This window comes from Massilia sp. IC2-278 (genome assembly GCF_020708045.1).
In the GTDB taxonomy this organism is placed as follows: Bacteria; Pseudomonadota; Gammaproteobacteria; order Burkholderiales; family Burkholderiaceae_D; genus Telluria.
This window is the reverse complement of record NZ_JAJFES010000010.1, coordinates 1-177,299: the sequence shown is the minus strand read 5'-3', so window position 1 is coordinate 177,299 and position 177,299 is coordinate 1. Positions and strand designations below refer to the sequence as shown.

The following is a 177,299-nucleotide window of genomic DNA, read 5'->3' as shown; positions in this document are numbered from 1 at the left end:
GCGCAGCCAGGGACCGACCGACGCCCTGGCCTACGCTTTCCTCGAAGGCCTGAGCGCTAGCCTGTGGCCTATCGTCGGCGCGGGCGGGGCCAGTGCGGGAGGCGAGGGTGGAGCGACGGGCGCTGCGGGAGACGCCGGTGCTGCAAGCGAAGCGCGAGAAGCCGGCAATACAGGTGCGGCAGGTGTGGCAGGTGCGGCGGGAGCAGCCGGCAAGGCCGGAGCGGCCGGTGCGATGGCGGCGCTGCGGACCTCCTGCAAACGCGCCAGCTCGTCGCGCAGCCAGGCGCGGCGCGCCGTATCGCGCCGCGGCACGAAGCGCCAGCTGCCGGCCGCGGCATGGCGTCGCGCCAGCTCGTTCGACAAGCCCTCCAGCCGGTCGAGTTCGATCTGCACCGCGTAATCGCCGAAGCCTTCCAGCACGGTCTGGCGCAGCAGCCAGACGGCGCTCGCCGTCACGGCCAGGATGGCCAGCAGGACCGAGAGGAACAGACGCAGGCCGATCGATATCTTCAAGACGAAACCGGATGAGAGTGGAAGCGAGCCATTCTAGGCCATAGTCCGGGCGGCAAACAAAAAAAACGCCCTGCGCCGCGAGGGCGAGGGCGTCAAACCAGCAAGGAGGTTGCTGTACTTGTAAAGCGTGAAGCTGCTTAGAAACGGAAGTTGGCCGTCAGGCTGGCCGAGCGCGGCGTGCCCGGGGTGTAGCGGTAGCCGCTCTTGTTGATGTTGGCCACATACTCTTCGTCGCCCAGGTTGTACACGTTCAAACGCAAGTCGATGTTGTTGGTGATGGCGTACGAGGCCATGGCATCGAAGACCCAGTACGACTTCGTATAGGCCGGGGTGCCGACGGCGCCGTCGGTGCCGCGCAGCAGCCCATCGTTGAAGCGCGCGCCGCCGCCAATCTTGACGCCCATCGGCAACTGGTACGAGGTCCACAGGTTGAACGACTGCTTCGGCGTATAGGTCAGCTCGTTCTCGCCATTGGCGGTGAGCAGGCGGCCCGACTCGATGCTGGTGTCCATGTAGGTGTAGCCCGCGCTGACCAGCCAGTTACGCGCCAGTTCGCCGGTCACACCCAGCTCCACGCCCTGCACCTGCTTCTTGCCGGTCTGCGACCAGGTCAGGTCGACCGGGTCCTGCTCGACTTCGTTCTTGACTTCGGTGCGGTACAGCGCTGCGGAGAGGCCCAGCTTGCCTTTGAACAGGTCGAGCTTGCCGCCGAGTTCATAGGTCAGGGTTTCCTGCGGATCGTAGATCGGGTTCTGGGCGCTGTTGACGTTGCCCGAGACCGTGAAGTTCGAGCCCGGCGGCAGCTTCGAGCTGGCGGCCAGCGCGTACACGCTGCTGTAAGTGGTCGGCTTGTACAGCACCGACAGCTTGCCGTTGTAGACCGTGTCGCCGATGCTGAAGTGGGTCGGCGTGAGCGTGGTCACGTTGTTCGCCGTGGCCGCCGTCACCGCGGTGTAGTCGCCGCTGAAGTGGTCGGCGCGGATGCCGCCGTTGACGATCCAGTTCTCGCCGATCTTGATGGTATCGAAGACGTAGGCGCTCTGGGTGTCGATCTCGCCTTCGTTGAAGGCGCCAGTGCGGCGCGGCGCCAGGCCGGTGACGGCGACGCCGGCGTCCGGGTTGTACAGGTTCGCGGCCGGCAGGGTGCCCAGGCCGGTCAGGCCGTAGGTGATCTGCTTTTCGCTGGTGAACTCGATGCCGGTCACCAGGGTGTGGCGCAGCGAGCCGGTGTCGAACATCGAGGTCAGCGCGGTCTGGTTGGTCAGGATCTTGTTTTCCTGGTCTTTCACGGTACGGGTGTTGCGCACCAGGGTCCAGGTGGACGGATCGGCGCGGTTCACCAGCGTGATATTGGCGCCGCTGGCCAGGAAGGCCGACAGCAGGTAGTCCTGGCTGGTGCGGCCATAGCGCGAAATGCTGTGCAGCCTGAAGTTCGGCGAGAAGTCGTGCTCGACGCGCACGGTCGCCATGTCGGCCTTGACCTTGTCGTAGTCGCTGTTCGAGCCATAGAAATTCTTCGGATCGACGGCCGGGGCGGTCGACAGTTCCGGCTTGTTGACGCGGTCCGGGCTGGTGTAGCCGGGCAGGCCGACGGTCGGCACGCCGCCGTCCGGAATGTTGTCCTGGTTGACGTGCAGGTAGTCGAGCACCACGCGGGTCGGGCCGTTCAGGCCGAAGCCGATGCTCGGCGCCACTGCCCAGCGCTTGTCGGTGACCACGTCGCGCGCGGCGCGGCCCGAATCCTGGGCCATCACGTTGATGCGCGCCGCGATGCCGCGCTCGGCGTTGATGACGCGGTTGACGTCGGCCGTGACGCGCTTCTGTTTGGCGCTGCCGCCGGTAAGCGAGACGCTCGAGATGTCATCGAGGCGGGCCTTTTTCGTGACCAGGTTGACCGAACCGGTTGGCGAGCTGCGGCCGTTGTCGGTGCCGGCCGGTCCTTTCACGACGTCGATCTGTTCGAGGTTGAAGACGTCGCGCGAGATCGAGCCAACGTCGCGCACGCCGTCCACATAGATGCTGCCCGAGCTGTCGAAGCCGCGCATGAAGATGGCGTCGCCGGTGTTCGTGTTGCCGTTCTCGCCGAGGAAGAAGGCGCCGACGCCCGGGGTGTTGCGCAGCGCCTCGGTCAGGGTCAGGGCACCTTGCTGCTCGATCAGTTCCTTCTTGATGACCTGCACGGTCTGCGCGGTGTCGACCAGCTTTTCGGTGTACTTCGGCGACGAGGCGCGTTCGGCCTTGAAGTCGTTCTCGGTCTTGCCGACCACTTCCACCTTCGACACGGGCAGGGCGGAAACATCGTCCGGCGCCGGCGGCACGGTATCGGCAGCCTGGGCCGCGAGCGGCAGCAGCATGGTCGCCAGCGCGGCGCTCATTTGTTGTTGGAAACGGCTGTGCCCGTGCTTGCGGCTCTTGATTGCTTGCATGTCTGTTCCTGTTCTTCTCTCAGTTTTTATGGAAGCGCCGTCAGCGGGCTGAGGCGCGGTTTTGTGCACTGGTCAACATTCTAGTAAGCATTTTTAGGTTTGTAAATGAGAATTGTTATCATTCGCGTTCGTATGGGTGAGTATTTACCCGGCGCGGGTGAAAAGCATTGTGTAAGGACAGGCGCGCGGCGAAATGCGGGGGTAAATCGTGGTAGAAATGCAACAACAGGCGAGGATGCCTGCCGATATGGCATTTGTCAGGAGGCAACTATTTCGTACACTCAGCCGTGCGGCCAGCCTGCGGTCAGGGCTGGCCGGTAGCCAAGGCATCTCGCCGGCGCCATCTCTTCGGAAACAACGACGCACACAATGACATCGAATCGACAAGTACCCAGGCAGGCCGGCAAATGATGATCGTTCCGAGTTTTTGGGCCGAAGCACGGGCGCAATATCGCCGCAAGGGCAAGCAGATCACGGTCAGGCGTTTCGGCTGGTCCGACGCCAGCCAGGAGGATGCGCAGCACAATGCCCAGCTGCGTGTCGACGCAGCGCTGGCGCGTGCCGTCTCCGGCGAACCCTTGCCGCGACGCGAGCGCAAAGTGCCGTACAACGGCGGCGACGGGTTGCCGATCCGGGAGGAGGTGGTCGACCGCGTCGGCGAGACCGTCATTACCCGCAATGCCTACGGCGCACGCTGCATCAATACGCCGAACGTGCTGTTCGTCGATATCGATTTCAATGACGGCCCTGGCAAGCGCACGGTCTGGGGCAGCGCGTTGTTCCTGCTCGCAGCCGGTGCGGTGATGCTGTATCTGATGGCGGCGGCCGGCAAGAGCCCTGGCAGCTTGCTGGCCGCGGCTGTGGTCGGCGTGCTGCTGACCCTGGTACTGTCGTTCCCCATTGCGAACCGTATCCATCGCCTGGCCGTCCAGGCCCGGGGTGGGCCGGAGGCGGTGGCACGCGCGAACATCCTGCACTTCATGGGCACCCGTCCCGACTGGCTGGCCCATCTCTATCGGACGCCCGCCGGCTTGCGCCTGCTCGCTACCCATCGCCTGTTCGACCCGCTGGAAGCCGAGGTGGCCGAGTGTTTCCGGGCACTGGGCGCCGATCCAATGTATGCAGCCATGTGCTTGAACCAGCACTGCTTCAGGGCACGGGTGTCGGCCAAACCCTGGCGCATCGGCATCGGAAACCATATCCGGCCACGGCCCGGCACCTGGCCGGTCTCGCCCGAGCGGCTACCGGAACGGCGTGCGTGGCTGGAGCGCTATGACCACGCTGCCGCAGGGTTTGCCGCCTGCCGTTTTATCGAGTCGATCGGCAAGGGCGCCAGCGTTCCGGCCGCGCAAGCAGTACAACAGCTGCACGATGAACTGTGCCGGGCGCACGCCAAATTGCCCATCGCCTGACCGGGCCTGTTGCAGCGGCTGATCGTGCCGCTTGCTCGGCTTCTACGCGAGCGCGGCAGCGAGTATGCGATCCATGTCTGGCCCCGCATCTTCGAAATTGGCCAGGTGGATGATCGACGTACGGCTTTGCGGTAGCCGGACAATCAAGGTGCTGAAGCCCCACAGGCCACCGCTATGGAACACGACGTCCTGGCCGAACCTGTGCGTCAGTTCCAATCCAAACCGGTAGTCAGGCACTGTGCCGTCCAGGAAGGGCGAAGGCTGCAGCATGGCGTGCAGCAGGCTCGACTTGTCGGACCACTGGCGGTGCCATTCCACTTCCCAACGCAACAGATCTGCAATGCTGCCGTACATGCCGCCATCGCCCACCGTGTTGGCGTTACCCAGGTGCTGTTTGTAGCCGAGAGGGCGAGACGCATCGGTCTCGTAGCTGAACACGCGATGCTCAATCACATTGAACCGGTCGTCATCAAAGCCCAGGCGATGGATACCGAGCGGCTCGAACAGGATCTTCCTGGCGTACTTCGTTAGCGATAGTCCGCTCAGGCGTTCAACCAGCGCGGCAAGCAGGATGTAGTTGCTGTTGCTGTAGCGGTGCACGGTCTGTGCCGGGCACTCGACCGTGTCCATGCGGTTAATCAGTCGCAGGATGGTGTCGTTGTTGAAGTAGTCGGCTTCATGGCGTCCCAATTGGCATTGCAGGAACTGGAAATAATCCGGAATGCCGCTGCTGTGATTCAGCAGGCTTCGTAACGGGAAAGCCTGTTCGAATCGTGCCAGCTCGGGCAAATGAGGGCATACGTCGTCATCGAGGCCGATCAGGCCCTCACGCACCAGGGCCATGATGCAGGCGGCCGTGAACTGCTTCGATTCCGATGCCAGGTAATAGGCCGAGTCGCGCGACAAGGGCACGTTCAGTTCGAGAGAAGCCAGCCCGTGGTGGCGTTCGAATATGGTTTCTCCATCACGCAGGACTGCGGTACTGAAACCCGGGCCCTGTGACGGCAAGCTTGCTGCCAACTGCTCATAATAATTCCAAAGTTCTTGCACGGCGCCCCGGCTTGTTGATTGAGGAAAGCCGAGATTGTATGCGCCGCATGCACTCCCGGTATCAAAAAAATAATCTGGGAAGACCGTTTCAGCTTAATTGCAAACGCTACAATTGTTCGCAATCGGCACCAGTACAGGGGATCCAACGCATGCATAGCGAGTTCGTCACTTCTGTTCCATACCTGCACACGGAACGACTCGTGCTTCGTGAATATCGACGGCAGGACTTTGACGCATTTGCAGCGCATCTCGCCGATCCTGTCAGCGCGGCCCACCTGGGCCCGTCCGACCGCCACGCGGCATGGCGAATCTTCTGTTCACAGGCAGGACTATGGCTCATCCATGGCGCCGGATGGTGGGCTGTCGAGGACAAGGAAACGGGTCAAGTCGTCGGGACTGTCGGCGCGTTCTTTCGTGAAGAATCCACGGTGATGGAGCTAGGCTGGAATACCTATCGTGCCTTCTGGGGCCGGGGATTCGCGAACGAAGCGGCGGCGGGGGCCCTGGATTATGCGCTCGAGATTCGGCGCGAACCTACAGTCCGGGCGCTCATCGCTTCGGCCAATGCATCGTCGCTGCGTGTTGCCAGGCGCCTTGGCCTGACGTATGAAGCGGAGACTGAGATATACGGCAAAGCGGTCGGCATTTACACGCTTGAGCGGGAAGGCTCGCTTGGGCAGGGTTATGGGAATACACGGGAAGCTAATAAAAGATCGCAATAAACAATCGAATTTGCCACAACAAGCACGGCCTACAGCGAGCTGGCGATTTGTCCAGGTAACAACCAGAATGTACACCGGATCATGCCGACCGCCCGCTATCGGCCAATAGCGTACATACTGCTTAAAAATCCATTGCCTCTCGGAGGCTCTTAGAGATAAATATGCTTACTCTACTCATTGGACATCTTCGGTTCCATTGCTGAGAGCGGTATCCCACGATACGCAAAACCGTGCGGCTATTCTGGACAGGTCTTCTTTGTGTTTTGACTTTGTACGTCGCTTACGCCTTTCTTGTCCCTTGAGCGATGAAAGCTTTGGGCCGAAAGCAGACGTTACAATCCGTGCGCAATCGGTAAGAACCAAACGTTCGAGGACGAACAACGATCGGCGTTCTGTTAACTTGAACGCAGAGCACGCAGTCGTATGATTCAATCCTGTGTCACCATTGAAATGGCTGAGAAAATCACCAGATTAATCGCTATACGGCCATTCCCATGAAAAAGCTGAATCCTGCGATCATAAATGTATGCATCAAGTGCATACCTAGCTAAATCAGTAGGCCATACTGTTTATCGCACTTGAGCGGCGAACCGGTTGGTCGGTGACCACATTTAAACGAAAGTGATCTTCTCAGTGGATGACGAAAACAAAGAGCCTTCCTCGAATGCGATTCTTGAGCGGCGGCCCTGGAAAGAGCGATATCGCTGGCTCGCCGTACTGATGATGGCCGCATTTGCGGGCATGGGGCCGGCGCCACCACCGAAACCAGCACGAGCACTATCGGAATATTCACAGATTGCCGAGGATCCGGATGGGCTGAAGCTGGATCCTGAACTTCATTTTGTGCAGAATGGGCTTGATAGGGACGAATCAAGCATGGACGCGTAACGATTACGCATCTGGAAATCAATCCGCGTTACCAGATATTCGCTTCGGGTCGAACGATAACGCTGCAGCAGAACGCAATCGACCCGAATCGGTCATTGAACACACCGGTCCATGAGGTAATCCAAGTAATGCGAACATTTGCCAAGTGGCTGGTTTTGCTCATCCTGAGCCTGGTTGCCGTGCTTGTGCTCGCTCTACTGATCATTCCCAGTTCCATCGTCGAGCACAGGTTCAATACCTATGAGCAGGCTGCAGCAAGTGGCGCATTCGAACGACAAGCACTCCCCGATCACTTGCCCAGATCTGCTACGGACATCCATTCGACCCGGGACTTGGACAATGGCGGCGAAGTGGTGACGTTCGAATATGGCTCGGATTTCGATCGGTTTATTGCTGCCCAAGTCGCAGCCCCGCCTCGGACGGCAAGATCGCTCCGTCTCCGACTGTGGGACGACCATTTCACCAATCCCGATGAGCTGGTCTATATGCCGAACGTCTCGTTGTACAAGGATTCCCGCCCCGGGACGCTGCTGGTCAATCGCGTCCGCAGGGCCGCGGTGTATGTCGACTAGCGTCCGTGTGGCCGCGCGGGCGCTGCGCGCGACGCCGGTGTCGCGCGCAAGCCAATCAGGGCCTCCATGTATTGCACGGTACTCCTGCCGGTCGAATCGGTGACACGGACGATGATGTTGCGCGCGCCTGCCGTGGTAAAGGTATGCCGGGCGCTGACCTCGCCGCTGCCGCGTGCTGCGCGCACCACGGCCGGCTGCGGTCCCAGGCCGTCGCCCCAGTCGACGCTTGCCTTGTGACGGTCGCCGACGTTGCGGTCGCGGAAGGACAGGGTGAGCTGCAGTGGGCGGTTCAGTGCTGTCTCGGGGAAGTTGATTGGCCCCAGCACTGGCGCGTCGGTACCGCCGCCGCCGCGGCGCAGCAGCACCAGGCCGGCGCTCGACTCGGCGACGATGTCGCCATTGGCGGCAATGGCGAGTGCGGAAGCGAGTGTCAGTCCCGCCGGCGGATTGAGCAGGCGCGTGTTCAGGTCGACGGCCGCGCCCGTGCGCGACCAGCGGTAGGCGCGGCGCTCGCCCTGGCTGGCCCAGGCGACGCCGACGCTGACGCCGGCATCGTTCAGGCTGTTTATTTCGGACACCGCGAGCGATGCGGGGTGCAGGTCGACCAGTCCGCGTGCGCGCGAGTACAGGAAGGCGCGGCTGGCGCCGTCCGGTGAGATGATGCGGCCGGCGATTTCTCCTGCCTCGTTCAGGCCGACCACCACCGCGTTCGGCCCCGGGGTGGCCACGCCCCGTGACGGGCTCCACAGGAATGCGCGCGCATCCGGCGTACCGCCATCGAGCATGCCGGCGATATCGCCACGTTCGTTGTTGTACATGGCAATGGCGCCGCGTACGCCGCCAAGGATGCCGAGTACCGTGGGCCGGTTGGCGCTGTCCCAGCGCACGGCGTGGTTGATGCCGCCGGCATCGGTAACGCTGCCGACGCTGACGTTGCGCTCGTTGATGTCGAAGGCATAGCTCAGGTCGAAGCCGGGCGGCCTGGGCAGCACCGTCAAGCGGTTGGCCGCGCTCCAGCGCACCGCGCGCCCGGTGGCGGGATCGGAACCCGTGTACGAGGCCCCGACGACGATGCCGTTGTTATTGATGGCGGGAATCCAGCTGTCGCCAGCGGCGCCGAGGGAGGGCAGGCGGGCCAGCCCACGGGCCGCCGACCAGCGATACGGTTGCAGGTTCGTCGACCAGGGATCGTTGGGGTCGACATGACGCGACACGAAGGCCAGCTCGCCGCGGTCGTTCAGGGCGCCGAGAAACGAGACGGTGTTGCTCGGCGTGATAGGGTGGATGACGCGTTGTCCATCGAAGAAGCCGACATGGGCATTGTAGTCGAGCCCGATGTACTCGAAGGCGGCCTGGCCGCTGGCGTTGATGTGGGCTACCAGGGCCTGGGACGGCACCAGATTGACGATGCCGTACACGTCGGCTGGGGCGTGGAGCGCGCCGGCGCCCTGCGCGCCGTTCGCCGGCGCCGCGGCCCTGGTGCCGTCGTCGAATCCCGCCAGGTGTGCAGCGAGTACCAGTCCGCCTGCCGCACGAAGCGTCTTGCTTCTCAGGATATGCATGTGAGCCTCTCATGGTCTTCGCGCATGCGTGGTGCATGGCGTCAGGCCAATGTAGGCAGTCGCCTGGCCGCAGAAGACGAGCTGTATCAAGGACGGGCCAGTATCGGAGTCTTCCGGCCGCATGCTCGGAAGGCGCCGTGCGGCGCCGGCAAGTTCAGTCTGTAGAGGCCGCCTTGCCCGGCGCTTTTGCATAGGTGCCGCGCAGGCCCATCGGATTCTCGTCGATGCTCAGCCGGCCCTCGCTGGACGACAGGCTCAGGGACTTGAACGGCGCCGCCTGCAGTTCGCCCGGATTGAGCACCACGAAGCCGGCAATGCGCTTGCTGGCGCGCTCGGCCGGTACGTCGAACCAGGTCCACTCGTCCTTGCTGTCTGCGCGGCGCAGGCCGGCGCGCTTCCAGGTTTCGCCGGCGGGCATCTGGGCGATCGCATCGCCGTTCGGACCGCTGACCGCAGTGGCCTTGCGTCCGGAGGCGCTTTCGAAGCGGACCTCGATGCCGGCCACCGGGCCGGTCTCTGGCACGCCGACGATCGCCACCCAGATGCCCTGGCGCGGGTCTTTCTTGATCGAGAGTTCGGCTTCCGTGAACAGCCGGAATTTCCCCGGCCGAGGGGAGTGCGGGGTGAGGACGATGCGTTGCCCGTCGCGCTTCCAGGTGCCTTGCGCCGCCATGTCGGTTGCGCCGTACATCAGCACCCATTCGAATTCGCCCGACTTCTTCAGCAGCAGTTCCGAGCCGACTTCGGTCATGCCGCTCAGGTAGTAGTGGCCGATGGGGTCGTTAGCTTCGGCGGCAGTGGCGGCCAGGCTGCCGAGGAGGCAGGCGCTGGCCAGGACGAGTTTCGGGATCAAACGCATGGAGGCCTCACGGTTGGGCGACGCGGACTGGAAAACGACTCTTGGTTGCAAGCTCATCCATACTATGCCGCAGCGCGTGCTTTCGTGTCGCCATGCTGGAATAACACTTTCGAAACCCAAGTTCTTCACAGAAACTGTGGATAAAGTTGTGCGTCACTACCAATGTGATGAATTAAGCCTTTGATTTTAATAAATATCTTCAGGCCGCCTATGAATTGGGCATCCCGACTTTTTGTTCAAGATTGATCCCTTTATGGTTTTCTAAATAGAGGAAATCAACTTAGCACCACAGGCGGTGAGATCGCTGTCATACGCATAGGACTGTCCTGCGTGCCTGGCACCGGCACCATCCGGTTTAATGGAAAACCTTCCTTTACATTGGGGGCAGAAGGTCATGTCATCGGCCAGGGCTGCTTCTGTACCCATCACCACGGTGCCTGATGAAACCGAGATGACCTGGCCGCCGTGATCCGTTTTGTCATTCATCCGAATGACACCACGTCCTTCATGCTTCATGTTCGTTTAGCCTTTCATTGTTAAGTGCCAGGCCTGCCCGCTACGATACTTGTCGAGCAAAGCTGCTATCTAGATGTTGAAAATTACACCGAGCAAAAACAGCGTTATTTACGAAATAAAGTCGTCCGGCGCGGTCGCACAGACTATTTTTGCTTCGGCGTCTCCGCCTCCAGCAGATGCCACTTCAATTCCGCACTGTCCAGCGGCAGCATCCAGTCGCGCTTTGGATCGGGAAAGGGTTGTCCAGTGGTCAGCCAGCGCTGCCGCCAGGCATGATTGACTTCCTGTTCGAGTGGATGGCCTGGCGTGAGCCATGGCTGCCACGTGCCTGTCACGGCACATTGTTTATTACCAGCGCACTCCACCTGCGGTGACGGCCACTTGACCTGACGCGACAGCCTGAGCGCGGTGCGCGGTGCGACCGCGCCGCCGTCGTTGCGCACGGTGAGCACGCGCTGCCAGACGATGCTGGTGATGGCTTTCGAACCCATGCCGTCCGGAGCGCGTGGCTGCTCGAACGCTTCGCCCTTGCCGTAGAGGCCGGGCGCGATCTTGGCCAGGAAGGTGCGCACCTCGGCCGTTTCCTGCGGCGCGGTCGGCTGCCAGTAGCCAGCGACGGGCGCCTGCAGTGCATCGGTCGTTTCCGCGAGCGGCCGAAAGGCGTAGGCGCTGTCGAGGAAGTAGCGGCCTTTTCTCAACGAAGCCTCGGTCGGTGCCGGTGTGGCTGGTGCGGGCACGACGGCCATGGCCGCCGCGAGCAGGCTTTCGCGTGTGCCGTCCCAGGGCGGCAGCACCGCGGGCGGCAGAGGGAGGATCTTGTCGAGGTTGGGAAAGCGGCGGTCGGGGTTGAAGCTGAGTGCATCACCAAGCATGTTGTAGCGTTGGCCGCGTGCCTTGTCGATGAATGGCACGAACATGCTTTCCAGGTTGCTCGGACGAGCAAATTCAAGGAACAAGCTGTCCGCACAACTCTTGCAACCGTTCTTCACACCCTCGTGCAGAGCGCGCATTACGCGATTAAGGGTTTCTGGAGTCCTTTTTCCGAGTGGCATACCATCCACTCCACGGGGTACGGCATACATATATTCCAGTTCTTCGGCGACTGGGCCATAACCCTGGGCCAGCGCACATTCAAACATTTTGATTGCGATAGGGATGTTGCCCCAGTAGCCTGGTTTCAGGTTGTCTCCACCGGCATCCATCTTCTCCCCCAGGAAGTGCATCGAATGCGGGTTGCCCATTGCGGCTGCCTTTTGGAGGAAGGCGTACGCGCGGTCGGGATTTACATGGACGCCCGTGCCGTTGAGGTAATAGGTGCCCATCCGGTCGTAGGCCGCTGGAATCCCCAGTTCGACGGCTTGCGACACCAGTGTCATCGCTTCATCCTCGCCGTTAGGCGGGTCGTGCCGTTCGACGTACAGGCTGGCCAGGTTCAGCATTGCCTTCCAGTGATGCCGTTCAGCAGCCAGCTTGGTTAGTTTGACGATCTGCTCGTACTCGCGGTCCTCGTGGGAAGTCGTACGGTCTTCCAGGGCACGCGCTTCAAGGAACCAGTCATCGGCTTGAGCGTCAACCGGCGGCACCTTGCTCGCTTCAGTCTGGCATTCGAAGGAAGCGATGTGCGGATCGAAGGGCGGCAACTCTTGCATGTGGGCGGGAAGCTTGGTCTTGTCCATGTCGCAGGCAGTCAGGAGATTAAGGGTGATCAGAAGGGTTACCAGATGGCGGCAACGCGGCGGGAAAGGAGTGGCGGCCGTATTCATGATTCAACCGAAACGGATGGTCGAGCTTCGGCTATCGTCCAGTGAGACGATAAAGCCTTCCATTTGCTTGTCGGCTGGATCGGTGGGCGGTGCCTTTTGTCTTTCTCTGTTTTTTTTCATGAGCTTTACCCATTCCTTGAAGGTTTCAGCAATTTCCTTTGGCGTCGCATTTCCGCCATTATTCTTATTGGTCGCGAGCTGCGACCAGACCCGTTTTCGCAGTTCGGTCGCATGGCGCGGGTCGTTCGTGGCAAGGTTGATCTCACTGTCCACCGCCATACTGCGCTGGTTGAGGTTCGCGCTGCCGAGCGTGAAGAAGCCGTCATCGACCAGCAGCAGCTTGGAATGGATGTAGATTTCGCGGTAGCGCCACTGGCGCCGCGCCTGGTTGAACTCGCATGAGTTGAGCACAGCCACGCACACCTTTAGGCCGTACAAGTCTTCGAGAAGCAGCGCGGTAGGCTTGTCGATCTTGTTTGCAGCGGAGACAACGACTTCTGTCACGAGGTTCGGCACGCTTGCCCGCCTGTCGGCAGCGTCCCCGACGAATTGTTTCGACGCGGCCTGCTGAATCTTCGCATCCTTATTGGCCCGGTCGATCATCTTTACCTGCCCGGTCATGCCGTCCTGCTGGCCCAGCGTGGCCAGGGTGTCGTAGGTGCGCGGAACCATCTGCGCTTTCTCTGGCGCCGGAATGACGACGAAGACATGCATGATCGGTAGATCTTCCTTGCTTTTGCCGATCTTTGCGGCGTTGCGGTTCCACCCGGCGATGACGTTCTTGCGAACCGCCAGCAGGTGTTCGGCCCAGTCCTGGTACTGGAAATACTGGTTCTCCATGTACAGGTAGCCTGTTCCAGCAGCGGCGACGCGGGTCGCGTTGAAGTAGATTTCCTTGATCGTGAAGTCGTTTTCCTCGGGCTGCGTTCTGACGATCTGCACCGTCGAGTCCCCGGAGCCGGCCTTGCGCAGCAAGGCGGAGGGTGGTGTGCCGCACACGTACGACTTGGCCGAGGTAGCGCCGGCCGCACGTTCCCAGGCCCCTTCGAAATTCTCGTGGACCGGTATCAAAGCCCGGCCGCCCTCGATGCGGCAAGCGTAGTCGCGATACGGCTTCAGGGTCTCGAAATCGAAACGGCCGTCGACGCCTTCCGCATGCTCCTGCTTCGTTTTGGCTGCGCCTTGCTCGCGCAATGGGTTCTCGACGAAATGCTCGGGACTGTCCCAATAATCGGTCAGTGAATTCAGGCCCATGACGTAGGCGACGGCCTTCTTGCCCTTGTTATAGGCGAAGTCGATCAGGATCGGCTTTTGGTGATGGGTGCCGCCTAACGTAAAGAGCGCGCGCTCGCTGGCATCGGGTTTTCTCGTCTCCAGTTCAAGTGCATTTCCGATGCTGCTGGAATCGCCGTCGCGGGTACGGATGCGAATGCCCTCCAACCGTCCCGCGAAGGCGGCCCTGTACCAGTTGTAGCAATATTCTTCCCTTGCCATGGCTGCAAGCTTGTCGCCCGAAATGTTCCATTCCTTTTTATGGCGATTATTCCGGGCATGCTCGCGTATTCGATCCATGCTGTGTTGGGCACTCATTTGCTGGACTTCCAGATCGCTTCGGGCGATGTGCCAAGGATTTTTTCCATGGGTATGGCCTGGCATGTGCTTTTGAATCGCGCCGCCGCTAACGCTGTACCAGACCAGCAAGCGAACCCGCACGCCGCGCCTCCCCGCCGCAATCAAGAGATCGCCATAGGTTTTCGCCCGCGGCCAGATCGGTCCGTCGCGGACCAATTCCATTCCCGGATCGAATCCCCAACATACCAGGTCGATGCTCTCTTTTGCCTCCGCGATGTCCCTGGCGATGGCAGCGAAGCCATTTTTTCCGCAAATATGGACGCTGAGCCTGTTGTTGTGGGTGATGGGATGGGTCGCATTTCCCTTTTTGTTCTTCTCTTCAGCAAACCACTGGATGGTGGAAGTCGCTTTGCTGCTGGCTTCGTCGATATGAACCTGTTCGGTCCGCAGGTTTTTTTCAGGGCGCATGAGGTTCCCGTTGTGTTTGCTGACAATTCAGGAGTAAGTGCGGCCTTCCGCCGAGCCATCGAGCGAGCGCGCCCCTTGGTTCGACAGGACCTGCTCGCTGTACAAGGCTTTGTCTTTTGGATCGAACTTTTCCCAGGCCTTGAGCTCGAATTTTTCGCCGTTCGCAAGTTCCACTGTATAGCCCGGCGTTCCACTCGTATGCTCGATAGCGATACGACCAAGGTCGTCGGTGATGCCTTCGTTAACCTGGCTGCCGTTTTTAAAGAGGGTGTAAGGAACGTTTGAAAAAGGGCGCCCGTTTTCGGAATGGGTTTGCAGCATGAAGAGAAGCTGCTTCGGATCATCCGGCGTCTTTGGCTCTGCAATGCTGATCTTGTGCTCGGCCGATGGCTGGGGCCGATTCTGGGAAGCGAGGGTTTCGAGGTTGCCGTGAAATAGCGCCGGCTTGGGCGCGAAGACTTGCAAGCGGTCGGTAATTTCGACCATGCACTCAGGGCCGTGCAAGCGAACGCCCTTTTTTCCCTTCAAATCGATCCAGTCGGTTTGGCTGATCAGCGACAGGACCTTGTTCGCGATGACCTGGATATCGTCCTCATGTGCCTGCACAGTGATCTTGCCCGATGCTGCAATCAGTTTCATGCCAGCCTTGTGAACAAACAGGCGGAAAGTCTGTTTAATGCTCGCGAACAGGCTTTCGCCCGTTGCTATCGAGAGATGGCGGCCCGTCGTCAGGGCCGTATGTTCACCGCTCGCGATATGGGTTGATTGTGCTGAGGTCGTCTCGATCGCGGCCGGGCTCGCCAGGACGAGGTGGGGGGCAGAAAGCTCGGGAAACTGTTCACCAGTGCCCTGCAAACTGTCGCTTTGTGTTTTCAGCACATCGGCCACATCATGCTGCTGTCCGCTTTCCTGGGCCAGGCCCTGCAGCGCGGCTGTCGCTTGGTCGTCGTGCAGCTTGTGCGCGGCATTTAGCCGTTTCGTCGTTTCGTCCATGTCCTTGATCGGTCCGCGCGCGGAAGGCCGCGCTTCGGTCGTGATCAACAGGCCCTTGGCCGCACGGGCAACGCCATGGCCATCGGTGCGCAGTTCCCAGCCTTCTCCACGCGCATCCTTGCGGCCAGCGTTGTCCTCGATTCGGGAAATGTGACCAAGCGACAGCTGACTGCACAGGTGGTCGCTCTTTAGCTGCGCCTGGATCATTTCCTTCGTGTCGTCAAGGACGAGGTGGTTGCCGCGCGTCGCGCCACCCAGTTCCCGGCTGCGCAAGCCAGCGAGCGCCTGTTGTTCAGGCAACGCCCACGGCGGCATGTGATGTTGGTTGTAAAGTGCGCCGAGTACAAGCGGGTGATCGACATTCCCGTTGGGGTAGACCACGGCGACTTCCTCGCCGACGCGCGGCAAGCGGATCTGGCCGAATTCGCTGCCAGCCGCAGGGCTCAATACCCGGATCCAGGGTGAGCTCTTTTCATCGTAATTGCCCAGCCGGTCCCAGTGAAGCTGCAACTTGACGCGTCCGAGGCCGTCCGTGTGGATATCGGCGCCTGCCGGCCCGACGACAATGGCAGTATGCAGCCCTGTGTAGATGCAAGGCTCGCTGTCGTAGTTGCGGCCAGGGCGCCAGCGGATGTCCTGGCGGATGCAGGTGAAGCGGTTTTCATACTCTGACGGCTTACCTAGGCCCGCCTGGTAATTATTGAATACCTCATGGTCGACAGACAGGATCAGGTAGTAGCGGTCCCCGATGTTGCTGCGCTGTTTAGCGTCGTATCGACGCGAATGCGATTCGGCACTGAAGTGACCGCCCAGTTTGAATGTGCGCCCAGGCAGCACGCACCGTTCGTTGCCAGCCGCCTCGAAGTACTGGGTATCCTTCTCCGCTTCGTCCATGCGCCGCCCTGCCAACTGTGCGCCTTCCGAGTGCAAGCGATAGCCATACGCGCCGGTGTCCTCGTAGATTTCGTAGGGAAAGACGTCGCCTTGCCGGTTCATTGAAGCGGCTTCAACGCGTTGTGCCCCAGGGTTCTTGTAGTTGAACGAAGCGAGCGTGGTCTTGCCCGAGCCAATACGCCGGATTGCCGTCCACTCGTGAATGCCGTCGTCCTCGCGTGAGCCACCCTGGTCGTGAAACGAGATCACGTAAGCCTCCTCGTCAATCCGCTGGGCGAGACAGCTATTGTCCGAGATCATGAGCTTGTGGCCGTCGAATGCATGCTCGTACCAGTAGTGCAGGCCAAGCGCTTCCCAGCGCCGGTGCAGGTGGTTGTAGTCGGTCTCGTTGTACTGGTTGGCAACCGTCAGTTTTGTGTCGTCGACCTTGGCCATGTGCCAGTCGGCCTGGCTGTAATGCCTTAAGGTTTCCTGAGTGATCTCGAGCACGTTCTTGTTGTGGAAGGACATGCAGTTCTTGCGCAGGCGCGCGAAGGCGAGCCAGGGTTCGAGCAGCATCCGGTAGAAGGCGAAGCCGCCGTCACTGCGCAGGAAGCTGAATTCGGTGATATAGCCGTTGAAGTAGCGTAGCGAGCCGTCTTCACGCACCAGGGAAATGGTCGCCATTCGCCCCATCATTGTTTTCAGCGGGATGCGTGGGTCGTCCGACAGGACCTCGACGTCAAAGCGGAAACTGCGCGAGACTTCTTCATGCGCGAGCAGCTTGTTAGGCAGGAGGATTGCGGATGGTCCGTCCTTGAACGGAAAGTCGAGTCGCATGAGCCGCTTGTGTTGAGATTCGCCGCTGAACGCCGACCGCGCGGCGCCGACCACGATTTCCTGGACTTCACCCATTAATTGCCTCCAATGGCTCTTCGCCGTAGAACACTTGAAAGGTTCAGAGGTCACGTTATCGTGATGATGCTGCGCGTAATTTGATTAGCGTCAACGCATTTTCATGCGTTATGTCTAGCGCATACCGAGGGCGTTGTGTGGTCAGGGCAGTATGATTTCGCTGCGCTACAACTGAAGCAGGCGCACATGGCATTCCACCACGAAGACGAGAACACTACGGTGTGCTGGCAGACCGCAATGCAACCGTATTAATGTGGTACCGCTGCTGATTCATGTGGAATAGCTGTCAAGCGTGGCATTCGCATCGGAGCCGGACCGGGACAGTACGCCAACCTTCTAATATACGTCGCGCCGGTAGCGACCCTCGGCCGCCAGTTCGTCGAGCGTTTCCGTGCCGAGGGCGCTTTCCAGTGCCTCATGCACGCCCGCCGCCATCCCCTGCAGGCTGCCGCAGACATACACAGCCGCGCCGCGCGCGATCCAGGCGCGCAGTTCGTCGCCGCGTTCGGCCAGCACGTGCTGCACGTAGCGCGGGCCGCCTTCGTCGCGCGAGAAGGCGAGGTCCAGGCGCGCCAGTTGTCCGCCATCGCGCCAGCCCAGCAGTTCGTCGCGGCACAGGAAGTCGTGCGCGGCATTGCGCTCGCCGAAGACCAGCCAGTTGTCGGTCATGCCGGCGTCGATCCGCGCCTTCAGGTGGGCGCGCAGGCCGGCCAGGCCGGTGCCGTTGCCGACCAGGATCAGCGGACGCGCCGCGTTCTCGCCCAGGCGGAAGCGCGCATGGGTGCGCACGCGCAGGGCGACCGTGTCGTCAGGCGTGGCATCCAGGCAGAGCCAGCCCGACGCGGCGCCGGCGCTGCCGTCTTCATGGCGCTGCAGGCGCACCAGCAGTTCCAGCTTGCCTTCGCTCGGGATCGAAGCAATCGAATATTCGCGCGGCAGGTCCGGGTCGCGCGGTGCGCACACCTGCACCAGGTCGCCGGCTTCCCAGTCGGGCAGGGCGCCCGCGCGCGGCGCCAGGGCGATGCGGTACAGGGGCGCACCGATGCTGCCCGGGTTCAGCTGCGTGCGCTCCAGGATGCGCCACTGCCCATAGGCCGGCGCTTCCCAGTCCGGCGCGTCGCTGGTGCCGGCCAGGTGGCTGAGCTGGTGCTGCCAGTTGGCGATCGCCTCGCCGTTGGCGCGGTCGACCTCGATGCGCTCGAACAGCGGGGTGGCGCCGCGCGCGCCCAGCCAGGCATCGAGCGCGCGGCCGAAGCCGCAATAATTCGTGTAGCTGCTGTCGCCCAGGGCCAGCACGCCGTAGTGCAATTGCGACAGGTCGGCGTCGCTGCCCATCGTCACGCCGGCAAAACGCGCGGCGGAATCGGGGGCGTCGCCTTCGCCGTAGGTGCTGGCGATGAACAGGGCGCGCGTGGCGCCGGTGAGCGCCGCCGGATCGAGGCTGGAGATGCACACGGCGCGCGCCTGCAGGCCGCCGGTGTTCAGGGTGGCGGCGGTCTGCTGGGCCAGGTATTCGGCATTGCCGGTCTGGCTGGCGTAGACCACCAGCCAGTCGCCTTCTTCGAGCGCAGGAGCGGGCGCGGCTTTCGGGCGGCGCAGCAGGGTGGCGCACAGGCCGCCGTAGGCAGCCAGCAGGGCCAGGGCGCTGCCCCAGCGCATGGGATCGATGGTCATCATTGCAGCATGGCGCGCCAGGCGCTTGTCGTGATTTCTTCCAGGCCCGGGTGGTGAGCGCGGCGCAGCAGCAGGCGCGCGGCCAGGCCGCGTTCCTCGGCAAAGGCGAGGCCGGCCTCGGCGCCGAGCACGGTGATGGTGGTGGAGAGGGCGTCGGCCGCCATGCAGGTGGAAGCGAGTACGGTGCTTGATGCGACGCTGTTGGCGATCGGGTAGCCGCTGCGCGGGTCGAGGGTGTGCGAGGCGCGCTGGACTCCCTGTTGATGCAGGCCGTGTTCGAAATAGCGGCGGTAGTCGCCCGAGGTGGCCACCGCCATGCCGTGCAGGGCGGCCACGGTTTCCACGCTGCTTGCGCCCGGCACGCCTTCCAGTGTCACCCACCAGGGCTGGCCGTCGGGTTTGGTGCCGGCGCCACGCAGTTCGCCGCCGATCTCGACCACGTAATGGCGCACGCCGTGCTGTTCCAGGCAAAACGCCAGGCGGTCGACGGCGTAACCCTTCGCCACCGACGACAGGTCGAGCAGGGCGCCGCCCGGCTGCAGCAGGCGCGCGGCGGCACGGTCGAATTCCGGGTGCAGGCCGGCGCGCTGGGCCAGCACCTCGTGCACGGCGGCTGGCGCCGGCGCATAGAAGCCGGCCTGGTCGTAGCGGCGCTCGGGGCCGAAGCCCCACAGGTTGACCAGGACGCCGGCGAAGGGATCGTAGGCGCCGCCGCTGGCCTCGAACACGCCGAGCGCGTAGTCGAGGACTTCGGCGAAGCGCGGCGGGATGTCGGTCCAGCTGCCGGCCGGGGCGCGGTTGTAGCGGCCCAGCGTGGACTCCGGCAGCCAGTGGCTCATTTCATCCACGATGCCGTCGAGTTCCGCCTGCATCCGCTCGCCCAGCTTGCTGCGCACGCCGGCGGGCAGCATCAGCCGCGCCGACCAGCTTGTGCCCATGGTCGAGCCGCCCGCCTCGAACAGGGTGCTGGCGGCGGGAGGCGGGGTGGGGTCAATGTCGAGGGGAACGAGGACGTGGCGCATTCGTGGCAGGAAAACCGGGCGCGGCGGCGCCCGGTGCAGCATGGTGGATGTACTCTGGCAGGCTTATTCCGGCAGGATTTCGAGCGAACCGGTATAGGCCGAGCGGCGGGTTTCCGGTGCGTCCGATGGCGGCGCGCCCTTGGCCGGCGCCGGCGGATACACGGCATTCACCCAGTACATGTTCGGGGCCGGCAGCTTGATGGTGGCTTCGCCGTTGGCATCGGTGGTGTGGCGCACTTCGCCCAGCACGCCGCGGTAGCGCACGCCGCCCGGCACCATGCTGAAGTCCAGCTTCGGCAGCGGCTTGCCGTCGAGCAGGAAGCGCACGCGCAGGGTTTCGCCGCTGCGCAAATCGTTTGGATTCGAGAGCGGAATCATCTCCAGGCCGGCATTCGTGGGTTTGAGCGCGCCGTCGCTGGTTTTATTCGCCGAGACAAAGGTTTCGATGCGCTGGACGGTGATGGTCTTTTTCACTTCGGTGGCGCCGGCCGGCACCTGCTTGTTGAAGTCGGCCTCGCTGCCGCGGAAGCGCTTCACCTCGTTGCCGACCTTGTAGCTGCCCATCACGTTGGTGCTGACCAGGGCGATGCGGTAGGTGCCGTCCTGCGGCAGCGGGATGTCGACGCTGGTGCGCATCTTGCCCATCACGGCTTCCGGCGCCGGCGCGGTGGTGCCGTCCGGGGCGGTGACGCTCAGGCCGTTCATGCGCAGCGGCATGTGGTCGACGTCGAACAGGCCTTCGGAAACGGCGCCGTCGATGGTTACCCAGGCGTTCTTGCTTTCGACCATGGTCGAGGTGGGCACCATCCAGGGACGGTGGGCGCTGGCGGCGCCGGCGGTGGCGGCCAGGATCAGGGCAAGGACGCCGTGCTTGATCAGGTTGGTTTGCATGTTCGACTCCGTTTTATTTATTTGATTTCGATGGAAACGGCGCCCAGCTCTTCCTTGCCGCTGGCGCTGGCCGCGACCTTGCCTTTTGCCGGCAGGGTGAAGGGCACGCGCACCAGTTCGCGGCCGCCTGCTTCGCGCGCCGCTTCGATGACCAGCTTGTAGTCGCCGGCCGGCAGCTTGTCGATGCCGGTGCGGGCAGGGCCGAAGCTCATGGTGTGGCTGCCGGCGGCGCGGGTGGCGCCGGAGACGCCGTCGATCGGCAAGGTCGCTTCGCGGCCGGCCTTGCGCCACCAGGTGCGCATGTCCTTCACCCACTTCTCGCCGGCATTGTCTTTCTTCTTGACGTCGTACAGCACCGCCAGGGTCGAGGCGACGGACTGGTCGGCGCGCTCGATCCAGATCGCGACATACGGCTTGTGATACTCGGCCACGTTCATTTGCGGCAGTTCGAACTTGACGGACAGGTCGGCGGCCACCGCGCCGCTGGAGATCAGCGGCAGGGACAGGGCGGCGAGCGATGGGGACAGTTTCATGCAGTGCCTTCTTATATAAGTAGGTGAATTAATGAACGCTTTTTATTAATGGACGAACAGCAGCGCGAGGACGATGGGCAAGACGATGCCGAAGCCGATCACGGGCCAGGTCGACGGCCGGTTGGCCGCGTGGTACTTCAGGATCAGGAAACCGGTGATGCAAAAGACGATGCAGGCAATCGCGAAGATGTCGATGAACCAGCTCCACACGGCGCCGGTGTTGCGGCCCTTGTGCATGTCGTTCAGCCACGAGATCCAGCCGCGGTCGGTCTTTTCGTATTCCGCTTTGCCATCGACGCCGATGCGCAGCCAGGCGTCGCCGCCGGGGCGGGGCAGGGCGACGTAGCCGTCTTCCTCGCTCCATTCGGCCGACCTGGCGCGGATGTCGACCGGAAAGGCGCCGTTCGCCCACTCGGCCAGCTTCGCCGGGACCGGCGCCTCGGCGTCGGCATGCTCTTCGGCATAGGCCTGCAGTTCGGGCAGCAGGGCGGCCGGCACCGTGCCGGACAGGCGGGTAACCTGGGGCTTGGATTCGATCTGGGCCGCGTGGTTCAGGGTAAAGCCGGTAATGCTGAACAGGAGCATGGCCATCAGGCAGATGGCCGAGCTGATCCAGTGCCACTGGTGCAGCTGCTTGAGCCAGAGCGCGCGTTTTGCGCCGGGAAGGGCGGCAGGTGCGGTTGCGGTGCGCGGCGGATTCTGGACGGACATGCAAGTTTCCTGTTGAGTGAACGACGCAAATGATAACGATTATCATTTAGCCGGTCAACAAAAAAGCGGGAAGGCCGTGGGAACTCTTGTAGAAGAGTATCGGCGCGGCATATCGGCCCGACATGTCACAAAAAGTAAGAGTGGCGCCTATGCCACCCGGATGTTGCGTTACAATACCTGCCGCTATTGTGCCAAGTCAGCGAAGTTATTTATCTCTGTCGCAACAACAGTCCTTCCCCCACAACTTGATGTCTTGTAAGTGCGATCCGCTAACCGGTCAGGCCGTGCCGCGGAAGGTTAACCCAACCCGCCAAACTCGCGAAGCGCGAAGAAAGGTGAGCAAGAATGATGCAACAATATAACGCCAACTCCTACCTGTTCGGCGGTAATGCGCCGTACGTGGAAGAGTTGTACGAGGCCTACCTGAACAATCCGGGCTCGGTTCCGGACAACTGGCGCGCCTACTTCGACAACATGCAGCACGTGCCTGCCGTCGATGGTAGCAACCGCCCGGACGTGGATCACTCGTCCGTCATCGCCTCGTTCGCGGAACGCGCCAAGCAGGGCCCGATCCGTACCGTCAGCGCCGCCGCCGAAGCCGACCCGGAAATGGGCCGCAAGCGCGTCGCGGTCACCCAGCTGGTCGCCGCTTACCGCTACCTCGGCTCGCGCTGGGCCAACCTGGACCCGCTGCAACGCCAGGAACGTCCGCCGATCCCTGAACTCGACCCATCGTTCTACGGCTTCACCGACGCCGACCTCGACACCAAGTTCAACATCTCGAATACCTATTTCGGCGGCGACCAGGCTTCCCTGCGCGACCTGCTGAACATGCTGCGCGACACCTACTGCCGCTCCATCGGTGCGGAGTTCATGTACGTCAGCGACCCGACCGAAAAGCGCTGGATCCAGGAACGCCTGGAATCGATCCGCTCGACCCCGACCTTCTCGGCCGAAAAGAAACGCCACATCCTCGAACGCCTGACCGCGGCCGAAGGCCTGGAACGCTACCTCCACACCAAGTACGTCGGCGCCAAGCGCTTCTCGCTCGAAGGCGGCGAATCCTTCATCGCCTCGATGGACGAAACCATCCAGCGCGCCGGTGAAAAGGGCATCCAGGAAATCGTCATCGGCATGGCCCACCGCGGCCGCCTGAACGTACTGGTCAATACCCTGGGCAAGGCCCCATCGGAACTGTTCGAGGAATTCGAAGGCAAGCACGCCGACGACCTGCCGTCGGGCGACGTCAAGTACCACCAGGGCTTCTCGAGCGACGTCTCGACCCCGGGCGGCCCGGTCCACCTGTCGCTCGCGTTCAACCCGTCGCACCTCGAGATCGTGAATCCGGTCGTCGAAGGTTCGGTCAAGGCGCGCATGGAACGCCGCGGCGACCGCAAGGGCAAGCAGGTGCTGCCGATCCTGGTGCACGGCGACGCCGCATTCGCCGGCCAGGGCGTGGTCATGGAAACCCTGAACCTGGCGCAGACCCGCGGCTACGGCACGGGCGGCACGGTCCACATCGTCATCAACAACCAGATCGGCTTCACCACCTCCGACCCGCGCGACGCCCGTTCGACGCTGTACTGCTCGGACGTCGTGAAGATGATCGAAGCGCCGGTGCTGCACGTGAACGCCGACGATCCTGAAGCCGTGGTCCTGGCGACGCAAATCGCCCTCGACTACCGCGTCGAGTTCGGCAAGGACGTCGTGGTCGACATCATCTGCTACCGCAAACTGGGCCACAACGAGCAGGACACCCCTGCGCTGACCCAGCCGCTGATGTACAAGAAGATCGCCAAGCACCCGGGCACGCGCAAGCTGTACGCCGAGAAGCTGGCCACGCAAAACACCATCGCCGCCGACGAAGGCGACAAGCTGGTCGCCGCCTTCCGCGACGCGATGGACGCCGGCCGTCACACGGTCGATCCGGTGCTGACCAACTTCAAGAACCAGTACGCCGTCGACTGGGCGCCGTTCCTGAACAAGAAGTGGACCGACGCCGCCGATACCGCCGTGCCGCTGACCGAACTGAAGCGCCTGGCCGAACGCATCACCAAGGTGCCTGAAGGCTTCAAGCCGCACTCGCTGGTCGACAAGGTGCTGGCCGACCGCGCCGCCATGGGCCGCGGCGAAATGAACCTCGACTGGGGCATGGGCGAACACCTGGGCTTTGCATCGCTGCTGGCTTCGGGCTACGCCATCCGCCTGTCGGGCCAGGATGCCGGCCGCGGCACCTTCGTGCACCGCCACGCCGTGCTGCACGACCAGAACCGCGAGCGCTGGGACCAGGGCATCTACCTGCCGCTGGCCAACGTGTCGGACAACCAGGCACAGTTCACGGTCATCGACTCGGTGCTGTCGGAAGAAGCGGTGCTCGGCTTCGAGTACGGCTACTCGACCGCCGAACCGAACACGCTGACCATCTGGGAAGCCCAGTTCGGCGACTTCGTCAACGGCGCCCAGGTGGTCATCGACCAGTTCATCGCTTCGGGCGAAGTGAAGTGGGGCCGCGCCTCGGGCCTGGTCATGATGCTGCCGCACGGCTACGAAGGCCAGGGTCCGGAACACTCGTCGGGCCGTATCGAGCGCTTCCTGCAGCTGTGCGCGGACAACAACATGCAAGTCGTGCAGCCGACCACCGCTGCCCAGATCTTCCACCTGCTGCGCCGCCAGATGGTGCGCCAGTTCCGCAAGCCGCTGGTGATCTTCACGCCGAAGTCGCTGCTGCGTAACAAGGACGCCGGTTCGCCGCTGTCGGACCTGACCAAGGGCGGTTTCCAGACCGTCATCGGCGAGTGCGACGACAAGATCGAAGCCTCGAAGGTCAAGCGCGTGATCGTTTGCTCGGGCAAGGTGTACTACGACCTGGTCAACGCACGCAAGACCCGCGGCGCCGGCGATGTGGCGATTGTCCGCATCGAGCAGATGTACCCGTTCCCGCACAAGTCGTTCAGCGCCGAACTGAAGAAGTTCAGCAACGCCACCGAGATCGTGTGGGCGCAGGACGAACCGCAGAACCAGGGTCCGTGGTTCCAGATCCAGCACAACATCTTCGAAAACATGGACGAAGGTCAGCGCCTGGCCTACGCCGGCCGTCCGGCCTCGGCGGCTCCGGCTGTCGGCTACTCGGACAAACACGTGGCGCAGCAGAAAGAACTGCTGGACACGGCGTTCTCGAAGCTCAAGGGCTTTATCCTGACCAAGTAATCGTCGCTGCCCGGTTGGCCTGCACAGGCTGACCGGGCGTTTTTGCAGATAAATACAGAATAATCAAACGGAGTTTTACATGGCACAAATCGAAGTCAAGGTCCCCCAGTTGTCGGAATCGGTTGCTGAAGCAACCCTGCTGTCGTGGCACAAGAAAGTCGGCGAGCCGGTCTCGCGCGACGAGAACATGATCGACATCGAAACCGACAAGGTGGTCCTGGAACTGCCAGCCCCGGGCGCCGGCGTGATCGTGCAACTGCTGAAGGCCGACGGCGCGACCGTCGTCGCCGGCGAAGTCATCGCCATCATCGACACCGAAGCGTCGGCACAGACCAGCCCGCTGGAAGTGAAGGCGATTCCGTCGGCCGCACCGGGCGCATCGATCCAGGCGCCGGCCGCTGCTCCTGCAGCCGCCAGCACCGGCTCGAAAGGCGACGTCGCCATGCCGGCCGCTGCCAAGATCCTGGCCGACAACAACATGAGCGCATCGGATGCCACCGGCACCGGCCGCGACGGCCGCGTGACCAAGGGCGACGCCCTGAGTGCCGTGGCCAACAAGCCAGCCGCTCCAGCCGCCGCGCCTGCACCAGCCGCCGCCAAGCCAGCCCTGCAGCAAGTATCGGCACCGGCACCTGTCGCCCTGGGTGACCGTCCGGAAGAGCGCGTGCCGATGAGCCGCCTGCGCGCCCGTATCGCCGAGCGCCTGCTGCAGTCGCAATCGACCAACGCGATCCTGACCACCTTCAACGAAGTCAACATGGCGCCGGTGATGGACCTGCGCGCCAAGTACAAGGACAAGTTCGAGAAAGAGCACGGCGTCAAGCTGGGCTTCATGTCCTTCTTCGTCAAGGCCGCCGTTGCCGCACTGAAGAAGTACCCGATCCTGAACGCCTCGGTCGACGGTAACGACATCGTCTACCACGGCTACTTCGACATCGGTATCGCCGTCGGTTCGCCGCGCGGCCTGGTGGTGCCGATCCTGCGCAACGCCGACCAGATGTCGATCGCCGAGATCGAAAAGAAAATCGGTGAGTTCGGCGCCAAGGCCAAGGAAGGCAAGCTGACCCTGGACGACCTGTCCGGCGGCACCTTCTCGATCTCGAACGGCGGCACCTTCGGCTCGATGCTGTCGACCCCGATCATCAACCCGCCGCAGTCGGCTATCCTGGGCGTGCACGCGACCAAGGACCGCGCCGTTGTCGAAAACGGCCAGATCGTCATCCGCCCGATGAACTACCTGGCGATGTCGTACGACCACCGTATCATCGACGGCCGCGAAGCCGTGCTGGGCCTGGTCGCCATGAAGGACGCGCTGGAAGATCCGGCACGCCTGCTGCTCGACCTGTAATTTGAAGGCAAGGGCGCCTCGCACGGGGCGCCTTCTTCCACATCACAGTAGGGAAATGCCATGATCTCCGATGAAATCCGGCGTTTGCACGAACTGCACCAGGCCGGCGCGCTGAGCGACGCCGAATTCGAACAGGCCAAGGCGAAGGTCCTGGCCGGCGAGCGGGTCAACCTGCATAAGGATCGGTCAGGCACCGGGCCGGATTTCCAGGCCGGCTTCAACAGCTTCGAAGCCCAGGTCCGCGCGCTGCGCCGCTCGCGGCGCGACCGCTGGCTGGGTGGGGTGTGCGGCGGCCTGAACGGCGTGCTGGGCCTGGAAACCTGGGTCTGGCGCCTTGTGTTCCTGCTGTTTGCCCTCATCACTTCAGGGTTCGGGGCGCTCGTCTATCTGCTGATGTGGATTTTTGTCCCAGAAGAATAAATAAGGATCTATTCATGAGTAACGAGAATCAATTCGACGTCGTCGTCATCGGCGGCGGTCCTGGCGGCTACATCGCTGCCATCCGCGCAGCCCAGCTGGGCTTTAAGACCGCCTGCATCGATGCATGGAGCAACGCCGCAGGCAAGCCTGCACCAGGCGGCACCTGCACCAACGTCGGCTGCATCCCGTCGAAAGCGCTGCTGCAATCGTCGGAACACTTCGAGCACGCCGGCCACGCTTTCGCCGAGCACGGCATCAACGTCTCGGGCCTGGAACTGAACCTGCCGCAGATGCTCAAGCGTAAGGACACCATCGTCAAGCAGAACAACGACGGCATCCTGTTCCTGTTCAAGAAGAACAAGGTGTCGTTCTTCCACGGCCTGGGTTCGTTCGGCGGCAAGGCCGACGAAGGCTACACCATCAACGTCACTGGCCCGACCACGGCCACCCTGACCGCGAAAAACGTGATCGTCGCCACCGGCTCGAACGCACGCCAGCTGCCAGGCGCGGAATTCGACGAGAAACTGATCCTGTCGAACGAAGGCGCACTGGCGATCGAAGCCGTGCCGGGCAAACTCGGCGTGATCGGCGCCGGCGTCATCGGCCTGGAAATGGGTTCGGTGTGGCGCCGCGTGGGTGCGGACGTCACCGTGCTGGAAGGTCTGCCGACCTTCCTGGGCGCCGTCGACGAGCAGATCGCCAAGGAAGCGCACAAGCTGTTCACCAAGCAGGGCCTGAAGATCAACCTGGGCTGCAAGATCGGTGCGATCACCAAGGGCGAGAACAACGTCAGCGTCGCTTATGCCGACTCGACCGGCGCCGAGCAGACCGCCACCTTCGACCGTCTGATCATCTCGATCGGCCGCGTGCCGAACACGAATGGCCTGAATGGCGAAGCCGTCGGCCTGCAGCTGGACGAGCGTGGCTTCGTGGTCGTCGACGACGAATGCCGCACCAGCCTGCCGGGCGTGTGGGCGGTGGGCGACGTCGTGCGCGGCCCGATGCTGGCGCACAAGGCGGAAGAAGAAGGCGTCGCGGTTGCCGAGCGCATCGCCGGCCAGCACGGCCACGTCAACTTCAACACCATCCCTTGGGTCATCTACACCTCGCCGGAAATCGCGTGGGTCGGCAAGACCGAGCAGCAGCTCAAGGCCGAAGGCGTGGCCTATAAGGCCGGCACCTTCCCGTTCATGGCCAACGGCCGTGCACGCGCGCTGGGCGACACCTCGGGCATGGTGAAATTCCTGGCCGACGCCACCACCGACGAAATCCTGGGCGTGCACATCGTGGGCCCGGTCGCTTCGGAACTGATCTCGGAAGCCGTCGTCGCGATGGAATTCAAGGCCTCGTCGGAAGACATCGCCCGCATCTGCCACGCGCACCCGTCGCTGTCGGAAGCCGTCAAGGAAGCCGCGCTGGCTGTCGACAAGCGTTCGCTGAACTTCTAATCGGGTTATGGTGCCGCGGAACGGGGGGAACGTACTCCTGCCGCCGGCATCGTTCTCTGAACCGTAGGGTGGACGGGTTCCCCGTCCACGCGTTCACCTCTCGTTTGCCGGCCCGCTATCTGGCTTGCGAACGTGTGTCGGACGCGTGGACGGCAGAGCCGTCCACCCTACGTTTTTACGATTGCATTACATGAACGTCCAAGAGTACTACCAGCACGCCCTGACCGAGCGCGGCTTCACCTCCGATCCTGCCCAGCAGGCGGCGGTCGACCGTCTCCAGCAGGCGTACGACGACTGGGTCCAGTACAAGGCCCAGCGGTCGTCCGCTTTCAAACGCCTCATCAACCGTCCCGACGTGCCGAAGGGCGTCTACATGTGGGGCGGGGTAGGGCGCGGCAAGTCCTTCCTGATGGACTCCTTTTATTCGGTGGTGCCGGTAGTGCGCAAGACGCGCCTGCACTTCCACGAATTCATGCGCGCCGTGCACGGCCAATTGGACGAACTGAAAGGCGTCGCCAACCCGCTCGACGAAGTCGCCAAGCGCATCGCCAAGAAATACCGCCTGATCTGCTTCGACGAATTCCACGTCTCCGACATCGCCGACGCGATGATCCTGTACAACCTGCTGTCGGCCCTGTTCGCGAACGGCGTCAGCTTCGTGATGACCTCGAACTACGAGCCGTCCACGCTGTACCCGGACGGACTGCACCGCGACCGCATGCTGCCGACCATCGCGCTGCTGAAGGAGAAGCTCGACATCCTGAACGTCGACGCCGGCAACGACTACCGCAAGCGCGCGCTGGAACAGGTGCAGGCCTACTACACGCCGCTGAACGCCGCCTCCGACCACGCACTGCGCGACGCCTATGCCAAGGTCGCCGACACCGCCGACGAAAGCCCCATCGTCCACATCGAGAACCGCGAGATCCGCGCCCTGCGCCGCGCCGGCGGGGTGATCTGGTTCGACTTCGCCACCCTGTGCGGCGGCCCGCGCTCGCAGAACGATTACCTGGAACTGGCCACGCGCTTCCATACCGTGATTTTGTCGGCGATCCCGAAGATGTCGGCCGGCCAGTCGTCGGAGGCGCGCCGCTTCACCTGGCTGATCGACGTGTTCTACGACCACAAGGTCAAGCTGGTGATGTCGGCCGCGGGCGAGCCGGAAGAGCTCTACACCCAGGGCATGCTGGCAAACGAATTCCACCGCACGGTCTCGCGTATCATTGAGATGCAGTCGCGCGAGTACATGCTCGCCGAACGGCGCGGCGCGGCCGACGCCATCGCCTGACCACACAGAACACCATCGGGAACAAGATGACAAACAAAGCACAGTCCATGTTGCGCAGCGCCGCCGCCACCCTGGTCCTGGCCCTGCTGGCCGCCTGCGCCAGCGAGCGCCAGGCCCCGCCGCCGGCGCCATCCTCGCCAACCACCTCGGTGGCCCAGGCCGACGAGCGCCTGGCCGCGGTGGCCGCCGAACGCACCGCCATCGCCGCCAACTACGCCGCGCGCGAAGCCGTCTGCTACGACAAATTCTTCGTGAACAACTGCCTCGACGAAGCCAAGGAACGCCGCCGCAGCGCCGAGGCCGTGCAGCGCGCGATCGAGATCGACGCCGAGCATTTCAAGCGCAAGTTCAAGGTCGAGCAACGCGACCGCCAGATGGCCGAAGCCGAGGCCCGCTACCGGGAAGAAGAAGCGCGCGCCGCCACCCAGCCGCCGGCCGCGCCGAAGGTGCCGACCGCCGCGCCGCCGCCGCGTCCGTCACCGGTCGCCGGCCGCATGGCGCGCCATGACCAGAAAGCCCAGGAAGACGCCGCGAAGGAAGCAGCCGATGCACCGAAGCGCGCCGCGAACGCCGCCGCCTATGAAGAACGGCGCCGCAAGTCCGAGGAACGCCAGCGCCTGGTCGCCCAGCGCAAGGCCGAGCGCGAAGCCAAGCGTGTGAAGGCAGAGCAGGAGAAGGCGGCGGGGCAGCAGCCGGCGCCCGCTCAATAAATCACGGCGTCGCCGTTCGTAGGGTGGGCACTCGTGCCCACCGGCTTTTTTCGTGCGTGTCTGGAGCCGGCCATGTCACCTGTAACGCCGTCCTTGGTAGGGTGGACACCTGTGTCCACCGGCCTTTTTTCGTGCCTATCCCGACCCGGTCGTGTCCGGAACGAGCGCTAACGCAATGCCGTTGGTGACGCTAACACCATGCCGGCTTCCGCGTGGGCACGGGGTGCCCACCCTACGTTATTGCTCTCCGTTCGGCGCTACCAATTTGATAATCGCCATCGAGCAATTGCCCCATTTGCCCTGCGAGCGCTCGGCCGCCTTGTTGATCAGCCGTTCCGACGCTTCGCGCGGCGTCGCCCGCACGATGGCGGCGCCTAGCTCGGCATCCGTGAAGAAATGCCACAAGCCATCCGTACACAGCAAGAACTGATCCCCGGCCGCCGCCCCGGTATGCATGCCAACGGTCACGAACGGCTCCTTGCGGCTGTTCCCCAGCACGTTCAGCAACAGCTTCGAGCGCCGGTGGTTGCGCGCCGATTCCAGCGGCAGCCGGTCGGCCACGAGGTGCTCGATATACGCCGCATCGCCGGTGCGCAGCACGCACTGCCCATCCTCGAAGCGGTACAGGCGCGAATCGCCCACGTGCGCCCACACCGCCTCGCCGTGCGGCGACAGCAGCAGCCCGACGAAGCTGGCATGCGCCTCCTCGCCGGTGGTGACCGCATTCATCTTGATCACCATGTGGGTCTCGTGCACGATGTCGCGCAGCAGCTGGGCCAGGCGTTCCGGATTCGGACCCTCGGCGGGCTTGAAATTGTCGAACACCTGGCGCGCCGTATGCAGTACTTGCTCGGCCCCGCCGACGCCGTTGATGCCGTCGGCCAGCACCGCCAGTGCATAGCCGGGCGCGCGGGCGCCGGTCAGGATGGCGACCCGGTCGTTCTGCCGCGGACGGTTCCCGATGTGTTGCGCAGTTCCCGCTTCAATCTTGAAGAGATTCATAAACTTTGATGCTTTCCGTGGCTGGACGGCCAATCTTTGTTGGCGGCAACGTCGCTGTAGATTAAACTATGCACCGAGAAGCCTCCGTGTTGCAAGCTTCATCCGGTGCAACGCCAGCCCGCAGTCCCGCCGCCATCCCGCCTTGTTGAAAAACCTGTTTGGAACCGCCATCATGACCGATGTCCAAGACATCCAGCGCCGCATTATCGAACTCGACGTGGAACACCGTGACCTCGACGCGGTCATCGCGATGCTGACAGCGGATGGTCACGCGGACCAGTTACAATTGCGCCGCCTCAAAAAGCGTAAACTGCAGCTGAAAGACCATATCACCTTGCTGAAAATGCAACTCGTGCCGGATGTGCCGGCCTGAGGCCAACACCTCCCTGAAACGCCTATTTTGACCGATCACCTCCCTGTGCCCGGCGTTGCCGAGTCCGTTGCGCCGCCGTCTTCCGACGCTGCCGACGCGACCGCTCCAGCCGGCAAATACGACGAAGAAATCGACCGCCTGTTCGGCGTCGGCGGCCCGCTCGCGCCCGCCGTCGGCACCTTCAAGCCGCGCCAGTCGCAAACCGAAATGGCGAAAGCCATCGCCGCCGCCATCGACGGCCAGCAAGTGCTCATGGCCGAGGCCGGCACCGGCACCGGCAAGACCTTCGCCTACCTCGTGCCCGCGCTGCTGTGGGGCGGCAAGACCATCGTCTCGACCGGGACCAAGAACTTGCAGGACCAATTGTTCCTGCGCGATATCCCGACCATCCGCAAGGCCCTGAAGGCGCCGGTGTCGGTGGCGCTGCTGAAAGGCCGCTCGAACTACCTTTGCCATTTCCACCTGGAGCGCACGCTGCAGAACGGGCGCCTGACCTCGCGCGACGACGTCGGCCACCTGCGCGAAATCTCGCGCTTCATCAAGATGAGCAGTTCCGGCGACAAGGCGGAACTGGCCAAGGTGCCGGAAAACGCCTCGGTCTGGAACCTGGTCACGTCCACGCGCGACACTTGCATGGGCGCCGAGTGCCAGTACTACCAGGACTGCTTCGTGATGAAGGCACGCCGCGAAGCCCAGCAGGCCGACGTGGTCGTGGTCAACCACCACCTGTTCTTTGCCGACGTCGCCCTGAAAGACACCGGCGTGGCCGAACTGCTGCCGTCGGCCAACACCATCATCTTCGACGAAGCGCACCAGCTGCCCGATACCGCGACCCTGTTCTTCGGCCAGTCGGTCTCGACCTCGCAGGTGCTGGAACTGTGCCGCGACGTGCTGGCCGAAGGCCTGGCGCATGCGCGCGGTCCGGACTGGGCGAAGATCGTGACCGTGGTCGAAAAGGCCGCGCGCGACTTGCGCCTGACTTTCCCGGAGGGCAGCACCCGTTTGTCGCTGCCCCAGGTGTTGCCGACCTCCGCCTTCTTCCCGGCGCTGGTCAAGCTCAAGGAAGAACTCGACGGCCTGATCGACGTGTTAGAGGAGCAGGCCGAACGCGCCGAAACCCTGGAAGCCTGCCGTGTGCGCGCGGTCGAGCTGAAAGCCGCCTACGATGCCTGGAAGGCAGACCCGAAGGCCAAGGGCGCTGAGGCCGAACAGGCCGTGCTCTGGGTCGAGGCTTTCAATTCTTCCCTGCAGCTGCACAAGACGCCGCTGTCGATCGCGCCGATCTTCCAGAACCAGCGCGAGGGCAATCCGCGCAGCTGGATCTTCACCTCGGCCACGCTGGCGGTGAAGAACGACTTCAAGCATTTCTCCGACCAGATGGGCCTGACCGGCGAGCCGGCGCGCACCTGGCCGAGCCCGTTCAACTACGGCGAGCAGGGCGTGCTGTATGTGCCGACCGGCTTGCCGGAACCGAATTCGATGGGCTACACCGATGCCGTGGTCGACCACGCACTGCCGGTCATCGAGGCGGCCGGCGGGCGCACCTTCTTCCTGTGCACCACGATTCGCGCCGTGAACCGCGTGGCCGAGCGCCTGCGCACCGAATTCGCCGAGCGCGGGCTGGACTTCCCGCTGTTCGTGCAAGGCGAGCGCGGGCGCACCGAGCTGCTCGATTCCTTCCGCAATGCCGGGAATGCGGTGCTGGTCGGCAGCCAGAGTTTCTGGGAAGGCGTGGACGTGCGCGGCGAGGCGCTGTCGCTGGTGATCATCGACAAGCTGCCGTTTGCTCCGCCCGACGATCCGGTGCTGGCGGCGCGCATCGAGGTAATGGAAAAGCAGGGGCTGAACGGCTTCATGCACCACCAGTTGCCGGAAGCGATCATCACGCTCAAGCAGGGCGCAGGGCGTTTGATCCGCGACGTCGAGGACCGCGGGGTGTTGATGATCTGCGACCCGCGTTTGATCAGCAAGCCGTATGGACGACGCATCTGGCAGAGCCTGCCGCCGTTCAAGCGTACGCGCGTGCAAGAAGACGTGATCAAGTTCTTCAAGCCGGACGCGGAATGATTGTCGTAGGGTGGATGGCATAACCGTCCACCCTACGCGCATTGACACCGATTACGGCACGATCACGACCTTGCCGGTCACCTTCCGATCGGCCATGTCGTTCAGGGCCTGCGCCGTCTCTGCCAGCGCATAGCGCTGCGACACCAGCGGCTTGAGTTTTCCTTCGGCCATCCAGCCCAGCATCTCGCGCATCGCGGCCACGTTCGCCTTCGGCTCGCGCTTTGCAAACTCGCCCCAGAACACGCCGACCACGGACGCGCCCTTCAGCAGCATCAGGTTCCACGGCAGCTTTGGAATCTCGCCCGCCGCAAAGCCGATCACCAGGTGCCGGCCGCGCCAGGCGATCGAACGCAGCGCCGGTTCGGTGTACGGCCCACCGACTGGATCGTAGATCACGTCGGGACCCTTGCCGCCGGTTGCCGCCTTCAGCGCCTCGCGCAGGTCTTCTTTCGAATAATCGATCAGCACGTCCGCGCCATGCGCGCGGCAGACCTCCAGCTTTTCCGCACTCGATGCCGCCGCGATCACGCGTGCACCCAGCGCTTTGCCGATCTCGATGGCCGCCAGGCCGACGCCGCCGGCCGCGCCCAGCACCAGCATGGTCTCGCCGGCCTTCAGCTGCGCGCGGTCGACCACCGCGTGGTGCGATGTGCCGTAGGTGAGGGTGATCGCCGCGGCGATGTCGAAGTCCATGTCGGGAGGCATCGGCATCAAGACGTCGGCCGGGGCGCGCACCTGTTCGGCAAAGGCGCCGCTGCGCGCAAAGCCGATCACCCGGTCGCCGGCCTTGAAGTGGCTCACGCCTTCGCCCACCGCGCGCACGGTGCCGGCGAACTCGTTGCCCGGCGTGAACGGCAGTTCGGGACGGTACTGGTACTTGCCCTGCACGGTCAGCACGTCGGGGAAGTTGACCCCGGCCGCGCGCACCTCGACCACGACTTCGCCGGCTTGCGGCACGAGGTCGGGCAGGTCCTGCAGTTCCAGGCTGTCGGGCGGGCCCCAGTCCTTGCATACGATCGCTTTCATTGCATCTCCTGTTGTTGTGTTAATGGTCGCGAATCTCTTCGATTATGCCTCAGAGCGCCTGACAAAACCTCCATGGCTGCGTTGCACTGTCTCGCCGTACGTTCGTACTGTCTTCGACAGTGCGCCTTGCCCTGAAGGTTTTGTCAGGCGCTCTCACCTTGCTTGCAAGGCTCCGGGCGGTTTGTTCGCACGCAAAGTGACGAGGGTGTGCGGCGCTAGAGTGGTGGATGCGCGTGCGCGCCGCGGGCGTATTGAACAGGGGAATCGAATGGCAATCCGGTACGGCTGCTTCTTCAGTTACGCCCATGGGCGCCATGGCTTGATGCAACATTTCAAGGCCGCGCTGGTCGACGCGCTGCAATGCTATCTCGAACCGTATTTCGACAACGAAGAAGAACTCTTCGTCGACACCGAACAGCTCGGCGGCGGCGACGACCTCGACGGCAGGATCGCCCGCGCCATGTGCGAAAGCGTCTGCATGATCCTCATCTACACGCCCAAGTACGAGGCGCATGCCTACACGCGCCGCGAATACGCGGCCATGCGCCTCATCGAGGCCGAGCGCAGCACTTGGTACACGCTGCCGAGCCACCTGATCATCCCGGTCATCATGACCCAGCACCCCGACCGGCTGCCGCCGCAGATCGCGTCGTCCAGCTTCTACGTCGACTTCTCGCATTTCACCATGGCCACCGCCGACCTGAAATCGAATCCCGATTTCCTCCCCGACATCAACAAGATGGTCAAGCGCATCGCCACCCATTACCAGTACCAGAAGCGCCATTCGCCGCCTGGTCATGATTGCAACCAATTCGTGCTCCCCGATGTCCCACCCGAGTGGCGCGCCATCCCGGATCTCACTTTCCCGAAAAAATGAGGAGCTACATGGAAATCAACCGCCTGACGCTGCCGCCGATTCCCAGGCCCGGCGAAGTCACCACCTTCTACTCCTTCGAGCATGGCGCCGCGCGCAGCGCCGCGCTGGCGCATGCCGCCGTCCAGCTGGCGGCCAGGCAGAACGCCACGGTGCCGGTGCTGATGATCGACTGGGATACCGAGGCGCCCGGCCTGCACCATTATTTCCCGGCGTGCGACGAGCGCTTCGCCGATCCGCGGCCCGAGGTCCGGCCCGGCACGCGGCTCGATACGCCCCCCGGCGCGCGCAGCGACCTGCGCCCCGGCATGGGTCCCGGCTCCCGGCCCGACGTGGCCCGGCCCGGCCCGATGCGACTCGACGCGGCGCGGCCTGACATGGCCCGTTCTGGCGCGGCGCGGCCTGACACGGCCCGGCCAGGCCTCCTCGAGTACTTCGAGGCCTGCCGCGAACAGCTGCAGTCGCTGGGCCGCGCCGGCGCCGACCTCGACCACGAGGAGCGCGCGCGCCTGGTGCTCGAGGCGATCGACTGGGAAGCCTACGTCGAACGGGTCGACCAGGGCCGCTCGCTGTACCTGATGCGCGCCGGCCGCTTCGATGACAGCTACGGCGAGCGCGCCGACCGCATGGACTGGGACGGCCTGTTCGCCGCCTGCCCGGCGCTGTACCGCGCCTTTGCCGCCCACCTGGCGCGCCACTTCCGCCACGTGCTGGTCGATGCGCGCGGCGGGCGCTCGGCCGCGGTCAGCGTCTGCACCACGCTGCTGCCGGGGCGCCTGGTCGGGCTGTTCACGCCGGGCGGGCGCAGCCTCGAGGGCCTGGCCGGCGTGGTGACGCGCGCCGTCGAGTACCGCTGCAGCCACGAGGACGAGCAGCGCCCGCTGCTGGTCTACCCGCTACCCTGCATCCCCGAAGGCGCCGACGCCGAGCGGCGCGCCCTGTGGCGGCGTGGCGACCCGCAGCGCGGCATCGGGGGCTACCAGCCGGCGCTCGAACAACTGCTGCGCAGCTGCTACGGCCTGTCCCAGCTCTCGCTCGACAGCTACCTCGACGAAGTGCCGCTGCTGGCCTCGGTGGCCGCGGCGGCTTCGATGGCGCCCAGCGCGCCGGGCGAACCCTTCGCCGCGGGCGCCGTGCGCGATGCCGATTGCCATGCGCCGACGCGCAGCGTGGCGGCTTTGCTGGGCTGGCTGGAGGGGGGGCATTTCCCCTGGCAGTCGCGCGCCGAGCTGGCGCTGCTCGATGCCATCGGCGCCAGCCGCAGGGCGCTGGCCGCCGGCGGGCAGGGCGCCGGCCTGCTGGGCCCGGGCGCCCCCGACCCGAACGCGGCGCCGCTGGCGCGCGACCTGCTGGGTCTGGGCGAGCTGCAGCGTGCGCAGGGGCGGATGGCCCAGGCCCAGGAATGCTTCGAAGAGAGCACCGCGCTGCGCCAGCGCCTGTTCGGCGACATCCACCCCGACACCCGCGCCAGCCGCTCGGCGCTGGCGTCGCTGCTGCGCGAGACGGGCCGCCTGCGCGACGCCCGCTCGCAGTACGAACTGCTGCTCGAACATTGCGTGCTCGGCGCCGGCGAAGAGCATGCCGAGACCCTGGCCGCGCGCTCCGGCCTGGCCGCCACCCTGGCCCAGGTCGAGGAATTCCCGCGCGCGCTGGCGCTGCACGCATCCGTGGTCGAGGCCTGCGAGCGGCTCTACGGCCCGGGCCACATCGCCACCCTCGACGCCCTGGCCGGGCAGGCGCGCACCCTGGCGCGCCAGGGAGAATATTCGCGCGCGCGCATGGTCTACGAGCGCGTGCTGGAAGGGCGCCAGCGCATCCTCGGCACCGAGCACGAGGACACGCTGCGCTGTACCCAGCAGCTGGCAACGCTGCTGCGCGACATGGGCGACCTCGGCAATGCGCGCAAGTTGCAGGAAGGCGTGGTGCGCGTGCGCGAGCGCCAGGCCGGGCTTGACGCCGCCGCCACCCTGCAGGCGCGCGAGGCGCTGGCCGAGATCTTCGCCGCCCAGGGCGACCTGGGTGCGGTGCGCGAGATGCAGCAGGCCCTCGCCACGGCGCGCGAGCGCCGGCTCGGCTCCGAGCATCCCGACACCCTGAGCATCCTGCTGCGCCTGGCCTCGACGCTGTCGGAGCAGGGTGAGCTGGAGGAAGCGCGGCGCCTGCAGCAGCACGTGGTGAACCTGCACGAGCGCCTGCACGGCAGCGACGACCACGAAACCCTGCGCAGCAAGCAGATGCTGGCCAGGACCCTGTCGAGCCAGGGCGACAGCCAGGCGGCGCGTCGCCTTGAGGCCAGCGTGGAAGAGGGCAGCAGCCGTTTGCTGAACATCCGCGCCATGTCGGCCGGGCCGCACGATGCCGCCGGCCCGGGATTCGGCGCCGGTCCTGGCGCCGGCGCCGCGCGCAGCGTGCGCGATCCGGGCGCCGCCGGCCCGGGCGGCTATGGTGCGGCGCGCGCGGGCGGGCTGGCCGCGCCCGGCAACGGCGCCGTGGCGCGCGCCGCGCTCGCACACGCCGGCCTTGCGCACGAAGGAGGGCGCGACGGCACGCGCGCCGGCGCCGGCGGGCACGAGGCCGCGCAGGCGCCGCACGAACCCCTCGACCACACCTTGTCGCAATTGCAAAGGCTGGCCGACACGCGCCGCGGACGCGAAGCCCGCGCCCTGGCCGACAGCCTGCGCGAAACGATCCTGCGGCCCGGCGTGGCGCAGGCGCTGCGGCGGCGCGGGGTGGCCCTGATCAAGCAGGTCTACCTCGAGGACGGCGACAAGGATGCCCTGCTCGCGTTTACCGAAGACGAGGTGGCGTCGCTCGAAGGGGCCCTGATCGAGGCGGCGGGCGGGCGCTCGATGGCTTTGCGCTAGTGTTTCCCGCTTGATGTTGCCGGATTTGCAATGGGTGGCGGGGCGTCGTCCGGCGACAACGGCGCTCCCGCGGGCTCGCCCGGGGAGCCAGAAATTATGTACCGACGGTGCGCGATACGGCAGTTGCTTCAGGTAAAATCGCGTGATGCGAATCCTAATCAGTAACGACGACGGCTACCTCGCCCCCGGCATCAACGCCCTCGCCGACGCCCTGGCGGCGGTGGCGGAGATCATCGTTGTCGCGCCCGACAGCAACCGCTCCGGTGCGTCCAACTCGCTTTCGCTCGACCGTCCGCTATCCGTCACCAAGGCCGCGAACGGTTTCTATTTTGTCAATGGCACGCCGACCGACTGCGTGCACATCGCCCTGACCGGCATGCAGGAAGCGCCGCCCGACCTGGTCGTTTCCGGCATCAACAATGGCCAGAACATGGGCGACGACACCCTGTATTCGGGCACCGTGGCCGCCGCCACCGAGGCTTTCCTGTTCGGCATTCCGGCCATCGCGTTTTCCCAGGTGCATTCGGGCTGGGCCCACATCGATGCCGCCGCCCGCGCCGCGCGCGACGTGGTGCTGCGCCGCTTCGAGATGCTGCCCGCGCCCTTCCTGCTGAACGTGAATATCCCGAACCTGCCCTACGAGCAGCTCGGTCCGCTGACGCCGACCCGGCTCGGGCGCCGCCACCAAGCCGAGCCGGTGATCCGCTCGCAGGACCCGCGCGGGCGCGAAATCTTCTGGATCGGCGCCCCCGGCGCCTGCCGCGACGCCGGCGAGGGCACCGACTTCCACGCCACGGCGCAAGGCAACATCTCGGTGACGCCGCTGCAGATCGATCTCACCCACCGGCCGCAACTGGAATTGCTGGCCAATGCCCTGGCGGACGAAGCGGGGAGTGCACCCGGCGAGGGGCGGCCATGACAGACCGGTCCGGCGTCCCGGAAGGCAAACGCTTTCCCTTGCCGCTGTCCTCGGTGACCGGGGGCGCGCGCAAGCCGGGCGCGCCGGCGCCGGTGGCCACGCCCCAGACCGCCACCCAGAACGCCGCGCGCGCACTCGGCGGCGCGGCCCAGCCGCCCAAGGCGCCGCCGCCCGGACCCAAGCCGCCCGGCTATGCACCGCAGGCAACGCAAAGCGCCCCCGCGGCCCAGCGTTCGGATCTGATGGCCACCGAAGCGATCCGGCGCGCCATGGTGGCGCGGGTCGCCGCCCAGGGCGTCAAGGACGGCGCCGTGCTGGCGGCCCTGGAGGCGGTGCCGCGCCACCTGTTCATCGAGCCGGCACTGTCGAGCCAGGCCTATATCGACGCCTCGCTGCCGATCGGGCACAATCAAACTATTTCCCAGCCTTATATTGTTGCGCGTATGATCGAGGCTATGCGCGCCGGCAAGTCCGGCGCCGACGCCCCGCTCGGCCGCGTGCTCGAAATCGGCACCGGCTGCGGCTACCAGGCCGCGGTGCTGGCGCGGGTGGCAAAGGAAGTGTATTCGATCGAGCGCATCAAGCCGCTGCACGAATTGGCCAAGGCCAACCTGCGGCCGCTGCGCATATCCAATCTCCGCTTGCACTACGGAGATGGTATGCTCGGGCTCGCGCAGGTCGCGCCCTTCGACGGGATCATCCTGGCGGCGGCCGGCCTGGAAGTGCCACGCGCACTGCTCGAGCAGCTTGCCATCGGCGCACGCCTGGTGGCCCCGGTCGGGGGCCAGGTCCAGCGCCTCGAGCGGATCACCCGTACCGGCAAGTCCGAATGGGCCAGCGAGACGCTGGAATCCTGCCATTTCGTCCCCTTGCGCCCCGGCACCGTTTGAGCGCTGCCAGTCTGTAATAGGTATTAGAAAAGAATGAAACAAAGCATCCGTACCCGTCACCCTTTACTCCTGCTGACCCTCACGCTCGGCCTGCTGGCCGGCTGCAATACCGCCACCCGCCGCGCGCCCGTCGTCGAGCGTCCTGTGTCCCAACCGCATAGCCGTCCGGCGCCGGCCCCGCGCGCCGAGGAACCGCGCCAGGATGCGCGCGGCTTTTATACCGTGCGCCGCGGCGACACCCTGCTGCGCATCGCCCTCGACAATGGCCAGAGCTACCGCGACCTGGTTGCCTGGAACAACCTGGCCGACCCGGACGACATCAAGGTCGGCCAGGTACTGCGCGTAAACCCGCCCGGCAGCGAACGCGTGGCCGGCAACGGCACCGTGACCCAGCCGGTGCCGATGCCGCCGGAAAGCCGTCCCCAGCCGCCGCGCAAGACCACGCCGCGCGCCGACAAGAAGCCGTACAGCGAAGACAACGTGGCCGAAGCCCAGCGCGGCGACAAGGCGGAAAATGTCGTGAACGCCGGCGCCGGTGCGAGCGCCGTGGCGGTGACCGGTTCGCGTGTCGGCGCCACCGTTACCGCCACCGACGACGAGAAACTGAGCTGGATGTGGCCGTCGGACGGGCGCATCATCGCCACCTTCGACGAAGGCAAGAACAAGGGCATCGACATCGCCGGCCGCGCGGGACAGCACGTGATGGCTGCCGGCGCAGGCAAAGTAATGTACGCTGGCAGTGGCATCCGGGGTTATGGTAACCTCGTCATCGTCAAACACAGCAACAGCTTGCTGTCGGCCTACGCCCACAACCGCGCCATCGTCGTCAAGGAAGGCGATAACGTGGCCAAGGGCCAGGTCATTGCCGAAATGGGCGATTCCGATGCCGACACCGTAAAGCTGCATTTCGAGATTCGCCAGCAGGGCAAGCCGGTCGACCCGTCGAGGTTCCTGCCCAGCCGCTAGAGAGGGCCAATGACGCTGCCGCCGCACTCCCGGGATCAAGACGTATCGGACGATCTGCCTGACGAGCTGGAGGGCGACGCTGCGTCTTCCGCAGGCGCCTCCTGCAGGTATCCCGAGGATGCGCCGGAAGGGGTGGCCGATGGGGGCGACGGCGCCCCGGTGCTGCCCGGCGCCGGTGCCGAGCCCGACGGCGTCGACGAACTGAAGACGGTGCTGGCCGCCGAGCTCTCCACCGACACCACCCAGCATTACCTGAACCAGATCGGCACGCGCCCGCTGCTGACGGCCACGCAGGAGGCGCACTTCGCCACCCTGGCCAAGGCCGGCGACTTCCGTGCACGCCAGACCATGATCGAGCATAACCTGCGGCTCGTGGTCTCGATCGCCAAGCACTACATCAACCGCGGCGTGGTGCTGCTCGACCTGATCGAGGAGGGCAACATCGGCCTGATGCGCGCCATCGACAAGTTCGAACCCGAGCGCGGTTTCCGCTTTTCCACCTACGCCACCTGGTGGATACGCCAGAGCATCGAGCGCGCCATCATGAACCAGGCGCGCACGGTGCGCCTGCCGGTGCACATGGTGCGCGAGCTGAACGCCGTGCTGCGCGCCAAGTACCACCTCGAAGCCCAGCACCACGACGGCAAGGACGCCAGCGTCGAGGACATCGCCAGCCTGCTCGGGCGTCCGCCCGAAGAAGTGCAGGACATCCTGGCCCTGTCGGAACACGCGGCCTCGCTCGATGCGCCGCTCGACAACGATCCGGGGTCCAGTTTGATGGACATGCTGCCCGGCGAGAACGACGACAGCCCGGATGCGCGCGCCGAGCAGCACGAGATGACGCTGCTGGTGCGCGACTGGCTGACGCGCCTGCCCGAGAAGCAGCGGGTGGTGGTGATGCGGCGCTTCGGGCTGGACAACGACGATCCGGCCACGCTGGAAACCCTGGCGGAGGAGATGGGGGTGACGCGGGAAAGGGTGAGGCAGATCCAGCAGGAAGCACTGGTGAAGCTGAAGCGGGCGATGGCGGCACGTGGCGTCGTGCGCGATTCCTTGTTATGATGCGGCGGGTTTTTGGGCTGGTTTAGTTGTTTTCCATCGTTTGCGCCGCAGGTCAAATCCCGAGCCAACGGTTCGCAGTTTGATCCGCCAACAATGTTCATCGTTCCGCGTGGGCACGGAGTGCCCACCTTACGTCCTTTCCAATGCAAGAAATTTTTATCGATATTAAATCGCTGGACGCGGATGCGCGCGGCGTCGGTCACCTCGAGAACGAGGACGGGACCCCGGGCAAGGTGATCTTCGTCGAAGATGCGCTGCCGGGCGAGCGCGTCAGCTATGAAGTCAAGCGCAAGAAAAAGAACTGGGAAGCGGGCCGCATGGTCACGCTGCAGAAGGCGTCGTCGATGCGGGTCGAGCCGCGCTGCGAGCATTTCGGCTATTGCGGCGGCTGCTCGATGCAGCACCTGGAGCCGAGCGCCCAGGTCGCGATCAAGCAGCGCACGCTGGAAGACAACCTCTGGCACCTGTCGAAGGTAAAAGCCGAGAACATCATGCGCCCGATGTACGGGCCGACCTGGGGCTACCGCTTCCGCGCGCGCCTGTCGGTGCGCCACGTCGAGAAGAAGGGCACGGTGCTGGTCGGCTTCCACGAGCGCGCCTCGTCGTATGTGGCCGATATCCGCTACTGCCACATCCTGCCGCCGCACCTGGGCGGCATGCTGATGCCGCTGCGCGAACTGGTCGGCTCGCTGTCGATCTACAACCAGATGCCGCAGATCGAAGTGGCCGTCGGCGAGGAAACCACGGCCCTGGTGCTGCGCATCATGGCGCCGCTCAGCGCCAAGGACGAGGAACTGGTGAAAGCCTTTGCCGATGAGTGGGGCATCCAGTGGTGGCTGCAGCCGAAGGGCCCGGACACCGTGTATCCGTTCTATCCGCTGGACCGCGAGCTGTACTACACGCTGCCGGAATTCGGCGTGCGCATGCCGTTCAAGCCGACCGACTTCACCCAGGTGAATCACCAGATCAACCGCGCCCTGGTGCACAAGGCGCTGACCCTGCTGGAAGTGCAGCCGCAGGACCGCGTGGCCGATCTGTTCTGCGGCCTGGGCAACTTCACGCTGCCGCTGGCGACCCAGGCGCGCGAAGTGGTCGGCATCGAAGGCAGCACCGTGCTCACCACGCGCGCGCTGGAAAACGCGAAGGCCAACGGCCTGGACGCGAAGACCACCTTCTATACCCGCAACCTGTTCGAGGTAACGCCGGACGACCTGGTGCAGCTCGGCCGTTTCGACCGCATGCTGATCGACCCGCCGCGCGACGGCGCGATCGCGCTGGCGCTGGCCCTGGCCGAACTGCGCGAGAGCGGCCGCACGGATTACCTGCCGCAGCGCATCGTGTACGTGTCGTGCAGCCCGTCGACGCTGGCGCGCGACGCCGGCGTGCTGGTGCACCGCGCCGGCTACGTGATGAAAAAGGCGGGCGTGGTAAACATGTTCCCGCACACCTCGCACGTCGAGTCGATCGGCGTGTTCGAGCTGGCGGACGCCGTCTAAGCCTGCGCGCGCTGCGCCAGCAGCGCGAAAAGCTGGACCGGATCGGCGGGCTTGAGCAGGTAGGCGTCGAACGCCGATGCGCCGGCCTGCGCCGCGTCGGGCTGGCCATAGCCGGTGACTGCCACCAATAAGGCGCCGGCGCTGGCGGGCAGGGCGCGCAGCCTGGCCGCCAGTTCGTGCCCATCCATTCCTGGTAGCCCGATGTCGAGCAGGCAGGCGTCGAAGGCATCCGCCTGCGCCCGGTGCAAGGCCGCGTGCGGGTCATGCGCCACGGTGGCGCAGTAGCCTGCGGCGTCGAGCAGCATCGCCATCGTGTTGGCGGCGTCGACGTTGTCGTCGACCACCAGCACGCGCAAGCCGGCTCCAGCGATGTTACCCGACATGACGGCCGGCGCAGCATCGGCTTCCACGGGTGCCGCGATGCGCGGCAGGCGCAATGTGAAGCGGCTGCCGCGATTGCGTCCGTCGCTCGCCGCCGCCACGCTGCCGCCGTGCAGTTCCATCAGGCTTTTCACCAGCGCCAGTCCCAGCCCGAGTCCGCCCTGGGCGCGGTCCGGCGTGCGCTCGGCCTGCGAGAACAGGTCGAACACGGTCGGCAGCAAATCGGGCGCGATCCCGATGCCGTTGTCAGTCACGGCAATTGACACCTGGCCCGCATCCACGGTCATCGCCAAATCCAGGAGCCCGCCGTCCGGCGTGTACTTGGCAGCATTGTTCAGCAAGTTTGCCAGCACCTGCACCAGGCGCTTGTGGTCGCCCTCGACACAGGCCGGGCCGGGCGCCAGCTGCAAAGTCAGTTCGTGTCGGCGCGCCTCGACCAGCGGGCGTACCTGTTCGGCGGCATCGGCCACCACCGCCTTCAAGTCGACCGGGGCGCGTTCCAGCAGGGCCAGGCCGCGCGTGACGCGCGAGACGTCCAGCAAATCGTCGATCAGGCCGGTCATGTGCGCAACCTGGCGCCCGATGATGCCGCTGGTCCGGGCGACCCGTCCATGGTCGCCCGTGATGTTCCCGGATTCCAGGCTGAGCAGCTGGGCCGCCGCCGCGATCGGCGCCAGCGGGTTGCGCAGCTCGTGCGCCAGCATGGCCAGAAACTCGTCCTTGCGGCGGTCGGCGGCGCGCAGGGCTTCTTCGGCGCGCACCCGTTCGATGGCGCTCCAGGCGCGCTCGGCGACGTCGCCGATCACGCGCAGCTCGTCCTCGTTCCATACCCGCGCCGCGGCCTGGTTCACGAACAGGCAGGCGATCAGGGCGCCGTTGCGGCTGAGCGGCACGGCGACGCCGGAATGCACCTCCAGGGCGCGGTAGGCCGGCCAGACGCCGGGGCCGCAGGTGCGCGGGTCGTGTTCGAGATCGTCGGACACCCAGGTCTCGCCCCGTTCCAGCGTCTCGAAATTGCCGGCCCCGAAGTGGACGGTGGCATGGCTGCCGTGCAGCGGCGCGACACCGTCGACGTAGTTGGCCTGGAAGGCGACCTGGCGGCGCTCGGCGTCGTACTCGCCGTAGACGACCCGGCTGGCTTTCAGGAAGCGGCCGAGCAGGGCGCCCGTTTCGTGCAGGATGGCGTCGACGCTGCCGAGCCGGCGCAGCACGTCGGCCAGGCCAAGCTGGAATTCGAAGATCGCCAGCAGCGAGGACTGGCGCGCCACCGCCGCGCGCAATTCCAGCGCGCTGTTGGCGCGTTCGGTGGCGCTCCAGACCTGGGCCGCGATGTCGGACGCGAGCTTGCGCTCCTCGGGCGTCCAGCGCCGCGGCCGCCCGTCGAGCACGTTCAGGCCGGCCAGCAGGCGGCCGTTGCGCGCATGCGGCAGCACCAGCAGCGACACGATGCCGAGCCGTTCGTAGGCGGCGAGCCAGGGCGCGGTGCGTGGGTCGAGGCGCACGTCCTCAACCACCAGGGCCTGCCCGGCGCGCAGGCTGGCCAGCACCTCCGGCCCGAAGCTGTCGAGCAAGGCTTCCTTGCCGACCAGTTCGCCGCTGCCTTGCGGCGTCCAGTGGGCGCGGATGCGGAAGCTGCCGCCGGCATCGTCGTTCACGGCGTGGAAAATGTTCGAGGCGCCCAGGTAATGGCCCAGGGCGTCATTGGCGACTTCGGCGATTTTCTCGGGTTCGAGCAGGCCGGCGAGGCGCTCGGCCAGCTGCAGCTGCAGGGCCTGGCGCCGCTCGAGGGCGACACGCGCCGTGGTTTCGTTGATCACGCACAGGGCGCCGCCGACGGCGCCGGTCTCGTCGCGCAGCGGCGAATAGGCGAGAGTAAAGCAGGCCTCGAAGGGCTGGCCGTCGCGCAGGATCATGCGTGGCACGTCTTCGCCATAGGTCGGCTGGCCGGCAAAGGCCTGCTCGACTAGCGGCTGCACGCCGTTCCAGAGTTCCGGCCAGACCGTGCGCAGCGGCGTGCCGAGCGCCGCCGGGTGCTTGGTTTCCAGCAGCTCGATGTAGGCCTCGTTGTAGAGCATGACCAGCTGCGGGCCCCAGGCGATGAAGATCGGGAAGCGCGAATCGAGGATCATGCCGACCGCGCTGCGCAGTACCGGACCCCAGGTATGCGGATGGCCGGCCGGGCTGTTCGACCAGTCGCGCGCGGCATAGCCGGCGCGGATGGCGCCGGGACTGGCCAGCAGGTCGTAGGGGAGTCGGGCGGCGTCCATGGAGCCTTGGGCATCGGGAAAACGCCGATGATACGGCGAAACCCGGCGCACATGCCCGCACGAAACAATTTTCTATTGGTAAGGACGAAAAAAAGCCGGCCTCGCGGGCCGGCTTGTTGCTTCTTTGCGTAAAGATCAGTCGTCGCCGCCGGCGATGCCCAGCAGGCGCAGCAGGTTGGTGAAGACGTTGTACACGTCGAGGTAGATCGCCAGGGTAGCCGTGATGTAGTTGGTTTCGCCGCCATTGACGATGCGCTGCACGTCATACAGGATGAAGGCCGAGAAGATCGCCACGGCCAGCACCGAGAACACGATGGTCAGCGCCGGGATCTGCAGGAAGATGTTGGCGAAGCCGGCCAGCAGCAGCACGACCACGCCGGCCATCAGCCAGCTGCCCATGCCCGAGAAATCGCGCTTGGTGGTGGTGGCGATGCTTGCCATCACGGCCAGCACGCAGGCGGTGCCACCGAAGGCGGTCATGATCAGGGTGCCGCCGTTGCTGTAGCCCAGGGTGTGGCGCAGCAGCGGGGTCAGCATCAGGCCCATGAAGAAGGTGAAGCCCAGCAAAACGAACACGCCGACCGCGGAATCCTTGGTCTTTTCGATGGCAAACATGAAGCCGAAGGCAATCGCCAGGAAGATGATGAAGCCCATCGCGCCGCCGAGCATCGGCAGCTGCATCGTGACGCCGATGAAGGCGCCGAGCACGGTCGGGATCATCGACAGGGCCAGCAGCCAGAAGGTGTTGCGCAGGACTTTGTTGCGCGTGACCTGGCCGACCGCCACGTCGTACGCGGGTTGCTTTTGCAGGATAGGGTTCATGTTCGTGCCTCCGTTGGTAGGATAATTCGGTGCCAGCATAGCATGCGCATGCCGCGCAGAGTATGGACAGGCCTTGGGTTTAAGTTATTCATAAGTTCCGTACCGCAAGCTACCGGCCTCGCTCGACCGGGCGTTTTTCCAACGCGATTCCGCCACTTTGACCCGCCCCGCCGCATTCTGGGTTATATGGACGCATGTATGGTAAAATCGAAGGTTGATTGAGTTCTCAACTTCTCGATTTAAACCTTTCTTTTTATTGGAGTTTTTACATGGCAATCGAACGCACCCTGTCGATCATCAAACCAGACGCAGTTGCAAAAAACGTGATCGGCCAAATCTACAGCCGCTTCGAAAACGCTGGCCTGAAGATCGTCGCAGCCCGTATGACCCAGCTGTCGCGCGAGCAGGCTGAAGGCTTCTACGCTGCCCACAAGGAGCGCGGCTTCTTCAACGACCTGGTCACCTTCATGGTCTCGGGTCCAGTCATGATCCAGGTTCTGGAAGGCGAGAACGCCGTCCTGGCACACCGCGACCTGATGGGCGCAACCGATCCGAAGAAAGCTGAAAAAGGCACCATCCGCGCCGACTTCGCCGATTCGATCGATGCCAACGCCGTGCACGGTTCGGACGCTGTCGAAGCCGCACAAGTCGAAATCGCTTACTTCTTCCCAGAACTGAAGTAATCGCTGTCGGCACCAAGCACCGCTCGCCCATGCCTCAGGCCCGGCGAGCGGGGTTCGTTTTATTTTTTATACAGTACCCCAGAACACCATGACGACTCTCACCAACCTGCTGGACTTCGATCCCGCGCAACTCGTCGCTTACTGCGCTGAATTGGGTGAGAAGCCGTTCCGCGCAAAGCAATTGCAACGTTGGATACACCAGTTCGGCGCCAGCAATTTCGACGACATGACGGACCTCGCCAAGTCGCTGCGCGAAAAACTGAAAACCCGCGCCGAGGTGCGCTCGCCGGCCATCATCAGCGACAACACCTCGAGCGACGGCACCCGCAAGTGGCTGGTCGACGTCGGCAACGGCAACGCCGTGGAAACCGTGTTCATCCCGGAAGAAAACCGCGGCACGCTGTGCATCTCCACGCAGGCCGGCTGCGCCGTCAACTGCCGCTTCTGCTCGACCGGCAAGCAGGGCTTCAACCGCAACCTGACCGTGGCCGAGATCATCGGCCAGCTGTGGATGGCCGAGTTCGAGCTGCGCCGCACCAAGGGCATCGAGCCCGGCCCGAAAGGCGAACGCCAGATCACCAACGTGGTCATGATGGGCATGGGCGAGCCGCTGCTGAACTACGAGCCGACCGCCACCGCGCTGAAACTCATGCTCGACGATAACGCCTACGGCCTGTCGCGCCGCCGCGTGACCCTGTCGACCTCGGGCGTGGTGCCGAACATCGACAAGCTGGCGCAAGACGTGCCGGTGGCCCTGGCCGTGTCGCTGCACGCCTCGAACGACGCCCTGCGCGACATCCTGGTGCCGCTGAATAAAAAGTACCCGCTGCGCGAACTGCTGGCCGCCTGCAAGCGCTACCTGGAATTCGCGCCGCGCGACTTCATCACCTTCGAGTACTGCATGCTCGACAACTTCAACGACAGCGACGAGCATGCGCGCGAACTGATCGCCCTGGTCAACGATCCGGAAGTGGGCGTGAACTGCAAGTTCAACCTGATTCCGTTCAATCCTTTCCCGGAGTCCGGCCTGTTCCGCTCGAAGAACCCGCGCATCAAGGCCTTTGCCGAAGTGCTGATGAATGCCGGCATCGTCACCACCGTGCGCAAGACGCGCGGCGACGACATCGACGCCGCCTGCGGCCAGCTGGCGGGCGAGGTCAAGGACCGTACCCGCGTGGCCGAGCGCATGGAAAAGATGGCCGAGTACCAGAAGAAGTTCGGCGCCGACTTCGGCCGCATCGTGGAGATTCCTTCTTGATCGGCGCACAGGCAGGCGCGGGCATGAACAGGGCAGGGGGCATCCGCATGGCGGCTGCGCTTGCCCTGTGCCTGCTGACGGCCTGTGCAAATACAAGCAATAGCGGCTCCACGGCCGAACTGAAGACCGCCTCCGACCAGACCCAGGCCGAAAAGCGCGCCGCGATCCGCCTGCAGCTGGCGGTCGAGTACTACCAGGACGGCAAGTACGAGATCGCCCTCGACGAGATCAAGAAGGCGATCGCCGCCAACGGCGATTATGCCGACGCCTATGGCGTACGGGCCCTGATCTACACCGCGATGAACGAATTGCCGCTCGCGGAAGAAAACTACCAGCACGCGCTGCGCCTCGCGCCGCGCAACCCCGAGCTCGCCAACAACTACGGCACCTTCCTGTGCCAGCGTGCCAACCGCCCGGCCGAGGCGATGCGCCACTTCGACGCCGCGATCGCCAATCCCGCCTACCGCACGCCGGTGAGCGCCATGGTGAATGCCGGGCAGTGCAGCCTGAAGACGAATAATATCGACGCGGCCGAGCGCTACCTGCTCAATGCGCTGCGTTACAACCCGAACCTGCCGGCCACCAGCGCCGGCCTGGCGCGGGTGTACTACGAGCGGCGCGACTACGAGCGCGCCGGTTTTTTCATACACCGCCTGACGGACGTGTCGACCCTCGACACCCTGTCCGCCGACGCCTTGTGGCTGGCCATCCGGGTCGGCCGCAAGACCGGCGAACGCGCGAACGAAGCCAGCCTGCTGGCGCAGCTGCGGCGGCGCTTCCCGGGCTCGCCCGAATTCGCGGCGTACGAGCGCGGGGCATTCGATGAGTGAGACGACAATGACTTCAGAGCGCGCAGACCAGGGCGCCACGCCGGCCAACCACCACAGCCATCCTGGCGCCACCCTTGCCGCACAGCGCGAAGCGATGGGCTGGAGCGTCGAGCAGGTAGCCGAACAGCTCAAGCTGGCGGTGCGCCAGGTGGTGGCGATCGAGGCCGGCGACTACGCCGCCTTGCCCAGCCCCGCCGTGACGCGCGGTTTCGTGCGCGCCTACGCCAAGATCGTGCGCCTCGATCCGGCGCCGCTGGTGGCAATGGTCAAGATCGACGAACCGGTTGTCGCGGACACTGACGCCGCCGCGCGCCGCGAGCGTCCGACCTCGTTCTCGCATTCGCGCTTCCCGACCCATGGCAAGCGCTCCAGCCTGCCGCTGGGCTGGATCGCCGCCGTCGTCGTGGTGGCTGCCGCCGCCGGCGCCGCCTGGAATTTCGGCCTGATCAAACTGCCGGGGGGCGACGCCACGGCCGGCGGCGACGCCGTACCGACCGTGCCGGCCGACGGCAGCACCGCGACCGTTCCCGACACGGCCCACGATCCAGCCGTGCCGCTGATCTCGGTGCCGGCGCCGGGCGACGCGAATGGCGCAGCGCCGGCGAATGCGCCATCAAACGCGCCGGCAACCGCGCCGGCCGGGAATGCCGCCACGCCGCCCGCAGGGACTGCACCGGCGCCTGCCACGACTGCACCGGCAGCGCCGGCCACGACCGCGCCGGCTGCGAACGCGCCCGCGGCAGTCGTCACGGCGCCTGGCGCCACCCCGGTTGCGCCGGCCGCCGCCGCTCCTGTCGCAGGCGCCAACACCCTGGTGCTGAGCGTGCGCGAGGATTCCTGGATCGAAGTGCGTCCGCAAGGCGGCCGCGCGCTGATTTCGCGCCTGGTCAAGGCCGGCAGCACCGAGACCGTCGAGGTGCCGGGCACGGCGACCCTGGTGGTCGGCAACCCGAACGGCGTCACGGCCACGCTGCGCGGCGCCGCCGTCGCGCTGCCGCAGGTGCCTGGCAAGACGATTTCGCGCGTCACGATCAAATAAGTACTGAACAGATAATCGGGAACACAGCATGAACGCCATGAATTTGCCCATTCCTTCCGGTCCGATGGCGCGCCGCGCCAGCCGCCGCGTGCTGGTCCAGCACGGCGCGCGCAAGGTCTGGATCGGTGGCGACGCCCCGGTGGTGGTGCAGTCGATGACCAACACCGACACCGCCGACGTGATCGGCACCGCCATCCAGATCAAGGAACTGGCGCGCGCCGGTTCCGAGATGGTGCGTCTCACCGTCGACAAGCCGGAAGCCGCGGCCGCCGTACCGGCGATCCGCGAGCAGCTCGACCGCATGGAAATCGATGTGCCGCTGGTCGGCGACTTCCACTACAACGGCCACATCCTGCTGCGCGACTTCCCGGAGTGCGCGGCCGCGCTGTCGAAGTACCGCATCAACCCGGGCAACGTGGGGCAGGGCGCCAAGCGCGACACCCAGTTCGCCCAGATGATCGAAGTCGCCATCAAGCACGACAAGCCGGTGCGCATCGGCGTCAACTGGGGCAGCCTGGATCAAAGCCTGCTGGCGCGCATCATGGATGCGAACGCCGCGCGCGCGAACCCGTTCAGCGCCCAGGCCGTGATGTACGAAGCCCTGATCACCTCGGCCATCGAGAACGCCGTGCGTGCCGAGGAAGTCGGCCTGGCGAAGGACAAGATCATCCTGTCGTGCAAGGTCTCGGCGGTGCAGGATTTGATCGCGGTGTATCGCGAACTGGCGCGCCGCTGCGACTACCCGCTGCACTTGGGCCTGACCGAGGCCGGCATGGGCAGCAAGGGCATCGTCGCCTCGACCGCTGCGCTGTCGGTGCTGCTGCAGGAAGGCATCGGCGACACCATCCGCGTGTCGCTGACGCCGGAACCGGGCGGTGACCGCACGAAAGAAGTCGTGGTGTCGCAGGAAATCCTGCAGACCATGGGCCTGCGCAAATTCACCCCAATGGTGATCGCCTGCCCGGGCTGCGGCCGTACGACCTCGACCGTGTTCCAGGAACTGGCCGACAACATCCAGACCTTCCTGCGCGATTCCATGCCGGAATGGAAGAAGCTGTATCCGGGCGTGGAAGCGATGAACGTGGCCGTGATGGGCTGCATCGTCAACGGCCCTGGCGAATCGAAGCACGCGAACATCGGCATCAGTTTGCCGGGCACCGGCGAATCGCCGGCGGCGCCGGTATTCGTCGATGGGCAGAAGGTTGCCACGCTGCGCGGCGAGCGGATCGTCGATGAGTTCCAGACCATCGTGCTGGATTACGTGAAAAAGAATTACGGCAAACAAACCGAAATCGTTGGCTAAAACGTAGGGTGGACACCTGTGTCCACGCGGTCGTACTCTTGAATACCGCACCTTGTGAGGCGGTTCGACAGATCGCATGCCGTACCGCGTGGACACAGGTGTCCACCCTACAAAAGCAGAACCGACCGCAAGAATGCGGATAGCAGAGCAAACAACATGTCCAAACCAGAAAAAATCAATGCCATCAAAGGCATGAACGACATCCTCCCAGCCGACGCGCCGCTGTGGGAACTGTTCGAGAACACCGCCGAAACGATCCTGAAGAGCTACGGCTACCAGAAAATCGTCACCCCCATCGTCGAGGAAACCCGCCTGTTCGCGCGCGCGATCGGCGCCGTGACCGACATCGTCGAAAAGGAAATGTATTCCTTCGAAGACTCGATGAACGGCGACCAGCTGACCCTGCGCCCCGAAGGCACGGCCGGCGTGGTGCGCGCCGTCATCGAGCACAACCTCGTCTACGAAGGCCCGAAGCGCCTCTGGTACAAGGGCCCGATGTTCCGCCACGAGCGTCCGCAGCGCGGCCGCTACCGCCAGTTCTTCCAGTTCGGCGCCGAAGCCGTGGGCTTTGCCGGCCCGGACATCGATGCCGAGCTGATCATGCTGTGCCGCCGCCTGTGGGATGACCTCGGCCTGCAGAATGTGCGCCTGGAACTGAACTCGATCGGCAACGCCGACGAGCGCAACCGCCACCGCGCCGATTTGATCGCCTACTTCGAGCAGCACAGCGAAGTGCTCGACGCCGAAGCCCAGCGCCGCCTGCACAGCAACCCGCTGCGTATCCTCGACACCAAGAACCCGGCCATGCAGGAAATGGTGAACGGCGCGCCGCAGCTGCTGTCGTATCTGGGCGAAGATTCACTGGCCCACTTCAACGGCGTGAAAAAACTGCTCGACCGTAACAACGTCCAGTACACCGTGAACCCGCGCCTGGTGCGCGGCCTCGATTACTACAACCGCACCGTGTTCGAGTGGGTCACCGACGAGCTGGGCTCGCAGGGCACCATCTGCGCCGGCGGCCGCTACGATCCGCTGATCGAAACCTTCGGCGGCAAGCACACGCCGGGCGTCGGTTTCGCGATGGGCATCGAGCGCATCGTCGAGCTGATGAAGGGCCTGGGCGAGCCGGCCACGCCTTCCCAGTGCGACGTCTACATGGTGCACCAGGGCGAAGAAGCGCAGGTGCAGGCCTTCATCCTGGCCGAACGATTCCGCGATGCCGGCCTGGATGTTGTGCTACATTGCGCAACGCCGGCGGGTGCGGGCAGCTTCAAGAGCCAGATGAAGAAGGCCGACGCCAGCGGCGCCGCCTTTGCCGTCATCCTCGGCGAAGACGAAGTGGCCAACAATGTGGCGGCCGTGAAGTCGCTGCGCGGGGAAGCCGGCGAGCAGCAGCAGGCCAGCGTCGCCTTCGACGCCGTGGTCGACCACGTGGTCGACGCCATCATCGGCGACCATGACCACGACCACGATCACGTGCATTACCACCCGTAAGCAGTAGCGAAGCAAGTCATCCATCGATAACTATCAGACAGACGAACGACCATGGCATACGACCTCGAAGAACAAGAACAGATTGCCTCATTCAAGGCTTTCTGGTCCAAGTACGGCAACCTGATCACCTGGGTGCTGATCATTGCGCTCGGCTCTTTCGCCGCCTATAACTTCTGGAACCAGCATCAGCGCAAGTCGTCCGTGGAGGCTTCGGCCCTGTATGACACCCTGACCGACGCCGTCACCGCCAACGACAATGCCAAGGCCCAGCGCATTGCCGCTGACATCCAGGACAAGTTCAAGCGCACCGCCTACGCGCAGATGAGCGCCCTGGCCGCCGCCAAGGCCGCCTTCGAGGCGAACGACCTGAAGACCGCCAAGACCCATCTGCAATGGGTGGTCGACAACGGCAACGACGAGTACCAGTCGGTCGCGAAGCTGCGTCTGGCCGGCGTGCTGCTGGACGAAAAGAACTACGACGGCGCCATGAAGCTGCTGAACGAAAAGTTCCTGCCGCAATTCGCCGCCGAAGTGCAGGATCGCAAGGGCGACGTGCTGGTCGCGCAGAACAAGATCGCCGATGCGCGCAGCGCCTACGTTGCCGCCCTGGCCGCCATGGGTCCGAAGCATCCGGGCAGCCAGCTGGTGCGCATCAAGCTCGAAGCCATCGGCGGCACCGCTCCGGAAGCGCCGAAGGCAGCAGCGTAATCGTCGTCGGATACGGCCCGCTTCCGCCTTCCTGGCGGGGGCGGGCTTTGCGGCTTTATACAGTTCAGACTTCAGACTAAGAACAAGGCTAAAAGAATATGCGTATTACCCGTAAGCTGGTTGGTGTCGGTGTCCTGGCCCTGATGACGGGCTGCTCGACCTTGAGTTCGCTCAACCCCTTCTCCTCGAAGGACAAGACCAACGAGCCGGCCAAGCTGGAAGAACTGAAGGCGTCGATGGCCGTGCGTACCGCATGGAAGCTCGACATCGGCAAGGCGCGCGGCTACCAGTTCTCGCCTGCGCTGGCCGGTAACACCCTGGTCGTGGCCAGCGCCGAGGGCAACATCGCCCGCGTCGAAGCGGCCGACGGCCGCCCGATGTGGCGCATCAAGGCAGGCTCGGACCTGACCGCCGGCGTCGGCACCGACGGCAACGTGATCGTGGTCGGCGCCGCCAAGGGCGTGCTGATGGCCTTCGACATGGAAGGCAAGGCGCTCTGGAAGACCCAGCTGTCGAGCGAGATCCTCTCCGCCCCGGCCGTGGGCCAGGGCATGGTCGTGGCGCGCTCGATCGACAACCGCGTGGTCGGCATCGACGCCGCCACCGGCGAAAAGAAATGGACCGTGCAGCGTCCGTCGCCGCCGCTGACCCTGCGCAATGCGCCGGGCATGGTGGTGTACGAAAAAGACGTGGTCGTGGCCCAGCCGGCCGGTAAACTCACTTCCTTCCTGCTGGCCACCGGCGCACCGCGCTGGGAAGTCGAAGTCGGCGTCGCCCGCGGCGCCACCGAACTCGAACGCGTGACCGACATCGGCGGCGCGCCGGTGATCTTCGAATCCGACGTCTGCGCCGTGTCCTACCAGGGCCGCGTGTCCTGCTTCGAGCTGGCCTCGGGTTCGCCGCGCTGGAACCGCGATTTGTCCTCGGAAGTGGGCGTGGCCGTGGACCAGCGCTTCGTCTTCGCCGCCGACGACAAGGGCGCCGTCCATGCGTTCGCCCGCGACAGCGGCGCCAGCGTCTGGAAGAACGACAAGCTGGCCTTCCGCGGCCTGTCGACTCCGCTGTCCTACGGCCGCGCGGTCGCGGTCGGCGACTACCAGGGTTACATCCACTTCCTGTCGCGCGAAGAAGGCAGCATGCTGGCGCGTCTGTCCCTCGACGGCGGCGCCGTCAGCGGCACGCCCCTGGTGGCCGGAAGTAACCTGATTTTTCAAACACAAAATGGAACTGTGGCCGCCATCGCGGTCGAATAGAATAAATACATGAAGCCGGTAATTGCACTCGTTGGTCGCCCGAACGTCGGAAAGTCGACCCTCTTCAACCGCCTGACCCGTTCGCGCGACGCGCTGGTGGCCGACCTCCCTGGCCTGACGCGCGACCGCCACTACGGCGAGGGGCGTATCGGCGAGCGGCCCTTCCTGGTCATCGATACCGGCGGTTTCGAGCCGGTGGCCAAGGAAGGCATCATGCACGAGATGGCCCTGCAGACGAAGCAGGCCGTGGCCGAAGCCGACATCGTCGTCTTCATCGTCGACGGCCGCCAGGGCCTGACCCCGCACGACAAGACCATTACCGACTTCCTGCGCAAGTCCGGACGCCAGGTCATGCTCGTCATTAACAAGTCCGAGGGCATGAAGTACACCTCGGTTACCGCCGAGTTCTACGAACTGGGCATGGGCGACCCCTACGTCATTTCCGCCGCCCACGGCGACGGCGTGACCGACCTGGTCAACGAAGCGCTCGACATGGCCTTTGCCCAGCGCCCGGCCGACGAGGAAGAACTGGAGCCGGCGGACCGCGGCGTGAAGATCGCCCTGGTCGGCCGTCCGAACGTCGGCAAGTCGACCCTGATCAACACCCTGGTCGGCGAGCAGCGCGTGATCGCCTTCGACATGCCGGGCACCACCCGCGACTCGATCGAAGTGCCGTTCGAGCGCGACGGCAAGCAGTACACCCTGATCGACACCGCCGGCATCCGCCGCCGCGGCAAGGTGTTCGAGGCCATTGAGAAATTCTCGGTCGTGAAGACCCTGCAGTCGGTGACCGAAGCGAACGTGGTCGTGCTGATGCTCGATGCCCAGCAAGACATTTCCGAGCAGGATGCGCACATTGCCGGCTTCATCCTGGAGTCGGGCAGGGCGCTGGTGGTGGCTGTCAACAAGTGGGACGGCTTGACCAGCGACCAGCGCGACCAGGTGAAGAACGACATCGACCGCAAGCTCGACTTCCTCGGCTTTGCCGACATGAAGTTCATCTCGGCGCTGAAGGGCAGCGGCGTGTCGCAGCTGATGAAGTCGGTCGATGCGGCGTATGCTGCAGCCACGGCCAACCTGTCGACCCCGCGCCTGACCCGCGCGCTGCAGGAAGCGATCGAGAAGCAGGAGCCGAAGCGCAAGGGCGGCACCCGTCCGAAGATGCGCTACGCCCACCAGGGCGGCCAGAATCCGCCGGTCATCGTCATCCACGGCAATGCCCTCGATGGCGTGACGGAACCGTATAAACGCTATCTGGAAAAGCACTTCCGCGACACCTTCAGCCTGATCGGCACGCCACTGCGCATCGAACTGCGCAGCGGCAAAAATCCTTTCGATAAGCGCGAAGGATAATCCTTTTCGGATAATCGCCTTTCCATGGGGACGTATTGCTGGGTTTAATGTTTTCTTAAGCCTAGCAGTACGACAAAAAAGGGTAAAACAGGTTACAGTAACTGCAGGCCATCGTTCGCAAAGCTGAATCTTGCCCCGTCCACTTGAAAAGGCGGCATTAGCCTCCAATTTTTAAACTACAACAACATTACGGAGCTGTTATGAGCAACAAAGGGCAACTGTTACAAGACCCATTCCTCAATGCCTTGCGCAAAGAGCACGTCCCTGTCTCGATCTACCTGGTCAACGGGATCAAACTGCAGGGCCACATCGAGTCCTTCGACCAGTACGTCGTCCTGCTCCGCAACACCGTCACCCAAATGGTCTATAAGCATGCCATTTCCACCGTCGTGCCGGCTCGCGCCGTCAATCTCAACCTCGATTCCGAAGCTGAGTAAGGCCGATGGCTGACGCCCTCGGTACAAGTACCATGCGCGCCGCGCTGGTCGGCATCGATTTTGGCGCTGTCGACTTCAGCGCCAGTCTCGAAGAGCTCGCCTTGTTGGCGCGCTCGGCCGGCGCGGAGCCGATCACCACGATCACCGCAAAACGCTCCGCCCCCGATCCTGCCTATTTTGTCGGCAGCGGCAAGGCCGACGAAATCGCCCAGGCGGCGACCGTCGACAATGCCGACATCGTCATCTTCAACCACGCCCTGTCGCCTGCCCAGCAGCGTAACCTCGAACGCCGCCTGAACCGCCGCGTCATCGACCGCACCAGCCTGATCCTCGACATCTTCGCCCAGCGCGCCAAGAGCCACGAGGGCAAGCTGCAGGTGGAACTGGCCCAGTTGCAGCACCTGGCCACGCGCCTGATCCGCGGCTGGACCCACCTTGAACGCCAGAAGGGCGGTATCGGCCTGCGCGGTCCCGGCGAAACCCAGCTCGAGACCGACCGCCGCCTGATCGGCGAGCGCGTCAAGGCCCTGCGCGCCCGCCTGGTCAAGCTGCGCAAGCAGCACGAGACCCAGCGCCGCCAGCGTGGCCGCAACAACACCTTCTCGGTGTCGCTGGTCGGCTACACGAATGCCGGCAAGTCGACGCTGTTCAACACGCTGACCAAGGCCGGCGTGTATGTGGCGAACCAGCTGTTCGCCACGCTGGACACCACCAGCCGCCGCCTCTACCTCAACGACGAGGTCGGCAGCGTGGTGATTTCCGACACCGTCGGTTTCGTGCGCGAACTGCCGCACCAATTGGTGGCAGCGTTCCGCGCCACCCTGGAAGAAACCATCCACGCCGACCTGCTGCTGCACGTGGTCGACGGTTCCTCGCCGGTGCGCATGGAACAGATCGAGCAGGTCAACGACGTCCTGCGCGAAATCGGCGCCGACCATATTCCGCAAATCCTTGTGTGGAACAAGATTGATGCAGCCGACCTCCAGCCCGGGGTCGAACGTGATGAATATGATAAAATCAGCCGCGTTTTTATCAGCGCCCGCAGTGGCGCCGGCCTCGATTTGCTGCGCGATGCCATCGTCGAGGCGGCAGGCTCCGCGCGCGGTTCGAGCCCTGAAAACGAAGAGCAGGACGATGCCGTGCCGAATGCATCCGACGATGACTCCCCCGACGATTCCGACGACGACCTCGGCGACCGTATTCCAACCTCCACCCCTGTCGGGCCCCAATAAAGCCTATGCTCGTTTCCTTACTTAAACGTTTCGGCGTCAAACTGTCGCTGAACGATCCACGCTGGGGCAACAATCCCAAGCGTGACCCCAAGGCCCAGGAGGGCCGCCGTCCGGGTGAAGGTCCGCCCGATCTCGACCAGATGTGGCGCGACTTCAATGCGCGCCTGAACCGCCTGTTCGGCGGGCGCGGCAACAACGGCGGCGACGCCGGCGGGCCGTACCGCTCGGAAGGGCGGGGCGCCGGCATTACGGCCACCGTGATCGGCTTCATCGTCGTGCTGATCTGGCTCGCCAGCGGCGCCTTCATCGTGCAGGAAGGCCAGGTCGGCGTGGTGACCACCTTCGGCCGCCTGAGCCACACCACCGGCGCCGGTTTCAACTGGCGCTGGCCGGCCCCGATCCAGGCCCACGAAACCGTCAACGTCTCGCAGGTGCGCACCGCCGAAATCGGCTACCGCGACAACGTGCGCAACAAGCAGCCGGCCGAAGCGCTGATGCTGACCGACGACGAAAACATCATCGACATCCAGTTCGCGGTGCAGTACACCCTGAAGGACCCGGTCGCCTGGGTCTTCAACAACCGCGACCAGGACACCAGCGTGCACCAGATCGCCGAGACCGCGGTGCGCGAAGTGGTGGGCAAGAGCAAGATGGACTTCGTGCTGTACGAAGGTCGCGAAAAGGTGGCCGTCGACGTCCACACCATGATGCAGGCCATCGTCGACCGCTACAAGCTGGGCGTCCTGATCACCAACGTGACCATGCAGAACGTGCAGCCGCCGGAGCAGGTGCAGAGCGCATTCGATGACGCCGTGAAAGCCGGCCAGGACCGCGCGCGCGCCGGCAACGAAGGCCAGGCCTATGCCAACGACGTGATTCCGCGTGCCCGCGGCGCCGCCAACCGCCTGCTGGAAGATGCTTCCGCCTACCGCTCGATGGTCATCGAAAACGCGACCGGTAACGCCTCGCGCTTCAACCAGGTGGTGGCCGAGTACGCCAAGGCCCCGGGCGTGACCCGCGACCGCATGTACCTCGACACCATGCAATCGATCTTCAGCAACACCACTAAGGTGATGGTCGACGCCAAGTCGGGTTCCAACCTGCTGTACCTGCCGCTCGACAAGCTGGTGGCCCAGGTGGCCGCGAACGACGCGAATGTCGGCCGTGCGCACTCGGGTCCGGTGCAGCCGCAGACCACGCAGGAAACCTCGTCGACTTCGCAGGAAGTCATGCAAAACATCGAAGCGGTGCGCCAGCGCGACTCGCGCAGCCGCGATACTTCACGTGACAGGGAGAGCCGTTGATGAGCCGCCTCGTAACCATTTTCGTGGCGGGCTTCATTGCCCTGATGCTGCTGTCCTCGACCGTGTTCGTGGTCGACCAGCGCCGCTTCGCGATCGTCTTCGCCCTCGGTGAAGTGCGTGAAGTGATCGCCGAGCCGGGCCTGCACTTCAAGCTGCCGCCGCCGTTCCAGAACGTGATCTACCTGGACAAGCGCATCCTGACCCTGGATACGCCGGATGCCGACCGCTTCATCACGTCCGAGAAGAAGAACATCCTGGTCGACGCTTTCGTGAAATGGCGCATCGTCGAGCCGCGCCTGTACTACGTCAGCTTCAACGGCGACGAGCGCGCCGCGCGCAACCGCATGTCGCAGATCGTCAAGGCGGCCCTGAACGACGAGATCACCAAGCGCACCGTGCGCGACGTGATTTCCGGCGAACGCGGCCGCGTGATGGATGCGGTGCGCGACAAGGTCGTGGCCGAGGCCAAGCAGATCGGCGTCGGCATCGTCGACGTGCGCCTCAAGCGCGTGGACTACATCGACCAGATCAACAACTCGGTGTACGACCGCATGCGCGCCGAGCGGGTGCGCGTGGCCAATGAATTACGTTCGACCGGTTCGGCCGAAAGCGAAAAGATCCGCGCCGATGCAGACCGCCAGCGCACCGTGATTTTGGCCGAAGCCTTCCGCGAAGCCGAGAAGATCAAGGGCGAGGGCGATGCGAAAGCCTCGGCGATTTATTCCGAAGCGTTTGGCAAGAACCCGGAGTTTTACAAGTTCTACCGTTCGCTCGAAGCTTATCGCGCCAGCTTCAAGGCGCAGGGTGATGTGATGGTGATCGATTCGAATTCGGAGTACTTCAAGTATTTCAAGAATCCGGGTAGCAAATAAGCCGGAGCCTTCCAGAAAACGCCGCGTACTCCGCGGCGTTTTTTTATTCGTGGCCGCGGCATTTTGATATCGGCTCCCGTACGGTGGGCACTCCGTGCCCACGCGGAACGATGCGTCAACGCGGCATCATTGCATCCGTCGGCGGCTGAGCCTAAATAGCGGCTTCAGGAGCGTCAACGCGACGCACGCATTCGCGTGGGCACGGGGTGCCCACCGTACGGTCGGCGTTCCCATCCGGTTCGTCCGCCAACGGATCACCGCCTCGACAAGCTCACGGAGCAACATCAACCGCCAGCCCCGCCGCATTTTCGGGTAAAATTGCCGATTCGGCGCTGACTTCGCACGTTCGATCGCGCCTTATTGCCTCATTCTTAACAATCCACTAGCTGTTGCCCATGCCGAACTGGCTTCTGCCCGAGAATATCGCCGACGTCTTGCCGTCCGAAGCGCGCAAGATCGAAGATCTGCGCCGCACGATGCTCGACACCTTCCGCCTGTACGGCTACGAGCTGGTGATGCCGCCGATGCTCGAATACGTCGAGTCGCTGCTCGCCGGCGCCGGCCAGGACACCGACCTGCGCACCTTCAAGCTGATCGACCAGTTGTCCGGCCGCCTGCTCGGCCTGCGCGCCGACATGACGACGCAAGTCGCCCGCATCGACGCCCACCTGCTAAACCGTAACTCCGTTACCCGCCTGTGCTATGCCGGCAGCGTGCTGCACACCCGCCCGTCGGGCCTGCACGCCACGCGCGAGCCGATCCAGATCGGCGCCGAGATCTACGGCCACGCCGGCCTGGAAGCCGACGCCGAGATCCAGGAGCTGGCGTTGTGCTCGGTCGCGCTGGCCGGTTTTACCGAGGTGCGCCTCGACATGGCCCACGTCGGCGTGCTGCGCGCGCTCCTGAATGAAGACGCGGCAGCCAAGAAAGACGAAGCTCAGATCACCGCGCTGCTGCGCGCGAAAGACGTGCCCGGCCTGGCCGAGCTGACCCGCGCCTACGCACCCGCTACCCGCGACGCACTGCTCGCGCTGCCGAACCTGTACGGTGACGTCGAGGTGCTGGCGCGCGCGAAGGACGTGCTGCCGGCGCTGCCCGGCATCACCCGCGCCCTGGCTGAACTGGCGGCGCTGGCCGCCGGCGCCATCGGCCGCGCCGAGGTCGCGATCGACCTGGCCGACCTGCGCGGCTACCAGTACGAAAGTGGCGCCATGTTCGCCCTCTACGTGCCGGGCCTGCCGAACGCCGTGGCGCGCGGCGGCCGTTACGACCACGTGGGCGAAGCCTTCGGCCGCGCACGTCCGGCCACCGGCTTCTCGCTCGATCTGCGCGAGCTGGCGCGCTTGCTGCCGACGGCCGAGCGCAAGCATTCGATCCGCGCCCCCTGGGGCAACGCGCCGGAGCTGCGCGAAAAAATCGCTGACCTGCGCAAGGCAGGCGAAGTCGTGATCCAGTCCATGCCGGGTCACGATAATGTTCAGGACGAGTTCGAGTGCGACCGCGTGCTCGTCCTCGAAGATGGAAATTGGATTCTCAAAAACTTAGGTTAAGTGATGTCAAATACTACCGTGGCAAAGAACGTCGTCGTCATCGGCACCCAGTGGGGCGATGAAGGCAAGGGCAAAATCGTCGACTGGCTGACCGACCATGCGGCCGGCGTCGTTCGTTTCCAGGGCGGCCATAACGCCGGCCATACCCTGGTCATCAAGGGCCAGAAAACCGCACTGCAGCTGATCCCGTCGGGCATCATGCGCGAAGGCGTGGCCTGCTACATCGGCAACGGCGTCGTCGTGTCGGTGCCGGACGTGATGCGCGAAATCGACAAGCTGGAAGCCGCCGGCCTCGAAGTCGCCTCGCGCCTGAAAATCTCGGAAGCTTGCCCGGTCATCCTGCCTTACCACGTCGCCATCGACAAGGCACGCGAAGCCAAGCGCGGCGAGAACAAGATCGGCACCACCGGCAAGGGCATCGGCCCGGCCTACGAAGACAAGGTCGCGCGCCGCGCGATCCGCATCGCCGACATGCTCAACGAAGAGCGCTTCGCCGAGAAGCTGAAGGAAAACCTGGAATACCACAACTTCGTGCTGGTGAACTACCTGGGCGGCGAAGCGATCGACTTCCAGAAGACCTTCGACGACGCGATGGCCCTGGTGCCGCGCCTGCGTCCGATGGTCGGCGACGTGTCGTCGGCACTGTATGCGGCGCACAAGGCCGGCGGCCACCTGCTGTTCGAAGGCGCGCAAGGCTCGCTGCTCGACGTCGACCACGGCACCTATCCGTTCGTCACCTCGTCGAACTGCGTGGCCGGCAACGCCGCCGCCGGCGCCGGCGTCGGTCCTGGCATGCTGCATTACATCATGGGCATCACCAAGGCCTACACCACCCGCGTCGGTTCGGGCCCGTTCCCGTCGGAACTGTCGACCGCAGAAGGCGTGGGCGAGCACCTGTCGCGCGTGGGCCACGAGTTCGGCACCGTGACCGGCCGTGCGCGCCGCTGCGGCTGGTTCGACGCCGCGCTGCTGCGCCGCTCGGTCCAGATCAACGGCGTGTCGGGCATGTGCCTGACCAAGCTGGACGTGCTGGACGGCATCGAGTCGCTGAAGCTGTGCACCGGCTACAAGATCAACGGCCGCGACGTCGACATCTTCCCGGTCGGCGCCGAAGAAGCCGCCCTGTGCGAGCCGGTCTACGAAGAAATGCCGGGCTGGACCGAATCGACCGTCGGCGCGAAATCGATGGACGAGCTGCCGGCGAACGCCCGCGCCTACATCAAGCGCATCGAAGAACTGGTCGGCATCCCGGTCGACATGGTCTCGACCGGTCCGGACCGCGAAGAAACCATCGTCCTGCGCCACCCGTTCGCTTCGTAAGCACCAATATAAAAATAGGAATGACTGAAAAATGAATACTCCTGCATCGACCGACAAGGACCTGTGGGTCTCCTGGGACGAGTACAACCGCCTGGTCGAGCGCCTGGCCCTGAAAGTCTATGAATCGAACTGGAAGTTCGACATGGTGCTGTGCCTGGCGCGCGGCGGCGTGCGTCCGGGCGACGTGATCTCGCGCATCTTCGACGTGCCGCTGGCGATCCTGTCGACCAGCTCGTACCGCGAAGAAGCGGGCACCAAGCAGGGCAACCTGGACATCGCCAAGTACATGACGATGACCAAGGGCCCGCTGCAAGGCAAGATCCTGCTGGTCGACGACCTGGCCGACTCCGGCGTCACCCTGCAGAAAGTGCGCCAGCACCTGACCGACAACTACGCAGACGTCACCGAAGTGAAGTCGGCCGTGATCTGGGTAAAAGGCACCTCGGCCTTCAAGCCGGACTACCACCTGGAAGACCTGCCGCACAACCCGTGGATCCACCAGCCGTTCGAAGACTACGACGGCCTGCGTCCGCACCAGCTGTCGGCATGGCTGAAGAAGTTCGAAAAATAATCGCAGCGCGCGGCCCTTGGGCCGCCATGTCATCGCGCATGACGGAAAGCCAGGGTGTCGCAGGATGCCCTGGCTTTTTTCTTGTCTCACTCGTTACCGCACGTTATCAAGGTAACACCCTCGGTGCAGATCGGTTAAGATTGTTACGAAAGCCTCGACCGCGTCACCCGGAACGTCACAAACAATAAAAAACATGACCCAGAGCTTCTTCCAGACCTTCATCCTCCTCATTCTCGTCACTGACCCGTTCGGCAACGTTCCCTTGTTCGCCACCGCCCTGAAGGACACGCCGCTGCACCGCCGCCCGCGCATCGTGGTGCGCGAATGCGCGATCGCCTTCCTGCTGCTGCTGGTCTTCATGTTCTTCGGCCAGCACTTCCTCGCGGCTCTGCACCTGAGCCCGGTAGCCCTGCGCATCGGCGGCGCCGTGATCCTCCTGATCATCGCCATCCGCATGATCTTCCCGCATCCAGACGGCGTGCTCGGCAAGAGCGAGCACGGCGAGCCCTTTATCGTACCGCTGGCGATTCCCGCCCTGGCCGGCCCTTCGGCGCTGGCCACCGTGCTGCTGTTCAGCGCGGATACGGTCTCGGAAACCATGGTCCACGTGGCGGCCCTGGCGGCCGTGGGCGTGGTGTGGCTGGCGGTGTTCCTGAGCGCCGAACGCCTGCAGCAAAAGCTGGGGCCGCAAGTGATGACCGCCTTCGAGCGCCTGATGGGCCTGATCCTGACCGCGATGTCGGTCGAGATGCTGCTCGGCGGCATACGCGAATTCGTCCAGACCCTATGAGCGACCCACGCACCCCCTTCATGCCCGCCGCCGCGCCGGATCCTGCGGCGGACGCGCACGGCCTGATGTTCCTCAGCGGCGGTGGCGAAACAGGGGCCATGATGCGCGCCCACGACTGGTCGCGTTCGCCGCTCGGCCATCCGTCGGGCTGGCCGCAGGCGCTGCGCACGGTGGTGGCGCTGATGCTCAACTCGAAGTTCCCGATGTTCGTGGCCTGGGGCGAGCAGCTCGGTTTCGTGTACAACGATGCCTATCGCGAGATCCTCGGCGACAAGCACCCGGCCTCGCTGGGCGCGCCGTTCAGGCAGATCTGGGGCGAAATCTGGGGCGACATCGGCCCCATCGTCGAGCGGGCCTTGCAGGGCGAGGGCACCTGGTGGGAAAAGCTGCCGCTCCTGATGAACCGCCACGGCTACGACGAGCAGACCTGGTTCACCTTCTCGTACTCGGCGGTGCGCGACGACAGCGGCGCGGTGGGCGGCGTGTATTGCGCCTGCGTCGAAGCGACCGAGCAGGTGCTGGCCGAGCGCTACCGCCAGGAAGAAAACGAGCGCCTGGTCACCCTGTTCGAACAGGCGCCGGGCATCATCGCCGTACTGCGCGGTCCTCAACATGTGTTTGAGATTACCAACAAAAGTTATCTCGAATTGATCGGACGCGGCAACCTGGTCGGCAAGACGGCGCGCGAAGCCTTGCCCGAGGTCGAAGGGCAGGGCTTCTTCGAGCTGCTCGACCAGGTGTACACCAGCGGCGAGCCTTTCGTCGGCCACAGCGTACCGCTGACGCTGGCGCGTGCGCCGGGCGCGCCGCCCGAACAGCTGTACATCGACTTCGTCTACCAGCCGATCCGCGACCCCTTCGGCACCGTGGTCGGTATCTTCGTGGAAGGCAGCGACGTCACCCCGCGCAAGCAGATCGAAGACGAGCTGCGCGCCGCGAACCGCCAGAAAGACCAGTTCCTGGCGATGCTGGCGCACGAGCTGCGCAACCCACTGGCGCCGATCACCACCGCCGCCCACCTGCTGAAGATGGGGACGCTGGACGCGAAGGGCGTGCGCAACGCCAGCGAGATCATCGCGCGCCAGGCCGAGCACATGACCAGCCTGGTCAACGACTTGCTGGACGTGTCGCGCGTCACCCGTGGCCTGGTCACGCTGGAGAAGGAAGAGCTGGACGTGAACGAGGTCGTGGCCGGGGCCCTCGAGCAGGTGCGCCCGCTGATCGAGGCCAGGCGCCATGCGCTGACGATGGAACTCTCGGGCGAGCCGGTGCAGGTGCTGGGCGACCGCACGCGCCTGGTGCAGGTGCTGTCGAATATCCTGAACAATGCCGCCAAGTACACGCCCTCGGGCGGGCAGATCGCCCTGCGCGTGACGGCCCATGGCGACCGCGTGACGGTGACCGTCACCGACAACGGCATCGGCATCGAGCCCGACGTCCTGCCCTATATTTTCGACCTGTTCACCCAGGCCGAGCGCACCCCGGACCGCTCGCAGGGCGGGCTCGGCATCGGCCTGGCGCTGGTGAAGAGCCTGATCATGCTGCATGGCGGCACGGTCGATGCGCGCGCCGCCGTGGGCGGCGGCAGCGAGTTCGAGATCTGCGTGCCGCGCCTGATGAGCGACGCCGGGGAACCTGCCGCCGCGCCGCCAGAACAGGCGCAGCAGACGCAGCAGCAGGCGCAACTGCGGGTGCTGGTGGTCGACGACAACCGCGACGCCGCCGAGCTGCTCGGCTCGGTGCTGGAAGTGCTGGGGCATGCGGTGTCGGTCGAGTACGACGGCCGCGGCGCCCTGGCACGGGCACGCCGCGAGCGGCCGCAGGTGATGCTGCTCGACATCGGCTTGCCTGATACCGACGGCTATGCGCTGGCGCGCCAGCTGCGCGCCATTCCCGAGATGGACGGCACCGTGCTGGTGGCCCTGACCGGTTATGGCCAGCCCGAAGACCTGCGCCAGGCCGAGGAGGCCGGGTTCGACCACCACCTCGTGAAACCCGCCGACCTCGGCCGGGTAACCGACATCCTGTCCCAGGTGCAAGGGGCGAAACGCTGAGCTTGTGCGAAACCCCCGAGTAGGGAATACTGCCCGCACGGTCGCCCATGCCAGCAGGCAAGACGGCGGCTGACCGAGCAATTGTGCAGACCATCCCTACAAAGGCAATCCACATGACTTCATCCATTCGCGTGCTGGGCCTGGCCCTGGCCCTGTCCGCCAGCGCCCTGGCCGCCGCACCGGCCCTTGCGGCGGCACCCGCAGCGCCTGCAGCTGCCAAGGCCGACACCCCGGCGCCCATGCAGCTGCAAAAGATCGACACCGTTGTCGGCAAGGGCAAACAGGCCGCCAGCGGCAACACCGTGACCGTCAAGTACACCGGCTGGCTGTATTCGCCCAAGTCGCCGAAGGGCCATGGCCCGCAGTTCGACACCTCGGTGGGCGGCGCGCCGTTCACCTTCCCGCTCGGCATGGGCGCGGTCATCAAGGGCTGGGACGAGGGCGTCGTCGGCATGAAGGTCGGCGGCAAGCGTACCCTGATCATCCCGTCGCCATTGGGCTACGGCGCCCGCGGTTCGGGTCCGATTCCACCGAACGCCAACCTGATCTTCGACGTCGAACTGGTCGACGTGAAAGACAGTAAATAAACGCTTCCGGCACTCAATAATGAGTGTCGGAAATTTTTACATTCAGGATACAATTTCGGTATGTTAATTGGCTAACATATTGAATCCATGCATTATTTTCCTTCTGGCATAGTTTCTGCTAAACAGTTTATACACGGTGAGTTGGGACCGTCCGTGATAGAAGATCTAGTCAACTAAAAGGAAAACAAATGCTGAATCGGAATCTGTCGTTCAAGAAAATCGCTGGTGGTATGGTTGCAGCCGGCTTCATGTTTGGCATGGGCTCGGCCCACGCAGGCTCGATCGCCGCTACCCCAGGCTCGGTCGTGACCCCAACCATCACCTCGGGCGCCTTGCCGGACACCCCGGCTGCCCACGTCGATCCGAACACCCCAAACTCGAAGTACTCGGGCGTTGTCAGCATCAACATCCGTTACGACGGCGAATCCTACATCTGCTCGGGCGCCCTGGTGGGCAAGCGCCAGGTGGTCTCGGCCGGCCATTGCGTCGATACCACGGGCAACGGCACCTACGTCGACCTGAAAAAGCCGGGCACCGACGTGCGCGTGCTGTTCAACAGCAACGGCAGCTACAACACCAACCCTGCCGCCAACATCATCACGGCTACCCAGGTCGCCGTGCACAAGGACTACCAGGGCTTCAACAACTGCCCGGACGGTTCGCTCGGTTGCGTGAACGATGACATCGCCGTCATCACCCTGGGCCAGGATGCACCGGACAGCGCCAAGATCTACAAGGTCGCCGTCAACCCGATCAACGCTGGCACCCACATCACCATGGTCGGCTATGGCACCTCGGGCGATGGCACCAACGGCTATTACATCAGCCCATCGTTCTCGGTCAAGCGCAGCGGCGAAAACGTCGTCGACCTGATCGACCTCGACGACGAGCAGGACTTCGAAGGCGGCAACCAGGAAGTCTATTACGCCGACTTCGACGGCGCCGGCCGCGACACCTTCTGCGACCTGTTCGACGTCTGCACCCCGATCCTGGCGAACGATCGCGAATCGGGCATCGGCGGCGGCGACTCGGGCGGCCCATCGTTCGTCGAAATGTACGGCGAGCTGATGCTGGTTGCAAACAACACCTTCAGCGGCCGCTTCACCTCGCTGGGCTACGCCGAAGGCAGCTTCGGCACCTACTTCGGCGGCATCATCATGGGCGGCTACAAGGACTTCCTGTACACCGCAACCGGCGGCAAGATCGCCCTGGTCCCGGAACCAACCAGCGTTGCACTGCTGGGCTTGGGCGCCCTGATGCTGGGTGGCGCAGCACGCCGCCGCAAGCAGAAGTAATCCGGTCCGGCGCTTTGCCGGAACCTGAAGTAATAGCATGAAAGGAGAGCGGCCTGCGGGCCGCTCTTGTTTTTTGGTCGGTACGGCAGGGTATGTTCCTCATTGCATACGTGCGCGGCGGAGTGCAGGGCTCGTTGTATGCTGAAGCCGTTACTTGGCTATACGACAGTACCCATGAGAACTTGGAGAATTGCAATCGAAAAGGCGGCGCTCGACCGCGAATGCAAGGGGGCGCGCGAAAGCGGCGGGCATTGGCACAGCGAGGGACAGCCGGCCCTGTACGCGGCGATGACGGTGGAGCTGGCGGTGCTGGAAAAGTTCGTGCACACCGAGGAGATCGACGAGCAGCCGCTGGTGCTGGTGGCGATCGACTTGCCGGACGATCCCGGGCTGGGGCTGGATGTGAAGGCGGACGATTTGCCGGAGGGCTGGGATGCGCTCGAGGATGGCGGCAGCGCGGCCGCGTTCGGGACGGCCTTCCTGAAGAAGCGGGAATACCTTTACATGCGCGTGCCGTCGGTGATCGTGGGGGAGGGCGTGAATCTCGTGATCAATCCGGCGCACCATGCGTATGAGGGGGTGAAGTTGAGCGTGGCGCGGTCGTTCAGGTTTGATCCGAGGATGTTCAAGCGGTAGCGGGCCTGCGATGGCGCGGCTGATCGGCTGGTGAAAACCGGTGGGTTCGAGAACCCACCCTACGGAAAGCCGGCGTTGTAGGGTGGGTTCTCGAACCCACCGCTTTGATCGCCTGAAATGGCGCAAATGCATTGATAAAAAAAACGGCGCCACCGGCGCCGTTCGTTTTACTTCCCTAGCATCGACACCACGTTGTCCGCCCCCGGCGCCCCGAAGGCCTGCTGCTTGAGCACATGCAACTGGTCGCGCACCTGGGCCGCTTTTTCGAACTCGAGGTTCTTGGCGTGGTCGACCATGAGCTTCTCGAGGCGCTTGATCTCTTTGCTGATCTGCTTCTCGCTCATCGATTCCACCTTGGCCGTCGCCGCATCCTCGTGCACGCCCTCGACCATGGCCTTCTGCGCGGCGTTGCTGTAGACGCCGTCGATCAGTTCCTTGATCTTCTTCTGCACACCCTTCGGCGTGATGCCGTTGGCTTCGTTGAAGGCGATCTGCTTGGCACGGCGGCGTTCGGTTTCGTCGATCGCGCGGCGCATCGAATCGGTCACGTGGTCCGCGTACAAAATCGCCACGCCGTTCAGGTTACGCGCCGCACGGCCGATGGTCTGGATCAGCGAACGCTCGGAACGCAGGAAGCCTTCCTTGTCGGCGTCCAGCACAGCCACCAGCGACACTTCCGGCAAGTCCAGGCCCTCGCGCAGCAGGTTAATCCCGATCAGCACGTCGAAGGTGCCCAGGCGCAAATCGCGCAGGATCTCGACGCGCTCGACGGTCTCGATGTCGCTGTGCAGGTAACGCACCTTGATGCCGTGGTCCGACAGATACTCGGTCAATTGCTCGGCCATGCGCTTGGTCAGCGTGGTCACCAGCACCCGCTCGTCCTTCTTGATGCGGTCGTTGATCTCGCTCATCAGGTCGTCGACCTGGGACAGGGCAGGGCGCACGATCAGCACCGGGTCGACCAGGCCGGTCGGGCGCACCACCTGCTCGACCACGTTGTCGGCATGCGCCTTTTCGTACTCGGCCGGCGTGGCGGACACGAAAATCGTCTGGCGCATCTTGCCTTCGAATTCCTCGAATTTCAGCGGCCGGTTGTCCAGCGCCGACGGCAGGCGGAAGCCGTAGTCGACCAGGTTCGTCTTGCGTGAGCGGTCGCCGTTATACATGGCGGACAATTGCCCCACCAGCACGTGCGACTCGTCCATGAACATGATCGCATCCTTCGGCAGGTAGTCGACCAGGGTCGGCGGCGGCTCGCCCGGCATGGCGCCGGACAGGTGGCGCGAGTAGTTCTCGATGCCCTTCGTGAAACCGATCTCGGCCATCATTTCGAGGTCGAAGCGGGTCCGCTGCTCGAGGCGCTGTTCCTCGATCAGCTTGTTTTGCTGGCGGAATTCTTCCAGGCGGTCCTTCAGCTCGGCCTTGATCGACTCGATCGCACGCAGCACGGTCGAGCGCGGCGTGACGTAGTGCGAACCCGGATACACGGTAAAGCGCGGGATCTTCTGGCGCACGCGGCCGGTGAGCGGATCGAACAACTGCAGCGATTCGATTTCGTCGTCGAACATCTCGACCCGGATCGCGAGTTCCGCGTGTTCCGCCGGGAAGATGTCGATGGTATCGCCGCGCACGCGGAAGGTGCCGCGGCCGAAGTCCATCTCGTTGCGCGAATACTGCATCTGGATCAGGCGCGCGATGATGTCGCGCTGGGCCACTTTATCCTTGTGGCGCAGCGTCAGGATCATCTTGTGGTATTCGTTCGGATTACCGATACCGTAGATCGCCGACACGGTGGCGACGATGATCACGTCGCGCCGTTCCATCAGCGATTTCGTGCACGACAGACGCATCTGCTCGATGTGCTCGTTGATCGACGAGTCCTTTTCGATGAACAGGTCGCGCTGCGGCACGTAGGCTTCGGGCTGGTAGTAATCGTAGTAGGACACGAAATACTCGACCGCGTTCTGCGGGAAGAATTCGCGGAACTCCGAATACAGCTGGGCCGCCAGGGTCTTGTTCGGCGCGAACACGATCGCCGGACGGCCAGCCTTGGCAATCACGTTGGCCATCGTATAGGTTTTGCCGGAACCCGTGACCCCGAGCAGGGTCTGGTACATCAGGCCGTCCTCGATGCCTTCGACCAGGCCTTCGATCGCCGTGGGCTGGTCGCCCGCCGGCGGGAAGGGCTGGTGCAGCTTGAAGGGCGAATTCGGGTAGGTGATCACAGTCGGTTCGGAACCGGCTGCGATGGCGAGGTTACTGGATTTATCTGCCATGTTCTCAGACCTTTGCTAGAATGGGAATTCGCTTGCGGCACTGCAGCATCCGTGCCGCTATCTCTACAACCGCTGCGAACCCACCGACAATTCAGTTTATCACGATGACTTCCACAGCCTCCGCCAGCCTCTTCGGCGCCATCGACATGGCCCCGCGCGACCCCATCCTGGGCATTACCGAAGCATTCAACGCCGACACCAATCCGGCCAAGATCAACCTGGGTGTCGGGGTGTATTACGACGACAATGGCAAGGTGCCTCTGCTGCAGTGCGTGCAACAGGCGGAAGCGAAGTTGATGGAGCAGCAAGCGCCGCGTACCTACCTGCCGATCGACGGCCTGGCTGCGTACGACAAGGCGGTGCAAGAGCTTGTATTTGGGGCCGACAGCGCCGTAATTCAAGAGAAGCGCGCGATTACCGTGCAAGCCATTGGCGGCACCGGCGCCCTGAAAATCGGCGCCGATTTCCTCAAGCGTTTTGCCCCGGAAGCGGAAGTCTTCATCAGCGATCCGAGCTGGGAGAACCACCGCGCGCTGTTCGAGTCGGCCGGTTTCATCGTCAACAACTACACCTATTACGATCCGGCCACCCACGGCGTCGATTTCGACGGCCTGCTGGCCTCGCTGCGCAAGATGGACGCCGGCTCGATCGTCGTCCTGCACGCCTGCTGCCATAACCCGACCGGCGCCGACCTGACGCAGGAGCAATGGGGCCAGGTGATCGCCGCCGTCACCGAAGGCGGCCTGGTTCCCTTCCTCGACATGGCTTACCAGGGCTTTGGCGCAGGCATCGCGGAAGACGGCGCCGTGGTGCGCCGCTTCGTCGAAGCCGGCGGCCCGCTGCTGGTGTCGAACTCGTTCTCGAAGTCGTTCTCGCTGTACGGTGAGCGCGTCGGGGCGTTGTCGGTGGTGGCCTCGTCGTCGGAAGAGGCGGCACGTTTGCTGTCGCAGCTGAAGCGCGTGGTGCGTACCAACTACTCGAACCCGCCGATCCATGGCGGCAAGGTGGTGGCGACCGTGCTGTCCACGCCGGAACTGCGCCAGCTGTGGGAAGAAGAACTCGCCGGCATGCGCGTGCGCATCAAGGCGATGCGTGAGGAGCTGGTGCAAAAGCTGGCCGAGAAGGCGCCGGGCCGCGACTTCGGTTTCGTGCGCGAACAGGTGGGCATGTTCTCGTACTCGGGGCTGACCAAGGAGCAGGTCGGCAAGCTGCGCGAGGAATCGATCTACGCCGTGGACACCGGCCGCATCTGCGTTGCCGCGCTGAATTCGAAGAATATCGATCTCGTCGTTGACGCAATCGCCAAAGTCCTCTAAAATCTTGACTCTTCGGACTTGAAAGCAGCTTGGTTTGAGTTGAAGAGCAGTACAATTCCCTGATAGCTCAGTCGGTAGAGCGACGGACTGTTAATCCGCAGGTCCCTGGTTCGAGTCCAGGTCGGGGAGCCAGAATATGAGAAGGAGTGTCGAGTGATCGGCACTCCTTTTTTGTTTGTGTCGAGCTATTTTGCTTCTAGCCCGCAAATTCAACCGTACGGTGGGCACCCCGTGCCCACGCGGAAGTTTGCGTCATGTTGGCATATGCCCGGTCGTGAGCGATGCGTTTCGACTGCGCCTCAAGAGCGTTCCGGTAACGCATCGGTTTCGATCTTTTCGTGAGCTAACTCTGCGCGGATTTCCGCGTGGGCACGGGGTGCCCACCGTACGGTTGCAGCCGCAGGCCTGATGTAATGGAGCCGATGCTTCGTCGCCCCCGCACGATTCGATTTGCAGCCCTTTGCGGAATGCTGCTGAGCAGTTATAATTCGATCCATCAATTCCCTGATAGCTCAGTCGGTAGAGCGACGGACTGTTAATCCGCAGGTCCCTGGTTCGAGTCCAGGTCGGGGAGCCAGAATACGAAGAAGGCCGCATCGTTCGATGCGGCCTTTTTCATTTCCAGTCCTATGCGAAACCGATTGCGGCATCGCCGGAGTCATTCCTGATGGTAAAGAGTACTTACGGTTGGCTGTCGAGCGCCACAGCGCCGGCTAGTGCGGCATTCCCCGGCTTCTTGCGCAGCACGGTTTCCAGCATGACGAACAGTGCGGCGGGAAGTGCCAGCACCAGGCCGAACATAATGCCCGGTGCGCCCAGGATTTTCAGCCAGTCGGCCTTGAGTGCGGTGTCGAGCGCGCTGATGATGAGGGAAAGCAGTAGCAGGATCGTCGCCGCCATACCGATGCGCGTTGCGTGCAGCATGACCATGACGCGCCTGTGGCACATGTCGATATCTGTCCTGATGATTTCGCGGCGCTTTCCTTGCGTGCTCGTACGTAGGGTGTCGACCAGGCCGCGGTAGCGCGCGCGGGCGGCGCAATAGCGCTGTTCGAGCATGTGCTGGAGCAACCATGCGGCAAACGCCAGCGCCGCCGCTGGTCCCACCGCTTCCATTATTTTCTTCCACTTGAAGTCCACGTTCCCACCCTGTCGCTATCCTGTTATCGGTCACGACTATTACATCGCATGTGGAACGTGCCGGATATCAGGATTGCGCCTACAAGCTTGTCGGCCTGCGCGCACTAGCGCAATCGGACTCCGTGCGCTTGAGATGTATGTCCAGGCCGGGTGGGGCGGCCGGCTCCAGTGTTGCCGGGGCCGGACAGGATGAACAGGGCGCCGCGGATGCGCCCTGGTTCTTACTTCTTGCTGCTGACCGGCTTGACCTTGCCCGCCGCCTCGCGTGCGCGTTCGCGCGCCGTGTCGATGTCGCCCGCCGTGGCCAGCGCCACGCCCATGCGCCGCCGCGCAAACGATTCCGGCTTGCCGAACAGGCGCACGTCGGCGCCCGCCACACGCAGCGCGTCCGCCACGCCTTCGAAGGCGATGCCTTTTTCGTCGAGCTGGCCGTAAATGACGGCCGAGGCGCCCGGTGCGCGCAGGGTGGTGTCGACCGGCAGCCCCAGCACCGCCTTGGCATGCAGCTCGAACTCGCTCTGCACTTGCGTCGCCATGGTCACCATGCCGGTGTCGTGCGGGCGCGGGCTCACTTCCGAGAACCACACCATGTCGCCCTTCACGAACAGCTCGACGCCGAACACGCCCAGGCCGCCGAGGTTGCCCGTGACCTTCGCCGCGATCTCGCGCGAACGCGCCAGTGCCAGCGCGCTCATCGGATGCGGCTGCCAGGATTCGACATAGTCGCCCTGCACCTGCTTGTGGCCGATCGGTTCGCAAAACGCCGTCTCGATCTGACCATCGGCGCCAAGCGAACGCACCGTCAGCAGGGTGATCTCGTAATCGAAGTCGATGAAGCCTTCGGCGATCACGCGGCCGCTGTCGACCCGGCCGCCGGCGGCGGCATAGTCCCAGGCGGCGCGCACGTCGCCCGCGCTGTCGAGTTTCGACTGGCCCTTGCCCGACGAAGACATCACCGGCTTCACCACGCAGGGGAAGCCGACGGCGGCGCAGGCCGTTTCCAGCTCGGCCAGGCTGCTGGCGAAGCGGTAGGGCGAGGTGGCCAGGCCCAGCTCCTCGGCGGCGAGGCGGCGGATGCCTTCGCGGTTCATGGTCAGCTGGGCGGCGCGCGCGGTCGGGATGCAGGTGATGGCGCCGGCCGCTTCGAGTTCGGCCAGTTTGTCGGTAGCGATTGCCTCGATCTCGGGGATCACGAGGTCGGGCTGCTCTTGCGCGATGAGGGCGGCCAGGGCGTCGCCGTCCGTCATGTCGATCACGTGGGCGCGGTGCGCGACCTGGTGGCCGGGCGCGTTCGGGTAGCGGTCGACCGCGATGACTTCGACGCCGAGGCGCTGCAGCGCGATGATCACTTCCTTGCCGAGTTCGCCGGAGCCGAGCAGCATCACGCGCGTGGCGGAAGGAGAGAGGGGAGTGCCGAGAATGCGGGAAGTCGTCATGGTTTTGTATTGAAGAGCTGGCGCCGGTGGCCAAGGTGGTGGGACTATAGCAAAGGTCCGTGCGCAGGGCGCAAACCGGGCAAGATTGGAATATTCGTACGGGACTGGTCAAACTGGAAATGGCCGGCTATAATATTGCCTCGATTCCCTGATAGCTCAGTCGGTAGAGCGACGGACTGTTAATCCGCAGGTCCCTGGTTCGAGTCCAGGTCGGGGAGCCAGAATAATGAAGAGGCCGCATCGAAAGATGCGGCCTTTTTCGTTTGCGCCTGCCGAATCGGCCGCTCGTCTGCGAGGGCATGGAAAGACTGCTACGATCATCCTTTCTACCGAAGGGATGCACCACATGACACGCAGTTTCAAGATCGCCGCCATCGCCGGCGACGGTATCGGCAAGGAAGTCCTGCCGGAAGGCCTGAAAGTCCTGGAAGCGGCTGCGCAGCGCTTCGGCATCACGCTCGAATTCACGCAGTTCGAATGGGCCAGCTGCGACTACTACCTGCAGACCGGCGACATGATGCCGCCCGACTGGAAGGAGCAGTTATCAAGCATGGACGCGATCTATTTCGGCGCGGTGGGCTGGCCGGCCACGGTGCCCGACCATATTTCGCTCTGGGGTTCGCTGCTGAAGTTCCGCCGCGAATTCGACCAGTACATCAACCTGCGCCCGGTGCGTTTGTTCGAGGGCGTGCCTTGCCCGCTGGCGAACCGGAAGCCGGGCGACATCGACTTTTATGTGGTGCGCGAAAACACCGAGGGCGAGTACACCAACCTGGGCGGCATCATGTTCCCGGGCACCGAGCGCGAAGTGGTGATCCAGGAATCGGTGTTCAGCCGCCACGGCGCCGACCGCGTGCTGAAATATGCCTACGAACTGGCGCAGTCGCGCGCACGCAAGCACCTGACGGTGGCGACCAAATCGAACGGCATCGCGATCAGCATGCCCTGGTGGGACGGGCGCGCCGATGCGGTGGGTGCGGCCTACCCGGAGGTTACGGTCGACAAGCAGCACATCGACATCCTCACCGCGCGCTTCGTGCTGCAGCCGCAGCGCTTCGACGTGGTGGTGGCCTCGAACCTGTTCGGCGACATCCTGTCGGACCTGGGGCCGGCCTGTACCGGCACCATCGGTCTTGCGCCGTCGGGCAACCTGAATCCGGAGCGCACCTTCCCGTCGCTGTTCGAGCCGGTGCACGGCTCGGCGCCGGATATCGCGGGCAAGGGGATTGCGAATCCGATCGCGATGATCTGGTCGGGGGCGATGATGCTGGGCTTCCTGGCCGATGGGCCGGATGCGCCGGCGGGCTTGCGCGAGGCGCACGATGCGATTGTCGGGGCGATCGAGGAGGTGCTGCGTAGCGGGCCGCGGACTGGGGATTTGGGTGGCGAGGCGACCACCGTTGAAGTGGGTGACGCAATCGCCAAACTGGTAGCGTGATTTTCGTAGGGTGGGCACTTGTGCCCACGCGGTATAGCACCGTTGCGGGTCGAATCGCAATACGGAGCCGCGCGGTGCGCATCCGTTTTCATAGCCGCATTCCATCATGCGATGAGACCGCGTGGGCACGGGTGCCCACCCTACGTGTTGCGCCATTTCACGCGGTCGGGACTACGGAGTTGGCGCTTTCGTCCCGCGCCAGCGGCGACAACCGGTCGAACCACGGCGCCGCCCCTTCCAGCTGGTGCGCCAGCTGCAGCAGCTGGTCCTCGGCGCCGAACCTCCCCACGAACTGCACCCCCAGCGGCAGCCCGTCGGTGGTCCAGTACAGGGGCACCGACATCGCCGGCGTGCCCGTCAAATTGGCCAGCTGCGTGAACGGCACGAAGCGCAGGCTGTCGCGCGCAAGCCGGTTCACCGTCCCTTCCAGCAAGCCAAGCCGCGCCACGATCCCCAGCACGCCGCTGCGCTCCAATAGCTCGAGTACGATGCGTTCGCCGCGCGGCGGATCGCCCGCGCCATGCCGCAAGGGCGGCGCAGCCAGCGTCGGCGTGAGCAGCATGTCGTAGCGCGCATGGAAGCGCGCCAGGCCGCGTCCGAATGCGTTCCACTGCGCCAGCTGCGCCGTCAGGCGTGCGCCGGATACCGCGCTGCCCAGCGCCGCCAGCAAGCGGCTCATCAGCTCCACGTCGCGCGCCCTGGCCCCGAGTGCACGGGCGCGCGCCACCATTGCCGGCACCTGGCCGAGATACACGTGCAGGTAGCTTTGCGCCAGCGCCTGTCCGTCGATCTCGGGTGCGGCTTCCTCGACCTCGTGCCCGAGCCCGCGCAGCAGCTGCACGGCGCGCCGCACGGCCGCCACCGCTTCCGGGTGGACCGGCGTGCCGATCGGCGACGCGGTGCTGAAGCCGATCCGCAGCTTGCCCGGATCGCGCCGCATCAGCTCGACGTACGATCCCGCCGGCGGCGCGATGACGAAGGGATCGCCCGGCTCGGCGCCCTGCAGGATGTCGAGCGCCAGCGCCGAGTCGCGTACGCTGCGCGAGAGCACGCCTTCGCTCGACGCGCCGAACCAGACTTCGCCGATCGCCGGCCCGCTCGAGACCCGCCCACGCGATGGCCGCAGCCCGAACAGGCCGCAGCAGGCGGCCGGGATGCGGATCGAGCCGCCGCCGTCGTTGCCGGCCGCCATGGGCACGATGCCTGCCGCCACGGCCGCCGCCGCGCCGCCGCTCGATCCGCCCGGCGTGCGCTCCAGGTTCCAGGGATTGCTGCTGCGTCCATGGAGCTGCGAATCGGTAACCGCCTTCAGTGCGAACTCGGGCAGGTTGGTCTTGCCGAACACGACCAGGCCGGCCTCGAGGTAGCGCCGCACCACGGCCGCGTGCTCGGCCGGCACGTCGTTGCGCATCGCACGGCTGCCGGAGCTGGTCGGCACGCCGGCATAGTCCTGCACGCCATCCTTGATCAGGAAGGGCACGCCCGCCAGTGGTCCGCCGAGGGGACGCGCCAGCTGGGCGCGCGCCTGCGTTTCCATGATGCGGCAGACGGCGTTGATGCGGCCGTGTACTTCGGCGTTGCGATCGAGCGCCAGGCGCAGCAGTTCATCGGGGCTGACCTCGCGGCGGGCCACAGCCTGGGCCAGCGCGCTGGCATCGAACTGGACGTATTCGGTGAAATTCATGGACAGTTCCTCAAGGGTTCTATCCATTATGCAATAAATTCGTCAAATTTATTGTCAGAGCTAGTACAAAAGGCGATATCTCACTTGCGCTTCTTGGCGTTCGATGTAAAGGTACGTGTATAGAACTCAGGCGGCTTGCGCGCGACCCACTCGATGAAGGCGCGGATCTCCTCATGGCCGCGCAAGGCATCCCAGGTATGGTAGCTGCGCAGCAGCTCGCGCTCGGTAAAGGCCGAGTGGATTTTCCGATGGCAGATCTTATGGATCGGGAACTGTTCCTTGCCCTTCAGGCTCTTCGGCACGAGGTGATGACGGTCGATGTTGACCGTGCCCAGTTCGCGGCCGCATAGAGGACATAAAGGGCATACCGGCTCTGTCATGCGCTCTCCGAAATGCAAAAAAACATAGTCAATACAATGTATTGGCGAAAAAGCCGCACACAAGGGTGCGGCGCACAATTGTCGATTTTGATGAGCCGGGGCAGGCCCCTTGGTGTAAAATTAACCCTTCAAGAAAAGCAATAAGAAAACAGGACCCTGAAAGCAGATAAGGTCGTACGGATGATTGAAGACGAAACCAGTAGCTGCTCCATTCTCCTGATCGACGACGAGCCGTTCGCCCAGCAGATCATCGAGCATGGACTGCGTACCTGCGTCAAGCACGTGCTGCGCTACGAGTCGGATGCGCGCCGCGCCGTCGGCCTGGCGGCGGAAATCGGCTGCACCGTGGTGCTGGTCGACCTGCGCATGCCCGAGATCGACGGCTTCGAATTCACGCGCCTGATGCGCGCCAATCCGGAAACCGAACACGTTCCCATCATCCTGCTCTCGTCCGAGGACGATCCCGAAATCAAGGCGCGCGCCTTTGCCGCCGGCGCCAACGACTACATGGTCAAGTGGCCCGACGCGCGCGAGCTGGTGGCGCGCGTGCAGTACCACAGCGCCGCCTGCGTGGCACGGCGCGAGCGCGACCAGGCCTTCGTGTCGCTGCGGCGCAGCCAGGAAGAGCTGGCCGCCAGCCAGATGGCCCTGAACCAGGCGCAGAAGATGGAAGCCATCGGCCAGCTCACCGGCGGCGTCGCCCACGACTTCAACAACGTGCTGCAGATCATCGGCGGCAACCTGCAGCTGCTGAAACTGGTCGGCGGCCTGAACGATGCCGGCCGCACCCGCGTGGAAATGGCGCTGTCCGGCGTCGAGCGCGGCGCCAAATTGTCTTCGCACCTGCTGGCATTCGCGCGGCGCCAGCCGCTGCAGGCGGTGGTGCTCAATCCCGGCCATTTGCTGCGCGAGATGGACGACATGATGCGCCGCGTGATCGGCCCCGGCGCGCGCATCGTCACCGAGATCGACGCCGCGCTGGGCAGCACCCTGGCCGACCCGAACCAGCTCAATAACGTATTGCTGAACCTGGCCATCAATGCGCGCGACGCAATGGACGGCAACGGCACGCTCACCATCCGCGCCCTCAACGTGCGCACCGACGGCGGCGTGCCGCCCGAGGTGCCGGGCGGCGACTACGTGATGATCGAGATCGCCGACACCGGCAAGGGCATGCCGCCCGAGGTGCTGCAGCGCGCCTTCGAACCCTTCTTCACCACCAAGCCGGTGGGGCAGGGTACGGGCCTGGGGCTGTCGATGGCCTATGGTTTCGTGAAGCAGTCGGGCGGCGAGATCCTGATGCGCAGCGAAATCGGCCAGGGCACCAGCGTGCGCATCTACCTGCCACGCAGCAAGACCGACGCGGTGGCCGCCACCCCGTCCGAACACCAGCCGCTATGCGGCGGGCTGGAAACCATCCTGGTGGTGGAAGACGAGGCCGACGTGCGCAGTTCCACCTGCGCCATCCTTTCCGCGCTCGGCTACGACGTGCTGGAGGCAGGCGATGCCGCCGCGGCGGTGGCGCTGATCGAAACCGGGCGCCACATCGACCTGGTGTTTTCCGATGTGATCATGCCGGGACCGGTGAGCAGCCTGCAGCTGGGCGAGGTACTGCGCCGCCACCTGCCGGACGCGCAGATCTTGTATACCTCGGGTTATGCGGAAGGGGTGCTGGCGCACGAGGGGAAGCTGAACGCTTCGGTGCACCTGTTGCAGAAACCGTACCATCCGGACGCGCTCAGCGCGCGCATCCGTCATTTGCTGCGCCGTAATCCAGGTCACGGCGCGGGCAGGAGCGCCGGCGCAGTCGCCGCCGGCGCACGGGCTTCCTGAGCAGCCCGGCTCAGGCCGGACGCACGTAGCGGTGCGAGCCCGGTGGCGGTTCGTTCAGCACCGCCCAGAAAATCCCCAGGTCGGCGATCGCGCGCACGAATTCCTTGAAGTCGACCGGCTTCACCACGTAGGCGTTCACGCCCAGTTCGTAGCTGCGCACCAGGTCCTGTTCTTCTTTCGACGAGGTCAGCATCACGACCGGCATGCTTTTCAGCGAGCCGGTCTTGCGGATCTCGGCCAGCACTTCCAGGCCGTCGACCTTCGGCAACTTCAGGTCGAGCAGGGTGACGGCCGGGTTGCCTTCGGGGCGCTCGGCGAATTCGCCGCGGCGCAGCAGGTAGTCGAGCGCCTCGGCGCCATCGCGCACCACCACGACTTCGTTGGCGAGCTGGCTTTTCGCCAGCGCCACCAGGGTCAGTTCGAGGTCGTGTGGATTGTCTTCGACCAGCAGGATGGGTTTTAGCATGATGGAATGTCTTTAAGGTAATGCAAGTTTGCGCGGGATACTGAAGGAGAAAGTGGCGCCCTGTCCCTGGATCGACTCGGCCCAGGCGCGGCCGCCGTGGCGCTCGACGATGCGGCGCACGTTGGCCAGGCCGATGCCGGTGCCCTGGAAGTCTTCCATGCGGTGCAGGCGCTGGAACACGCCGAACAGCTTGTGCACGTAGTCCATGTTGAAGCCGGCGCCGTTGTCGGCCACGTGGAACACGGTCTCGACGGCATCCTGCTCGGCCCAGATGCGGATCACGGCCGGGTCGCGCCCGCCGGTGAATTTCACCGCATTCGACAGCAGGTTGAGCATAGCCAGGTGCAGGAAGGTGGGATCGGCGACGATGCGCGGCAGAGGCTTGATCTGCCAGTCGATGTTGCGGCCCTGCAGGTCGGGACCGAGCTTGTCGATGCAGGACGTCACCAGGTGCGACATGTCGACTTCCACCGGACGCAGGGCCGCGCGGCCCATCTGCGAAAAGCTCAGCAGGTCGTCGACCAGCTTGCCGGCCAGGCGGGCCGACTCCTTGATGTTGGTGAGGAAGCGCTGGCGCAGTGTCTGGTCTTCGCTGCCGCTCGATTCGAGCAGCAGGTCGGAGAAGCCGACGATGTGGCGCAGCGGGGCGCGCAGGTCGTGCGACACCGAGTAGGAAAACGCTTCGAGTTCCTTGTTGGCGCGGCCCAGTTCCTCGGCCAGTTCGGCCATCTGTTCGGCGCGCTCGAGGGCAATGCCGAGCAGGGCGCTGCGGAATTCGCTGGTGAGTTCGACTTCGGCCACGTGCCAGGGCAGGCTGACGCCGTGGATTTCCTCGCGCCAGGCGTCGAAGCTGAGGCGCGGGCTGAGCTGGGTCGGCACGTCCGAGGGGTCGGTGTCCTTGCCGCGCGGATTGCCGGCCCATTCGATGGTGTGCACCCGCTCGGGGCGGAACCACAGCAGGTAATGCCTGTGCACGCGCGAGATCGGCATCGCCAGCAGGCCGGCGGCATTGCGCTCCAGGCCCGTGGCGGCGGGGCAGACCGTCCCCAGGGCGTCGCTCTGGAAGACCTCAGCGCCGTGGCCCTGCTGTTCGAGCCAGGCGACGATGGCGTCGATGGCTTCGTCGTCGGGCGTGTCGCCATAGGTCAGCACGCGCTCGTTGGCCACGATGGCGACCCCGCCGGCGCGCGCAAAGCGCAGCAGCTCGGGGAAGACGCCGCGCATGTTGTCGGTGATGTCGGCGCCCTTGGTGAGGTTGCCGAGCATTTCCACCATCATGCGCCGCACTTCGAGGCGGAAGGTCAGTTCCGCGGCGTCTTCGCGCGACTCGATGCACAGCGCCAGCACCTGGCCCAGCTGTTCGCAGGCGGTGCGCTTTTCGAATTCGAGCGGGGCCGGGCCGGCGTTGTGGCAGGAGATCAGGCCCCAGAGCTTGCCCTTGACGATGAGCGAGACCGACATCGAGGCCAGGGTGCCCATGTTGCGCATGTATTGCAGGTGCACCGGCGAAACGCTGCGCAGGGCCGCGAACGACAGGTCGTTCGGCGCGCCGGTCACGGGATTATGTTCCGGCACCAGCGGCGCCGGAACGTAGTTGGCGTCCTGGATCAGGCGGATGTGCTGCAGCGTGTACAGGTCGCGCGCCTGGGCCGGGATGTCCGAGGCCGGAAAACGCTGGCCCATATAGGACACGTAATCGTCTTCCTTCGATTCGGCCATGACGTGGCCGTGGCCGTCGGGGTCGAACTGGTAGACCATCACGCGGCCGTAGCCGGTGACGCTGCGCACGTGGTGGGCCGCCAGCGTCGCCAGCGATTCGACCGAGGCCTTGTCGTTGACGTTCAGCAGGAAGTCGCCGAGCAGCGGATACAGTTCCCGAAAGCCGGCCGGCGCGTCGCGCTCGACGGCCTCGAATTCGACGATGAGCACGCTGTCCCAGGCATGGGCCAGGACGTCGAGGTGCTGGCCGTTGGCGGCGGTGACGGTGCCGAGGTAGAAGGGCCGGTTGCCGAGCTTGCCGCCTTCGAGCGATGGCGCAAGGCGGGAGGCGGCGGTCTCGCCGATCACCTCAGGCAGCGGGCGTTCGATGGCGGCATCGGCCTCGATGCCGAGCCAGCGGCCGAGGTTGGCGCTGGCCTGCAGCACGGTCAGCTGCGGCGACAGGGTCAGCAGGAAGCCGTGCGGCTGGATGCTGCCGGGCGTGCGAATCGGTTCCTTGTCGCAGCTGGACAGGTCGAGCGGTACGGTGGGTCCTGAAGTCATGTGTGGGCCTGAGATCGATGCGAGCCAGGCACGGCTGGGTTACGGAACCGACATTTTAGCCTGAAAGACATGCAGAAAGGCGAAAGAAGGCGCCGCTTTCCCGCGAAATAAGGCAGCTGGAAACGCTGCGGGAACGATCTGCAAAACGATCGAGCCAAATCGGTATTGACGAGCTGGAGAGGCGGGCGGCGCGGCAGAGCAGGTTCGCGTGGCCGCAGGGTGGAAGTTGGAGTTATCATAAGACGTTTACTATCCTGCTTCCTGCGCCGCGCTCTGCCACCGTCCATGAATAATAGAATTTCCATTAGGCACGATCTGACCGACGAACAGCGTTTCCAGTACCTGATTTCCGGCATCCGCGACTACGCGATCTACATGCTCGACACCGACGGCCACGTCAGCAGCTGGAACAGCGGCGCGCGCCGCTTCAAGGGCTACGAGGCGCCGGAGATCCTGGGCCAGCATTTCTCGCGGTTCTACACGCCTGAAGACCAGGAAAGCGGCCTGCCGGCGCGCGCCCTGGCCACCGCGCTGGGCGAAGGCAAGTACGAGGCCGAGGGCTGGCGCGTGCGCCAGGACGGTACCCGCTTCTGGGCCAGCGTGATCATCGACCCGATCTACGACGAGCAGGGCGCCTTGCTCGGTTATGCCAAGATCACGCGCGACATCACCGAAAAGAAAAAGGCGCAGGATGCGCTGCGCGCCAGCGAAGAGCGCTTCCGCCTGTTGGTGCAGGGCGTGTCGGACTACGCGATCTACATGCTCTCGCCCGAGGGCGTGGTCAGCAACTGGAACGTGGGCGCCCAGCGCATCAAGGGCTATTCAGAGCAGGAAATCGTCGGCCAGCATTTCTCGCGCTTCTATACCGAGCCCGACCGCGCCAGCGGCCTGCCGGCGCGCGCCCTCGGCACCGCGGTGCGCGAAGGCCGCTACGAGGCCGAGGGCTGGCGCCAGCGCAAGGACGGCACCAGTTTCTGGGCCCACGTGATCATCGACGCCATCCACGACGAGTCGGGCGAACTGATCGGCTTTGCCAAGGTCACGCGCGACCTCACCGAAAAGAAGGCGGCGGCCGACGCCCTGGCCGAGGCGAACGCGGCCCTGTTCCAGGCCCAGAAGATGGAGTCGATCGGCCAGCTTACCGGCGGCATCGCCCACGACTTCAACAACCTGCTCTCGGTATTGTCCAGCGGCCTCGAGGTGCTGACCCTGCGCGGCGGGGTGAGCGACGTGAAGACCCTCGACAGCATGCGCCGCGCCATCGACCGCGGCGCCACGCTGACCCAGCAATTGCTGGCCTTTGCGCGCCAGCAGCCGCTGCAGCCGGAAACCCACAGCGTCAACCGCCTGGTGTCGGGCTTCGAGTCGGTGCTGCGGCGCGCCGTGCACGCGGCCATCGACTTCGAGGTGCACCTGGAGCCGGAGATCCGCTCCACCGTGATCGACAGCGCGCGCTTCGAGTCGGCCCTGCTGAACCTGGTGGTGAATGCACGCGACGCCATGCCCGAGGGCGGGCGCATCCGCATCGAGACCGCCAACGTGGAGTTGAAGGAGCGCGAGATCAACGGCCTGGCGCCGGGCAGCTACGTGCAGGTGACGGTGTCCGACACCGGCACCGGCATGTCGCCGGAAACCGCGCAGCGCGCATTCGAGCCTTTCTACACCACGAAGGAGGTGGGCAAGGGCACCGGACTCGGGCTGTCGCAGGTGTACGGCTTCATCAAGCAGTCCGGCGGCGAGGTGAAGATCCGCACCGCGCCGGGCGAGGGCACGGCGATCGCCATCTACCTGCCGGCCGCGCCGGGCCAGGATGCGCCGGCCCAGCAGGACTCCACCGAGATGGTCCTGATCGTCGAGGACGAGCCGGATTTGATGGACGTGGCCTCAGCGCTGTACATCAGCATGGGCTACGAGGTGCTGACGGCGTCCGGCGCGCAGGAAGCGGTGGCGCTGCTGGCCAGCCGGCATGTCGACATCCTGTTCACCGACGTGATCATGCCGAACGGGATGAACGGGGTCGAACTGGCGAGTTATGCGCGCGAGCATTATCCGGACATGAAGATCATCCTGGCCTCGGGCTATCCGCTGCCGGCGCTCAAGCTCGAGCACAACAACCTGAGCGAATTTGCGTTCGTGAACAAGCCGTATCGCTTGTCGGACCTGGCGCGGGCCTTGCGGTCGGCGGCGTAGCCGCATGCCCGATCACAATCCAAAAATGATGTCGCTGATCCGCTCGTAGATCGGATCGGCCGACGGCCCCTTGTTCGGCCAGTTCAGGATGTCGAAGTGGTCGTAGCCGCGGTAGGTGCCGAGATAATTCCAGCTGCCGCGCACCGCCGTGCCGTCGTAGTCGCGCACCGGGTGCCCGCTTGGTGCGCGCATGCTCACCGTGTTCACCACGCCGTCGTTGGCGAACCACTCGCTGTCGATGCGCACCCGGCCCGGCGCGCTTTGCGTGTAGCCGCCCATGCCGTGCTGGCGCAGCGAGGGCACGATCCATTCGCCGGCATAGGTCTTGTAGTACGGGAACATGTCGATGCGCGGGTACTGGTAGTTCGAGGCCTGGATCGGGGCGATGGCGCGGTCGGTGCCGTTGCAGCACCAGGCGCCGGCTTCGGTAGCCTGGGTGCCGAGGGAAAAATACACCACATGCGGCGAGGTACGCGCCCACAGGTTGAAGCTGCGCGCGCCGTCGGGCGCCAGTTCCCAGCTCCACATGCCGGCCTGGAACCAGTCGCGCAGCGGCGAGCGCAGCTGGGGCAGGATGTCGAGCACGGCGTCGCGCAGGGTGGTGCCATTGTGCGGGGAAGACAAGGTGGTGACGCTGCGCACCCAGCCGGTCTTGCCGCCCGCGTACAGCTCGCCGTCGCCTTCGCCGGGCGCGCCGTGCTCGAGCAGCTCGATTAGCGCGCGGATGGTGGTGCCGCCCTGGCTGTGGCCGATCAGGTGGATGGGGTGGCCGGCGTCCCAGGCCGGGTACAGCGCCAGCGGGTAACCCTCGGGATTGCGGGCATGGTCGGCGGCCCAGCATTTGCCAGGCGGCTTTTGCTCGCGCACGGGAGGCGTGCGAGCGTGGCTGGCGCCATAGTCGACGCAACCGCCCTTGATCTGCGCGTAGAGTTCGGCAGCGCGGTCCCAGTTCGGGCTGATGGCGCCGACGGTGGCGGTGACCACCATGCGCGGGCCTTTATAGACCCGCAGGTGGGAGGCGATGTCGTGGTAGCCGCCCCAGTACAGGTAGCCGGTGCCGGGAAACTGTTCGGGGCCGAAGCCGAGGAAGCCGTGCACCAGCACCACCGGATCGTTGTTGGCGGCGCGCGCGGACCCGAACGGCAGCAGGGCCAGCATCAGCAATGAAAACAGGAAGGGGATAAAGCGTGGCATGGCAAGGTCCGGGAGGTCGCTTGCCACATTGTCGGAGCGGGACCGCGGCGCCGGTTTGCGCCAGGTCGTGTGCGGATGCCTTAGCGGCCATCTGCGCAACAGGAGCGTGCGCAGATGGCTTGACGAAGCGTGCTGGATTGAATCAGTGCGCTTCGGAAACCGACGGGTTTGCCACTGCATTGGCCGATGCATTGGCCGCCGCGCCCGCCTGTGGCTGGGCCTGCGCCGCCGGCACCGTGCTGCCCACCGCGCCCGGCGCGTTCGGGTCGGCCGGGGCCGTGACGGCGGACGATGCCGATGCCATCATCGTGGCGCGCTCGGCGGCGTCGATGCGTTCGCCGTTCCAGACCACGTAGTCGTCCACCGAATACAGCTTGCAGGGCTGGCTGCTCTTGGCCGAGCAGGTGGCCAGGGCGCGCGCTTCCGGCGCCTCGCCTTCCTCGGCCCAGGTCCAGGCGCCGCTCGGCGACACGGCAAAGGCGCGTGGCGTCATCTTGGTCAGATAGTCGGCATAGGCGCGGCGGCCGTTTTCCGACAGGAAGGGCACGGCCTCGACGTCGTCCACCGTTGCGTAGTTGGTACGCGCCGGGGTCGGCGGCGGCGGCACGTTGTAGATCACCTCGGTCGGCATGCCGACGCCTTTCAGGAAGGCGATCGTGTCCTTCAGCCAGATCTTTTCGCCGTCGCGGCTGGCCAGCATGCCGTGGGCATCGCGCTTGAACGAGGGGAACTCGACCAGGCGGCCCTTGCCGCCGGCTTCCACGTAGGCTTCGTGCATGCGGTTCGCCAGGTCCGGCCCGAACAGCGAATCGTTCTCGCCATACATCCACAGGCTCGGGATCTTGTTGTTCGCGCCGTACTCAGCCATGGCCGAAACCAGCGAAGAGCGCCAGCCGCAGCCGGCGCTGTCGTCGCGCAGGCCGCCGGCGAAGTTGATCAGGCCGCGCACGCCGGCAAGCTGCTCGGTGCCGAGCGCCATCGTGGCCAGGCCGCCGTAGGACTGGCCGGCAACGACGATGTGGCCGCTGTCGATCCAGGGCTGGGTGCGGGCGTACTCCACCGCCGAGCGGATGTCCTCGGCCTGCAGGTAGCCGTTGGTGGTCATGTCGCAGCCGCGGTCGCGGTAGCGGCCGGTCGAGTTGGCGAAGCCCTGGCGCATCGGCACCATCACGGCGTAGCCGCGCTTCACGAAGGCCGCGGCCATGTAGTAGAAACGGTCGCGCGGCTGGGCGCTGGGGCTGCCCGGGTCCTTGCCGTGGTTGATGATCAACAGCGGGAAGGGACCCTGGCCGTTCGGCTGGAACACGGTGGTTTCCAGCATGGCGCGGTTGTCGCGGCCGGCAGGAACCTGCACGACGCGTTCGTTCATGCGGTAGTCGAGCTGGAGCTCTTGTTCGATCGCCACGCCCGGCAACATGACGAGGGCGGCGAGGAAGGCGGTAACGGTCTTGCGGACTGCGGCGGTGCGAACTCGGAACATGGGCGACTCTGGAAAAGTGTCTGCCGGTGCGACAGCATTGCTTGAAGGAATAAATTGATTCTAGGCACCGAAAACACTGAGAGCAATATCCGTTTACGCAATTCCAGAGGTAAATTTTTGTGTGTGGTAAAGATGCTTACGTATATCAATAGCGAACGTTCAAAATGTTGGGAAAAGCACAGCAAAATGCATGAGCAGGTGGGCAAGCTTGCCTCTTGTATAATCGCTTGAGCCGGTTTTTCCGCGGCACTTGTTTGCAACCTAACCGCCGACCAGGAGGACCCAGCACCGATGCGTTTCCGGAACCGGCTATTGATCCTGGTTGTCGCTCTGCTCGTGCCCTCGTTCATCGGCGCGGCGCTGGCGGTCGCCTATGTCTACGTCGAGCAACAAAAGGACCAGGAGCGCAGCATCGCCGAGACCGGCCGCGCGTTTGCCTTGCTGATCGATAACGAGATGCGCCACCAGGAAGGCATCCTGCGCACCCTGGCTGCGTCGCCGGCGCTGGCGGCCGGTGACTTCGGCGAGTTCTACCGCCACGCCCGGGGCGCGGCCGAGGCCGTGGATGCGGTGGCGGTGCTGTACGACCTCGACGGCAAGCCGATCCTGAATACGCGCCGCCCGCTGGGCGTGGCGCTGACGGGGCGCGACCCGTCGAACCTGCCGGCGCTGATGGAACGCTATGGCGCGGCGCGCACCCTGGTGTCGGACGTCTTCTACGCACCCCCGGTGCAGCGCTACGACTTCATGATGCAGGTGCCGGTGCTGGTCGAGGGCAAGCCGCGCTATCACCTGACGCTCGGCATGCATGTGGGCATCCTGCAACGGCTGCTCGAGCGCCAGCAGTTTCCGCGGGCCTGGATCGCCACCGTGTTCGACCGCAACGGCCGCATCGCCGCCCGCTCCAGCGAGCCGAAGCATTACGTCGGCACCCTGCTGCGCGAACGCACGCGCAAGCTGGCGGCCACCACCGACCGCGACCTGGTCTTCCCCAGCCATACCCTGACCGGGGTCCCGGTGCGGGCCCAGATCACGACGGTGCCGAATTCCGGCTGGAAGGTGCTGATCGCCATCCCGAGCGCCGAGATCCGCCGCGTGCCGATGGAAGCGGCGGCACTGCTGGCCGGGATGATGGCCGTGCTGCTGGTGCTGGCGGTGGCCGCCGGGCGCTGGTTCGCCAGCCGCGCGGTGGCGCCGATCGAATACCTGGGCCGCTGCGCCGACCGCCTGGCCGACGGCGAGGAAATTCCCTACCGCCCGCACGGGCTGGAAGAGATCGACACCGTGGCCTGGCGCATGGTCGAGGCGAGCAAGCAGATTCGCCGCTCGACGCGCGACCTCGAACACCGCGTCAACGAAGCCATCCTCGCCACCGAACAGGCGCAGGGCGCCCTGCTGCGCAGCCAGAAGCTCGAGTCGCTGGGGCGCCTGACGGCCGGCATCGCGCACGAATTCAACAACCTGCTGCAAACGCTCACCACGGCGCTGCAGCTGGCCGCGATGCAGGCGACGGAACCGAAGCTGCAGCGCCTGATCGACACCTGCAAGCGCACCGTCACGCGCGCCACCACGCTCACCGGCCAGCTCGGCTCCTTCGGCCGGGTGCAGGAAGGGCGCCTGGTGACGGTGGACACGGCCGCGCAGCTCGACAGCGCGCTGCAGCTGATCCGTGGCGCCGTGGCCGACAGCATCGTCATCGAGACCGCATTCGACAGCCGCCTGTGGCCGGTCCGGGTCGAGCCCCTGCAGTTCGACCTGGCGCTCCTGAACCTGGCGATCAATGCGCGCGATGCGATGGGCGGCAGCGGCCGGCTGCGGATCGGCGCCCAGAATCTCACACTGGCCGCGCCCGACGCGCCGCCCAAAGGCCTGGCGCCGGGCGACTACCTGCAGCTGAGCGTGAGCGACGACGGCGTGGGCATGGCGCCCGAGGTGATGGCGCGCGCCCTCGATCCTTTCTTTACCACCAAGTCGCCGGGGCAGGGTACCGGGCTCGGCCTGCCGCAGGCCTATGCCTTCGCCACCCAGGCGCAGGGACTGCTGACCCTGCACAGTACGCCGGGCAAGGGGACCCGGGTGCACATCTACCTGCCGCGTGCGCACGGCGCCGATGCCGCCGCGCCAGGCGCTGCCGACGCCGGCGCCTCCGCAGGCGCAGCGGCGCCGGACGTGGTCGCGCCGCCGCCCTACCAGCCGGCGGCAGCGGATGCGGCGCCCGCGCCAGCCGGCGTGAGCGTGCTGTTCGTCGAAGACGACGTACTGGTGCGCGAAGCCGTGGTCGAGGCGCTCGGCGCGGCCGGCTTCGCGGTGCGCGTGGCCGTCAGCGGCGACGATGCGCTGGCCCAGCTCGAGGCCGGGCAGGCGGTGGACATCGTGTTTTCCGACATCGTCATGCCGGGCAGCGTCAGCGGCATCGACCTGGCCGCGGCGGTGCGCGAACGCTGGCCGGCGCTGCCGGTCGTGCTGGCCACCGGCTACACCGACCGGCGCGTCTCGATTCCGGGCGTCAAAATCCTGGCCAAGCCTTATGACGTCGAGCAATTGGTCGGCTTGCTGGGGCGCTTGAGCGGACGGCGCTGAGCGGGCAGGCCGGATTTTTGTCGTGTTGCAAGGCGGCGCGCCTTTCCCTCACCGCTGACTAGAATGGGTCCGGGTTCATTGCGGACACACGACAGGAGAGGGACATGGTCAAGATCGCGGTAATCGTCGGCAGCACCCGGCCGGGGCGCAAGGCGCTCGACGTGGCGCGCTGGGTAATGGACACGGCGCAGGGACGCAGCGGCGCCAGCTATGAACTGGTCGATATCCAGGATTTCAATCTGCCCCTGCTCGACGAGCCGGTGCCGCCCTCGATGGGCCAGTATTCGCAACCGCACACGCTGGCCTGGGCCGCGAAGATCGCCGAATTCGACGGCTTCGTCTTCGTCACGCCCGAATACAACCATGCCACCTCGGGCGCGCTGAAGAACGCCATCGACTTCCTGTACAAGGAATGGAACAACAAGGCGGCCGGTTTCGTCGGCTACGGCAGCGTCGGCGGCGCGCGCGCCATCGAGAACCTGCGCCTGGTGATGGGCGAACTGATGGTGGCCGACGTACGCGCCCAGGTGATGCTGTCGCTGTTCACCGATTTCGAGAACATGACTACCTTCAAGCCGGCGCCCCACCAGGAAAAATCGGTGCACGCCATGCTGGAGCAGGTGGAGGCCTGGAGCGGCGCACTGGCGGGACTGCGCAAGGGGGCCGACTGAAGGCGTTGGCGCGGCTGCTACAATCGGCGCCTTTTCCTTGCCGAGCCGCCGATGAACCAGCCTTCGCCTCCCCGCCGCGCCACCTGCGCCGCCTGCCTGCGCGCGCAGTCGGCCTGCATCTGCGGCTGGGTGCGGCCGCTCGTCTCGCCCGTCGAACTCCTGATCCTGCAGCATCCGCTCGAAGTGGCGAACGCCAAGAACAGCGCGCGCCTGCTGCACCTGAGCGTGGCGGGGAGCGTGCTGGTCGTGGGCGAGGCCTTCGATGCGGACGCGCTCGGTACGCTGCTGCATGCCGGCGGGCGCACGCCGGTGTTGCTGTATCCCGAAACGCCGGGCGTCGCCACGCCGGACGCACCCGCAGCAGCGCCGCTGCCGCTGCTGCTGCCTGAACGCCTGCGCCTGGTCGTGCTCGACGCCACCTGGCGCAAAAGCCGTAAGATGCTGCACCTGAATCCGGCGCTGCGGCAATTGCCGCGCCTGGCGCTGAGCGACATGCCGGCCTCGCACTACCGCATCCGCAAGGCGCACGCGCCCGATCAATTGTCCACGCTTGAAGCGGGCGCCCATGCCCTGGGCCAGATCGAGGGCGATGCGGCGCGCTACGCTCCCTTGTTTGCCGCTTTCGACGGTTTCGTCGGGCAACAGGCTGCTTATTTACCACATCCTTTGCCGCCGGCCTGAGCACGCACACGGCCACGCTTGAACTGGCGGGAAGAGCGGCGTACTATACTGTATAAATATACAGTATGAGGTGCCGAATGGCTTACTCCGAACGAACTGTCGACCGCGAATACAGTGCGGAAGAAATCGTCCTGCCGCGCCCGCTCGCCGCGACAAAGGGGCGCGGCGCGGTGTCCAACCTCCAGGGCCGCTACGAACTGAAGGGCCGCGAGCGTTTCGACGACGGCTGGACCGTGGAAGACAGCGCCGCGGCGCCGGTCAAGACCGTGGTCACCGACGAGATCGCCAAGTCCATCCTGTCGCGCAATACCTCGCCCGACATTCCCTTCAATGTCTCGCTCAATCCCTATCGCGGCTGCGAGCACGGCTGCATTTATTGCTTTGCGCGGCCGACGCACAGCTACCTCGGCCTGTCGCCCGGGCTGGACTTCGAGACCCGCATTTTTGCCAAGGTGAACGCGGCCGAGCTGTTGCGCCGGGAGCTGGCGCATCCCGGATACAAGCCCGAGCACATCGCCATCGGCGTGAACACCGACGCCTACCAGCCCTGCGAGCGCGAGCGCCGCCTCACGCGCGAAGTGCTGGAAGTGCTGCACGAATGCCGGCATCCGGTCGGGCTGGTCACCAAGTCCGCGCTGATCGAGCGCGACATCGATTTGCTGGCGCCGATGGCCGAGCGTTCGCTGGCCTGCGCCGCCATCACCCTCACCACGCTCGACTCCGACATCTCGCGCACCCTGGAGCCGCGCGCGGCGGCCCCGGCGCGGCGCCTGCGCGCCATCCGCACGCTCACCGATGCCGGCATTCCGGTCAGCGTGAGCGTGGCGCCGATCATCCCTTTTGTCACCGAACCGGAAATCGAACGCATCCTGGAAGCGGCGCGCGACGCCGGCGCCGTCAGCGCCCACTACACGGTGCTGCGCCTGCCCTGGGAAGTCAACCCGCTGTTCCAGCAATGGCTGGAGGCCCACTTCCCGGAGCGCGCCGGGCGCGTGATGAACCGCATCCGCGAAATGCGCGGCGGTAAGGATTACGACGCCGACTTTTCCAGGCGCATGCACGGCGAGGGCGTCTGGTCCGACCTGATCCGCCAGCGCTTCAATAAAACCGTCGAGCGCATGGGGCTGGGGGCGTTGCGCGGGCGCTTCGAGCGGCTCGATACGTCGCAGTTCCGGCGGCCGCTGGTGGTGCCGGCGGCGGCAGGCAAGGGCGCTGGAAAGGGCGTTGCAAAAGGAACTACAAAGGGAGCTGGACAGCTGGACTTGTTCTGATCAGCGTTCTATATTGACACAGCGGGTGCCTGGCTGAGGTCGAGCTGATGTGCGGCTGATGAGCGGCCGATGATTGACAGACCGATGCGCCTGGCCAGTTGCGGAACTGCCGGGTTGGGCTGGGTGTCCAATCCGGATTGATCGACGATCCATCTGCGAGGAGCGTGACCGTGGCGAACAACATGGCTATCCGTCTGGGCGAACTGGTCGAACGTTTCGGCGGCCAGCTGACAGGCGACCCCGGCATCGAAGTCACGGCCATTGCGCCGCTCGACCGTGCCGGCGCATCCGAGATCAGCTTCCTGAGCAACAGCAAGCTGCGTGGCCAGGCGGCGCGCAGCCAGGCTGCGGCGCTCATCCTCGCGCCGGGCGACGAACCCGAGGTGGCGGCCAGCTACGAGGGCGCGCGCATCGTCACCGCCAATCCCTATGCCTGGTTCGCACGCGCGGCGCAATTCTTCGTGGCCCTGGGCACGCCTGTGCCCGAGCCCGGCGTGCATCCGACGGCCTTCGTGCACCCTAGCGCCCGGGTCGACGCCAGCGCCCACCTCGGTCCCCATGTCACGGTCGAGGCGGGGGCCATCGTCAAGGCCGGCGCCATCATCGACGCCGGCTGCTACATCGGGCGCGAGGCGGTCGTCGGCGAAGACACGCATTTCTTTGCCAACGTCACCTTCCACGCCCGCTGCATCATCGGCGCACGCGGCATCGTCCACTCGGGCGCCGTCATCGGCGGCGACGGCTTCGGCTTTGCGGTGGATGGCGGCAGCTACATCAAGATTCCGCAAACCGGGCGCGTGGTGATCGGCGACGACGTCGACATCGGCTCGAATACCACGGTCGACCGCGGCGCGCTGGACGACACCGTCATCGAAGACGGGGTCAAGCTCGACAATCTCATCCAGATCGGCCACAACTGCCGCATCGGCGCACACACGGCCATGGCCGGCTGCGTGGGCGTGGCCGGCAGCGCCAACATCGGCAAGCATTGCACCTTCGGCGGCGCAGCCATGATCAATGGCCACATCGAGATCGTCGACAACGTCCACGTGACGGCCGCCACCATGGTGCCGAACTCGCTTACCGAGCCGGGTCGCTATACCGGCTACTTCCCGGTTGCCAGGAATGCGGAGTGGGAACGCAATGCGGTGCTGGTGCGCAATCTGTCGACGATGCGCGAGAAGGTGCGCGCGCTCGAAAAAGCAGTCCGGGCACTGAACGAAGGTAAGTAAAGCGGTGGGTGTGACACGCGGCCTGGCTGCCTTACCCGTTCAGCCCGAACGTCGTCACATCCAGCGGCTGCAGGGTGGTAATGTTGATTGCATAGACGCGATCGATGTAGGTCTGGAAGAACCAGAAACTCATTGCCAGGATCACCAGGCCGATGACCGTACTGCTCAATTCGAAACTGCCGGAGCCGATCTTCAGGGTCATGCCGGATTGGCCCCGGCTGCGGAAGTCGGAATAGAACTGCAGTGCGCTCAGGGCCACGCCGCAGCCGACCATGACGACCACCATGATCGACACCACGGTAGTTTGCCACTTCTGTTGTTCCAGCTTTTTCTCGAAGTCTTCCATCACCCGCACCTGATGCTCGGTCACTCGCTTCAGGTAGGCTTCCTGAATGGCATAGGTGCGCGCCCGGTATTCCACATAGGGGTTCTGGGCTTGCGCCGGGTGCAGCCAGAAAAATAGCGGCGCCAGGAGCAGGATGGCGAGGAAGTGAGCGGCTTTCATGGCGCAGTCTCCAGTTTTTTCAGCAAGGCATTGTATTTGTCGGCGGTCGCTCTCAGTTCCCGATATTCGCTGCGCGGAATGGTAATGTAGGGTGTGAGGTAAGTGTCCTTTGCTGATTCGCTGCCGGTCGGCCATAACGGCCTGGCTGGCTGGCGGTTCAATCCAGGGCCAATGATGACGCCCCCGCCGGTGGTGCCAACCGTGCCGCCGTCGGAGCAGGAAGGGCAAGCTTGCTGCAGTTGCTTGAGCAGCCGTCTCGTTTCCTCACGATTTTCCTCAGGCAGGTCCTTCGGCACCAGCACCCGGAAGTTACCGGCGGATTCGAGTTGACGGCTGCTGCTCATGCCGCTCGCGCCGTTCTGCGCCAGCACGGGCAGGCAAGCCAGCGGCAAGCACACGCTGATGATCCATTTGCGCACGATGTTCCCCGAAAGACCTGCGGCAGAGTGCAATCGCTACTCTGCTTTGAGCAGGAAATGGATACTTAAGTTCGCGCGACAACCTTGACCGGAGAGGGGACCAGTTTCATCAGGTGCCGCTCGATTTCGAACACATGCGGATCGTCCTTGCCCAGCTCGCGCAGGGCCCTGGCCAGTTCCAGCAGGTACTCGCTGTTCGGCCCGCTCGGACCGCGCGACGCTGCGATCTGGCGCGCGATGGCCTGCTTGCTGGCCGGCCCGAGGTAGGCGGCGTTTTCGTGGGTGGCGATGTACACCAGCCCCTCGGCGCTGCTGCCGTCCTCGAAGCGGATCTCGGTGGCCAGGCGCAGGTAGCCGTTCTTTTCGCGGTGGTCGAGGTGGGCGAATTCCTCGGGCGTGACCAGGTAGGCCATGCCGTGGCAGGTAGCCTCCGCGTCCGGCACCAGCGTCACCACGCGCCCTGGCGCGGCTTCGGTGCCACGGTGGTCGTGCGAGCCCTGCCAGAAGCGGCGCGTCCAGCCGGCGATGCTGGCCGGGCGGCGTTCGAGGAAGGGAAAGTCGGCCTTGTAGATCAGCGAGCCGTAGCCGAACAGCCAGACGCTGGCGTGGCTGTTGAACCTGTCCATGCGCTGGTTGATGGCGATGGTGTTGTGGGACATCGGTACGAACCTGGTAAAGAGGATCGCCCGATTCTAGCGCAACTGGGAAAAGCGGGCTGGCAGCCGGTCAGCCGCCCCCGACGGCCCGGCGTTTCGACGCCACATACGGAAACAGGAAATCGATGAAACTTTCCGCCGCCGGCGACAGCGAACGCCCGGCGCGGGTGTAGACGTAGAAGCGCCGCGTCAGCACCGGTTCCTCGAGCGGACGCATGCGCAGCTGGTACAGGCGCGCCAGCGGCTCGGCATAGGGCAGGCAGACCGTGATGCCGAGGCCGGCGCTGACCATCGCCAGGGCGGTGGTCATGAAAGTGACTTCGTTCGCCGGCTTCAGGGGCACCTCGCGCAGGACGGCATGCATGTCGGCCAGCAGGCGCTCGGTAAATTGGCCTTGCAGGGCGATGAAGGGGTAGCGCGTCACGTCCTGCCAGGTCACGCGCTCGGCGGCGTCCAGCGGGTGGCCCTGCGGGAAGACCAGGGCAAAGGGCATCTCGAACAGTTCGCGCGCTTCGAGCTGGGGCAGGGGTTCGCGCTCGGGGCCGATGCCGATGTCGGATTCGCCCGAGAGCACGCGTGCGATCACGCCGTCGACCTCGCTGTCGGCGATGCGTACTTCGATGTCGGGCTGATTGGTCCGGTAGGCGGCGATGGCTTCGGGCAGCAGGGTGCAGCACATCAGTTGCGGTGCGGTAATGCGGACGATCCCTTTTCGCAGCTGCGTGTGGTCCGCCACGTTCGCCAGCGCACCGTCGAGATCGTCGATCATCTGGCTAAATAGCGGATACAGCTCGCGGCCGATGTCGGTCAGGGTGATCTTGCGGGTCGAGCGGTCGACCACGCGAGCGTTCAGGGTTTGTTCGAGTTCCTTGATCAAACCCGACAACGCCGATTGCGTGACGTGCATGGTCTGCGCCGCCAGCGTAAAGTTGCCAGTCTTGGCCAGCGCGACGAAGGCCCGCATCTGGCGCAGGGTGGGATTCATAAGATAATCCGATAAATGAGCCGGAAAATATTGTTTGTATGATAGTCCGTTTTCATCTTTAATGGCGGCAACAATGCAAAACAAAGGAGCGCCATGAAACTCGCCACTCTCAAATCCGGCGGCCGCGACGGTACGCTGGTCGTCGTCAGCCGCGACCTGGTCACTTGCCAGGCCGTCCCGGAAATCGCCCGCACCCTGCAGGCCGCCCTGGACGACTGGGACCGCGTCGCCCCCCAGCTGCAAACTGTCTACGATCAATTGAACGACGGTACAGCCGACGCGGCCGATTCCTTTATCGAGATGGAATGCCATTCGCCGCTGCCGCGCGCCTATCAGTGGGCCGACGGTTCGGCCTACATCAACCACGTCGAGCTGGTGCGCAAGGCGCGCAACGCCGAGGTGCCGGCCTCGTTCTATACCGATCCGCTGATGTACCAGGGCGGTGGCGATGCCTTTATCGGCCCTTGCGATCCGATCGCCGTGCTGTCGGAAGAGTGGGGTGTCGACCTGGAAGCCGAAGTGGCGGTCGTGACCGGCGACGTGCCGATGGGCGCCAGCATCGAACAGGCCGCCCAAGCGATCCGCCTGGTGATGCTGGTCAACGACGTCTCGCTGCGCAACCTGATTCCAGGCGAACTGGCCAAGGGCTTCGGCTTCTACCAGTCGAAGCCGGCCAGCGCCTTTTCGCCGGTGGCCGTCACGCCGGACGAGCTGGGCGAGGCCTGGGCAGATTCGAAACTGCACCTGCCGCTACGCGTGACCCTGAACGATCAACTCTTCGGCAAACCGAACGCCGGCGAAGACATGACCTTCAGCTTCGCCCAATTGATCGCGCACGCGGCCAAGACGCGCGAACTGGGCGCGGGCAGCATCATCGGTTCCGGCACGGTGTCGAACAAGCAGGGCAATTTGCATGGCTCCAGCATCGCCAACGGCGGCGTCGGCTACTGCTGCCTAGCCGAGGTGCGGATGTACGAAACCATCGAACACGGCGCGCCGAAAACGCCGTTCCTGCGCTTTGGCGACAGCGTGCGCATCGAAATGCTGGACGTCACCGGTGCGAGCATCTTCGGCGCCATCGACCACGAAGTCGCGCATTACCACGGGAGGAAGGAATGAAGCTCTACACGTATTTCCGCAGCTCGGCAGCCTACCGGGTGCGGATCGCGCTGAACCTGAAGGGCCTCACCTACGACGCGGTGCCGGTGCACCTGCTCAAGGACGGCGGCCAGCAGCGCCAGGAGGAATACCGCAAGATCAATCCGAGTGGCCTGGTGCCGGCTTTCCAGGACGACCGCATCACGCTGACCCAGTCGATGGCCATCATCGAATACCTCGACGAGCGCTTTCCGGCCGTGCCGCTGATGCCGAGCGACGCCCCGGGCCGCGCCCGCGTGCGCGAGCTGGCGCAGATCATCGCCTGCGACATCCATCCGCTGAACAATTTGCGCGTGCTGCGCCACCTGGTGGGCGAGCTGAAACTGAGCGAGGAAGCCAAGACCGAGTGGATCCAGCACTGGATCCGCGAAGGCCTGGCAGGCCTCGAAGCCCATCTGGCGCGCGACCCGGCCGCCGGCCCCTTCAGCCACGGCGCTTCGCCGACCATGGCCGACTGCTTCCTGGTGCCGCAGGTCTTCAATGCCCAGCGCTTCGGCATCGAGATCGGCGATTACCCGAACATCGCACGCATCCACGCGCATTGCATCGCGCTGCCGGCCTTCGACGCCGCCCATCCTTCGAAGCAGCCCGACGCGGAGTAATCGTCTGGCGCCAGCGGCTCAAGTGTAGGGTGGTCGGCTCCACCCGGCACGATGCTCATCCGTGCCGCTGGCGCCGCCCATGCGTCGATCGCTGCCGCTTGTGCGGCCCCGCACGCACTGCCATCCGGTCGCGACCGGATCAAACCCGGTTCACGACCGATCCGGCTCCGACGGCGTCGAAATCTCGTCCAGCGTCTGCTCGACCTCGACCGGCGCCTTGGTCACCACGTCGCCCAGCGACACGATGCCGATCACCTGGCCATTGCCGTCGACCACCGGCACGCGCCGGATCTGCACGTCGGCCATCTGCGCCAGCACGTCTTCCACGCCCTGGTCGACCGTGCAGGTGCGTACGTCGGTGCTCATCACATCGTTCACACGGGTGCTGGCCGGGTCCTGGCCGACGGCCACCGAGCGCACGGTGATGTCGCGGTCGGTGATCATGCCGACCAGCCTGCCGTCGTCCACGACCGGGATCGCACCCACGTTCAGCTCGTCCATCAGCTGGGCTGCGCGCTGCACGCTGTCTTGCGTGGAAATGGTCTGTACGTCGCGTGTCATCACCTCTTGAATCGTTTGCATCCTTGCGCTCCTTTTTGTCGGATTGGCGGGCCAGGCCGCGGGAAGGACATCCTGCCCTGAATCGCCGCCGCGCTGCGCCAGATTGAAGCGCGGAATCATGGCTCGCCCTCGCGCCCCGCGCCTGCATGCTGGGCTACAATCCGTTTCCTTTTTCGCGCCTGCATGATATGACCGACACGATGACCGAGACCACTGTCCCCGCCGCCATCCTGAATGCCCTCGACCTTGCCGATGCCTCCTGGCGCCCGCATCTGCTGCGCGGCCTGGAAGCGGTGGCGCAGGCCAACCCGGGTTACCTGCCGGCGCTGGCGGTCGACAGCTACCTGCCCACCGAAGGCCGCCTGTTTGCCGCATTTGCCCAGCCGCTGGAAAAGGTGCGCTATGTGCTGGTGGGGGAGGGGCCGTATCCGCGCGCCGAGAGTGCGACCGGGGTCTGCTTCATGGATGGCGCCGTCGGCGCACTGTGGAGCGCAGGCGGGCTGTCGAAGCCGGTGAACCGCGCCACCTCGCTGCGCAACTTCATGAAGATGCTGCTGGTAGCGGATGGGCAACTCCAGCCGGACGCGACCGGGGGCGAGGCGATGGCGCCGGTGGCGGCTGCCGCCATGTCGAACGGGTCGATCCAGACGCTGCCGGAATTGCAGGCGAATTTGACCGGCGAAGGTTTCCTGCTGCTGAATGCGTCGCTGGTATTCCGGTCGCATGTGAAGCCGGTGATCGATGCGCGGGCCTGGTTGCCTTTCCTGCAAGTCGTACTCGAGGTGTTGGCGCAGAAGGCCACGCCGCCGACGCTGGTGTTGTGGGGGAAGATTGCGGAGGAGTTGAGAAAGCTGCCGGAGACGGGGAGGTTTCCGCAGGCGGTGGCGGAGCATCCATATAACTTGACGTTCATTGCCAACCAAGGGATGCAGGCGTTGTTCGGGCCGATGCGCTTGTTGCGCAGGCGCTGATTGTGGATGCCGGTGAGGGCGCGACAGGGTGGCGTCGCGTATCACCGCGTGGGCAGCGCTCACATAGCGGATGATCTGGTGTTGGCGGTGGAGCTGTCCACCCTACGGTCACGGCCGCAGACTGCGGCGGATGAGCCAGCGATCGGCCTCCGGCGGTTTTTGGGGGTGCCAAGACAAGGCCCCCGGAATTTGCTATACTTGACTAAATCGTTCAACTAATCCGGTTTTTAAGAAGCAGCAACGAAGTGTTGATGCCGATGCGATTAGTGAACAAGAGCAATATTTTAACATTAACCGGGGTTGTGATGCGTCTGACCACCAAAGGCCGCTTTGCTGTTACTGCGATGATCGATCTTGCCCTGCGCCAGGGCAACGGTCCGGTCACGCTGTCGGGCATCAGCCAGCGCCAGGCGATTTCGCTGTCTTACCTGGAGCAGCTGTTCGGCAAGCTGCGCCGCCACGAGATCGTCGAATCGATCCGCGGTCCGGGCGGTGGCTACAGCCTGGCCCGTCCAGCCGAAAAAGTCACCGTGGCCGACATCATCATCGCGGTTGACGAGCCGCTCGATGCCACGCAGTGCGGCGGCAAGGAAAACTGCCACGGGGCGGACGCGGCCAGCGGCACGCGCTGCATGACGCACGAGCTGTGGACCACGCTGAACGCCAAGATGGTCGACTACCTGGACTCGGTGTCCCTGCAAGACCTGGTCGACCAGCAAAAGCAGAAAGAACAAAACGTCGTGGTGGTGCACCGTGCCGCCGCAGCTGCCACTGCCCCGGCAGTCGAGCAGAACTGAACAAACTGAAGCACAGCAAACTGGAGTGAACTGATGAACGCGCCTTTGGACAAAAAAATCGAGCAGAGCTTCGTGACTGCGCCGCATTTCCCGATCTACATGGACTACTCGGCCACCACGCCGATCGATCCACGCGTCGCCGATAAAATGATTCCCTTCCTGCGCGAGCAGTTCGGCAATCCGGCATCGCGCAGCCACATGTATGGCTGGACCGCCGAAGCGGCGATCGAGGAAGCGCGCGCGAACGTGGCCGCCCTGGTCGGCGCCGATCCGCGCGAAATCATCTGGACCTCGGGCGCGACCGAATCGAACAACCTCGCCATCAAGGGCGCTGCCAACTTCTATAAAACGAAGGGCAAGCACATCATCACCGTGAAGACCGAGCACAAGGCTGTGCTCGATACGGTGCGCGAGCTGGAGCGCGTCGGCTTCGAGGCGACTTACCTCGAGCCGCAGGACAATGGCCTGATTACCATCGCCCAGCTGGAAGCGGCGATCCGCCCGGACACCATCCTGGTCTCGGTGATGCTGGTGAATAACGAGATCGGCGTCATCCAGCCGATCGACGAGATCGGCGCGCTGTGCCGCTCGAAAGGCATCATCTTCCACTGCGACGCTGCCCAGGCAACCGGCAAGGTGCACATCGACCTGGAAAAAACCAAGTGCGACCTGATGACCTTCACCGCGCACAAGACCTATGGCCCGAAAGGCGTGGGCGCCCTGTACGTGCGCCGCAAGCCGCGCGTGCGCCTGGAAGCGCAGATGCACGGCGGCGGCCATGAGCGCGGCCTGCGTTCGGGCACGCTGCCGACGCACCAGATCGTGGGCATGGGCGAAGCCTTCCGCATCGCCAAGGAAGAGATGGACGCCGAGCTGGTCAAGGTAAAAGCGCTGCGCGACCGCCTGGCCAAGGGCCTGATGGAGATCGAAGAGGTCTACATCAACGGCGACATGGAACACCGCGTGCCGCACAACCTGAACGTCTCGTTCAACTATGTCGAAGGCGAGTCGCTGATCATGGCGATCAAGGACATCGCGGTGTCGTCGGGTTCGGCCTGCACCTCGGCCTCGCTGGAGCCGTCGTACGTGCTGCGCGCCCTGGGCCGCAGCGACGAACTGGCGCACAGCTCGATCCGCTTCACGATCGGCCGCTTCACGACCGAGGAAGACATCGACTTCACGATCGAACTGCTGAAGTCCAAGGTCGGTAAGCTGCGCGAACTGTCGCCGCTGTGGGACATGTTCAAGGACGGCATCGACCTCAATTCGATTCAGTGGGCAGCCCACTAATTTACAGACGCATTCAAAGAATACAGGAGCATCACCATGGCATATTCGGACAAAGTACTCGACCACTACGAAAACCCGCGCAACGTCGGCGCCTTTGAAAAAGGCGACGAATCGGTCGGCACAGGCATGGTCGGCGCCCCGGCCTGCGGCGACGTGATGAAGCTGCAGATCAAGGTCAACGAGCAAGGCCTGATCGAAGACGCGAAGTTCAAGACCTATGGCTGCGGTTCGGCCATCGCATCGAGCTCGCTCGTGACCGAATGGGTCAAGGGCAAGAGCCTGGACGAAGCGCTGGCCATCAAGAACACGCAGATCGCCGAAGAACTGGCGCTGCCGCCGGTCAAGATCCACTGCTCGATCCTGGCCGAAGACGCGATCAAGGCCGCCGTCGCCGACTACAAGACCAAGCACCCGAGCGCGTAAGCACTCAGTTGTACACAGTAGAACTAGCTGGAGGAACCACATGGCAATCACACTGACCGAAAAAGCGGCGAAGCACGTCAACCGCTACATCGAGCGCCGCGGCAAGGGCCTCGGGCTGCGTTTCGGCGTGCGCACCACCGGCTGCTCCGGCCTGGCCTACAAGCTGGAGTACGTCGACGAAGCGGCGGACGAGGACAATGTCTTCGAGTCGTTTGGCGTGAAGGTCTTCGTCGACCCGAAAAGCCTGCCTTACATCGACGGCACCGAACTCGACTTCGCCCGCGAGGGCCTGAACGAAGGCTTCCGCTTCAACAACCCGAACGTCAAGGACAATTGCGGTTGCGGCGAGAGCTTCCGGATCTGATCGTCCGATGCAGAACCATTTCGAGCTGTTCCAGCTGCCGGCGCGCTTCGATGTCGATCTGACTGCGCTGGACGCGGCCTACCGCGAAGTGCAGGGCCGCGTGCACCCCGACCGCTTCGTGAACGCCACCGACGCCGAGAAGCGCGTCGCGATGCAGTGGGCGACGCGGGCCAACGAGGCCTATCAAACGCTGAAGAACCCGCAGAAACGCGCGCAGTATTTGATCGAGCTGAACGGCGTCGATTTGCAGACCGAGTCGAACACGGCGATGCCGATGGCCTTCCTGATGCAGCAGATGGAATGGCGCGAAGCACTCGGGGACGCGCGTGCTTCAAAGGATGCGTCGGCGTTGGACGAGCTTGACGCCCAGGTGCGCGGCGAACGCAAGGCGATGCTGGCGCAGGTCGGGCAGCAGATCAATGCGGGCGAATACGGGAAGGCGGCTGAAGGCGTGCGCGCGCTGATGTTCCTCGACAAGTTCGGCGATGAGGTGCAGTACGCGTTCGAGGCGATCGAGGGTTAAAACGAACCTTGAGTGGGCGGCAGATGCCGCCCACAAGTACAATGAGGGTTTGCTTTTGTAGGGTGGACACCTGTGTCCACGCGGTACGACGCTTGACCCACCGTGGCGCGTATAAAAATCACTCGAGACAAACCCATTTGTATTGAATCGGCACCGTCTCTGTTCACCATGTGCATCCGCGTGGACACGGGTGTCCACCCTACAAAACCGGCCATCGCGGCACAGGTCACGCACCCCAAGAATAACAACCAGGTAACAACAATGGCACTTTTGCAGATTTCCGAACCCGGCATGTCGACCGCACCGCACCAGCACCGGCTGGCGGTGGGCATCGACCTGGGCACCACCAATTCGCTCGTCGCCACGGTGCGCAGCGGCAGCCCTGAAGTGCTGAGCGACGAAGACGGCCGCGCGCTGCTGCCGTCGATCGTGCGTTATCTGCCGAACGGCCACGCCCACATCGGCCACAAGGCGCGCGCCTACCAGACCACCGATCCGAAGAACACCGTCGTCTCGGTGAAGCGCTTCATGGGCCGCGGCCTGAAGGACATTGCCCACGCCGAGAACCTGCCCTACGATTTCGTCGACGGCGAAGGCATGGTCCAGATCAAGACCGTCGCCGGCGTGAAAAGCCCGGTCGAGACCTCAGCCCAGATCTTGGCCACGCTGCGCCAGCGCGCCGAGGATTCGCTCGGCGACGAACTGGTCGGCGCGGTCATCACCGTGCCCGCCTACTTCGACGACGCCCAGCGCCAGGCCACCAAGGACGCGGCCCAGCTGGCCGGCCTGAACGTGCTGCGCCTGCTGTCGGAACCGACCGCTGCGGCGATTGCCTACGGTCTCGATCACGGCAAGGAAGGCGTCTACGCCGTGTACGACCTCGGCGGCGGCACCTTCGACATCTCCATCCTCAAGCTGTCGAAAGGCGTGTTCGAAGTGCTGTCCACCGGCGGCGACTCGGCCCTGGGCGGCGACGACTTCGACCACCGCCTGTTCTGCTGGATCAACGAGCAGGCCAAGCTGGCCCCGCTGTCCGACGAAGACACCGCCACCTTGATGGTGAAGGCGCGCCAGGCCAAGGAACTGCTGTCGACCAACGACGACACCACGATCGACGCCATCCTGAACTCGGGCGAGATCGTGCATGTGACGATCACGGCCGCGACCTTTGCCGAGATCACCAAGCACTTGGTGGCGAAAACCATGAACGCGATCCGCAAGGCCATGCGCGACGCGAACGTGAGCGTGGAAGACATCGATGGCGTGGTGATGGTCGGCGGCGCCACGCGCATGCCGCACGTGCGCCGCGCGGTGGGCGACTACTTCCACACCATCCCGCACGCGAACATCGACCCGGACAAGGTGGTGGCGCTGGGCGCCGCCATCCAGGCCAACCTGCTGGCCGGTAACCGCGCCGAAGGCGACGACTGGCTGCTGCTGGACGTGACCCCGCTGTCGCTCGGCATCGAGACCATGGGCGGCCTGGTCGAGAAGATCATCCCGCGCAATTCGACGATTCCATGCGCGCGTGCGCAGGAGTTCACGACCTTCAAGGATGGCCAGACGGCCCTGGCCGTGCACGTGGTGCAGGGTGAGCGCGAGCTGGTGTCGGATTGCCGCTCGCTGGCGCGTTTTGAATTGCGCGGCATTCCGCCGATGGCGGCCGGCGCGGCGCGCATCCGCGTGACCTACCAGGTCGATGCGGACGGGCTGCTGTCGGTGTCGGCGCGCGAAACGCGTTCGGGCGTGGAAGCCTCGATCACGGTCAAGCCGTCCTACGGCCTGGGCGACGACGAAGTGGCGCGCATGCTGCAGGATTCGTACAGCTCGGCGCAGGTCGACATGCAGATGCGCGCGCTGCGCGAAGAGCAGGTCGAGGCCGAGCGCATTTTGCTGGCGACGCAGTCGGCGCTGGATTCGGATGCCGATCTGCTCAGCGTTGAAGAGCAGGATGCGGTGGCGAAGCTGATCCATGGCGTGCGCGACGCGGTGCACCGCTCGAACGACACCGACGTGGAGCCGGGCGCGCGCCAGAACGCGCTGCACGACGCGGTCCAGGCGCTCGCCCACGGCACCGAGGAATTCGCCGCGCGCCGCATGGACAAGAGCGTGCGCAGCGCGCTGGCTGGGAAGTCGCTGGACGAGGTTTGATCGGCCGTATGAAATAAACGCAGCGGCGACCGTAGGGTGGGCACCCCGTGCCCACGCGGAACGACGCGCTAACGAGACGCTTTTCCACGCGCGAACAATGCGCAGAGTTTGCGGCTCCAGAAGCGTCAACGCGGCTCATGCTTCCGCGTGGGCACGGAGTGCCCACCCTACGGTCGGCGCAAACCGCCAGATCACGGCTAGCGAACATCACGCTGCCAAAAAACGATATAAATAATTTACGAGGTAACAAAGTGCCACAAATCGTCATCCTGCCCCACCCGACGTTCTGCCCTGACGGCGCCGTCCTGGAAGCCCCGGCCGGCAAGTCCGTCTGCGACGTCCTGCTCGAGAACGACATCGAGATCGAACACGCCTGCGACCGCGTCTGCGCCTGCACCACCTGCCACGTGATCGTGCGCGAAGGCTTCGATTCGCTGAACGAGCTGGAAGAAAAAGAAGAAGACATGCTCGACAAGGCCTGGGGCCTGGAGCCGAATTCGCGCCTGTCCTGCCAGGCGATCATCGCCGAGGAAGACCTGGTCGTCGAGATCCCGAAATACACGATCAACCACGCAGCCGAAAAGAACCATTAATCACTCCTTAACAACGCACTGACAGGATCTGCCATGAAGTGGACCGACGTCACGAGCATCGCCGAAGCACTCTACGAACAGTATCCCGACGTCGATCCGGCGACGGTGCGCTTCGTGGACCTGCACAACTGGGTCGTCGCGCTCCCGGGCTTCGACGACGACCGCACGCGCGGCGGCGAGCGCGTACTGGAAGCCATTCAGGCAGCATGGATCGATGAAGCACGCTAAGCACAACACCACCAAGGCCCCGGCAGCACCGGAGCTCCCACCCGAGGTCCGCCCAGGCCAGTCGATCGAGCTGCTGAAGGAACTGCACATCCTCACGCGCGACGCCAAGCTGAACCAGGACAGCCGCCGCAAGCTCAAGCAGGTCTACCACCTGGTCAACTTCATCGAGCCGCTACTGAACGACGTGCGCGCCGAGAAGGGCACGGTCTCGCTGGTCGACCATGGCGCCGGCAAGTCCTACCTCGGCTTCATCCTGTACGACCTGTTCTTCAAGACGCTGGACGACGCCTCGCACATCTACGGCATCGAGACCCGCGAAGAGCTGGTGGCGAAATCGACCGAGCTGGCGGCGCGCCTGGGCTTCCAGAACATGTCCTTCCTGCCGCTGTCGGTGGCGGAGTCGACCACCTCGAGCGAGCTGCCCGAGACCCTCGACGTCGTCACCGCGCTCCACGCCTGCAACACGGCCACCGACGACGCCATCGACTTCGCGCTGAAGAAGAAGGCCAAGCACATGGTGCTGGTGCCGTGCTGCCAGGCCGAAGTGGCCACCGTGCTGCGCAAGAACAAGGGCAAGGACCTGGGCAAAAGCGCGCTCACCGAAATCTGGCGCCATCCGATCCACACGCGCGAGTTCGGGAGCCAGGTCACCAATGTGCTGCGCTGTCTGCAGCTGGAAGCCCATGGCTACCAGGTGACGGTGACGGAGCTGGTCGGCTGGGAGCACTCGATGAAGAACGAGCTGATCGTCGCCACGTACAAGAACCTGCCGCGCCGCCGTCCGAGTGAGCGCCTGCAGGAAGTGCTGTCCACGCTGGGCCTGGAAGAGATGGGCCAGCGTTTCTATACCTCGCACGTTGAGCGAGCCGAATTTCAAGCTGACCCTCAAGCAGTAACTCAAAACGACTGATAACGATGAGCGAACAACACTGGATCGACCTGCGTAGCGACACCGTCACCCAACCCTCGCAAGCCATGCGCGCCGCGATGGCCGCCGCCGACGTCGGCGACGACGTCTACGGCGACGACCCCACCGTCAACCGCCTGCAGGAACACGCAGCCGAGTTGTTCGGCTATGAAGCCGGCATGTTCGCGCCGAGCGGCACGCAGACCAATTTGATCGCGCTGATGACCCACTGCGGCCGCGGCGACGAATACCTGGTCGGCCAGGAAGCCCATACCTACAAGTACGAAGGCGGCGGCGCCGCCGTGCTGGGTTCGATCCAGCCGCAGCCGATCGCCAACCAGGCGGACGGTTCGATCGCGCTGGCCGACATCGAGGCCTACATCAAGCCCGACGACATGCACTTCGCGCGCACACGCCTGCTGGCGCTGGAAAACACCATCGGCGGCCGCGTGCTGAGCCAGGAATACATCGCTGCAGCGACCACGCTGGCGCACGTGCGTGGCCTGGCCACCCACCTCGACGGCGCGCGCATCTGCAACGCCGCCGTCAAGCAGAACATCGGCCTGCGCGAAGCGGTGCTCGGTTTCGACACCGTGTCGGTCTGCCTGTCGAAAGGCCTGGGCGCGCCGGTCGGTTCGGTGCTGCTGGGGCCGAAGGCCTTTATCGAGCAGGGCAAGCGCTGGCGCAAGATGCTGGGCGGCGGCATGCGCCAGGCCGGCGTCATCGCCGCGGCTGCGCTGTACGCGCTCGAGCACAACGTGCAGCGCCTGGCCGACGACCACGACAACGCCGCCGCGCTGGCGCGTGGCCTGTCCGAGATCGAAGTCCTGAACGTGGGCACCCCGCAGACCAACATCTTCTGGCTCGACGTGCCGGCTGCCGCCTGCGATCCGCTGCGCAAAGCACTGCTTGAAGCGGGCATCCGCGCCACGGTCGGCCCGCGCATGCGCATCGTGACGCATCTGGATGTGTCGGCCGCCGATGTCGACCGCACGATCGGCGCCTTCAAATCCTTCTTCAAGAACTGGCAGGCGTAATGGTTGAACAGAAGTCCGCGGAAGGCATCCGCCTGGCCAAGCGCGTGGCCGAACTGGTGCCGTGTTCGCGCGCCGAAGCCGAGCGCTACATCGCCGGCGGCTGGGTCAGCGTCGACGGCGCGGTGCAGGAGGACCCGGCCACGCGCGTGAACCCTGGCCAGCAGGTCGTGCTGCTGCCGAACGCTCGCGCCGAGGAACCGGCGCCGGTGACGATCCTGCTGCACAAGCCCTCGGGCGCGAATGCCGGCGTCGGCATGCGTGGCGCGAATGCGCTGGAGTGCGTGACGGCGGAATCGCTGGTGGCCACCCACGGCGCGCCGCGCTTCCTGAAGCGCCACCTGGCGCGCCTGACCCTGTGCACGCCGCTGGAAACCGATGCCAGCGGCCTGGTCGTCTACACCCAGGACTTCCGCGTGGCGCGCAAGCTGGTCGACGATGCGGTGCGTGTGGAATACGAATACGTGGCCGAGGTCGACGGCGGCATCAAGGACGGCGGCCTGGCACTGCTGAACCATGGCTTGACCTTCAACCGCAAGCCGATCGCACCGATGAAGGTCAGCTGGCAGAGCGAAGGGCGCCTGCGCTTTGCGGCCAAGGGCGTGGTGCCGGGGCAGATCGAGCACATGTGTGCGGAAGTCGGCCTGACGCTGATCGAGCTGAAACGCCTGCGCGTGGGGCGCATGCCGATGGCGGGACTGGCTGAAGGGCAGTGGCGCTATCTGGCGGAGTACGAGCGGTTCTGAGCCGGGTGCCCGGCTTGGCCAATGACAGCGTGCCGGTAACGGAAAAACGCGCGCAGGAGCAAGGCGCTGCTGACCAGGAATACGGCCAGTTCCAGCGTCCAGGCGCTGGGCTGGTCCAGGTGCGCCGGGGTCCGTGCCAGCAGTTGCCAACCCGGGTTTTCCAGCACCAGAACGCCGGCGTTGAAAGCGGCATGGATGGCGATGCAGAGCAGCAGCGAGCCTGACGCCATGTACAGGTAAGCCAGGGCGAAGGCAAACACCAGGGTGCTCACCAAATACAGCCTGGGATAGTGGAGCAGGGTGAACAGGCAGCTGCTGAAGATTGCTGCCGCATGCATGCCCTTCGTTTTTCTCAGCGTGCCGACCAGCAGCGCGCGGAAGAAGAATTCCTCGACGATCGGTACGAGCACCACCATCTTCAAGGTCATCGCGACCCACTCACTGAAGCGGTAAGAAATTGGTGGCGCATCGGCATGAAACGCCCACTGCGCGTATGCCAACGCGGGATTAAACTGCGCCACGATCAGGGTCTCAACAGCGCCCTCGCTCCAGGCAAAGGCCAGCAATAGCAGCCCGTAACATACTGCCTGGAGCAGCGCCTGCGGCTGCGGAGTCGCTCCCGTCAGCTGCGCCAGGCCGGCGGGACGCAGCTTGAAAACGAACGCAGGTATCCAGAACAGCAAAGCAAACCCGGCCACCTGCGCGAGCCAGCGCAGGACCATGTGCTCGTCCTGGGTGGCCGAAGTGCCTGCAAAAAACGACGACAGCGTGCCGCGCAAAAGCAGGCTGAGTGCAAGGACGGCGAGCAAGGCGCGGAGCGTCATCATTGCCTTACTTTAAGTTCTTGTAGATCGGAATTGTTCGAGAGCCGGAACGTTTTGCGTTAGCTCAATTGGTCCGTTGTCGGCATGGCGACGCAAGCCGGCATCATGGAGAGCGCTTTGATTTGCCTCAGCACTTCACCCAAAAGAAATAGACTCACGTAATTGATTGAATTAACTTCAGTCAATGAGCCGTGACGTTTGTTGTTCCTGTTGATATCCGTGCTGGCGCGGCAGGAAAAAGCCAGCATCTGAAGCGAGCGGAACTGAGTATGAAAACGCAATGCAAAGCTGCATCGTTTTGCCTGGTCCTGGCGGCGGTTGTGCTTGCCGTCCATCGCGAAGCCGCCGCCTTGTTGGCCGCATCGATGGCGCTGCATCTGTATGCGCTCACCACCTGGCGCGCAAGTTGGTACGGGTATGAGGGCGCCGCCGCAGGATCATTGACCCGCCTGCTCAAGCGCCGTTACCAAGTTTCGCTGGGCGGCGTGCTGTGCGCAGTAGCCGGGATGCTGTTGCTGGGAGGTTACTTTGTCTTTGCTTTCGCCTGAGCCTTCTGCGCCTTCGGCAGCGCAATCAGGCGCGTGCCGGCGATCCGGTCGTGCAGGAACTGGCGGTCCTTGTCGAGAAAGGCCGTCAGCGCCCAGGCCACCATGCCGGCCGACAGCAGGATTGCCCACTCCTTGAAATGATGCAAATCGAGCAGGGCGCCGATGGCCAGTGCCGGCGCGAACCAGCCCCAGGCCAGCAGGTAGCGGATCGCCGCATTCCTGAACGGCACTTTCGCATGTCCTACCTTGACCACCTTGATGCGCCAGGTTTTCATGGCCAGCGTAAAGCCGGCGCCGCGCCAGGAGTGCACGAAATAAAGGCCGGTCACCAGGAACAGGAAAGCCATCAGGCCGGCGCGCCAGGCCGGTTCCTGGCGGTTGCCGGTGGCGAAAATGAAGATGAAAACGGCAAGCGCCTCGATGGCGGTGAGGAGGAAGGCCTCGTAGACCATCGCGATCAGGCGACGCTTGATGGTGGGCGTGCCGATCGCGGAAGGATTAGCCGTTTGCATTCGATAGCGTGGAAGTGGCTGCGGGATGGGCGCCGGGGGTGGTGGCGGCCGGCGCGGCCGGTTCGGTTGGCGCCGCGGCAGGCGTGGAAGAGGGCGCCGGCGCGGGAGCAGGCGCCGGCGAAGGAGCAGGCGCCGGCTGGGTGAGCGCCGGCGCGTTCGGCAGCGTGTTCGGCGCTTCCAGCGAGATGCAGGAGGCGCCACGGCGCGTGGTGCCGGGCGGGCAGCTGGTCGGCGTCACGATGGCCGGCTCGGTGGGCGTCGGCACGGCATCGGCCTTGCGCACCGGCGTGCGCGCCAGGCGCCGTTTCTGGTCGGTGCTCAGCTGCTTGTAGCTTTCCCAGGTCGCGGTTTTTTCGCCAGGGGCGAGCTTGCGCACCTTGCTGTAGTTTTCGCGCGCCAGGTTGCGCTCTTCGGGCGTGAGGCGGATCCACTCGCGCATCCGTTCATGCACGCGCTGCTGTTCCTGTGGGTTCATCGAGGCGAAGCGGCGCGACATTTCCAGCCACTTGCGCTTGCGCGCGCCATCCATGCCGTCCCACTCGGCCTGCAGCGGCGACAACGCCAGCTGCTGGGCACGGGTCAGGTCGCGCCACAGGGGTTTGTCGAGGATCACCGGACCGCTCTTGCCGGCATTGCCCGCCGGGGCGGCGCCGGTGGCACTGGCCGACACTGCATCGGCATCGACGATGCTCCACCGCTCGGAAATGGCCCAGGCCGCAACGGCGGCAAGCGCCACCGCCACGGCTGCCATCCAGGCGCGGCGGGGTGTCGAGGTGCGTTTCGTCATTGGCGGCGCTGTTGCGACTCCACATAGGCATTGAAGCCGTGGTCGAGGTAGGCCGTCAGCGGCAGCTCGTCGGCCAGCACGGCCGCGTCGAGCTCGGCCAGTTCGGCGATCTGCTGCTGTTGTTCATATTGATACACGCCGCCCAGGCCGACGACCAGGGCCAGCAGCGGCACCGCGACCGCCAGGCGGCCCAGCGCGGCATTCGAAAACAGCGAATTGACATCGAACCAGCTGCGGCGCCAGTCTTTTTTCGCGAATGGCGCGGTGCTTGCAGCGTCCGGCTTCTTGCGCGACAGCGCCAGCGCGCGTGCGGCGGCCAGGCGCTCGGTGGTGGAAGCCGGCAGCGCGTCGAGATTCTCGTTCAAGGCGTGGCGCAGCTTGTACGCCAGGTTGATGTCGTCGGTATTCATAGTTTAATTCCCTTGGCCCGCAGGGCATCGGCAAGCGCATGTGTCGCGCGCGAGCAGTGCGTTTTGACGCTGCCCTCGGAACAGCCCATCGCTAAGGCCGTTTCGGCCACGTCCATATCCTGCCAGTAACGCATAAGGAAGGCTTCGCGTTGACGCGTTGGGAGCTTTTGTATTTCCGCTTCGATCAGGCGCAAGGTTTGTGCCCGCTCGACCTGGTCCATGCTCGACTCGGCCGCGGCCGACCCTTCTTCCGCCTCGTACGCGTTGAGTATATCAAAGTCCTCATCGCCCTCATCCTTGCGGCCGAAGCCCGAGAAGAGGCTGACCCAGGTGTTGCGCACCTTTTCGCGGCGGAAGTAATCGAGGATGGTGTTCTGCAGGATGCGCTGGAACAGCATCGGCAGTTCGGCGGGCGGCTTGTCGCCGTATTTTTCGGCGAGCTTGATCATCGCGTCCTGCACGATGTCGAGCGCGGCCTCGTCCTTGCGCACGGCGTACACGGCTTGCTTGAAAGCGCGCCGTTCGACATTCTCGAGGAAGTCGTTGAGTTCTTTGTCTGTCGCCATGCGATGAAAGGGGGTGATGCGCGCAGGTACTTGGCCTGTGCTTTATGGAAAACTGTCGAATCCTAGCAAAAAACCACCGGCTATGCACCGGAATTGCTCAGTCCGGCCTTTTCAGGGGGCGTGGCTGTCTTGTCAAAAACTGCATGACGATAGTCGAAATGATTCGTTGTCGCGCCAAGGGGGCGTGGCTAAGCTGAGTTGAACGATTATTCATCTTGACTGCCATGCCACTCGACACTACCCAGCGCCAGGACTTCGACATCCGGCCCCTGAACGCCCCGCTCGGCGCCGAAGTCCTCGGCCTCGACCTCTCCCGCCCCATCGGCACCGCCGACCTGGCGCGCGTGCACCGCGCCCACCTCGACCACCACGTGCTGGTGTTCCGCGATACCGCCATCACGCCGGCCCAGCAGGTCGACTTCAGCCGCCGCTTCGGCGAGCTGCAGATCCACGTGCTGCGCCAGTTCCAGCTGGCCGGCCACCCGGAAGTGCTGGTCATCTCGAACATCCGTGAAAACGGCGAGCCGATCGGCCTGGGCGACGCCGGCCACCTGTGGCATTCGGATCTCTCTTATAAAGCCACGCCCAGCCTGGGCTCGATGCTGCACGCGCAGGAACTGCCGGCGGATGGCGGCGACACCCTGTTCGCCAACCAGCACCTGGCCTGGGACACGCTGCCTGGCTGGCTCAAACGCGAAGTCGAGCATGCCCAGGCCGAGCACAGCTACCTGGCGCGCTACGAAGACCTGCGCAAGCTGAACCCGTGGCGGCCGAAGCTGACGCAAGCCCAGATCGACGAAGTGGTGCCGGTGCGCCACCCGGTGGTGCGCACGCATCCGGAAACCGGCCGCCGCGCACTGTTCGTCAGCGAGCATTTCACCACGCGCATCGTCGGTATTCCCGAAGAGCGCAGCCGCGCGCTGCTCGACGCCCTGTTCGAGCACAGCACCCGGCCCGAATTCATCTACCGCCACCAGTGGAAAGCCGGCGACATGGTGTTCTGGGATAACCGCTCGCTGATGCACCTGGCCGCCGGCTGCCCGCCCGACCAGCGCCGCAAGCTGTACCGCACGACCATCGCGGGCGACGTCCCGTTCTGACCAGGAGAATCCATGTTCAAGTTGTCGAAAGCCGCTGCCTTGCTGGCAGCCCTGTCCCTGGTCGCGTCCGCATCGGCCCATGCCGAAGGCAAGATCCGCATCGCCGAGCAGTTCGGCGTAGTCTACCTGCTGCTGAACGTGGCGCAGGACCAGAAGCTGATCGAAAAACACGGCAAGAGGCAGGGCGTCGACATCGACGTCGACTGGATCAAGCTGTCCGGCGGCGCCGCCACTAACGATGCGCTGTTGTCGAACTCGGTCGACGTAGTCGGCGCCGGGCTCGGCCCGCTGCTCACGGTCTGGGACCGCACGGCAGGTAAACAGAACGTGCGCGCCGTGGCCTCGCTCGGCAGTTTTCCGTATTACCTGATCAGTACCAACCCGGCCGTGAAGTCGATTGCCGACTTCGGACCGAAAGACCGCATCGCGCTGCCGGCGGTGACGGTGTCGGTGCAGGCGCGCATCCTGCAGATGGCGGCGGCCAAGCAGTGGGGCGAAGCCCAGTTCCGCAAGCTCGATCCGCTGACCCAGGCCTTGCCACACCCGGACGCCACCGCCGCCGTCATTGCGGGCAAGACCGAGATCAACGCCCACTTCGCGAATCCGCCTTTCCAAGAGCAGGAGCTGGCCGGTAATCCGAACGCGAAGATCGTGCTCGATTCCTACCAGGTGCTCGGCGGGCCGAGCTCGGCCACGGTGCTGTACGCCACCGAGAAATGGGTGAAGGAGAACCCGAAGACCTACCGCGCCTTCCTCGATGCGCTGGTGGAAGCGGCCCAGCTGGCGTCGACCAACCCCGAAGCTGCGGCCGATGCCTACCTGCGGGTGAACAAGAACAGCATCGACCGTGCCCTGCTGGTGAAAGTGATCAAGAACCCGAAGGTGCAGTTCAGCGTGGCGCCGCAGAACACGTTGGGCTTGGCGCAGTTCCTGCACCAGGTGGGAGCGATCCGCAAGAAGCCGGAAAGCTGGCGCGATTACTTCTTCACGCATCCGGCCCTGGACAAGGGGAGCTGACGTGAACCTGCCCACCCTGCAAGTTGTCCCGCAAGGCCCGCTGCTGCGCGCCGAGCACGTGACGATCGAGTACGCCGGCGAGCACGGCACCGTGCGCGCTACCGAGGACGTGAGTTTCGACGTGCACCGCGGCGACCGTTTTGTCTTGCTCGGGCCTTCGGGCTGCGGCAAGTCGACCTTGCTGAAGGCGGTGGGCGGTTTCATCGCACCGCGCGCGGGCAGTTTGCGCCTGGGTGGGAAACCCATCACGGCGCCGGGGCCGGACCGCATCGTCGTGTTCCAGGAATTCGACCAGCTGCCGCCGTGGAAGACGGTGGAAGCAAACGTGATGTTTCCGCCGCTGGCCGGCGGCATGAAGAAGCCGGAGGCCCGCGAACGCGCCCGCCACTGGCTGGGCAAGGTCGGGCTGGCGCGCTTTGCCGACGCTTATCCGCACACGCTGTCGGGCGGCATGAAGGCGCGGGTGGCGATTGCCCGTGCATTGGCCATGCAGCCGGAAATCCTGCTGATGGACGAACCCTTCGCCGCGCTCGACGCACTCACGCGCCGCAAGATGCAGGAAGAGTTGCAGGCGCTGTGGGAAGAGATCGGCTTCACGATGCTGTTCGTGACCCACTCGATCGAAGAAGCGCTGGTGGTAGGGAACCGCATCCTCTTGCTGAGTCCACACCCGGGCCGCGTGCGTGCGGAACTCAACAGCCACCAGTTCGACCTTGGCAGTGCCGGCAGCGTTGAATTCCAGACGGCGAACGAACGGATTCACCGGCTGCTGTTCGGCGATGCTGCTTCCCCATCCACCGTTTCCACTCCCGCCTACGCACACCCATGAGCGCATTCCGCGAACCGCCGATCCGTCCCGAATACGAACTGGCCTTGCCGCTGCCCAGCCTGGGTGGTGCGCCGCTCGGGCCGTCCGCCCACCCCGCGCCTGCCCATCGGTCTGTCTTTGGCGAGCTGGCCTGGCTGCGCAAGGCGGCGCTGTTGCTGGTGCTGGCCGTGATCTGGGAAGCGCTAGCGCGCTGGTACGACAACGATCTGCTGCTGCCGACGGCGCTGGCCACGGGCAGGGCGCTGGTCGACGGCATCGTGAGCGGAGAACTGTTCGGCTATGTGGGCGTGTCGTTCGCGGTGCTGGCGCAAGGGTATGTGATGGGTATTGCCGGCGCCTTTTTGCTGACCTGGCTGGCGGTGTCGAACCGCGTGGGGCGCGAGCTGATTGAGACGCTGACCTCGATGTTCAATCCGCTGCCGGCGATTGCGCTCTTGCCGTTGGCGCTGCTGTGGTTCGGGCTGGGCAAGGGTTCGCTGATCATGGTGCTGATGCATTCGGTGATGTGGCCGCTGACCTTGAATGCCTGCGCGGGTTTTCGCGCGGTGCCGGAAACGCTGCGCATGGCGGGGCGTAACTATGGGCTGGGTGGGTTGCGGCTGGTGCTGCAGATTTTGATTCCGGCGGCGCTGCCGGCGATTTTGTCGGGGTTGAAGATTGGGTGGGCGTTTGCGTGGCGCACGCTGATTGCGGCGGAGCTGGTGTTCGGCACGACTTCGGGGCAGGGCGGGTTGGGGTGGTTCATTTTCCAGAGCCGCAATGAACTGTTTACGGACAAGGTGTTTGCGGGGCTGGCGGCGGTGATCATCATCGGGCTGGCGGTGGAGCAGGTGGTGTTCCAGACGCTGGAGCGGGTGACGGTGCGGCGGTGGGGGATGCAGCGGTAGATTGAGCTTTACATATGGTGGGTTCGAGAACCCACCCTACGTGCTCGACTATATTGGGCTTGTACCGCGTGGACACAGGTGTCCACCCTACAACGGCGGGGGGCGTAGGGTGGACCGGGCCGCGCGAGGCACCCGTGTCCACGCTGTCTCATTGCGCGCACCTTGGCAAACTCGCTCGTAGGGTGGGTTCTCGAACCCACCATTCCAGACGCCCGCCCACCCCGCAGCGCACCATCCCAGTGCACCCAATCCCACAACCGAGCACATCCTCTACTCGGCAAATTGTTTCTTTCTTTTTATCTTGACCAAAATGGTGCAACGCAGTAAGGTGTTCCTTACGCTTTGCACCCCCGAAGCTTCACCGTCATCCCTTCCGGCACACAACGTCGGACTGTTTGACACGCTTTCATTTGTAGGCAGTTTGCTCCAACCCGCGCCACAAGCGCGAGAGATGCGTCGAGCCGCTACAGACACTCAGCCAAACGAGTTGCGTTTTGCGTCGTTGTGAACGGTATCTGCCGATACCCGGATCGAACGCCGTGCGCGCAGAAAGAAGGGAAGCTGGAGCGCTGTGGGGCAAACCGTATTTCGTTAGGAACGAGCATCCGATCAATCTCCCTATGGGTCTTGAAAGGAACGATTCATGAATAACGAAGCATCAGGCCAGGGATCTGCCCAGATCACCGGCGCTGAAATCGTCGTCCGATGTCTGGCCGAGGAGGGCGTCAAGCATGTCTTCGGTTACCCCGGCGGCGCAGTCCTCTATATCTACGACGCCATCTTCAACCAGGACAAGTTCCAGCACGTCCTGGTCCGCCACGAGCAGGCAGCCGTGCACGCGGCCGACGCCTATTCGCGCAGCTCCAACACCGTCGGCGTCGCCATCGTCACTTCCGGTCCGGGCGTGACGAATGCCGTCACCGGCCTGTCCACCGCCTACATGGATTCGGTCCCGATGGTCGTGATTTCCGGCCAGGTGCCGAGCCACGCGATCGGCCAGGACGCCTTCCAGGAATGCGACACCGTCGGCATCACCCGCCCCGTGGTCAAGCACAACTTCCTGGTCAAGGACGTGCGCGAACTGGCCACCACCATCAAGAAAGCCTTCTTCATCGCCCGCACCGGCCGTCCCGGTCCCGTGCTGGTCGATATCCCGAAGGACATCTCGATGCACAAGTGCGCCTACGACTACCCGCGCGAAATCGAGATGCGCTCGTACAAGCCGGTCGACAAGGGCCATGCCGGCCAGATCCGCAAGGCCGTGCAGCTGCTGCAGCAGGCCGAGCGCCCGATGATCTATGCGGGCGGCGGCGTGATCCTGGCGAATGCCTCGCCCGAACTGAACCGCCTGGTCGACAAGCTCGGCGCGCCGGTCACCAACACCCTGATGGGCCTGGGCGGCTCGCGCTCGAGCAGCGAACATTTCGTCGGCATGCCCGGCATGCACGGCACCTACGAAGCCAACATGGCGATGCAGCACTGCGACGTGTTGATCGCCATCGGCGCCCGTTTCGACGACCGCGTGATCGGCAACCCGAAGCACTTCGCCAGCCATCCGCGCAAGATCATCCACATCGACATCGACCCGTCGTCGATCTCGAAGCGGGTGAAGGTCGATATCCCGATCGTCGGCAACGTGAAGGACGTGCTGACCGAGTTCCTGGCCCAGCTCGATACCGCCGGTGTACGCGCCAACCCGGACGCGCTGCGCAACTGGTGGAAGCAGGTCGACGAATGGCGCGGCCGCGACTGCCTGAAGTACGAGGATTCCAGCCTCGTCATCAAGCCGCAGTCGGTGGTCGAAAAACTCTGGAAGGTCACGAAAGGCGACGCCTTCATCACCTCCGACGTCGGCCAGCACCAGATGTGGGCCGCCCAGTACTACCCCTTCGACAAGCCGCGCCGCTGGATCAATTCCGGCGGCCTGGGCACGATGGGCGTGGGTCTGCCGTACGCCATGGGCGTGCAGATGGCGAACCCGGATGCGACGGTCGCCTGCGTCACCGGCGAAGGCTCGATCCAGATGTGCATCCAGGAGCTCGCCACCTGCAAGCAATACCACCTGACGCCAAAGATCATCCTCTTGAACAACCGCTTCCTCGGCATGGTGCGCCAGTGGCAGCAGATCGACTACGGATCGCGCTATTCCGAGTCCTACATGGACTCTTTACCGGACTTCGAGAAGCTGGCCGAGGCTTACGGCCACGTCGGCATGCGCATCGAGAAGCCGGGCGACGTCGAGGGCGCGCTGGTGGACGCCTTCAACATGAAGGACCGCCTCGTGTTTATGAACTTCATCACCGACCAGAGCGAGAACGTCTGGCCGATGGTCAAGGCGGGCAAGGGCCTGTCTGAAATGCTGCTCGGCTCGGAGGACCTGTAAATGAGACACATCATCTCGGTTCTTCTGGAGAACGAAGCCGGTGCTTTATCTCGCGTCGTTGGTTTGTTCTCCGCACGCGGCTACAACATCGAAACCCTGACCGTGGCGCCGACCGAAGACGCGACCCTGTCGCGCATGACGGTGGTCACCACCGGCTCGGACGACATCATCGAGCAGATCACCAAGCACCTGAACCGCCTGATCGAGGTGGTGAAGGTGGTCGATCTCACCGAAGGCCAGCACATCGAGCGCGAGCTCATGCTGATCAAGGTGAGGGCGGTCGGCAAGGAGCGCGAAGAGTTGAAGCGCACCGCCGACATCTTCCGCGGCCGCATCATCGACGTCACGGAAAAGACCTACACGATCGAACTGACCGGCGCCAAGAGCAAGCTCGACGCCTTCATCGATGCCATCGACCGCAGCTCCATCCTCGAAACCGTCCGCACCGGCGGCTCCGGCATCGGGCGCGGCGAACGGATCTTGAAGGTCTGATTCGTCATCGGCTCTGACGAAACGGCGACCGTAAGGTGGGCCGGGCCGCGCTAGGCACCCCGTGCCCACGCGTAACGCCCGATCCGCCACCTGCCGCACAAAACGAACAACGCCGCCTGCACACCACCTGCGGCACAAAAGAACATCCACTTACCTGAAAAGCACTGGACAAAAAAATGAAAGTTTTCTACGACAAAGACTGCGACCTCTCCCTCATCAAAGGCAAGAACGTCGCCATCATCGGCTACGGCTCGCAAGGCCACGCCCACGCGCAAAACCTGTCCGAGTCCGGCATCAACGTCACTGTCGGCCTGCGCCGCGGCGGCGCGTCCTGGAACAAGGTCGAGCAAGCCGGCCTGAAGGTCGCCGAAGTCGACGAGGCGGTGAAAAACGCCGACGTCATCATGATCCTGCTCCCGGACGAAAACATCGCCCAGGTCTACAAGGAAAACGTCGAGCCGAACGCCAAGCAGGGCGCCGTGCTGGCCTTTGCCCACGGCTTCAACGTCCACTACGGCCAGGTCGTGCCGCGCGCCGACCTCGACGTCATCATGATCGCGCCGAAAGCCCCGGGCCACACCGTGCGCAACACGTATAAACAGGGCGGCGGCGTGCCGCACCTGGTCGCGGTCTACCAGGACAAATCCGGCGCCGCGCGCGACATCGCCCTGTCGTATGCCATGGCCAACGGCGGCGGCCGCGCCGGCATCATCGAAACCAACTTCCGCGAAGAGACCGAGACCGACCTCTTCGGCGAACAGGCCGTGCTGTGCGGCGGCACCGTCGAACTGATCAAGGCCGGCTTCGAGACCCTGGTGGAAGCGGGCTATGCGCCGGAAATGGCTTATTTTGAATGCCTGCACGAACTGAAGCTGATCGTCGACCTGATCTACGAAGGCGGCATCGCCAACATGAACTACTCGATCTCGAACAACGCCGAGTATGGCGAATACGTGACCGGGCCGAAGGTCGTCACCTCGGCCACCAAGGATGCGATGCGCCAGTGCCTGAAGGACATCCAGACCGGCGAGTACGCGAAGAGCTTCATCCTCGAGAACAAGGCCGGGGCGCCGACGCTGATCTCGCGCCGCCGCCTGACGAGCGAGCACCAGATCGAGGAAGTCGGCGCCAAGCTGCGCGCGATGATGCCGTGGATTGCGAAGAACAAGCTGGTGGATCAGTCGAAGAACTAACGGTCTGTGTTAGCGGGAACCGTACGGTGGGCACTCCGTGCCCACGCGGTACGCACGTTTCCTTGCACCGTTGGCGGAACCGACTCGCTCGTGGTGCATGCGATGGCCACGAACCTCTTTGGGGGGCGTGGCCGTTGTTGATTTCGCGGGCGAGTAGTCACCGTTATCGGTGCAAGGATGCGCACGTAACCGCGTGGGCACGGGGTGCCCACCGTACGGTCACCGTTGCGACAAGGGACATCGTTTCGACAGACGATAAGACACAGGGGTAACCAATCTCCGAACTTTGCAACTTTCCATTACAAAATCACTCTATCTAGGAACGGGACGGTATCGTATAAGTCATGCACACATGCATTCCTTATAGGAGAAAACCGATGTCCCTTCCAAAAATGATCCTCCTGGCCAGCCTGATGATGGCGTCCCACGTACAAGCGCAGACCGCGCCCGCGACCAGCATGCCCGCAACAAGCGGCACGGTCGTGGTCGTCCCCGCCACCGGCGAAGTGCGCGCGGCCAACGACCAGGCCATCGTCAGCTTCATTGTGGAAGAGCACGACAAGGACAAGCAGGCCGCCGCCGCCCGCGTCAACCGCAAGATGAAAGAGGGTACCGAGATCGTGCGCCGCGCCGATCCTAAGGCCGAGCTCAAGACCATGGGTTACTTCACCTATCCGGTCTATCCGGAACCGCCGGTGCAGCCGCTGCCGGCCACGCGCACCCCGGTGCAGCCGGTGCCGATCGGCTGGCGCGTCGGCCAGTACCTGGAAGTGAAAACCACCAACCTGGCCGAGCTGCAGAAAACTGTCGCCTCCGCCCAGAAGGTTCTGTCGATCAACAACATCAGCTTCGGCCTCAGCCCGGCCCTGGAAAAGCGCCTGGATGACCAGCGCATCGCCGAAACCTACCGCAACCTGAACGAGCGCATCGTCTCGATCGCGCGCGCCATGGGCCGCCAGCCGGGCGACGCGACCCTGGACGTGGTCGACTTCGAAGGCTCGGGCAATTACGTGCAGAACGAAGCGCGGCCCGCGGCGCCGATGATGATGCGCGCCAAAGGCGTGGCCGACGAGATGCCGGAGCCGAGCTTCGAACCGGGCGAAACCACGCTGCAGATGCGCCTGGTCGGCAAGGTGAAGTTCAAGTAAATCCGCGACCGGCAGGCGTGCCGGCAAGCCCGGCCGCCTGCATGACGACATTCCCAATAGTATCCGTTCGCTAACAAGCCGTCCTCGCCTCTATAATGCGGGGAACGGCGCTCGATCGCGCAGCTTTGAATACGGACAACTATGCCAGCCTTCCCACGACGCAAAAAAAACGGAGGGGCGCCGCGCGCGCCACGATTCTCCCGCCTCAGGCGCTTCGGACGCCGGGCCGAGGACAAGCAGAAGCAGCGCGGCCGCGGCATCTACCTGCTGCCGAATGCATTCACGACCGGCGCCCTGTTCTGCGGTTTTTACGCGATCGTGATGGCCATGAACCAGCGTTTCGACTACGCCTGCTGGGCCGTGTTCGTGGCCATGGTGCTCGACGGCCTGGACGGCCGCGTGGCGCGCCTGACGAATACCCAGTCCGAGTTCGGCGCCCAGTACGATTCCCTGTCCGACATGGTCTCGTTCGGCGCGGCGCCGGCCCTGGTCATCTACGAATGGTCGCTGCGCGGTCTCGGCAAGCTGGGCTGGATCGCGGCGTTCGTGTATTGCGCCGGCGCCGCACTGCGCCTGGCCCGCTTCAACACCAACATCGAAGTCGTCGACAAGCGCTTCTTCCAGGGCTTGCCCAGCCCGGCGGCGGCGGCGCTGGTGGTCGGCTTCATCATGTTCATGACCGACCCGGACATCAACATCAGCGCGCGCCAAGTCGACTGGGTGAGCTGGTGCATCGCCGTGTTCGCCGGCCTGACCATGGTCTCGAACGTGCCGTTCTACAGCTTCAAGGACGTGAATTTCCGCAAGTCGGTGCCCTTCATCGTCGTGTTCCTGATCGTGCTGGCCTTTGCGCTGGTGGCAAGCGACCCGACCAAGGTGCTGTGGCCGATCTTCGTGCTGTACGGCCTGTCGGGCTATGCGGTGTACGTCCTGCAGCGCGCCAAGGGCAAGCCGGTCAGCATCATCCCGACCGACGACGATCCGCTCGACGACACGCGGCTGCGCTGAGCGTTCAGGCTGGAACAAAAAACGGCGCGTGCGATACGCGCCGTTTTTATTTTAAGCGCTCAATTCCATTTCTGGGTGGTCGCCGGACCCCAGTCGGGGTCGCAGTTGGTTTTCTTCGGCTTGATGCCATCGCGCATGGTATCAATACCGTCCGGCGCGTGGTTCGATTCGTAGGTGACGCAATAGGTGCCGGCTGCACCGACCACGCGGTAGCGCCTGCGTCCGTAGCCGCCCGGGTCGAGCACTTCCGTGACTTTTGGCGCTTCATACCACTTGTTCGGCACCAGGTCGGCGGCCTCGGCGATGCCTTTGGACAGCTTCATCTGCGCCGTGACCACCGGCGCCACGATGCCGCGCGTCGGGTTTTCCTTGCGCAGGGCGCGATCGGCGCCGCCGGCGGCAGCGCGCGCCCGTTCCAGCATGCTGCCGGATGCCGCCGGAGCGGGGACGTCGCTGGCCACCGTTGGCGCCGCTTCGGCGGCGGCTGCTTCCGCAGGCGCTTCCGCGGTCACCTTTCCCACAGGCGGGGTCATGCCGGCCGCCTGCCTAGGCGCCTGCTGTGCCGCTGCCGGCGTGGCGCCGCGCCGCAGCGTTGGCGGCGACGTTTCCCGCGCCGGGCCGGCAGAGGCGGGTTCGGCTGAGGGAGCAGAGGAGGGCGTGGAAAGCAGCCGCACCACCATGGCCTCGGGCGTCGTGGTGTCAAGTGCAGGCGTCGTCCGTGACAATTGCCACATGGCCAGCAGCATGGCGTGCACGGCCAGCGAGATCCCGATCCCGGCAACCTGGCGTGGCCGGTGCGGCAAAGCGTATGTGTTATCCATGAGGTAACAGTATAGGACCGAAACATTCGTCTGAATCATTTGTATGCCTGAACCGTAAATATCGGGCTGTCATATGCAAAAAAAGCATGCCAGCCGGATATACTGGACTCATCTTTCCTGCAACGTAGACGCCATGTTCCGACCCTTGACCTTCCTGTCCGTCCTGGCCCTGGCAGTTCTGGCCGCCAGCCTGTCCGCTTGTTCTCCCCTGAAACTGGTGAATGCCGTTTCCCCCGATGGCGACGCGCGCGCCACCAGCGCCATCCACTACGGCAATGGCGAGCGCCAGAAACTCGATGTCTACCAGCCGGCAGCGCAGGCCGGAGCAGCGCCGGTCATCGTGTTCTTTTATGGCGGGAACTGGGTAAGCGGCAAGCGCGAGGACTATGCCTTTGTCGGCCAGGCACTGGCGAAGCGTGGCTACGTCGTGGTGGTGCCCGATTACCGGCTGTATCCGGAAGCGCGCTATCCCGACTTCCTCGACGATTCCGCCCAGGCCGTGGCCTGGACCACGCGCGAAATCGCCAAGTACGGCGGCGACCCGAAGCGCCTGTTCGTGATGGGCCACAGCGCCGGCGCCTACAACGCGGCCATGCTGGCGCTGGACAAGCGCTGGCTCGGCAAGCAGGGCGTTAGGCCGGATGCGCTGCGCGGCTGGATCGGCCTGGCCGGTCCCTACGATTTCCTGCCGGTACAGAACAAGACCACGCGCCCGGTATTCAACTACCCGGACACGCCACCGGATTCGCAGCCGGTACGGCATGTGAGCGCCGGCGCGCCGCCGGCCCTGTTGATTGCCGCCTACGAGGACAAGACCGTCAACCCGGTCCGCAACACCGGCGCCCTGGCCATGCGCCTGCGCGAGAAGCACGTGCCGGTGCGCGAGCTGTACTACGACGGCGTCAGCCACGCCACCCTGGTGGCCTCGCTGTCGCGCGCGCTGCACACGCTGGCGCCGACGCTCGACGCGATCGACGACTTCGTGCGCAGCGACGGGGGGCGCCAGGCTGCTGCGCGTTAGGCGCGGTTGACGATTTGAATTACCAGCTGAAGCGTTCGCGCGGCTCGAACATCGGATCGGGCCCATTCTGCATCAGGCGCACGATGCCGGCCTGGTCGAAGTGCACGTGCATCAGTGAATTCCACACGCCCGCTTCCTTGTAGCGGTAAGACCAGACCTCGTAGTTGTGCATGGCGACGCCCGAGCGTTCGGCCGGGCGCCCGATGGTGCGCAGGACGTCGGCCTTGGTGGCTTTGTCGATCTTGATCGTCGCAAACTTCTCGCCGGTGAGCACCTGTTCGTAGGAGAGCAACCGCGCATCCGGCCCGATATGGGCCATCCAGGTGAACTGGCCCATCGGCCCGGTGGCGTATTCGAGCATCTGGCCGCCGTCGGCGGCGGGGTAGGTACTCGTCGGCTGGCCCAGCTTGGCAGTAACGGCCGCCACCGGCTCGCCGACATTCGGCGCCTCGCGCAGGAAGGGGCCGGTGCAACCGCCCAGCACGATTGCCGCACACAGCGTTGCCATTTTTATCATTTTGTGCATCATTCACCTCGCATCATTGCCATGAACGCCATGATGCCCCAGCTTTGCGATGGCAAACGCTGGTGACGCCAACTGTTTTCGCATATACTGGCGGGTCTGTCCGTTTTGGGCAGAATTTTGAACAATCACGGTGCGTTGGGTTGCGACTCTTGCACCGCATGTGAAAGGTAACATCATGTCCGTAGAAAACATCAACAAAGCCGCGATCATCGCGGACAACGCTCGTGGCCAGAACGACACCGGCTCGCCGGAAGTGCAAGTTGCACTGCTGACCGCACACATCAACGAACTGAACGGTCACTTCAAGACCCACCAGAAAGACCACCACTCGCGCCGCGGCCTGATCCGTATGGTCAACCGTCGCAAGAGCCTGCTGGCTTACCTGAAGGCCAAAGACCTGAACCGTTACCGTGACCTGATCGCCAAACTCGGCCTGCGTAAGTAATCTTTGCGCCAGTCGGTTTAGCTACGAAATGCCTGCGCCAGTTCTTGCTGACGCGGGCATTTTTTGTTTGCGCATTCCCGTTTTTGAAGTAAAGCGCCGCATTCCGGGGCGTCAGTAATGAGGTGAACGACAGCTCCTGAAAATCTGTCGGCAAATAGAAAGGGATTACCCATGTTTAATAAAGTATCGAAAACCTTCCAGTACGGCCAACACAGCGTCACCCTGGAAACTGGTGAAATCGCCCGTCAGGCATCCGGCGCCGTCATGGTGTCGGTCGAAGACACCGTCGTGCTGGCTACCGTGGTCGCAAAGAAAGACGCGAAGCCGGGCCAGGACTTCTTCCCCCTGACCGTCGACTACATCGAGAAAACGTATGCAGCCGGTAAAATCCCGGGCGGCTTCTTCAAGCGCGAAGGCCGTCCTTCCGAAAAGGAAACCCTCACCTCGCGCCTGATCGACCGTCCGATCCGCCCGCTGTTCCCGGAAGGCTACCTGAACGAAGTCCAGGTCATCATCCACGTGCTGTCGGTCAACCCTGAAATCGATCCGGACATCCCGGCGATGATCGGCGCCTCGGCTGCCCTGGCCGTGTCCGGCATCCCGTTCAGCGGCCCGATCGGCGCCGCCCGCGTCGGCTACGCGAATGGCCAGTTCATCCTGAACCCGACCACCACCCAGCTGAAGACCTCGCAGATGGACCTGGTCGTTGCCGGTACCGAAACCGCCGTCCTGATGGTGGAATCGGAAGCCCAGCAACTGTCGGAAGAAATCATGCTGGGCGCGGTCGTCTACGGCCACGACCAGATGAAGGCCGTCATCGACGCCATCCACGACCTGGTGGCCGAAGGCGGCAAGCCGGAAGTCGAGTGGACCGCTCCGGCCAAGAACGAAACCCTGATCGGCCAGGTGGCCGCCCTGGCCGACGCGAAAATCCGCGATGCCTACCAGACCCGCGAAAAATCGGCGCGCCAGCAAAAGCTGAAGTCGCTCTCCAGCGAAGTCCTGGCCGCACTTGGCGAGCAGGGCGTGCAGGCTGACGCCGCCGAAGTCGGCAACATCCTGTTCGACATGGAAGCCAAGGTCGTGCGATCGCAGATCCTGGAAGGCGAGCCACGCATCGACGGCCGCGACACCCGCACCGTGCGTCCGATCTCGATCCGCACCAGCGTGCTGCCGCGTACCCACGGCTCGGCCCTGTTCACCCGCGGCGAAACCCAGGCGCTGGTCATCGCCACCCTCGGCACCGCACGCGACAGCCAGAAGATCGACGCGCTGATGGGCGAGTACACCGACGACTTCATGATGCACTACAACATGCCTCCGTTCGCCACCGGCGAAACCGGCCGTGTGGGCACCCCGAAGCGCCGCGAAATCGGCCACGGCCGCCTGGCCAAGCGCGCACTGGTCGCGGCTCTCCCTTCGCAGGAAGAGTTCTCGTACTCGGTGCGCCTGGTGTCGGAAATCACCGAATCGAACGGTTCCTCGTCGATGGCATCGGTCTGCGGCGGCTGCCTGGCACTGATGGACGCCGGCGTGCCGATGAAGGCGCACGTCGCCGGCATCGCGATGGGCCTGATCAAGGAAGGCGGCAAGTTCGCGGTCCTGACCGACATCCTGGGTGACGAAGACCACCTGGGCGACATGGACTTCAAGGTCGCCGGCACCGCGCAAGGCATCACCGCGCTGCAGATGGACATCAAGATCCAGGGCATCACCAAAGAAATCATGCAGGTGGCACTGGCGCAAGCCAAGGAAGGCCGCCAGCACATCCTGGCCGAAATGCAGAAGGCCGTGCCGACCGTGAAGACCGAACTGTCGGACTTCGCACCGCGCCTGATCACCATCAAGATCAATCCGGAGAAGATCCGTGACGTGATCGGCAAGGGCGGCGCCGTCATCCGCGCGCTGACCGAAGAGACCGGCACGCAAATCGACATCACCGACGAAGGCATCGTGACCATCGCCTCGGTCGACGCCGCCGCCGGCCAGGAAGCCAAGCGCCGCATCGAAGAGCTGACCGCATCGGTCGAAGTGGGCAAGACCTACGACGGCACCGTGCTCAAGCTGCTGGACTTCGGCGCGATCGTGCAAGTCATGCCTGGTAAAGATGGCCTGCTGCACATCTCGCAGATCGCCAACGAGCGTGTGAACGCCGTTGCCGACTACCTGAAAGAAGGCCAGCAAGTGCGCGTGAAGGTGCTGGAGACCGACGAGCGTGGTCGCCTGAAGCTGTCGATGAAGGCGGCTGATCCGGCTGAGGCTGCAGCGCAGTAATCAGTTATCAGGCGGCCCTGCCGCTTCGATTATAAAAACCGCCAGTGCGTGAGCCTGGCGGTTTTTTTATGGGCGCTCGATATGCCGGTACTTTGACGATGAATGGCGGCGGTAACCGTAGGGTGGGCACTCCGTGCCCACGCGGAACAATGAGCATTGTTAGGGTTTGATGGATCGAAACCGTGGCATCCCTGCGGCGGTCGCAAGAGCGTCTCGCTAGCGCTTGCATCCATGCTTGAGGTCCCGGAGCGAATAGTCGCTGCCGCCGGCAAAAGGACGCGCACGTAACCGCGTGGGCACGGAGTGCCTAGCGCGGCCCGGCCCACCCTACGGGTAGCTGTACGTTTGATTCAAGTTGCGCAGCCATGCGGGTGGTCCAAGAGCGCGCGTACGATTGACGATGGACGCCATGCCCCCGGCCCTCTACACTGCCGAGCTATCGCCATCTCGGAGCACACCGTGGGAATCCTCGACCTTTTCTTCCGCAAGCCCTCGCCTGAAAAATTCGCCCAGATCGCCATGCAGGCGGCCAGGGAGCGCGGTCATCAAGGCCCGATGGAATTCGACGCCCCCAACTTCCGCATCCTGATGTCCGGCGCCGAGGGCGGCGCCGTCAACCTGCATAACTTCTACCACGACTATTGCCAGGCCTCGCGCGCCGGGCGTCGCGCCGTCGTCGACAAGTATGCGAACCTGTTCGTTCCGACCGATATCCCGGATACCTTCGAAGCAGTAAAACGCAACCTGCTGCCCGTGCTGCGTACCGGCGCCTTCCTCCAGGCGGCCCAGCTCGGCCCGCTGGCGGACGCCGCCCCGAACACCGGCTTCGCAGCAAGCGACTTCAGCCTCGATACCGTGATGCTGCTGGCCTGGGACACCGAGCACCTGACCCGCGTCCTCGACACCAGCCAGCTCGACAAATGGGGCGTGGCGAAGGAAGCCGCCAGCGCCATCGCCCTCGACAACCTGCGCGACCTGGCGGCCGAGCAATTCGTCCAAATCGGCGCCAACCACTTTGCCAGCGACTGGAACGACGCCTACGATTCCTCGCGCATCCTGCTGCCCGACCTGGTGCACCGCGTGGCCGGCCAGCATCCGGTCGTGATGATCCCGACGCGCGGGCGCATGCTGCTGTCGGCCTCGCACGACCGCGAAGACCTGCTGACCCTGGTGACCTATGCGCAGTCGGCCATCCAGACCGAAGGGCGGCGCGTGTCGACCCTGATGTACGAGTACGTCGACGGCAAGGCGGTCCGGTATCTGCCGGCCGACGAAGAGGTGGCGCGCAAGCTGGCCGATTTGCGGCGCATGGCGCTGCAGGAAGACTACGCCGAGCAGAAAACCCTGCTCGACCAGCGCTACGAGAAGGATGGGACCGATGTCTTCGTTGCCACCTACATGCTGGTGAAGGGCGAGGACGAGCGCATCTTCAGTGTGTCGACCTGGACCGCCGGCGTCGAGGCGCTGCTGCCCGAGACAGACCGCATCGTCCTCGGCTACCTCGACGAGCCGGGCCGGGAAGGGCGGCGCTGGAACGTGGCCTGGGCCGACCTGGCCGCCGCCGCCGGCCACTTGATGGTGCCGCAGGAGGGCTTCCAGCTGCCGCGCTGGCGCGTGACCGCCTTCCCGGACGAGGCCTTGCTGACGGCGCTTCAGGCCAAGTCGGATGCGCTGGCGGCGGAATAAAAAACAGCCTGTCAATTGTGTATCTCCGCGCTTTTTCGTATGCACAAGCGTGCCGTGGTGAAAGTTGAATAGGTGTTATAGTTGGCCATTTTTCCAATCATGGGAGCGGTGCGTCCAACCGGCGCACACGACCCGGACCAATACTCCAAAAAACCGACCAAGGACGAAGAGATGACCACGAAGGACAACGCCGCCCGCATCAGCCAGCTCATCCAGGAACACGAAGCCGAGATCGGCTCGCAATGGATTGCGCAGCTCGAGGCGCTGACCGTGCGCGGCACTGCCAGCTCGAAGGCGCAACTGCGCGGCCACTGCCAGCAGTTCCTGGCTGCTTTCGCTGCCGCCACCCGCGCCGGCGAACTGGAAAACGTCGAGCATCGCTCGTGGGATGAAGTGCGCGACCTGCTGGCCGAGATTTCGTCCAGCCGCGCCAAGTCGGGCTCGACCCCGAGCGAAACCGCCACGTTTGTCTTCTCGCTGAAGCAGCCGATCTTCGCCCAGATGACCGCCGGTTTCGGCGGCGAGCCGGAAGCCCTGGCCGCCGCCTCGTGGTCGATCAGCACCCTGCTCGACAAGCTGGGCCTGTACACCATCGAAGTCTTCCAGAAGGCGAAAGACCAGATCATCGTGCGCCAGCAGCAGGAACTGCTGGAGCTGTCGACCCCGGTCGTGAAACTCTGGAACGGCATCCTGGCGCTGCCGCTGATCGGCACCCTGGATTCGGCGCGTACCCAGGTGGTGATGGAAAACATCCTGCAAAAGATCGTCGACACCGGCGCCATCATCGCCATCATCGACATCACCGGCGTGCCGACCGTCGACACCCTGGTCGCCCAGCACCTGATGAAGACCATCGCCGCCGCGCGCCTGATGGGCGCCGACTGCATCATCAGCGGCATCCGCCCGCAGATCGCACAGACCATCGTGCACCTGGGCGTGAACCTGGAAGACGTGATGACCAAGGCCACCCTGGCCGACGCCTTCGTGGTGGCGCTGGAGCGCACCGGTACCGCGCTGGTTGCCAAGGCATAAGCGATGGAACGCATTCCAATTCTGCGGATGGGCGACCTGCTGCTGGTCACCATCCAGGTCGACATGCACGACCGCCTGGCCATGACCCTGCAGGACGACCTGACCGAGCGCATCGTCAGCGACAGCGCCAAGGGCGTGCTGATCGATATTTCGGCGCTGGACCTGGTCGACTCCTTCATCGGGCGTATGATCAGCAATACGGCGGCGATGGCGCGCGTGCTCGACGCCCAGACCGTGGTGGTCGGCATGCAGCCGGCCGTTGCGATCACCCTGGTGGAGCTGGGCCTGACCCTGCATGGGGTCAAGACGGCGCTGAACGTCGAAAAGGGCATGGCCCTGCTCGGAAAGAACCTGACTAGATGAACGCTGCAACCGCAGTTGAATTCGATACCGGGCTGCTCGAAGCGAACGCCCGGCTGCGCGTCGACCGTGTCACGCTGCCGCTGCGCGGCGACGAAGACGTGGTCGGCCTGCGCAAGCAGGTGCGCGAGCGCGCGGTCGCCATCGGCCTGTCGCTGATCGACCAGACCAAGCTGGTCACCGCCGCCAGCGAGCTCGGACGCAACACCATCAAGTACGGCGGCGGCGGCGCCTGCCACCTCGACAAGCTGGCCGACGGTTTCCGCAACGGCATCGGCCTGCTGTTCGTCGACAACGGGCCCGGCATCCCCGACCTGGACCTGGCGCTGCGCGACGGCTACACCACCGGCGGCGGCCTGGGCCTGGGCCTGAGCGGCTCGAAGCGCCTGGTCGACGAGTTCGAGATCGACACCCGCGTGGGAGAGGGCACCGCGGTCGCGGTCGTGAAATGGAAACGCTGATTTCTTCGCTGGATACCCAGCTGTCGTTTGCCATTACCCATGCCAGCGACATCGCCGCCGCGCGCCGCGCCGGGCAGCGCCTGGCGGTCGACCTCGGTTTCAACGAAACCCGCGCCGGCCAGCTGGCGCTGATCGTCACCGAAGCCGGCACCAATCTCCTCAAGCATGCGCAAGAGGGCACCATTTACCTGAACCTGGCCCAGGCCGAAGGCGTGCCCGGGATCGATGTGCTGGCGGTCGACAACGGCCCCGGCATCGTCGATCTCGACGCCTGCCTGCGCGACGGCATGTCCACCGCCGGCACCGCGGGCACGGGCCTGGGTGCGCTGCGCCGCCTGGCCAGCGAGTTCGACGTGTACTCCAACCCCGGGCAGGGCGCGCTGTTCTTCATGCGCCTGTGGCGCGACGAAGCGGCGCCCGGGCTGTGCCGGGTCGAAGTCGGCGCCCTGAGCGTGCCGCTGGCCGGCGAGGATGCCTGCGGCGACGGCTGGGGCGTGGCCTGCGACGGCGCGGGGGCGACCCTGCTCGCCGCCGATGGCCTCGGCCATGGGCCGGAAGCGGCGACGGCGGCGCACGCCGCCATCGCCGAACTGCAGCACCGCCCGGCGTCGGAGCCGGCGCAGCTGGTCGACGCCTCGCACCAGGCGCTGCGCATCACGCGCGGCGCGGCGCTGGCGGCGGCGCGCATCGATTTCGAGAGCGACACGCTGCGCTTTGCCGGCATCGGCAACATCGGCGCCTACGTGATCGATGGCGAAGCGCGGCGCGCGCTCATCTCGCACAACGGCATCGTCGGCCACAACATGCGCAAGGTGCAGGAGTTCAGCGTGCCTTGCCCGCCGGGCGCCCTGGTGATCATGCATTCGGACGGCATCCAGACCCAGTGGGACCTCGATCGATACCCTGGCCTGCTCGGGCACAGCCCGGCGCTGATCGCGGCGGTGCTGATGCGCGACTACATCCGCCGCCGCGACGACGCCATGGTGCTGGTGGTGCGCAGAAGGGAAGACCATTCATGAGCCAGCGTATCCTGAACGTGGCCCTGGAGAGCGACCAGGACGTGGTGCTGGTGCGCCAGCGTGCGCGCCAGGTCTCGCACCTGCTCGGCTTCTCGAAACAGGACCAGGTGCGCATCGCCACCGCCGTCTCCGAAGTGGCGCGCGCCGCGTCGCTTGGCGGCCCCGGCGCGCGCGCCGTCTTTTGCCTGGCCGAGGGGCGCGGCGCCCAGCAGCTCGAAGTGAGCATCAACGCCGGCGCCCATCTCGGCAGCGTCGAGGCCAGCCTCGCCGGCGACCCGGCGATCGTCACCGCGCACCGCCTGATGGACGCCTGCGAGATCGCCGACGGCGCCGGCACGACGGCGGTGGTGATGCGCAAGGCCTTGCCGCCGCAGCCGCCATTGGGCAGCGCGCGCCTGGCCCAGATCGGCGCCGAACTGGCGGCCGCGCCCACCCCCAACACCTGGCAGGAAGTGCAGCAGCAGAACCGGGAACTGGTCGAAACCCTGGCCGAGCTGCGCGAGCGCCAGGAAGATTTGCTGTCGCTGACGCGCGAACTCGAAGATACGAACCGCGGCATCGTCGCGCTGTACGCCGAGATCGAAGACAAGGCCGAGCGCCTGCGCAAGGCCGACGAAATGAAGTCGCGCTTCCTGTCGAACACCAGCCACGAACTGCGCACGCCGCTGTCCTCGATCCGCGCACTGTCGAAACTCCTGCTCGACCGCATGGACGGCGACCTGACGCCGGAGCAGGAGCGCCAGGTACGCTTCATCGAGACCGCCGCCACCGATTTGTCGGAGCTGGTGAACGACTTGCTCGACCTGGCCAAGATCGAGGCCGGCAAGGTCGAGACCCAGCTGGCGCCGGTGGTCGTGGACAACCTGTTCCGCGCCCTGAAGGGCATGCTGCGCCCGCTGGTCACGTCCGAGCGCGTGGAACTGGTGTTCGACAACGGCGGCGTGGAAGAGGCCTTCGAATCCGACGAAGGCAAGATTTCCCAGATCCTGCGCAACTTCATCTCGAACGCGCTGAAGTTCACCGAGCAGGGTTCGGTACGCGTGACGGCTTCGTATGAAGCCGGCACCGATGACATCGTGTTTGCCGTGACCGACACCGGCATCGGCATCGCGCCCGACCACCTGCAACTGATTTTCGAAGAATTCGCCCAGGTCGAGCACCCGCTGCAGCGCCGCATCAAGGGCACCGGCCTCGGCCTGCCGCTGTGCCGCCGCCTGGCCGACCTGCTCGGCGGGCGCGTCGACGTGGTCAGCCGGACCGGCGTCGGCTCGACCTTCACCCTCACGCTGCCGCGCCGCTTTCCTGCCGCGCTGATCGGCAGCGCAGACGACACCGAATCATGACCGCGAACCAGACACTCATCCTCAACGTCGACGACAACGACGGCGCCCGCTATGCCAAGACACGCATCCTGCAAAGCGCGGGCTTCCGCGTCATGGAAGCGGCCAACGGTACCGACGCGCTGGCGATGGTGCGCGAAGAAGACCCGGCGCTGGTGCTGCTCGACGTGAAGCTCCCCGACATCAACGGCATCGAGGTCTGCCGCCGCATCAAGGCCGACCCCGACACCAACTGCGTGCTGGTGCTGCAGACCTCGGCCGCGCTGACCGGCCGTGCCGACAAGATCCGCGGGCTGGAAGGCGGCGCCGACAACTACCTGGCCGCGCCGATCGAGGCCGACGAGCTGATCGCCAACGTGAATGCGCTGCTGCGCATGCGCCAGACCCAGGACGAGCTGCGCGAGAGCGAGGAGCGATTTCGCCAGCTGACCGACAACATCGAAGACGTGTTCTGGATGTTCTCGGCGCCGGACGGCGTGCTGGCCTATGTGAGCCCGGCGTATGCCACCATCTTCGGGCGCAGCACCGAGTCGCTGCGCAACAAGCACGGCAGCTGGCTGGAAGCCGTGCACGGCGAAGACCGCGCGCGCCTGGCCGGGCGCTGGGCCGCGCTGGCGACGCAACCCTACTATGACGAGGAATTTCGCCTGCAGCTGCCCGATGGCGCCACGCGCTGGGTGCGCGACCGCGTGTTCGCGGTGAGGAATGCGCGCGGCGAGGTCTACCGCGTGGCGCGCGTGACCAGCGATATCAGCGCGCGCAAGGAAATGGAAGCGCTGCTGCGCGCGGCCGACGCCAACAAGAACCAGTTCCTGGCCACGCTGGCGCACGAGCTGCGCAATCCCCTGAGCCCGATCCGGAATGCCGCCACGCTGCTCGGCATCGCCGGCGAAAACGCCTCGGAGCGCCAGGCCCATGCGCGCGAAGTCATCCTGCGCCAGGTCGACCACCTGGCGCACCTGGTCGACGACCTGCTCGACGTGGCCCGCATCTCGGAAGGCAAGATCGTGCTGCGCCGCGAGGAAGTCAACCTCGGTGCGGTGATTGCCCAGGCCATCGAGACCGCCGGCCCGCTGATCGCGGCGCGCGAGCACCAGCTGGACGTGCAGCAGCCCGACGGCCAGGTCTGGGTGGCGGGCGACCCGGTGCGCCTGGCGCAATCGATGGGCAACCTGCTGCACAACGCCGCCAAGTTCACGCCCAAGGGCGGCCGGATTCGCCTGGAAGTGAAGGTCGACGGCGACCATGTGCGCATCGCCGTGATCGACAACGGCATCGGCATCGACGCCGACAGCCTGCCGCGCATCTTCGGCATGTTCGCCCAGGCGGCGGTACCGCCGGACCGCGCGCCGGAAGGCCTCGGCATCGGCCTGTCGCTGGTCTCGCGCCTGCTCGAGATGCACGGCGGCCAGCTGCGCGCCGAGAGCCCGGGCATCGGCATGGGGTCCACGTTTACCGTGGAGCTGCCGGTACTGCGCGTGACCGGGGCCGCGGCTGACCAGGCGGCCCAGGAAGCGGCGGCTGCGCCGGCCGGCGGCCTGCGCGTGCTGCTGGTGGACGACAACATCGACGCCATGGAGATGATGGGCTTCCTGCTGGCCGAGATGGGCCACCAGGCCTGGACCACCCACGACGCCAGCCAGATCGTGCCGCTGGCCTTGGAACACCAGCCGCAGGTGATGGTGCTCGATATCGGCCTGCCCGGCGCCGACGGCTATGAGCTGGCGCGCATGATCAAGGCGCATCCGGAGCTCAAGCATACGCGGCTGGTGGCACATACCGGCTACGGCTCGCCCGAGGACAGGCGCAAGGCGCAGGAGGCGGGCTTTGACGCGCACCTGGTCAAGCCGGCGGAGCTGGATGACCTGGAAAAGGCGCTGCGCGGGTAGCGTGATCGCCATCGGCTTGCGCCGTGGTGAATTGTTTCCGGCCTGCGGCTATAACCGAATCGTCTGCGGCCTGCGGCCATAACCGAATCGTCTCTCCGGCCTGCGGCCGTGATCGAATCGTCTCCGGCCTGCGGCCGTGATCGAATCTTCTTCGACCTGCGGCCATGATCGAATCGTCTCCGGCCTGCGGCCGTGATCGGATCGTCTCCGGCCTGCGGCCGTGATCGAATCGTCTCCGGCCTGCGGCCGTGATCGAATCGTCCCCGGCCTGCGGCCATGATCGAATCGTTTTCGGCCTGCGGCCGTGATCGAATCCTCTCCGGCCTGCGGCCGTGATCGGATCGTTTTCGGCCTGCGGCCGTGACCGTACGGTGGGCACGCTGTGCCCACGCAGAACGATGCGTCATGTTGGCCTTGTTAAAGCCGCAGTGCCTTCATCGAGACACAGTGTCTCGGGGCGGGCCACCACATTCAAACCTGGCCAACACTGGGCGACTTTCCGCGTGGGCACAGCGTGCCCACCGTACGGTCGACGCCGCAGGCCCGGCTGCAGGCCATGCCAACCAATCCAGCCCCGACGGTGAACTTTGCGCCGTACATGCTCTCTTACGCGGGTAGGGCCGCGCATCGCGTGCGGTCCGCATGCCCGATGGGAGGTCGGTCATGGCTGAGGAGAACAGGAACAGCACGCCGCTGGTGCTGGCGTCCGTCCAGTTGAAACGCAATACGGCGACCGAGGTGGTGCAGGCAAAGGCGCCGCTGCGCGAGGCGACGCTCGAGGGCTACCGGCGCCGCAACGCCGTGCTCGATGCGATCTTCTACGACGTCGGCGTGGTCACGCCGGACGAGGCGGTCGAGGTGGCGCCGTGGCTGGCGCGCGAAGGTACGCTGCTGATCGTACCGCCGTCCGGCGACGGCGCGCTGACCAAGTGCGCCGACATCGATGCGTTCGCGGCGAAAGGCGGCATCCATACCCGCATCCTCGCGGTGGCCGGCGTCGGCAGTTCCGCGCTGGGCACGGCGGCCTTTGCGCGCAACGTGGCCGATGCCTTCGGCGAGCCGGTGGCGGCGCTGGTGTCGGGCTACGGCCTGGCCGACATGATGACCGAGGCGCTCGGCGGCTGGTTCTGGTTCGGCGCCCTGAACCGCATGCGCCACCTGTACGAGCAGATCGACGACCTGGCGCGCGGCAACCGCTTCGAGATCAGTTGGCCGGCCGAGCCGATGAACATGGCGCGCGCCAGCCTCGACACGCGCACGCTGTGCCAATTGCTGACCGATCGCCGCTTTCGCTTCGGCCTGCTGACCGGGCATTCGAAGGGCAACCTGGTGATCTCGGAAGCGCTGTACGCACTGCACGACGAGCACCGCGACGACGAGCTGGGCGACCTGGCCATCGTCACGATCTCGGCGGCGATCGCCATGCCGCCGCGCTACCGCAACATCATCGACGTGATGGGCGAGGTCGACTGGTTCGGGGAGATGAATTCGAACATGGCGATCAGCGTCGAGTACCGGCCGCGCAATGCCTGGCACCACACGAACACGGAACTGAACTGGCACCTGCCGGTGCGCGAGGTGCTGAGCGCGCTGCGGCGCAAACCCGGCATTGCGCTGCGCCACTGAGGCGCGCCAGCCCGGCCGCACGGCCCGCGGCAGGGGCGGGCAGGGCGCGCACGCCTGAACCGCTGTAACTGACAGTCAAGCGCAAAGGGACTAGCATGTGATAATCTTCTGTCAAGGCTTCGGTGCCGACTCCTTTGCATGCAGTTACTCCTCACAACCGGTTTCATCTTCCTCATCGTCCTCTGGGGGATCTTTTCCCCGGCCAGCATGGCGGCCCTGTTCGACCTGCTGCTGGCTTCCATCACGCGCAATTTCGGCTGGTTTTATTTGTGGCTGGTGCTCGGGCTGGTGCTGTTCGCGGGCTTCCTCGCCTTTAGCCGCTACGGCAACCTAAAGCTCGGCGACGACGACGAGGAGCCCGAGTTCTCGAACGCCACCTGGTTCTCGATGCTGTTCGCCGCCGGCATGGGCATCGGCCTGGTGTTCTGGGGCGTGGCCGAGCCGATCTCGCACTTCACCACCGCGCCGCCGGGCCTGACCGCGGCCACGCCCGAGGCGGCCGGCGCGGCGATGCGCTACGCCTTCTTCCACTGGGGCCTGCACCCGTGGGCGGTGTACAGCATCGTGGCGCTGGCGATCGCCTACTTCCAGTACCGGCACGGCCGCGCGGCGCTGATCAGCGAATCGATCCGCGCGCTGCCCTGGGCGCCGCTGCGCCGCTTTGCCGGCGCCTTCAACGGGCTGGCGACGGTGGCCACCGCCTTTGGCGTGGCGGCCTCGCTGGGCATGGGCGCGCTGCAGATCAACAGCGGCCTGGCGGCCGTGTTCGGGATCGACACGACGCCGCTGTCGCAGGTGGCGATCATCGTGATTACCACCATGCTGTTCGTGACCTCGGCCGTGAGCGGCGTCGACCGCGGCATCAAGTACCTGTCGAACTTCAACATGGGGCTGGCGGCGCTGCTGGCGCTGGCGGTGTTCCTGGTGGGACCGACGGTCGCGATCGTCGACACCTTCGGCACCACGCTGGGCAGCTACCTGAGCGAACTGGTGCGCATGAGTCTGCGCGCCACGCCTTTCCGCGACAGTAACTGGGTCGGCGCCTGGACCGTGTTCTACTGGGCCTGGTGGATCGCGTGGTCGCCGTTCGTCGGCCTGTTCATCGCGCGCGTCTCGCGCGGGCGCACCATCCGCGAATTCATCATCGGCACCGTGCTGGCGCCGTCCCTGGCCGGCTTCGTGTGGTTCTCGATCTTCGGCGGCACCGCGCTGTTCATGGAGATCTGGCAGCACGTGCCGCTCAGCGAGGCGGTGAAGCTCGACGCCTCGACGGCGCTGTTCACCCTGTTCGATGCGCTGCCGTTCGGGACCGTGATGTCGGTGGTGGCGACCGTGCTGGTGCTGGTGTTTTTCGTCACTTCCGGCGACTCGGCGGTGCTGGTGCTGGGCATGATGAGTTCCGGCGGCAATCCGAATCCGGCGCCGCGCGTGAAGATCGTGTGGGGCGTGCTGGTGGCGGGGATCGCGATCAGCATGCTGCTGGCCGGCGGGCTGAAAGGGGTGCAGACGGCGACCATCGTGTTTGCGCTGCCGTTCGCGCTGGTGATCGTGCTGATGGTGTGGTCGCTGTGGCGCACGATGCGGCACGACCAGCGCCAGCTCGAGCGCAAGGAAAAGGCCTTGCGCAAGAAGGTCAGGGAATGGGCGGCGAAGGAGTCGTCGAAGGAGCCGTGAATGTTGTTCGGCGCCGCGAATGATCGGCGGTGCCATACCGCGTGGACACAGGTGTCCACCCTACCACCCCGTAGGGTGGGCCGGGCCGCGCAGGCACCTGTGCCCACGCGGTCTTTCGTGTCCATGCAGACCCCACCATGAAAAACGCCCGCACATGGCGGGCGCTGCATCCATCCGACATGCGGACAAAATCGTCCTTATTTGTCGGTCACGGTGAACTTGCCGAACTGCTTCAGCTGCTTGCCCACCGCGGCCGGGTCGCCGACCACCACGATCGATTGCTTCTCGGGTGCGAAATACTTGGCCGAGACCGCGCGCACCTGGGCCGGGGTCACTTTCTCGATCAGCGGCACGTACTGGCCGAGGAATTCCGGCGGCAGGCCGACCAGCCAGTTCTGGGCCAGGGTGGCGGCCACGGCGCGCTGCAGCTGGTTGCTGATCAAATAGCCACCCGCGACGTAGCGCTTGTTCATCGTCATTTCGTCGGCCGGCACGGCCTCGCTGCCGATGCGCTTGTACTCGTTGAAGTATTCAGTCAGCGCGGCGCCCGTGACTTCGTTGCGCACGTCGGCGCCGCCGACGATGGCGCCGCCCGCGCGGCTCATGCGCGCGCCGGCCGAGGCGCCGTAGGTATAGCCCTTTTCCTCGCGCAGGTTGATGTTCACGCGGCTCGAGAAGCCGCCGCCGAGGATGGTGCTGGCCAGGCGCAGCGGCACCTGCTCACCCGCGCTGGCGGCGATGCCGGGGCCGCCGATGCGGATCGTCGACTGCACGCTGCCGCCACGCTGGAGCAGGATGCGTGCAGGCTTCGCGTTCGCGGCGGCGGGCGCCGTCTCGGCCAGGGCCGGGCCTTGGGCCTTCCAGTCGCCGAAGGCGGCCTGGGCCAGCTTCATGGCTTCGGCTTCATCCAGGCGGCCGGTGATCACCAGCAGCGCGCGGTCGGGGCGGAAGCGCTTCGCGTGCTCGGCGCGCAGCATGTCCTGCGTGACCGAAGTGATGGAATCGACGGTCGGCTCGGTGTGGCCGTAAGGGTGCTCGCCATACACGGCCTGGTTGATGGCGCGCTCGGCGCGGAAGCGCGGCGTGGTTTCGGATACGCGCAGCGCCTGCAGGGCGTTGGCCTTGGCCAGGTCGACTTCCTTGGCCGGGAAGGAAGGCGCGCGCGTCACTTCGGCCAGCAGCGACATCATGTCGGCCGCGTGCGAGGTGAGCGCGTTCGCCGAGACCAGGATACCGTCGTTGGCGGGGCTGGCGGCCACCGAGCCGCCCATGCCCTGGGCCGCTTCGGCGATCGCGCGCGAGTCGCGCTTTGCCGTGCCTTCGTTGAGCATGCCGGCCAAGAGGCTGGCGAAGCCGGGATGCGCCTTGTCGTCGGCGGCGAGGCCGGCGCCGCGCACGGCCAGCACGAAGTCGACGCGCGGCAGGCCGTCGCGCGGCACGACCCAGACGGTCATGCCATTGGCCAGCGTTTTCTTGGCGATCTTCGGCGTCGGGATCGGCTTGTCCTTGCCGTAGGCCGGCATCGGCGACGGTTTCGCCGCCGGGGCATCGGCAGCAAAGGCTGCCGGGGTAAAGGCCATCGCGACGGCCAGTGTCAGCATCAGTTTTTTCATCGATGCGCTCCTCAGTTCTTGGCGCCGGCCGCGGGGGCGGGCGCAGGGGCAGGGGCGGGCGCCGCTTCTTTCGCGACGGGCTTGCGGTCAATGACGGTGCGGTTGTTCTTCACCAGGTAGGTGGCGGCAACGCGTTTCAAATCTTCGGAAGTCACGCCCTCGATCCAGCCGGGGATCTTGTTGACGACATGTGCATCGCCCCACAGGGTCTGCAGCTTGGCCAGGGTGTCGGCGCGGTTGATGAAGGACTCGAGCGAGTTGTTCCAGTCGGCCAGCATGCGGGTTTTCACGCGCTTGAGCGTCGCTTCGTCGGCGCCTTCCTTGGCGATCTTCGCCACTTCCTCGTCGATGGCGGTGAGCACCGCATCGGCATTGCTGGTCGGCTTGTAGAGCGCGAACACGGTCAGCAGGGTCGGACCGTCGTAGGTCCAGGGGTCGACCAGGCCGAACAGCGAATCGACGTTCAGCGCGATCTCGCGGCCCTTCACCAGGCCCTGGTACAGGCGCGAGGCGTCGCCGCCGGCCAGCAGTTCGGCCAGCACCGCCATCGGCGCCTGGTCGCGGCTGCCGCGCTCGGGAATCTTCCAGGCGGCGGCAATCGCCGGCACCTGGGCCAGGGCGTCGCTCTGCTCGACGCGTTTTTCCGCCTTGTTCAGCGGCTCGGTGAAGTCGCCGCTCTTCGGCGTCGGGCGCGCGGCGATGCCGCCGAAGTACTTCTGCGCCAGGGCGAAACCCTGGTCCGGCGTGACGTCGCCGGAGATCGCCAGCACGGCGTTGTTCGGGCCGTAGTAGTCGCGGTGGAAGGCGCGCACGTCATCCAGGCTGGCGCCTTCCAGGTCCTGGAAGCTGCCGTAGCCGTCGTGGTTGTTTTCCCATTTCTGGAAGGCGTGCTGGCTGATGTCGATCCACATGAAGCCGCCGTAGGGCTGGTTCTTCACGTTCACGCGGATCTCTTCCTTGACCACGTCCTGCTGGTTCTTCAGCGTCTTTTCGTTGAAGTCGAGCGTCTTCATGCGGTCCGCCTCCAGCCACAGGATGGGCTCGAGCGAGGACACCGGCGCGGTCTCGATGTAGTTGGTGAAGTCGGGCCGGGTCGAGCCGTTGTTGCGCCCGCCGCCGCCGGTGATGGTCTTGTCGAACACGCCCTTCGGCGCATTCGGGGTGCCCTGGAACATCAGGTGCTCGAACAGGTGGGCGAAGCCGGTGCGGTTCTTCGGCTCGAGACGCATGCCGACGTGGTACACGACCGAGACGCCCACCGTCGGCGAGCTGTGGTCTTCGGAGACGACGACGACCATGCCGTTGTCGAGTTTCTTCACATGGACCGGCAGGTCCCACTTGTCGCTGCTCGCCGCGAAGGCGGACATCGACAAGCCGAGCCCGGCCAGCAGGGCGGGGAGTTGGCGCATGCGCATGGATGACCTCAAAGGATGACTGGGACGAAAAAACAGCCGCGCGACACGGGCGGCGCAGCTCATCTTAACGCATGGTCATGCCAAAAAGTAATCTATTGCATATGCATGTAGTTCGAAAAAGACGGCGCCGTTCTGCGTCCTGTCCGCGCCTGGCGCAGTCTGTCGCATTCCCGGCCGGTGGCCGCCACCGCCGCGCTATAGTGTCGATATTGCCAGAACACGAAACGACGAATCGAACAGGAGATGATTGCATGCACAAGCTGTTGAAATTGTCGGTGACGGCCCTGGGCCTGCTGGCGCTGGTGCGCCTGGCCAGCGCCGCGCCCGAGTCCGCCAGCGAAACGCGCAGCGTGGATGCGCGCGTGGCCCGCGTCCAGCTCGACGGCGCGGTCGACCTACGCATCCGCCAGGGCAGCCCGGCGATGCTGATCCTGAGCGGCGACCCGCGCTGGCTGGCCGGGCTGACGATCCTGCAGCGCGGCGACACCATCAACATCGGCGGCGGCGGCAGGCGCGGCCTGCGCCTGGTGCAGGACCCGGTGCGCGCCGAGCTGGTGCTGCCGACACTGCGTGAAGTCAGCTCAGAAGGCCTGGGCGCCACCGACATCAGCGGCTTCAGCGGCGAGGAACTCGCGCTGGCGCTCGACGGGGCCGGTTCGATGACCGTGAACGTGCGCTACCGCCTGATCAGCGCCAGCCTGGGCGGCGTCGGCAGCATGCAACTGGACGGTGTGCAGAGCGAACGCATCGACCTCGACCTGCACGGCGCCGGCCATGTGATGCTTGCCGGCCGGAGCCGCCTGCTGCGGGCCGAGCTGAGCGGCGTGGGCGGCCTGGATGCGCGCCGGTTCACGGCCGAGAACGTGACGCTCGATTTGTCGGGCCTGGGGAATGCCACCGTTACCGCGAACGGCAGTGCGAACCTGAACCTGTCCGGCATGGGTTCGGCCACGATCTACGGCAAGCCGCTCAACCGCAAGGTGAGCGTGGACGGGCTGGGCAAGGTCAGCTGGAGATAAGCAGGCTCGAACAGGCGACACAACAAGTGGGGAAGGCGGCAGCGGCCGCCGCGAGAACAACAAGGTAGGCAAAGACCGGTTCCACGCACGAGACGATGAAAAAAATTACCGTAGCGATCCTGTTTGCGCTCGGCCTGCACGGGGCGGCGCAGGCGGGCTTTCCCGAGGGAGCGAGCGCGTACAACGCGCGCAACTACGCGCTGGCGATGAAGGAGATCGCGCCGCTGGCGCGCGCCGGCAATCCCGATGCCCAGCACTTGCTGGGCCTGATGTATTACATGGGCCGCGGCGTGACGCGCGACTACAAGCAGGCCTTTGCCTGGCACATCAAGGCGGCCCAGCAGGGCAAGGCCGACGCCCAGTACGTGGTCGGCGCCATGTACTACACCGGCAACGCCGTGCCGCAGGACCAGAAGCACGCCGTCACCTGGTTCCGCAAGGCGGCCGAGCAGGGCCATGCCGAAGCCCAGCACGCGCTCGGGCTGATGTACCGCTACCACGTGGCCGGCGTGCCGGGCGACCCGGTAATCGCCTACATGCTGATGAATCTCGCTGCCGCGAGCGGCAACCAGAACGCCATCAACCAGCGCGCGGCCATGGCCAAGCAGATGAGCCAGGGGCAGATCGAGGAAGCGCAGGCGCTGTCGCGCACGTGGAAGGTGGGCACCAGCCTGCCGGGGCAGTCGAAGACGGGTGGGGGATGAGCGCGGAAGGGGGCATGCCGGCGCGGTGCAAGCGGCTGACCTTCTGGGGCGCGGACGAGTACGACGATTCGCTGCCGCGCAGCGTGATCGCCGGACGCAAGACCGTCACCGCCGATACGGTCGAGGCGTACTACCAGCCTTACGGCGAATATGGCGACGGCAGCTATGCGCCCGGCGACCTGATCGAGGTGTACGACCAGCAGCGGCGGCTACGCTGCCGCATTCGCGCAACGAAGGTCTACAACATCCGCTTTGGCGACGTGCCGGAAGAAGTGTGGCGCGGCGAGGCCTTTGCCAGTGCCGAGGAATTCAGGGGAGTCCACGTGCGGGCATTGGCGCCGCTGGTGCTGCATGACGACTTCGAGTTGGTGACGCTGCATTTCGAATTGGCCGACGTCGTGATGCCGTTCGATTGAGACAGAAGGCGTTGCGAGCCAGCCAGTCCCGAATGGCGGCGCCGAGTTCCCATACCTCTTGCGTGAAGCCGGACTGGATCGACGCGAGCAGCATCAACAGATCGTGCATTTTCGTAGGCGTGTCGTGCGCTTTCGCGAGCAAATCGTGTGGAATCGTGCCGTATCGTGCGCTTGAGCGGGGATGAAGACGATGACTACCTCGCCGTCCGCCTATCCTACCGCGCTGGGCTAGCCTGTTGTGCCTGGACCGACCTTGCCTGTCCCGAAGATGCCCGCCGCCGCGCCCATGCCGGTGGGCGACGGGCAAGAGCAGGATTATCGTTCCAGCCCCGGCACCGGCCTCGCCGCCGCCACTCCCAGCGAGCGGAACAGGGTCAGCGACACCGCATTCCCCATTGCCTGGTAACCGAGGTCGTTCGGATGCAGGTGGTCGCCGCTATCGTAGGCCGCCAGGAAGCGCGTCGGATGCGCCGGGTCGCGCGTGGCCTGGTCGAAGTCGATCACGCCGTCGAACTCGTCGCTCGACCGAATCCAGTTGTTCACCGCCTGGCGCACGACTTCCTTCTCCGGCGAATAATAGCCCGCACCCTCGAAGGGCGTGAGCGTGGCCCCGAAGATGGCGATGCCCTTCGCATGCGCCCGCGCGATCACCTGGCGGTAGCCGGCGATCAAATCGTCGGCGGTGACCGGATTGGTGGCCGAGCTGTTGCCGATGTCGTTGATGCCGATGAGCAGGGTCATGTAGCGCACACCGGCGGTGGCGAGCACATCGCGGTCGAAGCGCTCCTGGATGCTGCGCCCGGCCAGGGTGTTCGGCGAATCGCTCAGCAGGCGGTTACCGCTGATGCCGCGGTTCACTACGCCGAGGCGGCCATTGATGCCCAGCACCGGGTCGCGCACGGTTTGCAGGCGCCGCGCCAGCCAGTCGGGCCAGCGATTGTTGGTGTCGACGGTGCTGCGGGTGCCGTCGGTGATCGAGTCGCCCAGGGTCACGATACTTGGTCCGGCACTGTCGATGTCGACTTCGGTGAGAAAGGGCCAGACCGTGATGGTGCGCTGCACCGGCAGGGTGGCGGACGCCGTGAAGTCGCCCGGCAGCGAAACGTAGTTGGTCTGCAGGCCGGTGTTGTGGACGGTGGTGGCATCCACCGTGCCCGGCAGGTAGAGGCTGACGGCGAGGTCGGACAGGGCTGCCACGTTCAGCTCGACCGGGTCGGACAGCACCGGCGCGCCGGGCGGGATCACGATGGAGGAGCGGCCGCTGAAGGTGAGCACGCGGTCGGTGCCGGGCGCGACGTCGGAACCGCTGGCGCGCACGCCGATGCGGGCTGCGCCAATGCGTAGCGGGACGGCGCCGAACTCGTTCGACACGCGGATGCGCACGCGGTTGCCGCCGATGCTGGTGTGGACGATCAGGCGCAGGGTCTGGTCGGTGAAGGTTTGCAGGCTGGCGGGCGCCGGCGGGCCGGCCGGGGCCGTGCCCCAGGTGCCGGTCCAGCGTTCGTTGTTCCAGCCCTGGGCGTTGGCGCCGTGCCCGGGCAGGGCCAGGATCGCGGCGAGGGCGGCGCCGGCCAGCACCAGGCCGAAGCGCGGGCGCCGGGTAGGGATGGGGCGCGGCAATGCCGTGGGCGGTACGCTGGACTTCCTGCGGTGCACCAGCCTGGACAGGGCAGTAGCAATTGCTTGCATGATCGTGCTCCTTTGAATGGTGGAAACGGCTCGTATGCCTGAGCTCGGTCCTCCAATCTATGCGGCACGCATGGGGCGGGCAAGATGGCTGCGGACGAGATCGTTGTGCGATCTCTAAAGTTCCCCAGATAGCTCATGCATTGAAGAATTTGTTTGCGCTGAAGCACGAGAAAGCGAAATTTCTTCTCCTGCGAGCAACACAGCTGGGCGATCAACGTGGATTCATACCCTGACGTACAATTGCCGTTTTCTTAAGGAGGCCGGAATGCGCGCAATCGAAATCACCCAACCGGGCAAGCCTGAGGTACTGCAACTGTGCGAGCGACCGCAGCCGGAACCGAAGGCGGGCGAAGTGTTGATCCGCGTGCACGCGGCCGGCATCAACCGGCCCGACGTGCTGCAGCGCCTGGGCCACTACCCGGTGCCACCGGGCGCCTCCGACCTGCCGGGCCTGGAAGTGGCGGGCGAGATCGTCGATGGCGACCTCGGTGAGCTCAACAACAGCGGCTTCCAAAAGGGCGACATGGTCTGCGCGCTGGTGCAGGGCGGGGGCTATGCCGAGTATTGCGCGGCGCCGCTGGCGCAATGCCTGCCGATGCCGCAGGGCTTGAGCGCGGTCGAGGCCGCCTCGCTGCCTGAAACCTTCTTCACCGTCTGGACCAATGTCTTCGACCGCGCCGGCCTGAAGGAAGGCGAGACCCTGCTGGTGCAGGGCGGCACTTCGGGCATCGGCGTGACGGCGATCCAGCTGGCGACCGCAATGGGCCACCGCGTGTTCGCCACCGCCGGCAGCGACGAGAAATGCCGCGCCTGCGAGGAACTTGGCGCCGAGCGCGGGATCAATTACCGGAGTGAGGACTTCGTCGACGTCGTCAAATCGCTGACGGGGGGGAAGGGCGTCGACGTGGTGCTGGACATGGTGGCCGGCGACTACGTGGCGCGCGAGATCGATTGCCTGGCTGACGATGGGCGGATCGCGCTGATTGCGCTGCTGGGCGGGGCCAAGGCGAACGTCGACCTGGGGCAGGTGCTGCGCCGGCGGCTGTCGATCAGCGGCTCGACCTTGCGGCCGCGGCCGGTGGCGTTCAAGGGCGCGATTGCGCAGAAGCTGCGCGAGCAGGTGTGGCCGTTGTTCGCAGCCGGGAAGATCAAGCCGGTGATCTACAAGACTTTCCCGTTGGAGCAGGCGGCCGAGGCGCATGCGCTCATGGAGTCGAGCACGCATGTCGGGAAGATCGTGTTGCAGGTGGTTTGATTCGGGCGGTGCAGGCAGGTGGGTTCGAGAACCCACCCTACGAACCGAGCGACGAAGACGTTCGGTCCGTCCACGCGTCGAGCGAACAGGAACGATAGCGGCAGAATTCCATTGCCACGTTTTTAACACATCCGCTCAGCCATTGTTTGACCACCCCCGGAACGGCGGCTAGAATAGCGGGTTATTTGACTGTGGGGTAATATGCGTCCCAAACTCGTCGTAGGTAACTGGAAGATGAACGGCAGCCGCGCGGCGAATGCGTCGCTGCTGGCCGGTATTGTCGCTGGCCTGGACAACGCACAGGCCACGTGCGCCGTCTGCGTTCCCGCTCCCTATCTGCAGCAATGCGTCGACACGCTCACCGGCAGCCCGTTGGCCTGGGGTGCGCAGGACGTGTCGCAGCACGTGAGCGGCGCCTACACCGGCGAAGTCGCGGCCTCGATGCTGGTCGACTTCGGCTGCCAGTACGCCATCGTCGGCCATTCGGAACGCCGCGCCTACCATGGCGAAACGAACGAGACCGTGGCGCAGAAGGCGCTGGCCGCGCTGAACGCCGGCATCACCCCGATCGTTTGCGTGGGTGAAACCCTGGCCCAGCGCGAAGCCGGTCAAACAAATGTTATCGTCGCCCAACAATTGTCGGCCGTGCTCGAAGTCCTTGACGTGGAAAGCGTGGCGCGTATCGTGGTCGCCTACGAACCCGTATGGGCCATCGGCACAGGCAAGACCGCCACCCCGGAAATGGCGCAGGAAGTCCACGCCCAGTTGCGCGCGCAATTGCGTGAACGCAACGCTGAAGCGGCCGAATGCGTCGCCATCCTGTACGGCGGCAGCATGAAGCCGGACAATGCGGTCGAGCTGATGGCGCAGGACGACATCGATGGCGGCCTGATCGGCGGCGCGGCCCTGAAGGCGGCCGACTTCCTGGCGATCATTGGCGCCGCGGCCTGATCCTGGCCTGAATAGAATTTGCAACGTAGTTAATAAACTTGGAATGGAACTGTAATGAACGTGTTGTTCAATCTCGTAGTTGTCGTGCAGGTGATTTCGGCCCTGGTCATCATCGGCCTGGTGCTGCTGCAGCACGGTAAGGGCGCCGACATGGGCGCCGCCTTCGGTTCGGGCGCCTCGGGCAGCCTGTTCGGCGCCAGCGGTTCGTCGAACTTCCTGTCGAAGTCGACGGCAGTGGCCGCCGCGGTCTTCTTCGCTTCGACCCTGGGCCTGGCTTCGATGAGCAACAACCGTACCGTGGCCACCGGCGGCGGCGTGATGGAACGTGCGAATACCCAGACCAACGGCGTGCCTGCGGCGCCTGGTGCGAACGTACCGGCCACCAACGCCACCCCGGCCGAAGCCCCGGCGCCGACCGCCGGCGTGCCAGCGGCACCGGCAAGCGACGTGCCTGCGGCCGCAGCGCCTGCCGCTCCGGCGACGACTGCACCGGCAACCCCGGCACCGGCTGCTCCGGCGACCCAGCAGTAATCATGGTTTCATGCGGCCGCGCACCCGAGAGGGTGACGGCCGTCAGGCGCATGTAGGGCGCCAGCGTTCATTGAACGCGTGGAAGGCGCAGCCTTCCACCCCTACAGAAATGTTTTACAGCAGTTCCCCAGTATGCACGATGGCGTTCGATCTGCGCGCCATCGGCTTCTCCAAGCTGCTAGGATCGCGCATCGGCTTGATCCTATAGAAAGTTTGAGAAAAAGCTTACTTTTCCTTGAGACACCTCAATTTGTGCATTGAAAGAAGGTGTTAAGGCAGGGTATAATACTGGTCTCCAGCCGACGTGGTGAAATTGGTAGACACGCTATCTTGAGGGGGTAGTGGCGCAAGCTGTGCGAGTTCGAGTCTCGCCGTCGGCACCAAGATATTAAAGAAAGCCAGCAAGGGCGATGAGCAACCGCTCTCCAGCCTGAGCTGGCTTTTTTACGAGGATCAGTCGTACGGTCCTGGTGGCAGGCACGAGGCCAGGATTGCGCGATACGGCGCTGCATCCAATGCAGTGGTTTTACTAACCGATCGTTCAAATAGGCTCCATCGTGAACCTCGAAAATTACTTCCCCGTTCTTCTCTTTATTCTGGTTGGCGTCGGTGTCGGCGTTGCTCCCCAGGTGCTCGGCTATCTGCTCGGCCCGAACCGCCCCGACGCGGCCAAACTCTCCCCCTACGAATGCGGCTTCGAAGCCTTCGAAGACGCGCGCATGAAATTCGACGTTCGCTACTACCTGGTGGCGATCCTGTTTATTTTGTTTGATCTGGAAACGGCATTCTTCTTCCCATGGGGCGTCTCGATGCGCGAGCTGGGTTGGACCGGTTTCATCACGATGATGGTGTTCATCGCCGAATTCGTGGTCGGTTTCTGGTACATCTGGAAGAAAGGTGCCCTTGATTGGGAATAAGCCATGGCTATTCATGAAGGCGTTCTAAACGAAGGTTTCATTACCACCACAGCCGATAAGCTGATCAACTGGGCACGCACGGGATCGATGTTCCCGATGACGTTCGGCCTGGCCTGCTGCGCGGTCGAGATGATGCACGTGGGCGCGGCCCGCTACGACCTCGACCGCTTCGGCATCGTGTTCCGCCCGTCGCCGCGTCAGTCCGACGTGATGATCGTGGCCGGCACGCTGTGCAACAAGATGGCGCCGGCGCTGCGCAAGGTCTACGACCAGATGGCCGAACCGCGCTGGGTGATCTCGATGGGTTCCTGCGCCAACGGCGGCGGCTACTACCACTACTCGTACTCGGTGGTGCGCGGCTGCGACCGCATCGTACCGGTCGACGTCTACGTTCCGGGCTGCCCGCCGACGGCTGAAGCCCTGCTGTACGGCATCATGCAGCTGCAGAACAAGATCAAGCGCACCAACACCATCGCGCGTTAACACCTGCCGGATTCACCATGACGACAAAACTCGAAGTCCTCCAACTCGCCCTGGAAAAAGCACTGGGCGAGGGCGCCGCCATTTCCTCGGCGCTCGGCGAAGTGACCGTGGTGGTCAAGGCCGCCAATTACCTGGCTGCGATGCAGACCCTGCGCGACGATCCGTCGCTGAAATTCGAAGAACTGATCGACTTGTGCGGCGTCGATTATTCCCAATATGGGGAAGGCACCTGGGACGGCCTGCGCTACGCGGTCACCTCCCACCTGCTGTCGATCGAGCATAACTGGCGCGTCCGTGTGCGCGTGTTCTGCCCGGACGATGACATGCCGCTGGTCGAATCGGTCACCGGCATCTGGCGCGGCGCCAACTGGTACGAGCGCGAAGCGTTCGACCTGTACGGCATCCTGTTCGACGGTCACGGCGACCTGCGCCGCATCCTGACCGACTATGGCTTCATCGGCCACCCGTTCCGCAAGGACTTCCCGATCTCGGGCTACGTCGAAATGCGCTACGACCCCGAGCAGAAGCGCGTGATCTACCAACCCGTGACGATCGAGCCGCGTGAGAACATCCCGCGCGTGATCCGCGAAGAAACCTACGGGATGAAATAATGGCTGAGCTTAAGAACTACACCCTGAACTTTGGTCCGCAGCACCCGGCAGCGCACGGCGTGCTGCGCCTGGTGCTGGAGCTGGACGGCGAAGTGATCCAGCGCGCCGACCCGCACATCGGCCTGCTGCACCGCGGCACCGAGAAGCTGGCGGAAACCCGCACCTACCTGCAATCGGTTCCTTACATGGACCGCCTCGACTACGTGTCGATGATGTGCAACGAACACGGCTACGTGCTGGCAGTCGAGAAGCTGCTCGGCATCGAAGCACCGATCCGCGCGCAATACATCCGCGTGATGTTCGACGAGATCACCCGCCTGCTGAACCACCTGATGTGGCTCGGCGCGCACGCGCTCGACATCGGCGCCATGGGTCCCTTCCTGTACGCCTTCCGCGACCGCGAAGACCTGTTCGACGTCTACGAGGCGGTCTCGGGCGCGCGCATGCACGCGGCCTACTACCGCCCGGGCGGCGTCTACCGCGACCTGCCGGACACCATGCCGCAGCATAAAGAGTCGATCATCCGCAGCAAGAAGGCGATCGCCCAGCTGAACGAAGACCGCCAGGGTTCGGTGCTCGACTTCATCGAAGCCTTCACCAAGCGCTTCGACGGCTACGTCGACGAATACGAAACCCTGCTGACCGACAACCGTATCTGGAAGCAGCGTACGGTCGGCATCGGCGTGGTGTCGCCGGAAGCGGCGAAAGCCATGGGCTTCACCGGCGCCATGCTGCGCGGCTCGGGCGTGGCCTGGGACCTGCGCAAGACCCAGCCGTATGCCGTCTACGACAAGCTCGACTTCGACATCCCGATCGGCACCAACGGCGACTCCTACGACCGCTACCTGGTGCGCGTGGAAGAAATGCGCCAGGCCAACCGCATCATCAAGCAGTGCATCGCCTGGCTGCGCGTGAACCAGGGTCCGGTCATGGTCGACAACCACAAGGTCGTCCCGCCGGCGCGCGAAGAGATGAAGTCGAACATGGAATCGCTGATCCACCACTTCAAGCTGTTCACCGAAGGCTTCCACGTCCCGCCGGGCGAGGCCTATGCCGCGGTCGAGCACCCGAAGGGCGAGTTCGGTATCTACATCGTGTCGGACGGCGCCAACAAGCCTTACCGCCTGAAGATCCGCACCCCCGACTATGCCCACTTGCAGAGCCTGGACGAGATGGCCCGTGGCCACATGATCGCCGACGCCGTCACGATCATCGGTACCCAGGACATCGTTTTCGGCTCCATTGACCGATAAGTCCGAAAGGCAGAAGAGATTATGTTGTTATCCGAGCAGTGCTATAAAAAAATCGACCGCGAGCTGGGCAAGTACCCGGCCGACCAGCGTCAATCGGCCGTGATGGCCGCGCTGGCCCACGCCCAGGTCGAACTGGGCTGGCTGTCGCCCGAAACCATGCAGGAAATCGCCGACTACATCGGCATGCCGGCGATTGCCGTGCAAGAAGTGGCGACCTTCTACAACATGTACAACCTGCGTCCGGTCGGCAAGCACAAGATCACCGTGTGCACCAACCTGCCGTGCGCCCTGTCGGGTGGCGAGCGCGCCGCCCACCACCTGAAACAGAAACTCGGTGTCGATTTCCGCAGCACCACCGAAGACGGCCAGTTCACCCTGCTGGAAGGCGAGTGCATGGGCGCCTGCGGCGATGCGCCGGTCATGCTGGTGAATAACCACCGCATGTGCTCGTTCATGAGCAACGAGAAGATCGACGCCCTGGTCGATGAACTGAAGGAAGTGAAGCAATGACCAGCCTGCACGACCGTCACATCAATCCGCTGATCCTGAAGGATCTGAACGGCGACAACTGGCACCTCGAAGACTACGTCAAGCGCGGCGGCTACTCGGCCCTGCGCAAGATCCTCGAAGGCGGCATCACCCAGGAACAGGTCATCGCCGACCTGAAGGCCTCGGGCCTGCGCGGCCGCGGCGGCGCCGGTTTCCCGACCGGCCTGAAGTGGAGCTTCATGCCGCGCCAGTTCCCTGGCCAGAAATACCTCGTCTGCAATACCGACGAAGGCGAGCCGGGCACGTTCAAGGACCGCGACATCATCCGCTACAACCCGCACGCGCTGATCGAAGGCATGGCCATCGGCGCCTACGCGATGGGCATCACCGTGGGCTACAACTACATTCACGGCGAGATCTTCCAGGAATACCTGCGCTTCGAAGAAGCGCTGGACGAGGCGCGCGCCGCCGGCTTCCTGGGCGATAACATCATGGGTTCGACGTTCAGCTTCCAGCTGCACGCCGCGCACGGCTACGGCGCCTACATCTGCGGCGAAGAAACCGCGCTGCTGGAGTCGCTCGAAGGCAAGAAGGGCCAGCCGCGCTTCAAGCCGCCTTTCCCGGCCTCGTTCGGTTTGTACGGCAAGCCGACCACGATCAACAACACCGAGACCTTTGCCGCGGTGCCGTTCATCTTCAACGTCGGCCCGGAAGCCTACATGGGCATGGGCAAGCCGAACAACGGCGGCACCAAGATCTTCTCGATCTCGGGCGACGTCGAGCGTCCGGGTAACTACGAGATCCCGCTGGGCACGCCGTTCGCGACCCTGCTCGAGCTGGCCGGCGGTATGCGCGGCGGCAAGAAGATCAAGGCCGTGATTCCAGGCGGTTCCTCGGCTCCCGTGATCCGCGGCGAAGTCATGATGGAAACCAACATGGACTACGACTCGATCGCGAAAGCCGGTTCGATGCTGGGTTCGGGCGCCGTCATCGTCATGGACGAAACCCGCTGCATGGTTAAGTCGCTGCTGCGCCTCTCGTACTTCTACTACGAAGAGTCCTGCGGCCAGTGCACGCCTTGCCGCGAAGGCACCGGCTGGCTGTACCGCATGGTGCACCGTATCGAGAATGGCAAGGGCCGTCCGGAAGATATCGAACTCCTGAACAACGTCGCGTTCAACATCAAGGGCCGCACGATCTGCGCACTCGGCGAAGCCGCCGCAATGCCGGTCGAAGCCATGATCAAGAACTTCCGTGAGGAATTCATTCATCACATCGAGCACAAGCAATGCTGCGTGCCCGAATACCTTTAAGCCAGGTCAGGTAACGATCAAATGGTTGAAATTGAATTAGACGGCAAAAAAGTCGAAGTCGCACCAGGTTCCATGGTGATGGACGCCGCAAACAAACTCGGAACCTACATTCCGCACTTCTGCTATCACAAGAAATTGTCGATCGCAGCGAACTGCCGCATGTGCCTGGTCGAAGTGGAAAAAGCGCCGAAGCCGATGCCGGCTTGCGCCACGCCTGTTTCGCCGGGCATGGTGGTGCGTTCGCACAGCGACAAGGCCGTGGCCGCGCAGAAGTCGGTCATGGAATTCCTGCTGATTAACCACCCGCTGGATTGCCCGATCTGCGACCAGGGCGGCGAATGCCAGCTGCAGGATCTGGCCGTCGGCTACGGCAAGGGTGAATCGCGCTACGACGAAGAAAAGCGCGTCGTCACGCCGAAGGAAGCCGGCCCGCTGATCTCGATGGAAGAGATGAGCCGCTGCATCCAGTGCACCCGTTGCGTGCGTTTCGGCCAGGAAGTGGCCGGCGTCATGGAATTCGGCATGCTGGGCCGTGGCGAGCACTCGGAAATCACGACTTTCGTCGGCAAAACCGTCGACTCGGAAGTCTCGGGCAACATGATCGACCTGTGCCCGGTCGGCGCGCTGACCAGCAAGCCTTTCCGTTACTCGGCCCGTCCGTGGGAACTGCAACGCCGCAAGTCGGTGTCGCCGCACGACTCGCTCGGCACCAACCTGATCGTCCAGGTCAAGGGCGGCAAGGTGATGCGCGTGCTGCCGCTGGAAAACGAAAACATCAACGAGTGCTGGCTGTCGGACAAGGACCGCTTCTCGTACGAAGCGCTGGACAATGCCGACCGCCTGATCAATCCGATGATCAAGCAGGGCGGTGAGTGGATCGAAACCGACTGGAAGACCGCGCTCGAATACGTCGCCCACGGTATCCGTAACATCCGCCACGAGCACGGCGCCGACAGCATCGCCGCTGTTGCGACCGCCCACTCGACCGTGGAAGAGCTGTACCTGCTGAACAAGGCCATGCGCGGCTTTGGCGTGAACGCCATCGACTTCCGCCTGCGCCAGAGCGACTTCGCCCTGGATGGCGCGGTCACGCCTTGGCTGGGCATGCCGATCGCGGAACTGTCGAACCTGAAGCGCGCCTTCGTGATCGGTTCGTTCCTGCGCAAGGATCACCCGCTGGTGGCGACCCGCCTGCGCCAGGCAGTGAAGGGCGGCGCCAAGCTGTCGATCCTGCACGGTTCGGACGAGGACAACCTGATCCCGACCGCCAACAAGATCATCGCCGCGCCGACCGACTGGCTGGCTGCGCTGAGCGAGATCGTGTCGGCCGTGGCCGCCTCGAAAGAAACCGCCGCACCTGCCGGCTTCGAAAACGTGCAAGCGGGCGACGCTGCGAATGCCATCGCCGCCTCGCTGGTTGCCATCGACGGCGACGTCGCTGGTGCTGTGCTGCTGGGTAACTCGGTCCTGCACCATCCTGAAGCCTCGAAGATTCACGCCGCTGCGCAGTGGATCGCCAACGCCACCGGCGCCAAATTCGGTTACTTCGTCGAAGCGGCGAACACCGTCGGCGGCCACCTGGTGGGCGCGACCTCGAGCACCGATTTGTTCAGCGTACCGAAGAAAGCTTATGTGCTGCTTAACGCGGAACCGGAACTCGATGCGGCCAATCCGCAGCAAGCCCTGGCCGCGCTGAAGGGCGCCGAGATGGTCGTTGCCATGTCGCCGTTCAAGCACGGCATGGACTACGCCGACGTGCTGCTGCCGATCTCGCCGTTCAGCGAAACCGCCGGCACCTTCGTGAACTGCGAAGGCCGCGCACAGAGCTTCAACGGCACCGTCAAGCCGCTGGGCGAAACCCGTCCGGCCTGGAAAGTGCTGCGCGTGATCGGTAACCTGCTGGGCCTGCAAGGCTTCGACTACGACACCGCCGAATCGATCCGCGACGAAGCGCTGGGCAAAGGTGTTACCGATCACTCGGACAAGCTGAACAACGTGGCGAAACTGGCCCCGTCGGCAGCATCGCGCTCGGAAGAGTCGGGCTCGCTGCAGCGCCTGGCCGACGTGCCGATCTATTTCGCCGACGCTATCGCGCGCCGTTCGGAACCGCTGCTGCGCACGGCCGACGCGAATGCGCCGCTGGTGCGCCTGCCGTCGCAACTGGCTGAACAGCTGGGCGTGAAAGCCGGCGACACGGTGAAAGTCACCCAGGGCAATGGCTCCGCCATCCTGGTGGCCGACATCGACAAGCGCCTGCCGGCGAACGTCGTGCGCGTTGCCGCCGCCCACCCGGCAGTCGCCACCCTCGGCGCCATGTTCGGCACCATCAACGTAGAAAAAGCAGGGGAGGGCAAGTAATGGCAACGCCCGGTTTTATCGATAGTTTTTACGAACTCGGCGCTACCAGCCCGATCGCGCCGGTCTGGCCAGTCCTCTGGACCCTGATCAAGATCCTGTGCGTCCTGCTGCCGCTGATGGGCCTGGTTGCTTACGCGACCCTGTGGGAACGTAAGCTGATCGGCTGGATCCACATCCGTCTCGGCCCGAACCGCGTGGGTCCTGCCGGCCTGCTGCAGCCGATCGCCGACGCGGTCAAGCTGCTGCTCAAGGAAATCGTCATTCCGGCGAAAGCGACCACCAAGCTGTTCGTGCTGGGCCCGATCATGACCATCATGCCGGCCCTGGCCGCCTGGGCGGTCGTGCCTTTCGGCCCGGACGCGGCGCTGGCCAACGTGAACGCCGGTCTGCTGCTGCTGCTGGCGATCACCTCGATCGAAGTCTACGGCATCATCATCGCCGGCTGGTCGTCGAACTCGAAGTACGCCTTCATGGGCGCCATGCGCGCTTCGGCTCAGATGATTTCCTACGAAATCCCGATGGGCTTCGTGATGGTCGTCGTGCTGATGATCACCGGTTCGCTGAACTTCACCGACATCGTCCAGAGCCAGCAGGTCGGCATGGCCGCAAGCTACGGCCTGAACCTGCTGTCGTGGAACTGGCTGCCGCTGCTGCCGCTGTTCTTCATCTACTTCATTTCCGGCCTGGCCGAATGTAACCGCCACCCGTTCGACGTCGTCGAAGGCGAATCGGAAATCGTGGCCGGCCACATGGTGGAATACTCGGGCATGTCGTATGCAATGTTCATGCTGGCCGAATACGCCAACATGATCCTGATCGGCACCCTGGCCTCGATCATGTTCCTGGGCGGCTGGAGCGCACCGTTCGGCTTCCTGGAATTCGGCGGCGCCTTCGGCGGCTTCTTCTGGCTGTTCCTGAAGATGTTCCTGATGGTCTCGGCCATGGTCTGGGTTCGCGGCACCTTCCCGCGTTACCGCTATGACCAGATCATGCGTCTGGGCTGGAAAGTATTCATCCCGGTGACCCTGGTCTGGCTGGTGCTGATCGCCGGCATCATGCAGACGTCCTGGAATATCTGGAAGTAAGAGAGCGTATTCACATGAACCGAATTAAAGATATCCTCGGCAGCCTGATGCTGTCCGAACTGTTCAAGGGTCTGGCGCTGACCGGCAAATATGCCTTCTCGCGCAAGATCACCGTGCAGTACCCGGAAGAAAAGACCCCGATGTCGAACCGCTTCCGCGGTCTGCACGCGCTGCGCCGCTACCCGAACGGGGAAGAGCGCTGCATCGCCTGCAAACTGTGCGAAGCCGTTTGCCCGGCCATGGCCATCACGATCGAATCGGCGCAGCGCGAGGACGGCACCCGCCGCACCACGCGCTACGACATCGACCTGACCAAGTGCATCTTCTGCGGCTTCTGCGAAGAGTCCTGCCCGGTCGACTCGATCGTCGAGACCCACGTACTGGAATACCACGGCGAAAAGCGTGGCGATCTCTACTACACCAAAGAGATGCTGCTGGCCGTGGGCGACCGTTACGAAGCCGACATCGCTGCCGCCCGCGCGGCTGACGCGAAGTACCGCTGATGCACCGTTAACAAGAAAAAGGTCCCCGTCAGTCATGGAACTTACAACGATTTTTCCAACGATCCTGTTCTACGTGTTCGCGGCCGTCATGGTCGTGTCCTCGTTGCTCGTCATCACCTCGAAGAACCCGGTCCACGCCGCGCTCTTCCTGGTGCTGGCCTTCTTCAACGCGGCCGGCATCTGGCTGCTGCTGAAGGCCGAATTCCTCGCCATCGTGCTGGTGCTGGTCTACGTCGGCGCCGTCATGGTGCTGTTCCTGTTCGTCGTCATGATGCTCGACATTAACGTCAACCGCATGCGCGAAGGTTTCTGGGGCTACCTGCCGATGGCCCTGTTCATCGGCGCCTTCATCGTGCTGGAAATGGCACTGGTGCTGTGGAACGGCTTCAACAACGTCGGCCTGAGCACCGAGGCGGCTGCCCTGAACCTGGGCGGCACCAAGGAACTGGGCCTGCTGATCTACACCCGCTACATCTACGGCTTCGAAATCGCCGCCGTGGTGCTGCTGGTAGCGATCATCGCCGCCGTCGCCCTGACCCTGCGCCGCCGCAAGGACAGCAAGGCCATCGACCCGGGCGCCGCCGTGCGCGTGAAACGTAACGACCGCCTGCGCATCGTCAAGATGGACGTGGTCAACCAGCGCGCCATCGACGAAGAGAATGTAGCCGCAGCTGCAGCAGCGGCCGAGGCCGCTACGGCATCTGCTAAGCCGAACAAGGAGCAAAACCCGTGACTTTATCGCTTGCACACTACCTGGTCCTGGGCGCGATCCTGTTCGCGATCTCGATCGTCGGTATTTTCCTGAACCGGAAGAACATCATCATCCTGCTGATGGCCATCGAACTGATGCTGCTGGCAGTGAACCTGAACTTCATCGCCTTCTCGCATTACCTCGGTGATGCGGCAGGGCAGATCTTCGTGTTCTTCATCCTGACCGTCGCGGCCGCCGAATCGGCGATCGGCCTGGCGATCCTGGTGGTCCTGTTCCGTAACCTGGACACGATCAATGTGGAAGACCTTGACAGCCTCAAGGGCTGATCCGGTCTCGGCTGATAATTAATAACGATTAAGGTTCAACATGGCGGGGCAACTCTCTTCCTCAATGTTACTGGCGGTGCCTCTGGCGCCGCTGGCGGGCTCGGCAATTGCCGGCCTGCTCGGTACCAAGTTTCTTGGTAACGTGGTCGGCCGCAAGGTCTCCCACACGGCAACCATCCTGGGCGTGCTGATCGCACTGATCATCTCGGTCCAGACCCTGATGGCCGTGCTCGACGGCGCCACCTTCAACCAGGATATCTATACCTGGATGACGGTCGGCACCGTCAAGCTGGCAGTCGGCTTCCAGATCGACACCCTGTCGGCGATGATGATGTGCGTGGTCACCTCGGTCTCGCTGATGGTCCACATCTACACCATCGGCTACATGGCCGAGGACGAAGGCTACAACCGCTTCTTCTCGTACATCTCGCTGTTCACCTTCGCCATGCTGATGCTGGTCATGTCGAACAACTTCCTGCAGCTGTTCTTCGGCTGGGAAGCGGTGGGCCTGGTGTCGTACCTGCTGATCGGCTTCTGGTACACCCGTCCGACCGCGATCTTCGCCAACATGAAGGCCTTCCTGGTCAACCGCGTCGGCGACTTCGGCTTCATCCTCGGTATCGGCCTGCTGCTGGCCGCGTCGGGCACCATGCACTATGGCGAAACCTTCGCCCAGGCGGAACGCCTGTCGACCCTGTTCGTGCCGGGCATCGGCTGGCCGCTGCTGACCGCCGCCTGCATCTGCCTGTTCATCGGCGCGATGGGCAAGTCGGCGCAGTTCCCGCTGCACGTCTGGCTGCCTGACTCGATGGAAGGCCCGACCCCGATCTCGGCACTGATCCACGCCGCGACCATGGTTACCGCCGGCATCTTCATGGTGTCGCGCATGTCGCCGCTGTTCGAGCTGTCGGACGGTGCGCTCTCCTTCATCATCGTGATCGGCGCGATTACCGCACTGTTCATGGGCTTCCTGGGCATCATCCAGAACGACATCAAGCGCGTGGTTGCTTACTCGACGCTGTCGCAGCTGGGCTACATGACCGTCGCCCTGGGCGCCTCGGCCTATTCCGTCGCCGTGTTCCACCTGATGACCCACGCCTTCTTCAAGGCACTGCTGTTCCTCGGCGCGGGTTCGGTCATCATCGGCATGCACCACGACCAGGACATGCGCAACATGGGCGGCCTGCGCAAGTACATGCCGATCACCTGGATCACCTCGCTGCTGGGCTCGCTGGCCCTGATCGGTACCCCGTTCTTCGCCGGTTTCTACTCGAAGGACTCGATCATCGAAGCGGTGCACGCCTCGAACATCCCGGGTGCGGGCTTCGCCTACTTCGCGGTGCTGGCAGGCGTCTTCGTGACCGCCTTCTACTCGTTCCGCATGTACTTCCTGGTGTTCCACGGGGAAGAGCGCTTCGGCAAGGCCCACGCGCACGACCATCACGCGCATGACGACCACAAGCAGGCCGTCGCCGCAGGCCACGGCCATGCCGATCCGCACGCCGAGCACGATTCGGACGCGCACCATGAAGAGGAAGACCACGGCCACCACGGCCTGGCCCCGGGCCAGAAGCCGCACGAGTCGCCATGGGTCGTGACCTTGCCGCTGATCCTGCTGGCGATCCCGTCGGTCATCATCGGTTACCTGGCCATCGGCCCGATGCTGCACGGCGACTTCTTCAATGGCGTGATCTTCGTCGGCGAGAACCACACCGCGATGGAAACCCTGCGCGAGGAATTCCACGGCGCCGTCGGCATGGCGATCCATGGCTTGACGACCGCACCGTTCTGGCTGGCACTGGCCGGCGTGGTGGTGGCCTACTACTGCTACATGATCAACCCGCGCGTTCCGGCCTGGTTCTACGCCAAGTTCAAGCCGCTGCACACGCTGCTGGACAACAAGTACTACATGGACAAGTTCAACCAGGCAGTGTTTGCCGGCGGCGCGCGCGCCATCGGCGGCGGCCTGTGGAAAGTGGGCGACCGCGCGCTGATCGACGGCCTGGTCGTCAACGGTTCGGCCAAGGCGGTCGGCTGGTTCGCGCTGCTGACCCGCAAGGGCCAGACCGGCTATATCTACCACTACGCGTTCGTGATGATTGCGGGTATCGCTGCGACCCTGCTGTACTTCTTCCCGTTCTGGCGCTAATCACAGGCAAAGAAAAAGACAAATGATGCAGAACTCCTCTCATTACCTGAGCCTTGCAATCTGGCTCCCGATCCTGTTCGGCGTGCTCGTGCTCGCCGTGGGCCGCGACAGCAACCGCGGGCTAGTCCGCGTGCTGTCGCTGGTCGGCGCCGTCGTCAGCCTGCTGCCGACGATCCCGCTGATCACGCAGTTCGACAACGCCGCACACGGCATGCAGTTCTATGAAGTGGCGCCGTGGATCGAGCGCTTCAACATCTTCTACCGTCTGGGTGTCGACGGCCTGTCGATGTGGTTCATCCCGCTGACCGCCTTCATCACCATCATCGTGGTGGCGGCGGCCTGGGAAGTCATCGAAGAGCGCGTGGCCCAGTACATGGGCTCCTTCCTGCTGCTGTCGGGCCTGATGATCGGCGTCTTCGCAGCCCTGGACGGCGTGCTGTTCTACTTCTTCTTCGAAGCGACCCTGATCCCGATGTTCATCATCATCGGCGTCTTCGGTGGCCCGAACCGCGTGTACGCAGCCTTCAAGTTCTTCCTGTACACCTTCTTCGGCTCGCTGCTGACCCTGATCGCGATCATCTACCTGTACAACGTCTCGGGCACCTTCGAGATCCAGAAGTGGCATACCCAGATCCTGGGCATGAAGGAACAGATCCTGATCTTCATCGCCTTCTTCATGGCCTTCGCCGTGAAGGTGCCGATGTGGCCGGTGCACACCTGGCTGCCGGACGCCCACGTGGAAGCGCCGACCGGCGGTTCCGTCGTGCTGGCCGCGATCATGCTGAAACTCGGCGCCTACGGTTTCCTGCGGTTCTCGCTGCCGATCGCCCCGGACGCCTCGCACTACCTGGCGCCGGTCGTGATCGTGCTGTCGCTGATCGCCGTGATCTACATCGGCCTGGTGGCCATGGTCCAGAAGGACATGAAGAAACTGGTCGCCTACTCGTCGATCGCCCATATGGGCTTCGTCACCCTGGGCTTCTTCATCTTCAACGAGATGGGCGTGCAGGGCGGTATCATGCAGGCGATCTCGCACGGCTTCGTGTCGGGCGCGATGTTCCTCTGCATCGGCGTGCTGTACGACCGCATGCACTCGCGTGAAATCGCCGACTACGGCGGTGTCGTGAACACGATGCCGAAATTCGCCGCCTTTGCCGTGCTGTTCTCGATGGCGAATGCCGGCCTGCCGGCCACCTCGGGCTTCATCGGCGAATTCATGGTCATCCTGGCTGCGGTGCAGTTCAACTTCTGGACCGGCCTGCTGGCAGGCACCGCCCTGATTCTGGGTGCGGCCTACTCGCTGTGGATGGTCAAGCGCGTCGTGTTCGGCCCGATCGGCAACAAGCACGTGGCCGAGCTGGTGGACCTGAACAAGCGCGAGTTCGCCATCCTGGCAGTGCTGGCAATTGCCACGCTGTACATGGGCCTGTACCCGGCGCCAATCGCCGACACCCTGCAGACTTCGGTTGCCGACCTGCTGCAACACGTGTCCGTGTCCAAGCTGCCTCAATAAATCGATATGAACGAGATGAACAACACATTGCTCGCGGCGGCCGACACCAACCTGGTGCCGGTCTATGCCGAAATCTTCCTGCTGATCGCGGCTTCCGCGATCCTGCTGATCGACCTCTACCTGAAGAAGTCGAGCCGCAACGTGACCTATTACCTGTCGCTGCTGACGGTAATCGGCTGCGCCGTTCTGAGCGGCGCCGACTTCGTCGACGGCACCACCGTCTACACGTTCAACCACATGTACGTGTCGGACCCGATGGCGAACCTGCTCAAGCTGTTCACCTACCTGGCCGTCGGCATCACGCTGGTGTATTCGCGCCAGTACGCCACCGAGCGCGGCATGCTCTCGGGTAACCTGGGCGGCGAGTTCTACGTGCTCGCGCTGTTCGCCATGCTGGGCCAGATGATCATGATCTCGGGTAACAGCATGCTGTCGATCTACCTGGGCCTGGAACTGATGTCGCTGTCGCTGTACGCCCTGGTGGCGCTGCGCCGCGATCACTCGACCTCGACCGAAGCGGCGATGAAATACTTCATCCTCGGCGCACTGGCCTCGGGCTTCATGCTCTACGGTATCTCGATGATCTACGGCGCCACCGGTTCGCTCGACGTCAACGAGATCGCCGCCCGCGCAGCAAGCGGCGCCAACTCGACCATCCTGGTGTTCGGCCTGGTGTTCGTGGTGGCCGGCATGGCCTTCAAGCTCGGCGCGGTGCCGTTCCACATGTGGGCGCCGGACGTCTACCAGGGCGCGCCGACCGCGGTGACCCTGCTGCTGGGCGGTGCGCCGAAGCTGGCCGCATTCGCGATGCTGATGCGCGTGCTGGTCGAAGGCCTGCCGAGCATGGCCGCCGACTGGCAGCAGATGCTGATGGTGCTGGCCGTGCTGTCGCTGGCCATCGGTAACCTGACCGCGATTGCCCAGACCAACATCAAGCGCCTGCTGGCCTACTCGTCGATCGCCCAGATGGGCTTCGTCCTGCTGGCCATGATGGCCGGCGTGGTCGGCGGCGACACCAGCAACATGCCGGCCGCCTACAGCGCCGCCATGTATTCGTCGATCACCTACGTGCTGACCACCCTGGGGAGCTTCGGCGTGATCATGATGCTGGCGCGTGCGGGCTTCGAGGCCGAGCAGATCGCCGACTTCAAGGGCCTGGGCCGCCGCAGCCCATGGTTCGCCATCGTCATGACGGTCCTGATGTTCTCGCTGGCCGGCGTGCCGCCGATGATGGGCTTCATGGCCAAGTGGGCAGTCCTGCAGGCCGTCGCCAACACCGGCATGATCTGGCTGGCCGTCGTGGCCGTGCTGTTCTCGCTGATCGGCGCCTTCTACTACCTGCGCGTCGTGAAGACCATGTGGTTCGACGAAGCGGCCGACACCAGCCCGATCGTCACCCCGGCCGACATGCGCCTGGCGCTGTCGATCAACGGCATCGCCGTGCTGGTGCTGGGCATCGTGCCGGGCGCACTGCTGGGCACCTGCCTGCAGGCGATCCGCGCCACCCTGGCGGCGTAATTGGACGTTTCGCTGGCCGGCTGGCTGGTGGTGGCGGTGGCACTGGCCGCCGCCAACTTGCCGTTCGCGAACGAGCGTTTGTTCGGCTTTGTTCCCCTGCCTTCCTTCGGGAAGGTGTCTCCCCCGGCAGGGCAGGCGCGCACGAAACCCTTCTTCGTGCGCCTGCTCGAGCTGCTTGTCTTATACTTCATCGTCGGCGCACTGGCCTACGCACTGGAATACGCCATCGGCAACGTGTTTGCCCAAGGGTGGGAGTTCTATGTGATCACGGGCTGCCTGTTCGTCGTGCTGGCGTTTCCAGGGTTTGTCCTACGTTACCTGCGCAAGCGCCGCTGATCGTCAACGTAGGGTCAACCTGGGAGTCCAATGGATTCGCAATCGCAATTGAAGGAAGTTCGCCTGGACGGCGAAGTCGCCTACGACGGCAAGTTCTTGAAGGTCTCGCGCGACCGCATCCAGCTGCCCGACGGTAAAGTCACCCACCGCGAGTACATCCGCCATCCCGGCGCCGTCTGCATCCTGCCCCTGTTCGACGATGGCCGCGTGCTGCTCGAACGCCAGTTCCGCTACCCGAACGACCGCGTCTTCATCGAATTCCCGGCCGGGAAGATCGACCTGGGCGAAGCGCACCTGGCCTGCGCCCAGCGCGAACTGGAAGAGGAAACCGGCTACACGGCCAGCGACTGGCGCTTCGTCTGCACCATCCACAACGCCATCGCGTATTCCGACGAACACCTGGAACTGTTCCTGGCGCGCGGCCTGACCGCCGGTACGCCGAAGCTCGACGAAGGCGAATTCCTGCAAACCTTCACGGTCACCGTGCCCGAACTGCTGGCCATGGTAAAGAGCGGCGAGATCACCGACGTGAAGACCATCATCGGCGCCTTCTGGCTGGAGAAAATCGTCAGCGGGACCTGGAACCCGGCCGCCTGAGACGCCCCCCGATCGAGATGAAGATCGCGTTCGCGCTGGCCCTGCTGTTCACGCTGGCCCCCGCGAGCGCGCGCACGCCGTTCCAGGCGCGGTGCGAAGACACCATCGGCGAGAGCATCTCGGTGTTCACGCTGCGCCAGAACGGCTACCGCGTCGACAATTCCTATTCCTTCCACGGCCTGACCCAGCTGAAGGGTAATCGCGCCCCGGGCAGCTATGTGCTCGGGCTGACGCGGGCCGAATCGCGCGTGTCGATCGGCGTGAAAGGGCGCATGCTGTCCGACCCCGCGACCGGCTACGAATGCGTGGCGCCACGCCTCGAAGTCAATCTGACCTACCTGCCGATCGTCGTCTACGTGGGCCGCGAATTCGCGCCCGGCACCTGCGCCTACAGGGAAATCCTGGCGCACGAGATGCGCCACCTCGACGCCTACATGGATTTTTTGCCGCGCGCGGAAAAGGTGGTGCGCGCGGCGCTCGAAGCACGTTTCGCCGGCAAGCCGCTGTACGCGCCGGCCGGCCAGGCCCGGAATTTGTTGCAGCGCGAAATCGACACTGGCTGGATGCGCTTCATCAAGAACGAGATGGCGAAGGTCGAGGCCTTGCAGGCAGCAATTGATACTCCGCAGGAATACGCGCGTCTCGGCAAAGTTTGTGCAGGTGAGGTACAGTCTCTTATTAGACCGGCAAAACGAAAAAACAACACATGAATTCCTTAGCTCCACGTTACTTCGCTTTGATCCCCGCCGCCGGCGTCGGGGCGCGCATGGCCGCAAGCGGACCGAAGCAATACCTGAAAATCGGCGGCAAGCCGATGCTGCGCCACGCCATTGACGCTTTCCTGTTCTCCGAACTGATCGCGCACACCTACGTCGTGGTCAGCCCCGACGATCCCGTCATCGACAGCATCGTGCCCAGCCACGGCGTGACCGTGCTCCGATGTGGCGGTGCAACACGCGCCGAATCGGTACAGAACGGCCTGGCGGCCCTGAACGGCACCCTGCGCGAAAACGACTGGGTGCTGGTGCACGACGCCGCGCGCCCGGGCCTGGATGAAGCGCTGATCGAGAAACTGATCACCCATACCGGCGAACACCCGGTCGGCGGCGTGCTCGCGCTGCCGGTGGTCGATACGGTGAAACGCTGCATCGCCGGCGAAGTCGGCACCGTCTCGCGCGAAGGCATGTGGCTAGCGCAGACGCCGCAGATGTTCCGCTACAAACTGCTGCGCGAAGCCCTGGCCGCCGCGCGCGACATGAAGCAGATCACCGACGATGCCTCCGCCGTCGAGGCGCTGGGCCTGTCGCCGAAACTGGTCGAGGGCGACCCGCGCAATTTGAAAGTCACGTTGCCCGGCGACGTACGTATTGCCGAGATGTACCTGGCAACGACCCAACCCGCATTCCTGTAATCGAACCATGGCACTTGCATCTTATAACCCGACCCCACCGTTTCGCATCGGCACCGGCTACGACTGCCACCGCCTGGTGGAAGGCCGCAAATTGATCGTCGGCGGCGTCACCATCCCGCACCGCCTCGGCCTGTTCGGCCACTCCGATGCCGACGTGCTGCTGCACGCGATCATCGACGCACTGCTCGGCGCCGCCGCGCTGGGCGACATCGGCAAGCATTTCCCGGACACCGACCCGATGTTCGCCGGGGCCGATTCGCGTACCTTGCTGCGTGAAGCGGCGACGCGCGTGGTGGCGACCGGCTACACCATCGGCAACGTCGACGCGACCATCATTGCGCAACAGCCGAAGATGGCGCCGCACATTCCGCAAATGGTCTCGCGCATCGCCGAAGACCTGGGCGTGTCGCCGCAGCAGGTGAACATCAAGGCCAAGACCAACGAGAAGCTGGGCTACCTCGGCCGCGAAGAAGGCATGGCGGCGGAAGCGGTGGCGATGCTGATTCGCGCCGCGGCCTGAGTTTCATTTCCACGAGGACGACCTCGCCCCTCAGTGTACGCTGACGGGAAAACACGACCGGGACGGCCCGGCTCTTTCAGGAGAGCCGTATGGCTTGGATCATGTTGTTCGTTGCCGGGGTGTTTGAGGTTGTCTGGGCGTATTCGATGAAGCAGTCGGAGGGGTTCACGCGGCTGCTTCCTTCAGTGGTGACCATCGTCATGATGGGGGCGAGCTTTGGCTTGCTGTCGTTTGCGATGCGGTCGATTCCGCTAGGGACAGCGTACACGATCTGGACCGGGATCGGGGCGGTGGGGGCGTTCGTCGTTGGCATCGTGGTGCTCGGTGAGCATGTCAATCCGATGCGCATCATCGCTGCGCTGTTGATCGTGTCCGGGCTGGTGTTGATGAAGATGTCGGCGGAGTAGGCCAGCATTTCGACACGCGTGCGCCGTACCGCGTGGACTCGGGAGTCCACCCTACGAGAAACCGATTTCGTAGGGTGGACACCTGTGTCCACGCGGTCGTGCTCATGCTAACCCCACTGCATCCTACGGCCAACCGACCAAAACTACCCCGACCCTGCAAACGTCCCGCATCGTTGCTAAAATCCCATCCCTGACCCACGCGACTCCAAACGCGTCCATTCCGGGGAAAACAATGACAACGACAACCGAGATGTCCCCCCGCGCCGCCTGGGCGCTGATCCTGGCCGCCAGCGCCATCCTGATGATCACCATGGGCGCGCGCCTGACCACCGGCCTGTTCCTCTCGCCGATCAACACCAGCACCGGCCTCGGCATTGCCAGCATCAGCTTCGCCATGGCCATCGGCCAGTTCATGTGGGGCGCCTCGCAGCCCGTGTTCGGCGCCGTGGCCGACAAATACGGCCCCGCGCGCGTGATCGTCCTCGGCGCCGTGCTGCTCGCCGCCGGCCTGGCCGCCACGCCTTTCGTCAGCTCCGAATGGGGCCTGATGCTCACCCTCGGCATCCTGTCCGCCGCGGGCGCCGGCGCCGGCAGCTTCTCGATCCTGATCGGCGCCACCGCCCAGCGCCTGCCCGCCGCGCGCCGCCCGTTCGCCTCCGGCTTCATCAATGCCGGCGGCTCGTTCGGCCAGTTCGTCTTCGCGCCCTTGATGCAGGTGCTGATCGCCGGCCCCGGCTGGATCCTCGCCATGCTCACCATGGCCGCCACCACCTTGCTCACCATCCCGCTGGCCTGGCCCCTGCGCGGCAAGCGCGCCCCGGCGCCGAGCGTGGCAGCGGCCGGTGCGGCGCCCGTCATCGGCATCGGCCTCACCGAACAATTGCGCCAGGCGATGCGCGACCGCAGCTACCTGTTCCTGCACGCGGGCTTTTTCACCTGCGGCTTCCACATCGCCTTCCTGGTCACCCACCTGCCGGGCGAAGTCGCGCTGTGCGGCCTGCCGGTCGGCGTAGCCGGCACTGCCCTGGGCCTGATCGGCCTGTTCAACATCGCCGGCAGCCTGACGGCCGGTGCGCTGTCGACGCGCTACCGCATGAAGAACCTGCTGGCGCTGATGTATTTCAGCCGCGCCGTCATCATCGGCATCTACCTGCTCGCGCCGAAGACCGCGCTGACCTTCTACATCTTCGCTGCCGCCCTCGGCTTCACCTGGCTGGCCACGGTGCCGCCCACCGCCGGCCTGGTCGGCAAGCTGTTCGGCACGCGCTACCTGGCCACGCTGTTCGGCCTGACCTTGTTGTCGCACCAGATCGGCGGCTTCTTCGGCGCCTGGCTGGGTGGGCTGGCCTTTGTGCGCTTCGGCGACTTCAGCTGGATGTGGTACGCCGACATCGCGCTGGCGCTGGCCGCGGCCCTGATCAACTTGCCGATCCGCGAGGCCCCGGTGGCGCGCGCCGGCGCCCTGGCGAAAGCATAGGCGTGGCGCGATACCTGGGCCTACCGCGAGGTGGCCGTGCACTCGGTCGCTGACCCGCGCAGCGGCAAGCTGCGCATCCGCCCCATGCCGGGGCAAGCCTTTGCACCCTCGATGCGGGTGCAGTGCGCCAAGTCTCTGAGCGACCCCGAGCAATATCCGGCGGGTACGCGTTTCCTGCTGCAAGCCAAGCTCACCGACCGCCTCGGCGGCGAGCCTTTCCTGTACGCCTGGCATGGCGACCCGGTGCAAGTGCTGAGTGCCGCCAAGGCGAAGAAATTTCTTGCCGCCTTCCGCCGCGGACGCATTTGAATCCCCAATTCGTCGCTGCGCACATCCCGATACAAAAATGTTTACTATCGGGACTTTGCAAACGAAAAAGAAAGGGGAGTAAATGGCAACCAGGAAAATCGCAATCGTGGTGGGCAGCCTGCGCAAGGACTCGTTCAGCGGCAAGATCGCGAAAACCATGATCGGCCTCGCACAAGGCAAGCTCGACATGGAAATCGTCGAGATCCGCGACCTGCCGATGTACAACCAGGACGACGACACCGAGACGCCGCCGCCGGCCTTCACGACCTTCCGCGAGCAGATCCGCGCCGCCGACGGCGTGCTCTTCATCACGCCCGAATACAACCGCTCGGTGCCGGGCGCGCTGAAGAACGCGATCGACGTCGGCTCGCGCCCTTACGGCAAGGCGGCCTGGGTCAACAAGCCCTGCGCCATCGTCAGCCAGTCGCCGGGTGCGCTGGGCGGCTTCGGCGCCAACCACCACCTGCGCCAGATGCTGCCTTTCCTGAACATGCCGGCCATGCCGGCGCCGGAAGCCTATCTCGGCGGCATCGCCACCAAGTTCGACGGCGACCAGCTCACCGACGACTCGCTGCGCGACTTCCTGCAAACCTTCGTCGACACCTTTGCCGGCTGGGTCGAGAAGCACAGCGCCTGAGAGGGCGCCTGCCGTTGTTTCCCACATCGCCGGCCCATGCCGGCGATTTTTCATTCTCCGCCTTAGCCGCGCACTTTTGACAAGCCGCAAACGCGCAGGTCGGTGCCCCCTTAGCCTTGTAGCTCGTGTGAAGGGCGGCTTTCCCCGGTCGGGAAAGACCAGCCTGCTTCCCACGGCTTTCCCGCGTGCGGTGCACTTACCGCATGGGGAACATCGACTACAACCAAACCATCATGAGGCGAAGAATGTATCCATTTTCCCAGTCCGTACACCCCGCAGTGCGCACCCACCTGGACGCGCAGACCGCTTTCCTGAACGACGTGTCGAAATCCTTCTTCCAGTCCTTCCAGCAGATGTGCGACCTGAACATCCAGCTGGTGCAAACCATGCTCGAAGAAAGCGCCATCGCCGGCCAGCAATTGATCACTGCCGACCGCCAGAGCGAGGTAATCAGCGCCGCCGCATCGCGCGCCCAGCCGGCCAGCGAAAAGCTGCGCGCCTACCAGCAGCACATTTCGCGCCTGGCGGCCGACGCCCAGGTCGAACTGGCCCGCGTCACCGAACAGCACGTGCAGAACACCTCGCGCACCGCCCGTGCCCTGGCCGACGAAGTGTCGCGCACGGCAAGCGAAGAAACCGAACGCGGCCTACGCAAGCAGCAGGAAACCGTGCAGCGCTTCACCGATCCGTTCGTGCGCTCGGGCTACACCGGCAATGGCCAGGCCGAGCCGCGCCGCGCCGGCAGCGATGCGCAAGCGTCGCAGGGTAACGGCGGCGCCCACGCGCAGGCCGGCCAGGGCGCCGGCATCCAGCGTGGCGACGGCAATCCGGCCGGTTCCCAGGCCGGCCGCGGCGCACAGGGCGGCGCCTGAGGCCCGGGGCCGGTTCATCCGGCCTTGCCGCATGCCTGGCCGGCGCGGGAGTCCCCGGCTGGCCGGGCTGGCGCCGGCTCCGGCGGCAGGCCGAACAAGGGGCGCAGGAGGGCGACACGGCGCACGCATTCGAACACGGCAAAGCTCAGCGTCAGGGTCAGCACGATCAGCAGCATGGCCTCGATGCCGGGGGCGAGCCGCAGCGGCTTGGCGTAGTGGGCAAGCGTCACGATCAGGGTCTGGTGCACGATGTACACCGGGAATACGGCGGCGGCCAGGTAGCGCCGCGCGGGACCGTCGCGCTCGAGATGGCGCGCCGCAAAGCCGCAGGCGGCGACCATGGCGCACCAGGCGGTCGTGGCATGCACCACCGCCATCAGCGGGAACCATGCGAACGCGTCCACGCCGGGCAGTTGCCGCTCCAGCAGCGTACGCCACACAACAATGGCGGCCCAGCCGGTGGCGGCGATGCCCAGCGCCAGCCAGCGCAGTGCGCTGCAACGCGGCCAGCATGCCGGAACGTGGGCCAGCACGGCGCCGAGCAGGAACAGGAACAGGTAGGTGGTGTGGTTGAACCAGTCGTCGACGAACATGTGGGTTTCGCCGAACTGGCGCAGCAGGGTGACGCGCGCCAGCGCCAGCACGGCGGCGGGTAGCACGATCAGTTTCCAGCCGTGCAGGCCGTTGCCGAGTGTACGCGCCAGGCCAGGCAAACGCGCACCTGCGAGGGCGGCAATGGCCACCAGGATCGCGGAATACGCCCACAGGTAGGGCAGGAACCACAGGTGGTTCCAGGTTGGCATGAACAGGCAGCCGTCATGGTCGCAAAAGCCGCCATAGCCACGCAGGAACAAGCCGAGGAAATGCAGGTAGCTGCCGTCGTAGCCGACGTCTTCGACCACCTCGAAATACGACTGCGGCGGCACCACGGCCAGCACGCCAAAGGCAAGCGGCAGCAGCAGGCGCACGCTGCGCCGGCGCAGGAATGCAGCGCCGCCGAGGCGGGCCAGGGCCATGCCGGCGGCCACACCGGCAACCAGGAACAGCAGGCCCAGGCGCCAGGGCGCCGACAGCAGCATGAAGGCGTCGAGGCCGGGAACGATGGCATCGCTTTTCACATGCCAGTCCCAGCTGACGTAGTACATGCCCACGTGGTAGAGCACGAGGATGAAAAAGGCAAGGATGCGCAGCCAGTCGAGGAAGAGCAGGCGCGGCGGGTGGGCGGAGGTGTGCATGGAAAGCCTGGACGGTGGAAAAGCGCCAGACTAGTGGCCAGCCAGGCCGGGTGCCAGCCTTATGTGGCCAGTTGCAGCCAGGCTGGGGCGAAACGCATGCCTGCTGTGGAATGCGGATGGGAGGCTGATGCTGGTGCGGTTTTTTACCGCCGGCCCTGGCTCAGCCCAGCGCCGCCATCACCGCGGCCCGGTACTGGCGGCTGCAGGGCACGCGCATGCCGCTGTCGAGCAGCAATTCGCAGTCGCCGTGGGCGCGCGCCAGCACGCGTTCGATGCGCGCCGTCTGCACCGCCGCGCGCCGGTGGCAGCGCACGAAGCCCGGCCCCAGCTCGGCCAGCAGGGCGCCCATGGTCTTGCGCAGCAGGGGCTGGCCCTTGGCGGTATGCAGGATCAGGTAATTGTCGGCGGTCTCGATCCAGCCGATGTCGCGCACCGGCAGCACCGTGGTGCCGCCGCGTTCCGGCACCAGCAGTTGGGCCAGATGCGGAGCCGGATGCGGGGCCACAGGCAGGGCCAGACGCGGGGCCGGGGGCGCCGCTACCAGCCGCAGGCGCACGCGCTCGATGGCGCGGGCCAGGCGCGCCGCGTCGAAGGGTTTCAGCAGGTAGTCGGCGGCGCCGGTGTCGAAGGCGGGCAGGGCGTAGCTGTCGTGGGCGGTGGTGAAGACGACCAGCGGCGCCGGCTGCGGCAGGCTTGCCGCCAGCGCCATGCCCGACATGCCGGGCATGCAGATGTCGAGGAAGAGCACGTCGGGTGCATGCGCGGCAAGCTGGCGCCGGGCGTCGCCGGCATCGGCCGCTTCGGCGGCCACGGTCACCCCGGCGCCTTCGAGCAGGCGCCGCAGGCGGGCGCGCGCCGGTTCCTCGTCGTCGACGATCAGGGCGCGCATGGAACCCGCATTTCCGCGCGCACGCCGGCCGGCAGCAGCTGCGACAGCGTCAACGTGCCGCCCGCGCCGTGCAGGCTGGCCAGGCGCGCCCGCAAATTGGCCAGCCCGACCCCGTGCGGCGCTGGGGCTGGCGCGGCCAGGCCAGCAGCGCCTCGTTCCATCCAGGGAGTGGACAAGCCGGCATCGTCCCGGCCCATCCCGGGCACGGCCAGGTTGACAGCACCCGCTTCCATCCGGGGCGTGGCCAGGCCGGCTTCGCTCGGCGGCATCCCAGGCGCTGCCAGGCCGGCTTCGCCCGGCGGCGCCAGCACGCCGGCGTCGTCCTCCACGCGCAGCACCAGTTCACGCCCTTCGCGCCGCGCCGACACCGCAATGCCGGTACGCCCCTGGCGCCGCTCGACCGTGTGCTTGAACACGTTTTCCAGCAGGGGTTGCACGCTGATGGCCGGCAGCCGCAGCGCCAGCAGCTCGTCCCCGACCTGCCAGTCGAGCGCTACGCGCGTGCCGAAGCGCACTGCCATCACGTCGGCGTAGCTGCGCGCCAGCGCCAGTTCCGCGGCCAGTGTCGCCTGTTCGGATTGCCCCGCCTGCAGCGTCGCGCGCAGCAGGGCGGCCAGCTGCACCAGGGTGGCGTCGGCCTTGTCGACGTCGGTATGCATCAGCGAGGAAATCGTGTTGAGCGCATTGAACAGGAAGTGGGGCTGCACCTGCTGCGCCAGGCGCTGCAGTTCGGCCTGGCGCAGCAGGGCGTTCGCCCTTTCCGAGCGCAGGCTTTCCTCGACCATGCGCCGCCACGACAGCAAGCCGAAACGGATCACGATGAACAGGCAGACGAACAGCGAAATCTTCGAGGCCTCGAACAGGAACAGTTGCGGCAAGGGATCGTGGTGGTAGCTGGCGCCGGCCAGCGCATACGCGCCGTGGCGCAGGCCAAAGGCAAGCGGCACGAAGGCGATCCAGTACATCGGCAGCCAGGCCGCCTGCAGGGCGAACCAGCGCCAGGGGCGGTCGACCAGGGCCGCATGGCGCGCGGTTGCCCGTTGCTGCACCAGCCACAGCGCGCTCAGCACCAGCGCCGAGGACAATTCCCAGACCAGCGGCTGCCACAAGGCCGTGCCGCCGCTGCGGCGGTATTCCTGGACGGCGATCAGCACCATCAACGCCCAGAACAGGCACCAGGCGCAAAAGACGACCCGGGTCGAGCGGTTGACTGGCATGAACGATCCCTGTGATGAACGAACCCTGTAATCCGGGGGATCATCAGTGAATTTCAGCAAGTTGTCAAAGGATCAGCCGCCGGCGCCGGGGGGCGTCTCCTGCTTTGCATCCACCTTTGCGTCCTCGTCCTCGGCCCGCTCCCGGTCCAGCTCGGCCTTCATCGCCGCTACGTCGTCCATGAAGTCGTCCACCGAGGCGTCGGGTGTGGCGCGCATGTCGGGCGGCAGCAGCACCGACATGTAGAGCTCGTCGGCCAGGCGCCCGTTGCGCCCCTCGTTGCTGATGAGTACCAGCCCGGACCCGAGCAGGGCCAGCAGCGCGCAGATCGCCGTGAAGCGCTTGCGCGGGCGCGGCGCCACCGTTGTCAGGTGGAAGTACACCATGCCCGCCACCAGCACGATCGCCACGTGCGAGCCATAGCGCGTGAACACCTCGATCGACCAGGCGTAGCCGATGGCGCTGGAGACCAGCCGGAACAGCATCAGCACCGCCACCCCGCAGCCGAAGATGAACAGGTGGCGTCCCAGGCGCGCATGGCGCCCGAACAGGCGGTTGCCGAGCGCCCACAGTCCAGCCCACACCAGCCCGGCGCCGATGCCGTAGGCCAGCGCGGCCAGGTAGCGGAACAGGCGGAAGGGCTGGGTGTCCGCCAGCCACATCGTGAACAGGGCCACCAGCGCGATCAGCGCCGTGCCCGCCAGGCCGGGCAGGATGCCTTCCCAGCCGTGCTTGGTCCGGTCCAGGGTTTCCGCCGCCACCACGCAATCGGCCGCGCGCACGCGCAGGCTGGTATGCCCGAGGCGGACCACGGTGTCGCTGCCCAGCGCCAGGGTGGCAACGCGCTTGCGCCGATACACGATGCCGTTGCGGGTGCCGAGGTCGCGCAGCAGCAGGCCGCCCTTGCCGTCGGCTTCCACCTGCGCGTGGCGCGGCGCTACGTAGGCGTCGTCGAGGATGGTGTCGTTGTCGTAGCCGCGCCCGATGCGGATCGGCAGCGTGTCGACGCGATGGCGGTGCAGCACGTCGCCATTGCGCGCCAGGGTTTCGATGAACCACGGGCCCGTCATAGTTTCCCGCTGCGCCCGAGCGCATTCAGGAAGGCGCGCGTGACGCGCATGCCGTTGTCGTAGGACACGCCGGTGACGTCGAGCCGGCTCTGCAGGCTGGCCTGCGGATTGTCGGTGCTGGCCGTCAGCAGGGTGAAGTTGTACAGGCCGGGAAACTTGCGGTAGGCGCGCACGCAGGTGACGGCGCGCAGCGGCAGGGTATTCGAATGCACGAAGCGCTCGCTGCACAGCGGCCCGGTGAGGCGCGTGTCGCGCGTGCTGCCCAGCCGGTCGATGCGGAACTGGCTGCTGGCCAGGGCCGCGAAGCGCAGCGGGTGCAGGGAAGGCGAGCGCAGGTACTGGTGGGTCATCGACACGTGCCCGGTCTGCTGCGTATCGGACACGTAGATGGCCGACTCCATCGCGCAGCTCATGGTGTCGGCACTGTAGGAGGTCTCGGCCTTCACGTTCGAGCGGCCCCAGCAGCGCACCTGGCCGGATTCGCGCACCGGCACCCGGTAGGGCCCCATGTTCTTGATGGCCAGCGGGGTGTCGAGCAGGCGCGCCACCATCGCGCGCTGGTGCGCCAGCAATTGCGCGGCAATCAGGGGATTGAAATCCTTCGGCGGCGCACCCTGCAGCGCGACCGTCTTCAGCAAGTCCTGCGCATATTTCACCGGCACCAGGAAGCTCACCGCCTCGCCGTCGCGCCGCTTCGACACATTGATCCCGGCCACGGTGCCGCCGGCCGTCACGCTCGGCCCGCCGCTCATGCCGGAATTGATCGGCCCGCTGAAGATGAGCTGGTCGTAAAAACTGCGGCTGACCACGCCGTTGTAGGCGCCTTCGGAAATGGCGAAGCCGAGGTCGAGCGGATTGCCGAGCGAGTACAGCGGCTGGCCCTGGGTCAGCTTCACCGGCTTCTCGGGCACGATGAAAAAGCCGCTGCCTTGCCGGTTGACCCGCACCACGGCCAGGTCGTGCAGGACGTCGACCGCCAGCAACTCGATCGGGCCGCGGTTGCCGTCGGTGTCGACGTATTCCCCGGTGTAGACGGCCGGGTCGAGCGCCATCTGCGACACCACGTGGTAATTCGTCAGCACCAGGTTCGAGTCGCCGACCAAAAAGCCCGAACCGACCGTGGACTGGGTGCGGCCATTCCTGAGCAGCATGCGGATCTGCAGCAAATCGCCCTGGGCCGAGGAATACAGTTCCTGGGCCGCCGAAGAGGGTTGCGGCAGGGCCGTGGTGGTGTCGGTTTCGCCGG

162 protein-coding genes and 4 tRNA genes are annotated in these 177,299 nt (G+C 64.7%); 119 read left to right on the top strand and 47 right to left on the bottom strand.

Annotated elements, in window-relative coordinates; all coding sequences use genetic code 11:
• Positions 1-30: 30 nt before the first annotated feature.
• Together LK540_RS18180 and LK540_RS18175 are read right to left on the bottom strand one after the other, a co-directional pair.
• A complete protein-coding gene (locus tag LK540_RS18180; RefSeq protein ID WP_229438718.1) occupies positions 31-513 on the bottom strand; it encodes a hypothetical protein in 483 nt (160 codons plus the stop codon).
• A gap of 137 nt (positions 514-650) precedes the next feature.
• Positions 651-2,939 (bottom strand): catecholate siderophore receptor Fiu, encoded by a 2,289-nt coding sequence (locus LK540_RS18175; RefSeq protein WP_229438717.1) that lies wholly within the window; start codon positions 2,937-2,939, stop codon positions 651-653.
• Positions 2,940-3,346: 407 nt separating this feature from the next.
• On the opposite strand from LK540_RS18175, the gene LK540_RS18170 reads away from it, so the two are divergent.
• Complete coding sequence (locus tag LK540_RS18170) at positions 3,347-4,351, top strand: hypothetical protein (RefSeq protein WP_229438716.1); 1,005 nt, start codon at positions 3,347-3,349, stop codon at positions 4,349-4,351.
• Positions 4,352-4,393: 42 nt separating this feature from the next.
• On the opposite strand, the gene LK540_RS18165 is transcribed toward LK540_RS18170, so the two are convergent.
• On the bottom strand, positions 4,394-5,401 hold the full coding sequence (locus LK540_RS18165; RefSeq protein ID WP_229438715.1) for a serine hydrolase domain-containing protein: 1,008 nt from the start codon (positions 5,399-5,401) through the stop codon (positions 4,394-4,396).
• A gap of 149 nt (positions 5,402-5,550) precedes the next feature.
• On the opposite strand from LK540_RS18165, the gene LK540_RS18160 reads away from it, so the two are divergent.
• From LK540_RS18160 to LK540_RS18150, 3 genes are all read left to right on the top strand, one after another.
• Positions 5,551-6,123 carry a GNAT family N-acetyltransferase gene (locus LK540_RS18160; protein WP_229438714.1) on the top strand — a complete coding sequence of 191 codons (573 nt, stop codon included), beginning with the start codon at positions 5,551-5,553 and terminating at the stop codon, positions 6,121-6,123.
• Positions 6,124-6,756: 633 nt separating this feature from the next.
• Positions 6,757-7,011 carry a hypothetical protein gene (locus LK540_RS18155; RefSeq protein ID WP_229438713.1) on the top strand — a complete coding sequence of 85 codons (255 nt, stop codon included), beginning with the start codon at positions 6,757-6,759 and terminating at the stop codon, positions 7,009-7,011.
• Positions 7,012-7,139: 128 nt separating this feature from the next.
• Positions 7,140-7,583: a hypothetical protein gene (locus LK540_RS18150; protein ID WP_229438712.1), complete on the top strand. Its 444-nt coding sequence runs from the start codon at positions 7,140-7,142 to the stop codon at positions 7,581-7,583.
• Here the strand turns inward: LK540_RS18150 and LK540_RS18145 are convergent.
• The 11 genes from LK540_RS18145 to LK540_RS18095 all read right to left on the bottom strand — a co-directional run bounded on the left by LK540_RS18145 (position 7,580) and on the right by LK540_RS18095 (position 21,935).
• Positions 7,580-9,145 carry a hypothetical protein gene (locus LK540_RS18145; RefSeq protein ID WP_229438711.1) on the bottom strand — a complete coding sequence of 522 codons (1,566 nt, stop codon included), beginning with the start codon at positions 9,143-9,145 and terminating at the stop codon, positions 7,580-7,582. The genes LK540_RS18150 and LK540_RS18145 overlap by 4 nt on opposite strands.
• A 154-nt stretch (positions 9,146-9,299) precedes the next feature.
• Positions 9,300-10,004, bottom strand: a complete 705-nt coding sequence (locus tag LK540_RS18140; RefSeq protein ID WP_229438710.1) for a hypothetical protein — start codon at positions 10,002-10,004, stop codon at positions 9,300-9,302.
• Positions 10,005-10,265: 261 nt separating this feature from the next.
• The gene (locus tag LK540_RS18135) at positions 10,266-10,520 is read right to left on the bottom strand and encodes a PAAR domain-containing protein (protein WP_229438709.1); all 255 of its coding nucleotides are present in this window, start codon (positions 10,518-10,520) and stop codon (positions 10,266-10,268) included.
• Positions 10,521-10,663: 143 nt separating this feature from the next.
• On the bottom strand, positions 10,664-12,283 hold the full coding sequence (locus tag LK540_RS18130; RefSeq protein WP_229438708.1) for a tetratricopeptide repeat protein: 1,620 nt from the start codon (positions 12,281-12,283) through the stop codon (positions 10,664-10,666).
• A gap of 3 nt (positions 12,284-12,286) precedes the next feature.
• Positions 12,287-14,323 carry a phosphatidylserine/phosphatidylglycerophosphate/cardiolipin synthase family protein gene (locus LK540_RS18125; RefSeq protein ID WP_229438707.1) on the bottom strand — a complete coding sequence of 679 codons (2,037 nt, stop codon included), beginning with the start codon at positions 14,321-14,323 and terminating at the stop codon, positions 12,287-12,289.
• 27 nt (positions 14,324-14,350) lie between these two features.
• On the bottom strand, positions 14,351-17,104 hold the full coding sequence (locus LK540_RS18120; RefSeq protein WP_229438706.1) for a type VI secretion system Vgr family protein: 2,754 nt from the start codon (positions 17,102-17,104) through the stop codon (positions 14,351-14,353).
• A 336-nt stretch (positions 17,105-17,440) separates the two neighbouring features.
• Positions 17,441-18,781 carry a sulfite reductase subunit alpha gene (locus LK540_RS18115; RefSeq protein WP_229438705.1) on the bottom strand — a complete coding sequence of 447 codons (1,341 nt, stop codon included), beginning with the start codon at positions 18,779-18,781 and terminating at the stop codon, positions 17,441-17,443.
• The gene (locus LK540_RS18110; protein ID WP_229438704.1) at positions 18,778-19,800 is read right to left on the bottom strand and encodes an FAD:protein FMN transferase; all 1,023 of its coding nucleotides are present in this window, start codon (positions 19,798-19,800) and stop codon (positions 18,778-18,780) included. The genes LK540_RS18115 and LK540_RS18110 overlap by 4 nt, the downstream gene beginning before the upstream one ends.
• 63 nt (positions 19,801-19,863) lie before the next feature.
• Positions 19,864-20,691: a DUF4198 domain-containing protein gene (locus tag LK540_RS18105; RefSeq protein WP_229438703.1), complete on the bottom strand. Its 828-nt coding sequence runs from the start codon at positions 20,689-20,691 to the stop codon at positions 19,864-19,866.
• 17 nt (positions 20,692-20,708) lie between these two features.
• A complete protein-coding gene (locus tag LK540_RS18100; RefSeq protein WP_229438702.1) occupies positions 20,709-21,224 on the bottom strand; it encodes a DUF2271 domain-containing protein in 516 nt (171 codons plus the stop codon).
• 45 nt (positions 21,225-21,269) lie between these two features.
• Entirely contained in the window at positions 21,270-21,935 is a 666-nt protein-coding gene (locus tag LK540_RS18095; RefSeq protein WP_229438701.1) for a PepSY-associated TM helix domain-containing protein, read from the bottom strand.
• A 345-nt stretch (positions 21,936-22,280) separates the two neighbouring features.
• On the opposite strand from LK540_RS18095, the gene LK540_RS18090 reads away from it, so the two are divergent.
• The 6 genes from LK540_RS18090 (at position 22,281) to LK540_RS18065 (ending at position 30,356) form a co-directional block, all read left to right on the top strand.
• Positions 22,281-25,142, top strand: coding sequence for a 2-oxoglutarate dehydrogenase E1 component (locus LK540_RS18090; RefSeq protein WP_229438700.1), 2,862 nt, complete (start codon positions 22,281-22,283; stop codon positions 25,140-25,142).
• Positions 25,143-25,221: 79 nt separating this feature from the next.
• Positions 25,222-26,490: a 2-oxoglutarate dehydrogenase complex dihydrolipoyllysine-residue succinyltransferase gene (gene odhB, locus LK540_RS18085; protein WP_229438699.1), complete on the top strand. Its 1,269-nt coding sequence runs from the start codon at positions 25,222-25,224 to the stop codon at positions 26,488-26,490.
• Between the two features lie 60 nt (positions 26,491-26,550).
• A complete protein-coding gene (locus tag LK540_RS18080; protein ID WP_229438698.1) occupies positions 26,551-26,910 on the top strand; it encodes a PspC domain-containing protein in 360 nt (119 codons plus the stop codon).
• A 14-nt stretch (positions 26,911-26,924) separates the two neighbouring features.
• The gene (lpdA, locus tag LK540_RS18075) at positions 26,925-28,358 is read left to right on the top strand and encodes a dihydrolipoyl dehydrogenase (protein WP_229438697.1); all 1,434 of its coding nucleotides are present in this window, start codon (positions 26,925-26,927) and stop codon (positions 28,356-28,358) included.
• Positions 28,359-28,548: 190 nt separating this feature from the next.
• The gene (gene zapE / locus LK540_RS18070) at positions 28,549-29,646 is read left to right on the top strand and encodes a cell division protein ZapE (protein WP_229438696.1); all 1,098 of its coding nucleotides are present in this window, start codon (positions 28,549-28,551) and stop codon (positions 29,644-29,646) included.
• Between the two features lie 26 nt (positions 29,647-29,672).
• The gene (locus tag LK540_RS18065) at positions 29,673-30,356 is read left to right on the top strand and encodes a hypothetical protein (RefSeq protein WP_229438695.1); all 684 of its coding nucleotides are present in this window, start codon (positions 29,673-29,675) and stop codon (positions 30,354-30,356) included.
• A gap of 237 nt (positions 30,357-30,593) precedes the next feature.
• Here LK540_RS18065 and LK540_RS18060 read toward each other — a convergent pair whose 3' ends face one another.
• The gene (locus LK540_RS18060; RefSeq protein WP_229438694.1) at positions 30,594-31,358 is read right to left on the bottom strand and encodes a PP2C family serine/threonine-protein phosphatase; all 765 of its coding nucleotides are present in this window, start codon (positions 31,356-31,358) and stop codon (positions 30,594-30,596) included.
• A 172-nt stretch (positions 31,359-31,530) separates the two neighbouring features.
• Here LK540_RS18060 and LK540_RS18055 point away from each other — a divergent pair, with 172 nt between their 5' ends.
• Positions 31,531-31,731: a YdcH family protein gene (locus LK540_RS18055; RefSeq protein WP_056333185.1), complete on the top strand. Its 201-nt coding sequence runs from the start codon at positions 31,531-31,533 to the stop codon at positions 31,729-31,731.
• A 27-nt stretch (positions 31,732-31,758) separates the two neighbouring features.
• Positions 31,759-33,798, top strand: coding sequence for an ATP-dependent DNA helicase (locus tag LK540_RS18050; RefSeq protein WP_229438693.1), 2,040 nt, complete (start codon positions 31,759-31,761; stop codon positions 33,796-33,798).
• Positions 33,799-33,849: 51 nt separating this feature from the next.
• Here the strand turns inward: LK540_RS18050 and LK540_RS18045 are convergent, their stop codons facing one another.
• Positions 33,850-34,824 carry an NADPH:quinone oxidoreductase family protein gene (locus LK540_RS18045; RefSeq protein ID WP_229438692.1) on the bottom strand — a complete coding sequence of 325 codons (975 nt, stop codon included), beginning with the start codon at positions 34,822-34,824 and terminating at the stop codon, positions 33,850-33,852.
• 268 nt (positions 34,825-35,092) lie between these two features.
• Between LK540_RS18045 and LK540_RS18040 the strand changes: the two genes are divergently transcribed.
• The 7 genes from LK540_RS18040 to rlmD all read left to right on the top strand — a co-directional run bounded on the left by LK540_RS18040 (position 35,093) and on the right by rlmD (position 43,895).
• The gene (locus LK540_RS18040; RefSeq protein ID WP_229438691.1) at positions 35,093-35,701 is read left to right on the top strand and encodes a toll/interleukin-1 receptor domain-containing protein; all 609 of its coding nucleotides are present in this window, start codon (positions 35,093-35,095) and stop codon (positions 35,699-35,701) included.
• Positions 35,702-35,709: 8 nt separating this feature from the next.
• Positions 35,710-38,562: a tetratricopeptide repeat protein gene (locus LK540_RS18035; RefSeq protein WP_229438690.1), complete on the top strand. Its 2,853-nt coding sequence runs from the start codon at positions 35,710-35,712 to the stop codon at positions 38,560-38,562.
• Positions 38,563-38,707: 145 nt separating this feature from the next.
• Complete coding sequence (gene surE, locus LK540_RS18030; protein WP_229438722.1) at positions 38,708-39,481, top strand: 5'/3'-nucleotidase SurE; 774 nt, start codon at positions 38,708-38,710, stop codon at positions 39,479-39,481.
• Positions 39,478-40,371: a protein-L-isoaspartate(D-aspartate) O-methyltransferase gene (locus LK540_RS18025; RefSeq protein WP_229438689.1), complete on the top strand. Its 894-nt coding sequence runs from the start codon at positions 39,478-39,480 to the stop codon at positions 40,369-40,371. The genes surE and LK540_RS18025 overlap by 4 nt, the downstream gene beginning before the upstream one ends.
• 33 nt (positions 40,372-40,404) lie before the next feature.
• Positions 40,405-41,337: a peptidoglycan DD-metalloendopeptidase family protein gene (locus tag LK540_RS18020; protein WP_229438688.1), complete on the top strand. Its 933-nt coding sequence runs from the start codon at positions 40,405-40,407 to the stop codon at positions 41,335-41,337.
• Between the two features lie 9 nt (positions 41,338-41,346).
• A complete protein-coding gene (rpoS, locus tag LK540_RS18015) occupies positions 41,347-42,399 on the top strand; it encodes an RNA polymerase sigma factor RpoS (RefSeq protein ID WP_229438687.1) in 1,053 nt (350 codons plus the stop codon).
• A 143-nt stretch (positions 42,400-42,542) separates the two neighbouring features.
• Entirely contained in the window at positions 42,543-43,895 is a 1,353-nt protein-coding gene (gene rlmD, locus LK540_RS18010; RefSeq protein WP_229438686.1) for a 23S rRNA (uracil(1939)-C(5))-methyltransferase RlmD, read from the top strand.
• Here the strand turns inward: rlmD and LK540_RS18005 are convergent.
• Both LK540_RS18005 and LK540_RS18000 read right to left on the bottom strand, forming a co-directional pair.
• Entirely contained in the window at positions 43,892-46,543 is a 2,652-nt protein-coding gene (locus LK540_RS18005; RefSeq protein ID WP_229438685.1) for an ATP-binding protein, read from the bottom strand. The genes rlmD and LK540_RS18005 overlap by 4 nt on opposite strands.
• Before the next feature lie 135 nt (positions 46,544-46,678).
• Complete coding sequence (locus LK540_RS18000; RefSeq protein WP_229438684.1) at positions 46,679-47,365, bottom strand: Bax inhibitor-1/YccA family protein; 687 nt, start codon at positions 47,363-47,365, stop codon at positions 46,679-46,681.
• A 269-nt stretch (positions 47,366-47,634) separates the two neighbouring features.
• Between LK540_RS18000 and ndk the strand changes: the two genes are divergently transcribed.
• From ndk to LK540_RS17895, 21 genes are all read left to right on the top strand, one after another.
• Positions 47,635-48,048 carry a nucleoside-diphosphate kinase gene (gene ndk / locus LK540_RS17995; RefSeq protein WP_229438683.1) on the top strand — a complete coding sequence of 138 codons (414 nt, stop codon included), beginning with the start codon at positions 47,635-47,637 and terminating at the stop codon, positions 48,046-48,048.
• Positions 48,049-48,136: 88 nt separating this feature from the next.
• The gene (gene rlmN / locus LK540_RS17990; RefSeq protein WP_229438682.1) at positions 48,137-49,306 is read left to right on the top strand and encodes a 23S rRNA (adenine(2503)-C(2))-methyltransferase RlmN; all 1,170 of its coding nucleotides are present in this window, start codon (positions 48,137-48,139) and stop codon (positions 49,304-49,306) included.
• Positions 49,307-49,329: 23 nt separating this feature from the next.
• Positions 49,330-50,136, top strand: a complete 807-nt coding sequence (gene pilW / locus LK540_RS17985; RefSeq protein WP_229438681.1) for a type IV pilus biogenesis/stability protein PilW — start codon at positions 49,330-49,332, stop codon at positions 50,134-50,136.
• A gap of 7 nt (positions 50,137-50,143) precedes the next feature.
• On the top strand, positions 50,144-51,175 hold the full coding sequence (locus tag LK540_RS17980) for a helix-turn-helix domain-containing protein (protein ID WP_229438680.1): 1,032 nt from the start codon (positions 50,144-50,146) through the stop codon (positions 51,173-51,175).
• 28 nt (positions 51,176-51,203) lie between these two features.
• Positions 51,204-52,478, top strand: a complete 1,275-nt coding sequence (ispG, locus tag LK540_RS17975; RefSeq protein ID WP_229438679.1) for a flavodoxin-dependent (E)-4-hydroxy-3-methylbut-2-enyl-diphosphate synthase — start codon at positions 51,204-51,206, stop codon at positions 52,476-52,478.
• Positions 52,479-52,634: 156 nt separating this feature from the next.
• Positions 52,635-53,972, top strand: coding sequence for a histidine--tRNA ligase (gene hisS / locus LK540_RS17970; RefSeq protein WP_229438678.1), 1,338 nt, complete (start codon positions 52,635-52,637; stop codon positions 53,970-53,972).
• A 51-nt stretch (positions 53,973-54,023) separates the two neighbouring features.
• Complete coding sequence (locus LK540_RS17965; RefSeq protein ID WP_229438677.1) at positions 54,024-54,680, top strand: tetratricopeptide repeat protein; 657 nt, start codon at positions 54,024-54,026, stop codon at positions 54,678-54,680.
• A 98-nt stretch (positions 54,681-54,778) separates the two neighbouring features.
• Positions 54,779-55,933, top strand: coding sequence for an outer membrane protein assembly factor BamB (gene bamB, locus LK540_RS17960; protein ID WP_229438676.1), 1,155 nt, complete (start codon positions 54,779-54,781; stop codon positions 55,931-55,933).
• 9 nt (positions 55,934-55,942) lie between these two features.
• Positions 55,943-57,286, top strand: coding sequence for a ribosome biogenesis GTPase Der (der, locus tag LK540_RS17955; protein WP_229438675.1), 1,344 nt, complete (start codon positions 55,943-55,945; stop codon positions 57,284-57,286).
• A gap of 200 nt (positions 57,287-57,486) precedes the next feature.
• Positions 57,487-57,723: an RNA chaperone Hfq gene (gene hfq, locus LK540_RS17950; protein ID WP_026354376.1), complete on the top strand. Its 237-nt coding sequence runs from the start codon at positions 57,487-57,489 to the stop codon at positions 57,721-57,723.
• 32 nt (positions 57,724-57,755) lie between these two features.
• Positions 57,756-58,955 (top strand): GTPase HflX, encoded by a 1,200-nt coding sequence (gene hflX, locus LK540_RS17945; protein ID WP_229438721.1) that lies wholly within the window; start codon positions 57,756-57,758, stop codon positions 58,953-58,955.
• 5 nt (positions 58,956-58,960) lie between these two features.
• Positions 58,961-60,259 (top strand): FtsH protease activity modulator HflK, encoded by a 1,299-nt coding sequence (gene hflK, locus LK540_RS17940; protein WP_229438674.1) that lies wholly within the window; start codon positions 58,961-58,963, stop codon positions 60,257-60,259.
• The gene (hflC, locus tag LK540_RS17935; protein ID WP_229438673.1) at positions 60,259-61,131 is read left to right on the top strand and encodes a protease modulator HflC; all 873 of its coding nucleotides are present in this window, start codon (positions 60,259-60,261) and stop codon (positions 61,129-61,131) included. The genes hflK and hflC overlap by 1 nt, the downstream gene beginning before the upstream one ends.
• 395 nt (positions 61,132-61,526) lie before the next feature.
• Positions 61,527-62,681, top strand: a complete 1,155-nt coding sequence (locus tag LK540_RS17930; RefSeq protein ID WP_229438672.1) for an ATP phosphoribosyltransferase regulatory subunit — start codon at positions 61,527-61,529, stop codon at positions 62,679-62,681.
• 3 nt (positions 62,682-62,684) lie between these two features.
• Positions 62,685-64,001, top strand: a complete 1,317-nt coding sequence (locus LK540_RS17925; RefSeq protein ID WP_229438671.1) for an adenylosuccinate synthase — start codon at positions 62,685-62,687, stop codon at positions 63,999-64,001.
• 31 nt (positions 64,002-64,032) lie between these two features.
• Positions 64,033-64,572: a phosphoribosyltransferase gene (locus LK540_RS17920; RefSeq protein ID WP_229438670.1), complete on the top strand. Its 540-nt coding sequence runs from the start codon at positions 64,033-64,035 to the stop codon at positions 64,570-64,572.
• Between the two features lie 193 nt (positions 64,573-64,765).
• Complete coding sequence (locus LK540_RS17915; RefSeq protein ID WP_229438669.1) at positions 64,766-65,362, top strand: MarC family protein; 597 nt, start codon at positions 64,766-64,768, stop codon at positions 65,360-65,362.
• Positions 65,359-67,416 (top strand): ATP-binding protein, encoded by a 2,058-nt coding sequence (locus LK540_RS17910; protein WP_229438668.1) that lies wholly within the window; start codon positions 65,359-65,361, stop codon positions 67,414-67,416. Before LK540_RS17915 ends, LK540_RS17910 begins: the two co-directional genes overlap by 4 nt.
• A 113-nt stretch (positions 67,417-67,529) precedes the next feature.
• A complete protein-coding gene (locus LK540_RS17905; protein WP_229438667.1) occupies positions 67,530-68,003 on the top strand; it encodes an FKBP-type peptidyl-prolyl cis-trans isomerase in 474 nt (157 codons plus the stop codon).
• Between the two features lie 188 nt (positions 68,004-68,191).
• Positions 68,192-69,298: a trypsin-like serine protease gene (locus LK540_RS17900; protein WP_229438666.1), complete on the top strand. Its 1,107-nt coding sequence runs from the start codon at positions 68,192-68,194 to the stop codon at positions 69,296-69,298.
• 174 nt (positions 69,299-69,472) lie between these two features.
• Positions 69,473-69,934, top strand: a complete 462-nt coding sequence (locus tag LK540_RS17895) for an RES family NAD+ phosphorylase (RefSeq protein ID WP_229438665.1) — start codon at positions 69,473-69,475, stop codon at positions 69,932-69,934.
• Positions 69,935-70,101: 167 nt separating this feature from the next.
• On the opposite strand, the gene uvrB is transcribed toward LK540_RS17895, so the two are convergent.
• Entirely contained in the window at positions 70,102-72,210 is a 2,109-nt protein-coding gene (uvrB, locus tag LK540_RS17890; protein WP_229438664.1) for an excinuclease ABC subunit UvrB, read from the bottom strand.
• A gap of 104 nt (positions 72,211-72,314) precedes the next feature.
• On the opposite strand from uvrB, the gene LK540_RS17885 reads away from it, so the two are divergent.
• The 3 genes from LK540_RS17885 to LK540_RS17875 all read left to right on the top strand — a co-directional run bounded on the left by LK540_RS17885 (position 72,315) and on the right by LK540_RS17875 (position 74,103).
• Entirely contained in the window at positions 72,315-73,526 is a 1,212-nt protein-coding gene (locus LK540_RS17885) for an amino acid aminotransferase (protein WP_229438663.1), read from the top strand.
• A 56-nt stretch (positions 73,527-73,582) separates the two neighbouring features.
• Positions 73,583-73,658, top strand: a tRNA-Asn gene (locus LK540_RS17880).
• A 369-nt stretch (positions 73,659-74,027) separates the two neighbouring features.
• A tRNA-Asn gene (locus LK540_RS17875) sits at positions 74,028-74,103 on the top strand.
• A 104-nt stretch (positions 74,104-74,207) separates the two neighbouring features.
• Here LK540_RS17875 and LK540_RS17870 read toward each other — a convergent pair.
• Both LK540_RS17870 and purT read right to left on the bottom strand, forming a co-directional pair.
• Entirely contained in the window at positions 74,208-74,666 is a 459-nt protein-coding gene (locus LK540_RS17870; protein WP_229438662.1) for a DUF2721 domain-containing protein, read from the bottom strand.
• Between the two features lie 221 nt (positions 74,667-74,887).
• The gene (purT, locus tag LK540_RS17865) at positions 74,888-76,102 is read right to left on the bottom strand and encodes a formate-dependent phosphoribosylglycinamide formyltransferase (RefSeq protein WP_229438661.1); all 1,215 of its coding nucleotides are present in this window, start codon (positions 76,100-76,102) and stop codon (positions 74,888-74,890) included.
• A gap of 145 nt (positions 76,103-76,247) precedes the next feature.
• On the opposite strand from purT, the gene LK540_RS17860 reads away from it, so the two are divergent.
• Positions 76,248-76,323: transfer RNA gene (locus tag LK540_RS17860), tRNA-Asn, on the top strand.
• A gap of 125 nt (positions 76,324-76,448) precedes the next feature.
• A complete protein-coding gene (locus LK540_RS17855) occupies positions 76,449-77,540 on the top strand; it encodes a tartrate dehydrogenase (RefSeq protein WP_229438660.1) in 1,092 nt (363 codons plus the stop codon).
• Between the two features lie 157 nt (positions 77,541-77,697).
• Here LK540_RS17855 and LK540_RS17850 read toward each other — a convergent pair whose 3' ends face one another.
• Positions 77,698-79,224: an amidase gene (locus LK540_RS17850; RefSeq protein ID WP_229438659.1), complete on the bottom strand. Its 1,527-nt coding sequence runs from the start codon at positions 79,222-79,224 to the stop codon at positions 77,698-77,700.
• A gap of 80 nt (positions 79,225-79,304) precedes the next feature.
• Positions 79,305-79,604, bottom strand: a complete 300-nt coding sequence (locus tag LK540_RS17845) for a hypothetical protein (RefSeq protein ID WP_229438658.1) — start codon at positions 79,602-79,604, stop codon at positions 79,305-79,307.
• Positions 79,605-79,784: 180 nt separating this feature from the next.
• On the opposite strand from LK540_RS17845, the gene LK540_RS17840 reads away from it, so the two are divergent.
• Positions 79,785-81,437 carry a response regulator gene (locus LK540_RS17840; protein WP_229438657.1) on the top strand — a complete coding sequence of 551 codons (1,653 nt, stop codon included), beginning with the start codon at positions 79,785-79,787 and terminating at the stop codon, positions 81,435-81,437.
• Between the two features lie 10 nt (positions 81,438-81,447).
• On the opposite strand, the gene LK540_RS17835 is transcribed toward LK540_RS17840, so the two are convergent.
• Together LK540_RS17835 and LK540_RS17830 are read right to left on the bottom strand one after the other, a co-directional pair.
• A complete protein-coding gene (locus LK540_RS17835) occupies positions 81,448-81,903 on the bottom strand; it encodes a response regulator (protein ID WP_229438656.1) in 456 nt (151 codons plus the stop codon).
• Between the two features lie 12 nt (positions 81,904-81,915).
• Positions 81,916-84,165 (bottom strand): ATP-binding protein, encoded by a 2,250-nt coding sequence (locus LK540_RS17830; RefSeq protein WP_229438655.1) that lies wholly within the window; start codon positions 84,163-84,165, stop codon positions 81,916-81,918.
• 285 nt (positions 84,166-84,450) lie between these two features.
• On the opposite strand from LK540_RS17830, the gene LK540_RS17825 reads away from it, so the two are divergent.
• Positions 84,451-86,355, top strand: coding sequence for a PAS domain-containing sensor histidine kinase (locus tag LK540_RS17825; protein WP_229438654.1), 1,905 nt, complete (start codon positions 84,451-84,453; stop codon positions 86,353-86,355).
• Between the two features lie 12 nt (positions 86,356-86,367).
• Here LK540_RS17825 and LK540_RS17820 read toward each other — a convergent pair whose 3' ends face one another.
• Both LK540_RS17820 and LK540_RS17815 read right to left on the bottom strand, forming a co-directional pair.
• The gene (locus LK540_RS17820; RefSeq protein WP_229438653.1) at positions 86,368-87,549 is read right to left on the bottom strand and encodes a triacylglycerol lipase; all 1,182 of its coding nucleotides are present in this window, start codon (positions 87,547-87,549) and stop codon (positions 86,368-86,370) included.
• Positions 87,550-87,691: 142 nt separating this feature from the next.
• Entirely contained in the window at positions 87,692-89,029 is a 1,338-nt protein-coding gene (locus LK540_RS17815; protein WP_229438652.1) for a dienelactone hydrolase family protein, read from the bottom strand.
• A gap of 291 nt (positions 89,030-89,320) precedes the next feature.
• Between LK540_RS17815 and LK540_RS17810 the strand changes: the two genes are divergently transcribed.
• The 5 genes from LK540_RS17810 (at position 89,321) to lpxD (ending at position 95,464) form a co-directional block, all read left to right on the top strand.
• Positions 89,321-91,609 (top strand): ATP-binding protein, encoded by a 2,289-nt coding sequence (locus LK540_RS17810; RefSeq protein ID WP_229438651.1) that lies wholly within the window; start codon positions 89,321-89,323, stop codon positions 91,607-91,609.
• A 104-nt stretch (positions 91,610-91,713) separates the two neighbouring features.
• The gene (locus tag LK540_RS17805) at positions 91,714-92,280 is read left to right on the top strand and encodes an NADPH-dependent FMN reductase (RefSeq protein WP_229438650.1); all 567 of its coding nucleotides are present in this window, start codon (positions 91,714-91,716) and stop codon (positions 92,278-92,280) included.
• 51 nt (positions 92,281-92,331) lie between these two features.
• Positions 92,332-92,961, top strand: coding sequence for a tRNA-uridine aminocarboxypropyltransferase (locus tag LK540_RS17800; protein ID WP_229438649.1), 630 nt, complete (start codon positions 92,332-92,334; stop codon positions 92,959-92,961).
• A gap of 77 nt (positions 92,962-93,038) precedes the next feature.
• Positions 93,039-94,232, top strand: coding sequence for a PA0069 family radical SAM protein (locus LK540_RS17795; RefSeq protein ID WP_229438648.1), 1,194 nt, complete (start codon positions 93,039-93,041; stop codon positions 94,230-94,232).
• Between the two features lie 182 nt (positions 94,233-94,414).
• Positions 94,415-95,464, top strand: coding sequence for a UDP-3-O-(3-hydroxymyristoyl)glucosamine N-acyltransferase (gene lpxD, locus LK540_RS17790; protein WP_229438647.1), 1,050 nt, complete (start codon positions 94,415-94,417; stop codon positions 95,462-95,464).
• 31 nt (positions 95,465-95,495) lie between these two features.
• Here the strand turns inward: lpxD and LK540_RS17785 are convergent, their stop codons facing one another.
• From LK540_RS17785 to LK540_RS17770, 4 genes are all read right to left on the bottom strand, one after another.
• Positions 95,496-95,969 (bottom strand): hypothetical protein, encoded by a 474-nt coding sequence (locus tag LK540_RS17785; protein ID WP_229438646.1) that lies wholly within the window; start codon positions 95,967-95,969, stop codon positions 95,496-95,498.
• Positions 95,966-96,388, bottom strand: coding sequence for a hypothetical protein (locus tag LK540_RS17780; RefSeq protein ID WP_229438645.1), 423 nt, complete (start codon positions 96,386-96,388; stop codon positions 95,966-95,968). The genes LK540_RS17785 and LK540_RS17780 overlap by 4 nt, the downstream gene beginning before the upstream one ends.
• 65 nt (positions 96,389-96,453) lie before the next feature.
• Entirely contained in the window at positions 96,454-97,047 is a 594-nt protein-coding gene (locus LK540_RS17775) for a gamma-glutamylcyclotransferase (protein WP_229438644.1), read from the bottom strand.
• A gap of 67 nt (positions 97,048-97,114) precedes the next feature.
• Complete coding sequence (locus LK540_RS17770) at positions 97,115-98,029, bottom strand: LysR family transcriptional regulator (protein ID WP_229438643.1); 915 nt, start codon at positions 98,027-98,029, stop codon at positions 97,115-97,117.
• A 93-nt stretch (positions 98,030-98,122) separates the two neighbouring features.
• On the opposite strand from LK540_RS17770, the gene LK540_RS17765 reads away from it, so the two are divergent.
• Entirely contained in the window at positions 98,123-99,148 is a 1,026-nt protein-coding gene (locus LK540_RS17765; RefSeq protein ID WP_229438642.1) for a fumarylacetoacetate hydrolase family protein, read from the top strand.
• Positions 99,145-99,789, top strand: coding sequence for a maleylacetoacetate isomerase (gene maiA, locus LK540_RS17760; RefSeq protein WP_229438641.1), 645 nt, complete (start codon positions 99,145-99,147; stop codon positions 99,787-99,789). Before LK540_RS17765 ends, maiA begins: the two co-directional genes overlap by 4 nt.
• Before the next feature lie 150 nt (positions 99,790-99,939).
• On the opposite strand, the gene LK540_RS17755 is transcribed toward maiA, so the two are convergent.
• Entirely contained in the window at positions 99,940-100,371 is a 432-nt protein-coding gene (locus LK540_RS17755; protein ID WP_229438640.1) for a CBS domain-containing protein, read from the bottom strand.
• A 179-nt stretch (positions 100,372-100,550) separates the two neighbouring features.
• Here LK540_RS17755 and LK540_RS17750 point away from each other — a divergent pair, with 179 nt between their 5' ends.
• The 12 genes from LK540_RS17750 to LK540_RS17695 all read left to right on the top strand — a co-directional run bounded on the left by LK540_RS17750 (position 100,551) and on the right by LK540_RS17695 (position 110,377).
• Positions 100,551-101,321 carry a uracil-DNA glycosylase gene (locus LK540_RS17750; RefSeq protein ID WP_229438720.1) on the top strand — a complete coding sequence of 257 codons (771 nt, stop codon included), beginning with the start codon at positions 100,551-100,553 and terminating at the stop codon, positions 101,319-101,321.
• Between the two features lie 305 nt (positions 101,322-101,626).
• Positions 101,627-102,118 (top strand): Fe-S cluster assembly transcriptional regulator IscR, encoded by a 492-nt coding sequence (gene iscR / locus LK540_RS17745; protein WP_229438639.1) that lies wholly within the window; start codon positions 101,627-101,629, stop codon positions 102,116-102,118.
• A gap of 33 nt (positions 102,119-102,151) precedes the next feature.
• On the top strand, positions 102,152-103,408 hold the full coding sequence (locus tag LK540_RS17740) for an IscS subfamily cysteine desulfurase (RefSeq protein ID WP_229438638.1): 1,257 nt from the start codon (positions 102,152-102,154) through the stop codon (positions 103,406-103,408).
• Between the two features lie 36 nt (positions 103,409-103,444).
• On the top strand, positions 103,445-103,831 hold the full coding sequence (gene iscU / locus LK540_RS17735) for a Fe-S cluster assembly scaffold IscU (RefSeq protein WP_229438637.1): 387 nt from the start codon (positions 103,445-103,447) through the stop codon (positions 103,829-103,831).
• A 40-nt stretch (positions 103,832-103,871) separates the two neighbouring features.
• Positions 103,872-104,195 carry an iron-sulfur cluster assembly protein IscA gene (gene iscA, locus LK540_RS17730; RefSeq protein WP_229438636.1) on the top strand — a complete coding sequence of 108 codons (324 nt, stop codon included), beginning with the start codon at positions 103,872-103,874 and terminating at the stop codon, positions 104,193-104,195.
• Positions 104,196-104,202: 7 nt separating this feature from the next.
• On the top strand, positions 104,203-104,718 hold the full coding sequence (gene hscB, locus LK540_RS17725) for a Fe-S protein assembly co-chaperone HscB (protein ID WP_229438635.1): 516 nt from the start codon (positions 104,203-104,205) through the stop codon (positions 104,716-104,718).
• Between the two features lie 261 nt (positions 104,719-104,979).
• Positions 104,980-106,869: a Fe-S protein assembly chaperone HscA gene (gene hscA, locus LK540_RS17720; RefSeq protein ID WP_229438634.1), complete on the top strand. Its 1,890-nt coding sequence runs from the start codon at positions 104,980-104,982 to the stop codon at positions 106,867-106,869.
• A gap of 251 nt (positions 106,870-107,120) precedes the next feature.
• Positions 107,121-107,462 (top strand): ISC system 2Fe-2S type ferredoxin, encoded by a 342-nt coding sequence (fdx, locus tag LK540_RS17715; RefSeq protein ID WP_229438633.1) that lies wholly within the window; start codon positions 107,121-107,123, stop codon positions 107,460-107,462.
• Positions 107,463-107,495: 33 nt separating this feature from the next.
• Positions 107,496-107,690: a Fe-S cluster assembly protein IscX gene (gene iscX / locus LK540_RS17710; protein WP_229438632.1), complete on the top strand. Its 195-nt coding sequence runs from the start codon at positions 107,496-107,498 to the stop codon at positions 107,688-107,690.
• Positions 107,677-108,600: an SAM-dependent methyltransferase gene (locus LK540_RS17705; RefSeq protein ID WP_229438631.1), complete on the top strand. Its 924-nt coding sequence runs from the start codon at positions 107,677-107,679 to the stop codon at positions 108,598-108,600. The genes iscX and LK540_RS17705 overlap by 14 nt, the downstream gene beginning before the upstream one ends.
• Positions 108,601-108,605: 5 nt before the next feature.
• A complete protein-coding gene (gene ltaE, locus LK540_RS17700) occupies positions 108,606-109,634 on the top strand; it encodes a low-specificity L-threonine aldolase (RefSeq protein ID WP_229438630.1) in 1,029 nt (342 codons plus the stop codon).
• Complete coding sequence (locus tag LK540_RS17695; RefSeq protein ID WP_229438629.1) at positions 109,634-110,377, top strand: RNA pseudouridine synthase; 744 nt, start codon at positions 109,634-109,636, stop codon at positions 110,375-110,377. The genes ltaE and LK540_RS17695 overlap by 1 nt, the downstream gene beginning before the upstream one ends.
• On the opposite strand, the gene LK540_RS17690 is transcribed toward LK540_RS17695, so the two are convergent.
• The gene (locus LK540_RS17690; RefSeq protein WP_229438628.1) at positions 110,350-111,204 is read right to left on the bottom strand and encodes a CPBP family intramembrane glutamic endopeptidase; all 855 of its coding nucleotides are present in this window, start codon (positions 111,202-111,204) and stop codon (positions 110,350-110,352) included. The genes LK540_RS17695 and LK540_RS17690 overlap by 28 nt on opposite strands.
• A 188-nt stretch (positions 111,205-111,392) precedes the next feature.
• Between LK540_RS17690 and LK540_RS17685 the strand changes: the two genes are divergently transcribed.
• On the top strand, positions 111,393-111,749 hold the full coding sequence (locus LK540_RS17685; RefSeq protein ID WP_229438627.1) for a hypothetical protein: 357 nt from the start codon (positions 111,393-111,395) through the stop codon (positions 111,747-111,749).
• Here the strand turns inward: LK540_RS17685 and LK540_RS17680 are convergent.
• Genes LK540_RS17680 through LK540_RS17665 form a run of 4 tightly spaced genes read right to left on the bottom strand, consistent with a single transcriptional unit; the run spans position 111,725 to position 114,024 of the window.
• A complete protein-coding gene (locus LK540_RS17680; RefSeq protein ID WP_229438626.1) occupies positions 111,725-112,261 on the bottom strand; it encodes an RDD family protein in 537 nt (178 codons plus the stop codon). The genes LK540_RS17685 and LK540_RS17680 overlap by 25 nt on opposite strands.
• A complete protein-coding gene (locus LK540_RS17675) occupies positions 112,248-113,048 on the bottom strand; it encodes a DUF3106 domain-containing protein (protein ID WP_229438625.1) in 801 nt (266 codons plus the stop codon). The genes LK540_RS17680 and LK540_RS17675 overlap by 14 nt, the downstream gene beginning before the upstream one ends.
• Positions 113,045-113,458, bottom strand: coding sequence for a DUF3619 family protein (locus LK540_RS17670; RefSeq protein WP_229438624.1), 414 nt, complete (start codon positions 113,456-113,458; stop codon positions 113,045-113,047). Before LK540_RS17670 ends, LK540_RS17675 begins: the two co-directional genes overlap by 4 nt.
• On the bottom strand, positions 113,455-114,024 hold the full coding sequence (locus tag LK540_RS17665) for an RNA polymerase sigma factor (protein WP_229438623.1): 570 nt from the start codon (positions 114,022-114,024) through the stop codon (positions 113,455-113,457). Before LK540_RS17665 ends, LK540_RS17670 begins: the two co-directional genes overlap by 4 nt.
• Before the next feature lie 224 nt (positions 114,025-114,248).
• Between LK540_RS17665 and LK540_RS17660 the strand changes: the two genes are divergently transcribed.
• The 9 genes from LK540_RS17660 to pssA all read left to right on the top strand — a co-directional run bounded on the left by LK540_RS17660 (position 114,249) and on the right by pssA (position 124,081).
• Positions 114,249-115,124 (top strand): TauD/TfdA family dioxygenase, encoded by an 876-nt coding sequence (locus tag LK540_RS17660; RefSeq protein ID WP_229438719.1) that lies wholly within the window; start codon positions 114,249-114,251, stop codon positions 115,122-115,124.
• A 12-nt stretch (positions 115,125-115,136) separates the two neighbouring features.
• The gene (locus LK540_RS17655; RefSeq protein WP_229438622.1) at positions 115,137-116,141 is read left to right on the top strand and encodes an ABC transporter substrate-binding protein; all 1,005 of its coding nucleotides are present in this window, start codon (positions 115,137-115,139) and stop codon (positions 116,139-116,141) included.
• Between the two features lies 1 nt (position 116,142).
• Entirely contained in the window at positions 116,143-116,970 is an 828-nt protein-coding gene (locus LK540_RS17650; protein ID WP_229438621.1) for an ABC transporter ATP-binding protein, read from the top strand.
• The gene (locus LK540_RS17645; RefSeq protein ID WP_229438620.1) at positions 116,967-117,857 is read left to right on the top strand and encodes an ABC transporter permease; all 891 of its coding nucleotides are present in this window, start codon (positions 116,967-116,969) and stop codon (positions 117,855-117,857) included. Before LK540_RS17650 ends, LK540_RS17645 begins: the two co-directional genes overlap by 4 nt.
• 643 nt (positions 117,858-118,500) lie before the next feature.
• Complete coding sequence (locus LK540_RS17640) at positions 118,501-120,240, top strand: acetolactate synthase 3 catalytic subunit (protein WP_229438619.1); 1,740 nt, start codon at positions 118,501-118,503, stop codon at positions 120,238-120,240.
• Positions 120,241-120,732: an acetolactate synthase small subunit gene (gene ilvN, locus LK540_RS17635; protein WP_229438618.1), complete on the top strand. Its 492-nt coding sequence runs from the start codon at positions 120,241-120,243 to the stop codon at positions 120,730-120,732. It abuts the gene before it with no gap.
• A gap of 176 nt (positions 120,733-120,908) precedes the next feature.
• Positions 120,909-121,925 (top strand): ketol-acid reductoisomerase, encoded by a 1,017-nt coding sequence (ilvC, locus tag LK540_RS17630; RefSeq protein ID WP_229438617.1) that lies wholly within the window; start codon positions 120,909-120,911, stop codon positions 121,923-121,925.
• Between the two features lie 377 nt (positions 121,926-122,302).
• Positions 122,303-123,073, top strand: coding sequence for an SIMPL domain-containing protein (locus LK540_RS17625; protein WP_229438616.1), 771 nt, complete (start codon positions 122,303-122,305; stop codon positions 123,071-123,073).
• 141 nt (positions 123,074-123,214) lie between these two features.
• The gene (pssA, locus tag LK540_RS17620) at positions 123,215-124,081 is read left to right on the top strand and encodes a CDP-diacylglycerol--serine O-phosphatidyltransferase (RefSeq protein WP_229438615.1); all 867 of its coding nucleotides are present in this window, start codon (positions 123,215-123,217) and stop codon (positions 124,079-124,081) included.
• Between the two features lie 59 nt (positions 124,082-124,140).
• On the opposite strand, the gene LK540_RS17615 is transcribed toward pssA, so the two are convergent.
• Entirely contained in the window at positions 124,141-124,902 is a 762-nt protein-coding gene (locus tag LK540_RS17615) for a hypothetical protein (RefSeq protein WP_229438614.1), read from the bottom strand.
• Positions 124,903-125,035: 133 nt separating this feature from the next.
• Here LK540_RS17615 and LK540_RS17610 point away from each other — a divergent pair, with 133 nt between their 5' ends.
• Entirely contained in the window at positions 125,036-125,923 is an 888-nt protein-coding gene (locus LK540_RS17610) for an alpha/beta hydrolase (protein WP_229438613.1), read from the top strand.
• A 19-nt stretch (positions 125,924-125,942) separates the two neighbouring features.
• On the opposite strand, the gene LK540_RS17605 is transcribed toward LK540_RS17610, so the two are convergent.
• On the bottom strand, positions 125,943-126,440 hold the full coding sequence (locus LK540_RS17605) for a hypothetical protein (protein ID WP_229438612.1): 498 nt from the start codon (positions 126,438-126,440) through the stop codon (positions 125,943-125,945).
• Positions 126,441-126,624: 184 nt separating this feature from the next.
• Here LK540_RS17605 and rpsO point away from each other — a divergent pair, with 184 nt between their 5' ends.
• The 11 genes from rpsO (at position 126,625) to LK540_RS17550 (ending at position 140,255) form a co-directional block, all read left to right on the top strand.
• Complete coding sequence (gene rpsO, locus LK540_RS17600) at positions 126,625-126,894, top strand: 30S ribosomal protein S15 (protein ID WP_229438611.1); 270 nt, start codon at positions 126,625-126,627, stop codon at positions 126,892-126,894.
• 171 nt (positions 126,895-127,065) lie between these two features.
• Positions 127,066-129,168 (top strand): polyribonucleotide nucleotidyltransferase, encoded by a 2,103-nt coding sequence (gene pnp / locus LK540_RS17595; protein WP_229438610.1) that lies wholly within the window; start codon positions 127,066-127,068, stop codon positions 129,166-129,168.
• A 459-nt stretch (positions 129,169-129,627) separates the two neighbouring features.
• Complete coding sequence (locus tag LK540_RS17590; RefSeq protein WP_229438609.1) at positions 129,628-130,854, top strand: DUF1444 family protein; 1,227 nt, start codon at positions 129,628-129,630, stop codon at positions 130,852-130,854.
• A gap of 171 nt (positions 130,855-131,025) precedes the next feature.
• Positions 131,026-131,886, top strand: coding sequence for an STAS domain-containing protein (locus LK540_RS17585; protein WP_229438608.1), 861 nt, complete (start codon positions 131,026-131,028; stop codon positions 131,884-131,886).
• A gap of 3 nt (positions 131,887-131,889) precedes the next feature.
• Positions 131,890-132,249 (top strand): STAS domain-containing protein, encoded by a 360-nt coding sequence (locus LK540_RS17580; protein WP_229438607.1) that lies wholly within the window; start codon positions 131,890-131,892, stop codon positions 132,247-132,249.
• A complete protein-coding gene (locus LK540_RS17575; RefSeq protein ID WP_229438606.1) occupies positions 132,246-132,707 on the top strand; it encodes an anti-sigma regulatory factor in 462 nt (153 codons plus the stop codon). Before LK540_RS17580 ends, LK540_RS17575 begins: the two co-directional genes overlap by 4 nt.
• The gene (locus LK540_RS17570) at positions 132,695-133,726 is read left to right on the top strand and encodes an ATP-binding SpoIIE family protein phosphatase (protein ID WP_229438605.1); all 1,032 of its coding nucleotides are present in this window, start codon (positions 132,695-132,697) and stop codon (positions 133,724-133,726) included. The genes LK540_RS17575 and LK540_RS17570 overlap by 13 nt, the downstream gene beginning before the upstream one ends.
• Positions 133,723-135,069, top strand: a complete 1,347-nt coding sequence (locus LK540_RS17565) for a sensor histidine kinase (protein WP_229438604.1) — start codon at positions 133,723-133,725, stop codon at positions 135,067-135,069. Before LK540_RS17570 ends, LK540_RS17565 begins: the two co-directional genes overlap by 4 nt.
• Complete coding sequence (locus LK540_RS17560) at positions 135,066-136,955, top strand: response regulator (protein ID WP_229438603.1); 1,890 nt, start codon at positions 135,066-135,068, stop codon at positions 136,953-136,955. Before LK540_RS17565 ends, LK540_RS17560 begins: the two co-directional genes overlap by 4 nt.
• Before the next feature lie 663 nt (positions 136,956-137,618).
• Positions 137,619-138,581 carry a hypothetical protein gene (locus LK540_RS17555; RefSeq protein WP_229438602.1) on the top strand — a complete coding sequence of 321 codons (963 nt, stop codon included), beginning with the start codon at positions 137,619-137,621 and terminating at the stop codon, positions 138,579-138,581.
• 138 nt (positions 138,582-138,719) lie between these two features.
• Entirely contained in the window at positions 138,720-140,255 is a 1,536-nt protein-coding gene (locus tag LK540_RS17550) for a BCCT family transporter (RefSeq protein WP_229438601.1), read from the top strand.
• A 197-nt stretch (positions 140,256-140,452) separates the two neighbouring features.
• Here the strand turns inward: LK540_RS17550 and LK540_RS17545 are convergent, their stop codons facing one another.
• Together LK540_RS17545 and LK540_RS17540 are read right to left on the bottom strand one after the other, a co-directional pair.
• Positions 140,453-141,868: a pitrilysin family protein gene (locus LK540_RS17545; protein WP_229438600.1), complete on the bottom strand. Its 1,416-nt coding sequence runs from the start codon at positions 141,866-141,868 to the stop codon at positions 140,453-140,455.
• A gap of 11 nt (positions 141,869-141,879) precedes the next feature.
• Positions 141,880-143,277 carry a pitrilysin family protein gene (locus LK540_RS17540; protein WP_229438599.1) on the bottom strand — a complete coding sequence of 466 codons (1,398 nt, stop codon included), beginning with the start codon at positions 143,275-143,277 and terminating at the stop codon, positions 141,880-141,882.
• A 257-nt stretch (positions 143,278-143,534) separates the two neighbouring features.
• Between LK540_RS17540 and LK540_RS17535 the strand changes: the two genes are divergently transcribed.
• From LK540_RS17535 to LK540_RS17525, 3 genes are all read left to right on the top strand, one after another.
• Entirely contained in the window at positions 143,535-144,302 is a 768-nt protein-coding gene (locus LK540_RS17535; protein ID WP_229438598.1) for a GIN domain-containing protein, read from the top strand.
• 95 nt (positions 144,303-144,397) lie between these two features.
• On the top strand, positions 144,398-145,006 hold the full coding sequence (locus LK540_RS17530; protein ID WP_229438597.1) for a tetratricopeptide repeat protein: 609 nt from the start codon (positions 144,398-144,400) through the stop codon (positions 145,004-145,006).
• A gap of 14 nt (positions 145,007-145,020) precedes the next feature.
• The gene (locus tag LK540_RS17525) at positions 145,021-145,422 is read left to right on the top strand and encodes an ASCH domain-containing protein (RefSeq protein WP_229438596.1); all 402 of its coding nucleotides are present in this window, start codon (positions 145,021-145,023) and stop codon (positions 145,420-145,422) included.
• Between the two features lie 315 nt (positions 145,423-145,737).
• Here LK540_RS17525 and LK540_RS17520 read toward each other — a convergent pair whose 3' ends face one another.
• Positions 145,738-147,111, bottom strand: coding sequence for an SGNH/GDSL hydrolase family protein (locus LK540_RS17520; protein WP_229438595.1), 1,374 nt, complete (start codon positions 147,109-147,111; stop codon positions 145,738-145,740).
• Between the two features lie 265 nt (positions 147,112-147,376).
• Here LK540_RS17520 and LK540_RS17515 point away from each other — a divergent pair, with 265 nt between their 5' ends.
• From LK540_RS17515 to phaP, 28 genes are all read left to right on the top strand, one after another.
• Complete coding sequence (locus LK540_RS17515) at positions 147,377-148,366, top strand: NAD(P)H-quinone oxidoreductase (RefSeq protein ID WP_229438594.1); 990 nt, start codon at positions 147,377-147,379, stop codon at positions 148,364-148,366.
• A gap of 201 nt (positions 148,367-148,567) precedes the next feature.
• Complete coding sequence (tpiA, locus tag LK540_RS17510) at positions 148,568-149,317, top strand: triose-phosphate isomerase (RefSeq protein WP_229438593.1); 750 nt, start codon at positions 148,568-148,570, stop codon at positions 149,315-149,317.
• A gap of 54 nt (positions 149,318-149,371) precedes the next feature.
• Positions 149,372-149,848: a preprotein translocase subunit SecG gene (gene secG / locus LK540_RS17505; RefSeq protein WP_229438592.1), complete on the top strand. Its 477-nt coding sequence runs from the start codon at positions 149,372-149,374 to the stop codon at positions 149,846-149,848.
• Between the two features lie 298 nt (positions 149,849-150,146).
• A tRNA-Leu gene (locus tag LK540_RS17500) sits at positions 150,147-150,231 on the top strand.
• A 174-nt stretch (positions 150,232-150,405) separates the two neighbouring features.
• Positions 150,406-150,765 carry an NADH-quinone oxidoreductase subunit A gene (locus tag LK540_RS17495; RefSeq protein ID WP_229438591.1) on the top strand — a complete coding sequence of 120 codons (360 nt, stop codon included), beginning with the start codon at positions 150,406-150,408 and terminating at the stop codon, positions 150,763-150,765.
• A 3-nt stretch (positions 150,766-150,768) separates the two neighbouring features.
• Positions 150,769-151,248 carry an NADH-quinone oxidoreductase subunit B family protein gene (locus LK540_RS17490; RefSeq protein ID WP_056333529.1) on the top strand — a complete coding sequence of 160 codons (480 nt, stop codon included), beginning with the start codon at positions 150,769-150,771 and terminating at the stop codon, positions 151,246-151,248.
• Positions 151,249-151,265: 17 nt separating this feature from the next.
• The gene (locus LK540_RS17485) at positions 151,266-151,859 is read left to right on the top strand and encodes an NADH-quinone oxidoreductase subunit C (RefSeq protein ID WP_229438590.1); all 594 of its coding nucleotides are present in this window, start codon (positions 151,266-151,268) and stop codon (positions 151,857-151,859) included.
• Positions 151,859-153,112, top strand: coding sequence for an NADH-quinone oxidoreductase subunit D (locus LK540_RS17480; protein WP_229438589.1), 1,254 nt, complete (start codon positions 151,859-151,861; stop codon positions 153,110-153,112). Before LK540_RS17485 ends, LK540_RS17480 begins: the two co-directional genes overlap by 1 nt.
• A gap of 21 nt (positions 153,113-153,133) precedes the next feature.
• Complete coding sequence (gene nuoE / locus LK540_RS17475) at positions 153,134-153,622, top strand: NADH-quinone oxidoreductase subunit NuoE (RefSeq protein ID WP_229438588.1); 489 nt, start codon at positions 153,134-153,136, stop codon at positions 153,620-153,622.
• The gene (gene nuoF / locus LK540_RS17470) at positions 153,619-154,914 is read left to right on the top strand and encodes an NADH-quinone oxidoreductase subunit NuoF (RefSeq protein ID WP_229438587.1); all 1,296 of its coding nucleotides are present in this window, start codon (positions 153,619-153,621) and stop codon (positions 154,912-154,914) included. Before nuoE ends, nuoF begins: the two co-directional genes overlap by 4 nt.
• A gap of 21 nt (positions 154,915-154,935) precedes the next feature.
• Positions 154,936-157,272: an NADH-quinone oxidoreductase subunit NuoG gene (nuoG, locus tag LK540_RS17465; protein WP_229438586.1), complete on the top strand. Its 2,337-nt coding sequence runs from the start codon at positions 154,936-154,938 to the stop codon at positions 157,270-157,272.
• Entirely contained in the window at positions 157,272-158,357 is a 1,086-nt protein-coding gene (nuoH, locus tag LK540_RS17460) for an NADH-quinone oxidoreductase subunit NuoH (RefSeq protein WP_229438585.1), read from the top strand. Before nuoG ends, nuoH begins: the two co-directional genes overlap by 1 nt.
• A gap of 14 nt (positions 158,358-158,371) precedes the next feature.
• Positions 158,372-158,860, top strand: a complete 489-nt coding sequence (gene nuoI, locus LK540_RS17455; protein WP_229438584.1) for an NADH-quinone oxidoreductase subunit NuoI — start codon at positions 158,372-158,374, stop codon at positions 158,858-158,860.
• Positions 158,861-158,894: 34 nt separating this feature from the next.
• Positions 158,895-159,593 carry an NADH-quinone oxidoreductase subunit J gene (locus LK540_RS17450; RefSeq protein ID WP_229438583.1) on the top strand — a complete coding sequence of 233 codons (699 nt, stop codon included), beginning with the start codon at positions 158,895-158,897 and terminating at the stop codon, positions 159,591-159,593.
• Positions 159,590-159,898 (top strand): NADH-quinone oxidoreductase subunit NuoK, encoded by a 309-nt coding sequence (gene nuoK / locus LK540_RS17445; RefSeq protein ID WP_056333562.1) that lies wholly within the window; start codon positions 159,590-159,592, stop codon positions 159,896-159,898. Before LK540_RS17450 ends, nuoK begins: the two co-directional genes overlap by 4 nt.
• A gap of 40 nt (positions 159,899-159,938) precedes the next feature.
• A complete protein-coding gene (gene nuoL, locus LK540_RS17440) occupies positions 159,939-162,047 on the top strand; it encodes an NADH-quinone oxidoreductase subunit L (RefSeq protein WP_229438582.1) in 2,109 nt (702 codons plus the stop codon).
• A 22-nt stretch (positions 162,048-162,069) separates the two neighbouring features.
• Entirely contained in the window at positions 162,070-163,560 is a 1,491-nt protein-coding gene (locus LK540_RS17435) for an NADH-quinone oxidoreductase subunit M (RefSeq protein ID WP_229438581.1), read from the top strand.
• 15 nt (positions 163,561-163,575) lie between these two features.
• A complete protein-coding gene (gene nuoN / locus LK540_RS17430; protein WP_229438580.1) occupies positions 163,576-165,078 on the top strand; it encodes an NADH-quinone oxidoreductase subunit NuoN in 1,503 nt (500 codons plus the stop codon).
• A complete protein-coding gene (locus LK540_RS17425) occupies positions 165,079-165,414 on the top strand; it encodes a DUF2818 family protein (protein WP_229438579.1) in 336 nt (111 codons plus the stop codon).
• A 30-nt stretch (positions 165,415-165,444) separates the two neighbouring features.
• Positions 165,445-166,011 (top strand): NUDIX domain-containing protein, encoded by a 567-nt coding sequence (locus LK540_RS17420; RefSeq protein ID WP_229438578.1) that lies wholly within the window; start codon positions 165,445-165,447, stop codon positions 166,009-166,011.
• Positions 166,012-166,028: 17 nt separating this feature from the next.
• Positions 166,029-166,721, top strand: a complete 693-nt coding sequence (locus tag LK540_RS17415) for a hypothetical protein (RefSeq protein WP_229438577.1) — start codon at positions 166,029-166,031, stop codon at positions 166,719-166,721.
• Positions 166,718-167,422 carry a 2-C-methyl-D-erythritol 4-phosphate cytidylyltransferase gene (gene ispD / locus LK540_RS17410; RefSeq protein ID WP_229438576.1) on the top strand — a complete coding sequence of 235 codons (705 nt, stop codon included), beginning with the start codon at positions 166,718-166,720 and terminating at the stop codon, positions 167,420-167,422. Before LK540_RS17415 ends, ispD begins: the two co-directional genes overlap by 4 nt.
• A gap of 7 nt (positions 167,423-167,429) precedes the next feature.
• Positions 167,430-167,942: a 2-C-methyl-D-erythritol 2,4-cyclodiphosphate synthase gene (gene ispF, locus LK540_RS17405; RefSeq protein ID WP_229438575.1), complete on the top strand. Its 513-nt coding sequence runs from the start codon at positions 167,430-167,432 to the stop codon at positions 167,940-167,942.
• An 89-nt stretch (positions 167,943-168,031) separates the two neighbouring features.
• Positions 168,032-168,349 carry a quaternary ammonium compound efflux SMR transporter SugE gene (gene sugE / locus LK540_RS17400; RefSeq protein WP_229438574.1) on the top strand — a complete coding sequence of 106 codons (318 nt, stop codon included), beginning with the start codon at positions 168,032-168,034 and terminating at the stop codon, positions 168,347-168,349.
• Positions 168,350-168,599: 250 nt separating this feature from the next.
• On the top strand, positions 168,600-169,826 hold the full coding sequence (locus LK540_RS17395) for an MFS transporter (protein ID WP_229438573.1): 1,227 nt from the start codon (positions 168,600-168,602) through the stop codon (positions 169,824-169,826).
• A gap of 36 nt (positions 169,827-169,862) precedes the next feature.
• The gene (locus LK540_RS17390; protein WP_229438572.1) at positions 169,863-170,135 is read left to right on the top strand and encodes a hypothetical protein; all 273 of its coding nucleotides are present in this window, start codon (positions 169,863-169,865) and stop codon (positions 170,133-170,135) included.
• A gap of 82 nt (positions 170,136-170,217) precedes the next feature.
• Entirely contained in the window at positions 170,218-170,772 is a 555-nt protein-coding gene (locus LK540_RS17385; protein ID WP_229438571.1) for an NADPH-dependent FMN reductase, read from the top strand.
• A gap of 245 nt (positions 170,773-171,017) precedes the next feature.
• Positions 171,018-171,644: a phasin family protein gene (gene phaP / locus LK540_RS17380; RefSeq protein WP_229438570.1), complete on the top strand. Its 627-nt coding sequence runs from the start codon at positions 171,018-171,020 to the stop codon at positions 171,642-171,644.
• Between the two features lie 14 nt (positions 171,645-171,658).
• Here phaP and LK540_RS17375 read toward each other — a convergent pair whose 3' ends face one another.
• The 5 genes from LK540_RS17375 to LK540_RS17355 form a co-directional block, all read right to left on the bottom strand.
• Positions 171,659-172,879 (bottom strand): acyltransferase family protein, encoded by a 1,221-nt coding sequence (locus tag LK540_RS17375; protein WP_229438569.1) that lies wholly within the window; start codon positions 172,877-172,879, stop codon positions 171,659-171,661.
• A 160-nt stretch (positions 172,880-173,039) separates the two neighbouring features.
• Positions 173,040-173,768: a LytTR family DNA-binding domain-containing protein gene (locus tag LK540_RS17370; RefSeq protein WP_229438568.1), complete on the bottom strand. Its 729-nt coding sequence runs from the start codon at positions 173,766-173,768 to the stop codon at positions 173,040-173,042.
• Positions 173,756-174,985, bottom strand: coding sequence for a sensor histidine kinase (locus tag LK540_RS17365; RefSeq protein ID WP_229438567.1), 1,230 nt, complete (start codon positions 174,983-174,985; stop codon positions 173,756-173,758). The genes LK540_RS17370 and LK540_RS17365 overlap by 13 nt, the downstream gene beginning before the upstream one ends.
• 72 nt (positions 174,986-175,057) lie before the next feature.
• Complete coding sequence (locus LK540_RS17360; RefSeq protein ID WP_229438566.1) at positions 175,058-176,053, bottom strand: FHA domain-containing protein; 996 nt, start codon at positions 176,051-176,053, stop codon at positions 175,058-175,060.
• On the bottom strand, positions 176,050-177,299 hold a 1,250-nt coding region (locus LK540_RS17355; protein WP_229438565.1), incomplete at its 5' end, for a serine protease. The genes LK540_RS17355 and LK540_RS17360, both read right to left, overlap by 4 nt.

Bases quoted from the DNA above. Each gene is read 5' to 3' on its own strand.
- LK540_RS18175 (WP_229438717.1), bottom strand. From the start codon at position 2,939: ATGCAAGCAATCAAGAGCCGCAAGCACGGGCACAGCCGTTTCCAACAA.
- LK540_RS18170 (WP_229438716.1), top strand. From the start codon at position 3,347: ATGATGATCGTTCCGAGTTTTTGGGCCGAAGCACGGGCGCAATATCGC.
- LK540_RS18160 (WP_229438714.1), top strand. From the start codon at position 5,551: ATGCATAGCGAGTTCGTCACTTCTGTTCCATACCTGCACACGGAACGA.
- LK540_RS18150 (WP_229438712.1), top strand. From the start codon at position 7,140: ATGCGAACATTTGCCAAGTGGCTGGTTTTGCTCATCCTGAGCCTGGTT.
- LK540_RS18145 (WP_229438711.1), bottom strand. From the start codon at position 9,145: ATGCATATCCTGAGAAGCAAGACGCTTCGTGCGGCAGGCGGACTGGTA.
- LK540_RS18140 (WP_229438710.1), bottom strand. From the start codon at position 10,004: ATGCGTTTGATCCCGAAACTCGTCCTGGCCAGCGCCTGCCTCCTCGGC.
- LK540_RS18135 (WP_229438709.1), bottom strand. From the start codon at position 10,520: ATGAAGCATGAAGGACGTGGTGTCATTCGGATGAATGACAAAACGGAT.
- LK540_RS18130 (WP_229438708.1), bottom strand. From the start codon at position 12,283: ATGAATACGGCCGCCACTCCTTTCCCGCCGCGTTGCCGCCATCTGGTA.
- LK540_RS18125 (WP_229438707.1), bottom strand. From the start codon at position 14,323: ATGCGCCCTGAAAAAAACCTGCGGACCGAACAGGTTCATATCGACGAA.
- LK540_RS18120 (WP_229438706.1), bottom strand. From the start codon at position 17,104: ATGGGTGAAGTCCAGGAAATCGTGGTCGGCGCCGCGCGGTCGGCGTTC.
- LK540_RS18115 (WP_229438705.1), bottom strand. From the start codon at position 18,781: ATGATGACCATCGATCCCATGCGCTGGGGCAGCGCCCTGGCCCTGCTG.
- LK540_RS18110 (WP_229438704.1), bottom strand. From the start codon at position 19,800: ATGCGCCACGTCCTCGTTCCCCTCGACATTGACCCCACCCCGCCTCCC.
- LK540_RS18105 (WP_229438703.1), bottom strand. From the start codon at position 20,691: ATGCAAACCAACCTGATCAAGCACGGCGTCCTTGCCCTGATCCTGGCC.
- LK540_RS18100 (WP_229438702.1), bottom strand. From the start codon at position 21,224: ATGAAACTGTCCCCATCGCTCGCCGCCCTGTCCCTGCCGCTGATCTCC.
- LK540_RS18095 (WP_229438701.1), bottom strand. From the start codon at position 21,935: ATGTCCGTCCAGAATCCGCCGCGCACCGCAACCGCACCTGCCGCCCTT.
- LK540_RS18090 (WP_229438700.1), top strand. From the start codon at position 22,281: ATGATGCAACAATATAACGCCAACTCCTACCTGTTCGGCGGTAATGCG.
- odhB (WP_229438699.1), top strand. From the start codon at position 25,222: ATGGCACAAATCGAAGTCAAGGTCCCCCAGTTGTCGGAATCGGTTGCT.
- LK540_RS18080 (WP_229438698.1), top strand. From the start codon at position 26,551: ATGATCTCCGATGAAATCCGGCGTTTGCACGAACTGCACCAGGCCGGC.
- lpdA (WP_229438697.1), top strand. From the start codon at position 26,925: ATGAGTAACGAGAATCAATTCGACGTCGTCGTCATCGGCGGCGGTCCT.
- zapE (WP_229438696.1), top strand. From the start codon at position 28,549: ATGAACGTCCAAGAGTACTACCAGCACGCCCTGACCGAGCGCGGCTTC.
- LK540_RS18065 (WP_229438695.1), top strand. From the start codon at position 29,673: ATGACAAACAAAGCACAGTCCATGTTGCGCAGCGCCGCCGCCACCCTG.
- LK540_RS18060 (WP_229438694.1), bottom strand. From the start codon at position 31,358: ATGAATCTCTTCAAGATTGAAGCGGGAACTGCGCAACACATCGGGAAC.
- LK540_RS18055 (WP_056333185.1), top strand. From the start codon at position 31,531: ATGACCGATGTCCAAGACATCCAGCGCCGCATTATCGAACTCGACGTG.
- LK540_RS18045 (WP_229438692.1), bottom strand. From the start codon at position 34,824: ATGAAAGCGATCGTATGCAAGGACTGGGGCCCGCCCGACAGCCTGGAA.
- LK540_RS18040 (WP_229438691.1), top strand. From the start codon at position 35,093: ATGGCAATCCGGTACGGCTGCTTCTTCAGTTACGCCCATGGGCGCCAT.
- LK540_RS18035 (WP_229438690.1), top strand. From the start codon at position 35,710: ATGGAAATCAACCGCCTGACGCTGCCGCCGATTCCCAGGCCCGGCGAA.
- surE (WP_229438722.1), top strand. From the start codon at position 38,708: ATGCGAATCCTAATCAGTAACGACGACGGCTACCTCGCCCCCGGCATC.
- LK540_RS18025 (WP_229438689.1), top strand. From the start codon at position 39,478: ATGACAGACCGGTCCGGCGTCCCGGAAGGCAAACGCTTTCCCTTGCCG.
- LK540_RS18020 (WP_229438688.1), top strand. From the start codon at position 40,405: ATGAAACAAAGCATCCGTACCCGTCACCCTTTACTCCTGCTGACCCTC.
- rpoS (WP_229438687.1), top strand. From the start codon at position 41,347: ATGACGCTGCCGCCGCACTCCCGGGATCAAGACGTATCGGACGATCTG.
- rlmD (WP_229438686.1), top strand. From the start codon at position 42,543: ATGCAAGAAATTTTTATCGATATTAAATCGCTGGACGCGGATGCGCGC.
- LK540_RS18005 (WP_229438685.1), bottom strand. From the start codon at position 46,543: ATGGACGCCGCCCGACTCCCCTACGACCTGCTGGCCAGTCCCGGCGCC.
- LK540_RS18000 (WP_229438684.1), bottom strand. From the start codon at position 47,365: ATGAACCCTATCCTGCAAAAGCAACCCGCGTACGACGTGGCGGTCGGC.
- ndk (WP_229438683.1), top strand. From the start codon at position 47,635: ATGGCAATCGAACGCACCCTGTCGATCATCAAACCAGACGCAGTTGCA.
- rlmN (WP_229438682.1), top strand. From the start codon at position 48,137: ATGACGACTCTCACCAACCTGCTGGACTTCGATCCCGCGCAACTCGTC.
- pilW (WP_229438681.1), top strand. From the start codon at position 49,330: ATGAACAGGGCAGGGGGCATCCGCATGGCGGCTGCGCTTGCCCTGTGC.
- LK540_RS17980 (WP_229438680.1), top strand. From the start codon at position 50,144: ATGACTTCAGAGCGCGCAGACCAGGGCGCCACGCCGGCCAACCACCAC.
- ispG (WP_229438679.1), top strand. From the start codon at position 51,204: ATGAACGCCATGAATTTGCCCATTCCTTCCGGTCCGATGGCGCGCCGC.
- hisS (WP_229438678.1), top strand. From the start codon at position 52,635: ATGTCCAAACCAGAAAAAATCAATGCCATCAAAGGCATGAACGACATC.
- LK540_RS17965 (WP_229438677.1), top strand. From the start codon at position 54,024: ATGGCATACGACCTCGAAGAACAAGAACAGATTGCCTCATTCAAGGCT.
- bamB (WP_229438676.1), top strand. From the start codon at position 54,779: ATGCGTATTACCCGTAAGCTGGTTGGTGTCGGTGTCCTGGCCCTGATG.
- der (WP_229438675.1), top strand. From the start codon at position 55,943: ATGAAGCCGGTAATTGCACTCGTTGGTCGCCCGAACGTCGGAAAGTCG.
- hfq (WP_026354376.1), top strand. From the start codon at position 57,487: ATGAGCAACAAAGGGCAACTGTTACAAGACCCATTCCTCAATGCCTTG.
- hflX (WP_229438721.1), top strand. From the start codon at position 57,756: ATGCGCGCCGCGCTGGTCGGCATCGATTTTGGCGCTGTCGACTTCAGC.
- hflK (WP_229438674.1), top strand. From the start codon at position 58,961: ATGCTCGTTTCCTTACTTAAACGTTTCGGCGTCAAACTGTCGCTGAAC.
- hflC (WP_229438673.1), top strand. From the start codon at position 60,259: ATGAGCCGCCTCGTAACCATTTTCGTGGCGGGCTTCATTGCCCTGATG.
- LK540_RS17930 (WP_229438672.1), top strand. From the start codon at position 61,527: ATGCCGAACTGGCTTCTGCCCGAGAATATCGCCGACGTCTTGCCGTCC.
- LK540_RS17925 (WP_229438671.1), top strand. From the start codon at position 62,685: ATGTCAAATACTACCGTGGCAAAGAACGTCGTCGTCATCGGCACCCAG.
- LK540_RS17920 (WP_229438670.1), top strand. From the start codon at position 64,033: ATGAATACTCCTGCATCGACCGACAAGGACCTGTGGGTCTCCTGGGAC.
- LK540_RS17915 (WP_229438669.1), top strand. From the start codon at position 64,766: ATGACCCAGAGCTTCTTCCAGACCTTCATCCTCCTCATTCTCGTCACT.
- LK540_RS17910 (WP_229438668.1), top strand. From the start codon at position 65,359: ATGAGCGACCCACGCACCCCCTTCATGCCCGCCGCCGCGCCGGATCCT.
- LK540_RS17905 (WP_229438667.1), top strand. From the start codon at position 67,530: ATGACTTCATCCATTCGCGTGCTGGGCCTGGCCCTGGCCCTGTCCGCC.
- LK540_RS17900 (WP_229438666.1), top strand. From the start codon at position 68,192: ATGCTGAATCGGAATCTGTCGTTCAAGAAAATCGCTGGTGGTATGGTT.
- LK540_RS17895 (WP_229438665.1), top strand. From the start codon at position 69,473: ATGAGAACTTGGAGAATTGCAATCGAAAAGGCGGCGCTCGACCGCGAA.
- uvrB (WP_229438664.1), bottom strand. From the start codon at position 72,210: ATGGCAGATAAATCCAGTAACCTCGCCATCGCAGCCGGTTCCGAACCG.
- LK540_RS17885 (WP_229438663.1), top strand. From the start codon at position 72,315: ATGACTTCCACAGCCTCCGCCAGCCTCTTCGGCGCCATCGACATGGCC.
- purT (WP_229438661.1), bottom strand. From the start codon at position 76,102: ATGACGACTTCCCGCATTCTCGGCACTCCCCTCTCTCCTTCCGCCACG.
- LK540_RS17855 (WP_229438660.1), top strand. From the start codon at position 76,449: ATGACACGCAGTTTCAAGATCGCCGCCATCGCCGGCGACGGTATCGGC.
- LK540_RS17850 (WP_229438659.1), bottom strand. From the start codon at position 79,224: ATGAATTTCACCGAATACGTCCAGTTCGATGCCAGCGCGCTGGCCCAG.
- LK540_RS17845 (WP_229438658.1), bottom strand. From the start codon at position 79,604: ATGACAGAGCCGGTATGCCCTTTATGTCCTCTATGCGGCCGCGAACTG.
- LK540_RS17840 (WP_229438657.1), top strand. From the start codon at position 79,785: ATGATTGAAGACGAAACCAGTAGCTGCTCCATTCTCCTGATCGACGAC.
- LK540_RS17835 (WP_229438656.1), bottom strand. From the start codon at position 81,903: ATGCTAAAACCCATCCTGCTGGTCGAAGACAATCCACACGACCTCGAA.
- LK540_RS17830 (WP_229438655.1), bottom strand. From the start codon at position 84,165: ATGACTTCAGGACCCACCGTACCGCTCGACCTGTCCAGCTGCGACAAG.
- LK540_RS17825 (WP_229438654.1), top strand. From the start codon at position 84,451: ATGAATAATAGAATTTCCATTAGGCACGATCTGACCGACGAACAGCGT.
- LK540_RS17820 (WP_229438653.1), bottom strand. From the start codon at position 87,549: ATGCCACGCTTTATCCCCTTCCTGTTTTCATTGCTGATGCTGGCCCTG.
- LK540_RS17815 (WP_229438652.1), bottom strand. From the start codon at position 89,029: ATGTTCCGAGTTCGCACCGCCGCAGTCCGCAAGACCGTTACCGCCTTC.
- LK540_RS17810 (WP_229438651.1), top strand. From the start codon at position 89,321: ATGCGTTTCCGGAACCGGCTATTGATCCTGGTTGTCGCTCTGCTCGTG.
- LK540_RS17805 (WP_229438650.1), top strand. From the start codon at position 91,714: ATGGTCAAGATCGCGGTAATCGTCGGCAGCACCCGGCCGGGGCGCAAG.
- LK540_RS17800 (WP_229438649.1), top strand. From the start codon at position 92,332: ATGAACCAGCCTTCGCCTCCCCGCCGCGCCACCTGCGCCGCCTGCCTG.
- LK540_RS17795 (WP_229438648.1), top strand. From the start codon at position 93,039: ATGGCTTACTCCGAACGAACTGTCGACCGCGAATACAGTGCGGAAGAA.
- lpxD (WP_229438647.1), top strand. From the start codon at position 94,415: ATGGCTATCCGTCTGGGCGAACTGGTCGAACGTTTCGGCGGCCAGCTG.
- LK540_RS17785 (WP_229438646.1), bottom strand. From the start codon at position 95,969: ATGAAAGCCGCTCACTTCCTCGCCATCCTGCTCCTGGCGCCGCTATTT.
- LK540_RS17775 (WP_229438644.1), bottom strand. From the start codon at position 97,047: ATGTCCCACAACACCATCGCCATCAACCAGCGCATGGACAGGTTCAAC.
- LK540_RS17770 (WP_229438643.1), bottom strand. From the start codon at position 98,029: ATGAATCCCACCCTGCGCCAGATGCGGGCCTTCGTCGCGCTGGCCAAG.
- LK540_RS17765 (WP_229438642.1), top strand. From the start codon at position 98,123: ATGAAACTCGCCACTCTCAAATCCGGCGGCCGCGACGGTACGCTGGTC.
- maiA (WP_229438641.1), top strand. From the start codon at position 99,145: ATGAAGCTCTACACGTATTTCCGCAGCTCGGCAGCCTACCGGGTGCGG.
- LK540_RS17755 (WP_229438640.1), bottom strand. From the start codon at position 100,371: ATGCAAACGATTCAAGAGGTGATGACACGCGACGTACAGACCATTTCC.
- LK540_RS17750 (WP_229438720.1), top strand. From the start codon at position 100,551: ATGACCGAGACCACTGTCCCCGCCGCCATCCTGAATGCCCTCGACCTT.
- iscR (WP_229438639.1), top strand. From the start codon at position 101,627: ATGCGTCTGACCACCAAAGGCCGCTTTGCTGTTACTGCGATGATCGAT.
- LK540_RS17740 (WP_229438638.1), top strand. From the start codon at position 102,152: ATGAACGCGCCTTTGGACAAAAAAATCGAGCAGAGCTTCGTGACTGCG.
- iscU (WP_229438637.1), top strand. From the start codon at position 103,445: ATGGCATATTCGGACAAAGTACTCGACCACTACGAAAACCCGCGCAAC.
- iscA (WP_229438636.1), top strand. From the start codon at position 103,872: ATGGCAATCACACTGACCGAAAAAGCGGCGAAGCACGTCAACCGCTAC.
- hscB (WP_229438635.1), top strand. From the start codon at position 104,203: ATGCAGAACCATTTCGAGCTGTTCCAGCTGCCGGCGCGCTTCGATGTC.
- hscA (WP_229438634.1), top strand. From the start codon at position 104,980: ATGGCACTTTTGCAGATTTCCGAACCCGGCATGTCGACCGCACCGCAC.
- iscX (WP_229438632.1), top strand. From the start codon at position 107,496: ATGAAGTGGACCGACGTCACGAGCATCGCCGAAGCACTCTACGAACAG.
- LK540_RS17705 (WP_229438631.1), top strand. From the start codon at position 107,677: ATGAAGCACGCTAAGCACAACACCACCAAGGCCCCGGCAGCACCGGAG.
- ltaE (WP_229438630.1), top strand. From the start codon at position 108,606: ATGAGCGAACAACACTGGATCGACCTGCGTAGCGACACCGTCACCCAA.
- LK540_RS17695 (WP_229438629.1), top strand. From the start codon at position 109,634: ATGGTTGAACAGAAGTCCGCGGAAGGCATCCGCCTGGCCAAGCGCGTG.
- LK540_RS17690 (WP_229438628.1), bottom strand. From the start codon at position 111,204: ATGATGACGCTCCGCGCCTTGCTCGCCGTCCTTGCACTCAGCCTGCTT.
- LK540_RS17680 (WP_229438626.1), bottom strand. From the start codon at position 112,261: ATGCAAACGGCTAATCCTTCCGCGATCGGCACGCCCACCATCAAGCGT.
- LK540_RS17675 (WP_229438625.1), bottom strand. From the start codon at position 113,048: ATGACGAAACGCACCTCGACACCCCGCCGCGCCTGGATGGCAGCCGTG.
- LK540_RS17670 (WP_229438624.1), bottom strand. From the start codon at position 113,458: ATGAATACCGACGACATCAACCTGGCGTACAAGCTGCGCCACGCCTTG.
- LK540_RS17665 (WP_229438623.1), bottom strand. From the start codon at position 114,024: ATGGCGACAGACAAAGAACTCAACGACTTCCTCGAGAATGTCGAACGG.
- LK540_RS17660 (WP_229438719.1), top strand. From the start codon at position 114,249: ATGCCACTCGACACTACCCAGCGCCAGGACTTCGACATCCGGCCCCTG.
- LK540_RS17655 (WP_229438622.1), top strand. From the start codon at position 115,137: ATGTTCAAGTTGTCGAAAGCCGCTGCCTTGCTGGCAGCCCTGTCCCTG.
- LK540_RS17645 (WP_229438620.1), top strand. From the start codon at position 116,967: ATGAGCGCATTCCGCGAACCGCCGATCCGTCCCGAATACGAACTGGCC.
- LK540_RS17640 (WP_229438619.1), top strand. From the start codon at position 118,501: ATGAATAACGAAGCATCAGGCCAGGGATCTGCCCAGATCACCGGCGCT.
- ilvN (WP_229438618.1), top strand. From the start codon at position 120,241: ATGAGACACATCATCTCGGTTCTTCTGGAGAACGAAGCCGGTGCTTTA.
- ilvC (WP_229438617.1), top strand. From the start codon at position 120,909: ATGAAAGTTTTCTACGACAAAGACTGCGACCTCTCCCTCATCAAAGGC.
- LK540_RS17625 (WP_229438616.1), top strand. From the start codon at position 122,303: ATGTCCCTTCCAAAAATGATCCTCCTGGCCAGCCTGATGATGGCGTCC.
- pssA (WP_229438615.1), top strand. From the start codon at position 123,215: ATGCCAGCCTTCCCACGACGCAAAAAAAACGGAGGGGCGCCGCGCGCG.
- LK540_RS17615 (WP_229438614.1), bottom strand. From the start codon at position 124,902: ATGGATAACACATACGCTTTGCCGCACCGGCCACGCCAGGTTGCCGGG.
- LK540_RS17610 (WP_229438613.1), top strand. From the start codon at position 125,036: ATGTTCCGACCCTTGACCTTCCTGTCCGTCCTGGCCCTGGCAGTTCTG.
- LK540_RS17605 (WP_229438612.1), bottom strand. From the start codon at position 126,440: ATGATAAAAATGGCAACGCTGTGTGCGGCAATCGTGCTGGGCGGTTGC.
- rpsO (WP_229438611.1), top strand. From the start codon at position 126,625: ATGTCCGTAGAAAACATCAACAAAGCCGCGATCATCGCGGACAACGCT.
- pnp (WP_229438610.1), top strand. From the start codon at position 127,066: ATGTTTAATAAAGTATCGAAAACCTTCCAGTACGGCCAACACAGCGTC.
- LK540_RS17585 (WP_229438608.1), top strand. From the start codon at position 131,026: ATGACCACGAAGGACAACGCCGCCCGCATCAGCCAGCTCATCCAGGAA.
- LK540_RS17580 (WP_229438607.1), top strand. From the start codon at position 131,890: ATGGAACGCATTCCAATTCTGCGGATGGGCGACCTGCTGCTGGTCACC.
- LK540_RS17575 (WP_229438606.1), top strand. From the start codon at position 132,246: ATGAACGCTGCAACCGCAGTTGAATTCGATACCGGGCTGCTCGAAGCG.
- LK540_RS17570 (WP_229438605.1), top strand. From the start codon at position 132,695: ATGGAAACGCTGATTTCTTCGCTGGATACCCAGCTGTCGTTTGCCATT.
- LK540_RS17565 (WP_229438604.1), top strand. From the start codon at position 133,723: ATGAGCCAGCGTATCCTGAACGTGGCCCTGGAGAGCGACCAGGACGTG.
- LK540_RS17560 (WP_229438603.1), top strand. From the start codon at position 135,066: ATGACCGCGAACCAGACACTCATCCTCAACGTCGACGACAACGACGGC.
- LK540_RS17555 (WP_229438602.1), top strand. From the start codon at position 137,619: ATGGCTGAGGAGAACAGGAACAGCACGCCGCTGGTGCTGGCGTCCGTC.
- LK540_RS17550 (WP_229438601.1), top strand. From the start codon at position 138,720: ATGCAGTTACTCCTCACAACCGGTTTCATCTTCCTCATCGTCCTCTGG.
- LK540_RS17545 (WP_229438600.1), bottom strand. From the start codon at position 141,868: ATGAAAAAACTGATGCTGACACTGGCCGTCGCGATGGCCTTTACCCCG.
- LK540_RS17540 (WP_229438599.1), bottom strand. From the start codon at position 143,277: ATGCGCCAACTCCCCGCCCTGCTGGCCGGGCTCGGCTTGTCGATGTCC.
- LK540_RS17535 (WP_229438598.1), top strand. From the start codon at position 143,535: ATGCACAAGCTGTTGAAATTGTCGGTGACGGCCCTGGGCCTGCTGGCG.
- LK540_RS17530 (WP_229438597.1), top strand. From the start codon at position 144,398: ATGAAAAAAATTACCGTAGCGATCCTGTTTGCGCTCGGCCTGCACGGG.
- LK540_RS17525 (WP_229438596.1), top strand. From the start codon at position 145,021: ATGCCGGCGCGGTGCAAGCGGCTGACCTTCTGGGGCGCGGACGAGTAC.
- LK540_RS17520 (WP_229438595.1), bottom strand. From the start codon at position 147,111: ATGCAAGCAATTGCTACTGCCCTGTCCAGGCTGGTGCACCGCAGGAAG.
- LK540_RS17515 (WP_229438594.1), top strand. From the start codon at position 147,377: ATGCGCGCAATCGAAATCACCCAACCGGGCAAGCCTGAGGTACTGCAA.
- tpiA (WP_229438593.1), top strand. From the start codon at position 148,568: ATGCGTCCCAAACTCGTCGTAGGTAACTGGAAGATGAACGGCAGCCGC.
- secG (WP_229438592.1), top strand. From the start codon at position 149,372: ATGAACGTGTTGTTCAATCTCGTAGTTGTCGTGCAGGTGATTTCGGCC.
- LK540_RS17490 (WP_056333529.1), top strand. From the start codon at position 150,769: ATGGCTATTCATGAAGGCGTTCTAAACGAAGGTTTCATTACCACCACA.
- LK540_RS17485 (WP_229438590.1), top strand. From the start codon at position 151,266: ATGACGACAAAACTCGAAGTCCTCCAACTCGCCCTGGAAAAAGCACTG.
- LK540_RS17480 (WP_229438589.1), top strand. From the start codon at position 151,859: ATGGCTGAGCTTAAGAACTACACCCTGAACTTTGGTCCGCAGCACCCG.
- nuoE (WP_229438588.1), top strand. From the start codon at position 153,134: ATGTTGTTATCCGAGCAGTGCTATAAAAAAATCGACCGCGAGCTGGGC.
- nuoF (WP_229438587.1), top strand. From the start codon at position 153,619: ATGACCAGCCTGCACGACCGTCACATCAATCCGCTGATCCTGAAGGAT.
- nuoG (WP_229438586.1), top strand. From the start codon at position 154,936: ATGGTTGAAATTGAATTAGACGGCAAAAAAGTCGAAGTCGCACCAGGT.
- nuoH (WP_229438585.1), top strand. From the start codon at position 157,272: ATGGCAACGCCCGGTTTTATCGATAGTTTTTACGAACTCGGCGCTACC.
- nuoI (WP_229438584.1), top strand. From the start codon at position 158,372: ATGAACCGAATTAAAGATATCCTCGGCAGCCTGATGCTGTCCGAACTG.
- LK540_RS17450 (WP_229438583.1), top strand. From the start codon at position 158,895: ATGGAACTTACAACGATTTTTCCAACGATCCTGTTCTACGTGTTCGCG.
- nuoL (WP_229438582.1), top strand. From the start codon at position 159,939: ATGGCGGGGCAACTCTCTTCCTCAATGTTACTGGCGGTGCCTCTGGCG.
- LK540_RS17435 (WP_229438581.1), top strand. From the start codon at position 162,070: ATGATGCAGAACTCCTCTCATTACCTGAGCCTTGCAATCTGGCTCCCG.
- nuoN (WP_229438580.1), top strand. From the start codon at position 163,576: ATGAACAACACATTGCTCGCGGCGGCCGACACCAACCTGGTGCCGGTC.
- LK540_RS17420 (WP_229438578.1), top strand. From the start codon at position 165,445: ATGGATTCGCAATCGCAATTGAAGGAAGTTCGCCTGGACGGCGAAGTC.
- LK540_RS17415 (WP_229438577.1), top strand. From the start codon at position 166,029: ATGAAGATCGCGTTCGCGCTGGCCCTGCTGTTCACGCTGGCCCCCGCG.
- ispD (WP_229438576.1), top strand. From the start codon at position 166,718: ATGAATTCCTTAGCTCCACGTTACTTCGCTTTGATCCCCGCCGCCGGC.
- ispF (WP_229438575.1), top strand. From the start codon at position 167,430: ATGGCACTTGCATCTTATAACCCGACCCCACCGTTTCGCATCGGCACC.
- sugE (WP_229438574.1), top strand. From the start codon at position 168,032: ATGGCTTGGATCATGTTGTTCGTTGCCGGGGTGTTTGAGGTTGTCTGG.
- LK540_RS17395 (WP_229438573.1), top strand. From the start codon at position 168,600: ATGTCCCCCCGCGCCGCCTGGGCGCTGATCCTGGCCGCCAGCGCCATC.
- LK540_RS17385 (WP_229438571.1), top strand. From the start codon at position 170,218: ATGGCAACCAGGAAAATCGCAATCGTGGTGGGCAGCCTGCGCAAGGAC.
- phaP (WP_229438570.1), top strand. From the start codon at position 171,018: ATGTATCCATTTTCCCAGTCCGTACACCCCGCAGTGCGCACCCACCTG.
- LK540_RS17375 (WP_229438569.1), bottom strand. From the start codon at position 172,879: ATGCACACCTCCGCCCACCCGCCGCGCCTGCTCTTCCTCGACTGGCTG.
- LK540_RS17370 (WP_229438568.1), bottom strand. From the start codon at position 173,768: ATGCGCGCCCTGATCGTCGACGACGAGGAACCGGCGCGCGCCCGCCTG.
- LK540_RS17365 (WP_229438567.1), bottom strand. From the start codon at position 174,985: ATGCCAGTCAACCGCTCGACCCGGGTCGTCTTTTGCGCCTGGTGCCTG.
- LK540_RS17360 (WP_229438566.1), bottom strand. From the start codon at position 176,053: ATGACGGGCCCGTGGTTCATCGAAACCCTGGCGCGCAATGGCGACGTG.